Below are 230686 nucleotides of genomic sequence, written 5' to 3'. Positions count from 1 at the left end.
ATCTCCGTCTGCTCGTACCGATCGAGGCTGAGCATGGTGTCGGACCAGTAGGAGAAGCGGTCGCGGTCGGAATCCGGCACGCCCAGCAGATCGCAGATCACCCAGACCGGTAACGGGAAGGCGAACGAGGCGACCAGATCGGCGGGCGCCCCCCGTGCGCACATCTCGTCGAGCAGCCGAGCCGCCATCGCCTCGATGGCGGGCCGCATCTGAGACATCCGCTTGGCGGTGAACGCCTTGCCGACCAGCCTGCGCCACTGCTGGTGCGCGTCCGTCGAGGCGTCGATCGCGCTGGCGGACCCGAAGATGCCACCGGATTCGTTGGCCGTGACGCGCGCGGCGTCGTCCGCGCTGAGCGAGCGGGTGAAACGAGGGTCGCCGAGCACCTGTCTCACGTCCTCGTAGCGGGTGAGCAGCAGCGCCTCGTCACCGCTGGCCAGTCGGATCGCGGCGACCGGACACTCCTGGCGTAGGCGTGCCCACTCCGGCGGCGGCTCGTCGGCCGTCGGCAGGGCGAAGGGGTAGTCGAGCGGCTGTCGGTCCGCAGTGGTCACTGGTGGTCCTCCTTGGACGGCGGCGCGGGCGAGGGGCTCGCCAGGTCTGCACTTCGGCTGTTGATCGATCGGGATGGGCGGGTGACGGCGGCCCTCGAACGCGGCCCGGTTCCGGGGAGCAGACCGCTCGGCTTCGCGGGCGGCCCGGGCCGAGCGGGCCGGACGAGCAGTCGGTGCGGTGGTCGGGACGGCTGATCGCGTTCGGTGACTCGGCGATTCGGTCTCGGGCATGGACGGCGTTCGGCGTCGGGCGACCGGAGGACGGGTCCGTGTGATGGAGCTGGACCGCGCCGTGTGATCGGAGACAGGCGTGGGAACCGAACGCGTGGCGAGAGGCAGCCGACACGATGAACACGGCGACCGCGGCGGGCATGACTGGTGTGGCGAATACGGCGAGTACGGCGAATACGCCGAGTACGGCGAGCGGGTGATCGACCATGACGCGACTATCGAACAGATGTTCTATTCAGGCAAGATATCGATCGAGTGGAACGGCGGTGACGGGCGAGTCTTCTCCCCGTCGGAGCCGGTGGTCGTCGGCGCCGAACCGTGATCACGACAGTGTGTCGACGCCCCGAAACTAGCACGTGCTAGTACCGGCGAGCAGCTAAGATTGCCCGATTGGAGCAGTCGGGGGTGCGGTGGCGAACGAGGTGCACACCGGGATGAGGGCGGGACGACGGATCACGGCGACCGACGTGGCCGCCGAGGCGGGCGTGTCCAGGGCGACGGTCGGCTTCGTGCTCAACCGGACGTCCTCACAGTCGATCTCCTCGGCCACCGCGCAGCGAGTCCTGGCCGCGGCGGAGCGACTCGGCTACCAGCCGCACGGCGGTGCCCGCGCGCTGCGCAGCGGTCACAGTCGGATCGTCCTGCTCGTGCTGCCGGATCTGCCGGTGGGTCACGCGCTGCGTGAACTCCTCGAAGCCGCCACCGTGCAGCTGGCCGAGGCCGGTTATCAACTGGTCGTGCACCACCACGTCGTGGAGACGGCCGTGCCGCTGTGGTCGGTGCTGCTGCCCGAGGTGGTGTTGGGCTTCGAGCCGTTCTCGGCGGCCGACGTGCTGTCGATGCGACGTGCCGGGGTGGAACACGTCCTGCCCGCGGAGGGCGACCGCCCGGTGGCGGCCTTCTGGCCTGCCGCACAGGGCGTCGCACTTCAGATCGGCCACCTGGCGGAGTCGGGGCATCGGCGGATCGGCTGCGTGCTCCCGGCCGAGCCTCGGCTCGCCGCACGGGCGGCCCTACGGGCCGAGGTCCTGCGGCAGGCCTGTGCGGCCCACGGGCTGGGCGCGCCGAGGACGGCGCTGATCGCTCCCGACGTCGCGGGTGCCGCGGCCATCGTGCGGGACTGGGTCGACGGAGAGGGAGTGACGGCGATCTGCGGCTATGACGACGAACTCGCCGCCGCCGTGGTGTCCGCCGCGTTGCGGGGCGGCCTTCGGGTCCCCGCGGATCTGTCGGTACTCGGCTTCGACGACACCCCCGTCGCACGCCTGTTGGTGCCGTCGTTGTCCACGGTCGCGATCGACAATCGCGCGCTCGGCCGGTACGTCGCCGAGATCGCCCTCGGCGCGCTCCGCGGCAGACGTGCCGACTCGGTCCCGCTGCCCGATGCGGTGCGTCTCACGGTGCGCGAGTCCAGCGGACCGCCCGTGCCCGGCCGCCGCATCTTCTGAGTCGTCGCGGTCCCCCGCCCGCCTGCCGCCGCCATGCTCCCGGCAGCGGCCGAAGACGATCATGACAAGTGTGTTGTCCGTGCCGATGGCGGCGGGGCGGCGCTCCGGCCGCCTGTGGAGCTTCGGCGGCGGCCGAGAGGTACGTGCCGGGTTCGCGGCGGACCTGACAAGCCGGTCGCCGCGTCCAGCGACGGTGTCTCGGGACACGGACCACCGCCGGTGCGCGGGCGGGCCGCAGGCGGGCGGGGACTCGGCATCCCGTCGAACACCGGATGATCGTCGTCGACCGGCCTGACGTCTGGAGATCAGCCGGTGCGCGGGAATCAGCCGGTGCCGCGAGACCAGCCGGTTCCCGGGAGTCGGTCGGGGCCGTGGAATCGACCGAGAGACCGAAGGAGAACGGTCGACGCGCAGCGTGTTCGGATCGCGCGGGACGCCGTGGACGGACGCGACGGGGGCCATGCCGCCTGTCACGGCCACCGCCGCGCCTCCGGCGACCATGGCGACGGGGATGGGCGCGGCGGTGTCGGGGATCACGCCGTCGGCAGGCCCCGGCGGCCGGAGATCTCGCTCTCTCGGGCGTATCAGTCCGGCGGCGACACGGACCCGCTTCCACACCCGCGCCGTGATCGGCCGCCGCCGTCACATCGCCGCCGCCGCGTCGTCGCCCCCACCGAGTACCTTCGCCGCATGGCGACGATGGTGACGTTTCACGCTCATCCCGACGACGAATGCATCGGCTGCGGGGGAGTGATGCGCAAGGCGTTCGAGGAGGGGCATCGGGTGGTCCTGGTGGTTGCCACTCGCGGCGAGCACGGCGAGGTGCCCGCGGACTTCCTGGCGGAAGGCGAGGAACTGTGGCAGCGACGGGTCGCCGAGACGGAGGCCGCCGCCGAGATCCTCGGCGTGGCACGGACGGAGTTCCTCGGTTACGTCGATTCCGGGATGATGGGCGAGCCCACCAACGACGCGCCGGGCTCCTTCTGGACGGCCTCGGTGGAGGAGGCGGCCGAGAAGCTCGCCGCGATCCTCCGCGAGGAGAACGCGGACGTGCTGACGTGTTACGACGACAACGGCGGCTACGGTCACCCCGATCACATCCAGGTGCACCGGGTGGGGATGCGCGCTGCGGAGCTCGCGGGGACGCCGCGCGTGTACCAGAACACGATGAACCGCGATCACCTTCGGGAGGGTATGGCGGCCTTCGCCGCACAGGCCGAGGCCGCCGGGATGGACATGACCGACCTGGACGACGGCGACGAGGAGGTCGGCAAGCCGGAGGCGGAGCTGACCGCGAGGGTCGACGTGACCGCCTACAACGAGTACAAGCGTCGGGCCATGCGGGCACATGCCAGCCAGATCAGTGAGGACTCGTTCTTCCTGTCGATCCCGGAGGAGGCGTTCTCGGTCGCCTTCGGCATCGAGTGGTTCATCCGTGTGGGGCAGGGCCCCGGCATCACCGAGACGGATCTGATGGCCGGGCTCTGACGGACGGTCCTGGGCGCACGGCCGGCGAACCCGGCCGTGTCGAGCGTCGGCGAGGCCGTTCCTCCGGAGCGGCGCTCGCCCCGACGCCGCTGCGGCAGGACTCTCGATCGACTGACCGGCGATCCTACGGTCCGCCGGTCAGCGTCACCGACGGCAGACAGGGGCCCCGATGCGGGCAGCGGTGACGCAAACGGTGAACGGGTCGGCGGCGGGCCCGGAACGACCGATTTCGGCGCTGCACCGGACCTGTCCACCGTCGATCGGCCCGCACGTGGTCGGCATGCCTTTGGAGACGACCTGAGACGACGTCGGCGCCGCGCCACGTCGGGGCCGCCACTCGTCTCGCCTCGTCGCTTCGAGTCGACTCGAGTCGAGTCGAGCGATGGCGCGGCGCCCGCGTCCTGACCGACGGTCGCCGCGCGCGTCTCTCCTCGCGGATCGGGACGACGACGCCCGCCCGGAGAGGACGACCGTGACCGATCAACCCCGCCATGCCGTCCGACGATCACCTGTCCGTCGGTTTCCACGCCGCCCATCGACGCCGCGGCGTCGCACCGACCGGAGCGTCCCCGTCGACCACCGCGCACTCGCCGGTCGGCCGTTCCCGGCGTTCGCCGCCCTGGGCTCCGGCGCTACCGGCCGCCGCAGCGGCCCTCGCACCCCGGAGGCGATCAGGACTTGACGCTGCCCGCGGTGAGCCCGCTGACGATGAAACGCTGGAACGCCGCGAAGATCAGGACGATCGGCACGCTGATCAGTGTCGCCACCGCCATCAGCGACCCCCACGCCGTGCCGTAGCGGCCGACGAAGGAGTTGAGCAGCACCGTCACCGGCTGCACCGACTCCGAGCTGGCCAGCGTGATGCCGAAGACGAACTCGCCCCACGCCAGCAGGAACGCGAACGCGCCCGCGGCGATCAACCCCGGCCGCAGTATCGGCAGTACGATGCGCCGCAACAGGGCGGTCACCGAGGCGCCGTCCATGCGCGCCGCCTCCTCCAGTTCTCCCGGCAGCGCCGCCATCAGCGGCCGCAGCACGATGACGGCGAACGGCAGCGTCAGGGTCGTGTCGGCCAGGATCAGTCCCAGGTGCGTGTCGGTGAGTCCGACGATGCGCATGAGCAGCAGCAACGGCGCGGCCAGCACGATGCTCGGCAGCAGTTGCGCGACCATCATCGCCAGCAGCATCAGTCGAGAGCCGGGCACCCGGGTGCGGGCGATCGCGTAGGTCACCGGCGCGGCGAGCAGCAGCGTCAGGATCGTGGTCCCCGTCGCGATGATCGCGCTGCTGAGCAGCGCCCGCAGCAGCAACGGGTCGGACACGGCCGAGGAGAATCCCGCGCCGGACGGCGGGATCGGCAGCCATCGAGGCGGGATGGCCAGCACGTCCTCCGGGCGTTTCAGCGCGGTGGCCGTCATCCAGTACAGCGGCAGCAGGAACACCGCGACGATCGCCGTCGCGATCCCGGTCAGCAGCCACGGTCGTCGCGTCGACGTCATCGATCGGTCTCCTTGCCGAGCCCGCGGACGTACCAGAGCGACACCACCAGCGGGATCACCAGCAGGAGGACGGTGATCGCGGCGCCCTCGCCGAACCGGAAGAACTCGAAGAAGCGCTCATAGGCGAGCAGCGGAAGCACTCTGGTGGCGTCCACCGGTCCGCCGCCGGTCATCACGAAGATCAGGTCGAAGGCCTTGAAGGTGTAGATCAGTCCCAGCAGCAGCACGGCCGCCATCACCGGCCGCATCAGGGGGAGGGTCAGATACCGGAACCGCTGCCAGGCGCTCGCTCCATCCAGCTCGGCGGAGGAATAGAGGTCGCGGTCCAGCGAGGTCAGGCCGACCAGCAGCAGGATCATGTTGAAGGGCACGCCGATCCACACGTTCGCGAAGATCACCCCGGCGAGCGCGGTGCCGGTGTCGGTCAGCCACGCGTTGGTCAGCACCTCGAGCCCCAGCGAGCGCAGGATCGCGTTGTAGGCTCCCGCGTCGGCGTCGAGCATCCAGCGGAACAGCGACCCGCTGACCACGGGCGGCAGCAGCCAGGCGACCAGCATCAGCGAGCGAAGCAGGCCGTTCCACGGGAAGTCGCGGGCGAACAGCAGCGCCAGCGCGAATCCGATGCCGAACTGGAGGACCAGGGAGCTGACCGTGAACACGACGGTCAGGGCGACGGCCGACCAGAACGCCGACTCCGAGACCGCCGTCCGGTAGTTCTCGGCGCCTACGAACGGCGTGCCCTCGCCGAGCAGGCCCGCGAGGTCCACGTCCAAGACGGAGGTCACCAGGTTGTAGAACAGCGGGAAGGCCAGCATCGCCACGAGGAAGATCAATGCGGGCGCGGCGAGCAGCAGCCCCTCGCGCCTGCGGGCCGTCGACACCGCGCCGTGCCCGCTCGCCCGCCCGCTCCTCGCTCGTCCCGGTCTCCCGGCCGGGGCCGGTGCCGGCGTGCGAGGGCCGTCGATCTCCGCGCCGCGCCTCACGGCAGGTCCCCGGCGATGCGCTGGAAGGCCGCCTCCGCGACCGAACGCGGATCGGCCGCCGGATCGGAGAGCACCGTCTGATGGGCACGCGAGACCTCCTGGGAGATCTCCGGATAGCCCGCGCCGTAGGCCCTCGGGCGGGCATGGTGCAGCTCGGCGAGGAAGACCTGGAGCTCGGGGTCTCGCGCCCACGGACCGGAGTCGGTCAGGTCGGTCCTGGCGGGCAGCAGACCCATCGTGTCCAGGTAGGGGACGAGCACCTCGCTGCGCTGGCTGTGCTCGATGACGCGCCAGGCGGCCTCGACCTTGTTCGAACCCGCGATGACCGTCCAGCCCTCCCCGCCCAGGCAGCTCGCCCGCGTGCGACCGGCGGGCAGGGGATCGACCCGGAACCGCAGTCCCTCGGCGGCCCGCAGGGTGGGCAGCTGCCAGGGGCCGTTGAGCATCATCGACACGGCTCCCGAGGTGAACTGTCCCGCGACGTCCTGCTGTGTCCAGCCCACCGCCTGCGCGGAGAGCGTGCCGTCGGAGACGAGCCGTCGATGCAGGTCCAGTGCCTCGGCGCCTGCCGACTCGAAGTCGGCGAGATCGCCGCCGGTCTGCCAGAGGAAGGGCAGGAACTGGAACACGCCCTCCTCGGAGGCGGTGGCGGCCACCGCGAGTCCGCGACGGTCCGGGGCCGTCAGGGCGCGGCCTGCCTCCGTGAGCTCGGTCCAGTCGGCGGGGACGTCGACTTCTGCCTCGTCGAGGTGGTCGACGTTGGAGATCAGGGCCAGGCAGTTGCTGTTGTTGGGGACCGAGAGCACCCGGTCGCCGATCACGCCCGCGTCCCAGGCGGCGGGCACGTACTGCTCGGCCATGCCCCAGCGGCGGACGTGGTCGCTGAGATCGGCCAGCAGGCCGTAGCCGCCGAGCACGCCGACCGCGACGGTGTCGACGACGGCGATGTCCGGCAGTTCGCCGGAGACCGCACCCCGTAGGAGCGCCGGTTGCAGTTCCGCGTAGGGGAAGACCCGGCGTTCGATGCGGATATCGGGGTTCGCCTGCTCGATCTCGGCGATCAGTGCCGCCACGCCCGCCTGACGCTCGGGCTCGATGATGTAATCCCACCATTGCAGTGCCGGGCCGTCCCGGGTGGCCCTTCCGCAGCCTGTGACCGCGCCGAGCGCAGTCGTCGCGAGCAGCCCGTGTCCGGCTGCCCGCAGAATCGTTCGGCGCGGGATCGAATGGCGGGATGATGCGGGGTCGCTCGCCGAGCCGCGGGTGTTCCGCACGCATGAACCTCCCTCGGCAGCCGGGGCGTTCGGGGGCGAGAAGGGCCTGTTCCGCCCGTCATCGCGGCCGAGTCGTCGTCCCAGGCGGCGACTCCGCGCCGAGGAGATTAGCGCACTGTCGACTGGGAAAGAAGGTGATCGTCGCGGTGATCAGACATTCGGCGGCGGGTGTCCGCGCACTCGACGGATGAAGTTCCACCGATTGCGAGTGAAGGTGCCTGCGGACCGTTCTCGACGCCGTCGAATTCCGCGTCGAGTCGAATTCCGCGTCGAGTCGATTTCGGTGACGTGTCGAATTCGATGGCGTGTCGCAGGGGATGGCGTATCGAATGGACGAGATCGGACGTCGAATGAGTTCGCATGAGAAGTGCGGCGCGCCGTCGGGTCACCCTCGCCGTCTGGTTCGGAGCGGCCTCAGCGGCGGCTGTCCGATCGGGATGCCGCGACCGACCAGACGGCTGATCGGCCGCGGGCGCTCCGCACGACGGATCACGGGGTGGTGTCGGAGTCCGGCGCGTAGAAGGCGGTGGTGTTCTCGGCGGCGATGGCGGCCTCCTCGGCGGTGGCTCCCGAGGCCTGGAACGCCGCTCCCCAGGCGAGGCTGCTCGCGGCGGCCAGTTCTCGTGCCTCCGGCGAGGACTCCCAGGCGGCAGGGTCCTCGATGACCTGCCCGCTCAGGTGCAGGTGCAGGCCGATGACGGTGAGATCCCAGCCCACGCCGACCGCACCGGGGCCGTACTGGGCCCAGCGCAGTTCATCGACGACGGCGGTGTGCCGCAGTTCGAACAGCGTGCCGCCCTCGGGGGCGGGAGTCAGCCGCACCTCGACCTCGGTGACGTCCTCCTCGGTCGGGTCGTCCCCGAAGACCCAGGTGACGGTCAAGAGCTGTGGCGGCTCGCAGCGCAGGATCGTGCCGCCCGCGTTGCCCTGGAGCTGGTAGTGGCCGCCGAGGCGGAGATCGCCGGTGATCGGCAGGAACCAGCGGCCGATCCGGTCCGCGTCGGTGCAGGCGTCCCAGACGTCCTCGGGGTCGGCCGCGTAATGCCTGCGCAGGAGGACGGTGTGGCCTTCGCCCGCGGGAATGCGACCCGTGCCGACCTCGCGCTGCGTCTGATTGACCTGGTCGACGATGTCGCTCATGCCTTCTCCCTCTTCCGGCCTGCTGAGGCGAGCATGATATCAGCACCGGCTTATATAAGGCTACACTGAGTCAAGGCTCCGGTCGACGTGGCGGCGGAGGCGATGACCGATACGGGCCGGATGTCCGATACTCGCTCGCCGCAGCATGGCGCCATCGGCGCCGCCTCGCCACCGCACGGTGCTCCGCCACGCCTGGAGCGGGAGTCGGTCGGTGAGGCGTCCGGGTCGGGCGCGCTACGGCGGCGAACGGCGGCCTCCGGCGCCTGTTGCAAGAATTTTCAGTCCAGACCGGCGTGTCCCGGTTCGGCCTCGGGGCGCCCCGCTGTCACCCCGGTCGCCGATCGCATTCCGGTCCGATCGGTCCGGACGGGCGTGGACGATCGCCTCAACTGCACGGATACCGACCGGCTCTCCCGAGAACCGGGGCAGTGGATCGGAACCGTCCGCGGTTCATCTCGACGAGGCCGAGGCTTGACGGCGACCCTCGGAGTCTTTACCTTCGGATCACCTCCTCGGAGGTCTGCAAACTCTTCCCGCGCATTGCACGGCAGCGTCACGCCGCATGTCGTCGACCTGCCCTGCGTCGATCGACGGCCACGGCGCCCGAAGCCCGCCGCGCCGGGCCGATCCACGTGTTCCAAGGAGGTAACCGTGAGATCGAGTTCCGCTTCCACCCGGCGCACCGGGCCAGGTCGATTACTGGCCGGCCTGCTTGCAGGCGTGCTGGCCGCGTCGACGGCCACCACGGTGCCCGTCGCGGCCGCGGCCGAGCCCGCGGCGCCGCCTGGCGCCAGGGACGTCACCGCCGTCCTCTTCGAACAGACCTTCGCGTCGGTGGCGCGCGCCTGCACCGAGGTCCTCGGACCGAAGGGCTACGGTCACGTGCAGGTCTCCCCGCCACAGGAGCGCATTCAGGGACCGCAGTGGTGGACCGCCTACCAGCCCGTGAGCTACCGCATCGCCGGGCCGCTCGGTGACCGGGCGGCGTTCCAGTCGATGATCTCCACCTGTGGCGACGCGGGCGTCGGCGTGATCGTCGACGCCGTCGTCAACCACATGTCCGCCGGATCCGGCATCGGGACGGGCGGGACCCGATACACGAAGTACGACTACCCCGGCCACTACCAGAATCAGGACTTCCACGGCTGTCGGCAGCCGATCACCGACTACCGGAATCGGTACGACGTTCAGCAGTGCGAACTGGTGGGCTTGTCGGATCTGAACACCGGCAGCGACTATGTGCGCTCCGAGATCGCCGAGTACCTCGACGATCTGATCTCGATGGGCGTCGCGGGCTTTCGCGTCGACGCGGTGAAGCACATGGCAACCGACGACCTCCGCGCCATCAAGAACAGGTTGTCGAATCCGGACGTCTACTGGGTTCAGGAGGCCGTCTACGGCGCGGATGAGGCGGTGAGCCCCGGCGAGTACCTCCAGAACGGAGACGTGCAGGAGTTCCGCTACGCCACCGACCTCAAGAGGGTCTTCACGAACGAGAACCTGGCGTATCTCGAGAACTACGGCGAAGCCTGGGGATACCTGCCGTCCGAACAGTCCGGTGTGTTCGTCGCCAATCACGACACCGAGCGCAACGGATCGACCCTGAGCTATCGTGACGACGCGGCCTACACCCTGGCCCACGTGTTCATGCTGGCCCACCCCTACGGCACTCCCTCGGTGCACTCCGGCTACGAGTTCTCCGATTACGATGCAGGCGCGCCGGGTGGCGGGAACGTCGGCGCCTGCTACCACGACGGCTGGAGTTGCCAGCATGCCTGGCCGCAGATCGCCAACATGGTCGGCTTCCGCAACGCCGCAGGCGATGCGGGCGTCACGAACTGGTGGGACGACGGGGCCGACGCGATCGCCTTCGGCCGTGGGGATCGAGCCTTCGTGGCGATCAACCACGAGGGCGCGAGCATCACCCGGACGTTCCAGACGTCGCTGCCCGCCGGAACCTACTGCGACGTCCAGCACGGCGACCCCGTTCCCGGCGGCGGCTGTACCGGGACGACCTACACCGTGGGTGGCGACGGGCGGTTCACCGCGACGGTCGGCGCGGGAGACGCCGTGGCCCTGCATGTCGGCGCCACGGCCGCGCCGGGGCCCGGGCCCGGCCAGACCGGCGCGACGTTCAGCGTGACCGCGACGACGACCTGGGGCGAGAACATCTTCGTCGTCGGGGATCACGCGGCCCTCGGCGCGTGGAATCCGGCGGCGGCGGTGCCGCTGTCCTCCGCGGGTTATCCGGTCTGGACCGGGGAGGTCTCGGTGCCCGCCGGGACCGTGCTGCGGTACAAGTACCTGCGCAAGGACTCGAACGGCGTCGTCACCTGGGAGAACGGCGCGGATCGAAGTGCCACCGTGCCCGCGACCGGGATGGTGCGGACCACCGACGCCTGGCGCGGCTGATTCCCGGGTGCGGGCCGTGAGTCTCGCCCGGCTCCCGTTCGTCACGGGGACCGGGCGCTCGGGCGCGGCCGGCGCCACCGGTATCGCGCGGCATCGGTCGGTTCTCGAGAGGGCCGGCCCCGGGGACCTGTCCCCGGGGGGCGATCGCGGGGAACGGCCGGCCCACGAACCGGCGCCCGCCTCGATGGCCGCGTGGCTCTCGGCGGCGGTCTCCGACGCCGCCGCCACCGGCGGCGAGGTCGCGTCCGAGGCGCAGGGCGCGGTCCGGTCGACGACGTCGGTGCGTGCCGGGGGTCGATGCCGCATCGGACGGCCGAGGTCGATGTCGCTCGATCGGGCCCGCGCCGGTGCGACCCACCGTGAGTCAGCACCGGCCCGGCCTGTCTCGCCCGCGCGGCGACGGCGGGTCAGTGACTGTGATCGTGGTCCTGCATCTCGCTCGCGGGCACCCGCTCGTAGTCGTCTCGGTCGCGTCCGCCGATGGAGCCGGTGACGACCACGACGACGAGGGCGACGGCGGCGAGCGCGGCGATGAGCCTGCCACCGAGCCGGGCGACGGTTCCCGCGTCGAGCCTGCCCCGCAGTTCGGTGGGGCGCAGCGGAAGCCGCTCGCGCCGCCGCGCCGGGTCCACCAGTCGCCAGACCAGCAGCACCGCGACGGGAATCTGGAACGCCCACAGCACGAACCGCGCGGTTCCGTCGAACCACACGTTCGTACCCCACAGCAGGGTGTGCCAGACGCCGAGGATGTAGACGATGATCACGAAGCGATGCGCGATGCGCCAGAGCCGCGGACCGATGCGCCTGCGCAGGTAGAACGACAGTCCCAGCGGGATGGCCAGCCAGAAGGCGATGACGCCGAGCGCGACCCCGAACCGGCCGGGCGGGTGCGAGTACATCCACGGAATGAAGCTGCCCGCGAGGTTGGGATCGGCCGGGTCCCAGGCCAGCACCAGCGCGTGGGCGAAGATCAGCACGATCGTGGTGAGACTCGTCGATCGATGCAGTCGTTCGAGCCGCGCCGGAGACAGCGGCAGCCAGGCGGGGGACCGGCCGGAGACGGCCAGGCCGAGCAGCACCGTCACCCAGGACCACAGCAGCGCCGTCCAGCCGAACGCCTGGCTGAGCCAGTACGGCCAGTGCGTCGCCGCGTCGGCCATGAACGGCATGACCAGGGTGGTGTCGGAGGTCTCCGCCTCGATCCGCTGATACAGCAGGACGTACACCGCGGCGGTCAGCACCGCGGCGACGATCAGTTCGAGGGCCGTCGCGCTCACGTCGGTCCGCAGATCGCCGCGTGGCGGTCTCGGGCTCTCGCCGGTACGTTCCACCGTCATCTCCTTGTCATCACCAGCGGTCTGTGCCGCCGCCATCGCCCGTGGGGACGCCCGCGTGCCCGCCGCGCGATCCCGTGCCTCGTCCGCGCGACGGCGGGTGTCGTGGCGGACCCTGCCGGGAGGCCGTGCCACCCGCGTGCCCGACGGCACGGGGCCCGGTGGTGTGCGCTCGCGCGCGACGGGAACGCGGTGTGCACGTCGAGCCGTGTTCTCGTCGACCGAGACCGACGAGAAGTCGATCACGGCGCCGGTCCGCCGTGGGGCACCGGGTGCTCGTGCGGCGGGCGGCGGACGGCACCCGGACGACTCGCCGTCGACCCGCGGACGGGCACCCGGACGACTCGCCGCCGTACCTCATTCCGCGCCGCCGTCGGGCCGCGGGTGTCGCGCGATGAGGGCGGCGGGCTCGACGAGTCCCGCGCGGGAGATGCCCGAGGGCATGCCGTCCGCCGCGTACACCGGCAGGCCCGCGCCGAACATGTACAGCACGCCTTCGGCGAAGCCGTCGACGCCGAGCGCGGCGTCGAGTTCGTCGTCCCGGAACGCGGCCGTCTGCCAGGCGCCGAGCCCCAACGCCGTACTGGTGAGGACGAAGGTCTGCCCGAGGTGTCCCGCGCTCAGCAGGGTGACCCGATAGGCGCGCGGATGGCGGTACTTGTACATGGTGCGCTCGAAGACGGCGGTCACGAAGCACACGAAGGCCGACGGCGTGCACATCTCCGACTCGTAGGTCAGCCGGTGCAGCCGGTCGCGGTCGAAGTCGGCGTCGATCAACTCCAGCGCATGGCTCTCGGCGTTGTAGTGGTAGAGCCCGGGCGGGATTCCTTCGACGTCGAACACGCCGACATAGCCCTCCAGCTCGTGCCGGGCGCCGCCGCACGGGCTCGTCCGCAGCATGAGCGTGCCCAGGTCGCCCGCGTCGTAGAGCTGCATGGGCGCGAAGGTGTAGTACAGCGCCGTCGCGAAGTCGGCGAGGGCGACCTTCTCGCCGGTGAACACGCGATGGGTGCGGCGCCGGGTGAGGACGTCGACGAAGTCGTCGTCGATGCGTCGGGGCAGCCGGGGCAGGTAGACGCGGGGCGCGTCGGGGTAGCTCTTGAAGATCGGGGGCGGATCGCCGCCGGTCTCGCGAATCCAGCGGGCGTCGGAGCGACGCTGTTCCAGGCTGTCGCCGGAGTAGATCGCGTTGCGGGTGCCGAAGTGGAAGTAGCGGGCCTCTTCGCCCCACGCTCCCCAGGTCTCCAGCAGCCGGTCCTCGCGCGCGGTCTCATCGCGGGTCAACAGCAGCCCGTCCTCGGCCAGGTCGAGGACGGCCTTGCGCACCGACTCGGGATCGTGCTCGGGGAAGGACGCGACGACCTCGTCGACGTCGGTGAACTCCTCGAAGCGGCTGAGCAGCGCCACGGTCTCCTCGTCGACGGCGAGCGCGTTGTCCTGCTCCTCATCCGTGGAGCGGGTCTCCAGATAGTTCTCCACGGTCAGTTCGCCGTCATGCCAGTACAGCGCCAGGCTGCGGGAACGTCGGTACTCCACCTGATCCTCGCCTTCCACGTCCGCGTCGTCGTCCGCCGACCGGTCGGCGCCGGGGCGGGAGGTTCCGCCGCCCGCGGCGCCGACCGGGTGCTGCCGCTGATCCGCGTGGATCAGCCGTGGTTGGTGAGGGTGCGAGTACGGGTCTTCTTCCGGCGGATCTTCGCCGTCATCACCTTCTTGCGCATCTGCGGTCACCTCCTCAGCGTCGCCGAACGACGACGCGGGCCCCTGCCGCGCGAATCCGCAGGCATCCTCGAACTCCTGCCGACCCCGCCGTCCCGACCTGTCGCTCGTGCCATCCGTGCACCGACAAGTCGTCGGGGTGGGGCGGCTGGTTCCCGAGACCTTCTCGAATCATTGCCGTGATCCACGTCACATCGTCCTGTGTGGTGGGCGGCGTGGTCGATGTGGAGCGACGTGTGCCCGGCCGACCGGCGCGGCGACGTGCTCGTCGTCGCCGACGTCGGTCCGACGCGGCCACGGCGGGCGGGCGACGGCAGACCGGTGTCCCGGTGGCGGGATGGCGCGCGGATGGGGAGATCGCCAACCGGGTGCGTCGTAGGCCGAGTCCGTCCACAAGATCGATCCGCGCGGCGGCGGCACCGACGACAGCGGGCCCGCGGCCGCGCTCGGTTCGATCGAGAAGGATGCCGTCATGATCCGTCGCGTCTCGGTTCTCGCCCTCACGATCCCCCTGGCAACGAGCTGCGCCGTCGCCGCCCCCGAACTCGCCTCCGGGGTGACCGAGGCGCCTGCGCAGGCCTGGAGCGCTCCGCCGATCGACGCGACCTTCGACTACCGGATCGGCGGTGACTACCCGCTGCCCGACGGGGACGAGGTCGTGTCCCGAGGCCGGTACGCGGGCGAGGCACCGGCGGGCGTCTACGGGAGCTGCTATGTCAACGCCTTCGAGACCCAGAGCGACGACGGCGGCCTCCACCGCCCGGACGCGCGATCCCGCTGGCCCGCTCACCTGGTGCTCAGCGAGCTGGGTGACGATCCCGACTGGGCGGGGAGTACCTGATCGACGTCTCCACGCCCGAGAAGCGGGCGGACGCGGTCGAGCATCCGCGTCCCGTGATCGAGACCTGCACGACCAAGGGCTTCTCCGCCGTGGAGTACGACAACCCGGACTCCTGGATCCGATTCGACGGAACGCCGCTGGAGGGGCAGGTGCCCTTCGATGAGGAGGAGGCCGTCGCGTTCGCCACCCTGCTCACCGAGGTCGCCCACTCGCTCGACCTGGCGTCGGCGCAGAAGACACCGTCGAGCTGTCCGCCGAGGTCTCTCGCGAACGGGGCTTCGACTTCGCCATCGCCGAGCACTGCGGTCGCCGGCGCGAATGTCAGGGTTACCGGGCGGTCTACGGCGACAACCTGATCGCCGTCGAGTACGAGCGGCGGTACTTCGACGCCGCCTGTGCCGAGGTCCTGGTCTCCGCCGTCCACGGTGAGGACCGGTGTCCGCGCCAGCTGCTCGGGACCTCGCTCATCGTCCGAGAGTCCACGGCGCGGCCCGCAGGCGGCGGGTGATCAGGACGCGGGTGATCAGGACACGGTCCCGTTCGAGGGGATTCCGACCGCCTGCGCCGACGGGCATCCTGTGCGGTCCTTCTCACGGCCGTGCGATCGGCACTCGGCGCCGAGAGCTCGCCGGCCTTCGAGTCGGTCGGTGCCTTCGAGTCGGTCGGGCCGCGACGCCCGCGGCAAAGGCAGGCCGCCCCGGCAGCGCACGCCCGGCACACGGGGCGCCGATCGGGTCGGGCGGGTCGGACTCCGCCGGGCCGGCCGCTGCGGCGAGGACCGGCCGAAGGGTCACGGTGCGCGCCACGGCCACCGCCGCTCATCCCGGGCCCCGCCTTCCACCGGAACGCCGATCGGCGTCCGGCCGACGCCCCTCGCTGCCGACGTCCCGCCCGGGCTCACCGTCCGGAGGCGTTGTCGATCACCTCGTCCAGGACATCCCGGGAGCGCAGAAGATCGTCGATCGTGCGAGTGATGCGCTCGCGTTCGACGGTGAGCTCCTCCACGAGGAACGGGGTGGCCGTCTCGGCGGGCCCGCCGTCGACATCTCGAACGCAGGGCAGGATCTCCGCGATCTTCGCGCTGCACAGGCCCGCCGCGAAGAGCTCCTGGATGCGGACGACCCGGTCCACCGATCCGGCGGGATAGACCCGGTGACCGCCGGTCGTGCGCTCGGCCGCGAGCAGGCCCTGCTTCTCGTAGTAGCGCAGGGAGCGCTCGCTCACCGCCGTCCGCCTGGCCAGCTCGCCGATGCGCATCGCGGCCGTCCTCTCGCTCGACTTGAATCTGACATTGATGTCAGGTTCTACCGTACCGGCATGACGACCTCTCCCCTGCTCGAAGCGTACGACTCACGCTCCCTGCGGTTGCCGAACCGAATGGTCATGGCTCCGATGACCCGGCACCGCGCCGCCGAGGACGGGACTCCGCTGCCCATCGTCGCCGAGTACTACGCCCAGCGGGCAGGCGCCGGACTCATCGTCTCCGAGGGGATCTGGCCGAGCAGCCGGGGCCAGGCCGAGTGGCGGCTGCCCGGCCTGGAGACCCCCGACCACGTTCGGGGCTGGCGGGCCGTCACCGAGGCCGTCCATGCGCGCGGCGGGCGGATCTTCGCCCAGCTGATGCACGGCGGCCGCAAGGGCCATCCGCTGGCTCGGCTGGACGGCGATCTTCCCGCGGGACCGTCCGCGGTGCCCGCGCCGGGGCCCGCACGCATCCGGGACGGGCGCAAGGTCGAGGCGATCACGCCCGCCGAGCTGACGGTGGCCGACATCCGTCGGGCGGTGCGGGACCATGCCGACGCGGCCCGCCGTGCCCTCGACGCGGGCTTCGACGGTGTCGAGCTGCACGGCGCCAACAGCTATCTGATCCACCAGTTCCTCGCCGACAACACCAATCTCCGCGCCGACGAGTACGGACGCGGCTCCATCGCGAACCGACTCCGCTTCGCCGTGGAGGTCGTCCGCGCGGTCGCCTCCGAGATCGGCGCGCATCGCACCGCGCTGCGGATCTCACCGGGCAATCCGCAGTTCGGCATGGTCGAGGCCGATCCGGCTCCGGTCTACCGGGCACTGCTGGCCGAGGTGGACCCGCTCGGGCTCGCCTACCTCCACGTGACCGACGACGACCACTATCCGGCGCTGGCCGACCTGCGTCCTCGGTGGCACGGCACCCTCGTGGCCAACGTCGGCGAGAATCGCGCGCCGACGACCAGGGAGCAGGGCGAGGCCGTCCTCGCCGCCGGACTGGCCGACCTCGTCTCCTACGGCCGCGCGTTCATCGCCAACCCGGACCTTCCGGAGCGCTTCGCCCGCGACGCCGCACTCGACACCGTGGAGGAGTCCACCCTGCACACCCACGACGCCGCCGGTTACACCGACTATCCGAGTCTGGCGGTCACCGGGTCCTGGTGACGACCGGCGTGATCGGCGAGGGCGTGCGCGCCGAGTCGCCGCCCGGAGTGGACGGCTCCGAGCCGCCGCCCCCGAGACGCCCTTGAGCCGCCGACACCGGGACACCGACACCGAGACACCGCCTCACCGACACCGGGACGCCGACACCGGGCGTGCCCCGGTGTCGGCGCCGTGCGGGTCGTCGATCCGCGCGAGGCGGCGTCGACCGGGTCCTGCTCCGTCCTCAGCCCACCGGCGCGGCGTCGGGGCGTCGGGGCTCCGGTGCGGCGCCGTCCGCGTCCGACGGCTCGTCGGGGATGTCCTCCCGAAGCCCGATGCGATCATGCAGGCGACGCAGCGGGCCGGGCGCCCACCAGTTCGCCCCGCCCGCCAGGCGCATGAAGGCGGGGACCAGCACGCCGCGGATGAGGGTGGCGTCCACGAAGACGGCCAGCGCCATTCCGATGCCCAGCTGCTGGAGGAAGGTGATCTCACTGGTGGCGTAGACGGCGAAGGAGACGGCCAGCAGGGCGGCGGCGGCGGTGACCAGCGGCGCCGAGCGGGCGATGCCGCGCGGCACCGACCCGTCGAGGTCGCCGGTCCGGTCGTAGTCCTCCTTGATCCTGGCCAGCAGGAAGACCTCGTAGTCCATCGACAGGCCGTAGGCGATGCAGAACATCAGCAGCACGATGCTCGGCTCGATCGAGCCGGTGGGCGTGAACCCGAGCACCCCGGACAGGGCGCCCTCCTGGAAGCCCCACACCAGCACGCCGAACATGACCGACAACGACAGCAGGTTCAGCACCGAGGCCTTGAGCGGGGCGATCACGCTTCCGGTCATCAGGAAGAGCACGACGAAGGTGACGACGAGGATGAGTCCGAGCACCAGGGGAAGCCGCTCCACCACGCCGTCGCGATAGTCGGTCAGCTCGGCGGGATAACCGCCGACCTGGACGTCGAACGGCGCCTCGACGGACCGCACCTCGGCGACCAGCCCGGTCGGATCGTCGGCCAGGCGGTCGCCGGTGGGCAGCACCGCCAGCCAGGTGCCGGTGCCGTCGCTGAAACGCTCGGCACCGTCGGGCCCGGGCTCGCCGACGCGCTCGCCCTCGGCGAAGCTGCCCGCGGCGGAGTCGACTCGCAGCACGCCCGGGATCTCGGAGAGGGCGGCGGCGTACTCGGGCAGCGCGGCCTCGTCGGCCTGACCTGCGACGACCTGCACGGCGTCGGCGTCCTCGGTGGCGAAGTCCGCGCGGATCGTGTCGTACATGGTCCGTACGGGCTGCTCCGCCGACATGATGCGGTCGTCGGGCGAGCCGAACTGGATGCCCAGCGCGGGGGCGCCCAGGGCGAGCAGGATCACCAGACCGATGCCGCCCGCGATGACGGGGCGGCGCATCACCCTGGTGGCCGTGCGGTGCCAGAAGCCCTCTTCGCCCGCGCCCCGCGGCGCGCCCTTGCGGACCACCCGCCGACCGAGCAGCGCCAGCGCGGCGGGCAGGACGACGACGGCGCCGAGGATCGCGGTGGCGACGACGGCGATGCCCGCGTAGGCGAAGGAGGACAGGAACGGGAAGGGGAACACGAACAGCACGGCCAGCGAGGCGGCGACGGTGAGTCCGCTGAACAGGACGGTGCGGCCGGCCCCGGCCGTGGTGCGGCGCACGGCGAGCTCGACGGTGCGGCCCGCCGCGAGCTCTTCACGGAAGCGATAGATGACGAACAGGCCGTAGTCGACGCCGAGCCCGATGCCCAGCACCAGGGCGATGTTCGAGGCGAACGTCGAGACCTCGGTGAAGGCGGTGACGATCCGCAGGATCGCCAGGGTGCCCACGACCGAGAACAGACCGATCCCCAACGTGACCAGCGCCGGGGCGATGCGCCGATACACCGCCCACAACAGCAGCGCGACCAGGGGCAGGATGATCAGCTCCGCACGGAGGAAGTCCTCACGGGCCTGGCCTGCGACGACCCGGAAGATCTCGTCTCCGCCGCCGAGCACGACCTCCGCGGCCGGACTGTCGATCGGTTCGACGACGGTGGCGTCGATGTCGGGCAGAACCGTGCCGCGCACGTGGTCGGCGTCGCCGGGAACCCAGGCGAGGACGAGGGCATGCCCTCGGTCGACGGCGGCCAGGGTCTCCGGGGCGTTCGGGCTCCAGTAGGACCAGGCGTCGCCGACCTCGGGGTTCGCCGCGAGCGACTCGGTGATCCCGCGTCCGATCTCGGCGACCTCGGCGTCGTCGACCGTGCCCTGCGTGGCGCTCACCAGGATCGCGACGTTCGGACTTCCGGTGCCGAACTGCTCGCCGAGGACCTCGCGGGCCGCGACCGACTCCGAGTCCATCGCCTCGTAGCGGTTCAGTGCCAGCGAGTCCATCGTGCCCGCGGCCAGCACGCCGAAGAGCACGAGCAGCAGCCCGGCGGCCGCGAGTACCCACCGGGGGTAGCGCGTTGTCACTCTGCCGACCATGGACGGGGTCCCCCTGTAGGATAAACGAGTAAGTGCTCGTGTTTTCTGGACGGCGCCGACAATACGAGCAAATGCTCGCATTGTCGAATCCGTCCGGACGGGTCCCGAGACAGGGGGTGGCGATGACCGGCGATGTGAAGCCGGGAGAGCCCCGGCGGCAGGCCAGGGGGCAGCGGCGGATCGAGCAGATCCTGCACGCGGCGGCGACGGTGTTCGCCGAACAGGGGTACGAGGGCGCGACGACCAACGCGATCGCGGGCGCGGCCGGGATCTCGCCGGGCTCGCTGTATCAGTACTTCAAGAACAAGGACGACATCGCGCGGGCGCTGGCCGACCACTACGCCGAGCGCCTCGCGGCCTTCCGGTCCGAGGTGCTCTCCGCCGAGGCGGCGGCCGGGCTCTCGCTGCCCACGGCGGTGCGGGGCGTCGTCGGGCCGCTGGTCGCCTTCAACCTCGCGCATCCGGGCTTCAAGTCGCTGTTCGCCAGGACCGACATGCCTGCTTCTCTGCGCGCGGCGGTCGCTCCGGTGCAGCAGGCCGTGCACGATCGGGTCGCCGTGCTCATCGGCACGCTCGTCCCCGGCCTGGACGCGGCCGATCTCGCCAGGACCACGACCGTCGTCATCCAGATCGTCCGGGGCATGATCCCGCTGATCGCCGAGGCGGCGGAGTCGGGGCGGGCCGCCATGACGGAGGAGCTCCAGATCGTGCTCGTCTCCTATCTGGAGACCGCGGGCCGCCCCCGGTGAGATCCGGACCGTCCGACCGAGGACGGTCTCGTCGTCGGGTCGGCCTCGCTCGCACGGCGGGCACCGCCCGACGTCGTCGAGCGGTGCGTCCGGTTCACGGCGCCTCGTCGTGGGAAAGTCGGGTGATCTCCGGAGCGACGTCGGCGATGCGCCTGCGCATCGATCTGCGTTCGACGGCGTCGATGGCCTCGTCGAGCACCGCGCTCAACGGCGTGGAGAGCTCGGCGTCCAGGACGCGGGCCGCCTCGGTAGTCGCCTGCCATTCCGCCCGCAGCAGCGGAAGCAGTCGTCGCGCCTTCGGGGTCAGTTCGACGATGCGCGTCCTGGCGTCCGTGCCGGGCGTCAGGACGACGAGGCCGTCCTCGGCCATCTGCGCGACGGTCTGGCTCGCCGCCGAATGCGTCACGCCGACGGCCGCGGCGAGATCGCGGATGGAACTCCGCTCCGACGAGGCGACGGCCCAGACGATCGGGGTGTAGCGCGGACGGAAGCCCGCCAGACCGAGGTCGGCGTACACCTCCGTCACGTCGCCCTCCACCAGGTCCAGCAGGTGGCGCAGCCGAGTGCCGAGCAGTTCGGGTCCGGGGCCGCCGGTGCCTTCCGTCATGCGGCTAATGTAACAGGGCTAATGTATTGACGTGGAAGGGATACCCCATGACCGAGCACTTCGTACCCGTCGAGCCCTATGACGAGGGCCTGCTGGACGTCGGTGACGGCAACCGCCTCGCCTGGGAGGTCGGCGGCGACCCGCAGGGCAGGCCGCTGTTGATCGTGCACGGCGGCCCCGGAGCCGGCCGCAGCCGAGGTCTGACCCGGTACTGCGACCCCGCCCGATATCGGATCGTGCTCTTCGATCAACGGGGGTGCGGCCGGAGCACCCCGCACGCGAGCGACCCCGCCACCGACATGTCCCGCAACACCACCGATCACCTGGTGGCCGACATGGAGCTCCTGCGCGAGCACCTCGGCATCGATCGATGGGTGCTGTTCGGCGGTTCCTGGGGTTCCACCCTGATGCTCGCCTACGCCGAACGTCACCCGAGCCGGGTGGCCGGGATCGTCATCGCCGGCGTCACCACGACTCGGCGATCGGAGATCGACTGGCTGTACCGAGGCGTCGGGAAGCTCTTCCCGCAAGAGTGGGAACGATTCCGGGACGGTGTTCCCGAAGCAGACCGGGGCGGCGAGGTTCCCGAGCTGCTCGCCGCCTACGCCCGACTGCTGGGTGATCCGGACCCGGCGGTGCGGTCCCGCGCCGCCCACGACTGGATCGCCTGGGAGGACACCGTCATCTCCCAGGAGCCCAACGGCGCGCCGAACGCCTACAGCGCCAGGGTGGCGGGCGACGATCGCATCGCCTTCGCCAGGATCTGTGCGCACTACTTCTCCCACGGAGCCTGGTTGGACGAGGGCGTGCTGCTGCGCGAGGCGGGCAGGCTCGCGGGCATCCCCGGCGTGTTGATCCACGGCAGACACGACCTGGGATCTCCGCTGGACACCGCCTGGGAACTCGCACGGCGGTGGCCGGACGCCGAACTGGTCGTCGTCGAGGACTCCGGACACACCGGCAGCGACACGATGCGTGCGGAGTTCCGGCGCGCGCTGGACGGTCTCGCGGCCGGCGGGTCCTGACGACCGCGCCGGAGCCGCGGCCGGGTTCGGGTGCCGGCCCGCCCGAACTCGGGGCGGCGCCCGGACTGTCGTCGGGGTGCCACCGCTCGCGCGAGGCGAGCGCCTGCGGCTCCACTGCCGCGCGAAGCCGATGAGGGCCGGGGGCGAGCCGCACGGCGGTCGGGGTTCGCGCGGCGGCGTGGGCCAGTGGCGGCGGCGTGTACTCAGCGAAGCCGACGGAACTCGGTGACGAGCACGTGGGCCTTTCTCGGGCCGGTGACCCGCCACGTCTGGCGCCAGCGGTCGGCGTCCACGACGTGATAGCCGCCCTGGTAGTCGTCGTCTCCGCAGAGATGCCGGGTACTCCACCGGCCGTCCCGCAGGTCGACCTCGTGGAAGAACCCGCCGTGGTCGAAGTGGACCTCGGCCCGGCCTGGTCCGGTGAGGCGGTAGCCGAGCCGCCTGCGGGCCGGGCCACGATGGTCGGCGAGCACCAGTTCGCCCTGCTCCGTGTAGTCGAGGCGCTCGCCGTGGTCGACGATCTCGGCGACGCCGATCACGCCGCCCAGTCGAGAGCCGCTGACATCCAGGATCTCCCGTTCCAGCCGCCAACGACCGGTGAGATAGGCCGACAGGTCCGGTACCGCGTATCCGTGCTTCGTCGCCATGCGCCACCTCCGTCGACCCGGGCGGCGGCCCGTGTCCACTCGGGCGGGTCGCACCGACCCGTCTCGACCGTCCGCCGTCGCGGCCTCGAACCTACGTGCTCGCGGTTCGCTCCGGACCGGGTGTCGGCGGGAGGGCGGCGTCCGCGGCTCGCCTCGCGGCGGGATGAGAGCCGATTCGGCTGCTCCGGCGGGCCGGCTGCGAGTCGGGCGGCCCGCCGTCCCGCCGTGATCACGGCCGAAGGTGCCCGCGGTCGCTCGGGCTGCTCATCGACGGGTCGACCGGGGCGATCCGCTGCCGCAGGCGACAGGGGATCGCCGCACGGGTGTCGGTCTCGATGACGCACCCGCCCGTCGTTCGTCCCTGCCGGCGCGGTGTCCGCCGCGTCCGCTGCACCCGTCGGACGCCGCGGTCGTCCGTTGGGCGTCCTGCCGCGCGATCGTCGGCCGGACGGCGGGTCCTGCCGGGCACGGTGCTGCTCGGCTGTCGGGATCGCGCTCGCCCGGCTCCGCGCGGGCCGTTCGCCGTCTGGGCCGTCGCCCGGGGCACGCCCGGACCGGCACCGACCCGGCGCGTGGGCGCCCGGCCGGTGCCGGTACCGGTCGACGTGGCTGTGAGACGGCCGCGCGCTGACGGGCCGGTGTCGATCAGCCGGTGAAGTTCACGTCGCTACAGATGTAGTACGACTGGTCCATGTGGCTGGCCTGCCAGATCGTGTAGACGATGTGACGCCCGGTCCGGTTCGGCGCCGAGACGTCGAAGGTGATGTCCGTCGCGGGCGGGTAGGAGCCGGTCTCCTCGACCAGCTCCAGGTCGCCCCAGCCCAGGCTCTCGGTGAGCGGATCGAAGCCCTGCCTGGTGACGTAGACCTGGAAGTAGTCCGCGCCGTGCGAGGCCTGGTCGTACAGGTGCACCGAGAAGTCGTTGGACACGTCGACGGCCCGCCAGTCGCCCACGGCGTCCATCGAGTCGTACCGGCCGCCCTCGGTGCGACCGCCGCTGCACAGCTGCCCGTCGGGGATGGCCGCCTGGTGGTTGCCGCCGACGTTGTCCCGATAGAGCCCGTTCCAGTTCCACATGGCGTTCGGGTTGTCCTGCCAGGCCTGCCAGCACATGGGGTCCTCGGTGGCCATGTCGGGGTTGAGGTGGTCGCCGCCCCACCGGTCGTGACAGCCGAAGTTCCGCGACGGCGGATCGATCACCGATCCATGGGCCGATGCGGTCCCCGTGAACAGGCCCGCGGACAGCAGAAGCATCGCCGAGGCGATGGCGGCCGCCCTGGCGACAAGCGAGCGTCGGACGCGCGTCAGAGAAGACATCCCGTTCTCCCTTTCTGGTGGAGAAATCACCGTCATGCCGCGCACCCGGAACGACGGTAACCGGAAGGAGGCGTGGATCACATCCCCCGGACAGCGCATTCGTGCCGCCCGGGCGGTGCCGACGATCGGCCGAACTCCGCCCGGGCGCCGTCGCCGTGGTCCGCCGTCGCCGTGGTCCGCTGTCGCCGTCGTCCGCTGTCGAGGCGGGCGAGCGCGGCCCGGCGGCGCGGCCGTCCCGGACGACGCATCGGGTCCGGACCATGCGAGGTCCGGCGACGCAAGGTCCAGGGTGATGCCTCGGCTCGAGGCGACGTCTCCGGTTCGTACGTTGCGCGCGTTCACCACCGCCCACCCGCGCGCGGCCGACACCCCGCCGTTGCCGGCATGAGAGGGCGGCGAGAAGAGCCGGATGCGTGGTCGTCCGCGCCGCCCGCGCTCCCGGCGACAGCCGACCCCCCAACGGGGTGTTGCGGCTGCTTCGCGCGGACGTCCTCGCCGTGACCTTCTAGCGTGAGTCGTGTGACCTCGCAGAGAAGCTCCCGGCTGCTGATCGACGCCTTCGATCGGGTCCGCGACCTGGTCGCGGAGAACGTGGCCGGATTGAGCATCGATCAGCTCGCGGCCCGGCTGGACGACGAGTCGAACTCGATCACCTGGCTGCTGTGGCATCTCACTCGAGTTCAGGACGACCACGTGGCGGAACTGGCCGGGGTCGAGCAGATGTGGACGGACGAGGGCTGGTTCGACCGATTCGGTCTGCCCTTCGGCGCGGCGGACACCGGATACGGGCAGACCGGACGCGAGGTCGGGGTCGTCTGCGTGGACTCGCCGGATCTGCTGACCGGCTATCACGACGCGGTGCATGCGATGACCACGCGGTATCTCAGGGGCCTCTCCGACGCGGACTTCGATCGGATCGTCGACGAGGCATGGGACCCGCCGGTGACGCTGGCCACCCGGCTGGTGAGCGTCGTGGCCGACGATCTGCAGCACGCGGGCCAGGCATCGTTCCTGCGTGGCGTGCTGCTGAGGCAGGCCGAGGCGACGGGCGCCGACGACTGAGCGACGTACCGTGGACCGCGCCCGCTCCCGCGCCGCCGGGCGCGGTCCCACCGCCGTCCTGCGCCCCGCCCCGCCCCGGAGGCCGACCATGGAACATCTCGTCGACCTCGACGCGCTCGCCGCGCTGCTCGCCGCTCCCGTCGAGTCCTGGCGGCTGCGGGCAACGGTGGGGCCGTTGCGGTGGCGTGACGAGCGGGCGCCCTGGCCGCCGCCGATCGGCACGGATCGGGCGGGTGTCGTGATGCCCGAATCGCTGAGCATCCGAGTCTCCCGGGAACCGGACGGCGAGCTGGAGATCGTCGTGTGGACCGGCGGATGGGCCGACGTCGACCTTCTCATCGGCGACGACGTCGTGAGCCGCTGTCCCAGGTTCACCGATGTCGACGGCGCACGGACCGCGGTCGTCCGGACGGTCGAGCGGTTCCTCGCCGCACGCCGGGTCGACCGCACCCCGGCGGAGGACGGATCGGTCAGCCGAGACCGGTGAAGTCCGGCGCGGCGTCGATCGAACGTTTCAGCTCGACGACCCCCGGCGCACTCGAGAGCAACAGCAGGCCGTCCCACAGTCGGACGGCGGCCGCGCCCTGCGGACAGGCCGAGATGACCGGGCCGAAGAACGCACTGCGCGATCCGTCCGGCCGGGTCAGCGCGATCAGCGGCGTCCCGACGTCGTCGCCGACCAGGGCGATCCCCGCCGCGTGGGAGGCGCGGACGGCCGCGTCGTACTCGGTCGACTCGGCCGCCTCCGCCAGGTCGACGGGCAGACCTGCCTCGACGAGGGCCTGCGTCGGGTCCCATTCGTCACGCTGGTGGAACAGGGTCCCCATCGCGGTGAAGAGCCTGTCGAGTGCCGCGGGCCCGTACCGCTGTTCGGCGGCGGCGCAGACACGTACGGGCGCCCACAGCCAGCCGTCCGGATCGTCTTCCGGATCGTCCTCGCGGTCCTCGTTCAGCACCGACAGGCTCATCACATGCCAGTGCACGGTGATCGGCCGTGTCCTGGCCACGGTCACCAGCCATCGTGAGGTGATCCAGGTGTAGGGACAGGACGGGTCGAACCAGAAGTCCACGGTGGTCGGGGTCTGCATCGGCTGCTCCTCGCCGTCGGAGTCGGTGGCCGCGCCTTCCCGGCGGCACCGAAGCCTGTCACGATCCGCGCGCGGGAGGGGTTCCGGTGTGCGGTCGCCGCGTTCGTCGGGCGGTGTCGCCTGCGGCGGGCGAGGCGTGGCGGCTGTTCGGCGCCGACGCCGTCGGGGCGCGAGAGGCGGTCGATCCACCGCGATTCGACTGCTCGATCTCCGCCGTCGCAGCCGACCGAGCCTGCCGGTGGTCGGTGTGTCGGACGACGTCCCGGGGTCGCGGTTCGGGCCGCGGGTATCCGCACTGATCGCCAAGGCACGTTTGCCGGTGCCCGCGGGCGGAAATCCCACGAGAACGGGTGGTGACGCCCCGACCCGGACGCACCTCGCCGGTCGCCGGTGTCCGAGGCGTCGGCCGGTGCGACGAGCAGAGGAGTCGAGGTCGATGGCGGTATCGGTGCCGGTGTCCATCGCCGCGTCCGCGGGAACGGTGACCGGTGATCTCACCGTCGGCGAAGGCGCTCGCGGGATCGTCGTGTTCGTCCATGGTTCGGGCAGTTCGCGACACAGTCCGCGTAACCGGGCCGTCGCCACGGTGCTGCACGATCGACGGCTGGCCACGCTGCGCATGGATCTGTTGACGGCCGAGGAGGCGTCGCGCGACGAGCGGACCGGGGAACTGCGCTTCGACATCCCGTTGTTGGCCGAGCGGGTCGCCGCCGCGGCGGACTGGATCCGCGCCGACTCGACGGGCCGACTGCCACTCGGCCTCTTCGGTGCGAGCACCGGGGCCGCTGCCGCGCTGCTCGCCGCCGCACGCCTCGCCGAGGTCCGCGCCGTGGTGTCGCGCGGCGGTCGTCCCGACCTCGCGGGCCGGGACGCACTGCGCGCGGTGCGGGCCCCCACCCTGCTGATCGTCGGGAGCCGTGACGAGCAGGTGCTCACGCTCAATCGGCAGGCCTCGGCGGAGCTGTCCGCCCCGCATCGTATCGAGGTCGTCGCCGACGCGGGCCACCTGTTCGAAGAGGACGGCGCCATGGACGCGGTGGCCGGGCTGGCCGCGGACTGGTTTCTCCGACATCTGGCGGGATGAGGACTCGGCGGACGGCGGCACCGGTGCGGGCCCGCCGTCGCCGGTGCGGGCCTGCGCGAGGCGAGGCGGAACGCGGGCGATCGGTGTGGTGTTTCGCCTCCCTCGGGATCAGCCTGGAGCCGGTGCGGACGACCGCGTCACTGAGCAGGCGGAGACCCACCTCGAGTCGGCGCGGCGCGGCCCGTCCTCGCCGGACGGAGCGCCGCGCCACCGGGCCGATCCCAGAACCCGCCCGCCGACGAACCCCGGTGCGCGGGTCAGCCCGACGACGTCCAGTCGCAGGTGTCACCGCTGATCGCGAAGCCGTCCCGCAGCCAGTTGCCGGGGTGGGCGGTCCTCGGCTCGATCGTGCCGTCCGAATACGGGAGGAAACGCTGCCAGTACAGCTGCCCGTCGCGTCGACGGCGTAGAGGACGTCACCTCCGGGGGAGTCCGCCTGGGTGAATCGCTGCCGACCGTCCGCCGCCGGCGTTTCCCGGTCGGTCCAGACACCGGTGCTCGCATCGTAGTGATGGCGATGAAGCGTGCCGTCGGAGTCACGTGCGTAGAGCGCCCCGGGGCCCGCGGCGCTGATCAGGTAGAAGCGGCTCCAGTCTCCGTCGATCGACTCCTGCCGCGGTTCCAGCGTCTCGATGTCGAGAATCGCCCGGTACAGCTGTCCGTTCCCTCGGATGTAATAGAAGTCGCCGCCCGAGTCGACGGTGATGCGATTCCGCCGCGCCGGGCTGGTGTAGCCGCCTAAGGTGGTCTGAAAAGTCCCGCGTGTATGGGCCGTCCTCCCATTGTTCCCACCCCGATTCGCCGCGCCGGTACCTCTGGAGCGGTCCGTCGCTCTTGATCTCGTAGAGGAGACCGCCGGGACCGGCGTGCGCGCGTCCGTCGACGCCGTTCCCGACCGGCCGCAGCGCGACATCCCAACGGTCGGCGCCTCCCTCCGGGTCGCTGTGCGCCATGTCGTAGACGTCACCCGTAGGCGACGTGACCGAGAACCGCGCGAAGGCATCGCAGGTCAAGGTCGGATCTTGGCGCGGTGCGGTGATCGTCGCATGCACCGGGGCTCCCGCCGGCATGGACATCGAGAACACGGCGACGGCCCATGCCGCCGTGCTCGGACCGCGACGTTCTCGCATCTGATCTCCTTCATCGCCGAGATGTGCGCCGCCGCGGCTGCGTTCGCGTCGGTCCTGGTGAGAGGTCGACGGATGCGACGCCGGTGCGGCGAACGAATACCGGGCGACTCGACGGACGCTTCTCGCGATGTCGTTCTCCGACGAGATGCGCGAAGTGTGAATATCGCCGTCCGTTTCGATGTCGGACGGAAGAATGCGTCGAGATTCGACCTTCGGCGCGCCGCGTTGCCGCACCGTCGAAGGATCTCGGGTGCGAGATCGTGTCGATCGCGATGGATCCGCGGAGGGCAGGATCGGCGCGCTGTCAAGCGGAGCAGGTGAATTCCTGAAAGCAAAGTTCTATAGGCGCGAATGTCGTCTTCGGTCATACCGTCGCGCAGGTCCAGCCGAGCGGGACGGGAATCTGCCCCGTCGAACCGCCCGGAAGCAGTCAAGACAGGGAGTATGTGTGCGAATCGTGGTGACCGGCGCGACCGGGGTCGTCGGACGACGGGTGGTCGCGAAGCTGGTGGCGGCGGGCGTCGACGTGCGAGCGCTGACCCGGCGGCCGGAGACGGCGGCGCTGCCCGCCGAGGTCGAGGTCGTGGCGGGCGACCTGGAAGTGCCCGCGACGCTGAGCGAGACGTTCGTCGGTGCCGACCGGGTGTACCTGTTCCCGGCCGCCGAGGCCGCCGACGAGGTCGTCGAACGGATCCGGCTGGCCGGGGCGCGGCGGATCGTCGTGCTCTCCGGCACGACCGCCGACGATCCCGAGGAGGAGGGCGGTGCCGACTACCGCCGGGTCGAACAGGCGGTGGAACGGTCCGGACTGGAGTGGACCCATGTCCGGCCGGGCATGTTCGCGGGCAACGTCCTGGACTGGGCCGAGTCCATCCGCGCGGAAGGCGTGGTCCGACTCGTGTACGGCGAGATCGCGCAGGCTCCGGTGCATGAGGACGACATCGCCGAGGTCGCCGTGGCGGCCCTGCTCACCGACGACCACGTCGGCGCGAGGTACCCGCTGTCCGGTCCGGAGTCGTTGACCAGGTTCGAACAGGTGCGGGCCGTCGGGCGGGCGATCGGCCGCGAGTTGACCGTCGAGGAGCTGACGCCCGACGAGTGGCGGGCGTCGATGGCAGCCGAGGACATGCCTGAGGAGGTGACCGAGTGGCTGCTGGAGCTCTGGCGCAAGCGGATCGGCAGTCCCGATCCGGTGCTGCCGACGGTCGAACAGGTCACCGGACGGCCTGCCCGTACCCTCGAGCAGTGGGTCTCCGAGCACGTGGAGGCCTTCCGGTGAGCGGCGTTCCCGAGGAGGACCGGCTCGTCGAGTCGCGCGACGTCGAGTTGTGGAGTCGCGGCTCCGGCGATCCGAGACACCCGACGGTCCTGCTGATCGCGGGGGACTGTCAGTCGGGGCTGGAATGGCCGGACGAGTTCGTGGCCCTGCTGGCCTCGGCGGGGCTGCGTGTGCTGCGCTACGACCACCGGGACACCGGCCGGTCCACCACCCGTGACTTCGCGGACCGTCCCTACGGGTTCGACGAGCTGGCCGCCGATGCCGTCGCGGTCCTCGACGGCTGGGGCGTCGAGCAGGCGCACGTCGTCGGCTTCGGCATGGGGGCCGTCCTGGGGCAGTTCCTCGCCCTCGACCACCGAGAGCGGCTGACGGGGTTGACGCTCATCGGCGCCGTCGCCCTCGGGGTCGACTTCTTCGGCAACTGGGAGCGGGCGCTGACGGGCGAACCCACCCCGGACGGATTGCCGACTCCCCGGCGCTGGTTCGTCGAGTCGGTGTTCGCCGAGCAGCCCGCCCCGACGGATCGGGAGTCCGAGCTGGACGGGCTGGTGGCGTACGGGAAGGCGTTGGCGGGCGACGAGCTGCCCTTCGACGAGACCGCCTTCCGGCGTGCCCAGGCCAGGGTGCTCGACCACGTCGGAACGACGCCGCCGCCGGAGTCGCACCCACACGGCCTGATCGAGCAGTCGCTCGTCGAGCGGGGCGCGGAGCTGTCCGGGATCACCACGCCCACCCTCGTGATCCAGGGCCCGCTCGACCCGATCAGCCCGCCGCCACACGGCAGGCATCTCGCGGACTCGATCCCCGGCGCGCGACTCGTGGAGATCCCGGGGATGGGGCATGCGCTGCCGAGCGCGGTCCACGCCCCGTTGGCGAGCGCCGTCGTCACGCAGACCGCCGCACGGGTCGGGCGGTCCGCGGCGGCGGCGTGGGCGGAGCGCGCGCAGACGTGGTGACGCAGTGACGTCGCGTCGGGCGGTGACTACTTCGCCCGGGTGAACCGAGGGCCTGCCGTCGGGTAGTCGAGAGCCGGTGGCGGCCGGCTGCGGTGACCCGGAGTCGCACGCGACACTCCGATCACCGGCGTCACGGCACCGTCGTTCCGGGGTCGAGCGCCTGAGTCCGGCCCGGCGACGGTGCCGTACGGCGCCGTGGTCGCCTGCCTCGGGCGGTCCGTTCGCTCGGTCCTGTCCCGGGCGAACGGAGCCCGGCAGCGGCGGGCCGTCGCCTCGATCATCGGCGATTCACCGGTGATACCGGACGCGGCTCGACGGCGGCCTGATGAATCGTCGACGGGGTCACCCGCCCGCGAGTGGAAGTATCCGAGGAACAAAGCCGGGTAATTCGCGTCGAGGCGGCATGGATCGTGTTCGACGACGCGGAGCGTCGTGGTGCGAGAGCGATCACCTGCTCCGGGGTGGCGTAGCCGACGCCGTCGTGTCCCTGTCCCGTCGAGATGGCCTCGGCTGCGCGGGCGGCCGGATTCGACATGTCGTGCGTCGAGACCGTCCGGGCAGTTCAGCGCCGAGGAACGCGCCGTGCCGAGTGCGGATCCCAGCGGGGGAGACGGTGCGGGGTGCGTGACCCGGACGGTGGTCGGTGCCGTCTCGGGCGGGGCGAAGTCAGCCGCGGCCTGCCGCGCGGCCCGGTTATGGAGGCGTGGTTCCGCGGTGTCGTTTGCGCAAGTGCGGCGGTGCCGGCGGCGAGGCTGCCGGGTCCTCTTCGCGGCGGCGATTCTCACATCGAAATTCGCGAGTCACGAAGTGGCGAGAATCAATTTCCGGGCAGGCGCCGCCGCCACTCCTCGGTCCGTGCGGAAGATCGGAACGACGTCGCGAACAAGGGCTGTCGCGTAATGCGGACCGGGCGGCTCGGCGCGCCAGGCCTGCCCGTCGGTGACCGAGGGAGCGGCGTCGGCGTCACGGTCACGTCATGACGATCAGCAGTCCTCTACGGTGCGAGGCTGACCGCAGACGTATGACCGATCGGGTGATCCCTGAACCCAACCCACTACCGTTAGCATCGAGTCGGACACTTTCGGTGATGGTCCGGTGGGGAGGACATCATGTCCCAGGATGCCGTGGGGAGCGTCGACGGGCCCGTGTCGGGGACGTCGGCGGACGATCGGATCCGGGCACTGACGGCGTGGGCACGCGATGATCGACTCCTGTCGGGGCTCGGTCCCGCGCGTGCTGAGAACGATCAGCGGTCGGCTGCGACGACGGCGCGGGCGTGCGTCGGACTCGCGACGACGAGGGGAAGTCGCCGAGACGGGCCGCGTCTCGGCGGAGGCAGGACCGCCGTCGACGATGACGGATCAGCGGCTCGGCCTGCGGCGCCGTCCGATGCGTGGCGGCGGCGTCGTCGGGCGTCCGAGAGGGAGCGAGGACTCGACTCGGACTGACCACCCGACGCGGACGTCCCTCGATTCGTCCCGCTTCCCCGCCGGGACGAGGAGATCCGCCGATCGGGTCTCGACCGGCTCGGCGCTCCGCGTCGACTCGTCGCATGACGGCCACGAAGAATCCGTCCTCGACTCGCGTCTCACACCGCGGTCAGACGCGATGCCCGCGGCTGCCCGGAATCGGTCTCCTCGTCCGGCCCGAGAAGCCCGCGTCGGTCTCGGCTGCCCGCTGATCGGCGGATCTGCGCCGAATATCAAGGATTGAGACGGTGAGTACCACCTGGAGGGGTGTACCCGAAAAAGAGTCTTGCGCGTCACCGTCGAGAAGTGCACTGTCATTACTGCGCTTTTCGAATCGAGTCCGAGGGTGGGCGTCGGCTCGAAGCTGATTCCGTGGCGCTTCTCGCGCCCAGTCGTGTTCGCAGTCATCCTGGCAGGCGGTGGCCTGGCCGGGAGTTCCCGGTGGCTTGAAGTGGATGGACAACGCCATGAATATTCGCCCTCACACGGTAAGACAGACGTCGCGGGTCGAGAGAGAACCCGACTCAGAGTCGGCTCGACCTCGATCTCCCCTCTGCCACGTCGCCTATCCGCTGCTGATCACCGCGATGGTCCTCACCGGAACGGCGGCATTGCACTTCGGATGGAATTTCGGCCTGGTCAACTTCGGTTTCCTGGTCGGCACGATCGGTATGCTCGCCGTCTTCGAACGCCTGATCCCCTACGAGGTGGACTGGCATCCCAGCCGAAGTGAATGGGCATGGTACGGCGTCTATCTGGGGCTCACCATGCTGGGCGGGGGCCTCGCGCAGCTCCCGGTGGCCGCCCTCGTCGGCGCCGTGGCCGTTCCCGAGTCGGGGATGCCGATCTGGCTGGAGGTTCCCGCGGCCCTGCTCCTCGGCTCGCTGGTGAGCTACTGGGTGCATCGGATCTCGCACAATCACGCCTGGCTGTGGCGCCTGCACGGCGTCCATCACGTCCCGGACAAGGTCAACGTCGCCAACAACGGCGTCAATCACGTCGTGGACATCGCATTGACCCAGGGGCTCGTGCAGCTCGGACTCGCCCTCGTGGGCTTCTCCCACCCGGCGGTGTTCCTGGTCGGCCTGTTCATCGTCGCCCAGGGCTATTTCGTGCACGCCAACATCGATGTCCGAATCGGCTGGCTGAATCACATCGTCGCCAGCCCGGAGCAACATCGGCTGCACCACAGCATCGATCTCGACGAGGCCGGACACTTCAGTTCCGACGTGTCCATCTGGGACCGAGTGTTCGGCAGCTTCACCTGGTATCCCGGTCGCGTTCCCGCCGCCGTCGGCCTGCACGATCCGGATTCCTTTCCCAAGACCTCCTCGCTGATCGCCACCCTGCTGCATCCCTGGCGGAAGCAGCGGAAATCTGCCGCCGAAGACAGTCCCGCAGACACGACCACCGCATCGGCCGAATCCGCGACGAAGACGGAATCGGACTGACTGCCGACAGTGTTGTCCCCTGTTTCGTGACGAGTGCCTCGATCGAAGGATTTCACGGTGACGGAATCACAGTACCCTGCCGCCCGCGACAAGGTCGCGATCATCGGTATCGGCTGCCGACTGCCGGGTAGCGCCTCGGACTATCGAACGTTCTGGAAGAACCTGCTCGACGGGAAGGACTGCATCACGCCGACACCGGCGGACAGATACGACGTCGGGAGCCTCGGCAGCCGGGACAAGGCCAAACCAGGCAGGCTGGTCGGGGGCAGAGGCGGCTACATCGACGGCTTCGACGAGTTCGATCCGGCCTTCTTCGGGATCAGCCCGCGCGAGGCGGAGCACATGGACCCGCAGCAGCGCAAGCTGCTCGAGGTGGCCTGGGAGGCGCTGGAGGACGGCGGACAGAAGCCCGGTGACCTCGCGGGCACCGACGTCGGCGTGTTCGTCGGGGCCTTCACCCTGGACTACAAGATCGTGCAGTTCGCCGACCTCTCCTTCGACACGCTGGCGGCGCACACCGCCACCGGAACGATGATGACGATGGTGTCGAACCGGATCTCCTACTGCTTCGACTTCCGGGGCCCCAGCCTCTCGATCGACACCGCGTGCAGCTCCTCGCTGGTGGCGGTGGACCTGGCCTGCCGCAGCCTGCGTCGCGGGGAGACGAACCTGGCGCTGGCGGGCGGAACGCTCCTGCACATGACGCCGCAGTACACGATCGCCGAGACCAAGGGCGGCTTCCTGTCGCCCGACGGGCGATCCCGCACCTTCGACGCCTCCGCCAACGGCTACGTCCGTGCCGAGGGAGTAGGTGTGATCGCACTCAAACGTCTGGACGACGCGCTGCGCGACGGCGACCCGATCCACGCCGTCATCATCGGCAGCGGCGTCAACCAGGACGGCCGCACCAGCGGCATCACCGTGCCCAACCCCGAGTCGCAGATCGGTCTCATCGAGCGGGTGTGCGCCGAGGCGGGCATCGCGCCGGGTGACCTGCAGTACGTCGAGGCGCACGGCACGTCCACCCCGGTCGGCGACCCGCTGGAGGCCAACGCGCTCGGTCGGGCGCTGGCGATCGGCCGCGAACCCGACTCGCCGTGCTACGTCGGCTCGGTCAAGACCAACATCGGACACACCGAGTCGGCGGCGGGCATCGCCGGGCTCATCAAGGTCGCCCTGAGCCTGAAACACCGGAAGATCCCGCCGCACATCAACCTGGAGCACGTCAATCCGGCGATCGACCTCGCGGCGCTGCCGTATGAGATCCCCACCGAGGTCACCGACTGGCCCGTGCACGACGGACCGGCCCGCGCCGGGGTGAACGCCTTCGGCTTCGGCGGCACGAACGCACACGTCCTGCTGGAGGAGGCGCCTCGCCAGGACGCCGAGGAGCCGATCGCGGGCGACCAGCGGCCCGGCTACTCCATCCTGCCGCTGACCGCGCGGGACCCGGAGGCGTTCGGCGACCTCGTCCGAGGGATCCAGCGGGAACTGGCGGGCGTCGACGGCGTGGCCGCCTCACTCGCCGCCGTGGGCAGCACCCTGGCGCATCGCCGCCAGCACCTCGAGTCGCGGCTGTCCGTCGTGTACTCCTCCCGCGAGTCGCTCGACGAGCGGCTGGCCGAGTTCCTGGCGGGCGAGGCGCATCCGCACATCCTGCTCGACCAGGTCGTGGAGCCGGACCGCCGTCGACTCGTCTGGGCCTTCACCGGCATGGGACCGCAGTGGTGGGCGATGGGCCGCCTGCTCTACGAGAACGAGCCGGTCTACCGGGCCGCCGTCGACGAGTGCGATCGAGAGCTGACCGCCCTCACCGGCTGGTCGCTGGTCGCCGAGATGAACGCCGACGAGGCCGACTCGAACATGGCCGAGACCTGGCTGGCACAGCCCGCGAACTTCGCCGTCCAGGTCGGTCTCGCGGCACTCTGGCGGTCCTACGGCGTGCGACCCGACGCCGTCGTCGGGCACAGCACCGGTGAGGTCGCGGCGTTCTACGAGGCGGGCGTCTACTCGCTGCGCGACGCCGTCACCGTCGTCGTGCACCGCAGCCGACTCCAGCAGAAGCTGGTCGACACCGGCACCATGCTGGCCGTCAGCCTCACCGAGGACGACGCGACCCGACGGATCGAGTCCTACGGCGACCGGGTGTCCATCGCGGCGATCAACAGCCCGACGGCCATGACACTCGCGGGTGACGAGGACGCCTTGGCCGAGCTGGCCGAGACGCTGCGCTCCGAACAGGTCTTCGCCAAGTTCCTCACCGTCCGGGTGCCCTATCACAGCGCGCGGATGGACCTCATCAAGGACGAGCTGCTGTCCGCGCTGGCCGACATCACGCCGCGGCAGGCGCGGGTGCCGCTCTACCTGACCGCGCGGGAGGGCCGGGCGCACGGCACCGAGCTGGACGCGAGCTACTGGTGGCACAACGTCCGGGACAGCGTCCGCTTCCAGGCGGCGATCGACCGGCTGGTGGACGACGGACACGGCCTCTTCCTGGAGATCGGGCCCCATCCGGTGCTGGGCCACTCGATCCGCGAATGCCTCGAGGCCCGGGACGCCGACGGTCGGACGCTGCCCTCGATCCGGCGGAACGAGGACGAGGCCGCCCGGATCGCGATGTCGTTGGCGAGCCTGCACAACCTGGGCGTCGAGATCGACTGGACGGCGCTGCACCGCGAAGGGCCGTCGGTTCCGCTGCCCCGGTATCCCTTCAAACGCGACCGGTACTGGGTGGAGCCCGCACCCGTCGAGCAGATCCGCCTCGGCAGGGTGGACCACCCGTTGCTCGGCCGTCGCATGCTCAACGTCGAACCGGTCTGGGAGTCCCGGCTGGACGTGGAGACGACGCCGTACCTGGCCGACCACCGCATCCAGGGCAACGTCGTCTTCCCGGCGGCCGGCTACCTGGAGATGGCGGTGCAGGCGGTCCGCGCGATGACCGGCGGCGTCGAGGCCACCATCGCGGACGTGTCGCTGCGCAAGGCGCTGTTCCTGGCCGACGACGCGGCCACCACGGTCCAGTTCGCCTTCTCCAGCGCCGACGCCGGCTTCACCATCGCCACGGTCACCGGCGACGACCAGGAGCCGAGCGTGCACGCCTCGGGGGTCCTGCGCACCGGGCAGCGGCGGCGGCTGACCGCCCGGCTGGACTCCGACGCGATCCGCGCTCGCACCGCCCGACACCTCGACGCCGAGGCGTGCTACTCGGGCCTGGCCGATCTCGGCTACGAGTACGGCCCGGCGTTCCAGTGCATCGAGGAGGTCTGGGTCGGCGCCGACGAGGCTCTGGCCCGTATCCGCCCCGCGAAGGTACTCGGCGACGACGCCGCCGGGCATCACTTCCATCCGGCGCTGCTCGACGCCTGCTTCCAGTCCCTGCTCACCCCTCAGCTTCTCGACGGCGGCCGGGAAGACGACTCCTCGTCCACCGGCATCCGGCTGCCGCTGTCGATCGACGAGATGCGCTTCGCGCCCGTCGGTGATCAACCTCTGTGGGTGCACGCCGTCGTCACCCGACGTGAGGATGACGAACTGCGCGGCGACATCGTCGTCTTCGCCGACAGCGGCGTGGCGCTGGGCCGGATCGGCGGCTTCCGCGCCGCCGACGTCGAGAAGGCGGCCACGACCGTCGGGCAGGCGACGATCGACCGCTGGCTGACCGAGGTCGGCTGGTTCGACGCGCCGCTGCCCGCGGAGGCGGTCGACGACGGACGCGACGCCCTGGGCACCGCCGACCCGGTCTCCGCCGACTGGCTGGTCTTCGCCGACGGCGGGGGAGTGGCCGACGCACTCGCCGAGCTGGTCACGGCGCGGGGCGGTCGCTGTCACCTGGTACGGCCGGGCGACGAGTACGCGCTGGCCCCGGACCGGCGGGAGTCCGTCGTGCACCCGGGTTCCCGCGAGGACCTCGCCCGACTCTTCCACGAGCTGCGCGACGGCGGCGTGCCGTCCTTCGGCACCATCGTGCACCTCTGGAACCTGGACCTGCCGTCGTTGACGGACACCAGCCGCTCGGCGCTCACCGCCCAGGAGAGCCTCGGCACGTACTCGCTCATCGCGCTGGCGCAGACCCTGGCCGCGCAGGACCACGACGACTCGGTGGCGGCGGGCAGGCTGCACGTCGTGACGCGGGGCACGCAGGCCGCGTCACCGACCGACGTCGTCGAGCCGCTCGGCGCCCCCGCCTGGGGCGTCGGACGGGTGCTGTGGAACCAGGAGCTGATCCCGTACCGGGGCAAGCTCATCGACCTCGACGGCTCGGGCGACCGCTCGGCGGACGCGCGCCACGCGGAGGCACGGGCCCTGCTGCGCGAGGTGTCCATCACCGACGAGGACGAGATCGCCCTCCGGGCCGACGGGCGCCGCACCAGCAGACTCGTCACGGCCGAGGACCTGACCCGTCCGCTGCCGCTGCGGCTGCGGCCCGACGGCAGCTACCTGGTCACCGGAGCCTTCGGCGCCCTCGGCAGGCTGCTGTGTCGGACCCTCGTCGCCAGGGGCGCCCGCAGGCTGATCCTGGTCGGCCGCACCCGACTCCCCGAACGCGACCGATGGCACGAGGTCGACCCGGACACCCCGGCCGGTCGAGGCGTGCGCCTGCTGACCGAGCTGGCCGCGGCGGGCGCCGAGACGATCCTCGCACCGCTGGACATCACCGACGAGGCGGCGCTGACGACGTGGCTCGCCGAGTATCGGGCGACCACCTCCGTGCCGATCCGGGGCGTGTTCCACCTCGCCGGTCACGTGCGCGACACCCTCGTCGCCGACATGGACCGCGCCGTCTTCGACGCCGTCCACGATCCGAAGGTGATCGGCGCCTACCTCCTGCACCACCACCTGCGCGACGAGCCGCTCGACCACTTCGTGCTCTTCGCCTCGGTGGCCTCGCTGCTCACCACCGCGGGCCAGACCAACTACGCGGCGGGCAACGCCTTCCTCGACGCCCTGGCGCATCACCGACGGGCGGTGGGGCTGCCCGCCCTGAGCATCGACTGGGGCCCGTGGGCCACCGGCATGATCGAGGAACTCGGCCTGATCGACCACTACCGCAACAGCCGAGGGATGAGTTCGCTGTCCCCCGACGCGGGCATGGCCGTCCTCGAACGGGTCATCGGGCAGGATCGGGCGCAGCTGCTGGTCGCCACGGTGGTGGACTGGCCCGTCTTCCTCGCCTGGTACCCCACGCCGCCGACGCTGGTGGCCGAGCTGGCCTCCTCTGCCGCCGAGCCCGCCTCCGACGGCAACAGCTTCCTGGACGCCTTCCGCGACGCCGACGAGGAGAAGCGGCGACTGCTGCTGACCGAGCACTTCACGGCGGTGGTCGCCGCGGTGCTGCGGGTGAAGACCGAACAGGTCGACCCCGCGATCAGCCTCGGCGCGCTGGGCCTGGACTCGCTGCTGGCGATGGAGCTGCGCGCCAGGATTCACACCGAACTGAAGGTCGCGCTGCCGGTGGTGGCGCTGCTGAGCAGCGCGCCGATCAGCGACGCCGTCGCCCAGCTTCACGACGGACTCGTCGAACTGGTCGCCGAGGGCGAGGACCACGCGGCGGCCGACGCGGTCGAGCTCTACGACGACGAGCGACGGCATCCGCTCACACAGAACCAGACGGCGCTGTGGTTCCTCAAGCAGCTCAGCCCCGACGGCTTCGCCTACAACATCGGCGGCGCCGTGGAGGTGCGGGTCCGGCTCGAACCGGAGCTGATGTTCCAGGCGGTGCGGACGGTGATCGCCCGACACCCCAGCCTGCGGGCCAACTTCACGCTGCACGAGGGCAGGCCGGTGCAGGTGTTGCGCGAGGTCGACGAGATCCCCGACGACATCGCCCTGTTCGACGTCGTGGGCCGGGACTGGGACGACGTCTACCAGCTGATCATCCAGGAGTACCGCAAGCCCTACGACCTCGAACGCGACCCGCTGATCAGGTTCCGGCTGTTCAAACGCGCCGACGACCGCTGGGTGATCGTGAAGGCGGTGCACCACATCGTCTCCGACGCCATCTCGACGTTCACCTTCATCGAGGAGCTGCTCGAGGTGTACGAGGGCCTGCGCGAGGGGCGCCGGGTCGAGCTGGTGCCGCCGTCGGCGAGCTACCTGGACTTCCTCAACTGGCAGAACCGGTTCCTGGCGGGCCGGGAGGCACAGCGGATGCTCGACTACTGGCGGGGCCACCTGCCCGCCGAGGTCCCGATCCTCAACCTCCCGACGGACAAGCCGCGGCCGGTCGTGCAGACCTACAACGGGGCCTCGGAGTTCTTCGCCCTGGACGTCGACCTGAGCGCCCGCGTCCACGCGCTGGCGCGGGAGCACGACGTCACGGTGTTCATGGTCCTGATGAGCGCCTACTACGTGCTGCTGCACCGCTACACCGGGCAGGACGACGTCATCGTGGGCAGCCCGGTGACCGGCAGGACCCAGAAGGAGTTCTCCTCGGTCTACGGCTACTTCGTCAACCCGCTGCCGCTGTACGTCGACCTGGCGGGTGCCCCGTCGGTCACGGAGCTGCTGGCGCAGGTGCGGGCCACCGTGCTCAACGGACTCGACAACCAGGAGTACCCGTTCGTGCTGCTGGTCGACAAGCTCGGGCTGCAGCACGATCCGAGCCGCTCCGCGGTGTTCCAGGCGATGTTCATCCTGCTCGTCCACAAGGTCGCCACCGAGAAGTACGGCTACCGACTGGACTACATCGAGCTGCCCGAGGAGGAGGGCCAGTTCGACCTCACGCTGTCGGTCTACGAGGAGGAGGCCGACCAGCGCTTCCACTGTGTCTTCAAGTACAACACCGACCTCTTCCTTCCCGAGACGATGCGGCGAATGGCATCGCACTACGTCACGGTGCTGGAGTCGTTGACGCGGGCGCCCTCGTCGACGCCGATCCACCGTCTCGACCTGCTCGGAGCCGAGGAACGCCGCCGCATCCTCGGCGAGTTCAGCGGCGCGGGCCGCGTCGTCGAGCAGGCGGTGCCGGTGCACGAGCTGATCGGCAGGCATGCCGCCGAGCGTCCCGACGCCCTCGCCGTGTCGCTGCCGCCCGCCGCGGCCGGGTCGGCCGAGACACGGACGTCGCACCGGCTGACCTACGGCGAACTCGACGATCGGGCCGCCCGGCTGGCGGGCAGGCTGCGCGCCCTGGGCGTCGGGCCCGGCTCCGTGGTGGCGCTGTGCCTGGACAAGTCGCCGGACCTCGTCGTCGCCGTGCTGGCGGTGCTCAAGGCGGGCGGCGCCTACCTGCCCCTGGACCCCGACCACCCCACCGACCGGCTGGCCTTCATGGTCCGCACCGCCGACGCCGCGTTCGCCGTCGTCGACGCCGCCCGGCGGGACCGGCTCGCGGGCCTGGCCGCCGCCGACGTGCACACCCTGGAGGACCTGCTCGACGAGGCGGCGAGCGTACCGCCGCTGCCCGCCGAACCCGTCGACCCGGCGGCGCCCGCCTACCTGATCTACACCTCGGGCTCCACCGGCAGGCCCAAGGCGGTGGAGGTCGCCCACCACAGCCTCGCCACGGCCTACGACTCCTGGCGCGGCGAGTACGGCCTGGACATCGACGTCCGGGTGCACCTGCAGATGGCGAGCTTCTCCTTCGACGTCTTCACCGGCGACCTCGTCCGCGCGCTGTGCTCCGGGGGCACGCTGGTCCTGGTCACACGCGAGCTGCTGTTCGACACCGAGCGGCTGCATCGGACGATGCTCGCCGAGAGGGTCGACTGCGGAGAGTTCGTCCCCGCGGTGGTCCGGGCCCTGATGAACTTCTGCGACCACGAGGGACTGCGACTGGACTTCCTGCGCCTGCTGATCGTCGGCTCCGACGCCTGGAAGGTCGAGGAGTATCAGCGGCTTCGCGGGCTGTGCGGGCCGCGGACCAGGGTGGTCAACTCCTACGGGTTGAGCGAGGCGACCATCGACAGCGCCTACTTCGAGGGCCCGGTCGACGGTCTGGAGCCGAGCCAGATGGTTCCCATCGGCAGGCCCCTGCCCAACAGCACGCTGTACATCCTCGACGAGCACGCCCAACCGGTGCCGGTGGGCGTCCCCGGCGAACTGTGGGTCGGCGGGGACGGCGTGGCCACCGGCTATCCGAGCGACCCGGAGCAGACGGCGCGGCGCTTCGTCGAGTGGTCGCCGGACCACGGCCTCATCGCACTCGATGCGACCCTCGCCGACCGGCCGCACGGCGGCGATCCTCGGGAGTCCGTCGACGACCGGCCGTCGGGAACGGCGGCGGCCGCCGGGCCGGGCGCCGAGCCCGCCGCCGGGCCGATGCGGTTGTACCGCACCGGGGACCTGGCGCGGTGGGACGCCGAGGGGCGTGTGCAGCTTCTCGGCCGGGTCGACGGCCAGGTCAAGGTCCGCGGCCATCGGATCGAGATCGGCGAGATCGAGTCGCAGCTGGCCGACTGGCCGAAGCTGGCCCAGGCCGTCGTGACGGTACGACCGGACGCCAGGGGAGAACAGACCCTGTGCGCCTACTGCATTCCGGCCGCGGGCACGCGACTGGACCTGCGTGACCTGCGCAGCCACCTCGCCGAACGGCTGCCGACGTTCATGATCCCCACGCATCTCGTCGAGCTGGCGGAGCTGCCTCTCTCGCCCAACGGCAAGGTCGACCTCGCCGCCCTGCCCGCGCCGAGCGCCGAGCACGACGAGCAGGAGTACGAGCCGCCGGTGACCCTCTACGAGGTCCGGATGGCCGAACACTGGAAGTCGCTGCTCGGCCTCGACCAGGTGGGGCTGCGGCACGACTTCTTCGCGTCGGGCGGCAGTTCCATCCGGCTGATCGAGCTGATCTACCACCTCCAGGCGGAGTTCGGCATCAGCATTCCCGTCAGTCAGCTGTTCACCGTCACCACCCTGCGCGGCATGGCCAGGACCGTGGAGCACATCGTCACCGGCAAACTCGAGGGCGCCCGCCCCTACCTGCGATTCAACCCCGGCCAGGGTCCGACGGTGTTCTGCTTCCCGCCCGCGGGCGGACACGGCCTGATCTACCGCCGGTTCGCCGCCCACCTCCCGGAACACGAGTTCGTCGCCTTCAACTACCTGCCGGGGGACGACAAGGTGACGCAGTACGCGGACCTCATCGAGGAACTGCAGCCCGAGGGACCGTGCCCGCTGTTCGGCTACTCGCTGGGCGGGAACCTCGCCTTCGACGTCGCGAAGGTCCTGGAGTCCAGGGGACGCACCGTCCCGAACGTGGTGATCATGGACTCGTATCGGATCCCCGAGGCCTTCGAGTTGGGCAGCGAGCGCTTCGAGGCCTTCGAGAAGGAGCTCGGCGAGCACCTGCGCAGGCACACCGGCTCGGAGATCCTCACGGAGGAGACGCTTGAGCAGGCCAGGGACTACATCCGCTTCTGCAGTCGCACACCGAACCTCGGCGTCCTCGACGCCTCGGTCAGCGTGATCTCCGACGAGCAGAAGGTCGAGTTCTACGGCGCCGCGCAGCGCGGCACCTGGCACGGCACCTCGACCACGAGCACCTCGGTGTTCCGGGGCTTCGGCAGCCACGCCGAGATGCTCGACGAGGGCTTTCTCGCGGGCAACGCCGATCTGACCAGGGAGATCCTCACAGGAGGTGGATTCAGTGGCGCGTGACCTCGTCGCCGGGTGGGGCAGTCGAGACCGCCCTGCGGGCGCCAGGCCCAGGGTGCTGATCATCGGGGCGGGAGTGGCCGGGATGTCCACCGGCTGCTACGCCCAGATGAGCGGGATGGAGACCCGCATCCTGGAGAAGCACGTGCTGCCGGGCGGCTGCTGCACCGCCTGGTCCCGGGACGGCTACATCTTCGACTACTGCATCGAATGGCTGATCGGCACCGCCGAGGGCAATGACGCCAACCAGGTGTGGCGGGAGCTCGGGGCGCTCGACGGCAAGACGATGCGCAACTTCCCGGTGTTCAACAAGGTCGTCGACGCCGACGGCCGGTCGGTGACGTTCTACAACGACCCCGACCGGCTGGAGGCGCACCTGCTGGCGATCTCGCCCGCGGATCGGAAGCTCATCCAGGCGTTCTGTCGGGACCTGCGGCGCTTCATCACCATCGACCTGTACCCCTTCCTGACGCCGCCGCCGTTGGAGAGCGTCGGTCAGAAGCTCAAGAAGCTTCGCACCGTCCTGCCCGCCTTCCGCCTGTTCTGGCGGACCGCCGCGACGCAGATGCACACCTTCGCCGACCGCTTCAGCGATCCGCTGCTGCGCAAGGCGTTCCGCAACATCTTCTTCCAGGACCCGGAGGACTTCCCTCTCCTGCCGTTCCTGTTCAACATGGCCAGCGCCCATAACGACAACGCGGGCTTCCCCCAGGGCGGCTCGCTGGGCCTGTCCCGGTCGATCGAGGAGCGCTACACGGCGTTGGGCGGGGACATCTCCTATCGGGCGCGTGTCGCGCGGATCCTGGTGGAGGACGACCGGGCGATCGGTGTCGAACTGAAGAACGGCCAGCGGATCTACGCCGATCACGTCGTCGCGGCCTGCGACGGACGCACCACGATCTACGACCTGTTGGAGGGACGCTACACGGGTCCGACGATCGACCGTCTCTACGACGAGCTGCTGACCAGGCCGGGGACGCTGTTCCCGGCCGTGGTCTCGGCCTTCGTCGGCATCGAGGGCGACTTCCATCCGGATCAGATGCACAGCACCACGTATCTGCTGTCCGACTCCGAGGGTGCCCGCCTGCCCGGCGCGCTGCAGAACAGCATCGTGGTGCAGCTGCGCTCCCAGTACTCCGACGGCTTCGCGCCTGCGGGCAAGTCGGTGATCCACTGCACCTACTTCAGCGACTACTCGTACTGGAAGACGCTGCGCACCACCAATCGTCGCGAGTACTGGGATCGCAAGCGCGAGGTCGCCGACTTCGTCCGAGGCATGCTGCTCCGTCGGATGCCCGACCTCACCGACCGCATCGAACTCGTGGACGTCGCCACGCCGGCGACCACCCATCGTTACACCGGCAATCACGAGGGCAGCATCCTCGCCTGGAAGGCCTTCTCCGATGCCGACGACCTCGCGGCCAGGCTGATCAACAAGGAGCACATGCGGCTGCCGGGCCTGCACGCCTTCTCGATGGCGGGCCAGTGGGTCGGCCTGGGTGGTCTCATCCGCGCCGCCTCCACCGGGCGATTCGTCACGCAGTTCCTGTGTGAGGAGCTGGGTCTGGAGTTCCAGGCCTGGGAGAGCCCGCCCGCCGAGCCGTGGCATCCCGCCAAACTCGGCCACCTTCCGCAGCTCGACTCCCGGCCCGTGCAGTAACCGAACGAGGCGTCAACTCCGAGGAGCAGACACATGCCACGCACCACCACACCGACACGGCCGAGGAAGACGATGATCATCATCGGCGCGGGCCTCGGCGGACTCTCCACCGGCTGCTATGCGCAGATGAACGGCTACGAGAGCCGGATCTTCGAGATGCACGAGTTCCCCGGCGGCTGCTGCACGTCCTGGGATCGGGGCAACTTCACCTTCGACTGCTGCATCAGCTGGCTGCTGGGCAACGGACCCGGCAACGAGATGCACCAGATCTGGCTCGAACTCGGGGCGCTGCAGGGCAAGGAGATGCGGCACTTCGACGTCTTCAACATCGTGCGCGGCCGAGACGGGCAGGCGGTGTACTTCTACTCCGACCCCGACCGGCTCCAGGCGCATCTGACCGACATCTCGCCCGAGGACGCCCGGCACATCCGCGACTTCTGCGACGGCCTGCGCAAGTTCAAGAAGGCGCTCGCGGTGTATCCGTTCCTCAAGCCCGTCGGCCTGATGAAGACCACCGAGCGTTGGCGGATGCTGTCCCGCTACCTCCCGTACGTCAACGTGGTCCGCAAGTCGATCACCGTCCTGATGTCGGACTACTCGGCGAAGTTCCGGCATCCGCTGCTGCGGGAGGCCTTCAACTTCATCCTGTACGAGCGGCATCCGGCCTTCCCGGTGCTCCCGAACTACTTCCAGCTCGCCTCGCACGCGAACCTGTCGGCGGGCGTGCCGGAGGGCGGGTCGATGGGGCTGGCCCGGTCGATCGAGGAGCGCTACCAGCGGCTCGGTGGCGAGGTCACCTACAACGCCAAGGTCGAGGAGGTGATCGTCGAGGACGATCAGGCGGTCGGTGTCCGGCTCAGCGACGGACAGGAGTTCCGCGCCGACATCGTGGTCTCGGCCGCCGACGGCCACACCACGACGATGAAGTTCCTGGGCGGCCGCTACCTCAACGACGAGTACCGCAAGCTCTACACCCAGACCATCGAGGAGCCGGGGATGGTCTTCCCCGGCTACTTCATCCTCTTCCTCGGGTTGCGTCGTCCGTTCCCCGAGGGCGAGCCGTGCACCACGTATCTGCTCACCGAGGACGAGGCGGCCGACATGATCGGCATCCGCCACGCCAGCATGAACGTGCAGTTCCGCAGCATGCACTACCCGGAGCTGTCGCCGGAGTCGACGAGCGTCGTCTACGCCACGTACTTCTGCGACATCGCTCCGTGGCGCGAACTCAACGACGGACCGGAGCAGGCGAGTCGGATTCGCAAGGGCGAGGAGCTGCACACCCTGCCGGTCCGGCACGGGCGCGACTATCACCAGGCCAAGCGGCAGGTGCGCAACGCCATCCTCCGATTCCTGGAGAAGCGGTACCCCGGCCTCACCGACGCCGTCGCGGTGCGGGACATGTCCAGCCCGCTCACGCAGGTGCGCTACACCGGCAACTACGACGGCACCGTGCTGGGCTGGCAGCCGTTCGTGGAGAGCGGCGAGACGCTGGAGGTCCTGGTCCGCAAGTACGGGCCCGGCCTGCCGGGGTTGAAGAACTTCTACTTCTCCGGCGTCTGGGCCACCACCGGCGGACTCATTCGCGCGGCGGCGGCGGGCAGGCACGTCATGCAGTTCATCTGCCGGGACGACCGCCGCGAGTTCACCGCCTCGATCGACGAGACGAAGCCGCCGCCCACGCATGTCGTCATCCCGGTGGGGCCGCCTCGGCGGCAGCCCGCCGCCGAGCCCGAGCCCGTCCCCGTCACCGCAGGATCACGGTCTGCAGGACAAGGAGCGAAGTGAAGATCGACAAGTGGATCGTCGCCGAACATCTCCAGGGCGTCCCCGACGTACGACGGGTCTACGAGAAGGTGACCGAGGACGTGGACGTCGTCTTGAAGGACGATGAGATGCTGCTGCGGACGCTGTACGTGTCCGTCGACCCCTACCTGCAGGGCATCGCGTTGGACACGCCGATCGGCGATCACATGGGCGCGGACTCGATCATGGAGGTGATCGAGGCGGGGCCCGCCGCGCCGCATCGACCGGGTGACCTGGTGCAGGGCTTCGGCGGCTGGCGCAGTCACGTCGTGAGCAACGGCAGCCCCGCACTGTGGCAGACCGGGACCTTCCCGATGGTGTTCCCCGCGTACCGCCGCCTCGACCCGGCCGACTACGACGAGCGGCTGCCGATCTCCACGGCGCTGAGCGTCCTGGGCGGGCCGGGCATGACCGCCTGGGGGACGCTGACCAAGTTCATGACGATCCGATCCGGCGACACCGTCCTGGTCAGCGGGGCCTCCGGCGCGCTCGGCTCACTGGTCGGCCAGCTCGCGATGCGGGCGGGCGCGCGAGTGATCGGCACCACCGGCTCGCCGAGCAAGGCGGAGTATCTGATCGGTCTCGGCTTCGACACGGTGGTGGACTACCGCCAGGGCGACGAGGCCGAGACGGTGCGGGCGGCGTTGTCGGCCGCGGCACCCGACGGCATCGACAAGTACTTCGACAGCCTGGGCGGCACGCTCACCGACGTGGCGTTCTCGATGCTCAACGTCGACAGTCAGGTGGCGGTGTGCTGGCAGTGGGCCACGCAGGTCGGCGCCGACCACGTCGGTCCTCGGCTGCTGCCGTACATCATGTTCCCCCGCACCACGATCCGCGGGATCTTCTCGTTGGAGTGGTTCACCGAGCAGAACTGGGCGGCCCTGCATGAGGAGCTGGGCGGCATGGTCCGTCGGGGCGAGATCCACTACGACCAGACCGTCCGGGAGGGCTTCGACGACATCCCCGACGCCTATCGCAGCCTGTACGTGAATCGGGACGCCAACCGGGGCAAGGTGCTGGTGAAGCTCTGATCGCCGTGGGGCGCGGGCGCGCCGCTCGCGCTCCACACCGGCGGCCCGCTCCACCCCGGCGGCATGGGACGGCGAGGCGTGGCCTGCGTGTCGCGAGCGTGTCCGGCTCGGGGAACACGGCCTGCTCCGTCGTCGTCCGCCGTCGCGCCCCGCCTCCTCGGGTCAGGCCTCGGCGTCCCTTCGCCGTACTCGGCCCCGGTGCTCGTCGTCCCGGTGGGGCGGCCGGGGTCCTCTTCGGCCGGCGTCAGTCGTCATCGGCGCCGGTCGGATCGGTCGTGTCCGCCCGCCAGTAGCCGCCGAAGTAGCCGCGGCGCCGCTCCCAGCCGAGATCGCTCAGCAGGTGCCTGCGCAGCTCACGGATCATGCCGGACTCGCCCGCCGTCCAGGCGTAGGGCGTGCCCGCGGGCAGTTCGGCTCGCCGAACGGCCTCGACGAGCGGGGACGCCGCCCCGCCGTCCCGTCCGTGCCCGGCCCGGGCGATCCAGGTGATCTCCACCTCGGCCCTGGTGTCGAACTCCTGCACGTCATCGGCGGTGGCGATCTCGACGAACGCCCGGACCCGCGTGTCGGGCGGCAGCGTCTCGATGATCGCGCCGATGGCGGGCAGCGCGGTGTCGTCGCCCACGAGCAGCTGCCAGTCCGACGGACCCGGGTCGTATTCCACGCCGCTGCCCGTCGGCGGGTGACGGACGTCCGGGCCGAGCAGTCCGAGGACGTCGCCGGGCCGGGCCCGCAGCGCCCACCGCGACGCGGGACCGACGTCGCCGTGCACCGCGAAGTCGATGTCGATCTCGGACACGTCCGGGCGGTGGGTGCGGATGGTGTAGGTCCGCATGACGGGTCGCACGTCGTCAGTCATGTCCTGGTAGGCCTGATACCAGTCGTCGGGCGGGGGCAGCGCGGGCACCTCCTGTCCCGGCAGCGGGAAGAACAGCTTCACCCGTTGATCGAGGCCGCCGCTGGTGAAGCCGGTCAGGTCCGGGCCGCCGAAGGTCACCCGCACCATGTTCGGGGTGAGGGCGTGCACGGCGGTCGCGGTGATGTAGAAGAGGGAGAAGGGCCGCACCACGGTGGAGCGCTCGGCGCGGATCTCGGTGTTGACGGACATCGGCTGCTCCTCGCACCGACGGTCGCGGCGGACCGTCTCCTGTCGGCGTGCCTCGTCGTGCTCGTGCTCGTGAACCACGATGCCTGCCGCGCCGCCTCGTGGTCGTCTCCGCCGCGAGAGCGGAGGCGATCCGCCTCCGGCCATCCGCCGCGATCGGTCGCGGCGGCCCCGGTAGGCGGCCACGGTGGCGCGACACACCCGGGTGTCACTGAGCCTTGGTTGACCTAAGGTTCGGCTAGCCTAAGTTATCTCGTCGGGCGATCGGGTGCCCGGCGCCCATGAACACGGTCACACCTCGCCTTTCGCCGCTCGACTCTCTCAGCGAGGTCGGAGCCGGTTCGCCGCCTCGACGCGGGTGGGCGCGACGCGCGGGCGGAGCCGCGCGCTCGTGAGGCCGCTCGACTCCGCGCCGGGCGGGTCCGACGGACGCAGGGGAGACGGCTCCCGTGTGCGTCCGCTGCCGTGCGCGGGGACGACGGCGTGCCTTCGTCACCGTTGGCGTCGCGAGCTCTCCCCCGATGCGGTGAGAACGGTGGGCGGGTGACGCCGCACGGGGCAGGCTCGGTGGGATGAGCGGACGTCGAGCGAAGCGCCAGCGCCGGGAGGCGGCCCGAGCGGCGGAGAACCGGCCGCCCGACGGCCCGCCCGGTACCCGGGTCAACCCGATCACGGGCCGGGCCGCGGGGCCGGTGCCGAGCGAGGCGCAGCGCATCGCCGCCGACACCGAGGTCCTCGGCCGGGCACTGCCCGCCGGGCATCCCGCGCTCACGGCGCCGGGCGACCCGGCACGATCAGCCGACACCGACACCGACGGCACCGAGGTCGCGCGGACGGCTGACCGAGGCTCGGCCCTGTCGAGCCTCGATTCCGCAGGCCTCGACTCCGCCGGATCGGAGCCGCCCGCCGCGCCGAGCCCCGGACACGCCGCACGTCCGGCGCCCGTCCTGCTCTGCGAGCCTCGGCGCACACTGATGGTCACCGACAGCGGCGGCGCCGCCACCGAACTGCAGATCGAGATGATCGTGCAGGCGGGTTTCGGCGCCAGGGTGGCCGCGCCCGACTCGGCGGTGCAGGACGCGCCGGGCTGGACGCTGCGGCGGGCGTCGGGCGGACTCGAACTCCGTGACGACGAGGACGGGCTGTGGGCCCGCGCCGAGATCACGGCGGACGCGGACTGGCTCGCGGCGGCCGAGTCCACGGGACACGCGGTGGTCCTCTACGGCTTCCGGCTCGGCGTGGTGCCGCCGGAGGAACACGCCGCCGACCCGGACCGGGCCTACACCGACGCGATGCGCGCCGCCGAGCTCCGCGAGTCCTGTGCGGGCGGCTGGGTCGCGGGCGCCCGCGTCACCTGGCGGTCCTGAGCCCGAGCGGGGCGGGCCCGCGGCCGGTCATCCCGCCGGCCGACGGAGGAGCACAAGCCGCCCCGGCAGGTGCCGCGACGCTTCGATCTCGTGTGGAGCGAGGGGCGGCGGTCATCCCATCGAGGCCGTCGTCGGTGGTGAAGGGGCCTCTGGGTCTGGAGGCGCCGGTGGCCGGAGTGCCCTGCCGGGTCCGCTGAGACCTCCCCGGTCGTCGACGACCACGCGACACCTGTGCGGAGGGCGGAAGGCCGGACGCTCTCACCCCCGGCCCTCGTCGCGCGGCGGAGAACTCGGCGGGAGCCCGCCTGTTCCCCGGCCGGTGACATCCGGAATCCAGCGGTGCCTACCGGGGAAAGGGTCGGATCGCGGCGGCGCGCCGCCCGACACCCGGACTCAACGTCTCGATTCGGGCCCGCGGTGTGTCTCGCGCAGCACCGCCCGGCGGCTCTCGTACTCGTCGCGGTCGATCTCGCCTCGAGCGAACCTGTCGTCGAGGATGTGGTAGGCGCCGCCGGTGTCGCCGCCGACCCGGCCGCCGTGTCGTTCCGAGGAGTGGGCGAATCGGCGGAGTACCAGCACCACCACGGTGATCAGTCCGGCCCAGAAGACGAGCATGCCGAGGAGCATGAGCCAGCCTCCGCCCGCCTGCGCGTGATCCCAGTACGGCATGACACCTGCCTCCCGTCGCCGCTGTGCTTCGCCGGGTCGTCGATGCGCCACCCGGCCTCACCCGGCCGGCTCGTCTCTCGCCGAGATCGTCCGGTCGTGAGTCACGCCGCCCCGGAACGCTGCCGGGGCGGCGTGCTGCCGTCGTTCGTGGTGTCCGCATCGGCCGCCTTCGCGACTCCCCGCCGCACCGCGAGAGTCGTCGTCCGGTCGCCGATGCTCACCGACGGTTCGCGGGCGGCCCGGTCGGGACGATCGCCCGGCCGGGCTCGGGGTGCGCTCACCCGACTGCTGCCTGGCGCTCGCTGGACCAGGCCGCACCCTGCCCGCATCCGACTCGGACCCCGAATCGTCTCCGAATCGGATGCTCTCCACGATGCTCGCTCCCCCCGGCCCGCGACCAGGGCCGGAAGCCATCGACGAGCCGGGACCTACCGACCTGCCCGACAGGGCGGACGGCATCCGACCAGGCCTGTCGGGCCGCCGACCGCCGAGGACGGACCCGGCCCGTGATTGGCCGGAACCGGCTCGTTTCCTCGCTCCCGCGCTGCAGGCCTGCCTAAGGTCGACGGCGAGTGTCCGAACAACCTCCGGGAGTGACGATGCGCAGGCGAGCCGCCGTGATCACCGCGTTACTGTCCGCTGTCGGCCTGGCCGTCGGCATCGGACTGCCCGCCGGGTCGGCGGCGGGAGACGCCCGCAACAGCGCCCCGCGGGCCCCCTCGGCCCTGACCGTCGACGACCTCGCGGCACCGCTCAACGTGGCGGGGACACCCGCGTTCGGCTGGCTGCCGCGGGACCGCGACCCGAACGAGACGCAGACCGCCTACCAGATCAGGGTGCACCGCGCGGCCGACGGCGCCGAGGTGTGGGACAGCCGCAGGCGGCGCTCCGCCGAACAGTCCTCGGTGCCCTACGACGGCCCCGAGCTCGTCGCCGGCCGCGAGTACCGCTGGACCGTGCGCACCTGGGACCGAGCAGGCGCCGTCTCGCCGTGGGCGGAGCCCGCGCGCTTCGAGACCGGCCTCGGCGAGGGGGACTGGGACGGCGCCGAATGGATACGTCGGGACGTCGCCGAGGACGACGACTACACCCTCGCCCGGACGGAGGTGCTCGTCGCCGACAGCCCCGTGGTGCGCGCCCGCGCCTATACGGCCGCCGACCACACCTACGAGCTGTTCCTCAACGGTGCCCGCGCCGACCGGGGCACGTCCTTCGCCCACTCGGACGAGGGCTACTACCAGGCCGCCGACGTCACCGACCTGATCGAACCCGGCGCGCCGCTGGCCGTCGGCGTGCGATACCACTGGTACGGCGGCGGCCAGGGCAGGCCGGCCTCCGAACCCGGCCTGCTGCACCGGCTCGTCATCGAACACGAGGACGGCAGCACACAGGTGATCGTCACCGACGACACCTGGCGGGTCGCCCGTGACACCCGCTTCGTCGCCGACGCCCCGCCGCGCAACGGCGAGGGTGACCGGGTCGACGCCCAGGACGCCCGGGGGATCATCGCCGGCTGGGCGGAACCCGGCTTCGACGACGCGGGCTGGCACGCCGCGACCAGCCTCGGCGCGCACCCCGCCGAGCCCTTCACCCGCCTCATCGGGCAGGAGACCCGGCTGGCCGAGACGGAGTTCCCGGCCGTGGAGCTGCTGACCGCCGACGACGGGACGCCGGTCGCCGACTTCGGCGTGATCATCCCGGCTCGCCCCGTGGTGCGCTTCGACGAGGGCCGCGCCGGGCACACCGTGCCGATCCGGGCAGGCTACGAACTCACCGAGGACGGCAGAGTGGCCGCCGACCGGCTGTCCACTCAGGACACCGTGATGACCTTCCCCTACACCCAGGTCGACGGCCCCCAGGAGTACCAAGCCTTCACCCACCTCGGTTTCCGGTATCTGGAGATCCCCGACGCGGGCGAGTCCTTCGACGTCGAGGACGTCTCCGCCGTGCTGCTGCACACCGCCGTGCCCGAGGGGCGGGAGGCGAGCTTCCACAGCTCCGACGAGACGCTCACCGCGGTCTGGGACCTGATGCAGCGGTCGGCGCTGTACTCCGTGCAGGAGCAGTTCGTCGACACCCCCACCCGTGAGAAGGGCCAGTTCCTCGGCGACGCCGTGAACATCTCCTATGCGACGATGCAGGGCTTCGGCGAGCGCACCGCCACCCGGCAGGCGATCCGCGAGTTCCTCGCCTCCCAGGCACGACACTGGACCGACGGCGCCGACGCGGGCCGCTACAACGCCGTCTATCCCAACGGCGACGGCAAGCGCGACATCCCCGACTACACCGAGATGTTCGTGGACTGGGTGTGGCGGTACTACGAGGTCACCGGCGATCGCGCGCTGCTCGCCGAGGCCTACCCGGCGATCCGCGAGACCGCCGAGTACGTGCTGCGCCACATCCCCGACTCCGGTCCGACGGCAGGCCTCGTGACGGAGCTGTCCGGCGGCAGCGGCGCCTACGAGCACGGCATCGTCGACTGGCCTGCGCCCGGCCGGTTCGGCTACGACATGGACACCGCCGCCCGCACCACCATCAACGCCCAGGCCGTCGAGGTCCTGCGGCGCACGGCCGACATGGCCGAGGTGCTGCGACGGCCCGCCGCGGAGGCCGAGGGCTACCGCCGGTCGGAGTCGGCGCTGGTGGACGCGATGAACGAGCGGCTGCGGGATGCCGACGGGCTCTACGTGGACGGCCTGCACGCCGACGGGACGCGGAGCGAGCACCGGGGCCAGCACGCCACCTCCTACGCGATCGCCTTCGGCATCGCCCCGCAGGAGGACCACTCGGTGCTCGCCGACCACCTCACCTCGATGGGGATGCGGCAGGGACCGATGACGGCGCACTGGCTGTTGCAGGCCCTTTCCGACGCCGACCGGCCGGACGCGGTGCTCGACCTGCTCACCGACCGCGATGACCTCGGCTGGGCGAACATCCTGGACCAGGGCGGCACCTTCACCTGGGAGGCCTGGACGCTGGACGAGGGCACCAACCACAGCCAGTCCCATGGGTGGGGAGCCCAGGCGGCCGTCGACGTCGTCGAGACCATGCTCGGCATCCGTCTCGGGGAGCCCGGCGCCGCGACCGTCCTGATCGTGCCGCCCGCCTCGGGACCGGCCGACGCGGCGGGCACGGTGCACACCCAGCGCGGCCCGGTGTCCCTGGACTGGCGGCGCACCGCGCGCGGCCTCCACGCCGACGTCGAGATCCCGGTCAACGTGACCGCGAGGGTGGAGCTGCCGAGGATCGACGGCATGACCTACCGCGCCGCGGGCCGAACGCGGGCCCGGCACGTCGAGACCACCGACGATCGGGTGGTGTTCGAGGTCGGATCGGGCAGCGCGAGGTTCGTCCCGGTGCCGGGGTGATCGGCCGCGCGTGAGTGCCGCGGGTCGGAGCGGGCGGCCCGACCGTCTGCTCCGATACGCCGTCCTCGGTGGACTCGGCGGGTCCCGGTGCGGCGGGGACCACCCGTCGCGCGCGAAGGGGATTCCACTCGGGCGGCCGCTCGGAGTGGAGCGTGAGTACGGCGATGCGGGATCCCGACGGGCGGCGAGGTCGTCTCCCCGTGGTTCGGGAGGGGAGGCGTCGGACGACACGCCTGACCTTCCCGAAGCGAACTGCGGGCGTGTCGGTCACGGCCCGGTGACCTCACGGTGTCGCCGACGGCGACACCCCTGCTGAGTCAGGGTGGCATCGGCCCTCCGGGGCCGATGAGGATCGCAACACGAGCACTCTGGCTCCGGCTATCGCGGACATCGCCGGTGGCATCGGCCCTCCGGGGCCGATGAGGATCGCAACCTCTGCATCAAGCTGCGCTCGGAGCGCGGCGGCCAGGGTGGCATCGGCCCTCCGGTTCGATGTGAATCACAACCAGCGCGATACCCGTCGGGAGGCCGCCTACGTCGTGGCATCGGACCGCGAGGCCGAGCGGGTCATGACCGCCCGTCGGCCCGCCGGGCTGGTTCGGCAGGGGCGGCTCGTCGCCTCGCCCCTGCCGGCCGTCGCGTCGTTCGCATGACCCGATCGTCCGGATGACCGATGGTCAGCGTGACTCCAGCGCCGCGACGGCGGCACGGACCGCGGCGTCCCGGGCCGAGGGGTCTTCCACCTCCGGGAGCATGAGCGCGCGGGTGGCGCCTCCGATCGCGACCGTCGTCCGCATCCGCGCCTCCGGTGTCGCGTCGTCGGTCTCGAGCAGCGCGCCCAGGCGGGCCAGCCAGCGGCCGCTCACGTCGGTGAGATCCAGGTCGGCGGCGGCACCCGGGTCGCGGAGCATCGCGGCGAGGGCCGCGCGGTGGGGCAGGAGGACGTCGATGTACGCGGACAGGATCTCTCGTGGCGACTCCCCACGGCCGTCGAGCCGGTCCAGCAGGTCGTCGACGTCGTCGATGAACGGTTGGAAGATGCTGCGGGCGAGATCCGCCTTCGCCGGGAAGTGGTAGTACAGGGCCGCCTTGGTGATGCCCAGTTCGTCGGCGATGTCCTTGAGGCTGGTCGCGGAGAAGCCCTTCGTCACGAACAGCCGCAACGCGGTCGCCACGACACGCTGTCGAGTATCGGTCGTGCGCCCGTCACGCCCGGTCGCGGAAGTCCTGTCCGACATATCACCCTCTTGACGCTCGTGTCCGGGATCTGTCGACCGGCCCTGGGACCGGCCGGTCGACAGGCAACCTATCGGTACGCGGCTCCCGCGAGGGACACCGCGGCCGGGGCGTCCGGCCGACCGCCATATTGCCTTGCCGGCCGACAGGTAAACTGGTGACATGACACGGACGGTACTCATCTCGGGTGCGGGCATCGCTGGATCGGTGGCGGCGTACTGGCTGTCGCGCGGCGGCTTCGTGCCGACGGTGGTCGAGAAGGCCCCCGATCTTCGGCGGACCGGCGGCCACGCCGTCGACCTCGCGGGCGTCGCGATCGAGGTCATCGAGCGGATGGGGCTGCTGCCCGCCGTCCAGGACGCCAGAGTGCGGCGCGACGGCCTGGTGTTCCATCGACGACGGGGAGCACCCGTTCGGATGCCGCGGCTGAGCGCCACGATCTCGGACCGGCATGTGGAGATCCAGCGCGATGACCTCGTGTCGATCCTGTACGACGCGGCCGCGCCGCATGCGGAGTATCTCTTCGACGACACCGTGACGGCCGTCGGTGACGAGGGCGGGGGCGTCGCCGTCGAGTTCCAGAACTCCGCTCCCCGCACGTTCGACCTGGTGATCGGCGCCGACGGCCTTCACTCCCGCGTCCGGCGGCTCGTCTTCGGTCCCGAGGAGCGGTTCCGGCACGACCTGGGCGCCTGTCTGTCGGTCTTCAGCCATGCGAACACGCTCGCGCTGGATCGGGAGGTCCTCGGCTACGCCGACGTCGACCGGACCGCCTTCGCCTATGCGGTGGAAGACGGTCGCCGCGCGCGGGCGCTTCTGCTCTTCCGGCCGGGCACCGTCGCCGCCGTCGACCTACGAGACCGCCGACAGCGGCTGAACCTGGTGCACGACGCGTTCGGCGACATCGAACACCTGCTGCCGTTCGCGATCGACGCCGCGGAAGAATCCGACGACTTCTACTTCGACACCATCTCCCAACTACGCATGGAGACCTGGTCACACGGGCGGATCACCCTCGTGGGCGATGCCGCCTATTCGCCGGGGCCCGCGGTCGGCGGCGGAACGGCGCTCGCCGTCCTGGGCGCGTATGTGCTCGCCGACGAGCTCACGGGTGCGGGCGGCGACCATCGCGCGGCGTATGAGCGGACGGAGACCGTCATGCGGCAGCCGGTCGCCCAGAGTCGCAAGGTCGGGCCGAGTGCGCTCGCCCGACTCGTGCCCCGGAGCCGCCTCGCCGCCCGAACCACTCCGCACCTGATGAAGCTCCTCACCCGGCTCCCGAGATCCGCGACACGCGCCCTCTTCTCCTTGCAGGGCAGCGGCAGCCACACGCTGGACGACTTCTCCTCGGCCGCCGCGCGCTGACCCGCCCCGCCGGACGCCTCGGCCGGTCGGGACCACCCGCCGCGCCGGAGACGGAGACCGCGTCTCGCCGAGGCCCGGCGGTGCCGGGTGGAGCGGGAGCCCGCCGTTCCCCGACGAGCCGAGTCTCCGCGCCGGTCCGCGGTCCGCCTGCGGCAGGCGGCCGAGTCGGCTCAGGCCAGGACTCCCCGGCGCCGCAGCGTCCAGCAGTACCAGGTGAACAGCATCGTGACCACGCCGACCCCGATGTCGAACCACGCGGTCGCCGCGCCCAGCATCGACCATCGGTCCAAGGCGACGAAGGTCGCCACGAGAAGGGCGAACTGGGCCGCCGTCGCGATCGCGGCGGTCGGGAACGACAGTCGACTTCGTGCCATGAGCAGCAGCGGCGCGATCAGACCGCCGAGGATGGTGACCGTCCAGACGACGCGCAGCGCCTGCGGATAGTCGGTGAAGTACGCCAGGCCGCCCGGTCCGAACTGCCCGTGGATGTACTCGGTGTCGCCCACGAGGATCAGGAGATAGTCGCGAGCCCCGCCGATGTAGAGGGCGAACATCGCGATCGCGACCAGCCACAGGTGCCAGGGACGGCGCGCCGCGGTCCCCCCGCCGTGCGCGGTCACCGGCCTGCCTCGCCGGGGGCGTCCGCAGCCGTGATCCGGCGATCGTCGTTCCTTCTCCGACGTCCCGGGGCGGCCTCGCCGTCGGCTTCCCGCCGAGGACGCGGCGCGAGATCATCGAGGATCGTGGTGTCGGAGAGCGCGACGGCAGGCCGCGTCGCGTCGCGGAGTCGCCGATCGATCATCGGCGTCCCCCGCGTCGGGAACTCGATCGTGCTGGCCATGCGGCGATTCTTCCGCACGGTGCACCGCAGGCCGATTCACGGTCCGATGTGGACACGCGCTCGGGGCGGCTCGGCCCGCCGCCGCGGCCGAACGCGACCTCTGGGGCGCTGGTTCTCCAGCTCGCCGGGTTGCCGCCGGGAGGCAGGTCGTCTCACGTGGAGGTCGGTGGGACGAGGTGGTCGGCAGGACTGCGCGCGGATCATCGCTGCCGGGAGCGGCCGGCGCCGGCGTGTCCGGGGGTCTCCTCGTTCCGCGTCGCCGGCGCGGCGTCATCCGAGGAGCGGTGTGGCGCCGTCGTGATCGCCGGATGCATGCGGTCGTCTCGCGGAGTGGGCACCCGGCGGGCGCCCTGCCCGGCCGGGTCGGCGGGCGTCGTCAACCGAGCGGGCTCCACCGGCCCCGGGTCCGGTACATGAGCGTCGAGGATCGGGTCTCGGCCAGCGCCGAGGTCGCGGAGACGACGTGGGCGCCGATCCGTCGGGCGATGTGTGCGTCCCCGGCCGTGAAGCGGATCGTGACCCGCGCCTGGCCCGCGACGACGTCCACCCCCGAGGCCTCGACGGTGGCGAGCTCGCCTGCCGCCGCCGCGGCGGTCGGCACGACGCGCTCTGGCGCGACACCGGGCCGCATCAGGCCGATGGTCATCGTGACGCGGAACGAGGGCATGGCCGGGCAGCGTACGGCAGCCTGCCCTCGGGGGCCCGGCCGCGCCGGCCGCGGGTCGGGACGTCGTGGTCCCCTCGTCGCCGCCGCTCCTCGCCGCGGTCCTCCCGCCGGGCCTCCGTCGTCGACGGTGCCGGTCACCGCTGCCTGCGAACCGCTCGCGGCCGTGGAGACCGCGAGAGCCGGTCAGTCGGCGACCAGCCCGAGCGAGTCGGCCAGCCGGGCGAGTTGGAAGTCGAAATGGGCCGCGTAGTCGGAGATGCTCCCGACGTACTGCCCGTACACCTCGAAGCTGACCAGCCCGAACAACGCCGTCCACGCGAGGACGCCTCGGGCCATGAGCTCCTCGTCGATCTCGACGCCGATCTCGGAACGCAGTGCCCGGAGGTCGGCGCGCAGCGCGGCGGGCAGCGGCGGCCTCGGCGACCCGCCGGCGGGGGCGGGCGCGCCCGCCAGCACGTCGAGCAGCAGCAGGGAGACACGGCTTCCCGGCGCGCCGGTGCGCTCGGCCTGGGCCCGACAGCCGGGCATCGGGCTGCCGTAGAGCAGCGCGTACTCGGCGGGACGGTGTACCGCCCAGTCGCGTACGGCGCGGCCGACGCTCATCCAGCGACCGTGTCGATCGGTGCGGTCGTGGCGCGTGTCGGCCGTCTCGGCCGCCTCACCGAGGGCGTTGTAGGCGTCCTCGATGAGCATCGTCAACAACTCGCCGCGGCTGGGCACGTACCGGTAGACCGCCGAGGAGACGATGCCCAGCTCCCGCGCCACCGCCCGCAGCGACAGGCCCGCGGCTCCCTCGCGGATCAGCTGCTCTCGGGCGATGCGTTTGATGTCGGTGATCGCCTGGGCGCGGGCGCGCTGCCTCGGGGGCGGCGCTGGTTCTGCTGCCATCCCTGCATGATGGACCCCGGAGCGCCGATGACAGAAGAGAGCGACGCTCTCGGCGGCTGGCAGGCGCGTCGTGATCCTGGCCGAAGAGAGCCTCTCTGTCGAGTCGGTCGCTCACGGAGCGGCTCATGGGGACCCGACATCCTCGCCCGCCACGGCGTGCCCCGCCCGACCGGCGGACCGGCCGCAGGCTCCACCCCTGCCCTCGGCGCGGCGGGCGCGCTGTTCCTGCCGCGGTGCTGCCCCGCCGTCGGTCCAGATGTCGCCCGGCCGATGCGGACGGACGTCCACACGGCATCGCGCGACGAACGCCGCGGGATCGACGTCACCCGGCCGCGGCGGCGAGGGCGGCGGGCGGCGGAGGCAGGCCGCCGCCGGACCCGTGCGGTCGTTCCCGCGCACCGGGAGATCCGAGAAACGTCCACGGTGGATAACCGGGGCCGCGACGATTCCTCTGTCATCGGGGTCTCGATCTATTCCATTCAGTGATATACCTGACTGGGGCCAGATTTCCCCGTGGCGACAAGCCTTTCCCGGTCGGGTGCTTGTTAGCCTCGGCTCGTGTCGATCGAACTGGGTCCGTCCCCGGCAGAACCAGCCCCGACCGCCTCCGCGCTGCGGCGAGCACTGCGCCGAGCCAGAGACGGGGTGACGCTCGACGCCACCGAGGCCGCCGTTCTGCTCCACGCCCGCGGCGACGACCTCGACGAACTGCTCACCGTCGCGGGTCGCGCTCGGGACGCGCATCTGACGGCGGAGGGACGCGCGGGCCTGGTCACCTACAGCCGCAAGGTCTTCATCCCCCTGACCCGGCTGTGCCGCGACCGATGCCATTACTGCACGTTCGCCACCGTGCCGCACAAGGTGGAGTCGGCCTATCTGGAACGCGACGAGGTCGTGGAGATCGCGCGCCAGGGCGCCGCCGCGGGTTGTAAAGAGGCTCTGTTCACCCTCGGCGACCGCCCGGAACTGCGCTGGGACGCCGCCGCCGAATGGCTCGAGGCACGCGGCTATTCCTCCACGGTGGACTATCTGCGCTCCTGCGCCGTCGCGGTCCTGGAGGAGACGGGACTGCTGCCGCACCTGAACCCCGGCGTGTTGAGCTGGGCCGAGATGACCAGGCTCAAGCCGGTCGCGCCCAGCATGGGCATGATGCTGGAGACCAGCGCCGAGCGGCTGTGGAGCCAGAAGGGCATGCCGCACTACGCCAGCCCGGACAAGGAGCCCGCCGTCCGGCTCAAGGTGCTCGCCGAGGCCGGCCGCATCGGCATCCCCTTCACCAGCGGCATCCTCATCGGCATCGGCGAGACGCATCGGGAGCGGGCCGAGGCGCTGCTCGCGCTGCGTGCCTCCGCCCGCCAGTACGGACACCTCCAAGAGGTGATCGTGCAGAACTTCCGTGCCAAGCCGGACACCGCGATGCGCGGGATGCCGGATGCGGACCTGCATGAACTCGCGGCGACGATCGCGGTGGCCCGGCTGCTGATGCCCTCGGGCGTCAGCGTGCAGGCACCGCCGAACCTCGTCGGGGCCGAGCACGGGCTGATGCTGCGTGCGGGCATCGACGACTGGGGCGGCGTGTCCCCGGTGACTCCGGACCACGTCAACCCCGAACGGCCGTGGCCCGCGATCGACGCGCTCGCCGAGATCACCGCGGAGAACGGCTTCGCCCTGCGCGAGCGACTCACCATCTATCCGCGACACCTGCGCCAGGGCCTGGCGGGCGACGGCACCCAGTGGCTGGACACCAGGGTGGCGGCCCACGTCGCGGCGCTGGCCGCTCCGGACGGCCTCGCCGACTCCGCCGCCGTCCTCACCGGACGTCCGTGGCAGGAGCCCGACGGCGGCGTCGAGTCCGTCGGCCGCACCGACCTGCATGTCGACATCGACACCGTCGGCCGCACCGAGGATCGCCGAGGCGACTTCGACACCGTGTACGGCGACTGGGAGTCCCTCAAGGAGCAGCTGCCGAGCACGGCGGCCCCCGAACGGCTGGACACCGACGTCCGCGACGGTCTCCGGATCGCCGCCGACGACCCGGCCGCCCTGCTCGACGAGGCGAACACCACCGCCGCCATGGCGCTGATGACCTGCGACGGCGCGGCGCTGGACGCGCTCGCGGGCATCGCCGACGATCTACGACGCAGCGTCGTCGGCGACGACGTCACCTACGTCGTCAACCGCAACATCAACTTCTCCAACATCTGTTACGTGGGCTGCCGATTCTGTGCCTTCGCGCAACGGGAGCGCGACGCCGACGCCTACCGGCTCTCGCCGACGGAGGTGGCGGACCGGGCCGAGGAGGCCTGGCGGGCGGGCGCCACCGAGGTCTGCATGCAGGGCGGCATCGACCCCCGGCTGCCGGTCACCGGCTACGTCGACCTGGTGCGCGCCGTGCGCGGTCGCGTCCCGGAGATGCACGTCCACGCCTTCAGCCCGATGGAGATCGTCAGCGTCGCCGCCAAGGCGGGCATCAGCATCGAGGAATGCCTCACCGAGCTGCGTGACGCGGGCCTGGGCAGCATCCCCGGCACGGCCGCCGAGATCCTGGACGACGACGTCCGCTGGGTGTTGACCAAGGGAAAGCTGCCCGCGGCACAGTGGATCGAGGTGGTCAGCACCGCCCACCGGCTCGGCATCCCCTCCTCGTCGACGATGATGTACGGCCACGTCGACACCCCGGAACACTGGCTGGGTCACCTGCGCACCCTCGCAGGCGTGCAGGACACCGCCGCGGCCAACGGCGTGAGCGGCTTCACCGAGTTCGTGCCGCTGCCGTTCGTCCACCGCAACGCGCCGCTGTACCTGGCGGGCCTGGCCCGGCCCGGACCGACCCGGCGGGACAACCGCGCGGTGCACGCCATGGCACGGCTGCTGCTGCACGGCCGGATCGACAACGTGCAGTGCTCCTGGGTGAAGCTCGGCGAGTCTGGCTCGGCCGAGGTGCTGACCGGCGGCGCCAATGACGTCGGCGGCACGCTCATGGAGGAGACGATCAGCCGGATGGCGGGCTCGGAGCACGGCTCCGCGCGCACCGTCGAGCAGCTTCGCGCGCTGGCCGACCGCATCGGCCGCCCCGCTCGACAGCGCGGCACCACCTACGGCCGGGTCGGCCGTGTGCAGCTGGGGGTGTCGCCCGTCGGCGGCGGGGCCCGCGAGGACTCGACGTGCGCGGCCCACTCGTGAGGAGCGCGGCTCGGCCCGACGGTTGGTGAGAGCAGGCCGCGCCGGGCCGGCCGACCGGTGCCCGCCGGTCCGTCCGTCCACCGCGCGGCTACGGCTTCCGGGTCGGGTACATCGGCGCCCTGCCCGTGTCTCGGAACGAGTGCGGCGCCGTGGTCTGCTTCGTCGACCTTCCTGCGTCCGTTCGTCGTGACTCCGGTCTCCTCGTAGCGGAGGGCGGCGTCGTCGTCGATCGTGGACGGTCCCTGTCTTGATGGTGGACGGGTACGGCATCATGAGGCGAAGTTCGACGGACGGTAAGGGGGACGTCATTGTCCGTGACGGACGTTGTCCAGCAGTTGCGCCACGCATACTCCCGGCTCACCACGGCGCGACAGGCCGCCATGGTGGCCGAGAACGCCATCGACGAAGGCAGGGACGTCTTCGACCGCGACACCATGGGCTCGCTTCGACCGCAGGTCGACCAGATCTGTCGCCTCGGTCGCGACGCGGCCGACGACGTGCGCCTCGCTCACATCGCCATCGTCGCGGCACAGCAGTTCATCGACGACTACTGCGTCGCCGTCGCGGGCCGAGGACTCGCCGAATTCACGCCGGCCCTCGGCCCCTCCACCGCTCGGTCGGGCACCCCGACGGCTCTCGAGGCCGCACCGACCGACACCGGGTCGCCACCGAACACGAACGCCGACAGGAACTGACCGCCGATCGGGAACGCGCGGGCGCGGTCATCCGCCCCGCCGACGTCACCCGGATCACCCGCCTTCCCAGCGGACGCATCGTCTGGGTCGAGGGGAACAACGACCGAGGTGGACAGGACCACATCCTGACCGACGCGAGGGTCAAGGATTTCGAGCAGGCGGGTGTCCGCAGGGATCAGATAATGGACCTCGTATTTGCCGCGCTCGAGCGAGGCACCGTGGTCGGGTACAGCGGAAGAGACCGTAAGGTCTATGAGATCATCTTCGAAGGAGCGCGATACCGTGTGGCGGTCACAGTCACGCGCGAGGGGGTAGTCATCGGAGCGCACCCCATCCCGCTGAACCGAAGGCTGCGTACCCGTCTTCATAGGAGTTGACATGGCAAGGGACATCGCAGTCGTCCTTCTGGTGGGCTGGCAGGAAGACCCGTTCTACTATGAGACGAAGCAGTCGGAAACGTATAACCACTCTCTCGACGAGGCCGAAGAAGACCTCCTGCTCCCGGCTGACCTGGTCGCCGACATTGCCGCATGGGACGACGAGTTTCAGGCCGTCTACCGGCCCGACGACTACCGTAACTCCGAATTCGAGTCTCCGGAGACCGAAGCGGCATGGTACGAACGAGGAAGGGTGTTGGCCGAGCGTGTCAAGCGGCAGTCGCCCGTGGTCGTGAGCGTCGAATACCGGGCTGACGGAGCGATCCGGGCTGGCGAATGCGTATTCTGATGACTACCGGTGGAACCATCCGGCGGCGATGAATCGTGTCTTTCTCGAGGTCGGGCCGGCCCGTTCGGCGGTGTCAGTGAAACGGAGACCACGGCCCGGGTTTCGAAGGAGCTGATGTCTCTCGCGCTGTCTCGGTGATTCTTCTGGTGGGCCGGCAGGAGGGCCGTTCTGCTACGAGTGTGATGACCCCGAGGAATACGGCCATTCTATGAGGAGGCCGCCGAGGATCTGCGGCTCCCTACGGATCTCGTCGCCGCCCTCACCGCATGGGACGATGAGGACCAGGCGACCTGTGACCCCAGCGGTTCGCGCGGTCGCGAGTCGGGGTCTCCCTCGATCGAGGCGGCGAAGGCCTGGCGTGGCCGAGGAATGGTCATCGCGCGACCTGTCCAGTGCGAACCACCCGTCGTGGCAAGCGTCGACTATCGAGCGGGATGATTCCGCCGCTGCGGATTCCCTGACTTCTCGATCGGCGACGGCAGGGCGGGCGTGGTGGCCCGGCCCTGCCCGTCGGTCGCCGTCATTCCGTGTCGCGTCGCGGCCGCAGCCGCCCGAGCACCGTCCCCAGCGTCCCCAGCTCCGGTGTGGAGAGCCGGTCGGCGAAGGATCGCTCCACGACGGCGGCGTTGGTGTGGACCGCCGCCAGCATCAGCCGCCGCCCCGCCGAGGTGAGGCGGACGTAGACGGCGCGGGAGTCGTCCGGCAGTACGGAACGTTCGACGAGTCCTCGGCGCTCCAGTCGATCGACGAGCCTGCTCAGCGCGCTCTGGCTGAGCACGACACGATCGGTCAGCTCCCGCAGGCGGACCCCGCCGGTGGGGATGTTGGACAGGGCGTCGAACTCGCTGATGGAGAGCCCGTGTCTCGTGGCGAACTCGTGTTCCAGCTCGGCGAGCACCATCGCGTGGACCTCCATCAGCGAACGCCACACGTCCACCTTGGCCCGGCGCGCGTCCCGGTCGGCCATCCGCGCCTCCGACCGCGCGCGGCGGTCCTCGGCGTCCTGCGGCGCGGTGCCTGCCGGCCCCGCGTCGCTCACCGGTCCTCCTTTCTGCCGAGCAGCTGGGAGAAGGGCACCGGGTCGTCGAAGGGATCGGCCGGGCGGGCCGCCGGACGCCCGGCGATCAGGCCGGCCAGCTCGCCCGCGGCACGGTCGATCCTGCTCGCCAGACCGCTGTCCCCGCCTGCCGCTCCCCAGTCCTCGGCGGCGGCGTAGACGCCGGTGGGGACGACGACGGAACGCAGGTAGCCGAACATCGGCCGCAGCGCGTGGTCCAGCGCGAGCGAGTGTCGTGCCGTCCCGCCGGTCGCACCGATGAGGACGGGCAGGTTCGTCAGCGCGTCGGAGTCCAGCACGTCGAAGAACATCTTGAACAGCCCGCTGTAGGACGCGGTGAAGATCGGCGTCACGGCGATCAGCCCGTCGGAGGCCGTCACCCGGTCGATCGCCGCGCGCAGCCCGCCTGCGGGAAAACCGGTGAGCAGGTTGTCGGCCAGCTCCCTGGCGTGGTCGCGCAGCTCGATCACCTCGGTGTCGACCTGCACGTCCTGCGCGTCGAGGGCCCGTGCCGAGGCCTCGGCCAGTCGGTCGGCCAGCAGCCGGGTCGAGGACGGCACGCCGAGTCCGGCGGCGACCACGGTGAGCGTGCGCGTGGTCATCGTGCCGCCTCTGCGTCGTCCTGACCGGCGTCGTCCCGGCCCGCGTCGTCCCGGCCCGCGTCGTCCTGTCCCGCTCGGGCCGCGTCTCGCGCGGTCCGCAGGCTCGCGTGGGTCGGGGCCGCGGGCACGTGGGCGGGCCGCAGCGCGTCGAACTCCTTGCGCAACACGGGAAGCACCTCCTCGCCGATGATGTCGAGCTGTTCCAGGACGGTCTTCAGCGGCAGGCCCGCGTGGTCGACGAGGAAGAGCTGTCGCTGGTAGTCCCCGAAGTACTCGCGGAACCGCAGCGTCTTGTCGATCGCCTCCTGCGGGCTGCCGACGGTCAGCGGCGTCTGCTCCATGAAGTCCTCCAACGATGGCCCGTGCCCGTAGACCGGCGCGTCGTCGAAGTACGGCCGGAACTCGCGCACCGCGTCCTGCGACTTCGGCCGCAGGAAGAGCTGGCCGCCGAGTCCGACGATCGCCTGGTCGGCCGCACCGTGACCGTAGTGCTCGAAGCGGGTCCGGTACAGGTTGATCAGGCGGATGAAGTGCTCCTTGGGCCAGAAGATGTGGTTGGCGAAGAAGCCGTCGCCGTAGTAGGCGGCCTGTTCGGCGATCTCCGGGCTGCGGATCGAGCCGTGCCAGACGAACGGCGGCACGTCGTCCAGCGGCCGCGGCGTCGAGGTGAAGGACTGCAACGGGGTGCGGAACCTGCCCTCCCAGTCCACGACGTCCTGGCGCCACAGCTGGTGCAGCAGCGCGTAGTTCTCGATCGCCAGCGGGATGCCCTGCCGGATGTCCTGGCCGAACCACGGGTAGACCGGCCCGGTGTTGCCCCGGCCGAGCATCAGGTCCACCCGCCCGTCGGCGAGGTGCTGAAGCATGGCGTAGTCCTCGGCGATCTTCACCGGGTCGTTCGTCGTGATCAGCGTCGTCGCGGTCGACAGCAGCAGTCGTTCGGTGCGGGCGGCGATGTAGCCGAGCATGGTGGTGGGGGAGGAGGGGACGAACGGCGGGTTGTGGTGCTCGCCCGTCGCGAAGACGTCGAGGCCGATCTCCTCGGCCTTCAGCGCGATGGCGACCATCGCCTTGATCCGCTCCGCCTCGGTGGGCGTGGTGCCGTCGGTCGGGTCGGGTGTGACGTCTCCGACGGTGAAGATCCCGAACTGCATCTCGTCAACCTCCTGGAAAGTGTATGCGCATGCATAACACGGGTGGGGTCGAGATTGTTCCCGGCGGCGTCCACTCCTGGTCCGCGGCGGGTGTGCGCGGACGTGCGCCGGGGGGCGCATGGTCGGGCATGATCGCCGCGCAGGTCGGGGCCGTCGCGAGGGCGAGTCGTCGGTCGACCGTCAGGACTCGGCCTTCTTCGCCTCGATGTAGGTCTCGATGCCGTCGAGCACGCGGTCGAGGCCGAAGCCGACGACGTCGGCGGGTTCCTCGAAGGTCCCCGCGGCCACCACGGCGTTCAGGGTCGGGAAGCGGTCGGCGCCGATCCGGCGCAGCATCGAGCCGGAGACCGGCGAGTCGTCCGTCTCCTCCGGCGTGCCGAGCCGCAGGTCGACGGCGACCTGGACGGCGCCGCGCACGTACATGTTGAGCAGGGAGATCACCTCGACCCGCTCCAGGTCGCTGAGTCCGGTGTCCGCCGTCGCGGCCAGGGCGACCTCCAGCCACTCGGTCTCGTTGGGCCCGAGCGTGCCCTTTCGCGAGGTCAGCAGCGGCAGGACCCAGGGGCGTTCGCGGAAGACGTCGAGGGAGAAGCGTGCCCAGCTGGCCAGGCGGCTTCGCCAGTCGGCGCCCTCGCCTGCCGAACGCGGCGGGACGCCGAGCACCGTGTCGACGACGAGGGCGACGAGTTCGGCCTTGCCCGGCACGTAGCGATACAGCGAGGCGACACCGGTGCCGAGCTGCTCGGCGACCCGGCCCATCGAGAGCGCGGGGAGCCCGTCGGCGTCGGCCACCTCGATCGCGGCCCGCACGATCTCGTCCACGCTCAGGCCGGGCTTCGGGCCACGTCGGGGCCGCTGTCGTTCGCCCCAGAGCAGGTCCAGGCCTCGGGTGGCGGCCTGCCTCTCGTCGTCGGTCATGTCGCCCCTGTCTCAACGTCGGTTCGTCGATTCCGCTTGACAGTATCGCAGAACTGCGAAAGCCTTTCGCAGAACCGCGAATGACATTCGCAGTTTTGATGGGGGCACCTGACGTCCGACCACCCCGCCGCCCGACCGCGAGCCATGACTCGCGCCCGGCAGGCGGCGATCGAACGCGCCCGACAACGCCGTGCCGCACCCGCCCGACGAGCAGACACACCGGTCCGCCGTCGGACGGTGCGGTCCGTGACCAGCGCGAAGGAGACGACCATGACCACGTCGACTGGCTCGCCCGCGATGCGGCAGCCCGACGGAGCCGAGAGACCGCCGCACTCGGCATCGCCGAGCGCGCCGCCTGCCCGACGGACGCCGTGGTGGCGACGACCCTGGATCGCGCCGCTGGCCTTCGTGGCCGTGGCCTTCGTCGGCTTCTCGATGCCGCCCTACCTCACCGGCGACCCGGATCAGGCGCGGGTGCCGATGCCCGAGGGCGTCGCGTTCTACTACCCGGTGCTGGTGGCGCACGTCCTGTTCGCCTCGGTGGCCATGATCGCCGGCGTGTTCCAGGTGTGGCCGTGGTTCCGCGGCCGGTTCCGCAAGGCCCACCGGGTGATCGGCCGCGTCTACGTCTTCGCGGGCTGCGTGCCCGCCGGACTCACCGGCGTGATCGTCGCCGTACAGACCCCGACCGGCCCGGTGGCACAGACCAGCAGCGTGATCCTCTCGCTGCTGTGGATCGTCTTCACCGTCACCGGCTTCCGTCGCGCCCGCGCCCGCCGTTTCGCCGAGCATCGCCGCTGGATGATCCGCAGCTTCGCCCTGACCATGTCGATCACCACCAACCGGTTCTGGGGAGCGATGGCCTGGTTCATCCTCGAACCCCGGATGGAGACGACGTTCGAGGGCAGCCGGATCGCCTTCGACTACGCGATCTCCGGGCTGGCCACCTGGCTGGGCTGGACCGTGGTGCTGGGACTGACCGAGGCCTGGCTCCAGCTCGGTCAGTCGCGCGAACGCCGAGCCCGAGCCGGTCGGCGCAGGGCCTCCCGCTCCGCGGCCTGAACCGTCGCCCCCGCCGGAATCGGCGGGGGCGAGTCCGACGGTGTTCCGTGGTCCCCGCCGCCGACCCCGGCCAGGTCGTCGACGGGGGCAGCTCCGTCATGCTCGCCGGGATCGCCGATGTCGCGACGCTGTCCGCCCAGGTCACGGTGTGGGTGTGGGCCTCCGGCGCCGTGCGGATCACCAGCCTCGACCCGTGGGAGCCGCACCGCCGTCGCGGGCGTCTCCCCGAACCTGCCGCCGAGGTGGTGGCGACCTGCCACGACCTGCCACGACGGCACCAAGGACAGCGCCAACCCGGCGAGCTGGGAGCAGGTCGACCCGGCCGACTACGCCGCACCGGGGGAGTTCGAGGTGACAGGCGTCGTCGAGGGCAGCGGTCAGCCCGCCGTGGCGCGGGTGGTGGTGGGCGGCGGGGCGCCGGCCTTCCGGAGTCGAGGTCGGCGGCGCCGCGGATCGTGGACCGCCGGGCGGGCGTTCCACCGCCCGGCCTCGGGGCGGTCATCGAGCCGTATGGCGTGCTCCGCGACTCCGCATCATGCGGGGACGCGACTCGGCAGGGTCGCCCGGGCATCGACCCGGGGGCTCGACGGGACGGGGGCAGGGACGGGGTGGCGCCGGCGACGATCGACGAGTCCTCCGGTCACCCCCGGAGCCCTCGGCCGTCGCGGGATGGTCGGGGAACGGCACGATCCCGCCGCGGTCGGTCGATCCGCGTGGCGGCGCGGGCGCGCCGGGGCACGCCCCGCGCTCACACCCGCACGTCCCCCGTCGTCTCGCGGATCACCAGGCGCACCGGCAGGGTGACGATGCCGCCGTGGCGTTCGCCGTCGATGGCGTGGAACAGGTGTCGGGCCGCCGTGCGGCCGAGCTCCTCCAGGTTCATGTCCACACTGGTCAGCGGCGGCCGGGAGCTGGCGGTCAGCACCTCCCAGTTGTCGAAGCCCGCCACCCAGACGTCCTCGGGCACCCGCCTGCCGCGCTCTCGCAGCGTCTCCAGGGCGCCGCGCGCGACCTGGTCGTTGCCGCAGAGCACCGCGTCGACGTCGGGGTTCTCCGTCAGGAGCGCGTCGGCGGCCTGTCTGCCCCAGGCCTCGGACCACTCCCCGTAGGTCTCCGCGCCGCCGACCAGGTCGAGCCCGGCATCGTGCAGTGCCGCCCGGACGCCCGCGACCCGGTCGCGCGCGGCGGCGTAGTCGGCGTCGCCTGCCAGCAGCGCGATCCGCCGCCTGCCGCCCGCCACCAGGTGTTCCACGGCCAGCGCTCCGCCGCGGACGTTGTCCGGGACGAAGGACACGTCGGCGTCGTCCTCGGAGGGGGCATAGGCGTAGACCACCGGCACGGGCAGCTGTTGTCCGAGGCTGGGTCGGGGGTCGGTGCGCGAGCCCACCACGATCAGGCCGTCGACGCGGCGGGCCAGCAACGTCGCCACGTGCCTGCGCTCCCGTTCGGCGTCGCCGCGCGCGTCACACAGCAGCACCGAGGTGGCGCCGGAGCCGAAGGCGTCTTCGGCGCCCATCAGGATCGGCAGGGCGAACCGGCCGTCCAGGTCGCTGGTGAGCATGCCGACGGTGCCGGACTTGGGCATGTTCAGCGCCTGGGCGAACGGATTGGGGGTGAACGACAGGGACTCGGCCGCCGCCAGGACGCGCTCCCTGGTCTCCGCGCGGACCTGCCTGCGACCGTTCAATGCCTTCGATGCCGTGGCCACCGAGACGCCTGCGAGTCGGGCGACGTCGGTGAGGGTGATGGAGCGTTTCTGCTCGCCTCGGGTGCCGCGGTTCATCGCCTCATGCTCCTCGGCCGGAAGAGTTCGCCGTCTCCTCGCATTCTCCCGTTGCCGTGGTCTTGACGTCGGAACGGGCCCGAACCTACGATACCGAAAGTAGTTTCGGCGCGCGGGCGTCGACTACCGCCAGACCAGTTCCGTCGATCGCACTCCCATCGCCGATCTCGGCAGGCGGTCCGATCGAGACCGCCGTCCGCCCTCTCGCTCCGAAGTGGACGACGGTGCCCCTCGTCATGCCGCTCGGCTTCGCTCAACGATGAGCACAAGGAGAACGTGACGTGCGTGAGAAGACAGTCCGCCGCCGGATCTCCGTGATACTGGCGGCCGTCGCGCTGACATCCGCGTGCGGGACGGCCGACGTCGGCGAGGAGACCGCCGAGACCGGCCAGACCCTCACCATCTGGACGCGAGCGGCCACCGAGGCGCAGACCAGGGGATTCGTCGACGCCTACAACGCGCTGGGTCGCAACCAGGTCGAACTCACCGTGGTGCCCAACGACACCTACCTGCAACAGGTCGCCACGGCGGCAGGGGGCCGGAGCCTGCCCGACCTGCTCGGCGCCGACGTCGTCTACGCCAGGAACTTCATCCGCCACGGCTTCTACACCGACCTCGGCGAACGGCTCGCCGAGACCGACCTCGTCGAGCGCCTTGCCCCGGCCCACCTGGACGCGGGCACCGCCGACGGCGCTTATCACGCCGTCCCGCACACCCTCGACCTGTCGCTGATCTTCTATAACAAGGTGCTCTACCGGGAGGCGGGCCTCGACCCCGAGCAGCCCCCCGAGACCCTGCCCGAGATGATGGCGCACGCCGAGGCGATCTCGGCGCTGGGCGGCGACGTCTCGGGCACCTACTTCGGCGGCAACTGCCCCGGCTGCCTGCTCTTCACCCTGTGGCCGATGGTCTGGGCCGACGGGGGAGAGGTCCTCACCGCCGACGGCACGGCGTCCGCCATGGACGTCGACACCATCGGACCGGTCTTCCAGGCGTATCGCGACGCCTTCGCCGCCGGGATCGCGCCCGCGTCCTCGGCGCAGGAGAACGGGATCAGCTGGTTGCAGCCCTTCGCCGAAGGCCGCGTCGGCGTCGCCCCACTCGGCTCGACGATGCTGCGGCTGATGCCGGAGCACGAGCGCCTGGAGATCGGCGTCGCGCCGATCCGGGGCATGGACGGCGGCGAGTCCACCTTCGTCGGCGGCGACGTCCTCGGCATCACCTCGACGTCCACCAAGAAGGCCGCGGCCTGGGACTTCCTCTCCTGGACGCTGTCGGCGGACGTCCAACGCGACGTGCTCACCGCGGGCGGCGACGTCAGCGTCCGCACCGACCTGATCCCGACCGGACCCGACGGCACCGGTGTCCCCGACGACCGGCTCCGGACCTTCCACGAGGTCGTGGACGTCGGCCGGGTGCCCACGGCGGTCAACTTCGGCGCCACCTTCAACGACCCGCAGGGCCCGTGGCTCCAGTTCGCCCGCTCGGCGATCTTCGGGCCCGAGTCGGTGGACGAGGCGATCGCCGCGTTCCGACCCCGACTCGACTCCTCCCTCGACATCGCGGGCTAGCCGATCCGCCGCTCCGCGGCCTCGGACCGCTCGCCCCGCACCGCACCCGGACGCCCGCCCTGGGCCGCCCCGCCCCTGGGCCGCCCCGCCCCTGGGCCGCCCCGCACCGAGATCCGCCCCACCCGAACCCGCCCGAGGCTCGACTCCGCACCAGCTCGCGATCAGAGGAGCCACCGTGAGAAGCACCGGCACCACCGCGGCGCCCCGGCGCCGCCGCGGCACGGACCGAACCACCCAGGCGTTGGTGTTGTCGCTGCCCGCGTCACTGGTCGTCGGCCTGCTCTTCGTCGTCCCCCTGGGTCTGCTGGTGTGGATGTCGATGACGGACTGGCCGCTGCTGGGCGAGCCGAGCTTCGTCGGGTTCGCCCAGTACGGCGCGATCCTCGACGATCCGCTGTTCCTGGACGCCGTCTGGTTCACCGCCCGCTACACCGTCATCACCACGGTGCTCCTCACCGCCGTCGCGCTCGGCCTGGCCCTGCTGGTGCAGCAGACTCGCCTGGGCACCGGTCTGCTGCGTACCGCGTTCTTCCTGCCCGCCTCGATGGGCCTGGCGGTCGCCGCGCTGCTGTGGTTCGCCCTGTACTCCGACGAGGTGGGTCCGCTGTCGGACGTGCTGATGGCACTGGGGCTGGTGGCCGAGCCGGTGAACTGGCTCGGCACGCCCGACGGCGCACTGTGGTCGACGGTGCTGATGGTGCTGTGGCGCTTCGCCGGCTTCTACATGATCATCCTGCTGACCGGGCTCCAGTCGATCCCGACCCAGGTCTACGAGGCGGCCCGCATCGACGGCGCGGGCTGGTGGCGCACCTTCACGGGGGTGACCCTGCCGCTGCTGCGGCCCACGCTGGCGCTGGTGCTGGTCCTGTCGGTCACCGGCTCGCTGCTGGCCTTCGAGCAGTTCTACGTGCTGACCGGCGGCGGACCGGACAACTCGACCGTCACCGTCGTGTCGACGATCTTCCGGCAGGCCTTCACGCTGTTCGACCTCAGCCGAGCCGCCGCGATGTCGGTGGTCGTGCTCATCGCCCTGGTGCTGGCCAACATCGTCCAGCTCAGCCTGATCAGGAAGGGAGCCGACTCCTGATGCGGGCAGACACCGCCGCACGCGGCACCCGGATTCGCATCGTGATCGCCGACACGGGCGCGCTGACCACCGGCGTCGCCCTGGCGATCCTGTTCCTGCTGCCGCTGCTCTGGGCCGGCTACTCCTCGCTGAGCGGTCCCCGTGCCACCGGCGACGGCGCGGGACTGGGCACGGAGAACTACCAGCGCCTGTTCTCCTACGGGGAGGGCCTGTTCGTCTACGTCGCCAACAGCGTGGCCGTCTCGCTGATGACGGTGGCGGGCACCGTGGTGGTGTCGGTCCTGGCGGGCTACGCGATCGCCCGCTTCCGCTTCCCCGGCCGCAACCTGCTCTTCCTCGGCACCCTGGCGATCATGATGGTGCCGTATCCGACCATCCTCATCCCGCTGTACGTCCTGCTCAGCCGTGCCGGGCTCCAGAACTCGCTGGTCGGGCTGGCCCTGGTGCTGATCATGTTCCAGCTGCCGTTCTCGCTGTTCATGATGCGCAACTCCTTCGAGGCCGTGCCCAGGGAGTTCGACGAGGCCGCCCTCGTCGACGGCGCCGGAGTGCCCCGCACCCTCTGGTCGGTCCTGCTGCCGGCCGTGACCCCCGGCGTGATCACGGTGGCGCTCTTCGCCTTCCTCAACTCCTGGAACGAGTTCATCGCCCCGTTGATGCTGGTCACCGACGGCTCCCGCTACACGTTGCCCGTCGCGCTGGCCGCCATGCGCTCCGGGAACTTCGGCGCGGTCGACTTCGGCGCGCTCCAGTCCGGCGTCGTCGTGAGCGCGGTGCCCTGCATGATCCTGTTCGTCCTCCTGCAACGGCACTACGTCCGAGGGTTCGCCTCCGGCGCGCTCAAGGGCTGAGGCCGTTCGGGCATGCCCCGGCCGTCCGAGCCCACCGAACTCGACTCCCCCTCGACCACGGTGAAGGAGACACCTTCGATGCGCACCTCCGCCTGCGGCGAGCACCCCGCTCCCGCGCGCCCCGAATCCCGAACGGACGCCGACGCGGGCCCGCCCGTCGCACCCAGCCACGGCACCTTGACCCCGCTGCGACTCGACGAGGTGCGACTGACCAGCGGATTCTGGGCGGACCGGCAGCGGATCAACCGCGAGAACACCCTCGCCCACTGTGAACAGTGGATGGAACGCCTCGGCTGGATCGCCAACTTCGACGCCACCGCCGAGGCCCTCGCCCACGGCACCCGGGGTGAGCATCGCGGCGCGAACTTCGCCGACTCCGAGATCTACAAGCTGCTGGAGGCCATGGCCTGGGAGGCCCACCGCGGTGACGACCCCGAGACGGACCGCCGCTTCACCGCGCTGGTCGAGCGCGTGGCCGCGGCCCAGCACCCCGACGGCTATCTCAACACCTGCTACGGCAGGCCCGGCAGGCCGGAGCGCTACTCGGACCTGGCCTGGGGACACGAGCTGTACTGCGCGGGACATCTGATCCAGGCCGCCGTCGCCAGGGCCAGGACCCGGGGCGCCGACGAACCGCTCGTGACCGTGGCACGTCGCGTCGCCGACCACCTCTACGCCGAGTTCGGACCCGACGGGCGCGACGCGGTGTGCGGACACCCCGAGATCGAGACCGCCCTGGTCGAGCTGTACCGGGTGACCGGGGAGGAACGGCACCTCACGCTCGCCGGGCTCTTCGTCGACCGCCGGGGCACCGGCACCCTGCCGCCGATCCAGTTCGGCGCTGCCTACTTCCAGGACGACATTCCCGTTCGCGACGCCACGGTGCTGCGCGGCCACGCCGTCCGGGCGCTCTACCTGTCCGCAGGCGCCGTCGACGTCGGCGTGGAGACCGACGACCGATCGCTGCTCGACGCCGTCGAGACGCAGTGGGACACCACCGTCGCCCGCCGCACCTACCTGACCGGCGGCATGGGATCACACCACCTCGACGAGTCCTTCGGCGCCGACTACGCGCTCCCGCCCGACCGGGCCTACTCCGAGACCTGCGCCGGCATCGCCTCGGTGATGCTGTCCTGGCGGCTGCTGCTGGCCACCGGCCGCACCCGCTACGCGGACCTCATCGAACGCACCCTGTTCAACGTCGTGGCCACCTCGCCCCGCGCCGACGGCCGCGCCTTCTTCTACGCCAACACCCTCCACCAGCGCACCGAGGGTCGGGTCCCCGCCGAGGACGAGGTCAGCACCTCGGCGGGCGCGAGCCTGCGCCCGCCCTGGTACGGCGTCTCCTGCTGCCCCACCAACGTCGCCCGCACCCTCGCCTCGATCGCGGGCTACGTCGCGACCCGCGACGCCGAGGGCGTGCAGATCCACCAGTACACCCCCTGCGACATCCGCACCACCCTCGACGACGGCACCGTGATCGATCTGAAGGTCGACACGTCCTATCCGCGTGGCCGCTGCATCGCGATCCGGGTTCGCACCGCGGGCCGCTTCGCCCTCACCCTGCGCGTGCCGCACTGGGCACAGGGCAAGGCCGTCCTCGACGACGGCGGCACCCGACGGCATCTCGACGAGGCCACCGTCACCGTGCGTCGAGAGTTCGCCGAGGGTGAGACGTTGCGACTCGATCTGGACCTCACGCCCCGGTTCACCACGGTCGACGACCAGATCGACGCGGTGCGCGGCTGCGTCGCGGTGGAAAGCGGCCCCCTGGTGTTGTGCGCGGAGTCCGTCGACCTCCCCGACGACCTCGACCTGGAGGACCTGCGCGTCGACTTCTCGGTGGCGCCGCGGCCACACCCCGAAGGGGCGTCGATCCGGATACGGCCCCGAGCCGAGCCGGTGGCCTGGTCCGACCGGTGGGGCCCGTACGGAAGTCCGATGTACCGGCACGACGCGGCGGCCCGACCCGACATGGCGGCCCCGGACGGCGGGAAGGCCGCTGGTCGGACGGCCGAGGACGACGGCGGCGACCAGACGTCCGAGGCCGCCGCGGACGCCCGGTGGATCCTGCTGCGCCCCTACCACCGCTGGGCCCACCGCGGACCGTCGACGATGCGTGTGTGGCTGCCCGTCCGTTGACGGCCGGCGCGACCGACGACGGAGCGGTCATGGACAGGAACGGGCAGGCCACGGTGTGCTCGGTGGCGGTGCGGGCCGGGGTGTCGGCGATCACGGTGTCGCGGGCGCTCGACGACCGGGCGGACGTGCACGAGGAGACGCGCCGCCGCGTGCCTCGGCTGCCTGCGGCCCGAGGGCAGCGGCAGGCGCCGCGACCGCGTCGGGGAAGGACTGATCGGTCTGCTCACCGGAGACGCGGGCGGCGCGGGCCGCGGCAGGCGGGCTCCGAGGGCGCACGGGGGCCACGCGGCGGCGCGGTCCCCGGAACCGACGGCGTCGGGGTCCGGTCGGTCGCTCTCACCTGCCCGGAGGCACCAGAAGCGGTGTCAACGCTCAGCGTGGTCCAGGACGCCGTCAGGCGACCGTTCGGTCGCCGCCGCACTCGCCCGGCCTGACCGACGGGAGCGGTCGGGGCCGACGTCGTTCGCACGGCACCGGCGCGGCCCGCACCGCGCCGTCTCGCGGCGGCGGCACGCCCCTGACCGGCGATGGTTGACTCTCCCCGAACGGGAAGGCCCATCGTCTGAATCATGTTCACCATCAGCGCCTTCGCCAGGCTCACGGAGCTGTCACCGAAGACCCTCCGCTACTACCACGATCGAGGGCTCCTCGTGCCCGCGCAGGTCGCCGCCGACACCGGATACCGCACCTACACGCTGCGCCAGGTGGCCGACGCCGTCCGCATCTCGGTGCTCCGGCGCGGCGGGATGCCCGTCAGCCGAGTCCGGGAGGTCCTGGACAACCCGGATCACGCCGACGCCTTGATCGACGAGTTCCACGAGGAACTCCGGCGTCGCAGGAAGATCGAGGACGACGCGCTCACCGGCGCCCGACGGGCCGCCTTCGACGGCGAGGCCGTCACCGGCGAGATCCGATCGATGCCCGCCCAGCTCTACGCCGCGGTCACGGTCGCGCTGCCGCTCGCCGGCGAGACGGAACCCGGCGACGACGCGACGCTGCGACGGATCAACGAGGAGGTCGACCGCGGCGCGGACCGGCTGCGCGACCTGTTGATCACGGCGGGGATCACCCCGACCGGACCGTGGTGGTCGAACCTCGGCGTCCACGGCGACCGGATGGCCGTCACCGTCCACTTCCCGCTGCCGAACGGCGCCGACCCCGCCGAGGTCACCTCCCTCGCCGAGGACGTCCACCACGGTGAGCTGCCCGCACGCTCGGAGGCCTGGGTGGAGATCCCCTACCCGGAGTCCGACGGCGACTCCTCCGTCCGACTGGCCCTGTCCGCGCTGGTCTCCGCCACCGACGAACTCGGCGCCGACCTCACCGCCCTGCGGCAGACCATCCTCGCCGACGCGACCCGCGTCGAGTTCGCCGTCACCCTGGAGACGAGCCCGTGACCGACCCGTCCCGGCCCGCCGACCGCGGTGAGGAACTGCGCTTCGCGCAGCTGGCCCGCCCGACCGTTCACTCACGCCGCAGGCTGATCGTGGCGTCGCTCGTCCTCGTGGGCGGCATCCTGGCCTCGGCCGTCCTGCTCATCGTGATCCTCGTCGTCAGCGGCCTCGGTGATCTCCTGCTGAGCGACGACCCCGGGGCGGTCGGACTCGCCCTCACCCTGCTCACGGTTCCGCTGATCACCCTGCCCCCGGCGGCGCTCACCGCGCGTGGAGTGCTCCGGATGCGTCTCGGCGAGGTCTGCTCGGTCGAGGGGGCGTTCCGCTGGGGGTGGTTCTGGCGCTGTCTCGCCGTCGCGATCACCGTCGCGGTGACGACCTCCGCGGTGAGCCTCTGGTGGGGCGGCTCGGCCGCGTTCCGACTCGCCGATCAATGGCAGGCGCTCGCCGTGGTCGTCCTCCTCGGGGTCCCCCTGGCGGCCTTCGCCGAGGAGTTCGTCTTCCGAGGCGTCCTGACCCACATCCTGGGCGCCCGCTGGTCGAGGCCGCTGACGGCCGTCACCGTGCCCGCCGTGACGACCTCGGTGCTGTTCGGCCTGGTCCACGGCATGGCGGGGATCGTCATGTTCCTCGTCACCGTCGCAGGCGGGCTGCTCTACGCGATCCTGTGCGACCAGACGGGCGGCCTGGAGGCCGCCACCGCCGCACACACCGCCTGGAACGGGGTCCTCATGATCTCCGTGTTCCTGCTCTCCACATCGGATGCCGGACAGTCCACCACGGCCGTCGCGGCGACCCTGGCGACGGACCTGCTGCTGGTCGCACTCCTCGTCCTGCTCGCCCGCCGCACGGCCGTCGCCCGTCTGCGGCAGGCCGTCCCCGTGCCGGCGGCCGGCTGACCGAGGACGGCTGTCGACCATCGACGTCGGCAGCCGTCCCGCCGCGGCGCTGCCACTCCGCCGCGGCTCGCCTGGCCCCGCGCCGGTGGGCCGACCGATCTCACCACCGCATCGCGGCCGCGACGGGTGGTGGGGGTGTCATCGGAGTGGCGCGGGAGGGAGACGTCGTGCGACACGCCTGACCCTCCCGAACCGGCATCCGGGCGTGTCGGTCACGGTCCGCTAACCTCGGCGGTCGTGACACGACGACACCCCTGCTGAGGCAGGGTGGCATCGGCCCTCCGGGGCCGATGAGGATCGCAACGGGCGTGCTCGGCCATCGCCCGCCGGTGCTCGGCCGTGGCATCGGCCCTCCGGGGCCGATGAGGATCGCAACCAACGCAGCCTGCAACGCCGTGGCGAAGCCGTGCCGGTGTGGCATCGGCCCTCCGGGGCCGATGAGGATCGCAACCGCGCAGCTTGCGAGTACATCCTCTGGGGCACGAACGGGTGGCATCGGCCCTCCGGGGCCGATGAGGATCGCAACACGTGCAACCGGTCCAGGGCCTCCGGATGGTCGGCGGGTGGCATCGGCCCTTCGGGGCCGATGAGGATCGCAACGATGTGGGTCGCAACGGGGTCGATGTCGATCAAAGCGGTGCGGCGGTGCTCGGTGCGGTCCACAGTGGTGGTATCGGCCTGTCGGGGCCGAGGAGGACCGCAGCCGCGTGGGAGGCCGACAGGTGAACGCCGACGACAAGACCCTGCTGCTGGATCTGGAGAACCTGGGCAGCGTGACGTTGCGGCCGAGGCCGCTTCGTGTCCGCCTTGAGGCGCTCCTGGCAGCCGCAGGTGACCACCACCATGCCGTCGCCGCCTACGCCGTCGCCGACGGCACACCCGACGCGCTCTCCTCGGTGCTGGCGGAGCTGCGGATCGCTCCGCTTCGGGTAGCCCACGAGCCGAATGCCGCCGAGCTGGCACTGATCGCGCACGCCGAGCACGTGCACGCCGAGGGCGGCCGGGTGTTCCTCGTCGGCAGCGCGGACGGGCGACTGGCCGACCTGGTGTCGCTCGGTCGAGTCGAAGTGCTGGTGTGGGAGGGTTAGCCGGTGTCGGCCAAGCTCGCCGACGTCGTCCATGAGGTGCGCAGGCTGCCCAGGCCCACCACGGCGTCGACGGAGGACGTCTCCACGACGGCGGTGCCCGAACCCGAATGGACGCCCGTGCCGCCGGAACCCGTCGACTCGTCATCCGGGCGTCCGACCCGGCTCGGCGAACGAGTACTCACCGCGTTGATCACCGGATTCGGGGTGGCCGTCGGTCAGCGACTACTCGATGCCCTGTGGCCCCGGCGTGGACGCTGACCCGGCTTCGTCGGCCTTCGACCGACTCCGAATCCATCTCGGACGGGATGCCAAGGCTCGGCGGCCGGGCCGTGATGCCGGACGCGGACGGGAAGCGAGGACTTCGGACGATCACGTCGAGCCATGTCGAGGACCACGGCTGTTCGGAAACCGCCGTCCGGGTTCGCGGGGCCTGCGGCTGCACAGCCCACCGGTCAGGTCTCCCGCTGAGAGACCTGACAACGGCAGCGGTGACGGACTCGATCTCGGTCCACGCGGCCCGTGCCCGGCGGACGGCCTCGGGCTCGTTCCGTTGAGCATCGCGACACGCGATGTCGTGATCTCGTGCTGAGGGAAGGCAGGCGTCGGACGACACGCCTGGACATTCCGAAGTGTTCTGCGGGCGTGTCGGTCACCAGCCGATAACATCGGAGCATTCAGAACGGCAAGACCCCTGCTACGACAGGGTGGCATCGGCCCTTCGGGGTCGATGAGGATCGCAACACCAACGCTTCTGGAAGAGAAGGAAGCGGAACGAGTGGGTGGCATCGGCCCTTCGGGGTCGATGAGGATCGCAACGACCACGCCGCCTTGCTGCGCCAAGCCCTGGCAAGCCCGTGGCATCGGCCCTTCGGGGTCGATGAGGATCGCGATCTGTCGACGCCGTCACGGCACCGCCGGGTCAATCCGTCAACGACGGTGCCCGACGCCGCCACCGCATGGCGAACGTCGTCATCCTCGCTCGCCGCGTTCAGCCCGCCGTCGCCAAGCCCGTCTGGAAGGCGATCACGACGAGCTGCGCTCGGTCGCGGGCGTCCAGTTTCATCATCGCGCGGTTGACGTGGGTCTTGGCCGTGAGCGGCGAGACGTGGAGCCGCTGGGCGATCTCGTCGTTGGACAGTCCGGTGGCGACGAGTCCGACGACCTCGCGTTCCCGGTTGGTCAACGCCGACAGCCGTTCGGGTCGCGTCGGCTCGGCCCACTGCGGCCCGCTGAGGAATCGTTCGATCAGGCCTCGGGTGGCCTTGGGGGAGAGCAGCGCCTCGCCCCGCGCCACCGTCCGGATGGCCTCCAGCAGTTCGGCCGGCCGCACGCCCTTGCCGAGGAACCCGCTGGCCCCCGCCCGCAACGCCTCGAACACGTACTCGTCGACCTCGAAGGTCGTCAGGATCAGCACCCGGACCCCGGCCAGCTCGTCGTTCGCGATGATCTCCCGCGTCGCGGCGAGGCCGTCCAGCTCGGGCATCCGGATGTCCATCAACACCACGTCGGCTCGCATCGAGCGGACCAGGTCCACCGCCTCCCGGCCGGTCGACGCCTCGCCCACCACCGTCAGGTCCGGTGCCGAGTCCACCAGCGCGCGGAATCCGGCCCGGATCAACGTCTGGTCGTCGGCCACCACGACCCGTACCGGCTCGCTGCTCACGTCGTCTCCTCGGCGTTCGCGGACGGGATCGGCAGCCGGGCGAGCACCCGGAAACCGCCGCCACTGATCGGCTCAGCGCTCAGTGTCCCGCCCACCGTGACGGCACGCTCCCGCATCCCCACGATGCCGTGCCCGGCCGCCCCGGGCAGGCTCCGCGGCGTCCCCGGCTCGTCCCCGGAATCCGCGGACCTCGACGCCGCCGGGCCGATCGCCGCCGTCGTATCCGATCCCGCCGTCACACCCGACCGCGCTCCCACTCCTGGTCCTGGGCGCGAGTCCGTCGGATCGGGACCCGCCACATCCGAACCCACGCCGGTGACATCCGAACCCGTGCCGGTGACATCGGACCTCGCCTCCCACGCCGCCGAACCCGCCTCCGGCGTCCTCGACCCCGGCCCCGCAGAATCAGCCCCAAAAGCCTCCGGCCCCGGCCCCGGCCCCGCAGAATCAGCCCCAAAAGCCTCCGGCCCCGGCCCCGGCCCCGCAGAATCAGCCCCAAAAGCCTCCGGACCCGGCCCCGACACCGCCGAATCAGCCCCGGAAGGCCCCGGCCCCGGCCCAGCCTCCGACCCCGAGCCCGACCCCGACCCCGACACGGAACCTGCCCTCGCCGCACCCCGCACGCTGAATCCCGACCCGGCCCCGGAGTCCCGCGCCGCCGCCCCCGAACCGGGCGCCCCGTTGCGCACCTCCACGACCAGCTCCGCCGGACCCTGCTCGACCCGCACCGTCACCGTCGCCCCCCGCCCGTGCTTGTGGGCGTTGGTCAGCGACTCCTGCACGATCCGATACCCCGCGAGGTCCACGGCGGGCGGCAACGGCCGAGGCCGACCCGAGGTGACCAGCTCGATTCGCAGTCCCGTCGCGGCGAACGCCTCCACCAGCTCCGACACCCGGTCCAGGCTCGGGGCGGGTTCGGTGGCGGCCACCGGCTCCTCCGCGCCGCGCAACACCCCCAGCAACGTCGTCATCTCCGCCAGCACCGTGTGCCCGGCCTCCCGGATGTGCCCGACGGCCGTGGCCGCCGCCGCGGGCTGCGACGTCAACAGGTGCTCGGCCACCCCGGCCTGCACGGCGATGACCGCGATGTGATGCGCCACGACGTCGTGCAGCTCGCGGGCGATCCGCATCCGCTCCGCCACCACCCGCCGCGCCGCCTCCTCTTCGCGGTTCTGCTCGGCCCGTCGTGCCCGCTCTTCCACCTCGGCGATGTAGGCCCGCCGGCTCGACACCGCGTCGCCCACCGCCACGGCGATCCCCACCCACGCGATCACCCCGGGGTTCCCGATGCCCTGTACCAGGCTCGGCGCGGCGAACACGGACACCCCGGCCAGGACGGCCGCCGCGACGGCACCCGCCGCCCAGGCCCGCGGCCTCGGAGTCAGCGTCGCCACCGTGTACGCCGCCACCAGCGCCGGCGCCAGATACGGCGACGGCCCCTCGCCGATCGCCAGCGTCGCGGCACCGGCCGCGGTCGTCACCGCCAGCACCGGAAGCGGCCAGCGCCTGCGCACCACCAGCGCCGCACACCCCACCGCACCGACCAGGACGAGCCCGAGATTCAGCTCGGCGCGGGCGAACGGCGGCTCCCAGCCGGGCGGACCCGACGCCCACTCCGGCCGATGCCCCACGGCCCGCGACACGATCAACGGGCCCACGAAGAGCAGCAGCGCCACACCCGCGTCGAACACCTGCGGGTGTCGCCGCACCGCCTGCCGCCATCGGCCGGAACGCCTCATGCTGCGCACCGTAGGCCCGCCCGGCGGCCCGCGCGTCCTCCCCACGCCGTCCCCCGCGCGTACCGCGTCCGCGGTAGGAGACGCCCGCCGTACCGCCGACACCGACCACGCGGATGTCTGCGGGCGGACGACGCGCCGGACCCCGTCCGACGACGAGGCTGTGAGCCATGATCGAGGCAGCGAACCTGACCAAGCGCTACGGCGAGAAGACCGCCGTCGACGACCTGTCGTTCACCGTTCGCCCGGGCGCCGTCACCGGCTTCCTCGGCCCCAACGGCGCGGGCAAGTCCACCACCATGCGGATGATCGTCGGCCTGGACGCCCCCACCTCGGGCACGGTCACCGTCGACGGCAGGCCCTACGCCGAGCACGCCGCGCCGCAGCGCGAGGTCGGCGCCCTCCTGGAGGCCAAGGCCGTCCACACCGGACGGTCGGCCTATCACCACCTGCGTGCCATGGCCGCCCTCACCGGCATTCCCCGCCGCCGCGTCGACGAGGTGATCGACCTGGTCGGCCTCGCCGACGTCGCCCGCCGACGTGCGGGCGGCTTCTCCCTCGGCATGGGGCAACGCCTGGGCATCGCCGCCGCCCTGCTCGGCGACCCGAGGACCCTCATCCTCGACGAGCCCGTCAACGGGCTCGACCCCGACGGCGTCCTGTGGATCCGCACGCTGCTCAAGGACGTCGCCGCCGAGGGCCGCGCCGTCCTCGTCTCCTCCCATCTCATGAGCGAGATGGCCCTGACCGCCGAACACCTGATCGTCATCGGCCGAGGCAGGCTCATCGCCGACGTCTCCGTCGGCGAGTTCGTCGCCCGCGCCGCCCGTGACAGCGTGCTGGTCCGCTCCCCGGCGGCGACCCGGCTCCGCGAGGTCCTCGCCGAGGACGGCGTGGTGGTCAGCGGCGTCGAACGAGGCCTGCTCGACGTCACCGGCCTGACCGCCGCCCAGATCGGCGACCGCGCCCACGCCGCGAACATCCCCGTGCACGAGCTGACCCCGCAGCGTCCCTCCCTCGAAGAGGCCTTCATGGCCCTGACCAGGGACTCCGTCGAGTATCACGGCGGCATCGCGGCGCGCCCCGATCCCGGTGCGTCGAGCCGGGCCGGACTCGACGCCGCGCCGCCCCGAACCGCCGTGGACGACATCGTGCGGACCGGGAACCGCCCGACCGCGAGCACCCCGCAGGCAGCCGAGCCCGCCGACCGGGCGCGCGAGATTACCACCTCCGGAAGGACCCGCCGATGACCGCCGCACCGGACACCGCCACCAGGGCCGGCCGCCACGCCGCCGCGTCGCCCGCCGACACCGCCGCGTCGCACCCCGGCACCGGTCCGACCGATAGGGCGGTCGGAGCCGCCAGGGTGACGCTGCGCCGCGTGATCCATTCCGAGTGGATCAAGCTGTTCACCCTGCGTTCCACGGTGATCGCCCTCCTCGCCGCGATCGTCGCCCTCGTCGGACTCGGCGTCCTCTTCGCCGCCACCAGCACCGGCCAGATCGCTCCGGGCGGGCCGGACGGCGGCGGGCCGCCCGTGGCGGGACTCGACCCCGCGACGCTCTCACTCAGCGGGGTGCTGCTGGTGCAGCTGATCACCGGCTCGCTCGGCGTGCTGGCCATGGCGGGGGAGTACTCCACCGGGATGATCCGATCCTCGCTGATCGGCGTGCCGAGACGACTGCCCGTGCTGTGGGCGAAGACGCTCGTGTTCGGCGGCGTCGTCTTCGTGGCGATGCTGGCGGCGTCCGGAACCGCCTTCCTGGCGGGACAGGCCGTTCTGGCCGCGGGCGACGCCGCGAGCCTGACGCTGTCCGACGACGGGGTGCCGCGCGCCGTGGTCGGGGCCGCCGCGCAGGTGACCGGCGTCGGCCTGCTCGGGCTCGCTCTCGGCGGGCTGCTGCGCAACACCTCGGCCGCGATCTCCACGCTGGTGGGCGTGATCCTGGTCCTGCCGGGTCTGATCACCCTGCTCGGTGCGGACATCGCCGAGAACGTGAGCCCTTACCTGCCGTCCAACGCCGCTGCCGCCCTGCGTTCGGTGGTCGAGTCGCCCGAGCTGCTTCCGCCGGGGCAGGGGCTGGCGGTGTTCGGCGGGTACATCGTCCTGGCCTTGATCGCGGCGGCGGTGCTGCTGCGACGGCGGGATGTCTGAGACGCGGCTCTCTGATACCCGGGGACGTGACGAGACCGGGGCGCGAGCGTGCAGTTCGCGCCCCGGCCGCTGCTGTGATCAGCCTCGTCGGGGGGACTTGACCGAGCTGAGGAACGAGCCGAACGCGGCCCGGCTGACGACGAGCGTGCCGCCGAGGCGGTTCTTGGTGTCGCGGATGGCGATGTGGTCCTGGCGCTGGCCGATCTCCACGCAGGCGACGGCTTCGCCAGAGTACGTCGACTTTCTCCAGCGGTCAGATACGGCCATGTAGTTCCCCTCCTTGACGATGGTGATCAGCGTTGCTCCTGATGAGAGTAAGGGAGTCTTCGGCACTCATGGCTGCTGACAGCAGGCTCTCTCGAGCGTCGAGGAACGAGCGTGTGTCACGACGGCTGTGTATGAACGTCCCGGAGTTGAAATGCTCCAGAAGGACGACCGGCGGGGCCTCCTCGAACTCCAACACTATCCATCCGCTGGTTAGCGCGGCGTGGTAGCCGACATCGAGGCTGATCACCCGAACCTCGATATTCGGTTTCGTAGCGACCCATGAGAGGTGGTCGAGCTGTTCAGCCATCACCTCTGGACCACCGATCCTACGGTGCAGTGCATGTTCATCGATCAACACGGTGAGCCGTGGCGCCTGCGGACCGTCTAGGATGCCCTGACGTCCGAGTCTGTAGATCACACGGCCCTCCGCCTCGGCTGGCGGAATTCGGCTCGGTGCGCTGGACATGATCGCTCGCGCGTATCGCCTCGTCTGGCAGAGCCCAGGGATCAGCATCGGATTGACCTCGGAGATCGCGATGGCGTCCTGCTCGTATTTCATGAGGGTATCGAGCTGTGCGGTCGCCCCGCGGCTGGGAATCTCCGACCAGGTTTCGCGGTCGACGTCGCGAGCCATGGTGAGAATTCGCTCCCGCTCCTCGGCGCCGAGGCCCAGAGCTCCGAGGATCGTTGCCACTTCGTTTTCTTTGGGGACCCTGGCGCCAGTCTCATAGCGGCTGATGAGCGAGTGATGGGCTTTGATCCGATCGGCCAGACCGCGCACAGTCAGGCCGGTCTGTTTGCGGCTCGCGCGGAGCACGTCGGCGAGTGCCCGTGCTCGCGGAGAGCGGTTTATGCCTGCCATGGCGCCACGTTAGCGCGCTGTGGGAGCCCTGAACCAGGTCCATTGTCGATAGTTGATTTGTTGACTTGGTGACCTGTCTGCAAAATGGTGCTGCGCCACCCGCTTGAGTGGCTCAGTTCCCGGAGGTGCGCTGATGTCCATCGCTCCGAGTCGTCATAGTGCGGTGCGAACCGATCACGATCGTCTATCGCAACCGCGAGACGGTGATTCCTCCGGAGTCGCCCGCAAACCCTCACCACCCCGCCGTTACGCCGGCGTGTTCCGGCGTCTCGAACATCGGCTCGATCCGACCTACGGCGCCGTCGCCGTCGCGGTGTGCGGCGCGATGGTGACTCGCATCGGTCCCGCCGCGTCCGTCCCGCCCTGTCCGATTTGTTTTCCGCCGGAGGTCCCGTGCCCGCCTGGTTCGTCCGATCGCTCGCCCGAGGAGACACCCACCTCGGCGCCGCCGAGCGACGGCGTCCCGCATCCGAGGTCGTCCCGTGGTGCGACCCCGACCGTCCCTTCCCGCCGATGAACCGGGAACCGCTCTCGGTCTGCTACTTCGACTGGCAGCCCTGCCCGGACTGCCTCGCCGCCGCCTCGCGCGCTCGCCGTCGCGGCCCGCTCCTGGCGGTCGTCCGGTGAGCGGCGGCACCCGTCGGCCGCCTCGGTTCCACCGGGTCGGAACCCTGCGCCGCCTGCCCGCCGCCCGAATCCGTCCCTACCTCGGAGTGTCACTGTGGACCGACGACGTCTGACCGCATCCCACGTGTCCACGGTTCCCGCGCACGCCGTCCCCGGCGGCTCGGTCTCCCTGGTGCTGGTGGCCGATCGTGCGACCCGGTCGGTGGCGCTGGCCTGTGGGGGACGGGGCCGGGCGGCCCTGACCGTCCGGGCGGCGCGGCTCATGCTGAGCACCGTCGCGGACCCGGTTCCGATCGCCGCCGTGGAGGTCGCCGTGACCGGACGCGACCATCAGACCTGCACGCTGCGCGTCGCCGTCCGCCACGGCCAGGCGACGCTCGTGCTGCGTCGGGGTGAGACCGTGCTGCGTCATTGGCACATCGCCCGCCGAAGCGCCCTCGCCGCCGCGCTCACCGGTTCCGTCGACCACCTCACGGGCTCCGGCGGGTACGGAGCCACCCTGACCGGAACACCCCGCCCCGCCACGGTCTGACCGATCCGGCGGCCCGCCCGCCTCCGTCACTCGCTACCCCGGTGTCGCCGCCCGCGCACCCTCGCGCCGTCCACGGGAGAACCACCCGAGGCACGGCGATATCGCCCCCGAAAGGCGTCCCCTCGGCCGCGTCGAATTCGCGCGGCACGGGTCTGGCGCCGATCCGTCGCCCCAACCGGGCGACCGCCGATCCCTTCACGGCGACCGCGGTCCGCGCGCGATCGAATGCCGCCCGCCCGCGGCCCTGCTCGAGTTCTCGATGTTCTCTCTAGAGAGAGGTGATCTCCTTTGTTGAAACCCTGGATGCACCGACGAGCCGACGAGACCGAACGCGAGGCGATGGCCCGCCGGTCCCGTACCTGCTTCTACTGTCCGCGCGAGGACGCCACCGTCGCGGAGAGCCTGGAACACGAGAAGACCCACGAGACCCGCCGAAGCCGGAAGACCCCGCGCGGCGACGAGAGCTGACCGGGCTCGCCCGCGAGCGTTCCTCGATATCGAGGGACATTCGCGGGCGGCGCGTCGGCGCTTCCCGACGTCGAGAAGGGTCCCGCCGAATCGCGGCGGTATGCCGAATCGTCCGCCATCCGCCCGGAAACGAGTGACCGCGCATGCTCCCTTATTCCGAACCGCGTTCCCCGAGAACGGTCCCGGACGGCGAGACCGTCCTTCCCGAGCCCCGCCGCCCCGAGCCGCCGCCGTCGATCTCGGCGCCCACGCCCCGCACCCGATCGCAGGCTCCACCGGAGGCGGTCGTGCTCGCGCGGCCGGCCGTGCCGCCGATCGCGCCCGGCTCGACGTCCGCGACGACGGCCGCGATCGCACCGGACGCCGCCTGCGCGACGGCGGCGGCTCCGGTGCCCGAACCCGATGCTGAATCGATCCAGTTCGTGTCGTCGCCAGCGGACGCACCCAGGACACGCCCGCCGGCCGCGTCGCCGTCGCCCGCCCGACGCCCGCGGCGCTCGACCATCCGCCGAACCACCCCGTCCACACCCGTGCCCGCGTCGCCCGCCCGACGCACCCGCCGACGCCCGGCCTGCCCGCGCTGCCTGGACACCCGCGTCATCCCCACCCCCGGCGCGCACCTGCCGTTCACCCACATCACCTGCCCCGACTGCCGCTGACCACGAGGAATCTCCGATGCGACCCGCCGCCCGCGCCGCCCTCGGCGCGGAGATCATGAGCCACTGGCCCGCGCTGCTGCGCGCCGCCCGCCGCATCGTCGACGACCCCGCCACCGCCGAAGACCTCGCCGCCGAGGCCGTCGCCAGAACCCTGCGGATCTGCCTCGTCGAGGGACAGCACATCGACCATCTGCGGGCCTACCTGTGCACGGCGGTCCGGACCATCGGCGTCGACCACCACCGGCGAGACCGGCACGTCGCCTTCGTCGGCGACTTCCGCGACGACCAGCACCCCCTCAGCGCCGCCGCCGACACCGCGCTGTGGGAACGCCTGGTGCGCGCCGAGGAACACGAGAACATCGCCCGCGCCTACGGCGAACTGCGCACCCGCTGGCAGGACGTCCTGTACCGCATCGACATCGAAGGCGACCTGCTCATCGACGTCGCCACCGACCTCGGCATGCGACCCAACTCGGTGGCCGCTCTCCTCTGGCGGGCTCGCCGGGCGCTGCGCGAGAGCTATCTGGCGTAGTGAGCGTGGTGACGGCGCGGCTGCCGGCGACACCGCCGGCCGGGAGTCTCGGCCGGGTGACCGCCGCCGTCGGGGCCGGGACGGTCGGCGCCCCGCCCGGCCGTCGATCAACCGGCGAGGCGAGACCGCCGGAGGCCGTCCGGGTCGGATCACGGGTGCTGCGCTGATCGTGCCGTCGTCGATCGGGAAGGTCGGGGACCGGTTCGAGTCCGCGGCCGACCGCCGGCGCGCACAGCGTCGTCGATCAGTCGCCGAGGCGCAGCCGCCGGAGCCGGTCGGGGTCGGTGATCACGTGGAACTCGGTGATCAGGTCGCCGTCGATCAGGAAGGTCAGGGCCAGTTCGAGCCCGTCGCCGCCGGTCACCACGGCGCCCGGAGCGCCGTCGACCAGTACCGGACGCGCCCGCGCCGCCCGCCCGGCGAACAGCCTCGCCTCGGCGATCACCTCACGCGCGCCCCGCACCACGGCGGGAACGCCTGCGGGCAGCCCCACCCCGTCGACCCGCCGCACGACGTCGGGATGCAGCACCGTGAGCAGCCCGTTCAGATCACCGCCGCGCACGGCGGCCACGAAGGCGTCGACGACCCTCCGATGCCGGGCGAGATCGGCACTGCCGACGTCCGGACGACGGTCGCCACGCACCTTCCGCCGGGCGCGCTGCGCCAGCTTCTTCGCCGCGTCCGGGGATCGGTCCAGCAACGCGCCGATCTCCGCGAACGACACCGCGAAGCCGTCGTGCAGCACGAACGCGATCCGTTCCCCCGGCGTCAGCGTCTCCAACACCACCAGCAGCGCCCGGCTCACCGAGTCGGCCAGCACCGCCTCGTGCTCCGGATCGGCCGCGCCGGGATCGTCCTCGGCCGGGCCCCCGGCCTCCGCAGGCGGCCACCCCACGGGCCGTTCCCGCCGTGCTCGCCGCGAGCGCAGCATGTCCAGCGACACCCGAGCGACCACCCGAGTCAACCAGCCGCCGAGATTGTCCACCGCAGCCGTGTCGGCCCGATCGAACCGGACCCACGTCTCCTGCACGGCGTCCTCGGCCTCGGTGGTCGACCCCAGCATCCGGTAGGCGACCGCCCGCAGCTGCGACCGATGCGCCTCGAACAGCCGCGCCGCCGTGTCCCGCTCGTTCATCCGTCCCCTCGTCCCGCGCCGATCCGTCATGGCTGTCGTCACCTCTTTTGACGAACCGACTCGACCCGAAGGGACGACCAGCAGATGACACTGCTCCGCATCGACACGAGTGTCCGCCGCCAGGGCTCCGTCAGCCGCGAACTCGCCGACGTCTTCGCCGACGCCTGGCCCGAGGAGGAGATCGTGCGCCGCGACCTCACCGCCTGCCCGGACCTGCACGCCACCTGGCAGGACGCCGTGGCGGCCGGCTTCCTGCCCGAGGAGCAGCGGACGCCGGCCATGCGCGCGGCCAAGGCCGCCGCCACCGAACTGGCCGACGAGGCACTGGCCGCGCGCGAGATCGCCGTGGCCGCGCCGCTGTACAACTTCGGCGCACCCGCCACGCTGAAGTCCTGGATCGACCTGCTCATCACCGACCCCCGGTTCGACCCCCGGCACACCCCGCAGGGCCAGGCCCTGGCAGGCGTCCCGGTGACGCTGCTGATCGCGCGTGGCGGCGGCTACCGCCCCGGCACGCCCCGCGAGGGCTGGGATCACGCGACGCCGTACCTGCGACGCATCTTCGGCGACCTGTTCGGCGCGGAGGTCACCGTGATCGCCGCCGAGCTGACCGCCGTCGAGTTCGACCCGTCGATGGCCGCGCTGCGCCCGCAGGCGGCGGCGTCGCGAGCCGAGGCCCGATCCACGGCCGCGACCGTCGCCGCACAGCACGCGGCGCGCCGAGGCCGCGAGCGGGTGCTCGTCGAGCCGTCGGGCAACCGCCGGTGAGGTGAGGGACGCCGCGCTACCGGCGGGCGGCGGAATCCGGGGGCTGGTGCCGGTCCGGCGGTGCCGGTCGGTGCCGGGCCGGGACACCGCCCGGCACGACCATGTCGTCCCGGAGCCGGCCTCGGGCCGACGGCCGGGTGCCGCCGTCCGGCCGGCCTCGCGGCGTGGCCGATGTCTCGGGCGTCGACGTCTCGGCATCCAGATCGGTGTCCAGACGTCTCGGTGTCCAGACGTCTCAGAGGGCCGGTCGGCGGTGGTTCGCGGTGCGGCCGGTTCGGTGCGCGGCCGGGGCTGGGCTGGGCCTGGTCTGGCTTGACTCCGGTGCCGCCGCCCGGCCTGCGTCCGGCCAGGGCAGGCCCGCTGCCGGACACGATCCCGACCGATCCGGTGCGCGGCCGATCCGGCGTGCCGCCTGCTGCTCCCCCGAGTACTCCCGGAGCTTGTGGTGGACGACCTCGGACCCGTACCGGGCCGCGACACCCGAGACCCGATGCTGCTTCTCCCCCTCGGGGATGCCCAGCCGGTCATCGGTGTTCGTGATGTCGGCCGGTTCGGCGCGTGGCCGTTCTGGCGGTGTGGCCGAGCCGGTGTCAGCCCGTCCGGCGGCGCGCCTGGGCCGGGAGCACGGCCGGTTGGGCCGCGGCCGGGGCATGACGACCGCTCAGTCGTCGTCCCGGTCGTCCTGCGCGTACTCCTGCTGGGTGAGGACGTCGACCCGGGCGAACGCGCCCGTCACGTCGACGGTGATCTCCTCCGCCCCCGCGTCGGCCGCGCAGGCCTGTTCACAGTCGGTCCGACCGAAGAACAGCGTGCCGGAGGGACGCGCCCGCACACCCTCGGGGACGATGATCTCCACCCGCCCGAGCAGCGCGCCCACCTCGACGGACTCCTGACCCTCGCCGACGTGGACCGTCTGACGGCCGAACACGGCGGCGCCGTCGTCGGAGCTGATCACCTGCCAGCCGAGGAAGCCGCCCGCCACGACCAGGACTCCGGTGACCACCGCGCTGACCATGCGGGAGACGAGGCCGGGCTGCTCGTCATCGCACTCGTCCTCATCGGACTTCGCGGGGGCGGTCGTTCGCGCGGCAGGCTGCGGCGCGGCGGACGGCGTGCCGTCGTCGTCCGCCTGCGCGGCGGGCTCCGGAAGATCGCGCGTGAGCAGCCGCAAGTCCTCCCGTGTTCGCGCGGCCCAGCACTTCGCCGTCCGCTCGTCGTACTCGGTCAACGTCAAGACGCCGTCGTCCAGCGCCGCACGCAACCGGGCGTCCACGCTCCGGCGCTCGCGATCACCGATGCGTACCTCGATCTGCTCGTCCTCCACCGGGGCATTCTCGCAGAGGGTTGACCGTTCACCGGTCGCCGATGGCGACAGCCGGCTACGACGACGGCCGTTCGACCGGAGCGAGCGACGAATCGATGCGGCCGGACGCGGCACTGATCGTCGGCCGCGGGGAGAAGGACACGGTCGCGCCCCGAACGGGGCCGCGGATCGTGCCCGGCGCGCCGCCGACGTCGATCGGCGGCCGTGCGCACTGTGGTGCACGTGCTTCGCGTGCCGTGTCCCGCCTTGAGGGCATGGCCGTGTCGGGGAGACGTCGCGCCGCGCCCCGTCGCCCGGCGGCGGCCGAATCCGAACGGTGGAACCCGGCCGAGCTTCGGGTGGCTCGCGCTTGACACGGAATTAAATGGGCGTTTAACCTATTGAATATGCGTTCAAGAAAGTCGGCGGCGGAATCGGACCTGACCACGCGGGCACGCATACGCGATGCCGCCGTCGCATGCTTCGGCAGGCACGGATTCGATGTTCCCGTGCGCACGATCGCCGAGCACGCGGGTGTCTCGCCAGGCCTGGTGATCCATCACTTCGGCTCCAAACCGGACCTGCGCCGCGCCTGCGACGAGCATGTGGCAGGCCGGATCGCCGAACTCACCGACGAGGGAATGGGCGACGGCGGCGCCCAGACGTTCCTGCATCAGCTCGCCACCGTCGAGCGGTACGCGACCCTCACCGGATACGTCGTCCGCACCCTGCGCGACGGCGGGTCGCTCGCCGTCGCACTGTATGCGCGGATGGTCGACGACGTCACGGACTTCTTCGCGCGAAGCGAGGCGGCGGGAATGATCCGGCCGAGTCGCGATCCGGAGGGGCGCGCGCGGTGGGCGGTGGCCTCCGCCGTCGGGTCACTGCTCCTGCTCGTCGCGCTGCGCCACCCCGGCGCCGACGTCGACTACACACGAGTGATCGCGGAGTGGGCCGCCCAGTTCACGCTGCCCACCCTCGAGTTGTACACCGAAGGCCTCTTCACCGATAGCGCGATCCTCGACGACTACCTGCGTCACCTCGGCGCCGCCGCAGCCGACGGCGACCCCGCCTGACCGGTCCCTCGCACGGCCGCGCCGGCCTCCGTCCCCACCGGCTCGCCGATCAGCGGGCGTCCGCCGTCAGTCGGACACACGAGGATCGTCCGCTCGACATCGGCCCGCGCCAACCCTCCGCCGACCGACTCGGCCTCCGCCGCCACGTCGTACGTCCGTTCGCTCGTTCGACGCCTGGCCGTACCAGGAAGGGAGACGCCATGACACCACGGCAGTCCACCGGCATCGACCACACCACCACACCGGACGGCCTCACCCCGCACGTCCTGAATCGACGCGGGACGCCGCTGCACTACTGGACCTCGGTGCGTCCCGGCGCGCAGACCGTCGTGTTCCTCCACGGGGCCACCATGAACCACCGCATGTTCAACGCCCAGATCCCCGCCGTCCGCGACCACTACTCGGTGCTGGTCTGGGACGCCAGAGGACACGGCTCCTCCACGCCGTTCGGCATGGAACGGGCGAGCATCGAGGACTACGTCGACGACCTCCTCGCCGTGCTCGATCAGGAGAACATCGAACGGGCCGTCATCGTGGGACAGTCCATGGGCGGCTACACGGCACAACATCTCGTCCGGCTACAGCCACATCGAGTCGAAGCGCTCGTCGTGATCGGAGCCACCCCGATCGCGAAGCCACTGAGCCGGGCCGAGATGGCGGCGGTCGGATCGGTGCCCACCATCCTGCGCTTATGGCCGCTGCGCAGCATGCGCAAGGCGATGGCCTCGGCCACGACGATCCGCGCCGACGTCGAGGCATTCGCTCGGGAATCGCTGAACGGCATCAGCCAACGAGACCTCATCCGCATCCTCGGCGCCGTCGCCACGGCGGTGAGCCGCACCGGACATCCCGACTTCCGGATCGACGTGCCCTGCCTGTTGACCCACGGAGATCAAGACGACCGAGGCACGATCGCCCGCGACATGCCCGGCTGGGCGGCGGCCGACGACCGCGCCGAGTACGTCGTCATCCCCGACGCCGGCCACAACGCCAACCAGGACAACGCCGAGCACTTCAACCGCGAGCTACTCCGGTTCCTCCGCACCCTGCCGAGCCCGTGACGGCTCCCTGACGAATCGATGTGCTCGACATGCTCGCCGCCGGGGCCCTTTCGGGCATCGAGCGCGTCGATCCGATCCGGCTGACGGCCTCCAGGTGTGTGGAGAGCACGCGGCCGTAGAGGCCGCCGACGGGGAGACGGGCGACCCACCTCCACGCGTGTGGAGAACACGAGGATCTGACCTACGAGACCGACATCGCCGACGGCCAACCTCCACGCGTGTGGAGAACACCCGATTCGCCAGATCGAAGGGCGCCTGAATGCCGACCAACCTCCACGCGTGTGGAGAACACTTCGAGGTTATGCCGACTATGTCGAATCGGCGCGACCAACCTCCACGCGTGTGGAGAACACGCGGCGGGGCTGGAGCTGGTCGCGGGCCTGGTCGACCAACCTCCACGCGTGTGGAGAACACGTCTTCCGCCAAGAACGCCGCCCCGGCCGGGCCGACCAACCTCCACGCGTGTGGAGAACACGCAGCGTTGCGGATCGCGTCGCCGATGACCTCCGACCAACCTCCACGCGTGTGGAGAACACCCGCCGCCGTCGGCGGGCAGGTCGACCTCGCCCGACCAACCTCCACGCGTGTGGAGAACACGCCCTCGTCCGTCTTCGTCGAGGCGTCCCAGGCGACCAACCTCCACGCGTGTGGAGAACACCACGCCGTCGCCGCCGCCGTGTGCGGCGTGCCCGACCAACCTCCACGCGTGTGGAGAACACTCCTCGTGGGCTCGTGCGGTGCGCGTGTATGCCGACCAACCTCCACGCGTGTGGAGAACACGGGCCAGGACATCCAGCGGCTCGGCGAGAACTACGACCAACCTCCACGCGTGTGGAGAACACCCTTCGTGACCTGCGGCTTTAGAAAGCGGATTTACCGTTTTAGTCGTTGCCGTGAGTCCGCATGACGGGAATCCTCTCAGATCCCCGTGCCCTGTGGCCACGGCCGTCGATCCCTGGGGGATTCGTCGGTGTGCCGCTCTAGGGTGTCGGCGTGAGTACCGAGGGTGACGATGTGGTGACGGGCGATGCCGGCGGGGACGCGGCGGAGATCGAGCACCGGGTACTGGTGGATCTGCGGTTGTGGGGGAAGGAACGCGACCTCGGCAGGCGGTATCCCGCGATCTTCCATCTCGTGGACACGGCTGCCGTGGCGGCGGCGCTGTGGGACGACATGGTGGCGCCGGGGTTGCGCGAAGACATCGCGGCCGAGCTGGGGCTGTCCGTGGCGGCGGCTGGGCGGACGGTGCAGTTCTGGGCCGCGCTGCACGACATCGGGAAACTGACCCCGCATTTCCAGTGCCAGCTCGAACTGCCCGCCGGGTACCCGACGCCCGGTCACGAGACGCCCGCCCACGATCGCGCCGCGCACCTCTGGCTCGCCTCCGCCCTGGCCGAGTACGGCTATCCGGGCGGGCGGCGTCCGCTGGCGCGGCTGATCGCCGAGGTGCTCGGCGCCCATCACGGGCGGTTCCATCGGATCGACCCCGGTGATCTCCTCCCCGCGAAGCTGCCGTTCCTCGGCCTCGGGACGGGGCCGTGGGAGGAGCAGCGGCGGGCGACGTCGGAGGTGCTGGCGGAGATTCTGCGGCCCGCGGTTCCCACCGCGTCGTTGAGTCGGTCGTCGGCGATGGTGGTGGCGGGCCTGGTGATCCTCGCCGACTGGCTCGCCAGCCAGACGCGCTACATCAAGACCAGGCTCGACGCCGTCCCCGTCGCGGGGACGCTCGCCGCGGTGCGTGCCTTCCACGCCGGTTCGGCGTCGGCCGCCCCTGGACTCGTCGCCGCGGCAGGCCTGACCCGGTTGCGGCTGCGGCCGGGCTCCTTCGCCGAGGAATTCCCGGACTTCTGGCCCAACGCGTTGCAGGCGAGCCTGGCCGAGCACCTGCCCTCGGCGGTGACCGGGCCGGGGCTGCTGATGATCGCGGCGCCCACCGGCTTCGGCAAGACGGAGGCCGCGCTGTTCTCGGCTCGGGTGCTGGGCGCGGCGGCGGGACGTCCGGGAATCTACGTCGCCCTGCCCACCACGGCCACGGCGGACCAGATGTTCGCGCGCGTCGCCCGCTACCTCTCCCGGCGCGGCGTCGGCGACGTCTCGCAGGCCCTCCTGCACGGCATGGCGTGGTTGAGCCCAGTGGACGAGATGATTGCGAAGGCGGTGTCGGCCGACGGCGTCTCAGGCGATCGCGAGACGCGGGCCCGGTTTCCGGAATGGATGCGGGGCCGCAAACGCGGCCTGCTCGCAGGCGTCGGCATCGGGACCATCGACCAAGCGCTGTTGGCCGTCCTGCCGACCCGGCACAACGCGCTGCGGATGTTCGCCCTAGCCGGCAAGACGGTGGTCATCGACGAGGTGCACGCCTTCGGTCCCTACATGCGGAGCCTGCTGGTCACACTGTTGAGCTGGCTGGGTGAACTGCGGATTCCCGTCGTCCTGCTCTCGGCGACGCTGCCCGCGCACGTTGCCGCCGAACTCGCCGCCGCCTACCGGGGGAGCGCGGCGCCGGGGGAGCTGACCGATCCGGTGGTGTCCTATCCGGGCTGGACCTACGTGCAGCGCGACACGCCGCCGATCTCCCACGCCGTATCGTTCCCGGCGGAGCAGCGGCGCACGCTGCTGGTGGAGCGGCGGCCGATCGCCGTCGGCGACGACGGTGAACTCGACCGGATCTCCGTGCTGACGAGGGAGTTCGGCGACCTGGCGGCTGAGGGCGGCTGCGCGGCGGTGATCTGCACGACCGTCGCGCAGGCCCAACAGACCTACGACGGCCTGCTGTCCTGGCGGGCGACCGTGCCGGCGTCGCAGCGGCCGGACGTCGTCCTGCTCCACTCACGGTTCCCGGTGTGGCAGCGGGAAGCGATCACCACCCGAGTCACCACCGGGCTGGGACGAGACGGCGTCCGGCCCGACCGGCTGATCCTGGTGTCCACTCAGGTCATCGAACAGAGCCTGGACCTGGATTTGGACTTCCTCGTCAGCGACCTCGCCCCCGTCGAGCTGCTCCTGCAACGGGCGGGCAGACTGCACCGCCACCCCAGCCGCGACGCGGGCCGCCCCCCGTGGGCGTCGGCCGTCGGCGGCGAACCCCGCCGCATGGTGGTGCTGACGGCACCCGAAGGAGACCTGACACGCATCCCCGGTGCCTGGAGCTACATCTACCCGGCCGCGGCGCTGATCCGGGCCGATCGTCTGCTGGCGGAACGGGAAGCCAGCGGGATCGTCGTCCCCGACGACGTGCAGGAACTGGTCGACCGAGGCAACCCCGGCGACTTCCCGGCGCACCAGGACCCACTGCTGGTCGGATTCGAGAAAGCCGAGACGGAGCGTAGCGCCGACGTGATGGTGGAACAGCAGTTCGCCCACAACCGGCAGATTCCGCAACCACGGCGACTGACGAGACTGGCCGACCTGTCGGTCGGGGACATGCCCCCGGAGGATCACGCCGCGACCCGCTTCAACGCCGACTCCGTGCGGGTCCTGCCCTGCTACGAGGACGTCGACCGCGAACTGCGACTCGGCGGACCGAATGGCGAGACACTGCCCACGCCCGACTCCCAAGGACAACTCGCCCGCGCCGAGCTGATCGCCGTCATGCGACACACGATCCCCGTCTCCGGACACCTCGTCGCCGGACGCGGCGACGACCACGCCCTTCCCCCGCCGTGGCGGGACATCTGGCCGCTGGGCGACCTCGTGCTGCTCCGCCAGCCGGTGGACGAGACGGGACGGATCAGCCCCGCCCGCATCGGCGAGCGGACCTTCCTCCTCGATGCGGAACGGGGGTTGGTGGAGGTCGGGGAGGGGTGAGGGGAGCCGGCCTTACGCCAACAGACGTAGCATCGCGAGCGCTGCGATGACTGAGATCGCGGACACCGTCATGCTGACGGTGGCGATCACCAGGAGAGTGTCCCGTGACAGGCCTCGCCAATAGACGGAAGGTGTCTTCTTCGTTCCACGATTCAGTAAGATCAAGTTGATCGTCAGGATCATGAGCGCAGTGTAGTCAATCGTGTCTGCATGGTGACTGCGGGTGTCCGGTTCGCGATGTGATCACATCCGAACGCTGCCGCCACAGGTCGGCCGACCTGGTCCGTCGGTGGCTGCTGTGTACGGGATCCAAGCTCGTTGCTGCAGAGATCAGCCCTCTGCTCCGGTGTGGGCTCTCGGCGTGGTCCCGCTGGCGAGGTGGTCGACAGGGACGATGCTCATCTGCAAATTTCAGATGTCTGCCACGAAGCAGGGCATAGCGGGTCATGCTCGGGTGTCCCCGTTCGCGTTCGAACGTATGACCATGTTTGCATGGTTGGTGTGCTGCGACGCTCTATACCGCAGCGACGAGCTTGCCGTGAGCGTTGACCATTACGGTGCATTACCGCGTTCTATGAGTTCTCGGAGAAGTGTCGAATCTGGTCGGATCCGTCTGTAGCGGAGCCTGTGCGCTCGACAGGGTCGTCGACAGCCGGCGCGGTCGGAAGGCATGAACCTGCGCTCGGATGTAGATCAGGAGTCTCGGAAGAGTCTCGGCGTGGTCTTGTGCTTACGTGGCAAGCTTGCGCGGCGTACGACCGGGGCCTGCGGGCAGCTGTTCGACTCTGCTGGTTCATGACGTCTCGTCGGCACATGAGCAACCTCCACATGCGTGGAGAGGACTTACTTGATCTTGGCAATCATGCAACGAAGACGAAACCGACCAACCTCCACATGTGCGGAGAGCGCGCAATAGCAACAGTCCGGCAGGCTCGACAACATGATCAACTGCCAAGTGTGTGCAGAACCTGTTTATCAGCAATGGGCGGCAGATCAAAACCGGCTAGCCTCCACGTACATGGAGATCGCGACCCGCCGGCAGGGCTAGGACCAGCGGCGACGATCAATCTCCACGTGTGTGGAGAGCACGGGCATCGCGGGAAGGGCGCCGGGGTCGAGCCCGACCAACCTCCACATGCGTGGAGAGCACCCGCGTGTAGCCGGTGATCCTGGCGATCTCCGCGACCAACCTCCACATGCGTGGAGAGCACGTGCGGTGCGCGGCGATCGCGGTGCGGACCACCGACCAACCTCCACATGCGTGGAGAGCACTCGGCCTCCATGAAGGCATCGAACGCGTCGACCGACCAACCTCCACATGCGTGGAGAGCACCGCACCGTGACGTGCACCGCCTGCCAGGACGCCGACCAACCTCCACATGCGTGGAGAGCACCCTTTGCGACCTGCGGTTTCAGGAAGCGGATTGACCGTTTTCGACGCTGTGGGTGTGCTGCATGTCCGCATCCTCTCAGACGGTCGACGCCGAGAAGTCGGCGTGGAGGGGCAACGGTCGGTCTCTGTCGGTGGCCGCGACTACGTTGGCCCGGTCGGCACAGTCGGTGATCGTCCGGTTGCGAAGTCGACGTTCGATGTGACGGTCCCGGCGGTCTCGGGTCGGGTGACTGGAGATCGGAACACATCGCCGATGCTGACCCTCGGTGTTCATACGAGTGCCGAGGGTGTATTCTAGCGTCGTTCAGTGGTTACACGGCTAGCTTCACCCCTGCTGACGGGTAAGGCCCGAGGCGTTTGCCGGAATCGGCAGCGCGCCTCCACCTCCGTGGAGAACAGTCGGGCGGCTACACCGCTAGCGACCCACCTCCACATGCGTGGAGACGGCCCACACCCTAGCCCTGCACCGCACGCATTCGGCCTCACGACAGGATGTCGACGTCGATGTTCGATCTGCTCAGTGAACCTCTCTGTTCGGTCCGGTGGTCGCCCGACCGTGATCCGCCGCCGACCGCCGAGGCACCCGGCGACGTGGTCAGCCTGCAGCAGCTTCTCGTCCATGCCCACGAGATCGCCGATCTGTCGCTGTCCTCGCCGCCCGCCGAGTCGGCGCTGCTGCGGGTCCTCGCGGTGTTGACCGCGCGGATCACGGGGCTGGATGGGATCGACGATGTCGAGTCGTGGTGCGACCGGCGGGACGAGGTGCTGCGCGCGGGGCGGCTTGATCCGGCGGCGATCGACCGGTATCTCTCCCGGTATCCGGGGCGATTCGATTTGTTCGGGGATCGCCCGTTCCTCCAGGATGCTCGGCTGCGGGCGGAATGCCGGAACACCCGCGGCGAACCGGCCACCTCGGGCGTGAACAAGCTGATGCTCGGGCGGTCGGCGGGGCAGTCGTTCGTGTGGCAGAGCCACACCACCGACGACGATCCGCCGCCGGCGCCCGCCGCCGAGGCGTTCGCCGCGTTGCTCGCCTGGCTGTTCTACGGGCCGGGCGGCCGGTGCACGTCGCGGTGGGCGCCCGGTCAGGACAAGCCTGCCGCCGACACACGGATCAGCCCGCTGCGGGGGACGACCTCGTTTCACCCCTGGGGATCGTCCCTTTTCGAGACGCTGCTCATCGGCCTGCCGTTCCTGCCGTCGGACGCCGACGACCTCGCGCCGTGGGAGGAGGACGACTACCCGGACCCGCTCGGGATGACGCCCCCGCCGCGCGGCATCGCGCGGCTGCTCGTCGGCCGTTGCAGACACGCCCTGTTGTTGACCCCTTCGGACGACGGTCGCGCGGTCGTGGACGCGCGCATCACCTGGGCCTCCCGCCGTGAACCCGTGCCCGCGCTCGACCCGTTCCTCATCCACCGCGCCAACTCCAAGGACCCGAACACGCTGTTCGCCGAGTACGCCTCGGCGGATCGGGCCGCGTGGCGGGATCTTGACGCCCTGGTGGGCAGGCGCTCCGACGCGGCCACCGCGAAACGCCGACGGCCCGCCGTGTTCGACACCCTCGCCGAGCTGGCCTATGACGGCAGCCCCGTCGACGTCGACGCGGTGCGGATCAGGGCACTGGGCTTCGATCAGGATCGGTCTCAGGCCAAGGATCACCAGTACTTCGGCGGCACCACGCCACCGGTCCTTCGGCTGCTCACCGCCGACGACGCCGAACGCTCGGTGCGGGTGACCACGGCGATCGACGCGGCCGAGGCGGTCGGAGCGAACCTCCGTGCCGCCTTCGCCGCCGCGTGGGCGGCGATCACCCGGAGCCCGCTGAAGCCGAAGCAGCGGGATGACGGCGTTCCGTGGCTGTATCCCGGCATGACCCGGTACTGGGCGCGGGCCGAGTCGCGATTCTGGGCGACGGTGACCGCGCCGGAGCCGCCCCAGGAGCATCCGAGGAATCTCAACATCCAGATCGCGCTGCACGTCTACTCCGAACTGACCGACGGCTATGCCCGCTCACCCGAGGAGATCCGGGCCGTCGAGATCGCCCGGCGGCTGCTCTTGCGCGGATGGAAGACCACGACGAGGGAGTCACGAGATGTCTGACCCATCGGCCGCCGTGGCCGAGGTCACCGATTCGGCACCGCGCACCGTCGCGCGCGGGCCCGCCGAGATCGCCGACGCCGCGCGCCGCATGGTGTGGTACCTGCGCAGGCACGTCCTGGACTCGCCCGGCAGGCGCGCGGCGCTGCGGCGATCCCTGGGCGGCGGACCCGGCGAGGCGCGGACCTTCGCGGCGTTCCGGGAGGTCAGCCGGTTCGTGCCCGAATCGGCCTCCGAGGAGACGGAACTGGCGTTTCGGACGGTCGCCGCGCTGATCTGCGCCCAGCCCCGGCAGGCACGGGACGAGGACGTGGCGGCCGCCGCGCCGCTCACGGGCGACGCCACGGACGACGCGAAGGCCGTGGACGGCGAACAGGCCGCAGGCGACGCATGGGCCGGGGCCGCCGCCGTAGTGGGGCGGACGGACGCCGCCTCGGCGGAGCCGGAGGGCTCGTCGTCGGATGAGCAGACCGCCGACGTCTCGCAGCGCAGGCCGCCCCGATCGATCGGCGCGACCCTGGCCTTCGCCGTCGAACAGAAGGTCACCTCCTCTTCCCAGGCCGAGGCGCAGCTGCATCGGCTCTGTCGGGGCGACGTCCAGGTCGTCCACCGACACCTGCCCCGGCTGATGGCGCTGCTGCGGTCGTCGCGGATCTCGGTGGACTGGGCCGCCCTGGTCTGCGACCTGGCGGCCTGGGACGACGACCGGCAGCGGATCGCCGCGTCCTGGCTGCGCGACTACTACCGAGGCCTCACTCCGTCCGATCAGGACGGACACGACACCGACGACACCCCGAAGGACATCGCATGACCACGCCCGCGTACCTCGATGTGCACGCGATTCAGACCCTGCCGTACTCCAACGTCAACCGCGACGACCTCGGAGCCCCGAAATCGGTGATGTTCGGCGGTGTCGAACGGACCAGGGTCTCCAGCCAGAGCTGGAAGCGCGCGGTGCGCCTGCATGTGGAGAAGGTCGTCGGGGAGGACACCGTCCGGACCCGCCGGGTGGTGCGGGGAGTCGCCGAGCGGCTGACGTCGTCGGCCTGGGGCTGGTCGCGGGTGGACGCCGAGGCCGCCGGGCTCCAGGTGGCGTTGTCGGCGGGCAGCGGCATCAGCCTGAAGGCGGAGAAGAACGAACGCGGTGAGCAGGTACAGACCACCAGCGTGCTGCTGCTGCTGCCGGAGGCGGGCATCGACGACCTCGCGGCGCTCGCCGACAAGCATCGGCAGGAGATCCTCGCCGAGGAGGCCCGGCCGAAGAAGGGCAAGACCGACAAGATCAAGCCCGTGCTGCCGAGCAAGGACATCGCCGAGATCCTGGGGCGGCGTAGTGGCACGATCAACTTGTTCGGACGGATGCTCGTGGAGCTGCCGGGCGCCAACGTCGACGGTGCCGTGCAGTTCGCGCACGCCTTCACCACGCACGGGACCTCGGTGGAGTACGACTTCTTCTCCGCCGTCGACGACGTCGAGGACCGGCTCGGCATCCCCGGCAGCGGGCACATCAACACCGCCTACTTCAGCGCCGGGACGTTCTATCGGTACGCCAACGTCGGGCTGGCCCGGCTGGACGCGAACCTCGACGGCGACGTGGCGGTGACCCGAACCCTGGTGGACGCCTTCCTGGACGGCTTCGTCAACGCGGTGCCCTCGGGCAAGCAGAACTCCACGGGTGCGGTGACCCCGCCCGACCTGGTGTACGTGACGGTGCGGTCCGATCGGCCGGTGTCGCTGTCCTCGGCGTTCGAGACCCCGCTGGGTGGGAAGAACGGCTACCTGGCCGGGTCGGTCGAACGGCTCGCCTCCCACGCCGCGTCGATGACGACGCTGTTGACGAGTGAGAACGTGCTCTTCGCCGGTCATGCCGCCGCCGACCTGACCGTCGAGGGACATCCGGCGGAGCGTCTCGCCGCGTTCGGCACCCGTCATGAGTCGTTCCGGGCGCTGATCACGGCGGCCGTGCAGGCGGCGTGCGTGGAGCGGCAGGCGTGAGCGGGCTGCTGCTACGGCTGGCCGGGCCGTTGCAGAGCTGGGGGGAGCGCAGTGCGTTCGACGTGCGCGACACGGCCGCGTTTCCCACCCGGTCCGGCCTGATCGGGATCATCGCCGCCTCGATGGGCATCGGCCGCGACGAGCCGCTCGCGGCGCTCGCCCCGCTGAGCTTCACCGTGCGCATCGACCGGCCGGGCACGCGAACCGTGGACTACCAGACGGCGGGCGGCGCGCTGCCGCCCGGCCGGAAGATCCCCACCGCCGACGGCAAGGGGCGGCCGCCGGGCAAGGGGACCGTGCAGACCTGGCGTGAGTACCTTGCCGACGCCGTGTTCGTCGTCGCCGTGCAGGGGCCCGACGACCTGCTCGGCGACGTCGGGCGGGCGTTGGCCCGGCCGCACTGGCAGCCCTACCTCGGCAGGCGATCCTGCCCGCCGTCGCAGCCGTTCCTGCTGCGCACCGACGTCGACGACCCGATCAGTGAGCTGGAGGACGCCGTGCCGCTCGCACGTGTCCACCGGGTAGGGCGGACGATCCCCGTCGATTTCGTCTACGACACCGGACGGGCCGAGGCCGTTCGCTCCGAGGCGCGGGACGCGCCGTCGACGTTCGCGACCATCGGCCGCGAGCACCGTAGACGACCGATCTGGACGATCACCCGCAGGCTGCCGAGCAGGCTCGGGATGTTCGTACTCGAGGACTATCCGCCGAGGCTGGCCTCCTACCTCCGGCGACAGGAGGCATGACGTGACCTGGCTCGTACGGCTGAACCTGTCGCCCCGTACCCTCCCCGTCACCACGGGCCTGCTCGACGGCGATCGTCTACACCGCACCCTGATGAGGCTGCTGCCCGATGACCTCGGAGAACGCCCCAGGGAGTGCGGCGGCCTGCTCTACCGGATCGAACCCGGTCGGGCCGGCGTGGGCCTGCTGGCGCAGACCCGGCAGCCGCCCAGGCTGGCCGCGCTGCCCGCCGAACTCGCCGCAGGCGCGCGGGACCGCGACCTGCGACCCCTGCTGGACTCGCTGCGGCCCGGAGTGCGGGTGCGGTACCGCATCGTCGCCAACGCCACCCGACGGCACGGCAACTCTGCGGAGCAGGAGAAGCGGGGGAAGCTGAAGGTCCTGCGAGGCACCGAGGCCGACCTGTGGTGGCTGCGCAAGGCCACCGCCGCCGGCCTGCACCCGTTGCAGGTGGTGTCCAGTCCCGTCGACGACGTCCTCGGTGCCCACGGCACCCGCCACGGGCTCACCCGATTCGACGGCGTGGGCATGGTCACCGATGCCGACCTGCTGCGCGCCGCTGTCGCCGACGGAATCGGCCGGGCGAAGACCTACGGCTGCGGCATGCTCAGCCTCGGCCCGGCGGACGCCTCATGACGACGATGCCCGATCCGCGTCGACTGCTCACCAGGCCTGCCGTGGCGATGCTGCCCCGCTTGGCCGACTCGCTGTCGTTCCTCTACCTGGAGAACGTGCGGATCGTCCAGGAGGACACCGGCGTCTGCGCCCAGGTACAGCGACAGGACGGCGAGACCAGCCGTGTCTTCCTGCCCACGGCCGCCGTGTCCTGCGTCCTGCTGGGCACCGGCACCTCGGTGACCAACCCGGCGATGGCGACGTTCGCCCGGCACGACACCACCGTGGTGTGGACGGGCTCGGGTGGCGTGCGCATGTACTCCGGGGCTCAGGCGAGCGGCCAGAGCACGAAGTGGCTCGAACGTCAGGTCCGGCTCTGGGCCGACGACACCACCCGGCTCGCCGTCGCCGCCACGATGTACGAGAAGCGGTTCGGGCTGCCCGTGCCGCCGGGGACGAGCCTGGACGGCCTGCGCGGTCTCGAAGGCGCGCGGATGAAGTCGTTGTACCACGCGATGGCCGAACAGCACCGCATCCGAGGATTCCGCCGCAACTACAACCCGGAGAACTGGGACGCGCAGAACCCGGTCAACCAGGCACTGTCCACCGCGAACGCCGCCCTGTACGGGGTCGTCCACTCGGTGATGCTGGCCTTGGGCGTCAGTCCCGGCCTCGGTTTCCTGCACAGCGGCAAGCAGCACTCGTTCGTCTACGACGTCGCCGACCTCTACAAGGCTCGCCACACCATTCCCCTGGCCTTCGCCTTGCACAGACACGGCAACCCCGACCGGGAGGTGCGGCGGCGCCTGCGGGAGGACTTTCGGCTTTACCGGCTCATGCCCCAAATCGTCCTGGACATTCAGCGACTGCTGACGCCGGCGGGCGGCACGGAGCCTGCGGAGCTCGACGAGCCGGAGGAGGTCGAGCTCGTGCACCTCTGGGACCCCGACCTCGGCGCCGTCGAGGCGGGCCGTAATCACGCCCACGACGTGGACTGGTGAAGCGTGGCGAACCTGATCGTCATCTCCACGACGGCCGTCCCTGACTACGTCCGAGGCTCACTCAGCCGGTTCCTCACCGAGCCCGCACCCGGCCTCTACGTCGGCAGCGTCTCCGCTCGGGTGCGCGACCTGCTGTGGGAAGCCGTGAGCGAGGCCGTCGGCGACGGTGCCGCCGTGTGCGTGCACCCCGCCGACAACGAACAGCGGTACATCGTCAAGACGGCCGGTCGGCGGCGCCGCCGCGTCATGGACTTCGACGGGTTCCAACTCATCGAGTTCCGAGACACGAACGGTCAATCGGCTCTCTGAAAGCCCAGGTCGCGAAGGGTGCTCTCCACGCACGTGGAGGTTGGTCGCGGTCCTTAGGTACGGTCATAGAGTTCATCTCGTGCTCTCCACGCACGTGGAGGTTGGTCGCACCGCCCGCCTGGGCGAGGCGGGTGCGGCCCGTGCTCTCCACGCACGTGGAGGTTGGCCAAGCACCGGATGTCGAGCTTCTGGAAGGCCTTCGTGCTCTCCACGCACGTGGAGGTTGGTCGCCGAGATCGAACGGTTCGCCGGCCGGCCGCTGGTGCTCTCCACGCACGTGGAGGTTGGTCGGGCGCCTACGTCCTCGGGAAGCTGCGCATCGCGTGCTCTCCACGCACGTGGAGGTTGGTCGGAGGTCGGCGACGTGATCCGGGACCTGTACTGTGCTCTCCACGCACGTGGAGGTTGGTCGAAGAACCGCGACCACGACCACGACCGCGAGGAGTGCTCTCCACGCACGTGGAGGTTGGTCGCAGGATGCGTGCGGCCTCTAGGTCGGCATCGGGTGCTCTCCACGCACGTGGAGATTGGTGGCGCATGGTGTCGAGCAGGGCGCACGGAATCTGGTGCTCTCCACGCACGTAAAGATCGGTCGGGCCGCTCGGACCGCGTGCTCTTTCGCACAGGTGGCACGTGATCGTCCCGCCGAGCCCGCGACAGAGTCGATCGCGGGAGCGCGCCGGGTGTCCCAGGAGGCCGTGCGCCCTCGGAGGTCGCCGCCGTCGTCGGGCGACACAGTGCCCGGCCCCGGCGGAGGGAGTCGTGCCGAGGTCGGGCGCTGTCGGGGGCGGAGCCGGGCCCGGGTGCGCGGGCCCGACTCCGGTTCTCCGGCCTGCGCCGAGGCTCGGCGGGAGCCGGGGGGTCTCGGGGTGGCGGGGAGCTTCGAGCGCCGGGGAGCATGCGCCGTGACGCCGTGACGCCGTGACGCCGTGACGCCGTGACGCCGTGACGCCGTGACGCCGTGACGACCGGGGCGACTGAGGTCGCTCGACGCGGTGGCAGTCGGCACCGCCCGCCGCGACCGCGATCAGGCCGTCAGACGGCGATCCGGCTCGAACTCCGTCCCACCGGCGCCGGGGCTCATTCGACGCCGTCGAGGAGCAGATCACTCGGCCGGGTCCGCGGCGGGTCGCCGCGGAGCCGCGTGGCCGGGGCCGTCGGGGTCTCGGTGGGCGTCGTCGTGGCGCGGACTCGGTCGGCGAACACCCACCGGTTGGAGCTCAGCGCGTCGGGCCGTGCCCTCGGCGGTCCGGCGCCGTACTCGAGCGTGAAGTGGTGCGAGGTGCGGACCTGCGTCGACCAGCCTCGCTCGGCCAGCGTGGCGGTGGAGGGGCGCCTCGGTTCGGTGTCGAAGAGGCCCAGCAGGTCGATGCCGAACTCCTGGCGGGCGACGGCGTAGAGCGGGTCGGCGCGGATCTCGGCGGACTCGTGGAGCTTGATCTCGTAGAAGAGTTCGCCGTCGCCGACGGTCAGCCGGTCCACGGTGTCGATGAGCTGCCGTTCGGCCTCTGCGGGAAGGTAGAGCAGCAGACCCTCGGCAAGCCAGACGCTCGGCCGGTCGGGTGCGAAGCCCGCGTCGAGAAGTGCGCTCGACCAGTCGTCGCGGAGGTCGGCGGCGATCGAGCGCAGCGGCGCGGTGGTCCGGGCGCCGAGCCGGTCGAGCACGGTGTGCTTGAAGGACAGCACGTGCTCACGGTCGATCTCGAAGAGCGTCGTGCCCGCGGGCCAGTCGAGTCGGAACGGACGGGTGTCGAGACCGGCGCCGAGCTGGACGACCTGGCCGCCGGCTCTTCGAGCGGCGGCCGATAAGAGGAAGTCGTCGATGACGCGGGTGCGCAGGCCGAAGTAGCGACCGAGTCGACCCCAGAGCGGGTTCGCGTCGCCGTCGGGCACGTCCTCGATGCGGATCGGCCAGTGCACCGAGTCCGGGGCGGCGCGGACGAGGTGCTCCGCGTAGGGGTCCTGGGCGAGGGAGTCGGCACGGTGGGTCTCGATGGCCCGGCCCGCGGCGACCAGCAGGGCGGTTCGTCCGACGCCCTCGGTCACTCCGTCGTCCGATGGTGGTGTGGTCATGTGTTCTCCTTCGTCGGTCGGGGCGCGGCCCAGTGCTCCGGGCGGTCGTGGGTGGTGATCTCGGCTCCGTAGACGACGTTCATGAAGCGCAGGATCTCCTCGTCGGGCAGGTGCAGGCTCGCCGTGCAGTCCGACAGCACTGTCACGTGCCTGCCCTTCTGAAACGCGGTGCGGGCGGTGGAGTCCACGCAGACGTCGGTGTAGAGGCCCGCGAACACCAGATGGGTGAGTCCGCGTCGGGTGAGATGTGCCTCGAAACCGGCGGCGAGGAAGGCGTCGAAGCACGCCAGCTTGGTGAAGACGGCCTCGTCCGGCGCGGGGCGGACCTTGTGGAACTCCGCGCCCCACGATCCGCTGCGGCACTTCGGTTCGCGGCCGCGCGCCTGGTCTCGACGTCGCCAGCTCGCGCCCTGATGTTCGCGGTCGCCGAGGAAACGGACGAAGAGGACCTCGACGCCGTGGGCGCGTGCGACGGCGACGGCGCGGCGGGCGTTGGTGGTGACGATGTCCAGCGTGGCCGGATCGCCGGGATACCGGGCGGCGGCGCGCGGCCCGGCGCAGAAGTCGTTCTGCAGGTCCACGACGACCAGCGCCGGGTGCGACGGGGCGGTCACGGGTCCGCCCTCGGCCCGCCGGGCACGATGTGCAATCGGGGTGTGCTGCCGGGGGGCGGGGCCGCGTGGGGTTCCAGCACGTCGAGCAGCGCGGCCGTCATCGCCGTCGTGGAGTGGTCTCCGCCGAGGTCGGGAGTGTGCACGCCGAGCGTGCGGACTGATTCCAAGGCGAGTTCCATCGCCCGGATCGCTCCCGTGCAGTGGGCGTGGCGCTCCATGATCGCCGCCGCGGCCCGGACCGTCGCCGTCGGATTGACGCGATCCCGCCCGGCCAGGTCGTCGGCCGAGCCGTGCACGGTCTGGAACTCGACGAGGCCGGACACCTCGGGATGCAGGTGGATGTTCTCGGTGAAGCGGCTCTCCTGCCGCTCCGCGGCGAACCGGTCGAGCAGGACCGCGTGCATGGCGTCGGCCCATTCGTTGCCGCCGATGATCAGGGTCCGCCGGGACGGTCCTCGTTCGATGAGGTCGCGGTTGACGGTGTCCGGCTGCCGCAGCGCGATGTCGACGCCGTGGCGGGCGGCGGCGTCGGCGACCCATTCGGTGAAGGCGCCGTCGAGCAGATGGAACTTGTAGGCCATGACGATCTCGTCGACGTCGTCGTCCGGCCATTCGTCGCGGGCTCGGCGTAAGGCGAAGGAGATGACCTGATCGGTGATCTCCCGGCTGAAGGTCATCGTGCGGGTCACCACGCCGGGGGAATGGCTGTTCTCGCCGGTGTAGAAGCCCTGGGCGGCGTCGCGGATCAGCAGCAGCTCGCCCGATGCGCCGGCGATGAGGTCGACCTTGACCGCGCGAAGTCGTCGACGCACCAGATACAGCGACTGGGCGTTGATCGCGGTGCGGAAGATCGCCGAGGTGCCCCGGTCGGCCTGATCGCGACAGAACCGCTCGTAGTGATCCGCGTCCTCCTCGGTGCCGCGGCGCATGCGCCGCGTGTCGCCTTCGGCGAGCAGGGAGGAATAGGAGTGATAGATCCGGGGTGATCGTGTGATCGTCACCGACCTCGAATACAGCCCGCCGATGTGGTGCGCGGTCTGCTCGAAGACGTCCGCGAGTTCCGGGCCGGTTCCACGGCCGACGGCTAATCCGATGTTCCGTCCCACGGTGCTCCTTCGTCATGGCGATCTGGTCTCGGGCGCCCGGCCGTGGTGGCGGGCACCCGACATGCGTGGTGCGGGTTCGAAGCGCGGCCGCCGGCCGATCTCGAACGTGAGTCCGTCGTCGGAGGCGGGCCGCGGTGCCTGCGTGCGGCGGTGCGCCGCGCCGAGGCCGGGGCGGCCGCTGGATCGGCCGCCCCGGTGGGCGCGGTCCGGCGTTCAGGCGTTGGTGACCAGGAGGTCCGCGGTGATGCCTGCCTTGTCCGGCGCGTAGTAGTCCTTGATCGCCTGCGTCCACGAGGCCACCGAGATCTCGTCCGCCTCCGTGGGCTCGAAGGCGTCGAAGAGGGCGTTGATGCCCGCCGGATCGAATCCGATGGCCGTCATGAGCGCGAGGAAGAGGGGGCGCTCGATGAGTCCGTCGCCGTCCGGGTCGCCCAGCGTGGCCAGGGAGTCGGCGAAGTCCGCGATCGTCTCGTCGAAGCGCTCGGGAGACAGCACACAGGCCGAGAACTCCTCGAAGCTGACGACGCCGTCGCCGTCGGCGTCCAGTTCCGCCGCCAGGGTGGTCCAGAACCGGCGGAATGCGGCGTGGGCGGCGGACTTCGCGGCGTCCCCGGACCCCGTGGCGGCCGCGGACACGCGGGCGGACATGAGCTCGAAATCGTCGGGCGCGAGGCTGCCCGAGCCGTCGGCGTCGAGAAGGTTGAAGATGAGCGTGACTCGATGGAGGACTTCCGGCTGCATTGGTCGCTCGCTTTTCTCGTCAGGATTCGAATGGGGGAAGGCGCCGTCGTCGGGGCAGGTCGAAGCCGCCGAAGTCCGTCGTCGACGGGCGGGATCTCGGCGCGGGATGAGCGGGAATCGATGAGGCGTTGCGTCCGACGGAGTGAAGATGATCTCCGCGGTTCACTATGCCAGGCAGTGTCTGTTAAGTCCCTCAAATCATCGTCAGCCACCAGAAAGAGTGAGCAATGCCGATGTCGATCGGGGACCGAATTCACGGTGAGTTAAAAAGGGCGGATGTCGGTGCCCGTCCGTAGGCTCCGGATGGGCCGATCGCGAAGGCGGTCCGCCGATCCGGTGGGTGGGGCAGGCCGAGACCGCCTGCCATCGCCGACCGCCGAGTGCGAACAACAGCGGAGGACACGGTTCATGAGTCGCCTGCAATACCAGTGCAGCATGTCGTTGGACGGCTTCATCGCGGGAGCGGGCGGGGACATGTCCTGGCTGACCCCGTACATGACGGCGGCCGAGCCCGCGTCCGATTCCGGGTCGGCGGATCCGGACGCCACGTTCAGGGCGGACCTCGCCGACGCCGTCGGCGCCGTTCTGATGGGCAGTCGCACCTTTCGGGGTGACGATCCGAACAAGGGCACCGACAGCGAGGGTGCCTACGGCGGGCAGTGGAGCGGGCCGACGTTCGTGCTGACCCACGACCTTCCCGCCGAACCCGTCGCCGGGGACGTCAGCTTCGTGAACGACCTCCACGCCGCGGTGGCCGCCGCGACGGAGGCGGCGGGGGATCGGATCGTGGGGGTGTTCGGTGCCGACGTCGCCCGGCAGTGCGTCGAGGCGAACCTGCTCGACGAGATCCTGGTCTCGATCGTGCCGATCCTGCTCGGCGACGGCGTCCGACTCTTCGACCGGCCGGGGCGGCCGCCCGTCCCGCTCGACGTCCTGGAGGTCTCGGGCCTGACGATCCGGCTGCGCCTGCCTCGGTAGGGCCCGGGCGGACGGCGATTTGACGTCGCGAGGCGGACCCGGTAGAAAACCATCAGGTTATGAAACCTGGGGGTTATGAAGCGTGAGTTCAGAGCTGCTCGACCGGACGTTCGCGGCGCTCGCCGACCCCACCCGGCGCGCGATCATGATCCGCCTGGCGCAGGGCGAGGCCACGGTGTCGGAGCTGGCCGAGCCGTTCGACATCAGTCAGCCCGCCGTGTCCAAACACCTGAAGGTGTTGGAGCGGGCCGGTCTGGTGACGCGAGGCCGAGACGCGCAGCGACGGCCGTCCCGCCTGAACGACGCCCCGCTACGGGTCGTCCTCGGCTGGCTGGAGGAGTTCCGCCGCAGCCGGGAGGAGAGCTTCCGCAGGCTCGACGAGGTGCTGGCGGGGCTGCGGGCCGAGGAGACTCACACCGAGAAGGAGGGCGACGTCTGATGCCGCCGACGTCAGGGGCGGGCTCGGTGGTGGTCACCACCCCGTCGGATCGTGAGATCAGGATGACCCGGGACTTCGACGCGCCCGCCCGGCTCGTCTTCGCCGCCTGGACCACGCCGGAACTGCTTCTGTGCTGGTTCGGCGCGCGGGGCTGGCGACTCGTGGAGTGCGAGGTCGACCTCCGGGTCGGCGGGGCGTGGCGCTTCGTCTCCCGAGGACCGGGTGGGGCCGAGATGACGCAGCACGGCGTGTACCGCGAGATCGTCGCGGGGCGTCGGCTCGTGCAGACCGAGTCCTACGGCGACGCGCCTGCCGGCGCCGAGACGCTGGTCACGACGGAGTTCGTCGAAGACCAGGGCCGGACGACCGTGGTCACCACGGTGACGGCGCCCTCTCGCGAGGCGCGCGACGCGGTACTGCGGACCCCCATGGAGCGCGGCGTCGGCGAAGGCCACGACCGGCTCGCCCGAGTGCTCACCGAGATCCGAGCGTACGGCGTCGACGGCCGCCGCCGAGCGGCTGACCCGACCGACGCATCGGGCACGACGGAGCTGAGAAGAGAAAGGCGAAACGGATGAACTGGACGCTGGAAGTCGTGACCGTGCCGGTCGCCGACGTGGACCGGGCCAAGGCGTTCTACGCCGAGAAGGTCGGCTTCGCGGTCGATCACGACACGCGGGCGGCCGGCGGCCCCGGCGTGGTCCAGCTGACTCCGCCCGGGTCGTCCTGCTCGATCGTCCTCAACGCGGCGCCGGTGTCGGCGGAGCCCGAATCCCGGTCCGCGCTGCAACTGGTCGTCCCGGACGTCCGCGCGGCCAGGGCGGAGCTGGCGGGGCGCGGCGTCGAGGTCGGCGAGGTCCAGGTGGCCGGGCCCGAGGGGTTCCGGACGAGCACGGCGGACGACGTGCTGGACGACGTCGGGTTCGTGTTCTTCGACGACCCGGACGGCAACCGCTGGGCGGTGCAGCAGATCTCGGCTCGCGCGTGAGCACGGCATCCGGCGGTGCGGAGCCGCGCTCGGCCCGCGGCGGAGGGTGCCGAGGCGCGGTGTCGGATCGAGAGGACGCGAGATCGGAATGACGACGGAACTCACGGCACGGCGCTTCGTCGAACGGTTGGAGAGCCACCGGTCCGAGGAGGAGCTGCGCAAGATCCAGCGATACTTCAAGACCGGTGCGGGGGAGTACGGCGAGAACGACCGGTTCCTGGGCGTGCGGATGGGGCAGGTCTTCGCCCTGGCCAAGGAGTTCGTCGACCTGCCGCTCACCGAGATCGAGCTGTTGCTGGCCAGCCCGCTCCACGAGGTTCGCGCCGGTGCGCTGAGCATCATGGACAAACAGGCCAGGCGGCGATCGACGACGCCCCGGCGTCGCCAGGAGCTGTACGACCTCTACCTGACTCGGATCGATCGAATCGACAACTGGGATCTGGTGGACGTGTGCGCGCCGCATGTGATCGGCGGGTACCTGTTCGACCGGCCGCGTGACGTCCTCTACCGGCTGGCCCGGTCGACGAGTCTGTGGGAGCGGCGCACCGCGATCGTCAGCACGGCCTATTTCCTCCGACACGGCCAGGTCGACGACACCTTCGCCTTGGCGGAGATCCTGCTCGGCGACGAGGAGGACCTGATCCACAAGGCCACCGGCGGCTGGCTGCGCGAGGCGGGTCGCCGGGCGCCCGAGCGGCTGCGGGAGTTCCTCGACGCCCACGCCGCCACGATGCCGCGCACCATGCTGCGGTACGCGATCGAACACCTCGAACCCGAGGTGCGGGCGCATTACCGAGGACTGAAGACCACGGCCCGGCCGTGACTGAGGGCCACGGCCCGGCCGTGCCGGCGGGCCACACGACCGGCCCCGCGAGGGGTCGGCCGGGACCGGGAGGCGCGGCGGTCGGCGATCAGGTCGTTCCGCCCGGTGGCAGGGGGAGTCGCCGGGCGGAACGATCCTGTCGAACGGATTACAGCGACTTCTCCAGCCTGCCCGCCAGCAGCCGGGTGAACCGTGCGGTGTCGGCGAGTTCGCCGCCCTCGGCGAGCAGCGCCATGCCGTACAGCAGCTCGGCGGTCTCGGCCAGCGTGCCGTCGTCGTCGCCGTCGGGCCGCGCGTCGTGCGCGGCACGCAGCCGGGTCACCAGCGGGTGCGTCGGATTCAGCTCCAGGATGCGCTTGATCTGCGGGATCTCCTGGCCCATCGCCCGGTACATCTTCTCCAGCGTCGGCGTGACGTCGTGCGTGTCGCCCACGATGCAGGCGGGGGAGGTCGTCAGCCGGGCGGAGAGCCGAACCTCCTTCACCTGCTCGGACAGGGATTCGGACATGCGGGACAGCAGCGTCGCGAAGTCCTTCTCCCGCTGCGCGCGCTCCGTCTCGGAGGTCTTCTTCTCCTCCTCGGTGTCGAGGTCGACCTGGCCCTTGGCCACCGACTGGAACCGCTTGCCGTCGAAGCCGTCGACCGAGTCGATCCACATCTCGTCGATCTGGTCGGTCAGCGCCAGCACCTCGTAACCCTTGGCGCGGAAGGCCTCCAGGTGCGGGGAGTTCTCGATGCTCGTCCTGGAGTCGCCGGTCAGGTAGTAGATGTGCTCCTGACCCTCCTTCATCCGCTCGATGTACTCCCGCAGGGTCGTCGGCTTCTCCTCGTCGTGCGTGGAGGGGAAGGAGCAGATCTCCAGGATCGCTTCGCGGTTGTCGAAGTCGGAGAGCAGGCCCTCCTTCACGGCGCGGCCGAACTCCGACCAGAAGGTCGCGTAGTCCGCAGGCTTCGCCGACATCAGATCCTTGATCGTCGACAGCACCTTCTTGACCAGGCGGCGGCGGATCAACTGGATCTGGCGGTCCTGCTGCAGGATCTCCCGCGACACGTTGAGCGAGAGGTCCTGCGCGTCGACGACGCCCTTGACGAAGCGCAGGTACTCGGGGACCAGCTCCTCGCAGTCGTCCATGATGAACACGCGCTTGACGTAGAGCTGTACGCCGCGCCGGGCGTCCCGCATGAACAGGTCGAGCGGGGCGCGGGAGGGGAGGAACAGCAGCGCCTGGTATTCGAAGGTGCCCTCGGCCGCGAGCCGGATCGTCTCCAGCGGGTCGGACCAGTCGTGGCTGACGTGCTTGTAGAACTCGGTGTACTCCTCCTGCGTGACCTCGTCCTTGGGACGGGCCCACAGGGCCTTCATCGAGTTCAGGGTCTCCAGCGCCGGAGTCGCCTCGGCCTTCGTGGTCTCGCCCTCGGCCTGCTCGGCCGCGTCGGAATCCTCGGTCGTCTCCGCCTCGGTCGTCGAGGTCTCGGCCGGGGTCTCGACGGCCATCCGGATGGGCCAGGTGATGAAGTCGGAGTAACGCTTCACGACCTCGCGCAGCTTCGCGGGCGACGTGTAGTCGTGGAGCTGGTCGTCGGTGTCGGCGGGCTTGAGGTGCAGGATCACCGACGTGCCCTGGGGAGCGTCCTCGGCGGGGCCGATGGTGTAGCTGCCGCCGCCGTCGGACTCCCAGCGCACGCCCTCGGCCTCGCCCGCGCGGCGGGTCACGAGGGTGACCTTGTCGGCGACCATGAAGCTCGAATAGAAGCCGACGCCGAACTGGCCGATGAGATCCTGGGAGATCGACGGGTCCTGGGACTGGGACGCCTTGAGCTTGGTGAGGAACTCCGCGGTGCCCGACTTCGCGATGGTGCCGATGAGGTTCACGACGTCGTCGCGGTTCATGCCGATGCCGTTGTCGCGCACCGTCAGCGTGCGCTGATCCTTGTCGACCTCCAGCCGGACGTGCAGGTCGGAGGTGTCCGCGTCGAGGTCCTTGTCGCGGTAGGTCTCCAGGCGCAGCTTGTCCAGGGCGTCCGAGGCGTTGGACACCAGTTCTCGCAGGAAGGTGTCCTTGTTCGAATAGATGGAGTGAATCATCAACTGGAGCAGCTGACGGGCCTCGGATTGGAATTCGAGTGTCTCGACCGGGGTGGTCACGGGCGTCCTTTCCGGGTTCTCCGCACCGACGGCTCCGGCTCGCCGGCGCGAGTCCGAACCACCGCTGTGCGGTGTGCATCGACGAACCGCGATTCTATCGAAGCCGGGGTGTCCGCCGGCGGGACGCGGGCGGCGGATTCGGCGTCGAATGCCTCCTCTCGCGCCGGTCCGAGGTGATCTCGGCGCACGCGCGGCGGGCGGTCCCGGTTGACGCGGTGGTCGTCGACGCGGTGGTGACCGACGTGGTGGTCAACGACGCGGTGTCATGCGGAACGTGAAGTAGTCCACCTGCCGATCGTCTCGGATCAGGCGGCCCTGTGCGACGCCCTCGGCGTCGAAGCGGTTCTCCTCGGCCGACCGCCGCGGATACGGCAGGTCTCCGGAGGTCCCGAAGAAGATCAGCATCGCCCGGCCGGGGTGAGGTGTTCGCGGGCCTCCCGGAAGAACGTCGTCATCGCGCGGTAGCCCTCGTCGGTGATGGCGACCTCGAACCGGTCACGGGGGGCGGACCAGCGGAACGGCGGATCGAAGACGATCAGACCGAAGCGGTCGTCGACCGCGTCGAACACGTCGCTGTGCCGTACCTCGATCCGATCGGCGACGCCGTTGCGCTCCGCGTCGTCGCGGGCGGCGCGGACCGCGTCCGGGTTGACGTCGACGGCGAGGACGTGCGCCGATCGAGACGCGGCGAGGATCGCGTTGACGCCACTGCCGGTCCCCCTGTCCAACACCCGATCGGTCGTGCGGACCTCGGCGAGGACCGCCTCGCCGAGGTGACGGGAGACGGGGGTGATCGGCATGACGGTCGGCGGTATCAGCAGGGTTCGTCCGAGGTATTCGAAGTGCTGGTCGACGGTGCCGGCGCGCTGTCCCGCGCGATAGTGAGGTCTCGTGCCAGCGTCGAACACGGTGAGCGTGCTCCTCACCGATCATCGGGACATGACCGGCCGCGCCGGCGACGGCCCTGCTGCGTCATCTCGTCCGCCTCTCCGTCCGGCCGGGTCTGTCGCGGCCGTCCCCGCGCCGTGCCGCATGCGGTACGGCGGTGGTGCCGACATGTCTGTGCCGAGCCGATCCTGCTCGCCGCGGGCGGACACCGCGAGGGCCGAACAGGCAGGCGCATTCGCCGAGCGGGCCTGCGGCGCCGCAGTGCGTGGCCGACCTCGTCGAATCCGACGCGAGGGCGGCGGCCGGGGCGACCCCGAACCGGTGACTTCGAGTGAAGTCCTCGTGTGTTCCGGCTACGTTGTGTGCGGATTCCGGCGGCGAAGTCGATCAATGGCGGAGCGGGTCTCACCGGCGTCGCCCCATCGGACGGGTCCGCCCGGTGAGTGCCTGTCGTGGTGCGCGGTTCCGCGCGGAGCAGGAGCGAGATGAGCGACCTGAGCGTGTCCCCACGGCCCGTCGCGCCGCCGCCCGTCGCGCCGCCGCCCGTCGCGCCGCCGCTGCCGGTCGCGCCGCCGCCGGACCGCCCGTTCGCCCTGCCCGCGGGGCTGGGCGCACTGAGCGCCGCGGCGCCGGTGGTCCGGGTCTCCCTGCTCGACGGGAGTCAGGCCTGGCTGGTCACCCGCCATGCGGAGGCCCGCGCGGTACTCGGCGACCATCGCCGGTTCAGCTCGGTGCCCACGGCGCCCGGTTATCCCCGCAGCGGAATGGTCGGCGGCAGCACCGCCGACACGGCCGTCGCCAGTCTGGGCTTCATCCGCATGGACCCGCCCGACCACACCCGGATTCGACGCATGCTGACGCACGAGTTCATGGTGCGGCGGATCGAGGAGCTGCGGCCGGGCATCGAGCGCATCGCCGACGAGCTCTGCGACGCGATGGAGCGGGCGCCGCGGCCGGTCGACCTCGTCGCGGACTTCGCCCTGCCCCTCACCTCCTCGGTGATCGGTCTGCTGCTGGGCGTCCCGGCGGCGGACCATCCGCTGTTCCGCGACCTCACGGCTCGGGCGAACCGCATCGCGAACACCCCGCGCGAGGCGGCGCGCGTCCTCGACGAGCTGGCCGGCTACCTCGACGAACTGGTGGCGGCCAAGGAACGCGAGCCCGGCGACGACCTGCTCGGCCGACTGGTGGTCGAACGGCTGCGCACGGGCGAGCTGTCGCGGCCCGACCTGCTGGCCGTCGCCGCGGTGCTGCTCATCGGCGGCTTCGAGACCACGGCGAACATGATCAGCCTGAGTGCCCTGAGCCTGATGCGCGATCCGGAGACCGCCGAACGGCTCCGTCGCGAGCCCGCGCTGATGAAGGGGGCGGTCACGGAGCTGCTGCGGTTCCACGGCATCATCCGCAACGGGCCGCGCCGGGCGGTCACCGAGGACGTCGAGATCGGCGGGCAGCGGCTCGCGGCGGGCGAGGGCGTGATCATCGCGGTGTCGGCGGCCAATCGCGATCCCGAGGAGTTCCAGGACCCGGACACCGTGGACGTCTGCCGTCCCAACGCCTCGCGGCACGTCGCCTTCGGCTTCGGCGTGCATCAGTGCCTCGGGCAGACCCTCGCGCGTCTCGAACTGCAGGTCGCGCTCGCCACGCTGTCGCGCCGCTTCCCGGCGATGCGGCCCGCGGCGCCGTTGGCGCGGATGCGGTTCCGCGCGGACATGACGATCTACGGTCTGCACGCGCTGCCGGTCATCTGGTGAGTCGGCCGGTCTTCGCAGGCCGGGCCGGGTCGTCGGTGAGGTCGTCGCGGACGGGCGTTCGCGAGGCGCCTTCGCGGCCGGCGGAGTGGAGTCGGCGCACCCCGCCGCCGGTCGTGCGCCCGCCGACGCCTCGGCGAGGCGTGCGGCCGAGTTCCGCGTCGTGGCAGGGCGAGGACGGCCGGGACCGGCGGCGTCTCCCGTCGAACGGGGTGGGGTCGGCGTGGTGGCGTGTGCTGTACCTCGTGGGCGGGGGCGGCCTTCGTCGAGCTGGCTGGCCGGATTCTCGGCCTTGGTCGGTTCGGGTCGCGGGTGCCGAGCGGGAGGTGACGTCCGTCGTGCGGTGAGTTGCGTTCTCAGACGGCGGACCATCCGTTGTCGACCGGGAGGACGACGCCGTTGATGTTGGAGGCGGCCGGGGAGGCGAGGAACACGATCGCCGCGGCCTGCTCCTGGGCCTCGGCGACTCGGCCGACGCCGGCCAGGTACGGCGCCAGGGCGGCGGGGCCGGTCCCCGTGCTGGGGCGCAGGTCGATGCTGGTCCTCGTCCCGCCGGGTGCGATGGCGTTGGCACGGATGCCCGCGTCGCGATACATCACCGCGAGGGACTTGGTCAGGCCGACGACGCCGTGCTTGGCGGCGGTGTAGGCGGCGCCCGCCGCGCTGCCGCGGAGGCTCGCCTCCGAGGCGGTGTTGACGATCGCCCCGGCGCCCTGGGCGAGCATGTGCGGCAGGACGGCGCGGCTGAGCAGGAACGGCGCCGTGAGGTTGATCCGGAGCACCCGTTCCCACTCCTCGTCGGTGACGTCGGCGAGGGCGGTCATCCCGTCCATGATCCCGGCGTTGTTGACCAGCACGTCCACGGTGCCGAAGGCGTCCACGGCCGCGGCGACGACGCGGTCGACCACGGACTGCTCGCCCAGGTCGCCGACCGCCGCGACGGCGGTCCCGCCCGCCGCCGCGACCTCGCCGACGACGGTCGCCGCCCGGTCGGCGTCGAGATCGGCCACCACGACGCGGGCGCCCTCGACCGCGAAGCGCAGGACCGCGGCGCGACCGATGCCGGCACCGCCTCCCGTGACGATCACGCTGCTGCCGTCGAGTCCGTCGCCGCTCATCTGGGCCTCCGTCCGTTCATCGCGCTCCGTATTGGCACAGTGTGCCATCATGGCCCATCGTGCCAGCTTGTCGAGTGGCGGCGGAGCCACGCCGCGAGTGAGGAGCAGACGATGCCGGTTCCGACGGAGCGCGCGGGCGCGGCGGACGTCGAGTCGTCGACCACCGTGCCCGGCGCGGGACGGCCGCCGCTGCGCGAACGGCGCCGACAGGAGACACGGCTGGAGATCGCCAGGCAGGCCGTCCGGCTGTTCGCCGAACACGGCGTGGCGGCCACCGGCGCCGAGGACGTCGCCGCCGCCGCGGGTGTATCGCTGCGCACCTTCTGGCGGCACACGGCCACCAAGGAGGCCTGCGTCCGGCCACTGCTCACCCACGGCCTGGAGCTCCTCACTCGTGGGCTCTCGCGCTGGCGGCCGGGCGCGGACCCGGCCGCCCTCGTCGACGAGGCGGCGTTCGCCGCGGGGCAGACCGCCGTCGACGTGTGGGCGGTGCTGAACCTGGTCCGTCTCACGCGGACCGAGCCTGCGCTGCGCGCGGTCTGGCTGACCGTGCACGACGAGGCGGAGCTGGTCATCGCGACCGCGCTCTGCCACGCCACCGGGCTGCGACTCGACGATCTCCGAGCTCGAGTCCGGGCCGCGATGATCAGCGGCGCACTCCGCACGGCGGTGGAGCACCACGCCTGGGAATCACCAGGCGACGAGTCGGCGGGCGACGGGTCGAGCGCGGCCGAGGATGCCGGCCGCGCCCGGGGAGCCGATCTCGTCGAGACGGTCCGCGAGGCGCTGCGGGTCGCGGTGCACGGACTAGGCCGCTGACCAGCCGCGCCCGTCCGCACCGTGGTCCCCCGCCGCACCGTGGTCGGCGGTATTCGCCGGCCCCTCTCCAGGGCGACGGCGTCGGAGGGATACGCCGTCGGACGCCTCGGTGGACGAGGGCGCGAAGCTCAGAGCCACCCGCGCCGGGCTGCCTGGACGCCCGCCTGGAATCGGGTGGCGGCGCCGAGACGGTCGAGCAGCGCCGCGACCCGGCGGACGACGGTGCGGCGGGACAACGCCAGTCTGCGGGCGATCGCGTCGTCGGTGGCGCCGCCCGCCAACAACGTGAGGATGCGACGGTCGCGCTCGTCGTCCAGTCGGTCCCCGCCGACGGTCGAGACGGGAGTCGCGAGCCGCCACAGCGTCTCGAAGGTGTCGGCCAGCACCGTCAACAGGCCGGACCGGCGGACGACCAGCGACACCGGCCCCGAGTCGTCCTCGGCCCGGGCCGTCACCACGGCGAGGTCGTCGTCGGCGATCACCAGCCGCAGGGGCGGGTCCCGCAGCAGGCGTGCCTGTCCGCCCGCCTTGACCAGCGCCGCCGTATCGGGGGCCCGCGATCCGGCGAACGCCGACTCTGGGTAGATCGTGCGGCAGGCGGGCCCGGCGGCCTGCGGGGCGGGCCGGCTCCCGTCCGGCGCGGCGAGGTACGGCGGCGGCGCGAAGTACGGCGGCCGGTCGATGACCCGCAGCTCCCGGCGCGTGCCGGCTCGCAGCCGCCGAAGGACGGCGAGCATGCGGCGGGGATCGTCGATCGCCTCCAGCGGCTCGGTGCGCCTGCCGTCTCGGCGGGCGATCCGGAAGACCCGTTCCAGCTCCACGACGGATCGACACAGCTCCGCGCGCCGGACGACGTCACGCCGCGGCAGTGTCTCGGGAGTCCCCCCGGTGTTCCGGTTCCCGATGTTCCCGGTGATCTCGGCGGGGGAACGCGCCTCCCATCGGCCGTCGTCCAGGCGCGTCGTCACGTGTTCGGCGGCGAGTCGCCGCAGCACCTCGTGCAGGACGTCGACGTCGAGTCCCGTCTCGGCGACGAGTTCGTCGAGACGGGCGCGGGGACGGCTGACGAGCGTCCGATACACCAGGCCAGACGTCGTGTCGGGGTCGAGTGCGTCCAGAACCATCCACTCCCGCCGCAGGCTCATCCCCCGCCACGACGATAAGAGGCACGCGCGGCGACGGTCAACAGCGTGGTCGGCGCCCACGGTCTCGTCGAACCGGGGCGGCACACGACGCAGGCAGCGGCCCCCGACTCCACCTTCCCGTCATGGCGCCAGGGCATGATCGGCCGGAACGGCGGCGAGGCCGACCGGCCCGGCGGATCGCTCGGCACGGCCGAGGCGGCGCGGCGGCCGCCGGACACGGCCGCGTGGCAGGGCACGGGGCGACCGGGCACGGCACGGGTGGCAGCGGCACAGGGTGGGCGGCGTGCGGCGTCACCCCGGGCCGAGCTGCCGAGCCAGTGCGTCGTCGATGTCCGCGCAGTGGCCACGAAGCGTGTCGAGGAAGGCCGCCAGCACGGGGGAGCCTTCGGCCGCGCGGAAGGACAGCGTGAGGTCGGGCAGGAGCGTGTGCGGGGTCACCGAGCAGAACCACAGATCGGGCCTGGCGATCATGCGCATCCGGGCGGGGCCGAGGCCGACGCCGACGCCGCAGGCGGCCAGGCCCGCGATGGTGTGGACGTCCCGCGCGACCGTGGCGCCCTCCAGCGCCCCGGTGTCCGCGCCGAAGAGGGCGCGCAGCGTGCCGATCACGGCGGGCTCGTCCTCACCCGCGGAGATGATGAGGTGCTGCCGTCGGAGTTGGCCGAGGCCGATCGTCTGCTGCCCGGCATAGGGATGCGACCGGGCCACCGCGGCCACCAGACGGTCCTGGCCGAGCGGTGCCCAGGCGAGGGACTCCACGCCCGGCCCTCGGGGCGAGCCGAGCCCGATCGCGATGTCCAGTTCACCGCTGACCAGCGCGGCGGTGCTCCGGCTCGTCGACATCTCATGCAGGCTCAGCCGCACGTCCGGCCGGTCCCGTCCGAATCGGACCAGTACGCGGGGCAGCGGTTCCAGCAGCGCCGAGGCCACGAAGCCGATGCGCAGCATGCCCGTCTCGCCGCGGGCGGCCCGTCCGGAGTCGACGGCGGCGGCGGACATCTCCGCCAGTGCCCGATGCGCGCGCACGAGGAACGCCTCGCCCGCCGCCGTCGGGAAGACGCCGTGCGTCGTCCGGTCGAACAGCCGGGCGCCCATCTCCCGCTCCAGGGCGGCGATCTGCTTCGACAACGGCGGCTGGGCGATCCCGACAGCCGCCGCCGCACGGCCGAAGTGCTGGTGCTCGGCCAGCGCCACCGCGTAGCGCAGTTGACGTGCCTCCATGACGCGGCCTCTTTCGAACAGCGGCGATACCCGACAAGTATCGCGTGACGGTGTGTCGGACATGTCGGTGGAGGCGGGAGTCCGCCGAGGCTGGAATGAGCGCATGACCGCACAACCGATCGAGACGATGTTCGTCCTCGTCCACGGCGCCTGGCACAGCTCGTGGCACTGGGTTCCGACGCAGCGTGCGCTGGCCGCGCGGGGCGTCGCGAGCGTCGCGGTGGACCTCCCCGGCCACGGTTTCGACGCTCCGCTGCCCACCGGCTACCTGACCGGCGGCCGGGACGCGATGCGCACCGAGAAGTCGGCGCTGGCCGGACTGACGATGCAGGACTGCGCCGACGCCGTGCTGAGCACGCTGCGTTCGGTCCGAGGCGGCGCGCGGTCGGTCGTCCTCGTCGCGCACAGCGCGGGTGGCGGGCCCGCCTCGCTGGCCGCCGAGCAGGCCCCCGAACTCGTCGACCGGATCGTCTACCTGTCGGCCTTCGTCCCGGCGGGCAGGCCGAGCTTCCTCGACTACGCGAACTCGCCGGAGAACACCCTCGACCGGGGGCCGGGCCTGACGATCGGCGACCCGGGGGCGCTCGGCGCGATCCGGCTCGACCCGCTCTCGACAGAACTGTCCTATGTCGACGAGCTCCACCAGACCTATCACGCCGACCTCCCCGTCGAGCGGGTCGACCGGTGGCGGTCCACGCTGAGCACGGACCTGCCGTTGGCCGTCCCGAGCAGCCCGATCTCCCTGACCGGGAACGGCTGGGGGAGCATCCCGCGCACGTTCGTGCGCTGCGCGGACGATCGCGCGTTCCTGCCCGCCGCGCAGGACCTCATGATCGCCGAGGCCGACGAGGCGATGCCCGCCCGGCCGTTCACGGTGCACACCCTGCCCGGCGACCACAGCCCGTTCCTCGCTCGTCCCGACGAGCTGGCGGCCGTGCTGGCCTCGCCGCCGCGCTGAGGGCGTCCCGACGCAGCCGGCGGATGCGTGGCGGCGCCGTCGGGGCCGCGCCGGCCGGTGGGGTCGCGCCCGGTCATGCCGGCCGGTGGTGGCGGCGGAACACCGATCGTGCCGGGACGAGCCGGTGTCGTCGCCCCCACGGAACAGCAGGTCACAGGCGGGGCTCGGTCACGGGACGGCCGGCGATCACGGGGCGGCGGGCGACTCGGCTCGCCAGGCCCGATGCAGCAGGTCGAGGAAGACCGGCGCGGCGGGCAGGGACGTCGATCCGATCCGGTGCACCGGCACGCCCGGCGTCCACGAGTTCATGACCACCGCGCCGGCGAGGGCGGGCAGGTCCGCCGGGGTGATCTGCTGGACACGCTGACCGACGCCGAGCCGGTCGAGTTGTCTGCGGACGACGCCCATCGTGGTCCCCGTCAGCAGCGCGGCGTCCGGCCAGATCACCTCGGCGCCGTCCCAGAAGGCGAGGTTCCAGATCGTGCCCTCGCTCAGCCTGCCTCGCCGGTCGAGGAACGCGGCGTCGTCGAAGCCCCGCGCCGCGGCCTGCCGTAGGAGGTAGGTCTTGCCGACCTCGCCGACGTGCTTGATCGAGGGCAGATCCCGTTCGTGCTCGACGACGGCCAGGGTCAGCGGCCCCGCCGGGCCGGCCGCGGCGACCGCGGTGCGGACCAGCAGGTCGGGTTCGACGTCCTCGCCCGCCACGACGAACTCCCCTGCGGGCGAGTACACGGTCGCGGTCAGGGAGAGGTCGGCCGGGCCCGCGGCGATCGCCGTCCGCAGCGCCGTGCGGACTCGTTCGTCGGGCAGCGCCCGGCCGAACAGCTCGACCGAGGCCGAGCGCAGCCGCTCCAGGTGCAGGTCGAGGCCTCGGACGCGGCCGTCGCGTACCTGCATGGCCGTGAAGTGCGCGTATCCGGCGAAGGCGAGGGGCGTCAGCTCCGCGGCGGTGGCCGGGCGATCCTGTCGGTGGACGACGTAGGCGGTCATGCCTGCCACCGTAGAATCTGACATGCATGTGAGATTCAAGCGCGGATGAGGTAGGTCACACGGCATGAGGATCGGCGAGCTCGCGCGGGTGACCGGGGTCGGTCCGCGCCTGCTGCGTTACTACGAGGAGCAGGGGCTGCTCCAGACCCGGCGGGTCGGGACGGGGCATCGCCGCTACGGCGAGGACGCCCCGATCGTGGTCGGCCACATCAGGACTCTGCTCGCCGCCGGGCTGCCGACCAGTGTCATCCGCGACCTGATGCCCTGTGTGGAGGGGCCGGGGCCGGAGCTGAACCGCTGTGCGGCGGAGCTGCTGCTGGAGCAGCTTCACGGGTTGGACGGCCGGATCGCCACCCTGAGCAACGCCCGGTCCGCGCTCGCGGGTCTGGTGGCGGCCACCACCTCCTGACCTCCGCGGCCCGGCCCTCCTTCCGTCTCGGTGCCGGCCGCGGTAGGAGCGCGGCCGCCGCGGCCATGATCAGGTCGGCGTCGCCCCGGTTCGGCGTACCCGCCCCGTCAGACGGGAGCCTGCGCGGGTGGGGGGCACAGGCCGCCCCACCCGGCCGCGGTCAGCTCGCGACCTCGGCGGGCGCGGGCCTCTCCGGCGTGCCCGAGGGCGGTGCGCCCGGTCGTCGCCTCGGCAGGAAGGCGGCGATGACGGCGGCGGCCAACGCCGCGCCCGCCCCGATCGCCATGACCACCCGGAAGCCGTTCTGCGACGGGACGGCGGCGGTGCCGACGGTGATCGTCAGCTGGGCCAGGACGACGCCCGCGACCGCGCTGGACAACGAGGTGCCGATCGAGCGCATCAGCGTGTTGAGACTGTTGGCGGCGGCCGTCTCCGACACGGGCACGGCCGACATGACCAGTGCGGGCATCGCCCCATAGGCGATGCCGATACCCGCGCCGATGATGCTGGAGATCAACATCAGTTGCCAGAGCGCCGACATCAGCACGATGCTCAGTCCGTAGCCCGCCGCCACCACGACGGCGCCGACCATCAGCGTCGTCCTCGGCCCGCGCAGCCGCGAGATCCGCGCGGACACCGGGGCCATGGCCATCATGACCAGTCCGGACGGCGCCATGACCAGGCCCACGGTCATCATCGGCTGCCCCAGCCCGTATCCGGTGGCCGTGGGCAGCTGGAGCAGTTGCGGCAGCACGAGCGACATCGCGAACATGGAGAACCCGAACACCGCCGAGGCGAGGTTGGTCAGCAGCACCTGACGACGCAGCGTGGTGCGCAGGTCCACCAACGGCTGCCGGTTCCGCAGCTCCCACCAGCCCCAGCCGGCGAGGACCACGGCGGTGACGACGAACAGCGTGGTGGTGAGTCCGCTGGTCCAGCCCCAGTCGGCGCCCTTGGAGACGGCCAGCAGCAGACAGATCAACGCGATGGACAGGCCGATCGCGCCGACGAGGTCGAAGCGGCCGCCGGTGCGGACCCGGGATTCGGGGACCAGCGTGAAGACCAGGGCGGCGGCGAGGGCGCCCAGCAGCGCCGACGCCCAGAACAGCACGTGCCAGTCGGTGTACTCCGCCAGCAGGGCCGCCGTCGGCAGCCCGAGCGCCCCGCCGACGCCGAGGGACGCGCTCATCAGCGCGGTCGCGGCGCCCAGCCGTTCGGCGGGCAGTTCATCGCGCATGATGCTGATGCCCAGCGGGATCACGCCCGCGGCGAGTCCTTGAAGGACGCGGCCGACGATCATGGGCGCCAGCGTGTTGCTGAGCGCGCCGATGACCGAACCCGCCACCAGCAGGATCAGGCTCACCAGCAGCATGCGTCTCTTGCCGTACATGTCGCCCAATCTGCCCACCGTGGGGGTGGCGACGGCGGCGGACAGCAGGGTCGCGGTGATCACCCAGCTCGCGTCGGACGTGGTGGCGTCCAGCAGTCGGGGCAGCTCGGGGATCAGCGGGATGACGAGGGTCTGCATCAGCGCCACGACGATGCCCGCCATCGCCAGCACCGAGACGACGACGTTGGTGCGGGGTGGAGCGACCGTTCCGGCGTCGGTGGTTCGTGTCGAGGCACTCGACATGGTGAAGCCTTTCGTCCTGACGCGGGTGAGAGACGATTAAATCAGTCGATTGACTTAGATTAGCCGGAGGTGATCGGACGACGATCCACCGCGTCGCCGACACGGCGGCCCCGGGCCCGTCGTGCCCGCCGTCCTCGACTCTGGCGGGCGCCGCGGGATCGCGCCACGTGCCACCGGTCGACTCTCGGTCCCAGGCGGAGCTGCGCCGTGCCGCGGCGCCCGCCGTGTGGTCGACGACGCGGTCGTCGGGGCTCGCGTCCGGACGGATCGATCATCGATCTCGGTCGCGGTGTCGCGCTGGTCGAAGGATCGGCGGCACGGGGTCGGACGCCGTGGCGTGCTTCTCGAGAATGGGTGACCTCCGGTTCGGGGTGCGTCCACCGAAAGCGTTAAGTCAGTCGCTTGACTCAACTCGAGCGCCCCGCCTAGCCTGAGTCGATCGAGATCCACTGGAGGAGACCCCATGACGCCGAGCGACGCGCGGCAGGCGCTGAACCACCCGAGCACCGACCTCGGGGCCGCCGGGCGGCAGGCACGCCCGCGCCCGGTATCGCCACCGAGGTTCTCCGCTGCGGCACCAGGTCGCGGTCGAGGGGACTCCACGGGACTTCGACCCGCCCGACCCGGGTCTCCTCCCCCCAACGGGTCCGCTCGCACCGGTCACCGCGCCGTCCGGCGGCACGACGCAGCGGCGCGGTGGTGACGATGGCGGCCAGAACGAGAAGAGCCGAGCAGGTCGAGGGGACGCGGGAGGCGATCCTGAGCGCGGCCGAGCGGCTGTTCGCCGAGCACGGGGTGTACGCGGTGTCCAACCGTCAGGTCGGCGAGGCCGCCGGGCAGGGCAACAACTTCGCGGTCGGCTACCACTTCGGCACCAAGACCGACCTCGTCCGCGCCATCGTGCGCCGCCACGCCGAGCCGATGGAGGCCGTCCGTGTCCGCATGCTCGCCGAGATCGGTGACAGCGACGAGGTCCGAGACTGGGTGGCCTGTCTGGTGCGGCCCTTCACCGAGCACCTGGCGGAACTGGGCGGCCCCACCTGGTACGCGCGGTTCGGCGCGCAGGTGATGACCGACCCCGGTCTGCGGCGGATCATCGTCGAGGAGGCGCTGAGCACCACGCCCATCCAGCAGGTGATCGACGGGCTCAACCGCTGTCTGCCGGAGCTGCCGCTGCCCGTGCACCTCGAACGCGGCGCGATGGCCCGCTACCTGATGTCCCACACCTGCGCGGAGCGGGAACGCGCCCTGGCGGAGGGAACGCTCACGGTCCGGAACACCTGGGAGGACGCCGCGACCGGATTGATCGACGCGATCACCGGGATGTGGATGGCGCCGGTCACGAGCGACCGCCGTGTGATCGACGAGTGACACGACTGGCGGGCGCCGCGAGCCGCCGCCCGCCGCCATGAGGAGGGCATTCGATGAGGATCTCAGTGGACCAGGACAAATGCTGCGGCGCGGGCTCCTGCGTCCTCGTCGCCCCGGAGGTGTTCGACCAGCGTGACGAGGACGGCATCGTGATGCTGCTCGATGCCCAGCCCGCCGCGGACGTCCACGACCGGGTGCGCGAGGCCGCCGACGTGTGCCCGGCATCGGCGATCCAGCTCAGCGGGACGGCGTGACGCCTCCCGGCGGGATCGTGGTGGTCGACGCGTCCGCGGCCGGGCGCGCCACCGCGGCGGCGCCGCGCCGCACGGGCAACGCAGGCGCGCCGACACTCCTCGACGCCGAGCCGTACCCGCCCTCCGATCGGACCCCGCTGTCCGAACAGGTCCTCGGCGGTGCCTCGGGAGGCGCTCGGCGCCCTGAACATCCGGCCTGTCCTCGGCGGCCCGGCCGCGCCGACGCCCCGGTGCCCTGCTTCTCCACGGACCGGTTCGACGCGCGGCTTCAGACGCACGGGCCGCCCGGCGGCGACCCCGACGTGACGATCGGGGCGGGCGACGTCGCCGCGTGTCGCTTCGTCGCGGTTCGCCACCGTCCGGGCGAGGCCGTCGGCGTCCTGGGCTGGAACCTGCCCACGCGGGCCCGCGACCATCGACGGCGGCTCACCGATCCCGGAGCGGAGCCGACGTCGTCCCGCGGTGTCGACGTCGTCCCGCCGCGGGCGGTCGTCGAGATCGCGACGGCGGATCGCATCAGCGGCTGACGAGCGACGAGACCGCGCGACGGCCCGCGCCATGCGGATCGACTGCTCGACCCTTCTCCGGGAGTCGTCCACGGGGGACCTCCGGTGCGCGACGCACTGCCCCGACGCCCTGTCCCGAACGCCCTGCCCACGACACCCCGTCACCACGCCCCGCCACGACGGCACCGCCGAACCCTCGGCGGCTCCGCCGTCCACTCGTCCGACGGCCGTACCGGGCGCGTCGCCCTGCCGGGCGCGTGCCGCCCGCACCGGAAGGATCACGATGACGAGCACGATCGAACCCGCCGCCGAGACTCCCGAATACCCGATGCCCCGCGCCCAGGGCTGTCCTTTCGACCCGCCCCCGGAACTGCGAGCACTCCAGGAACGGTCGCCGCTGGCGCGGGTCCGGCTGTGGGACGGCAGCACACCCTGGCTGGTCACCCGCTACGCCGATCAGCGTGCCGTGCTGGGCGATGCGCGGGTCAGCGCCGACATGACCCGCCCCGACTATCCCCGCCAGGCACCCGGTAACGGGGGCGGCCTCAGCTTCATCGGGATGGACGATCCCGAGCACGCCCGGCTGCGTCGGATGGTCAGCGCCGAGTTCACCGTGAAGCGGGTGGCGGCCATGCGGCCGACCGTGCAGCGGATCGTCGACGACTCGATCGACGAGCTGCTGGCCGGTCCGACGCCGGTGGACCTGGTGGAGGCCTTCGCCCTTCCGGTGCCGTCCCTGGTGATCTGCAGGCTGCTGGACGTCCCCTACGCCGATCACGACTTCTTCCAGGGCAACAGCAGGACGCTGATCAACCGGAACTCGACGCCGGAGCAGCGGACCGACGCCGTCGGGCGGCTGAGCGAGTACCTCCACGCACTGGTGACGGCCAAGATCGACGATCCCGGTGACGACCTGCTCTCCCGGCTCGCCGCCCGCATCACGAGGGGGGAGCTGACCACGCCGGAGGCCACCTCGATGGCGGTGCTGCTGCTGATCGCGGGCCACGAGACGACCGCGAACATGATCGCGTTGAGCACCCTGACCTTGTTGCGTCATCCCGAGCAGCTCGCCCTGGTGCGCGACGCCGACGATCCGAAGGTCGTCCCGGGGGCGGTCGAGGAGCTGTTGCGCTACCTGAACATCACCCACGGCGGCAGGCGTCGCGTGGCGCTGGCCGACCTGGAGGTCGCCGGACGGACCGTGCGGGCGGGGGAGGGGCTGGTGCTGCCCAACGAGATCGCCAACCGCGATGAACAGGCCTTCCCCGATCCGGATCGGCTCGACGTACTGCGGGAGGCCCGGCATCACGTGGCCTTCGGCTTCGGCGGACACCAGTGTCTCGGTCAGTCGCTGGCCCGCCTGGAACTCGAGATCGTCTACCGCACCCTCTATCGACGTCTCCCCGGTCTGCGACTCGCCGTCGACTTCGACGAGATCCCGTTCAAGCACGACGGCTTCGTCTACGGCGTCTACGAACTGCCCGTCACCTGGTGAGCTGCGCGCCGCGCGGGGCGGGGCGGGCCTGGCCGCGGTCGGCACGGGCGTCGTGGTGGTCCACTGTGTGACCGCGGCTGGGCGGTTCGGCGTCGGGGAGCAGGGGCCGCGCACGAGTGCGACCGCGGGTCGGCCGCACTCCGCCCTCGCCCACGACCGATGACACACGACCGATGCCGGACGCCGTGGAGCGCGCCAGGAATCCGGGCGTCCCGGAGTCTCCAGGGGCGCGGCACGGCCCCGCCGTTCTCGGCCGTGCCGCACTCGACGGTGAGTCCCCGCGTCGAACGGCGCGGAGCGGGATGCGGAACCGGCGGGCGTTCGCGTTCGTCGAGGCCTGGTCGTGCCTGCCGTACTCCGGTCCCGAGATCGGGTCGTCGATCTCGGAACCGGGCGGGGTCGCCGAGGCAGCCGTCGAGGAGTCGTCCGGCGAGACGGGACACCGTCCGATCCGAGCAGACGCGGCAACGGTTCCTCGATCGACTCAGACGCGCAGCAGCACCTTCAGCGCCGTGCGGTCGGCCATCGCGCGGTAACCGTCGGCGACCCTGTCGAGGCTGATCGTCCGATCGAACACCTTGCCGGGCTCGATGACGCCGTCGAGCACGTCGGGCAGCAGTTCGTCGATGTAGGCGCGGGCGGGCGCGACGCCGCCGGTGAGCGTGATGTTGCGCAGGAACACGCCGAAGTCCATCGGGACCTCGGCGTACTGCGGGACGCCGACCCGGCTGACCGCGCCGCCGTCACGCACCACGCCGAAGGCCGTCTCCACCGCGGGCCGGGTGCCCACGCATTCCAGGACGGCGTGTGTGCCGTCGCCGCCGGTCAGCTCGCGGACCCGCTCGACGCCCTCTTCGCCGCGCTCCGCGACGACGTCGGTGGCGCCGAACTCGCCGCCGAGGTCGGTGCGGTCGGTGTGCCTGCCCATCAGCAGGATGCGCGCGGCGCCGAGCCGCCGGGCCGCCAGCACCGCGCAGAGGCCGACGGCGCCGTCGCCGATCACGGTGACCGTGGTGCGCGGTCCGACCCCGGCCGTCACCGCGCAGTGATGCCCGGTCGGCAGGACGTCGGAGAGGGTGAGCAGCGCGGGCAGCAGCGGCGAGTCCGCCGCCACGGGAAGTCGTACCAGCGTGCCCTGGGCCTGCGGGACGCGCACCGCCTCGCCCTGACCGCCGTCCACGTCCGGCGCGCCCCAGTTGCCGCCGTGCCTGCACGAGGTGTGCAGGCCCTCGGCACAGAAGTCGCAGGTGCCGTCCGCCCAGACGAACGGCGCGACCACGACGTCGCCGACCGCGGGCGCGGTCACCGCGGCGCCGACCTCCTCCACCACGCCGAGGAACTCGTGTCCCATCCGGTCGCCGCGCTCGGAGGCGGGCCGAGAGGCGAAGGGCCACAGGTCGCTGCCGCAGACGCACGATCGCACGACCCGGACCACGGCGTCGGTGGGTTCGCGGAGCCTGGCGTCCGGCACGTCCTCCACCCGGACGTCGCCCGCCCCGTAGATCAGCGTCGCTCGCATGGCTTCCTCTCCGGAGCGTTCGTGCGATCCGACGCGAGGCCGCCCGCGCGGGGTCTCGCTTCGGCCGCCGTCGGTGTCCAGGCGGCGGCATCGAACCTGCTCGCCGCTTCTCGGGTCCCCTGGGCGGTCGAGGCCGAAACCTGACGGCGGCGGGGCGACTCGGCGAGGACACGGGGCCTGGCTCGCCCGATCGGAGTCGACGGGCTCGGGCGTCGCCCCCTCGACCATCACGGTCTGTGACCAGTATCACCGGAGTCTGTGACCAGGGATAATTAAGTCAGTCGGTTGACTCATCAACCGGGCGTCGCTTAGCTGGAGTGGGTCGAGATCACGACGAGGCGGCGGCGAACACGCTCCGGGGCTCGGCGCCGGAGCAGGCCGTGCCTTCCCAGGAGGAGGACGGAGGGCTGGTGTCGACTCCGCGCGGAGGCGGCCGGGCGGCGCCCGCACGACGCCGTGCGGCTCGGCCGCACGACGCTCCGAAGGGCGCGGCCCACCAGGCCGAGCGAGCGGACCGCGTCGCGACGGCGTCGACCCGAAACACCGGCACCGCGCCGAACCCGCCGCGGGAACGTCCATGGCGGACTCGGGTACGGCGGGCGTCGTACCGGGGACGGCCCGCCACCGCCGTTCGACCGATCAGCACCCTCCGACCAGCGACCGGCCCGGACCAGTCCTCAGCCCGATCAGCACCCGACCCGACCAGAGAGGCCTGCATGCCCACTCCTGATCAGCCGCCCGCCACCCGCGCGCCGCTGCCCGACGAGCTCGGCTTCGATCCCGAGGCGCTCCGCGCCCGCTACCGCGAGGAACGGGACCGTCGGATCCGGCCCGACGGCAACGCGCAGTACCGGCGCGTCGACGGGGACTTCGGCTACTACGCCGACGATCCCTACTCGGATCCCGAGTTCACCCGCGCGCCGCTGCGCGACCGCGTCGAGGTGGTGATCGTCGGCGGCGGCTTCGGCGGCCTGCTCAGCGGGGCGCGCCTGCGCCAGGAGGGCATCGAGGACATCCGAGTGATCGAGGAGGGCGGCGACTTCGGCGGAACCTGGTACTGGAACCGCTATCCCGGCATCCACTGCGACATCGAGTCCTACGTCTACCTGCCGTTGCTGGAGGAGATCGGGTACGTCCCCGAGTGGCGGTACTCGCCGGGGGAGGAGATCCGACAGCACGCACGGGCCATCGGACGACACTTCGACCTCTACCGTGACGTCTGCTTCCAGACCAGGGCGACGGAACTGCGGTGGGACGACGCCGAGGCGGAGTGGATCGTGCGCACCGACCGAGACGACGAGATCCGCGCGCGGCACGTCGTGGTGTCCAGTGGGACGCTGAGCAGGCCCAAGCTCCCCGGCATCCCCGGCATCGAGGACTTCGCCGGGCACACCTTCCACACCAGCCGGTGGGACTACGACTACACCGGCGGGGACGCCGACGGCGGGCTGCACCGCCTCGCGGACAAGCGCGTCGCACTGATCGGCACCGGGGCGACCGCCATCCAGGTCGTGCCGCACCTCGGGCGCGACGCCCGGCACCTGTACGTCTTCCAGCGCACGCCCTCCACGGTGGACGCCCGGGACAACCGCCGCACAGACCGAGCCTGGGCCGACTCGTTGACGCCGGGCTGGCATCGGCGACGTCGGGACAACTTCCTCACGATCGTCCACGGCGGCCAGGCCGAGGAGGACCTGGTGGCCGACGGCTGGACCGGCAGCGCCCGGCTGTTGCAGAACCTCATTCCCAGCGACGCCTACTCGGACCTGCCGCCGGAGGAGCGGGAGTACGTGAACGAGGTCGCCGACTTCCAGAAGATGAACGAGATTCGGGCCAGGGTGGACGCCGTCGTCGAGGACCCGGCGATCGCCGAACTCCTCAAGCCCTGGTATCGCTACCTGTGCAAGCGCCCGACCTTCAGCGATCACTACCTGGAGACGTTCAACCGGCCGGACGTCACGCTGGTCGACACCGCCGACCACGGGGGAGTGGAGCGGATCACCGAGAACGCGGTGGTGGTCGGTGGGACGGAGTACGAGGTCGACTGCATCATCTTCGCCACCGGCTTCGAGGTCGGCGTCTCGGGCGTGCTGGCGGGCAGCCTGCCGGTCTACGGCCGAGGCGGGACGTCGCTCATCGAGTACTGGGGGCGTGGTCCCCGCACCCTGCACGGCTTCTACTCCCACGGTTTTCCCAACCTCTTTCATCTGGGCCCGTTGCAGAACGCCGCCTCGGTCAACTTCGTGCACGTCCTGGACGAGCAGGCCACGCATGTCGCGGCGGTCGTCGCCCAGGCACGACAGCGCGAGGCCCGTCGCATCGAGCCGAGCGCGGCTGCGGAGGAGTCCTGGGTGACCACGCTGCGGGAGAAGGCGCCGGACCAGTACCGATTCCAGGCCGAGTGCACGCCCGGCTACTACAACAACGAGGGACGGCCCCGGCCTCGTGGCGAGACCTACAGCGACGGACCCGTCGTGTTCCACGAGCTGCTCAGACGGTGGCGGACCGACGGTGGGATGGACGACGTCATGGTCGACGCGGAATGAGGCCCGAGGGGGAGGCGCCGCCGAGTCGTCTCGCCGCGGCCGGACTCCCGACGCCGGTGAGTCGCCGCTGGTCCGTTCAGCGGCTGAATCGGCCGAACCGGCTGTGGGGCTCCAACGGCGTCGCCTTCGGGCCGGACGGGCGACTCTACGTGGCCCAGTTCCTCGCCGGGCAGGTCAGCGCGGTCGACGTCGCCTCGGTGACGTCGAGGTGATCATTCCCGCGAACGGCCCCGTCCAGTCGCCCGACGACCTCGCCTTCGGGCCGGACGGCTCGATGTACCTCACCGACCTCGTCCCCGGCCGGGTGTGGCGTCGAGATCCCGGCGGCGCCTTCACCCTCGTCACGGACCGAGTGCGGGTGCCCAACGGCATCGCCTGCGTCGGCGAGCGGCTCTTCGTCAACGAGATGGCCGTCGACGGTCGCCTGCTGGAGCCGTTCCCCCTCGACGGCGACGAACCGAGGGTGCTCACCGGTGGGCCGGTCGTGGGCAACGCGATGCAGCTGGGGCCGGACGGCTGCCTCCACTACCCGCACATGCTCACCGGCGAGGTCTATCGGATCGGGCTCGACGGCGGCGAGCCGGAGCTCGTGGCGGACCGGGTGCACGAGCCGGTGGCGGTGCGCTTCGACGAGGGCGGCAGGCTGATCGTGCTGTCTAGAGGGGCCGAGGGGTATGTCACCGTCATCGACCTCTTCGGCACGGGCTCGCGCACGATCGTGGCGAGCGGGGTGACCGGGCTGGACAACGCGGCCTTCGACGGGGAGAACCGCATGTTCGTCTCCAGCTACGCCGGCGGCGGCATCGCCGAGCTGCATCCCGACGGCCGGACTCGCGACGTCGTCCCGCCGGGGTCGACGGGCCGTTCGGCGTGGCGGTGGCCGCGGACGGGGAGGTGTACGCGGCCGACCACTACCGGCCGGCGAGTCCTACCGGGGTGGCGAGCTCCGGCGGCGCGGCGGGGACGGCGCAGCCGGCGGCATCGGCGGGCCTGACGGCGACGGGCCGCCCGGCGGGACCCGCGGACCAGGCGGGCCGCGGTTCCGACGCCGAGTCGCCCGCCACTCCTGCCCGAGCCGAGCCGCGGGACGGGCCGGACGCGCCTGCGAGCGACGTGTCCACCCGCGCGATGGTGATCTTCGCTCACGGCATCGCCGCCGACGACGGGCTGCTGCACGTGACCTCGCAGTACGGCCGGGTGTGCACGTACGACCCGGTGACGCGGGCCGTGCGAGTGCGGGCCGAGGCACTGGACGGGCCCGCGGGCCTGGCCGTGCGCGGCGACGGTGTGCTCGTCGTCGCCGGGGCGGGTGCGGGTCGGGTGCTCGCCATCGACGAGGACGACGTCGTCACGGTGCTCGTCGACGGGCCTCGACCACCCCGTCGACGTTGCCTTCGACGACCGACAGCGGTGCTACGTCAGCGACGAACGACGTGGCGCGGTGCTCCGCGTCGACGGCGGCGAGGCGGTGCCGGTGGCCGACGGACTCGGCGCCCCGCAGGGGCGGGCGTTCCGGGACGGCGAGCTGTTCGTCGTCGAGACCGGGCCCCGGCTGCCGCGGGCGGTGGACCCGACCACGGGACAGCGGCGGATCGACGTGGCAGACCTGCCGGTGGGCCTGCCGTCGGGGGTCACCCGAGCCGAGCCCGCCCTGTTCTGCCACGGCCTGCCCGGGCTGCCTCGACGGTTCGCCGGACTCGCGGTGGACTCGACCGGGGCGCTCTACCTCTCGGCCGACGGCGAGGGCAGCGTGCTGCGGCTGACTCCGCGCCCGGCGGAGCCGAGTCGGGATCGCTCCGAGGACGCCTCGGCGACCGCCGATCAGGAGCGGGTGATCCCCGGGGAAGACGCCGACTGAACCGCACCGGTCCTGCCCCGCACGCGGCGGGGCGGGACGTCGGCCTCCCGACGTCGTCGGACGCCGACGACCGGGCGGCACACCGGCGTCGGACGCCGACGACCGTCGAGGATGCGAGTGTCACGGCGGTCCGCAGGCGTCCCAGGGAGCCGTCCGTCCCGCTGGGATGGCGGGGTCGACGCCTGCGCCGCACGCCGGGCCGTCCCGCTCCGGAGGCGGTGCGACCTGTGGCGCCGAACGCCGGCCGTCCGGGCACGTCAGCACCGTCTCTCGGGACACCGCGACCGCCGCCCGTCGGCGACTCGACGTCGCGGCGGGAGTCTGATCGCCGTCGTGCCGACGGGCTCCCCCGCCGATCCGCGTCCGCCGTCGTGTCTCGGCCTACGAGGCGGCGGCGGACGTGCGCCGGTCCCGCTGCGGTGGCCCGACGTCGACGAGGAGACTCCGCGCCTCGGCACGGTGACCGATGTCGTCGGGATCGTCCGTCACCGCGTCGTCCGTCACCGCGTCGTCATAACGTGCAGCGGGCGGTCGCCTCGGATCAGGCAGGACGCAGCCGCCGCACAGGGGACGTCGTCAGGACAGCGCGGGCTCCGGCAGCCGCGCGGGGTCGACCGCCGAGGCGCGTACTCGCGCGGTGATGCCCTTGGCCGCGCGGTCGTAGTAGGTGTCGTCGCGGTGCATCACGGACTCGGCGTTGGCCAGCTCCATGAAGGCGATCATCTCGAAGACGAGCTGGCCGACGTCGACGTCTTCGCGAAGCTCGCCGGTCCGCTGGGCCTCACGGGCCGTCTCCTCGAGGAAGCGCGTCCAGTCGGACCGGGCGGTGGCGACGGCATCGTGCACCGGCCCCTCGCGGGTGTCGTACTCGGCGGAGACGGCGTAGAAGAAGCAGCCGCCGGGGAACACGCGGTCCCGGGAGTAACGCAGCCACGAGGTGCACGCCGTCCAGAGCCTGCCGAGCCCCGGCGGCAGGCGGAGCGCGGGTGCGACGACGTGCTCGACGTAGATCGCGACCGCCGCCCGGACCGTGGCGACCTGGAGGTCTACCTTGGACCCGAAGAGGGCGAACACCCCGCTCTTGCTGAGCTGGAGTTCGGTGGCGAGACGGCCGAGTGAGAGTCCGCCGAGCCCTTCGACGGACGCCGTGTCCACACTGCGCCGCAGGATCAGCCTGCGGGTCTGATTGCCGCGTTCGACCCGTCCGTCGCCGTCGGAGTGCGCTCGTGCTGCCATTCCCGTGCCTGCCTGTCTGCTGGGCCGAGACCTCGTGTGCCTGAACGCGGCAGTGTACTGAAGACGCGGCTGGTCGTGCGGTGCTCATGGCCGGGTCCGCCCCGGTTCGGCCCGGCGATCGGCGTCGACGCGGTCGGGCGGCGTCGCCTGCGCGCCGGCCCGGCGGCCCGCTCAGTCGGCCGAGACCGGGGCGGCGACGGGCGCGGTGGGTCCGTCCCGCCGCGTCGCGTCCTCCGCCACGAAGTCCAGCACGGTGCGGATGACCTCGTCATCGCCGAGGATGCGTCGGTGGCCCAGTCCGGTCGTGATGACCAGCCGGGCCTGGTGGCCCAACGCGGCGGCGATCCGCCGTCCCTGTGTCACCTCGATCCGGTCGTCGTGCTCGTCGTGGACGACCAGGGCGGGTATCGCGACCGCCTCGGCGGCGTGGGTGATCGAGAACGGCATTCGGTCGGCGGGCAGGTCGGGGAAGAGGCGCGCGCCGATCTCGCGGAGCAGCTGCGCCTTCAGCGGGTCGCGGATCTTCAGGATGGCGCAGAACTCGTCGACCAGGTGCGCGAAGTCGCAGACCCCGCTGATGCTCACGAGCCTGCGTGCCTCGACGCCGCCGTGCGCCAGCGAGTAGAAGGCCCCGAGCACGCCCACCGAGTGGGCGACGATCGCCTCGAAGACGCCGTGGCGCTCCTGGAGTCGGGAGAGGATCTCGCGGTAGTGGTGGATGGTGGCGCTGCGGCCGGTGGAGTCCCCGTGGGCGGGCGCGTCGAAGGTGATGACGCTGCGGCCCTGTTCGAGGAGGCCGGGCACGAGGTCGGTCAGGCGCGATCCTCGGGACTGCCAGCCGTGGACGAGCAGCACGGGCCGTTCGCCGGTGCCCCAGCGGTAGACCGACACCGCCGAGCGGTTGATCCGCAGCTGCTCGCGGCGTGCCGTACCGAGCCGCTCGCGCTCGGCCGGGCGCAGGGAGCTGCGGGCCATCGGCATGCCGAACAGTTGGAAGGCGCCCTTTCCGGCCAGCGATCCCGAGACGCGGGAGAGGCTGTTGAGCGTGGCGCTGGCGAATGACTTGACGGCGTCCATGGCCGGTACTCCTCGATCGGCGGCGACTGCGGGCGATAAATTAGCACGAACGACCGTGCTGTTATCTTAGGCGGCCGAGCGCGTCCGGTCCGCTCGCGTGTTCGGCGCATCACCGTGTCGCAGGCCCGACGGCGTCGCGAGGGGCGACGGCGCACCGGGGGTCTCGGCGGGCCAGAGTCGGCGGCGTGGGGCTGCGGGCGCGACGCCGGAGGCCGCCATCAAATCATTCTTTGACGTCTATTCCTTCAGTACTCATCGAAAATAAGCTGGAAGCACGGCGGTCGCCGATCGGAACACCGAGGACCGCGTCACCGAACGCGCCCCGGCACGCGGCGACCCGCCCGATCACGCGCCAGACGCGGACGCGATCGTCCTCCTTCGAGGAACGCGCGGGACGTCGCCCCGGCGACGAACAGTTCGAATACCGAGACGAGCCGGTTCCGTCGCCGATCGCGCCGCGCCGGACCGGGCCACCCCACGGGCGACCCGTCCGGTGACCACAGGCCCGAGAGCGAGGCGGCGCCGGCACTGTCGTTTCGGCGTTCCCGACTCGGCTCGCCGACGAAGACGGCGGAATTCGGTCCGAACACCGCCGTCGTCGACCGCCGCGCCCACGCGCTGTCGAACACCGGCAGTCCGCGCCGCCCCGGCCCGGCCCGCGCAGGGCCCCACCCGAACGGCGACGACCGGAGATCAGGACGGGTCGCGGACCAGTTCCACCACGGGAATCACCCGAGCGGTCTTGCTCTGGTACTCCGCGAACTGCGGGGCCACGGTGCTCTGCGTCGCATAGATCGCGTCGCGCTCCGCGCCGGTGATGACCGTGGCGGTCACCGGGAACGTCTCGGTGCCGATCTCCACGGTGGTCCTCGGCTTGGCGACGAGATTGTGGTACCAGGCGGGATGCTTCGGGTCGCCGCCGTTGCTCGCGAAGATGAAGAGGCGGCCGTCGTCCTCGAGATAGACCAGCGGCGCGATGCGCTCGGTACCGGACCGCGCGCCGACGTGGTGCACGAGTGCGAGCGGCGCGCCCTCGAACATCCCGCCGACCCGTCCGCCGTTCTCCCGGAACTCCTTGATGACGTGCTCGTTGATCTTCGTGAGCTCTTGAGGGGTGGTCACGTGATGCTCTCCAACCGAATACGTCGGGCTGCCCTGGACGACAGGAGAGGACGCCACGACGAAGACGGATATTCCCGATTCGAGGCCGATGTGATCCGGTGCTCGCCTGTCGACCCCGGTCCCGGCCCGTTCCGCGCGGATGCGCGCCGAGCCCACCGCGTCCGGCGGTGCCGAGGTCGGGTGCGAACCGCCGCCCGAGGGGGCACGGGTCCGTCCGGCCGCGGCGGATGACGGCGAGTCGACGAGGTCGGTCCGGTGCGAAGGGCGATCAGCGGCCGGCGCGTCGTCGCTGATCGACCCCCTGACCGATCCTGCGCAGGATCGCGTCCCGGGACTCCGTGACCTCGACCCGCAGCGCGTCGACGTCGACTCCGACCAGCGAACCCGCCCACTTGCGCGGCACGCCGTCCACCAGCACGGCCTCGACGTCGGCCGGGCTCGCCCCGAGCACCAGCGTTCCGACCGCGTCGTTGAGCGGCATCGTCGCGACCGACTCCGCGTTCACCAGGATCACGTCCGCCCGCTTGCCCGGTTCGATCGACCCGGTCCGATCGGCCAGCCCCAGCGTGTGGGCGCCGTGCAGCGTGGCGAAGTCCAGGACGTCGCGGGTGGTGATCCGTGCCGCCGGTGCCGTCCGGTCGGGAGCACGCTCCACCGCCCGCATCCGCTGCACGGCGAGCAGCGTCCGCATCTGTGTGAACATGTCGCCCGCCAACGCCACCTCGACGTCGACGCTCAGGCCGGGGCGAATCCCGACGGCGAGGGCCTCGTCGATCGCGGGTACCCCCGACTCGAGCCCGATCAGCGGTTCCGAGGTCGGCGCCAGCGCCACGGTCGCCCCCGCGTCGCCCGCCGCCCGCCACGCCTCGTCGGTCAGGCCGGTGGCGTGGATGAGCATGACCCTCGAGTGCAGGATGCCGCGCCGCGACCAGTCGAGGACGGCGTGCGAGGACGTGGCGCCGAAGACGGCGTCGACACTGACGCCGATGTCCAGGGACTCCGCGACCGAGGCGAGCCGCGGCCCGTAGGCCAGGCGATCACCGGCGATCTCCTCGGTGGCCAACGCGGCCAGACCGACGGTCAGCCTGCCCCGCGCCGCGCCCTGATACCGCGACACGACGCGGGCCAGGTCGGCGGGCCACTGCCCGTCCCAGTCGCCGAAATGCGGGGCCATCGAGGCGTGCACGCCTCGGATACCCGTGTCGACCAGTCCCGCGACGGCGGCGTCGGTGTGCGCGGCGCTTCGGGCGTTGTGCGAGAAGTCCAGCATGGTGGTGATCCCCGCGTCGAGCGCCGCCAGCGCCGCCAACCGGGTGCCGATCAGCATGTCCTCCGGGGTGTACGCCGGGGCCGCGCGGCCGAGGGTGCTGGTCAGATAGGAGCCGAGGTCGCCGACGTCGGTGATGCTGCGGCGCAGCTGGGACTGCCATGCATGGCGGTGGGTGTCGACGAAGCCGGGCGCGACGATGCGGCCCCGGGTGTCGACCACGACGGCATCGGCGAGACGATCGGCGAACTCGGGAGCGTCGCGGACGTGCCGTCCGACGGCGAGGATCACGCCGTCGTGAACGAGCACGTCGCCGGAGTCGAGATCGCCGAGCACGGGGGAACCGGTGACGATCGCGCCGCCGGTGAACAGGAACGTGGTGGGGTCGACGCCGCTCAGCGGCGGCAGTGGTGTCGGCATGGGGTCGATCTCTCTTCTCGGCGCGGAGTGTCAGGGGCGGCGGCGCAGGGTGTAACCGGCGTGATGCAGCACGTCCCCGGTGAAGGTGCCGAAGGCCCAGAAGCCCAGGTCGTCCTGATAGTCGATGCGGTCGCCGTCGATGCGGTACCGGCCCTGGAAGGCGTGCTCCCGGCCGCCGCGCGTCTCGTCGTATCTGCCGTCGGCGTCGAGGTGCTGATGCAGGAAGCCGGTCTCGTCGATCCAGGTGCCGACCCGGCGTTCATCGACCTGCCAGACCGCGGCCGGCGGGGACGCCTCCCTGCCTCGGCGCGGCCTGCCGCCCCAGTGCACGATCTCGCCCCTGTCGAGGGCGGCGCCGAGGACGGCGGGCTCCGCCGCCAGACGGACGACGGCCGCCGGGATCGTCGCCGTCCCGGCGTCGGCCAGGACGAGCAGGTTCGCCTCGCCGCCGGGCACGAGCGTGCCGAGGGCGTCGGCCCGTCTCGGTCGCGGCGCGTGCCGGGCGAAGAGGTCGACGACGGCCGGGGTGATCACGGTGTCGCGACAGTCGACGACGATGGCGTCGTCGTCGGCGGCGGCGGTGAGCAGGCCGGGGCCGATGCCGTAGATCGTCTGCTCGCCGACGAGGACGTCGCCGGACTCGATGTCGCCGAGAAGCGGATCGCCGGTCAGGATGCGTGCTCCGGTCAGCAACAGCGGCCGGTGCGGTCCCCGCCGCCGTGCCGCCTCGATCTCCTCCGCCGCGGCGGGTGAGAAGTCCGGCCTGCGATACAGGATCATCCCGGCGTGATGCAGGACGCCGTCGACGAGGTCGCCGTCGGCGGTGAAGCCGGTGTCGTCCCGGTAGTCGATGTGGTCTCCGTCCCGCGTGTAGTGGCCCTGGTAGGCGTGCTCGTCCTCGCCCCTGGCCTCGTCGTAGCGTCCGTCGGGCAGCAGCCGATGCCGCACCCGCCCGTCCTCGGTCACCCAGAGCCCGCAGTGATCCGGTGTCCGCATCGAGAGTTCTCCTCGCGTCGTCGTCCGTGTGGTGCGGCTTCGATCGTCGGTTTCGGCTGTCCGGTGAGGAAGGCCGCCTTCCGGCGGGGAGCGGCACTGCCCGGATGCTCGGGACTCGACAGCCTGGCCGTCGACCGGCGGTCGCTCGGCGCGACGAGCGGAGCGATGAGCGGGCGGACCCGATGTCCTGTTCGCCGGTGCCTCCCGTGCACCGGCGGATGGTCGGGCGGCGCCCGTTCGCCCGATCGCGGGCACCGGGACTCGGGACGCGGCAGTCGGACGGCGCGGCCGCCCGGTGGCGGCGCGTCTGGTGGCGGGGCCTCCGGCGGTGCGCCGTCCCGCCGTGGCCACCCCGTTCCGGGATGCACGGCCTCGGCTTGCGGAGCAGGGGGCCGAACCGGTCACCGAGGGTCCGCGACCGGCTGACGAAACACCACGCCGACAGGGTGACGCACCGGTATTCCGTTGATCTTCCACCGTAGCCCGGCGGCGGCGAAGGCCCTGGTGAGAGGCCTAGGGGTTCTGGACAGGGGTACTCGGTCCCGTCCTTCTGTGCAACTCTGGCGTGACTGAGCGCGACCATTGCCGTTCGTGCTGTCCGCAGTCGAATGGGCTCACTCGTTGTTCGCGGTGACCGGTGCGGGGAGAAGGAGCGCAGAACACGATGGTGCGTAGTTCGGGTGTCGATCGGCTGCCGTGGACGTTGTCCGGCAGCGGTGCTCAGTCGGTGCGCGGCCAGGCGGGACTACTGCTCGCACACCTGGACGCGACACCGGACTGGCGTCCCGTCGACGTCGGCCACACCCTCGCCCAGCGGCCCGCCGCCGGGCCCTGGCGTGCCGCGCTCGTCGCCGGGGAGGCCGCCGACTTCCGCACCGGACTCCGTGGACTGGCCGCCGGGCACAGCGCGCCCGGCCTGGTGGAGGGGCCCCGGGTCGGGGACTCCGTCGCCTTCGTGTACTCCGGACAGGGCTCGCAGTGGCCCGGCATGGCGCGGGAGCTGTCGGCGTCCTCCTCGGTGTTCCGCGCGCGCATCGAGGACTGTGCCCAGGCGTTGGAGCCGTTCCTCGACTGGTCGCTGCTCGACCTGTTGCGCGGGGCGGCTCCGGAGCTTCCGCTGGATCGCGCCGACGTCGCGCAGCCCGCCCTGTTCGCGGTGGGCGCGGCCCTGACGGCGCTGTGGCGTTCCTACGGGGTGGAGCCCGCGGCCGTCGCGGGCCACAGCCTCGGCGAGATCCTCGCGGCCGAGGCGTCCGGCGCGCTCTCGCTCGACGACGCCGCCAGGGTCGCGGCGTTGTGGAGCCAGGCGCAGGTGACGTTGGCCGGGCGCGGCGAGATGGTGTCGGTCCGCGCCTCCCGCGCCGAGGTGACCAAGCTGCTGCGTCCCTGGGGTGACGCGCTCGGCGTCGCCGCGGTGAACGGGCCCGCCGCCGTGATCGTCTCCGGTGACGCCGACGCCGCCGCCGAGTTCGTGGCCGCCCTGCACGCGGACGGGATGACCGCGCGCCCGGTCGCCGTCGGCCTGGCAGCGCACTCCGCGCACATCGACGACATCCTGCCGCGCCTGCGTGACGATCTGGCCGCGTTGCGCCCGCGGGAGCCCGAACTGCCGTTCTACTCGGCGCTGCACGGCTCCCGGCTGCCCGAGGGCGAGCGGCTCGACGCCGACTACTGGTGCCGCAACCTCCGCGGCACCGTGCGATTCGACGAGGCGACCAGGGCGATGCTCGCCGACGGCCACCGGGTGCTGCTGGAGATGAGCCCGCATCCGGTGCTCACCGCCGCGATGCAGGAGATCGTCGAGGCCGCCGAGGTCACCGCGTCGGTGCGGGGCGCGCTGCGGCGTGATCAGGCCGACCTCGGCCGAGTGGTGCACTCGCTGGCCGAACTGCACGTCGACGGCGTCGGGTTCGATCCCTCGGTCGTGTTCGCGGGCCACGGCCCGCTGCTCGACCTGCCTGCCGTCGCCGAGGACGCCGCGACCGACGAGACCGTGTCACCGGCCGAGGCGCTGGCGTCGCTGTCCGACGGGCAGCGGCGGACCGCGTTGCTGGACCTGGTTCGTCACGAGGTTGCGGTGACGCTGGGCCGTGCCGACGGGCGGCTCGTCGATCCGAGCACGCCGTTCCGCGATCTCGGCTTCGACTCGATCACCGCGGTCGAGATCCGCAACCGCGTCGGCGTCGCGACGGGACTGACCCTGCCGTACACCCTCGCCTTCGACCACCCAACCCCCGCCGCGGTCGCCGACCACCTGCATGCCGAGTTCTTCGGCGTCGCCGACGTCGGCGACGTCCCGCCCGCGGTGTCGGCCGGTGCCGACGATCCGGTGGTCATCGTCGGCATGGCCTGCCGCTTCCCCGGCGGCGTCTCGACGCCGGAGGAACTGTGGCGGCTGTGTGCCGACGGCGTCGACGTGGTGTCCGACTTCCCCGCCGACCGCGGTTGGGACGTGGCAGGAGCCTATTCGCCGACGATCGAGCGACCCGGCCAGTTCTACCAGGGCGAGGCGGGCTTCCTGCACGACGCGGACCTCTTCGACGCGGAGTTCTTCGGGATCTCCCCGCGTGAGGCGCTGGCGATGGACCCCCAGCAGCGCCTGCTGCTGGAGACCTCCTGGGAGGTGTTGGAGCGGACGGGCATCGACCCGGCCTCGCTGCGCGGCAGCCGGACCGGCGTGTTCATCGGCGCCATGACGATGGACTACGGGCCTCGCCTGGACGCCGCCTCCGGGCACGAGGGCCACCTCCTGACGGGCAACACCGGCAGTGTCCTCTCCGGACGCATCGCCTACACGCTCGGCCTGGAGGGCCCGGCGGTGACCGTCGACACCGCGTGTTCGTCCTCGCTGGTGGCGCTGCACCTGGCGGTCGCGGCCGTGCGGGCGGGCGAGTGCACCTCGGCGTTGGCGGGCGGGGCGACCGTCATGCCGAGCCTCGGCATGTTCGTGGAGTTCTCCCGACACGGCGGGCTCGCGCCGGACGGGCGCTGCAAGCCCTTCTCCAGCACCGCCGACGGATTCGGCCTCGCCGAGGGTGTGGGTCTGTTGTTGGTGGAGCGGTTGTCGGATGCGCGGAGGCTGGGGCACCGGGTGTTGGCGGTGGTGGCGGGTTCGGCGGTGAATCAGGATGGTGCGTCGAATGGGTTGACGGCGCCGAATGGTCCGTCGCAGCAGCGGGTGATTCGGCAGGCGTTGGCTTCGGCGGGGGTGGGTCCGTCTGAGGTTGATGTGGTGGAGGCGCATGGGACGGGTACTCGGTTGGGTGATCCGATCGAGGCGCAGGCGGTGTTGGCGACCTACGGGCAGGGTCGTGAGCGGCCGTTGTTGTTGGGTTCGGTGAAGTCGAATCTGGGTCATACGCAGGCGGCGGCGGGTGTCGCCGGGGTGATGAAGATGGTGCTGGCCATGCGGCACGGCATCGTGCCGCCCACCCTGCATCTCGACGAGCCCAGCCCGCAGGTCGACTGGTCCGCGGGCACGGTGGAGCTGGTGCCCGAGGCAGTCGAGTGGCCGTCGACGGGTCTGCGACGGGCCGGGGTCTCCTCGTTCGGGATCTCCGGCACGAACGCCCACGTGATCCTGGCGGAACCACCCGGACCGGTACCCGTGTCGGAGCCCACGACGGAGTCCGAGCCGGACGAGTCCGCGGCGGCACACCAGCCGGACCGCGACACCGGACGACCCGTCGGCACCCCGGCGGCCGTCGAACCCGGCGCCGAGCCGACCAGTACCGAGCCTCCTCGATCGGAGCCGACCGGAATCGAACAGGCGACGGCCGAGACGGCCCGGCCGGACGCGGCCCGAGGCGAGACTCCCGAGGCGGACATCGCCGAAGCCGGTGTCGAGCCCGCCTCCCGCGACGCGGCCGAGGTGTTCTCCTGGGTCCTCACCGCGAAGTCGGCGTCGGCGCTGCGCGGCCAGGCGGAGCGGCTGCTGGGCTTCGTGCGCGAGACGGACGGCGATCTCGCCGACGTCGCGCACTCCCTGGTGACGACGCGGTCCGTGTTCGACCACCGCGCCGTCGTCGTGGGCCGCGACCGGGGCGAACTGACCGAGGGCCTCGCCGCGATCGCCGCCGCCCGATCCTCGGCGTTCGCGGTCACCGGCTCGCCGGTGCTCGGGAAGTCGGCCGTGCTGTTCACCGGCCAGGGCGCCCAGCGAGCGGGCATGGGCCGGGAGCTGTACGCGAGCGAGCCGGTCTTCGCCGCCGCCTTCGACGCCGTCTGCGCCGAACTGGACCCGAGGCTGGACCTGCCGCTGCGCGAGGTCGTCTTCTCGGACGACCACGAGCTGCTCGCCCAGACCGCCTGGACTCAGGCGGCGTTGTTCGCCGTCGAGGTCGCACTGTTCCGGCTCGTCGAATCGTGGGGGGTGCGTCCCGACGTGGTCGGCGGCCATTCCATCGGAGAGGTCGTCGCGGCGCACGTCGCGGGCGTGCTGACGCTCGCGGACGCCTGCACGCTGGTGGCCGCCCGAGGCGCGCTGATGCAGTCGCTGCCCGCGGGCGGCGCGATGGCGTCGCTGCGTGCGAGCGAGGAGGAGGTCCTCCCGCTGATGACGGCGGGCGTGTCGATCGCCGCGGTGAACGGACCGCGCTCGGTGGTGATCTCCGGCGTCGAGGCCGAGGTGTCGGCGCTGGCCGCGCGTTTCGAGAAGTCCCGGCGACTGCGGGTCAGTCACGCCTTCCACTCGCCGCTGATGGAGCCGATGCTGGCGGAGTTCTCCGAGGTCGTGCGGACACTGGAGTTCCACGCGCCCCGGATTCCCGTGCTCTCCGACGTCACCGGCGGTCTGGCGGAGCCCGAGGTGGTGTGCGACGCGGCGTACTGGGTGCGGCACGTGCGCGAACCGGTCCGTTTCGCCGACGGTGTGCGCACCCTCCAGGACACCGGCGTCTCGGTGCTGCTGGAGCTGGGGCCGGCCGGAGTCCTGTCGGCCATGGCGGCGGAGTCGCTGCGGGCCGCCTCGGTCGCCGTGCCGTCGCTGCTGCCCGACCGTCCCGAGGCGTCCGCGCTGCGCATGGCGGCGGCGCGACTCTTCGCCCTCGGCGTTCCGATCGACCGGGCCGTGCTGGGCGCGGCGGGCAGGCGGATCACGCTGCCGACGTACGCCTTCGATCGCACGCGGTACTGGCTGGAGCCCCGGACCGCCGCCGCGGCCGGCGCCGACGGCGAGTTCTGGGACGCCGTCGACCGAGAAGACCTCGACGCCCTCGCCGACTCGCTCGACCTCGGCGAGGAGGAGCGGGCACCGTTGCGGGAACTGCTGCCGAGGCTGTCCTCCTGGCGGGAGCGCGGCCGGCGTCGATCCCGAGTGGACGGTCTGCGCCACCGGGTGGTGTGGCGGCCGACGCGGCAGGCCTCGTCGGCTCGACTCACCGGCAGCTGGGTACTGGTCTCCGGTGGCGACGACGAGGACGTCGCCACCGCGCTGGCAGCCGCGGGCGCCGACGTCGTCCGGCTCGCCCCCACCGAGCTGAGCACGGGAATGCCCGCCGACTGCGCCGGTGTGGTGAGCACCGTCGGCCTGCGGGACACCCTGGCGGTCGTCCAGGAACTCGGCGACCGCACGACGCCGCTGTGGTGCCTGACACGCGACGGCGTGGCGGCCCCCGGCTCCGACGGGCCCGTGGAACCGTGGCAGGCGGCGGTGTGGGGACTCGGGCGGGTGGCCGCGCTGGAACACCCTCGGCTGTGGGCCGGGTTGATCGACCTTCCAGCCCGCCCCGACGAGGCGACGCTGCGCAGACTCGCCGCCGTGCTGGCCGACCCCGCCGGAGAGGACCAGCTCGCCCTGCGGTCGTCCGGCACGTTCGTACGGCGGCTGCACCGGGCGCCGTCGACCAGGGGCGACGGCGGACTGCCCACGGGCACCGTCCTCGTCACCGGCGGCACCGGGGCGCTCGGCGCCGCCGTCGCCCGCCTCCTCGCCCGAAACGGTGCCGACCGGCTCGTCCTGACCAGCCGCCGGGGTGTCGACGCTCCGGGCGCCCCCGACCTCGCCGCCGAGCTGCGGGCGATGCACGTCGACGTCGACGTGGTGGCCTGCGACGTCGCCGACCGCGCCGCCGTCGCCGACCTGCTGGCCGCACATCCGATCGACGCGGTGTTCCACGCCGCGGGCGAGATCGCCGACGGCGTGCTCGCCACGATGACCCCCGAACGACTGGACCGACCGCTGGCCGCCAAGGCTCGGGGCGCCGCCCATCTCGACGAGCTGACCCGAGACCGAGAGCTGTCGGCCTTCGTGGTGTTCACCTCGGTGACCGGCGTCCTCGGCACGGCGGGGCAGGCGAACTACGCGGCCGCCAACGCCTTCCTCGACGCGCTCGCCGAACGCCGCCGCGCCGAAGGGCTGCCCGGGACGGCGATCGCCTGGGGACCGTGGGCCGGGGAGGGCATGGCGGCGGGTGCCGTCGGCGCCCGGCTCGCAGGCGACGGGCTGCGTCCCCTGTCGGTGCCCGCGGCCCTTGCCGCGCTGCGGAACGTGCTGGAGCGCGACGAGACCGGGATCACCGTCGCCGACGTCGACTGGGCGCGATTCGCCGCGCACTTCACCGCGACCCGGCCGAGCCCGCTGCTGGCGGACCTCCCCGAGGCCGCCGCACCGGCCGACGACCGCGGCGCCTCGGTCGGGCCCGCCGCCCTGGACGCGGCCGACCGCGGTCGTGCCCTGCTGGACCTCGTGCGCACCGAGAGCGCCGCCGTGCTCGGCCATCGCTCCGGTGCCGACATCGACGTGCACCGCGTGTTCAAGGACCTGGGCTTCGACTCCCTGACCGCCGTCGCCCTGCGCAACCGGATGAGCGCCGCGACGGGCGTGACGTTGTCGGCGGCCGTGGTGTTCGACCACCCGACGCCCGCCGCGCTGGCCGCCCATCTCGACCGGGAGATGACCGGCCGTCACCCCGAGGACGCCGACGCCCCGCCCGCCGTGGCGGAGGCGGACGACCCCGTGGTGATCGTCGGCATGGCCTGCCGGTTTCCCGGCGACGTGCGCTCTCCCGAGGACCTGTGGCGGCTGCTGTCGCACGGCGAGGACGCGATCGGCGAGTTCCCCGCGGACCGCGGCTGGAACCTCGACGACCTCTACGACCCGACCGCCGAACGCGCCGGGACGAGTTACACCCGCGCGGGCGGGTTCCTGCCCGACGCCGCCGACTTCGACGCCGCCTTCTTCGGCATCTCGCCTCGGGAGGCGTTGGCGATGGACCCGCAGCAGCGTGTGCTGCTGGAGACGTCCTGGGAGCTGTTCGAGCACGCGGGGATCCGCCCGGCCGCCCTGCGGGGCGAACGGGTCGGAGTGTTCGTCGGCACCAACGGACAGGACTACGTCACCGACCTCGCGCAGCTCCCACCCGACGTCGAAGGACACGCGCTGACCGGCAACACCGCCAGTGTCGTGTCCGGCCGCATCGCCTACACGCTCGGCCTGGAGGGGCCCGCGGTCACCGTCGACACGGCATGCTCGTCGTCGTTGGTGGCGCTGCACCTGGCCGTGCAGGCACTGCGCGGCGGCGAGTGCACCGCCGCCATCGCCGGCGGCGTCACCGTCATGTCCCGGCCCGGCGTGTTCGTGGAGTTCTCCCGGCAGCGCGGGCTGGCCCCGGACGGCCGCTGCAAGTCCTTCGCCGCCGCGGCCGACGGCACCGGGTGGTCCGAGGGCGTCGGCCTGCTGCTGGTGGAGCGGCTGTCCGACGCGCGGCGTCTCGGCCACCGGGTGGCCGCGGTGGTGCGCGGTTCCGCGGTGAATCAGGACGGCGCCTCCAACGGACTCACCGCGCCGAACGGGCCGGCTCAGGAACGGGTGATCCGACAGGCGTTGGCGAACGCGGGACTGTCCGCGGCCGACGTCGACGTCGTGGAGGCCCACGGCACCGGAACCCGTCTCGGCGACCCCATCGAGGCCCACGCCCTGCTGCGCACCTACGGGCAGGACCGGGAGCGGCCGTTGTCCCTGGGGTCGGTGAAGTCGAACCTCGGGCACACACAGGCGGCGGCCGGTGTCGCGGGCGTCATGAAGATGGTGCTGGCCATGCGCCACGGCATCGTGCCGCCCACCCTGCATGTGGATGAGCCGACGTCGCAGGTGGACTGGTCGGCCGGTGCGGTGGAGTTGGTCACCGAGGCGCGGCCCTGGCAGACCGACGGCCGGCCGCGTCGTGCGGGGGTGTCGTCCTTCGGGGTCAGCGGCACCAACGCCCACGTCATCCTGGAGGCGCCGCCCGAGTCCTCGGCCGCCGTGCCTCGGCGGCAGGCGGCCGGGGAGCCCGCCGCCTCGGCGGTGGTCCCGTGGGTGCTCACCGGCACGTCGGCGGCCGCCGTGCGCGGCCAGGCCACTCGGCTCGCGGAGTTCCTGCGTGAACGCCCCGCGCTGTCCCCGGTGGACGTCGGGACCGCATTGGCGGCGCGATCGCCCTTCGCGCGGCGGGTGCTGCTCGCCGGGGCGGACCGAACCGCACTGCTGGCAGCCCTGGCCGAGGTGGCCGCGGGCCGAACGAACCTCGAACAGCCCTCGGTCGGCTCGGGTGTGGTGTTGGTGTTTCCGGGTCAGGGTTCGCAGTGGGTGGGGATGGCGGTGGGGTTGGCGGCGGTGTCGTCGGTGTTCGCTGCTCGGCTGGGTGAGTGTGCCGAGGCTTTGTCGGAGTTCGTGGACTGGTCGTTGCCTGATGTGTTGGGTGATGAGGTTGCTCTGTCGCGGGTTGATGTGGTGCAGCCGGTGTTGTTCGCGGTGATGGTGTCGTTGGCGGAGTTGTGGCGTTCGGTGGGGGTGGTTCCTGCTGCGGTGGTGGGGCATTCGCAGGGTGAGATCGCGGCGGCGGTGGTGTCGGGGGGTTTGAGTCTGCGGGACGGCGCACGGGTGGTGGTGTCGCGGAGTCGGTTGATCGCGGGTCTGGGTGGTGGTGGGGGCATGGTGTCGGTGAGCCTGCCCGCCGCCGAGGTGGTGGGTCTGCTGCCCGCCGGGGTGTCGTTGGCGGCGGTGAACGGTCCGTCGTCGGTGGTGGTGTCGGGCCCGCGAGCGGCGCTGGCCGAGCTGGTCGCCGACTGTGAGTCGCGGAACGTGCGGGCGCGGTGGATCCCGGTGGACTACGCCTCCCACTCGGCGGCGATCGAGGAGATCCGCGACGAACTGATCACCGTCCTCGCCGAGATCGACCCGCAACCCTCGACGGTGCCGTTCTACTCCTCGGTGACCGGCGCGCCGAGAGCCACCGAGACCCTGGACGCGCGGTACTGGTTCGACAATCTGCGGGAGACGGTGCGGTTCGATCGGGCGGTCGAGTCGTTGTTGTCGGATGGTCTCGGCGTGTTCGTGGAGTCCAGCGCGCATCCGGTGTTGACCTACGGGGTGCAGGAGGTCGCCGACGGTCGCGCCGACGACCAGAACACCCTGGTCGTCGGGACCTTACGTCGGGATGACGGCGGGTTGGATCGGTTCCTGGCCTCGGCGGGGGAGCTGTTCGCCCACGGCATCGACCTCGACCTCACACCGTTCCTGACGGGCGGCCGACTCGTCGAACTGCCGACGTACGCCTTCCAACGCCGACGCTACTGGCTCGACACTCCCGCAACCACCGGCGACGTCGACGCCGTCGGCCTCGACGCCGCCGACCATCCCCTGCTCGGCGCGACCGTCCCCGTCGCGGGAACGGACGGACTGATCCACACCGGGCGGATCTCCGTCGCGGAACAGCCCTGGCTGGCCGACCACGTCGTCGACGGCGCGGTGATCCTCCCCGGCACCGCCTTCGTCGAACTGCTCGTCAGGGCCGGCGAGCCGCTCGGCTGCACCCGGCTGCACGAGTTGACGTTGCAGACGCCGATGGTGGTGCCCGACTCCGGAGCGCTACGCCTCCAGGTCGTCGTCGGCCCGTCGGACGACGACGGCGCCCGACCCGTCGGCGTGCACACCCGAGACACCGACGACGCCGCCGCCCACTGGACCACCCACGCCACCGGGCTGCTGCTGCCTGCCCCGCCGCAGGCCGACTTCGCGCTGACGCAGTGGCCGCCGACCGGCGCCGACCCGGTCGACGTCGAGCACGTGTACGGCGGATTCGCCGAGATCGGCATGCACTACGGCCCCGTCTTCCAAGGACTCCGCCGCGCGTGGCGCCGTGCCGACGAGATCTTCGCCGAAGTGGTCCTCACCGAGGAGGACGGCGCGACCGCGCACCGGTTCGGCGTGCATCCCGCGCTGCTGGACGCGGCGCTGCACACCTTCGCGCTCGCAGGCATAGGCCCGCAGGAGCCGATCCTGCCGTTCGCCTGGTCCGACGTCCGGTTCTTCGCCGCGGGAGGTGCCGCACTGCGGGTGCGGGTGCGTCGACTCGGCGACGACACGATGTCGATCCAGGTCGCCGACGCCGCCGGCGCCCCGGTGCTGTCGGCCCGATCGCTGACCGTGCGCCCCGCGACGGCTGCTCGGCCCGGCACGGCCCGCCGCGACTCCCTGTTCCGCGTCGAGTGGCTGCCCGCGACGGGCGGCGCCCGACGAACCCCGGTGTCGGTGATCGACTGTCACGAGCGCGACCCGCGCACCGCCGTCCACCGCGTGTTGGCCGACCTTCAGGCCCGGCTGGCCGAGGACTCGGACGACCGACTCGTCGTGCTGACCCGAGGCGCCGTCGCCGTCACCCCGGAAGAGACTCCCGACCTCGCGGGAGCGGCCGTGTGGGGGCTCGTGCGATCGGCGCAGGCCGAGCATCCCGGCCGCATCGTGCTACTCGACTCCGACGGCACCGCCGACCCCGCGCTGTCGGCCGCGCTCGACGAGCCGCAGGTGGCGGTGCGCGGCGAGCAGCCCTTCGTCGCGCGACTGCGACGGGTGTCCGCCGAGGGCGCCGCCGCCTGGACCGCCGCGGGACCGACCCTGATCACCGGCGGCACCGGGACGCTGGGCGCCGCCGTCGCCCGACATCTCGTCGCCCGACACGGCGTCCGCGACCTCGTGCTCGTCAGCAGGCGGGGCCCCGCCGCACCGGGGGCGCTGCGACTGCGTGACGAACTGGTCGGACTCGGCGCGGCCGTCGCCGTGGTCGCCTGCGACGTCTCCGAGCGCGACCAGGTCGCTCGACTGCTGGCCGACCACCCGGTCGACGCCGTGGTGCACGCGGCGGGGACCCTCGACGACGGCGTGGTGTCCGCGTTGACCCCCGAGCGCGTCGACGCGGTGTTCGCCGCGAAGGCGGACGCGGCCTGGCACCTCCACGAACTCGCGGGCGAACTGTCGGCGTTCGTGTCCTTCTCCTCGGCCGCGGGCGTGATCGGCAGCGCGGGTCAGGCCAACTACGCGGCGGCCAACGCCTTCCTCGACGCCCTGGCCCGACACCGACGAGCGCAGGGGCTGCCCGGACAGTCCCTGGCCTGGGGTCTGTGGTCGCAGACCAGCGAGATGACCGGCGCGCTGGACGCCGCGGACGTGACACGCCTGCAACGGGCAGGCATCGCCCCCATGTCCACCGAGGACGGCCTGGCACGGTTCGACGCCGCCCTCGGCGTCGACGACGCCTCGCCCGTGCCGTTCCGGCTCGACCTGACGGCCTTCCGGCATGAGGTGCCGCGCCTGTTCACCGACCTCGTGCCCGCCCGCAGGCGGGCGACCCCGGCGACCGCCACGACGCTGTCCGAACGCCTGGCGGGGCTGGACGACACCCGAGCGACCGCGCTGCTCGTCGACCTGGTGCGTGCCCAGGCGGCCCGGGTGCTCGGGCACGCCACACCCGAGGCCGTCGACACCATGCAGCCGTTCCAGCTGCTCGGCTTCGACTCGCTCACCGCAGTCGAACTCCGCAACCGGCTCAACGACGAGACCGGACTGCGGCTGCCCGCGACGATGGTGTTCGACCACCCGACCCCGGCAACCCTCGCCGACTTCCTCCGCGAGCGGCTCCTCGGCACCGCCGCCGCACCCGCACCCGAGGCGCCCACGACGCCGCTCTCGGACGACCCGATCGTCATCGTCGGCATGGCCTGCCGTTTCCCCGGCGGCGTGACCGACCCCGACGGCCTGTGGCGGCTGCTCGCCGACGGCGGCGAGGTCGTCGGCGACTTCCCGACCGACCGAGGCTGGGACCTCGACGAGCTCTACGACCCCGAGCCCGGCGTCCCGGGCAGGAGCTACACCCGTGCGGGCGGGTTTCTGGCGGATGCGGCGGATTTCGATGCGGGGTTCTTCGGGATCTCGCCTCGGGAGGCGTTGGCGATGGATCCGCAGCAGCGGTTGTTGTTGGAGGCGTCGTGGGAGGTGATCGAGCGGGCGGGGGTGGATCCGGTGTCGTTGCGGGGGAGTCGGACCGGCGTCTTCACCGGGCTGATGTACCACGACTATGCGTCCCGGCTGCCGCGAGTACCCGCCGACGTCGAGGGATACGCGGGCAACGGCAACGCGGGCAGCGTCGCCTCCGGCCGAGTGGCCTACGCCCTGGGCCTGGAGGGGGCCGCCGTCACCGTCGACACGGCCTGTTCGTCCTCGTTGGTCGCGCTGCATCTGGCCGCGCAGGCGCTGCGGGCAGGCGAGTGCGACCTCGCGATCGCGGGCGGCGTCACCGCCCTCGCGACGCCGGGCGTGTTCGTGGAGTTCTCCCGGCAGCGTGGACTGTCACCGGACGGCCGGTGCAAGTCGTTCGCGAACGCGGCGGACGGCACCGGCTGGTCCGAGGGTGTGGGTCTGTTGTTGGTGGAGCGGTTGTCGGATGCGCGGAGGCTGGGGCACCGGGTGTTGGCGGTGGTGGCGGGTTCGGCGGTGAATCAGGATGGTGCGTCGAATGGGTTGACGGCGCCGAATGGTCCGTCGCAGCAGCGGGTGATTCGGCAGGCGTTGGCTTCGGCGGGGGTGGGTCCGTCTGAGGTTGATGTGGTGGAGGCGCATGGGACGGGTACTCGGTTGGGTGATCCGATCGAGGCGCAGGCGGTGTTGGCGACCTACGGGCAGGGTCGTGAGCGGCCGTTGTTGTTGGGTTCGGTGAAGTCGAATCTGGGTCATACGCAGGCGGCGGCGGGTGTCGCCGGGGTGATGAAGATGGTGCTGGCCATGCACCACGGCATCGTGCCGCCCACCCTGCATGTGGACGAGCCGACGCGCGAGGTGGACTGGTCGGCCGGTGCCGTGGAACTGGTCACCGAGGCGCGGCCGTGGCCGATTGACGGTCGGCCGCGTCGGGCGGGGGTGTCGTCCTTCGGGGTCAGCGGCACCAACGCCCACGTCATCCTGGAGGCGCCGCCCGCGCTGGCGGCTGCCGAGTCCGACGGCGATCCCGCCGCGTCCGACGGCGACGGCGATCCCACCGCACCCCACGGCGATCCCGCCGCGCCGCCGCTCGTCCCCTGGGTCCTCACCGGCCGGTCGCCCGCCGCCCTGCGTGCCCAGGCCGACCGGCTCGCGCGCCTCCTCCAGGACCGGCCGGACCTGCGCCCGATCGACGTCGGATCATCCCTGGCCACATCGCGATCGCTCTTCGACCACCGGGTCCTGCTCACCGGTTCCCACCGGGACGACTTCGCAGCTGCGCTCGCGGAGATCGCCGCCGGCGCGGTGCCGTCCGAGGAACGCCGAGCGGGCTCGGGTGTGGTGTTGGTGTTTCCGGGTCAGGGTTCGCAGTGGGTGGGGATGGCGGTGGGGTTGGCGGCGGTGTCGTCGGTGTTCGCTGCTCGGCTGGGTGAGTGTGCCGAGGCTTTGTCGGAGTTCGTGGACTGGTCGTTGCCTGATGTGTTGGGTGATGAGGCTGCGTTGTCGCGGGTTGATGTGGTGCAGCCGGTGTTGTTCGCGGTGATGGTGTCTCTGGCCGAATTGTGGCGTTCGGTGGGGGTGGTTCCTGCTGCGGTGGTGGGGCATTCGCAGGGTGAGATCGCGGCGGCGGTGGTGTCGGGGGGTTTGAGTCTGCGGGACGGCGCGCGGATCGTGGTGTCGCGGAGTCGGTTGATCGCGGGTCTGGGTGGTGGTGGGGGCATGGTGTCGGTGAGCCTTCCCGCCGCCGAGGTGGTGGATCTGCTGCCCGCCGGGGTGTCGTTGGCGGCGGTGAACGGTCCCACGTCGGTGGTGGTGTCCGGTTCCGAACAGTCGCTGGCCGAGCTGGTGGCCGACTGTGAGTCGCGGAACGTGCGGGCGCGGTGGATTCCGGTGGATTACGCCTCGCATTCGGTGTTGATGGACGCGTTGCGCGACGAACTGCTCGACGTCCTCGCCGGGATCGAACCTCGATCGTCGACGGTGCCGTTCTATTCGTCGGTGACCGGTGCCGCGAAGGACACGGCCTCGTTGGACGCGCGGTACTGGTTCGACAATCTGCGGGAGACGGTGCGGTTCGATCGGGCGGTCGAGTCGTTGTTGTCGGATGGTCTCGGCGTGTTCGTGGAGTCCAGTGCGCATCCGGTGTTGACCTATGGGATCGGGGAGGTCGTCGAGGAACACGGGGCCGAGAACGTCCTGGTCGTCGGGACCTTACGTCGGGATGACGGCGGGTTGGATCGGTTCCTGGCCTCGGCGGGGGAGCTGTTCGCCCACGGCGTCGATCTCGACCTCACACCGTTCCTGACGGGCGGCCGACTCATCGACCTGCCCACCTACCCCTTCCAACGCCAACGCTACTGGCTCGACACGCCGAAGGGCTTCGCGGGCGACCTGACCTCGATCGGGCAGCGGGACACCGACCATCCGCTGCTCGGGGCCGCCGTCCCGCTGGCCGACTCCGGCGGGGTGGTGCTCACCGGACACGTGTCGATCGAGACACACCCGTGGCTGGCCGACCACGCCGTCGCGGGCACCGTACTGCTGCCCGGCACCGCCTTCGTCGAACTCGCCGTCCGCGCAGGCGACCAGGTGGGCTGCGGGCGTGTGGAGGAACTGACCCTGGAGGCACCGCTCGTCCTCCCACGTCACGGCGCCCTCGCCCTCCACGTCCTCGTCGGAGCCCAGGACGACGCCGGACTTCGACCGGTGAGCGTGTACTCGCGGCGCGCCGCCGACGACACGGCCTGGACCTGCCACGCCGTCGGGCAACTCGGCGCCGACGTACCCGGCCGAGACCTCGACCTGACGGCCTGGCCCCCCGCCGCGGCGACGGTCGTGCCGCTGGACGGCCTCTACGAGCGGCTGCACGACCGGGGCTACGAGTACGGGCCGACGTTCCAGGGGCTCCGCGCGATGTGGCGCACCGAGAAGGAGGTCTACGCCGAGGTCACGCTGCCCGACGACGCGATCACGGATTCGCCCGCGTTCGACCTGCATCCGGCGCTGCTCGACGCCGCACTGCACCCCGCGGGCGCCGCCGCAGCCACCGACGACGTCCGGCTTCCCTTCAGCTGGTCCGGCGTCTCGGTCCACGCCGTCGGCGCCCGATCGCTCCGCGTCCGACTCACCCTGCGGGGCGAGGGCGTGGTCTCCCTCGACGCCGCCGACCAGACCGGCGCCTCCGTCGTCTCGGTGGAGTCGCTCGCCCTGCGACCGGTCGCCCCCGAACAGCTCGCCGTCGCCTCGACCGACTCGCTCTACCAGCTCGACTGGTCGGGACCGCGGGAGATCAACCCCAGCGGCGCCGCCACCGGTCGCTGGATCGGCGGAGCCGACGACCTGGCCGCGCCGCCCGGCGAGTCCACTCCGGACGTCCTGCTGCTGGACGCCGCCCGCGCGGGCACCGCCGACACGCCCGCACGCGCCCGACGGGCCGTCGGCACCGTGCTGGACGTCCTCCGCGACTGGCTCGCCGACGACGACCTCGCCGACACCCGCCTGGCGGTGGTCACCCGATCCGCCGTGCGCGCCGTCGACGACGACGTGCCCGACCCCGCCGCGGCGGCGGTCTGGGGGCTGGTGCGCTCCGCGCAGACCGAGAACCCGGACCGGATCGTGCTGCTCGACGTCGACGAGCCCGCCGACGACCGAGTCCTCGTGGCGGCGGCGATGACAGGCGGGGAGCAGGCCGCGATCCGCGCCGGGCGGCTGTACCTGCCGCAGCTGGTCCGCGGCGGGCCCGCCGAGTCGGCGGCGCCCTCGTGGGGACCGGCGGGGCGCGTCCTGATCACCGGCGGCACCGGCACGCTCGGCGCCGCCGTCGCCCGGCATCTGGTGTCGCGACACGGAGTCCGCAGCCTGGTGCTCGCGGGCCGCCGGGGCCCGGACGCCCCGGGCGCCGCCGCGCTGCGCGAGGAGCTGACCGGCCTCGGTGCCGACGTCGTCGTCGAATCCTGCGACCTGGCCGACCGTGCGGCCGTGGCCCGGCTCCTCGCCGCACACCCGGTCACGGCGATCGTGCACAGCGCGGGCGTGCTCGACGACGGGGTGGTGTCCGCGCTGACCCCGGAGCGGGTGGACGCGGTGTTCCGACCGAAGGTCGACGCGGCATGGCACCTGCATGAACTCGCGGGTGAGGTGTCGGCCTTCGTGCTGTTCTCCTCGGCGTCGGGGGTGTTCGGGACGGCGGGCCAGGGCAACTACGCGGCGGCCAACACCTTCCTCGACGCGCTCGCCGAGCACCGGCGGGCGCGGGGACTGCCCGCGCATTCGCTCGCCTGGGGCTGGTGGGCCGCCACCAGCGAGCTGACCGCCCGACTCGGCACCGCGGACCGGACCCGGCTGACCCGGCGTGGCGTGGTGCCGCTGTCCACCGAGGAGGGACTGGCCCTGTTCGACGCCGCCGTCGCCGGGACGCGACCCGTGGTGCTGCCGGTGCGGCTCGACCTGACCGCCACACTGCCCGCGGTATGCCGAGGGTTGCGTCGCGCCGCGCGCCGCACCGCCGCGGCACCCGCGGCGGGCGAGGCGACGCTGCTCGACCGTCTCGCCAGGCTCGATCGATCCGACCGAGACGCGGCCCTGCTGAATCTGGTGCGCACGACGGCGGCGGCGGTGCTCGGCCACCCCACCCTCGGGGAGGTCCGCCCCGCCCGCGCGTTCAAGGACCTCGGCTTCGACTCGCTCACCGCCGTGGAACTGCGCAACCGGCTCCACCGCGAGACCGGCCGACGCCTGCCCGCGACGCTGGTGTTCGACTACCCGACGCCGCAGGCGATCGTCGGATTCCTCACCGACGAGTTGTTCGGCACCGCACCCGCCCAGTCCCCCGTGCTCGCCGATCTCGACCGGCTCGAAGCCGGCCTGACCGACGACCTCGACGAGGAGACGCGGTCGACGATCACCAGCAGGCTGAAAGCCGTGATCGCCAGGTGGGCGGGCGACGCCGCGGACGGCTCGTTCGTCGACCGGCTCGACACGGCGTCCGACGACGAGATCTTCAGCCTGATCGACAACAGGCTCGGCCGACCCTGACCACATGCCCTGGGGGTTTCTCCTAGATGTCGAACGAAGCGAAACTGCGCGAATACCTCAAGCGCGTGACGGCCGAGCTGCACGACACGAGCGAGCGCCTGTACCAGCTGGAGGAGGCGGCGGGGGAGCCGATCGCGATCGTCGGCATGGCCTGTCGGTTCCCCGGCGGCATCGAGTCCCCCGAGGACCTGTGGGACGTGCTCGCGGCGGGCGGCGACGTGATCTCCGGTTTCCCCGCCGACCGAGGCTGGGACGTCGAGAGCCGGTACGCGCCCGGCTCCGACCGATCGGGGACCGTCCACGCCCGTGAGGGCGGCTTCCTGTACGACGTGGCCGACTTCGACGCCGAGTTCTTCGGGATCTCGCCGCGGGAGGCGCTGGCGATGGACCCGCAGCAGCGACTGCTGCTGGAGGCGTCGTGGGAGGTCGTCGAACGCGCGGGCATCGACGCGGAGTCACTGCGCGGCAGCGCGACCGGGGTCTTCGTGGGGTTGATGCACCACGACTACGCGGCGCGGCTGAACGGACTGCCCGAGGACCTGGAGGGCTACGTCGGCAACGGCAACGCGGGCAGCGTGGCCTCCGGGCGGGTCGCCTACACGTTGGGCCTGGAGGGCCCGGCGGTGACCGTGGACACGGCTTGTTCGTCCTCGCTGGTGGCGTTGCACCTGGCGACGCAGGCCGTGCGGGCGGGCGAATGCTCGATGGCGATCGCGGGCGGCGTCTCCGTGATGTCCACCCCCGACGTCTTCGCCGAGTTCTCCCGCCAGGGCGGACTTGCGCCCGACGGCCGCTGCAAGCCCTTCGCGGGCCGGTCCGACGGGGCGGGCTTCTCCGAGGGCGTCGGCCTCGTCCTGGTGGAACGCCTGTCGGACGCTCGCAGGCGCGGGCACTCGGTGCTGGCGGTGGTGCGGGGCTCCGCGATCAACCAGGACGGGGCCTCCAACGGACTCACCGCGCCGAACGGGCCCGCGCAGCAGCGAGTGATCCGGCAGGCGTTGACCTCGGCCGGGGTGACGGCCGCCGAGGTCGACGTGGTGGAGGCGCACGGCACCGGCACCCGGCTGGGCGACCCGATCGAGGCACAGGCGATCATCGCGACCTACGGCCAGGACCGGCCGCGGCCGCTGCTGCTCGGCTCGGTGAAGTCGAACCTCGGGCACACCCAGGCCGCGGCCGGGATCGCGGGCGTCCTCAAGATGGTGCTCGGCATGCGACACGGGACCGTCCCGCGGACCCTGCACGTCGACGTGCCGACCCCGCACGTGGACTGGTCGGCGGGCACGGTGGAGCTGGCATCCGAGGCCGTCACGTGGGAGTCCTCGGGTGCGCGGCGGGCGGGCGTCTCGTCCTTCGGGATCTCGGGAACCAACGCCCACGTGATCCTGGAGGAGGCGCCCGCGCCGGCCGACCCGGCGGCCGACGCGGAAGCGTCGTCCCCGGCCGATCCGGAGAACGCGACGGGCGGGCCGGCGGAGACGCCGTCCTCTGACAAGGCGATCTCGTGGCTGATCTCGGCGAAGTCGGCCGCCGCGCTCCGGGCCCAGGCAGGCAGACTGTCGGCCCACGTCACCGCCCGACCCGACCTGCGGGCCGCCGACGTCGCGTACTCCCTGGCGACGACGCGGTCGACGTTCGAGCACCGAGCGGTGGCGGTCGGTCGGGACCGGGCGGAGCTGCTCGCGGGCCTCGACGCCCTCCGGCAGGGCAGCCCCGCACCGGGCGTGATCGCAGGCGTCGCCGACGTCGAGGGCAGAACGGTCTTCGTCTTCCCCGGTCAGGGCGCGCAGTGGCCGGGCATGGGCGTGGCGCTGCTCGACACCGCACCCGTGTTCCGTGCCGCGATCGCCGAGTGCGAGCGGGCACTGGCCCCGCTCGTGGACTGGTCGCTCACCGATGTGCTGCGCGGTGCTCCCGGCGCCCCCGGGTACGAGCGGATCGACGTCGTCCAGCCCGCGCTGTTCGCCGTGATGATCTCCCTCGCCCGCCTGTGGCGGGACCGCGGAGTGCACCCGGCGGCCGTGGTCGGCCACAGCCAGGGCGAGATCGCCGCGGCGTACGTGGCGGGCGCGCTCTCCCTGGACGACGCGATGAAGGTCGTCGTGCTGCGGAGCAGGCTCTTCGCCCGACGGCTCGTCGGCAACGGCGCGGTGGCCTCGGTGGCGATGTCCGAGGCCGACCTGCGGCGACGGCTCGCGCGGTGGGACGGACGCCTGGAGGTGTCCGGCATGAACGGCCCCCGTTCCTCCGCCGTCGCGGGCGCGGTCGACGCACTGGAGGAACTGGTCGCCGAACTGGTGGCCGAGGGGGTACGGGCGAGGATCGTGCCCGCCACCGTGGCGTCGCACTGCGCCCAGGTGGACCCGCTGCGTGACACGCTGCTGGAGCTTCTCGACGGGATCACGCCACGCTCCGGCGACATCCCCTTCTACTCGACGGTGACCGGCGGCGAGCTCGACACCGCGGAGCTGACCCCCGAGTACTGGTATCGGAACGCCCGACTGCCCATCGACTTCGTCGGCGCGCTGCGTGCGCTGTTCGCCACGGGACATCAGACGTTCATCGAGGCCAGCGCGCATCCCGTGCTCGTCGCGGGCGTGCAGGAGACGGCCCAGGGCGCCGACACGCCCGTGGTCACCGTGGGGACCCTGCGCCGCGACGACGGCGGCGAGTCCCGTCTCCTCGTCTCATTGGCCGAGGCACACGTGCGGGGCGTGCCCGTCGACTGGCCGGTGCGGGACGGCGCGCGGAAGGTGGAGCTGCCGACCTACGCCTTCGCCCGCGAACGCTTCTGGCTCGACGTGACCAGTGAGCCCGCGACCGGGGGCGAGGCCGTCGACTCGGAGTTCTGGGCCGCGGTGGAGGCCGGGGATCTGCCGGCGCTGTCGGCGGCGTTGGACGTCGCCGAGGGCGGGCTCTCCGACATCGTGCCCGCGCTGGCGGCCTGGCGGCGCCGAGATCAGGACCGCCGCGCCGCGCACGAGTGGCGCTACGACGTCGGCTGGTCGCCGGTGGCCGCGAACGGCTCCGAGACGCTCGACGGCCGGTGGCTGCTGCTCACGGGGCCCGCGGGGGAGCCGACCGCGGCGGCCCTGGCCGAGCGGGGCGCCGACGTGACGGTGCTCCGTGTCGACGTCGCCGCCGCGGATCGCGTCGCCCTGGTGGAGCAGCTGCGTGCGGCGGCGGGCCCGGACCTGACGGGGATCGTGTCCCTGCTGGCCCAGGACGATGGACCTCACCCCGTCCTGGCCGACGTCTCTCGCGGTCTCGCCGCCTCCGTCGCCCTGGTCCAGGCGCTCGGCGACCTGGCGACCGACGCTCCACTGTGGTGGGTCACCGGCGGCGCCGTCGCCGTCGACGTCGCCGCCGACGGGTCGCCGTCGTCGCCGACCCAGGCCGGGGCCTGGGGACTCGGCCGTGTCGTGGCGCTGGAGCATCCCCGACGCTGGGGCGGGCTGATCGACCTCCCCCCGCAGGTCGACGACCGGGGGATCACGCGGCTGATCCAGTCGCTCACCCGCGCCGACGGCGAGGATCAGCTGGCGGTGCGTGCCGCCGGGGTGTTCGCCCGCAGGCTCCGCCACGCGGGGCGTCCGGCGTCGCGCCGGGCCTGGCGGCCCGACGGCACCGTCCTGGTCACCGGGGGCACGGGCGGAGTCGGCGCCCACGTGGCACGGTGGCTGATCGGTGCCGGAGCGGAGCACGTCGTGCTGACCAGCCGACGGGGCGACCAGGCGCCGGGCGCGTCGGACCTCCGAGCCGAGCTGGAGGGGATCGGCGGTCGGATCACCATCGCCGCCTGCGACGTCGCCGACCGCGACAAGGTGGCGGCGCTGCTCGCGGAGCACCCGGTGTCCGCCGTCTTCCACACCGCGGGCGTCGGAGACACGGCGTCGATCGACGACATCACCCCCGACCACCTGGCGGAGCTGCTGCGTGCCAAGGTCACCGGCGCGCGGAACCTCGACGAGCTGACCCGGAACCGCGAGCTCTCGGCCTTCGTGCTGTTCTCCTCCGGAGCGGGGATCTGGGGCGGCAGCGGCCAAGGTGCCTACGCGGCGGCCAACGCCCAGCTCGACGGGCTCGCCGAGTGCCGACGTGCCCAGGGACGCCCGACGACGTCGGTGGCCTGGGGATTCTGGGGCGGCGGCGCGGGCATGGCAGGCGGCGAGGCAGGCGACCTGCTCAGCAGATGGGGACTGCGGCCCCTCGCGCCGGAACTCGCCGTGGCGGCCCTGCACGCGGCGCTCGACGGCGACGAGACCACGGTGACCGTCGCCGACATCGACTGGGCGCGGTTCGCCCCCCAGTTCACGGTCGCGCGGCCGAGCCCGCTGCTGGCCGACCTGCCCGAACCGCGCGCCGCCGAGACCCGCGCCGACGCCGCGCCGTCCGGCCTCGCGGCGACGCTGGCCGCGCTGGGAACGGCCGAACGACGCGCGGCGGTGCGGGACCTCGTCCTCGCGCAGACCGCCGCCGTCCTCGGCCACCGCTCCGCCGACGCCGTCTCGCCGTCCCGCGCGTTCAAGGAGCTCGGCTTCGACTCGCTCACGGCGGTCGAGCTGCGTAATCAGCTGACCTCGGCGATCGGCGTGTCACTGCCGACGACCGTGGTGTTCGACCACCCGAACGCCACCGCGCTGGCCGATCACGTCGTGACCGTGCTGTTCGGCGGGGCGGAGCCGGAGCGGCCTGTCGAGACCACGGCCGCTGCGGCCGACGACCCGGTCGTGATCGTCGGCATGACCTGTCGATTCCCCGGCGATGTCGACTCCCCGGACGACCTGTGGCGACTCCTGCTCGCCGAGGCCGACGTGATGTCGGAGTTCCCCACCGACCGAGGCTGGGACCTGGCGCGCCTGCACGACCCGGACCCCGATCGTCCCGGCACGACGGTCACCCGTCGAGGCGGCTTCCTCCGCGACGTGGCGCACTTCGACGCCGCGTTCTTCGGGATCTCGCCGCGCGAGGCGACCGGAATGGACCCACAGCAGCGCCAGCTGCTGGAAACCTCGTGGGAGCTGTTCGAACGTGCGGGCCTCGACCCCGCCACGCTGCGCGGTTCGGACACCGGCGTGTTCATCGGCAACAACGGTCAGGACTACACCGTCGGAATCCGCGACATCCCCGAGGAGGTCGCAGGGCACCTGCTGATCGGCAACGCGGGCAGCGTCGTCTCGGGCCGGGTGGCCTACGCCTTCGGCCTGGAGGGGCCCGCGATCACCGTCGACACGGCCTGTTCCTCCTCGCTCGTGGCGATGCACCATGCGATCCGCGCGTTGCGGTCGGGCGACTGCTCCCTGGCGATCACCGGCGGCGTGACGGCGATGTTCACCCCTCGGGCGTTCGTCGAGTTCTCCAAGCAGGGCGGCCTGGCGCCGGACGGTCGCTGCAAGTCCTTCGCGGCCGACGCGGACGGCACCGTCTGGTCGGAGGGCACCGCCCTGCTGCTGTTGGAACGACTGTCCGACGCGCGGCGCCGCGGGCACACGGTGCTCGCCGTGGTGCGCGGCTCGGCCCTCAACCAGGACGGCGCGTCCAACGGGCTGTCCGCGCCGAGCGGCCCCGCGCAGCAACGGGTGATCCGCCGCGCGCTGGCCGACGCGGGGCTGTCCGCCGCCGACGTCGACGTCGTGGAGGCGCACGGCACCGGCACCCGCCTCGGCGACCCCATCGAGGCGTCCGCCCTGCTGGCCGCCTACGGACAGGACCGGCCCAGACCGCTGCTGCTGGGCTCGGTGAAGTCCAACCTCGGCCACACCCAGGCTCCGGGCGGGGTGGCGAGCGTGATCAAGATGGTGTTGGCGATGCGGCACGGCATCGTGCCCAAGACCCTGCACGTGGAGGAACCGACCCCGCACGTGGACTGGTCGTCGGGCGCCGTCGAGCTGGCCACCGAGGCGGTGCGGTGGCCCGACTCGGGCAGACCTCGCCGGGCGGGCGTGTCGTCCTTCGGAGTGAGCGGGACGAACGCGCACGTGGTCCTGGAGGCGGCCCCCGTCGCGGAACGGTCGGAGGATCCGGTCGAATCCACGTCCGGCACGGCCGTCCCGTGGGTGCTGTCGGCGCGGTCGGCGCCCGCGTTGCGCGCGCAGGCCGTCCGACTGGCCGACTTCGTCCGGGACCGGCCCGCACTGCGCCCGGTGGACGTCGGCGCGTCGCTGGCGAGCCGCGCCCTGCTCGACCACCGCGTCCTGATCTCCGGTTCCCGTCTGGACGACTTCCTGCCGGGACTCGCCGACGTCGTCTCGGGCGTGCTGCCTGTGGGAGGCCGCCCGGCCGATTCGGGTGTGGTGTTGGTGTTTCCGGGTCAGGGTTCGCAGTGGGTGGGGATGGCGGTGGGGTTGGCGGCGGTGTCGCCTGTCTTCGCCGCTCGGCTGGGTGAGTGTGGGGAGGCTTTGTCGGAGTTCGTGGACTGGTCGTTGCCTGATGTGTTGTCGGATGAGGCTGCGTTGTCGCGGGTTGATGTGGTGCAGCCGGTGTTGTTCGCGGTGATGGTGTCTCTGGCCGAATTGTGGCGTTCGGTGGGGGTGGTTCCTGCTGCGGTGGTGGGGCATTCGCAGGGTGAGATCGCGGCGGCGGTGGTGTCGGGGGGTTTGAGTCTGCGGGACGGCGCGCGGATCGTGGTGTCGCGGAGTCGGTTGATCGCGGGTCTGGGTGGTGGTGGGGGCATGGTGTCGGTGGGCCTGCCCGCCGCCGAGGTGGTGGATCTGCTGCCCGCCGGGGTGTCGTTGGCGGCCGTGAACGGTCCCGCCTCGGTGGTGGTGTCCGGTTCCGAACAGTCGCTGGCCGAGCTGGTGGCCGACTGTGAGTCGCGGAACGTGCGGGCGCGGTGGATTCCGGTGGATTACGCCTCGCATTCGGTGTTGATGGACGCGTTGCGCGACGAACTGCTCGACGTCCTCGCCGGGATCGAACCTCGATCGTCGACGGTGCCGTTCTATTCGTCGGTGACCGGTGCCGCGAAGGACACGGCCTCGTTGGACGCGCGGTACTGGTTCGACAATCTGCGGGAGACGGTGCGGTTCGATCGGGCGGTCGAGTCGTTGTTGTCGGATGGTCTCGGCGTGTTCGTGGAGTCCAGTGCGCATCCGGTGTTGACCTATGGGATCGGGGAGGTCGTCGAGGAACACGGGGCCGAGAACGTCCTGGTCGTCGGGACCTTACGTCGGGACGACGGCGGGTTGGATCGGTTCCTGGCCTCGGCGGGGGAGCTGTTCGCCCACGGCATCGACCTCGACCTCACACCGTTCCTGACGGGCGGCCGACTCGTCGAACTGCCGACGTACGCCTTCCAACACGAACGCTACTGGCTCGACACCCGGGCCGAGGCGCCCGATGTGACCTCGGCCGGTCTGGACGCCTCGCGACATCCCCTGCTGCACGCCGTCGTCCCGCTCGCCGACTCGGACGGCATCGTGCTCACCGGACAGATCTCCGTCGAGGAACAGCCCTGGCTGGGCGATCACGCCGTCGCGGGCACCGTGCTGCTGCCCGGCACCGCCTTCGTCGAACTCGCCGTCCGCGCAGGCGACGAGGTCGGTGCCGGAGTCGTCGACGAACTGACGCTGCACGCGCCGTTGACACTGCCCGACCGGGGCGGGGTGCGGCTCCAGGTCACCGTCGGCGAACCCGACGCCGCCGCGATCCGCGCGGTCGCCGTGCACTCCCGTGCCGCAGGCGCACGCGACTGGGTGTGCCACGCGACGGGACACCTTCGGCCGATGTCCGCCGAGACCGGGCCGGACCTGCGCCAGTGGCCGCCCGCCGACGCGGAGCACGTCGACGTGTCCGAGTTCTACGACGGCCTGGCCGCCACCGGCTACGAGTACGGCCCGATGTTCCGAGGCCTGCGGCGCGCCTGGCGTCACGACGACGAACTCTTCGCCGAGGTGGAGCTGCCGAGCGGCGCGGACGGCCCGGCGCGCCGGTTCGGCGTGCACCCGGCGCTGCTCGACGCGGCCCTGCATGTCGCGGGTCTGCGCCCGCGGGCGACCACCGAGATCCTGCTGCCGTTCACCTGGAGCGGCGTGACCCTGTTCGCGGGCGGCGCCTCTGCCCTGCGCGTACGACTGCGGGCGACCGGCGAGAACGAGCTGTCCCTCGACGTCGCGGACCCGACCGGCACCCCCGTCGCGGCCGTGGCGTCGGTGCGACTGCGGACCGTCGATGTCGGCCGACTCGCCGAGACGACACGGCACGACGGGCTGTTCCGGCTCGACTGGCGGCCCGTGCCGATCGACGACGACGCACGCTGCGACCGATGGGCGGTCCTCGGCGGCGCGGAGGCCAAGCCCTTGGCCGCTCTCGCGGGCGTCACCGCACATGTCGACCTCGCGGCCTGGCGGGGCTCGGTCCCCGCGTCGGAGCCCACGCCCGACACGATCGTGCTGTCCTGCCTGCCCGCGGAATCCGCCGACTCGCCCCCGCCGCCCGTCGCGGCGCGGGCGGCGGTGCTGCGTGTGCTCGCCGTCCTCCAGGAGTGGTCGGCCGACGAACGATGGGCCGACACCCGCCTCGTCGTGGTCACCCGGGGCGCCGTCGAGCACGGTGCGGACCTCGCCGGAGCCGCCGTCTGGGGGCTCGTGCGATCGGCGCAGACCGAGCACCCGGACCGCATCGTGCTCGTCGACCTCGACGACGACGCCGAGGCCGCCGCCCTGCTGCCCGCCGCCCTCACCTCCGACGAACCCCAGCTGAACGTGCGGGCGGGTCGGGTGCTGGCCGCCCGACTCATCGCCGAGCCCCCGGACCGCACCGGCCCGGCCGCCCCCGACATCGCCGAATCGACGCCGTGGGACACCGACGGCACGACGCTGATCACCGGGGGGACGGGCACCCTCGGCGCCGCCGTGGCACGCCACCTCGTCGTCGAACACGGCGTCCGCAGTCTCCTGCTGACCAGCCGACGCGGGTCCGCCGCACCCGGCGCGGCGGCACTGTCCGACGAGCTGACCGGGCTGGGCGCCTCCGTCGAGGTGGCGGCGTGTGACGTCGCCGACCGTGCGGAGCTCGCGGCGTTGCTGGCCGAACACCCCGTGGCCGCCGTCGTCCACGCCGCGGGCGTGCTCGACGACGGCGTGCTCGCCGCCCTCACCCCCGACCGGGTGCACACCGTCTTCGCCCCGAAGGTCGACGCCGCCTGGCATCTGCATGAACTGGTGGGCGAGGTGTCCGCCTTCGTCTCCTTCTCCTCGGCCTCCGGCGTGTTCGGCGCGGCGGGCCAGGCCAACTACGCGGCGGCGAACACCTTCCTGGACGCCCTGGCACAGCACCGCCGGGCTCGCGGACTACCCGCGCAGTCCCTGGCCTGGGGACACTGGGCGCCGCCGAGCGAGCTCACCGGCGGCCTGTCCGACGCCGACCGGTCGCGGCTGGCCCGAGGCGGGGTGCTGCCGATGTCCGTCCGAGAGGGACTCGCACTGCTGGACGCGGCGATCGGCGTCGGCCGCCCGACGTTGGTGACGGCGCGGCTCGACACGCACGCCATGTCGGAGCCTGCCCCGTCGCTGGTCCGCGAACTCGTCCCCGCCGTGCGGCGACGGACGGCCGCCGGTCGTGGCGCGGCGAACGGAGTACCGATCGGACAGCGGCTCGCCGGACTGACACCGGAGGAGCGGGCACAGACGCTGATCAGGCTGGTGCGGACCACCGCCGCCGCCGTCCTCGGGCACCGGTCCACCGAGACGGTCCCGGCGGACACGGCGTTCAAGGACCTGGGCTTCGACTCGCTGACCGCCGTGGAGCTGCGCAATCGGATGAATCGGGAGACGGGCCTGCGGCTTCCCGCGACGCTGGTCTTCGACCATCCGACCCCGGCGGCACTCGCCGCGCACCTGCGGGACCTGCTGCGACCCGACGATGTCGGGGCGCGGCCGGACCCGGAGGAGGACGAGATCACGACGATCCTGGCGGCCATCCCGCCTGCCCGACTGCGACAGGCAGGCCTGCTCGACGTCCTGCGGCAGCTCGCCGCAGGCGAGGACAGGGCCGTCGAGCCCCTCGGTTCCATCGACGAACTCGACACGGAGGAGTTGCTGAAGATGGCGCAGTTCGGCGGTGACGCATGACCGACACCAACGGAAAGCTCGTCGAAGCACTGCGCTCCTCGTTGAAGGAGATCGAACGCCTTCGCGAACAGAAGAGGGCGCTGGTCGCCGCCGCCACGGAGCCGATCGCCATCGTCGGTATGGCCTGCCGCTTCCCCGGCGGTGTGCGGACGCCGGACGACCTCTGGCGGCTGGTTCGGGACGGCGGCGACGTGCTCGGGGGCTTCCCGACCGACCGAGGCTGGGACCTGGACCACGTCTACGACGAGATCGACGGCTCCGGAGTGCGTGCGGGCGGGTTTCTGGCGGATGTGGCGGATTTCGATGCGGAGTTCTTCGGGATCTCGCCTCGGGAGGCGTTGGCGATGGATCCGCAGCAGCGGTTGTTGTTGGAGGCGTCGTGGGAGGTGATCGAGCGGGCGGGGGTGGATCCGGTGTCGTTGCGGGGGAGTCGGACCGGCGTCTTCACCGGCCTCATGTACAGCGACTACTCCTCCCGACTGCCCTCGGTGCCCCCGGAGCTCGCGGGCTTCGTCGGCAACGGCAGCGCGGCGAGTGTGGCCAGCGGGCGGGTGGCCTACTCCCTGGGCCTGGAGGGGCCCGCGGTCACGGTCGACACCGCCTGCTCCTCGTCGCTGGTGGCCCTGCACTGGGCGATCCAGGCCCTGCGCGCCGGTGACGCCGACCTGGCCATCGCGGGCGGCGCCACGGTGATGTTCACCCCGGGGGTCTTCGTCGAGTTCGCCCGGCAACAGGGCCTGGCGGGCGACGGCCGGTGCAAGCCCTTCGCCGCCGCCGCCGACGGCACGGGTTTCGCCGAGGGTGTGGGTCTGTTGTTGGTGGAGCGGTTGTCGGATGCGCGGAGGCTGGGGCACCGGGTGTTGGCGGTGGTGGCGGGTTCGGCGGTGAATCAGGATGGTGCGTCGAATGGGTTGACGGCGCCGAATGGTCCGTCGCAGCAGCGGGTGATTCGGCAGGCGTTGGCTTCGGCGGGGGTGGGTCCGTCTGAGGTTGATGTGGTGGAGGCGCATGGGACGGGTACTCGGTTGGGTGATCCGATCGAGGCGCAGGCGGTGTTGGCGACCTACGGGCAGGGTCGTGAGCGGCCGTTGTTGTTGGGTTCGGTGAAGTCGAATCTGGGTCATACGCAGGCGGCGGCGGGTGTCGCCGGGGTGATGAAGATGGTGCTGGCCATGCGGCACGGCATCGTGCCGCCCACCCTGCATGCGGACGAGCCGACGCGCGAGGTGGACTGGTCGGCCGGTGCCGTGGAACTGGCGACGGAGTCGGCGGCCTGGCCGGACACCGACCGACCACGTCGAGCCGGGGTGTCGTCCTTCGGCGCCAGCGGCACCAACGCCCACGTGATCCTCGAGGCCGCCCCCACCCCGGAGCCGACGTCACCACCCGCGTCGACTCCGGACCGACCCGCACTGACCATCGGGCCCCCGTGGCAGGTGTCCGCCCGATCCCCGGAGGCCCTGACCGCCCAGATCGAACAGCTCGCCGCCCTCACCGCCGACCCCACCGACGTCGCCCACTCCCTCGCGACCACCCGCGCCACTCTCGATCACCGTGCTGTTCTGGTGGATGGGGTGGAGGTTGCTCGTGGTGTGGCGGGTGATCTTGATGTGGTGTTGTTGTTTTCGGGTCAGGGTTCGCAGGTTGTGGGTATGGGTCGGGAGTTGTATGGGTGTTTTCCGGTTTTTGCTGCGGCGTTGGATGAGGTGTTGGGTTTGTTGGGTTCGGGTGTGCGTGAGGTGATGTGGGGGGGTGATGGTGAGGTTTTGGGTTTGACGGGGTGGGCGCAGCCTGCGGTGTTTGCGGTGGAGGTTGCGTTGTGTCGTTTGTTGGAGTGGTGTGGTGTGTCGCCGGGTGTGGTGGTGGGGCATTCGGTGGGTGAGGTGGCGGCGGCGTATGTGGCGGGTGTGTTGTCGTTGGGGGATGCGTGTGTGTTGGTGTCGGAGCGGGCGCGGTTGATGCAGGCGTTGCCGGGGGGTGGGGTGATGGTTGCGGTGGAGGCGTCGGAGTCTGAGGTGGTGCCGTTGTTGTCGGCGGGGGTGTCGGTGGCTGCGGTGAATGGTGTGTCGTCGGTGGTGTTGTCGGGGGTGGAGTCTGAGGTTGTGGGGGTGGTGTCGCGGTTGGGGGGTCGGCGGTGGTCGCGGTTGCGGGTGTCGCATGCTTTTCATTCTTCGTTGATGGATCCGATGTTGGAGGGTTTTCGGGAGGCGATCGGGGGGTTGTCTTTTTCGGAGCCGCGGGTTCGTTGGGTGGGGGGTGGTGATGGTGGTTCGGTGGATTTCTGGGTTCGTCATGTTCGTGAGACGGTGCGTTTTCATGATTATGTGAGTGGGTTGGGGGAGGGGTGTGTTTTTGTTGAGGTGGGGCCGGGTGCGGTGTTGTCTGGTCTGGTGGATGGTGGGGTTCCGTTGTTGCGGCGGGGTCGGTCGGAGGTGGAGTCGTTCGTGTCGGCGTTGGCGCGGCTTCACGTCGCGGGTGTTCCCGTCGACCTCACCCGACTGTATTCCGGCGGACGACGCGTCGATCTCCCCACCTATCCCTTTCAACGACGGCGCTACTGGCTCGACGCCGACCCGCGCGCACGAACTCGACACGCCGCCGACGACCTGCGTCACCAGGTCGGCTGGACGCCGTGGCACCTCCCGGCGTCGACCGCGACTCCCGGCGACCGGCTGATCGTCACGGCCTCCCGGCAGGACTCGACGTCCCTCGGCGCGGCTCTCGGTCGCGACGGTGCCGGCGTGCGCACGATCGAGGTCGCCGCCGTCGACCGTGCGGCACTCGCCGACCAGATCCGTGCGACGCTCGCCGAGAGCGCCGTGTCCGCGCTGGTCTCGACGCTCGACCTGCCCGGGACCATCGCGCTCGTCCAGGCGTTGGGGGACGTGGGCGTGTCCGCGCCGCTCTGGTGCGTGACGACGAACGCCGTCGCGACGGAACCGGGCGAGGCGCCCGATCCGGCACAGGCGGCGGTGTGGGGCTTCGGCCGCGTCGCCGCACTCGAACACCCCGACCGGTGGGGCGGTCTGGTGGACCTGCCCGTCGGCGCGGGCGACCACCTCGTCGGACGGGTGGCGGACGTCCTCGCCGCAGGAGACGAAGACCAGGTCGCCATCCGCGCGGGCGGAATCCTCGTCCGCCGCCTCGACCACGCCGGTACGGCCGCCCCGCCCGCCGAGCCCTGGCGGCCCTCGGGCACCGTGCTCGTCACCGGCGGAACGGGCGCGCTCGGCGCCCAGGTCGCGCGCTGGCTGAGCGCCGGGGGCGCCGATCATCTCGTGCTGGCCGCCCGCCGAGGCGATCAGGCGCCCGGTGCCGCCGCGCTACGGGAGGAACTGGTCGGCGCGGGCACCAGGGTGACCCTCGCCGCCTGCGACGTCTCGGATCGCGACGCGCTGGCCGCGCTGCTCGACGCCCACCCCGTCGACGCCGTCTTCCACACCGCGGGGGTGCTCGACGACGGCGTGATCGACGCGCTGACTCCCGGGCGGCTCGACACGGTGTTCGCCGCCAAGGCCGAGGCCGCGGCACACCTCGACGAGCTGACCCGCGGGCGAGACCTGTCGGCCTTCGTCCTGTTCTCCTCCGGCGCCGCGGTGTGGGGCAGCGCCGGTCAGTCCGCCTACGCGGCGGCGAACGCCTACCTGCACGCGCTGGCCGAACGCAGGCGGGCCGCCGGGCTGCCCGCCACCGCCGTCGCGTGGGGGCCGTGGGCGGGCGACGGCATGGCGGGCGGCATCGAGCAGGACCAGCTGGACCGGCTCGGACTGCTGGGCATGGCACCGGAACGGGCGATCGAGGCCCTGCAACGGGTGCTGGACCTCGGCGAGACGAGTGTCGTCGTGGCCGAGGTGGACTGGGCACGCTTCGGCCCCGCGTTCACGGTGGTGCGCGGCAGCCGACTGCTCGACCGGCTGGTACGGCCCGACGACACGGCGGCCGCCCTGGACTACGCCGCGCTCCCCCCGGGCGAGAGCGCGGCCGCACTACGGGACCTCGTGCTCCGGCACACCGCCGAGGTGCTCGGCCACTCCTCCCCGGCGGACATCGCACCGGACCGGGCGTTTCGAGACCTCGGATTCGACTCGTTGACCGCCTTGGAACTACGCAACCGACTGGGGGCGGCGACCGGGCTCGCCCTCCCCGTGACGGCCGTGTTCGACCATCCGACGTCGGCCGCGCTCGCGGCGCACCTGCACGCCGAACTCGTCGGCCACACGGAGCCCGTCCTCGACGAACTCGACCGCCTCGAGTCGGCGTTCGCCGAGGCGGAGCTGGACGACGGACGTCGGACCGCCGTCGCCGCCCGACTCCGACGGCTGCTCGACAGATGCGCCGCCGCCGACGGCGTCGGCATCGCGGACCGACTCGAGGACGCCTCCGACGAGGCCGTCTTCGAGCTCCTCGGCAAAGAGTTCGGCATTTCCTGATCTTCTTCCTCCCAGGGGGTTCACACGATGACCGGTGCTGACGACCTCCGGTACTTCCTCAAGCGGGTCACCGCGCAGCTGCACGACACGCGCGAGCGCCTGCGGCAGGCCGAACAGGCGAGTCGCGAGCCGATCGCGATCGTCGGCATGTCGTGCCGGTTTCCCGGCGGCATCGCCTCGCCCGAGGACCTGTGGCGAGTGCTGGCGGACGGCCGCGACGTCCTGGGTGGATTCCCGGTCGACCGGGGCTGGGACCTCGATCGTCTGCATGCGACGGGCACCCCGGGCTCCAGCGCCACGCACCGGGGCGGCTTCGTCGACGCCGTCGCCGACTTCGACGCGGAGTTCTTCGGGATCTCGCCCCGCGAGGCGACGGCGATGGACCCCCAACAGCGGCTGCTGCTGGAGACGTCGTGGGAGGCGATCGAGCGGGCGGGTATCGACCCGGCGTCGCTGCGGGGCGGCAACACGGGCGTCTTCGTGGGCACCAACGGTCAGGACTACGTCAGCGGCCTGCGGCAGGTGCCGGAGGTCGCCGCCGACCATCTGCTGATCGGCAACGCCGCGAGCGTCGTGTCCGGCCGCATCGCCTACACCCTGGGCCTGGAGGGGCCCGCGGTCACGGTCGACACCGCCTGCTCCTCGTCGCTGGTGGCCCTGCACTGGGCGATCCAGGCCCTGCGCTCCGGGGAATGCGATCTCGCTCTGGCGGGCGGCGCGACGGTGATGTCCACTCCGGGGGCCTTCGTGGAGTTCTCTCGGCAGGGCGGGCTCGCCCCGGACGGCCGGTGTAAGGCCTTCGCGGCCTCGGCCGACGGCACCGGCTGGTCCGAAGGCGTCGGGCTGCTGCTGGTGGAACGGCTGTCGGACGCCCGCAGGCTGGGGCATCCGGTGTGGGCCGTGGTACGGGGGTCGGCCGTCAACCAGGACGGGGCCTCCAACGGGTTGACGGCGCCGAGCGGACCCGCGCAGCAGCGCGTCATCCGACAGGCGCTGGCCGCCGCCGAGCTGTCCACATCGGACGTCGACGTCGTCGAGGCCCACGGCACCGGAACCCGCCTCGGCGACCCGATCGAGGCGCAGGCCCTGCTCGGCACCTACGGGCAGCACCGGTCCCGGCCGTTGTTGTTGGGTTCGGTGAAGTCGAATCTGGGTCATACGCAGGCGGCGGCGGGTGTCGCCGGGGTGATGAAGATGGTGCTGGCCATGCATCACGGGATCGTGCCCGAGACCCTGCACGTCGACGCGCCCTCGCCGCACGTGCCGTGGTCGACGGGCGCGGTCGAGCTGGCGACGGGGGCCGTGTCCTGGCCCGCGTCGGATCGACCCCGACGAGCGGCCGTGTCGTCCTTCGGCGTCAGCGGCACCAACGCCCACGTGGTGCTGGAGGCGGCCCCGGAGATCGCCGACGACCCCGCGCCCTCGGCGGCGGAGTCCCCCTTGCCGGAACCGGCCGGACACCCGATCCCGTGGGCGGTCTCGGCGAAGTCACCCGCCGCGCTCGACGCGCAGATCGCGCGGCTGCGCGGGCTCACCGCCGACCCCCGCGACGTCGGTCATTCGCTCGCGACGACTCGTGCCCTGTTCGATCACCGTGCTGTTCTGGTGGATGGGGTGGAGGTTGCTCGTGGTGTGGCGGGTGATCTTGATGTGGTGTTGTTGTTTTCGGGTCAGGGTTCGCAGGTTGTGGGTATGGGTCGGGAGTTGTATGGGTGTTTTCCGGTTTTTGCTGCGGCGTTGGATGAGGTGTTGGGTTTGTTGGGTTCGGGTGTGCGTGAGGTGATGTGGGGGGGTGATGGTGAGGTTTTGGGTTTGACGGGGTGGGCGCAGCCTGCGGTGTTTGCGGTGGAGGTTGCGTTGTGTCGTTTGTTGGAGTGGTGTGGTGTGTCGCCGGGTGTGGTGGTGGGGCATTCGGTGGGTGAGGTGGCGGCGGCGTATGTGGCGGGTGTGTTGTCGTTGGGGGATGCGTGTGTGTTGGTGTCGGAGCGGGCGCGGTTGATGCAGGCGTTGCCGGGGGGTGGGGTGATGGTTGCGGTGGAGGCGTCGGAGTCTGAGGTGGTGCCGTTGTTGTCGGCGGGGGTGTCGGTGGCTGCGGTGAATGGTGTGTCGTCGGTGGTGTTGTCGGGGGTGGAGTCTGAGGTTGTGGGGGTGGTGTCGCGGTTGGGGGGTCGGCGGTGGTCGCGGTTGCGGGTGTCGCATGCTTTTCATTCTTCGTTGATGGATCCGATGTTGGAGGGTTTTCGGGAGGCGATCGGGGGGTTGTCTTTTTCGGAGCCGCGGGTTCGTTGGGTGGGGGGTGGTGATGGTGGTTCGGTGGATTTCTGGGTTCGTCATGTTCGTGAGACGGTGCGTTTTCATGATTATGTGAGTGGGTTGGGGGAGGGGTGTGTTTTTGTTGAGGTGGGGCCGGGTGCGGTGTTGTCTGGTCTGGTGGATGGTGGGGTTCCGTTGTTGCGGCGGGGTCGGTCGGAGGTGGAGTCGTTCGTGTCGGCGTTGGCGCGGCTTCACGTCGCGGGTGTTCCCGTCGACCTCACCCGACTGTATTCCGGCGGACGACGCGTCGATCTCCCCACCTATCCGTTCCAGCGACGGCGGCACTGGCTCGACATCCCTGAGACCGCCGCCGACGTCGCCTCGGCGGGCCTGGTCGCCGCCGGACATCCGCTGCTCGGCGCCGCCGTCATGCTGGCCGACTCCGACGGCGTGGTGTTCGCGGGCCGGTTGTCCCTGCGATCCCATCCCTGGCTCGCCGACCATGTCGTCGGCGACGCGGTGCTGTTGCCGGGCACGGCCTTCGTGGAACTGGCGCTGCGTGCGGGGGAGGAGGTCGGCTGCGGTCGCCTGCACGAGCTGACGATCCAGACACCCCTGGTGCTGCGCGCCGACGAGGCCGTCCAGGTGCAGCTCACGATCGACGAGCCGGACGAGACCGGCCTGCGCCGCGTCCGGGTCCACTCCCGCGCCGAGAGCGAGGCCGCCGACGCCCCGTGGACCCGCCACGCCGACGGCGCCCTCTCGCCCGCCCGACCCGCCCCCGAACGCGCCGCTCCGTCGCCCGCCGACGCGACACCACTTCCGGTGGAGGAGTTCTACACCGAACTCGCCGGACACGGACTCGCCTACGGCCCGACCTTCCGTGGACTGCGTGCCGCCTGGCGGCGAGACGACGAGATCCTCGCCGAGATCGCCCTGCCCGAGGACGCCCGCCGGGACGCCGAGCGGTTCGGCCTGCACCCCGCGCTGCTGGACGCCGCACTGCACGCGAGCGCACTCGTCGGCGCCGGAGACGATCTCGTGCGGCTCCCCTTCGCCTTCTCCGGGGTCACCCTCCACGCGAGCGGCGCCTCGACACTGCTGATCCGGCTGAGCCCGGCGGGCCCCGACGCGACGGCCCTGGAACTGTTCGACCCGACGGGACAGCCCGTCGCCACGGTCGAGACGCTCCGGCTGCGCCCCGTCGCCCTCGACCGCGTGGCCGGCCCGCGAACCGACGTCCGCGACGCCCTCTTCCGGCTCGACTGGGTGCCCGTGCCGAACGACGGCGCCCCGGATTCCGTCCGCACCGTGGACTGCACGGACCTGGCCGGCGACGTGACGGCGGCCGCCCGGCACGGCATCGCACGGGCCCTGTCCGCGCTGCGTTCCGACGAGCGTCTCGTCGTGGTGACGCGAGGCGCGGTCGCGGTGTCGCCCGCGGAGGTCCCCGACCCCGCCGCCGCCGCCGTCTGGGGGTTCGTGCGTGCCGCCCAGTCGGAACATCCCGGCCGATTCGTGCTGGTGGACTCCGACGTGCCCGTCGACGCCGCCCGCCTCGCCGGCCTCGGCGAGCCCCAGCTGGCGGTGCGGGACGACCGGGTGCTCGCCGCCCGGTTGACGCGCGCGGCGGCCGGGCCCGGCGGGATCGACTGGGCGGCCGCCCGGCGGACCCTGATCACCGGCGGAACGGGCATGCTCGGCGCGGCGGTGGCACGGCATCTCGTCACCGTCCACGGCGTCGAGCGCCTGGTCCTGACGAGTCGCCGTGGACCGGACGCGCCCGGCGCGGCGGAGCTGCGGGACGAACTCGCAGGCCTCGGCGCCGACGTCACCGTGGTGGCCTGTGACGTGTCGGACCGCGCCCAGGTCGCCGCGCTGCTGACCGAGCACCCGGTCGACGCCGTCGTGCACACGGCGGGAGTGCTGGACGACGGCGTGATCCAGTCGATGACGCCGGAGCGCGTGGGCACCGTGTTCGCCCCGAAGGCCGATGCGGCGTGGCATCTCCACGAACTGGCGGGCGACCTCACCGCGTTCGTCCTGTTCTCCTCGGCCGCCGGCGTGATCGGCAGCGCGGGGCAGGGCAACTACGCGGCGGCGAACGCCTTCCTGGATGCGCTGGCCCAGTCGCGTCGGGCCCGCGGACTGCCCGCGCAGTCGCTGGCCTGGGGGCTGTGGGATGAAGCGAGCGGGATCACCGGTGAACTCGGCTCCACCGATTTGCGTCGCATGTCCCGCGGCGGCGTCCGGCCGCTGAGCACGGCGGACGGACTCGCCCTGTTCGACGCCGCCGCCGGGGTGGACTCGGCGGTGGTCGTCCCGATCCGACTCGACCTGTCGGTGCTCGCCGATCAGGAGGCACCGCCGTTGTGGTCGGCGCTGACCCGCACCGCGCGAAAGCCGTCGAAGCGGCCGACGGCGGTCGCACGACATGCCGACTCGGCGGAGCTGCTGGAGCTCGTCCGCGGTCGCACGGCCGCCGTGCTCGGCCACGGATCGGGCAGCGACATCGAGCCCACCCGCGCCTTCCAGGAACTCGGCTTCGACTCGCTCACCGCCGTCGAGCTGCGCAACGAACTCCAGGCCGCCACCGGCCTCACCCTCCCGTCGACGCTGATCTTCGACTATCCGTCGCCCGCCGCGCTCGCCGCTCGGCTGCACGCGGAACGCCACGGCGAGCCCGCGGCGGCCGTTCCCGCCCCGCCCGCCGTCGCCGTCTCCGACGACCCGATCGTGATCGTCGGCATGGCATGCCGATACCCCGGCGGAGTGACGTCGCCCGCCGACCTCTGGGACCTCGTCGCCCACGGCCGCGACGCCGTCGGCGGGTTCCCCGATGATCGCGGCTGGGACCTGGACGCCCTGTACGACCCGGACCCCGAGCACGTCGGCACCAGCTACACCCGGCACGGCGGCTTCCTGTACGACGCAGGACTGTTCGATGCGGAGTTCTTCGGGATCTCGCCGCGCGAGGCGTCGGCGATGGATCCGCAGCAGCGGCTGCTGCTGGAGACGGCCTGGGAGACGATCGAGAGCGCGGGGATCGACGCGCGGTCCCTTCGGGGCAGCCGGACCGGCGTGTTCGCGGGCTTGATGTACCACGATTACCTCGGGCGGCTGCATCGGGTGCCCGAGGACCTCGAAGGTCATCTGGGCAACGGCAACGCGGGCAGCGTCGCCTCCGGCCGCATCGCCTACGCGCTGGGTCTGGAGGGACCCGCGATGACCGTCGACACGGCGTGCTCGTCCTCGTTGGTCGCCCTGCATCTGGCCGCGCAGGCGCTGCGCGCGGGGGAATGTGATCTCGCCCTGGCCGGCGGCGTCGCCGTCATGGCGACGCCCGGGGTGTTCGTGGAGTTCTCCCGGCAGCGCGGGTTGTCCGCCGACGGCCGGTGCAAGTCGTTCGCGGGGGCGGCGGACGGCACCGGGTGGTCCGAGGGCGTCGGCCTGCTGCTGGTGGAGCGGCTGTCCGACGCCCGCAGGCTGGGGCACCGGGTGTTGGCGGTGGTGGCGGGTTCGGCCGTCAACCAGGACGGCGCGTCGAACGGCCTGTCGGCGCCGAACGGCCCGTCGCAGCAGCGGGTGATCCGGCAGGCGTTGGCGAACGCGGGTCTGTCTCCCGCGGACGTCGACGTGGTGGAGGGACACGGGACGGGGACCCGGCTGGGCGATCCGATCGAGGCGCAGGCGGTGATCGCGACCTACGGGCAGGACCGGCCGCATCCCCTGGTGCTCGGTTCGGTGAAGTCGAATCTGGGACACACGCAGGCGGCGGCGGGCGTGGCGGGCGTCATCAAGATGATCCTGGCCATGCGGCACGGGGTGGTGCCGCCGACGTTGCATGTGGACGAGCCGACGTCGCAGGTGGACTGGTCGGTGGGCGCGGTGGAGCTGGCGACGGAGTCGGTCGTGTGGCCGGATGTGGATCGGCCGCGTCGTGCGGGGGTGTCGTCCTTCGGGGTCAGCGGCACCAACGCCCACGTCATCCTCGAAGATCCGTCCGTCTGGTACCGGCCGCAGCCGCTCGACGGTCGGGACACGGCCGAGGTCGCCGCCGGGGACACCCCCGCGAGCCTGCCCCCGGCGGCAGGTGCCGTGCCACTGGTCCTCTCGGCGAGATCCGACGCGGCACTGCGCGCCCAGGCCGCTCGGCTGAGCGACTTCCTCGCGTCACAGCAGGCGCCGGACCTCCGAGACGTGGGCTTCACCCTGCTGGCACGGTCGTCCTTCGCCCGTCGGGTACTGGTGGCGGGAACACACGTCGACCAGGTTCGGGCAGGCCTGGCCGAGGTGGCCGCGGGCCGACTGGAGCCTGGGCCGCGTGCCGCGGGCTCGGGTGTGGTGTTGGTGTTTCCGGGTCAGGGTTCGCAGTGGGTGGGGTTGGCGGTGGGGTTGGCGGCGGTGTCGCCTGTCTTCGCCGCTCGGCTGGGTGAATGCGCCGAGACTCTGTCGGAGTTCGTGGACTGGTCGTTGCCTGATGTGTTGTCGGATGAGGCTGCGTTGTCGCGGGTTGATGTGGTGCAGCCGGTGTTGTTCGCGGTGATGGTGTCTCTGGCCGAATTGTGGCGTTCGGTGGGGGTGGTTCCGGCTGCGGTGGTGGGGCATTCGCAGGGTGAGATCGCGGCGGCGGTGGTGTCGGGGGGTTTGAGTCTGCGGGACGGCGCACGGGTGGTGGTGTCGCGGAGTCGGTTGATCGCGGGTCTGGGTGGTGGTGGGGGCATGGTGTCGGTGGGCCTGCCCGCGTCGGAGGTCTCCGCTTTGTTGCCTGTGGGGGTGTCGTTGGCAGCCGTGAACGGTCCCACGTCGGCGGTGGTGTCCGGCCCCGAACAGGCGCTGGCCGAGCTGGTGGCCGACTGCGAATCACGCGGGGTGCGCGCGAAGTGGATCCCCGTCGACTACGCCTCCCACTCGGTCCTGATGGACCCGCTGCGCGACGAACTGCTGCACAGCCTGGCAGCGGTGACACCGCGTGCATCCGAGGTGCCGTTCTATTCGTCGGTGACCGGCGAGGTCGCCGACACGGCCTCGTTGGGCGCCGAGTACTGGTTCGACAACCTCAGAGAGACGGTGCGGTTCGATCGGGCGGTCGAGTCGTTGTTGTCCGACGGCCTGGGCGTGTTCGTGGAGTCCAGCGCGCATCCGGTGTTGACCTACGGGATCGGGGAGGTCGTCGAGGAACACGGGGCCGAGAACGCCCTGGTCGTCGGGACCTTACGCCGGGACGACGGCGGGTTGGACCGGTTCCTGGCCTCGGCGGGGGAGCTGTTCGCCCACGGCGTCGATCTCGACCTCACACCGTTCCTGACGGGCGGCCGACTCGTCGACCTGCCGACGTACGCCTTCCAACACGAACGCTACTGGCTGGACGCCCCCCAGCTCGCAGGTGACGTCCGTTCCGCCGGACTCGCCGACGCCGATCACCCGCTCCTCGGCGCGGCGGTGGAGCTGCCCGCCGACGCGGGCGTCGTGTTCACCGGCAGGCTCTCGCCGCGCACCCATCCGTGGCTGGCCGACCACGCCGTCGCGGGCACCGTACTGCTGCCCGGCACCGCCTTCGTCGAACTCGCCGCCCGGGCGGGCGACGAGGTCGGGCACGGCGTCGTGGAGGAACTCACCCTCCAGGCCCCGCTGGTGTTCACGGCGGACGCCGTCGCCGAGGTACGGGTGTCGGTCGGCGCCGTCGACGACGCCGGACTCCGGCCGGTGAGCGTGCACTCCCGGGGCGGCGACGGCTGGACCGCCCATGCGACCGGCGCACTCTCGGCGCCCGCGGCGGCCCCGGCCGACGACGTCGCCGAATGGCCGCCGCCGGACGCCCGACCCGCCGACCTCGACGGTTTCTACGCCGACCTGGCGATGCGGGGATACGACTACGGTCCCGCCTTCCAGGGGCTGCGTGCGGCATGGCGCCGAGGAGACGAACTGTTCGCCGAGGTCGCCGTGTCCGACGAGGAGCGCGCCGCCGCCGAACGGTTCGGACTGCATCCCGCTCTGCTCGACGCGGCACTGCACGCCGTCGGGCTCGGCGCCGCCGCGGCCGAGGGCATCGGGCTTCCGTTCAGCTGGTCGGGAGTACGAGTGCACACGGCGGGAGCGACGAGCCTGCGGGTGCGGATCACCACGGCGGCGGACGGGTCCGTGTCGCTGTACGGCATCGACGAGGCGGGCGCCCCGGTCGTGTCGGTGCGATCGATCACCGTCCGCCCGATGGCCGGGCACGTGACGACCGACTCGCTCTACCGGATCGACTGGGTCCCGATTCGAACGACCGACGACCGGGCGGCCGCCGGGTCGGTCTTCGAATGCCCATCGGGGACGCCGCGCACGGTCGTCGGGGCCGTGTTGTCGCATCTCCAGCAACGGCTGTCGGCGGCCGACGATCGGCCGATCGTGGTGGTGACGCGGAACGGCGTCGGGGTGTCGCCGGACGAGGCACCCGACCCGGCCGCCGCCGCGGTCTGGGGGCTGGTGCGCTCGGCGCAGTCGGAGCATCCGGACCGGATCGTGCTGATCGACGGCACACCCGATGCCGAACTCGACGTCGAACGACTCGCGGCCCTCGGGGAGCCGCAGCTCGCCGTGCGCGGCGACGTCGTCACTGCCGCCCGTCTCGCGCGCGCGTCCGCCGAGGGCCGCGGCGGCTGGGACCGGACGGGAACGACGCTGATCACCGGCGGCACCGGAACCCTCGGCGCCGCGGTGGCGCGGCACCTCGTCACCGAACACGGCGCCCTGCGGCTCGTCCTGACGAGCAGGCGGGGCGTCGACGCGCCCGGCGCCGCTCGGCTGCGCGACGAACTGGCGGCGCTGGGCGCGGAGGTCGCCGTCGTCGCCTGCGACGTCGCCGACCGCGACCAGGTCGCCGATCTGCTGGCCGCCCATCCGGTGACGGCCGTGGTGCACGCGGCGGGAGTGCTCGACGACGGCGTCGTCGACTCTCTGACCCCGCGGCATCTCGACACGGTGTTCGGGCCGAAGGTCGACGCCGCGTGGCATCTGCACGAGCTCACCGAGAACCTCACCGCGTTCGTCCTGTTCTCCTCGGCCTCCGGGCTCCTCGGAGCCCCCGGGCAGGGCAACTACGCGGCGGCGAACACGTTCCTGGACGCCCTCGCCCAGCACCGCCGCGCCGTCGGTCTGCCCGCGCAGTCGCTGGCCTGGGGCCTCTGGTCCGAGACGAGCACGCTGACGGCGGGCGTGACACGGTCGCGCGGTGTCGCCGCGTTCTCCGTCGAGGACGGCCTGGCGCTGTTCGACGCGGCGCTGGCGATCGACGAGCCCGTCCTCGCTCCGGTGCGTCTCGACCTGCGTGCGGCGGACTCGGTGCCACCGCTGTTCACCGGCCTCGTCCGGACTCGCCGCCGCTCCGCCGAGAGGCGGACCGATCTGAGGGAACGGCTCATCGGTCTGGCTCCTGAGGCACGGGAACGCCTGCTGCTCGATCTCGTCCGCACCGAGGCCGCCGTGGTGCTCGGGCACCGCTCCGCCGAGGACGTCGTCGTCGATCGAAGCTTCCTGGAGTCGGGCTTCGACTCGCTCGCCGCCGTCGAGCTGCGCAACGCGATCACCAGGTCCACCGGCCTGCGGCTGCCCGCCACGGTGGTCTTCGACCAGCGGACCCCGGCAGGCCTCGCGCGGCATCTTCGGCAGGAGTCGGCGGCTCCGCGGCCCGCGAACGATCCGGCCGACACGGTGAGCACGCTGTTCCGCCGTGCCGTGGACACCGACCAGCGTGACCGGGGATTCGAACTGCTCAACGCCGTGGCCGACCTGCGTCCGTCCTTTCACGACGCGGCCGAGCCCGCCGACGCCCCGGCGATCGTCGAGCTGGCCCGCGGACCCGGTCCGAGGGTGATCTGCGTGCCGTCCCCGATGGGCATGGGCGGGGCGCAGCAGTTCGTGCGGCTCGCCGCCGCCTTCGGCGGCGCCCGCGCGGTGTCCGCGCTGAGCGTGCCGGGCTTCGCCGAAGGCGAGCCGCTGCCCGCCACGATCGAGGCGGCCGTCGGCCTGCTCGCCCGCTCGGTGCGGGAACTGCCCGGCGACGAACCGTTCGTCCTGCTGGGTTATTCGGCGGGCGGCCTCCTGGCGCAGGCGACGACCCGTCATCTCCAGGATGTCGGACGCCCGGCCGCCGCTCTCGTCCTGCTCGACACCTACCTGCCGGACAGCAAGGCGATGGAGGGCTTCGCGACGCACATGCTCGCGGGTCTGTTCGCCCGCGAGGAGTCCTTCGGGCCTTACACGGCGGATCGGCTCTCCGCCATGGGGCGCTATGTCCGACTGTTCGAGGAGTGCGTGGTGCGGGATGTCGACGCGCCCACCCTGTTCGTGCGCCCGGGATCGCTCGGTGACGACGAGACGGGCGATGCACAGTGGCGCGCGTCCTGGGACTCCGCCGAGACCGAGGCCGAGGTGCCCGGCGACCACTTCACGATGCTGGAGCACCACGCCGCCGACACGGCACGGGCCGTCGAGGACTGGCTGCGTGCGGGCGGGGTGTGACTCCTGCCCCCCGACCGGGCGCCTCGGCGGTCTCATGACGAGAGCCGGGGCGTCCGTCCGGTCGGTTCGAGCGGATGTTCCGAGATGCGAGCTTTCTCCGGAAGGGTGGTGACGTCACTCTCAGTGTTCCAGATATGAGATCGACGGGTCGGTCGGTGGCTCTCGGTGACGGCGTCGTCGACTGTCTTCACAAGAACCGAACTTCGTGAGCGCGGGCCATTAGCGACATCGTGTCGAGGTGGGCCGTCGGCGGGCGGGCGGCTTTGTCGGTCGATTACAAGCATGGCTACCAGGCGCGTGGCTGCTTGCCACTCGGCAGCGTCCGTGTCATAATCGAGACTGCACTGAAACTTGACGATCAGAGTAGAACAGATCGGTGGTGGACGGTTTATTCGGGTGTGTCGAGTCGGCTCGACATCTGCGACCGAACAAGTTGCACCGGGGAGCTGTACAGGGGTGTCTGCGGACGAAGAAGTCAGGACCGCGCGTCGGCCGATTGATCGCAACGCCGTCGTTTTCTTCGAATTCTTCATCAGAATAAAAGAATCAACTCGCTGTCGCACTCGGAACACCTCCTGTCTGTCGTCGAACACCGACTCGCCGCTCAGCCGTGGGCCTGCGTGGTTCGGCGGGCGGTCCCGGCTCCGGCCCAGGACGGACGGCGACCGAGGAATGGTCGACATCATCGCAGTTCACAGTGGGGTCGGCTGTCGGTGGTCTCGGCGACGGGGCGAGGTCGCCGCACGGGCGCGCCGATGTCCGCCCGAGCCGGCGCGGTCGCACCTCGTGCATCGAATGCCCAGCCGTGAACACCGGGCTCGACGGGGCAGTCGAATCGGCGGCGGCGTGGCCGCCTCGACGGGTTCCAGATCCAGATCCGACGGCTCCTGTGGTTCGCACGGAGAATCCGCGGTCAGAGCGGGCTGATGCGGGCCTCGGCATGTCGGGCACTGTGGCCGCCGAATCCGATTCGCTGAATTCCTGCCCGTTTTCACGCGATGCAGGCATCGTCGCCGGTTCGCGTGCCGACGGTGCGGTCGGCGGCTGCTCGGAATCGTGGTGTGGTGATGCCTCGTCGACTGTCCGCCTTCGTGCGGCCCATTCGCCTCGCGCGCTCTCCTTCGTCGACATGACGACGGATGAATGGCCCACAGGGTGACAATCGTCGGGGTCGCCGAGGTATTCATTCGTCTTGACCTGCTGCCAGCCGCATGGTTAGCATCGAGATGATCATCAAAAAGCGTGGCGGGCGGCTGTGCGTCGCCGGTCGTCGTTTTCATCGCACAATGCAGGAATCAATTGCGGGCTGATGATGAGGGGACTGCTGCCCGTAGACGATTCTGAGGTCGCCTGGGGAGTCTCATGGAAACGCGGTGCTGCACGGAGTTTCAAGATCAGTTCGATGCGCTGCGGTCGCAGTACGCCGCGGTCACCCGCGGTCTGGGCCGGGTCATGATGCTGGACGGACCCATCGGCAGCGGCAACGTGAAGCTGTTACGGGACTTCTGTGCGCACGCCACGGCCGAGGGCGCGCTCGTCCTCGCGGCGAAGTGCTCGCGAGCGGAGCAGGCCTTGCCGTTCGGAGTCGTCAGCCAGCTCTTCCACAACGACGCGTTGCCTGCCGGGGTGGCGGAGGAGGCCTACGACCTCCTCGGCCCGCACATGCTCGACGCGCAGGACGTCGGCCCGGGGTTCGCGCGAGGGCCGGTCATCGTGCAGCAGGGCCACGCCCGCCTGGTGCACAGGCTGGTGACCCTGTTGCTGAACCTCGCGCAGACCAGGCCGCTGGTGATCGAGATCGACGACCTCCAACACGCGGACGGGGCCTCCCTGGGCACGGTGTCCTACCTACAGCGGCGACTGCGTTCGACCAGGACCATGTTGGTGCTGAGCGGGTGGAACTCGCCGCGCCCCGTGCATCCGCTGTTCGACGTCGAGCTGTTTCGACAGTCCTATTCAAACCACATCCGGCTGGGCACGCTCGACCTCGATCAGATCGCCGACGTCGCGCGCACCGTGCTGGGCTCCTGTCCTGCCGGTTTCGCCGAATCCTGTCTGGCCGTCACCGGCGGCGGCTCCCTGCTGCTGGACGGCCTGCTCGCCGACACCCTCGCCGCGCGGTCCGACGTGACGGGCCGAGACGTCGCCCGGACAGGCCTGACGGTCCCGGTGGCCGGGCACACCTTCAGCAGGTCGGTGGTCACCTGCATCCACTCGGGCGAGCCCGAGCTCGCCGAGGTCGCGGCGGGCATCGCCGTGCTGGGGACGCTCTCCTCGGTGCGACGGCTCGTCGAGCTGACGAACCTGGGCGTCCAGTCGGTCGACGAGGCGCTGAGCGCCCTCGCCGACTCCGGCCTGGTTCTGGGGGTCCGTTTCCGGGCGCCGGTGCTGCGCGACATCGTCCTCGAGAGCACCGCGCCCCGACGTCGGATGGAGTTGAACCTTCGCGCCGCGCGGCTGCTCACTCGGGAGGGCGCCGAGGCCGGTGTCGTCGCCGTGCATCTGCTGGCGGCCGGGGATCTGGTCCGCGACGAGCCGTGGGCGATCGAGGCCTTGTGTGATTCCGCGGACCAGGCTCTGCTCAACGATCAGGTGCACCATGCCATCGAATGCCTCACCGTGGCCCGGTCAGTCTGTGGCGAACCGCGTCGTCGCGCACTCGTCGCGGCTCGGCTCATCCACCTGGTCTGGCGGATCAACCCCTCCGCCGCCGCTCAGGAGCTGGTGTCCTCGTATCAGGCGGGGGAGTTTCGTCATCTGATCGACGACGAGGTGCCGATCCTGATCGGCTACCTGCTCTGGCACGGGCGGTTCGACGAGGCCGCGGAGCTGCTCGACCTGGTCGACGAGCGGGCCCCTCGGTTCGCCGCGCAGACCGCGGCGGAACTGAGCATCGGCTGCCCGTGGCTGCTGGCCTCGCGTCCGGAGCCGAGCGGCGTCCTGTCCACCTCGGTCGGCGGGCTCGTCGACGAACAGCCCGTCACACGGGCGATCACGGCGTTGACGGCGGCGTTGAAGAACAGCGACGACGACACCGCGGCGCGGATCGCCCGGCAGGTGATCCAGGGATGCAGGCTCGATCACGCCACCGTCACGCCCGTGGTGGTCTCCCTGGGCGCGTTGATCGTCGGCGACCGGCTGGAGGAGGCGTCCCGCTTCTGCACGCTCCTCTGGCGGGAGGCGAGTGCGCAGAGTGCGTCGACCTGGCAGGCACAGCTCGAGGTCATGGCGGCCCTGATCGCCCTGCGGCGAGGCGATCTGGCCGAGGTCGAGCGGCAGGTCCAGACCGCGATGGCACGGATGTCGCCGCAGAGCTGGGGCGTGCTGATCGGCGCCCCGTTGAGTCTGCGGCTGCTGGCCGCGAGCACGGCGGGCCGCTACCGCGAGGCCGAGGAGCTGCTGTGCCAGGCCGTGCCGCAGGCGATGTTCGACACGATCTGGGGCCTGTTGTACCTGTACGCCCGCGGCGCCCATCGGCTGGCGACCGGGCATGTGTACACCGCGCGCGACGACCTGCTGGAATGTGGGGAGAAGCTCGTCCGGTGGAAGCTGGACCTTCCCGCGCTCATCCCGTGGCGCAGCGCGGCCGCGCAGGCCGAGCTGGCCCTCGGCAGACGCGATCACGCCAGGCAGCTCGCGGAGGAGCAGCTGCGGCTCGTCGGCCCCGGCCCGTCCCGGACTCGGGGGATCTCGCTGCGCACCCTGGCGGGCGTGAGCGACCTCGTCCGACGTCCCAGTCTTCTGCGCAGCAGCGGCGAGATGCTGGAACGCTGCGGTGACAAGCTCGAGCTGGCCCATACGCACACCGAGCTGAGCCGGGCCTGCCGGGCGCTCGGCGACGTCGACAAGGCCGAGACCTTCGCCTGGCGGGCGGGCGAGCTGTTCGACCTGTGCGGGGTTCGGCGGGCGGTGCAGGAGACCAGCCTGCCGCAGGCGGTCCCCGGTGACGAGTTCACCTCGCTGAGCAACGCCGAGCGTCGGGTGGCCAGCCTCGCCGCCCAGGGACACACCAATCGGGAGATCAGCCAGCAGCTCTTCATCACGGTCAGCACCGTCGAGCAGCACCTGACCCGCGTCTACCGCAAGTTGAACGTCCACCGGCGAGCCCACCTGCCCGCCGAGCTGGTGCTCGACGCCGGGGAGTCCGCGTGAGGGAGCGGCCGCCGCGCGAAGGGCGTTCTCGACCGCCTCCCCGGTGCTCGGAATCCGATCGTTCATCGAAACGAGCGTTCGGCGTCGACCGTTGTTCATGGCGGCTGTCGACGAATCGTCCGAAGGCAGGAGTGAATAGTCGCTGTTCGGTCGGTGACGTTGGTCCGGGAGCGGTAGTCCACCAGTATCGAATTCCCGCTCCGTGGTCACTCGATTCGAATCCCCGGGTCGCCGGACGGTGGTTCGGGACGTCGGATCGCGGTGGGGAGAAGGCGCGTGTGTGTGCTCCGCCCCGTGGGTCCGCACCGGCCGGTACGCGGCCTGCCGTCCCTCGACGTCGGTGCTCGCCTGCGGACCTCGTACTGTCGACGTCGCAGGTCATCGCGGCTTTCGGCGGTCGCGACGGGCTGCGGTCGGCGGGTCCGCCTGCCGGCTCCGCCTCGTCCGGCGGCCGGTCCGGCGCGGCGCGTGCCGCGCCGCGGGCTGGGCCGCCCCAGGATCCGCATGGTTGGTGAACAATCAACTTCTAGGGGTACCGGCCCGCAATTCTCGTGGATACAGTTCGACGGCGAAGAGACGTCCGAAATAGAAGGCGGCGGAAGATGATCGACATTCTCGACGCGGTCCTGTCCGACGACGGGACGGGAGCCGATCTGGCCGCACTTCCCGTGCCGGAAAGCTATCGGGGCGCCGTCCTGCTGGCGGAGGAGACGACCATGTTCGAGGGCGTCGCCACCGCCGACAAGGACCCGGCGAAGTCGTTGCACGTCATGGACGTGCCGACTCCCGAACCGGGGCCGGGTGAGGCGTTGATCGCCGTCATGGCGGGCGCGATCAACTACAACACGGTGTGGAGCGCGATCTTCGAGCCCCTGCCGACCTTCTCCTTCCTGAAGCGCTACGGGCGCACCAGCGCCTCGGCGGCGCGGCACGACCTGCCCTATCACGTCGTCGGCTCGGACCTCTCCGGCGTCGTGCTGCGGACCGGCGACGGTGTGACGGCCTGGAAGCCCGGCGACCGCGTCGTGGCGCACTGCCTCTCCGTCGAGCTGGAGTCCGCCAGAGGGCACGACGACACGATGCTCGACCCGGAACAGCGGATCTGGGGCTTCGAGACGAACTTCGGCGGCCTCGCCGAGCTGGCACTGGTGAAGTCCAACCAGCTCATGCCCAAGCCCGCCCACCTGACGTGGGAGGAGTCCGCGGCCTCCGGTCTGGTCAACTCCACCGCCTACCGACAGCTGGTCTCCCGCAACGGCGCCAGGATGAAGCAGGGCGACACCGTCCTGATCTGGGGCGCGGCGGGCGGGCTCGGGTCGTATGCCACCCAGCTCGCCCTCAACGGCGGCGCGGTTCCCGTGTGCGTCGTCTCCGACGAGCACAAGGCCGAGCTGGCGCGGTCCACGGGCGCGGAGCTGGTCATCGACCGGTCCGCCGAGGACTACCGGTTCTGGAAGAACGCCGAGGAGCCCGACCCGCGCGAGTGGGCCCGGTTCGGTCGCAGGATCCGCGAGCTGACCGGCGGGGAGGACCCCGACATCGTCTTCGAGCACCCGGGGCGCGAGACCTTCGGCGCGAGCATCTTCGTCGCCGCCAGGGGCGGCACCATCGTCACCTGCGCCTCCACCTCCGGATACCAGCACGTGTTCGACAACCGCTATCTGTGGATGTCGCTCAAGCGGATCATCGGCACCCACTTCGCCAACTATCGCGAGGCCTGGGAGGCCAACCGGCTCATCTGCCGGGGCATGATCCATCCGACGCTGTCGACCAGCTATCGACTGGACGACGTCGGCGCCGCCACCCACAGCGTCCATCGCAATCAGCACACCGGAAAGGTCGGCATCCTCTGTCTCGCCCCGAGCGAGGGACTCGGCGTCACCGATCCCGAGATGCGAGCCAGGCACCTTCCGGCGATCAACCGATTCCGCTCCGCCCCGGACGAACGCTGACCGACTCGGCCCGGCCGGGGGCACCCGGCCGGGATCACCCGAGATCGGCATGGCGCACGGCGAATCGGGGTTCGATCAAGGGGCTCACCCGCCGTTTTCAGGGGTTCTCGACGCGGACGGACGGTCCATAGGATCAGCAGATCGTCGGAATACTGGGGAGTCCGCAAGATGGATGCGAAGACCGATCAGGCCGTCTCCGTCGGCAGAGTGAAGCCCTGCCACATCGTGGAGCTCCCCGAGTTCGTCGATCCTCGAGGCAGCCTGTCCGTCGTGGAGGCGGGCAAGGACGTGGACTTCGAGATCAGGCGGGTGTACTACCTTTACGACCTGCCGACCACCGCGATTCGCGGTGCCCACGGTCATCACCACCTCGAACAGCTCATCATCGCGGTGCACGGGCACTTCGAGGTCGCGGTGGACGACGGATTCCGAAAACGTCGATTCAGCCTGACCTCGCCCAGGCAGGGTCTCTACATCGGGCCGGTGATCTGGCGGAACCTCATCAATTTCTCCTCCGGAGCGGTGGGGCTGGTGCTCGCCTCGAACCACTATGACGAGTCCGACTACTTCCGGGAGTACGCGGACTTCCTGACGGCCGCCAGGGAATACGCATGACGGTGCCGTTCCTCGACCCGGGCGCGGCCTATGCCGAACTACGGGACGACATCGACGCCGCGGTGCATCGGGTGCTGACCTCCGGCCGCTATCTGCTCGGACCCGAGATCGAGGCGTTCGAGGCCGAGTACGCCGCCTATTGCGGAACACGACACTGCGTGGCCGTCGGCAGCGGCTGCGACGCCCTGGAGCTGGCACTGCGGGCGTTGGACATCGGCCCCGGCCACGAGGTGATCGTGCCCGCCCACACCTTCATCGCCACCTGGCTCGCCGTCTCCGCGACCGGGGCCGTGCCGGTGGCCGTCGAACCGGACGAGCGCACCTACAACCTCGATCCGGCGCGCCTGACCGAGGCGATCACGCCCAGGACGAGGGCGATCATCCCGGTACACCTGTACGGGCAGCCCGCCGACCTGGACGCCGTCCAGGCCGTGGCCCGCCGACACGGCCTGGCCGTCGTGGAGGACGCGGCGCAGGCTCACGGCGCGCGATACCGGGGTGCGCGAATCGGCACGCGGACCACCGCGACCGCGTTCAGCTTCTATCCCGGCAAGAACCTGGGCGCGCTCGGCGACGGCGGCGCCGTGATCACCGACGACGAGGCGGTCGCCCGGCGCCTGCGCCTGCTGCGCAACTACGGCTCCACCGTGAAGTACCGCCACGAGATCAAGGGCACCAACTCACGACTGGACGAGATCCAGGCCGCCGTGCTCCGTGTGAAGCTCCCCCTGCTGGACGAGTGGAACGCCCGGCGGGCCGCCGTCGCCCGGCGTTATCTGACCGAGTGCGCAGGCCTGCCGGGCGTGACCATGCCCTACGTCGCGCCGTGGGCGGACCCGGTCTGGCATCTCTTCGTGATCCGCAGCGCACGACGCGATCGGCTGGCGCGGCGGCTCGCCGCCCGCGGGGTGGGGACGCTCGTTCACTACCCGACGCCCCCACATCTGTCGCCCGCCTACGCCGGATCACACCCGGGCGAGGGTTCCTGTCCCCGCGCCGAACGGATCTCCGACGAGGTCCTGAGCCTGCCGATGGGGCCGCACCTGTCCGAAGGCCACGTCGACGCCGTCGTCGCCGCGCTGCACGCCGCGGTCCGCGAGCAGGCCGACGACCCGTCGGACCGGCGGAGCGCCCCGACCGACGGCGATCCGCCGGACGCCCGCGCGCCTGCCTCGGCCTGACCGTGCAGGCCGACGGGTGATCGGCCACATCAACCGCGAAGAACGGCAGAGGAGCCCAGGATGCCCACCACCGACGAGGTGGATCGCAGCAGGGCCGCGTATCGAGCAGACCTCGAACGCGGCACCAGCAGACTCTTCCATCCCCGTGGCACGACGTGCCCGTGGTGCGGGTCCACCGACCTGCGGGTGCGACTGCGGACCACCGACCTGCTTCAGCACAAGCCGGGGCGGTTCACCCTCGACGAGTGCGGCGGCTGCCGACACGTGTTCCAGAACCCCCGTCTCACTCCGGAAGGCCTGGACTTCTACTACCGGGACTTCTACGACGGGCTGGCCGCCGAGCGGATGGACCGACAGCTGGAGAAGGAGGCAGGCGCGCATCAGGCCCGCGCCGAGGTGCTCCTGCCCCACGCATCCCCGAAGTCCTGGCTGGACGTCGGAACCTCCCACGGACACTTCTGCCAGGCGGCGGCCGAGTTGTTCCCCGACACCGAGTTCGACGGGCTCGACCTGGGCGAGGGTGTGGAGCTCGGCAGGCGGCAGGGCCGGATCAAGCACGCCTACCAGGGCCAGTTCGTCGACCTCGCCGACGAACTGACGGGCCGCTACGACGTGGTCAGCATGTTCCACTACCTGGAGCACAGCGCCGAACCCAAGCCGGAGCTGCGCGCGGCACATCAGGCGCTACGGCCCGGCGGCCACCTGCTGATCGACGTGCCCGACCCCGAGTGCCGGTTCGCGCGGCTGCTCGGACGCTATTGGATCGGCTGGACCCAGCCGCAGCATCTGCACTTCATCCCGCCGGCCAATCTCCGCGCGGAGTTGCACCGCGCCGGCTTCGACGTCGTGGTGGTGCAGCGTGCCGAGGCGCACCTGCCGTGCGACCTCGCGGCGGCCGCCTGGCTCTTCGTGAACCATCTGGCGCCGAGGCAGGACCGACCATGGCTGTTCGACAGGCCGGGGCCGCTCCGTCGGGCCGGCAGGCTGGCCACGCTGATCGGGGGCGCCCCGCTGATGCTCGGGGGGATGCTCCTGGATCGCCTCGTCGCACCGGTCGCGGATCGGCTGCGACTCACCAACTCGTACCGGGTGCTCGCCGTACGACGGTGAGCACCCGGGTTCGTCAGCGAACGCCGATGAACAGCCCTCGGCCGGACGGGCCGCCGGGCAGGTATTCGACGGTCAGACCTGCCCGTTCGAAGGCCTGCTCGTACTCCTGCCTGGTGAACAGCGTGATGACGTGGGACATGGTGAAGTGCTCGGCACCGGACTCGGCGTCGGCCACGATGAAGTGCACCTGCATGTGCGTCGCGTCGCCCTCGCGCACCGAGTGGGAGACTCGGGCGATCGTCCGCCCGCCGCTGGTCACCACGTCGCCGGCGACATAGCCGGAGAGGAACGTCTCGGGGAACCACCAGGGCTCGATGACCAGGACGCCGCCAGGCGTCAGGTGCCGGGCCAGACTGTGCGTGGTCTCGTCGAGTTCGTCCGTCGAACGCAGGTAACCGACCGAGCTGAACATGCTGGTGATCGCGTCGAACTCGCGGCCGAGGTCGACGGTGCGCATGTCTCCCCGGCTCAGCCGCACCCCCGGCAGCTTCGCGCGGGCGTAGGCCAGCATGTCCTCGGACAGGTCCATCCCCTCGACGTCGTCGAAGAGGGCGGCGAAGCGACGGAGATGCGACGCGGTCCCGCAGGCGACGTCGAGCAGCGAGGACGCCTGCGGCGCCCGCTGTCGGATCTCCCGAGCGATGTCGGCGGCCTCGGCGGCGTAGTCCTTGCCGCGCGCCTCATAGAAGGCGTCGTAGACGGCGGCGAGGTCTGCTTCGTACACGAGTTCTCCCCTGAATGCTCTCGGCGGCCGAGTGAGTCGCGCGAGTACGTCCACGCGCGGCGTGGTCGGGTGGTCATGATCGGACGAATCGGGACGGATTCCGCTCGGCCTGGCAGCCGCCGCCACAAGCGGGCACGGCCCGCGGTCGGTCACCTGGTGAGCTCGGGCTTCTGCTGACCTCGGGTTTCCGAGAAGGCCTCAGCTCCGAACGGCGTACACCAGGTGGTTCTTCGATCCCGACAGCCCCTCGGCGGCCTCGTCGACGACCGTGAAGCCCTTCTCGGCGAGCAGCGCGCGGAAGGCGGCCAGCCTCCCGTGGAAGTCCTCCACCTCGGCGACGACCTGGCGGATTCGAGGCCAGTCGGCGTCGTCGATCCCGCGCAGCACGTCCAGCTCCGCACCCTCGACGTCGATCTTGAGCAGGTCGATCGGGCGGGTGCCGCCGTGTCTGGCCAACACCGTCGACAGCCGCGCGATCCCGACCGTGACCTCCTCGCCGGTGTAGACCTGGCCCGCCACCGAGGCGCCCATCAGGCCGGCGATCAGCTCGCGGCTGAGCGCCTTGTCCTCCGGGTAGCCGGTGGAATTGCTGGGAAGCGCCGGATAATAGGTGAATCGCATGTCGCCGTCGGTCTCGCCAAGGCCGGCAGGAAATGCCGACACCGCGTCGAGTCCATGCAGTTCGATATTCTTGGTCAAGGCCTCGTGGATCGCGGGAACCGGTTCGAAGGCGAGGATCTCGGCCAGCGGACGCTCTCGTTTCAGGAAAAGCGCGAAGATCCCGATGTTCGCTCCTGCGTCGATGACGAACGGATTCTCGGGAAGGCTGACCGGATGCTTCAGGTACGAGCGGCTCTCGAAGACCTCGGAGTAGATGTACTGAGCCTCATGAGGGCCGTACTCCGGGTGCTGGGACGGCGTATAGACGCCGAGTTCCTCGGTGAACCGCACGAAATGAAGTTCGGCCATGCTCGATTCCTCCTGGCGGGCGTGTCACCGGCGGCGAAGTAGATCTGCGAGTCGCGACCCGGCGAGGTTATCCCGGCGTCGCCGTCACGAGCAAGAAAATAGGGGTCGGCGGTTAGGGGTTGCTCGTCGAAGATCGACGCAGGTACCGTCCGGCCCGGGGATCGGCGTACTCGAGTGATCGGTGCGAGACGCTGCGGTGGTGAAGGGAAATCAATGGAGGTCATCGGAAACGGCTTCATCGCGCGGCATCTGCGGAGATATTTCGCCGATCGGCACCCGGGCACGACGGTTATCGCGGCAGGCGTCTCCCGCACCACGGCGAACGGCGCGGCGGAGTTCGCTCGGGAGCGGCTGCTCGTCGATGAGGTCACCCGACGATGCCGAGCCGAGAGCCGGAGGATCGTCTTTCTCTCGACGGCGGCCTCCGGGCTCTACGGCAGCCGTGGCGGACCGCACAGGGAAGACGAGCCGATCAACCCGGTCTCTCCGTACGGACGCCACAAATGGAATCTCGAGGCGATGATCGCCGACTCCGGGGTGGACTGGCTGACCCTGCGGCTCAGCTCGCTGGTCGGCGACGGCCAGCCCGCGCACCAGCTGGTGCCGTCTCTGACGGCGCAGATCGAAGCCGGCGTGGTGACCGTGTACCAGGGCAGCCATCGCGATCTGCTCGACGTACGTCACATGGTGGACATCCTGGACCACCTGCTCGCGGCGAAGGTGTGTCGAACCGTGGTCAACGTCGCCTCCGGGACGCCGCAGCCGGTCGACCACATCGTCACCTGCATCGAACGGCGGCTCGACACGTCCGCGCGCTGGGACTTCATGACCGGCTCCTCGGGCGGTGCCGTCGTGTCGATCGACCGACTGTGTGAGCTGGTTCCCGAGGTGGCCGCCTACGGTTTCGGCCCCGGCTACCTCGAACGGCTGATCCATCGCTACGTCTCGCCGGCGTCCGACGAGGAGTCGCACGTTCCCGCCCGGCCGCGGGCGGAGGAGGAGCACCATGACGGAACGACGATCGGAACCGGCTTCCGCGACGGCCCGGCCCGATGACCGCAGGCACGTGGCCTGCCTGCTCTATCCGGCGTACGGCCACACCCTCCCCGCGCTGGAGGTCGTGGCCGAGCTGGTGCGCCGAGGCAACCGGGTCACCTGTTTCGTCGGTGACCTCGTGGCCGACTCCGTGGCGGCGACCGGGGCCGAGGTCGTGCCTTACGGCGTCGGGCTGAGTGCCGCCCCGCCGTTGGTCGATCCCACCGTCGACGAGATGGCGGAGGCGAGCCTGCGGCTCGTGGTCGAGACGTCGGCGGCCTGCGACGCCGTCGCCGAACGGCTGGCCGACGACGTCCCCGACGTCCTGGTCTGCGACATCGTCCTCCATCTGTGCGGCGGAGTCCTGGCGCGCGGCTGGGGCAGGCCGATGGTGCGGCTGCTGCCCACCTTCGCCTCCAACGAACACTTCTCCCTCCAGGAACGGCTGTCCGTCGGCGCCGACCAGATCGACTTCGCACATCCGGCGATGCGAGAGGTCGAGAATCGGCTCACGAGCTTCCGTGCCGCACACGGTCTCTCGACCGACGGCCAGAAGGACTTCTTCCCCGGCGACACCGAGCTGAGCCTGGTGTTCATCCCTCGGCGGTTCCAGTGTCGAGGCGAGACCTTCGGCGCGGACCATGCCTTCGTCGGACCCTGCGTCCCGCAGGCGAGCCCCCGACCGCCGGAGACGCGATGGCGGCCGCCCGGCGACGGCCTGCCGATCGTGCTGATCTCCCTGGGCACGGTGGACAACGATCGTCCCGAGTTCTTCCGTGCCTGCGTGGCCGCGTTCGAGGGCCTGCCGTGGCACGTCGTCATGACCATCGGCGACAAGATCGGCGTGGCCGAGGTCGGGCCGCTGCCGCCGAACGTCGAGGTGCGTTCGTGGATCCCACAGGCCGAGGTGCTCGCCCACGCGGCGGTGTTCGTCTGCCCCGGCGGGATGGGCTCGATCATGGGGTCGCTCGCGTTCGAGGTCCCGCTCGTCGTCGTGCCTCGCCACCCGGAGCAGTACGCCAACGCGGAGCGCGTCGCCGAGCTGGGGCTTGGCCTGCTGCTTCCCGCCGCCGAGGCGACGGGGGAGACGCTGCGGGGCGCGGTCCTGGCGGCCGCGGAGGACACGTCGACTCGGGATCGGCTGCGGGAGATGCGGGGCGAACTGGAACGGGCGGGCGGCGCCCGAGCGGCCGCGGACCGGGTCGAGGCGCTGGCGGCCGCTTCGGTCGTCGAGCCGGCCTGACGCCCGTCGGGGCGATGCGGGCGCCGAGGCGGGTGGTTCGTCTGCCGTGGTCCTCGGCGGGCCGTTCCGGAGACACGTCGGTGTGGCGCGGGCGGCGGAGGCGACCGTCGATCGATCGGGGCGGCTCACCGCCGACGGTGGGACCGTGGGAACGGCGGCGCGAGCGGGGCGGCTCGGGGCCGGGTCCGGGAGACGGCGGGGAACCTCGACCGGACGGGACCAAGAGCAGGGGCAGGGCGGCGTCGGCCAGGAGTCGATCCGTCGATGATCAAGCTGCGAGAACGCAGAGATCCACTACGGTATAGTTCTCCATGGAGACATTTGACGCCCATAGTGATTTTAATGGATGTGAGGCAAGTTGTCAACCTTCGAGTTCGAGGCCGAGCTGGCGGCCGAACGCGAGTACGTCGCGTCCCTCTACGAGAAGCTTGACGAGGAGAGGCGGAAGGCAGAGCAGGAGCTCGAACGGAACCTGCGCGAGCGCACCGCGACCAGCCCGCAGGCGCGCTGGCAGCAGCAGGCCTCGGTCGACCACCTCACCACCCGGATCCACGCGCTGAAGGTCGCGGACTCCGGGCTGTGCTTCGGCCGGATCGACGAGACCGACGGCGAGACCACCTACATCGGTCGGATCGGGCTGTTCGACGAGGAGAACGACTACGAGCCGCTGGTCATCGACTGGCGGGCGCCGGCGAGCAGACCGTTCTACTGTGCGACGGTCGCGAAGCCGGAGGGCTTGGTGCGGCGCCGCCACTTCCGATCACGCGGGCACGAGGTCGTCGACTTCCACGACGATGTGCTCGACCTGAACGCGGCCGAGGGCGGCGGGGACGCCGACAGCGCGCTCCTCGCCGCGCTCAATGCCCCGCGCGAAGGACGGATGCGGGACATCGTCGCGACCATCCAGGCCGAGCAGGACGAGATCATCCGGCTCGGCCACGGCGGCGTCGTGGTGATCCAGGGCGGCCCGGGCACCGGGAAGACGGCCGTCGCCCTGCACCGGGTGGCCCACCTCCTCTACAACCACCGGGACCGACTGGCCCGACGAGGCGTGCTCGTGGTCGGACCGAACGAGGGCTTCCTCGACTACGTCGGCAACGTCCTGCCGTCTCTCGGCGAGACCAGCGTCGTGTTCGCCACGACGGGAATGCTGATGCCGGGCGTCGTGGCCACCAGGGAGGACGGCCCCGACGCCAAACGGGTCAAGGGTTCGCTGGCCATGGTCGACGTGGTGAAGGCCGCCGTCGCCGATCGGCAGGAGCTTCCGGACGAGCCGATCCCGATCGAGCTCGACCATGTCGACGACCTCAAGGTCGACGCCAAGCTGGCCGAGCGCGCCCGGCAGTACACCCGCGACGCGGGTCTGCTGCACAACGACGCGCGCGAGGTCTTCCACCAGCACCTCGTCGAGGGCCTGGTGACGCGGGCGGTGAACCAGATCGGCAAGGGCTGGCTGGACAAGCGCGACACCGTGCTGCGTGCGGAGCTCGCCGCCGACACCACCGCCGCGCTCAAGGGCAGCGACGACGTGGTGCGCGCGGTCAACCGGCTGTGGCCGTTCCTGACACCGCAGCGGCTGCTCGCCGACCTGTTCAGCGATCGCGCGCGCCTCGCCGCGGCGGCTCCGAACCTGTCCGAGGCCGACCGGGAGAGCCTGTACCGCGAGGTCGGCGACGCCTGGACCGTCTCCGACGCGCCGCTGCTCGACGAGGCCGTGGAGTTCCTCGGCGTCGACCACTCCGCGGAGAAGCGGGCGGCGCGGGAGCGTGAGGAGCACGTCAAGTACACCAAGGGCGTGCTCCAGGTCCTGGAGACCGACGACGAGATGGACGACGAGACGCTGCGGGCCTCCGACGTCGTGGACGCCGAGACGCTCGCGGATCGCAACGAGGAACGGGACGGGCGGGACATCGCCACGCGTGCGTCCGCCGACCGCGAATGGACCTACGGACACGTCGTGGTCGACGAGGCGCAGGAGCTGTCCGAGATGGACTGGCGGATCCTGATGCGCCGCTGTCCGACGAAGTCGATGACGATCGTCGGCGATCTCTCTCAGCGCCAGTCCGCGGCGGGCGCTCGCACCTGGGGCGCGATGCTCGACCAGTACGTGCCGCAACGGTGGATGTACCGCGAGTTGACGATCAACTACCGGACGCCCTCGGAGATCATGGAGGTGGCGAGCCGGGTCCTGGCCGAGCTGGACGCGACCCTGGCCATGCCGGAGTCGATCCGCAGCAACGGCATCCGGCCGCAGGCTCGCGAGACGAACGCGGCCGCCGTGGCCGAGACCGTGGCCGAGGCGGTCCGCACGTCTCCCGAGGAGGGCGCGGCGGTGGTGATCGTGCCGGAGGGGATGACCCTCGACCTCGCGGAGTTCGGCGTCGACGCGCCGGTCCTCACCCCGCAGGCGTCCAAGGGACTGGAGTTCGATCTGGTCGTGGTCGTCGAGCCGCATCGGATACTGGCCGATCCGCTGCACGGCGCGGCGGAGCTGTACGTGGCGCTCACCCGCGCCACCCAGCGGCTCGTGGTGGTCCACTCCGAACCCCTGCCCGCCGTGCTCGACGGGCTGGAGAGCGCGGTCGCGGAGACGCGTTGAGCCGACCCGATGACCGGTGGGCGGGACGGGGAGTCTCGTCTCTCCCACCGGTTCCCCTCGGTTTGTCTCGACGACGAGGTCTCGATTTCTCCGAGAACTCCGTTACCCTCGATCGAGACCAGGGAACAGCCGGTCTGTGACATCAATTGATTTCCGCTCTGGGGAGGATTCATGCGTGTCCTGTTCACGACGTTCTCGGCACGAACTCACCTGTATCCGATGGTTCCGTTGGCCTGGGCGTTTCGGGCGGCGGGCCATGAGGTCGTCGTCGCCAGCCAGCCGATGCTGACCGACGCGATCAGCGAGGCGGGGTTGCCCGCCGTACCGGTGGGCACCGACTTCAGCACGGCCGAGATCGTCGCGAACGCCGCCGACGACATCGCCAAGCCGGTGGAGATCTTCGGCTTGGAACCCGAGACTCTGGACTGGGACGAGCTGACGGCCGGATACCGGTCGTTCCTCAAGGCCGGAGTCATCCCCTTCAACGACTCGATGGTGGACGACCTCGTCGACTTCGCCGTCGGCTGGCAGCCTGACCTGGTCATCTGGGAGCCGATCACCTTCGCGGGGGCGGTGGCCGCACGGGTGACCGGCGCCGCGCACGCGCGGCTGCTGTGGGGGCAGGACGTGTGGACACGGACCCGCGAGCACTTCGTCCGGTCGAGGGACGCGCGTCCCGTCGAGGAGCGGACGGACCTTCAGGCGGACTGGCTGACCGGCGTCCTGCAGCGCCACGGCGCCGACTTCCACGAAGAGGTGGTGAACGGCCAGTGGACGATCGACCCGATGCCCGCCGCCCTGCGGCTCGACGTCACGACGCCCTCGGTGCCGATGCGATACGTCCCCTATAACGGTCGTTCTCCCATTCCGAATTGGCTGCGGGAACAGCCGACGCGACCGCGGATCTGCGTCACGGTGGGCATCAGTCAGCGTGAATACGAACACGTTCCCGGCCCGGGACAGAATGACATCGGTGCGATTCTCGACGCGGTCGCGGATCTCGACGCCGAGGTGATCGTGACCCTTACCGAGCGGCAGCAGGCGACGCTGGCGGAGTCCTTACGCCACCCGAACGTGCGCGCCGTGGAGTTCGTTCCGCTCCATGCGCTGCTGCCCACGTGTGCCGCGGTCGTCCACCACGGCGGGGCGGGAACCTATTCGACCGCGCTGGCCGCGGGCGTGCCGCAGCTGATCATCCCGAACATGTTCGACACGGTGCTCAAGGCACGGCAGCTCGCCGATCTCGGCGCGGGTCTGTACATCCACTCCGAGGATCTCACCGGTGCCGAGGTGCGGGCAGGCCTGGCGCGGATGCTGGCCGAGCCCTCCTTCCGCGAGAGCGCCGACCGACTGCGGCAGGAGAGCCTCGTGGACCCGACACCGGGCGAGCTGGTGCCGGTGCTGGAGGGCCTGACGACGAAGCACCGGGCCTGAGGCGGTGGCCTCGGGCCCGCCCGCCCGATCGGGCCCGAGGAGCTACCAGGAGACCGGGAGGCCGCGCAGGCCGTAGATCGTCATGTCGGCGCGCATCGGCACCTCGGCGGGATCGACGGCCAGCCGCAGTGTCGGGAATCGCCGGAAGAGCGCCGCGTAGCCGACCCGCATCTGCATGCGGGCGAGCTGCTGACCGAGACACTGGTGCACGCCGTGGCCGAAGGCCAGATGTCCGCCCGCGGCGCGGGTGACGTCGAACCGATCGGGGTCGACGAAGCGGTCCGGGTCGCGGTCGGCGGCGCTGAGCGACAGCGTGACGGTGTCGCCCGCCTTGATCAGGTGGCCGTCCAGCTCGACGTCGGCCAAGGCGGTGCGCGACGGTCCGATGTGGAAGATCGTGAGGTAGCGCAGCAGCTCCTCCACGGCGTCGTCGATCAGCGCGGGCTCGGCACGCAGCCGCTCGAGCTGCTCGGGATGACACAGCAGGGTGTAGGTGCCCAGCGACAGCATGTTCGCGGTGGTCTCGTGTCCGGCGGCGAGCAGCAGGAAGGCGATGTTGGCCAGCTCGTCGTCGGTGAGGTCGTGCTCGGTCGTCAGCCTGCCGAGCAGGTCCTCGGTCGGCTGCTGCCGCTTGCGCCGCACGAGCCGCCGTACGAACTCGTCCACGCTGATCGCCGACTCCTCGATCTGCTCGATCGTGGAGCTGAGGGTCAGGAGCACCGCCGTGTGGTGCTGGAACTCGTCGAGTTCGGAGTACGGCGCGCCGAGCAGTTCGCAGATCACCATCGAGGCGACCGGCAGCGCGAAGCAGCGCACGAGGTCGACCTCGGCGGGACCGCGCTCCATCTCGTCGAGCAGCCCCTCGACGATGTGCTCCACCCTCGGGCGCAGGTCCCGCATGCGTCGCATCGTGAACTGACCGGCGAGCAGCTGCCGGTAGCGGGTGTGATCGGGCGGGTCCAGCCGGATGAAGTTGCCGGGGTCGGCCGGTGTCCGCGGCTCCTGAGCGACGAGGTGCGGGAGCGAGGCACGCATCAGGTCCTGTCGGGAGCTGAAGCGCCGGTCGGCGAGTACCGCCCGCGCGGCCGCGTGGCTGGTCACCAGCCAGCCCAGATGTCCGTCCGGGTAGGCCATCCGAGCGATGGGCTCCCGGTCACGCAGGCGGGCGAGCTCGTCGGGGGGATCCAACGGCCGTTCGCGCAGCGTGGGCAGCGAGGTCACCTCGGGACGGCCTTGTCTCATACGATGTTCTCCTTCTCGGCTGCCGATCGTCGGGTCGCTCGGATTCGGGGTGGGTGGTCTTCCCCGGAGTCTCAGGGGAGGGCCGCTCTCGGGGGAGGGCCCGCCGAGGCGGCAGTGGACGAGCGCCGCCTCGGACGGCAATGGAGAGCAGGCAGGCGGGGACGTCGATGCGCGGGCGGGGACTGAGCGGGCCTGCCCGCGTCGATCGCGGCCGATGCCGGCGGACGTCGTGCCGCCGTCGCGGGCTCGTCGGTCGGAATGGGTCGATCCCGACCGGGCGGGTGCCCGAGACGGGGCTTGGTGCGTGCGATGCCGTGACGTCCCCGGACGGTCGGGAGCGCGGACCCGTCCGCCGATGTCGATAGCGTCGTCGTGTGTCGGCGGTCGACGTGTTCACACCTCGGAATCGCCGATGCGGGAATGACGTGTCCGGGCGCCTGTTCTCGATCGGCGTCGTTCTCGGCTGGATGATCTCCTCCATCGCCGACCGTCGTTCGGGCACGTCGTTGGGACACGCCACAGCCGTTCGTCCGAATGGATGCTACGGGGACACCATCGAGGTGATCCAGCATTGCACAGGGGAATAGGGGCGCCGCCCAGGAGAGACAGGGGTCGGATTCCGCGTTCGTGGATGGGGCGGTCCGAGAGGGCCGGACTCGTTGCGACGGCGCACGGGCCTGACCGGTGTGGACGATTCCGGGCGACGGTCTCCGCGGCGCCGCACGTGGCGGTCTTCGACAGCGGCGGCAGGGCGTGGCGCACCGCACGTGGCGACGGCGGCGACGGGCGATGACAGGGCCGCGCACGGCGCCCGCCTCCGTGGAGAAGACCGCCGCGGGTTCGTGATCGGGGATCGTGCTGGTGTGGACGACGGCAGCAGGCGGTATCGAAGTGGTGTGCTTCCCCTCGGCGTGGCTGCGCGGTGTCTTATGCTGGCGGCGGAAAGAGCATGACGGTCGATCGTCGTGGCGGGGCTCGCGCCGTCGATCCGGCGGATTTCGGCGCACCGAACGACGGACGTCGGTCGAAACACCCGCGGTCTGCCGGGAACCTCGTTGACGATGTTGTTCCGATCCGCCGTCCGCAGCGCCGGCAGGCCGGAGAAACCGTGATGTCCGCGTCGTCAGCCCGGCCAGGGCCGTCTCGATCTCCTCTCGGGAGTACGCGGCGCCCGTGGAGACCGACGAGCGCGTCGGCGTGGAGGCTTCGGTGCGGCGGCGGTGCGCCCAGGCCAGGAGTCGCGTCGGCAGAGGCACGCCGAAGTAGTGGTTGCCCGGGCCGGCGCCGACCAGGAGGTGTTCCGCTCGGGCGCACACTCGTCGCCAGTTCTCGCCGTAGGCGCGACGGTGATGTCCGTGTCGTCGTGCCATGGTATTCGGCGGACTGGTCGGCGTTCCTCTCGGTGTGGATCGGAACCAGGGAACTTCCTCTCGAATACAGCGGAATCACTCCGTGAGAACTCGTTCCGCACGCATGACGGGGAACCTCGTGATCGCGCCGACGTCGCCAGGTGCGATCGTGGAATCGAGGAGCGCGCTGCTTTCCTGGAATACACCGACTCGGACTGACTCGCCGCGATGGCCGGTGGTGCGCGCCGTCGACCGACCATTCCCCGAGGTCCGCTTCTTCGACGGGCGGGACGTTCTCCGCCGGTGCGTCGCACCCGAGGGAATCGTCGTCCACGTCGGAGAGGCACTCGATCCGTGCCTCGGCGCCGCCGGTGCCCTCCCGTGCCGGCGCGGCGGCCGTGGTCTCGCCGGCGCGCGGCCGGAATCGGCCGCGGCGTTCCCGGACGTCCGGTCGCGCGCGTGCTGCGATCGGCGCCGTTCGGCGGGTCCGATCGGGCGAACCGGTCCGGGGGACCACGCCCGGTGCGGGGTGCGCCCGCCGCGGCCTCGTCGTGAGAACCCGAGTCCCGGTGACGTCGTCGTCGGGTCCGTCGATCGGCGCCGCTGATCAGGTGCGTCGGCGCCGTGCATGCGGTCGAGCCCGCCCGGCGACTCGGCGCGCGTCCTCGTCGCGCGGTGCCGATCGGCGCCCGCCGGGCCGATCACCGGTGGGCGGCACGGCGGCGGCCACGCCTGCGCAGGTGGGGGATTGACGAGGAACCCGACGAACCTGACGCTCGATCACGACCCTGCCCGGCGGCGACGAGGCGGCCGGTCGAATCGCCGTCTCCGACGCCGCCCGTGACGCGGCGAAGCAAAGCGCGATCCGTTGGGCGTCGGCCGGAGCGGACCGCGCCGCGCGCCGCCGCGCACCCAGCCCGCCGGAACGAACGACGAAGCGACGACGACGAGGAGTTCCGCATGTACCGCAGACACCGACGGCCGGCGGGACGACGGCCGCGCACCCTGACGACCGTTGCGGCCGTCGGCGCCACCCTGCTTCTCGGCCTCACCACGACGGGCATCGCGGCCCCCACGCCGACCGAGGCGACGCCCGGCGGGCCGCAGCAGCTCGTACGCCCCATGGAGAACCTCGGACGCGGCGTGGTGGCGGTGCGGGCAGCCGACGACAACGTGTTCGTGTCCTGGCGGCTGCTCGGGCTCGACCCGGCAGGCCTCGGCTTCCACCTGTACCGATCCGCCGACGGCGGCGACTGGGTGCGGCTCAACGACGACGTCCTGACCGACGGGACGAACTTCCTCGACACCGCCGCCGACCTGAGTCGACAGAACGCCTACCGGGTGACGACCGTCCTCGACGGAGTCGAGGGCGTGCCGAGCGAGCCGTTCGCCCTGTCCGCGGACCATCCCGAGGAGCCGGTGGTCCGCATCCCGCTGCGGCCGGGCGGCGCCGTCAAGTTCGCCTGGGTCGGGGATCTCGACGGCGACGGCGACTTCGACTACGTCATCGACCGGCAGACCGCGCCCCAGACGTTGGAGGCCTACACCGACGAGGGCGAGTTCCTCTGGGAGGTGAACATGGGGCCGAACAGCATGGACCAGGACAACATCGAGGGCGGGTCGGCCACGATCAACGTCGGCCACAACGACGGCGTGACCGTCGCGGACCTCGACGGCGACGGCCGGGCGGAGGTGGCCGTGCGGGTCGCCGACGGAGTCGTCTTCGGCGACGGGACGACGCATCGAGAACAGGACGACGTGCGCCAGTCGATCGCCGTGCTGGACGGCGAGACCGGTGCCCTGCGCGCCGCGGCCCCGGTACCGGACGACTACCTGGCCGACGGCCCGATGTACGCACGGCTCGGCGTCGGACACCTCGACGGCGTCACCCCGAGCGTGGTGGGCTACCTGAAGAACCGCATCGGCGACGGAGGCTTCAACCTCGTCATCGCGGCCTGGCGCCTCGACGGCGACGACCTCGTCCGCCAGTGGCGATGGCTGCGCGGCGATCAGGACGCGCCGGACGGCCACAACACCCGCATCATCGACGTCGACGGGGACGGCCGGGACGAGATCGTCGAGATCGGGTTCGTCCTCAACGGCGACGGCACCCTGCGCTACTCCCTCGCCGACGCGGGCATCGTCCACGGCGACCGCTTCCACATCGCCGACCTGGACCCGGCGCGACCGGGCCTGGAGGGCTACGGGGTACAGCAGGACAACCCGAGCGGCCTGCGCGAGTACTACTACGACGCCGCGAACGGCGAGATGATCTGGCAGCACTTCGGCGAGGGCGTCAGCGACGTCGGACGCGGGATGGTCGGCGACATCGACCCGCGTTTCCCCGGCATGGAGGCCTGGTCCTTCTCCGGTGTCTACAACGCCCCGACCGACTCGCTCACCGAACCCGACACCGGGCTGGCGCCATGGCCGCAGCTGGGGCTGTGGTGGGACGGCGACCTCACCATGGAACTGCTCAACGACGGCAAGTTCGAGAAGTGGGACCCGGAGAATCCGACGCCGAGCAACAGCCTGCCTCGGCTGTTCCGGAACACCGACTACGGGGCGGTCAACGCCCACGGGGTGAATCCCGCGCTCGTCGGCGACATCCTGGGGGACTGGCGGGAGGAGGTCGTCTACACCAACGCCGCGCGGGACGAGCTGATCGTCTTCACGACCGACCAGCCCACCGACACGCGGCTCTACACCCTGGCCCACAACCCGGCCTACCGCAACGCCATGACGCTGCACGGCTACCTGCAGTCCCATCACGTCGACTACTTCCTCGGCCACGGGATGAGCGAGCCCCCGAGGCCCGCGATCGCCTACGTCGGCGGGTGACGGCCGAGGGGCGGTGCGCGGACCGGGTGAGCCGGTGCGCTGGCCGCACTCGCGGAACACGCGGCCCGGGCCGGTGTCGGGTCGGCGGGGGAGGCATCGGCCGGTCGGCGTCAAGCCGGCGGGAAGGCGACCCGCCTGCCGGGCCTCGACGTCGACGCCCGGCCGCCTCATCGGCCCGCCCGCCGTCCCGCGGGAAGCCGGCCCGCGGGGCGGACCCGGCCTCGGGCCGCTCGACGCGGCCGGGATCAGGCGAGTCCGTCGCGGATCCGATTGATCAACACCGCCGCGGGCCGGTCGGCCGACGCCGCCCAGGTCGCCTCGTCCTCGTCGAGCTCGGCCGTCGCGACGACCTCGCCGAGGTCGAGATCGTGCTCCTCGGCCGCGGCGGAGACGAAGTCGACCAGGCGATCCGCGGCTTCGCAGTTCGCGACGGCGTCGCCGAGGTCTTCGCCGTAGGCCTGGCTCACGGCAGCCACGACCGCTTCGAGGTCGTACATGGGGTGTCCCTTCGGGCCCGGAGTCGCTGCCGTCGATGGTGCGACTCGAACGATGGTGAGCAGGCCTGGCGCCGCTCCACACCTGGTGAGCGGGTGCATGGTCGCTTCCGGGTGCGGCTCGGCGACGGGCGGAGTCGGGAGGGGACCCCGACCCGACGGCGGCCGAGTACTCGATCATCGCGATCGTCGCATACGGCAGCGGCGGAGCGGCAACGGGCAGTCCTGACCGTAATCCCGCGGCGTCGCCCGCCTGGTCGCACGTCTCCTCCGCCGCAGGCCGACGAGCAGGCCCGCCTCGCCGCCGGGAGCCCGGCCCCGCGCTGATGAGGCACCGCGGGGCCGAGAGCAGGACTTCGATGTCATCGGCGACTCGCCGTTCTTCGACTGCGAGGTGACGGCCGGCCCGACCGGTCGCGGCGGCCGCCATCGATTCTCACGGTCTCCGAGCACAGCCGCGCGGACCCGCGACGCCAGGCCGTCCATGCACCCCTACGGCGTGGGGGCGGCGGGCCGGGACCGGCCGGGCGGACACGGTCGGCCGAACGGCGGCAGGGCGGCGGGGCGAGAGCGGCGGCCGCGGCCCCTGCGATGGCCCGCCGCCCGCCGCGCCGCGCGTCGTGCGCTACCGCCCGCCCTCGGCGTCACCGGATCCGACGTCGACGCTCGCGAATCGCCGCAGCCGCAGACTGTGGCTCACGACCAGCAGCGAGGACAGCGACATGGCCGCGCCTGCGATCAGCGGGTTGAGCAGGCCGAAGGCGGCCAAGGGGATGCCCGCCAGGTTGTAGACGAACGCCCAGCCGAGATTGCCGTGAATGGTGCGCAACGTCTGATGGGAGAGCAGGATCGCGTCGGCGACGACCCGGAGATCGTCGCGCACCAGGATGACGTCGGCCGAGCGCAGCGCGATGTCGGTGCCGCGGGCCATCGCCAGGCCCAGATCCGCCGTGGCCAGGGCCGGTGCGTCGTTGACGCCGTCGCCCACCATGGCCACCCGGCGGCCCGCGCGCCGCAGCTCGGCCACGGCCGCCGCCTTCTCGGCGGGCAGCACGCCCGCCGACACCTCGCCGATACCCAGCTCCTCGGCGACCGCGCGCACCGTGACCTCGTCGTCGCCGCTCAGCAGCAGGGTCCGCAGCCCGATCTGGTGCAGTTCGGCGACGGCCTCCCGGGCCCCGGACCTGATCTCGTCGCGTACCACCAGCAGGCCTGCGACGCTCCCGTCGACGGCCACCACGACGACCGTCGCGCCGGTCCGCCGGGCCGTGACCAGCCGCTCGGACACCGCGGCGTCGATCGAGACGCCCTCGTCCACGAGCAGCGAGGCCCGACCGACCAGGACCGCGCGGCCGTCGACCTCGCCGCGTGCCCCGAGTCCGGGCAGCGCCGTGAACCGCTCCACCTCGGGCAGGTCGTCGAGTTCGGCCTCGGCCCGTGCCGTCACGGCCGCCGCGATGGGATGCTCCGAGGCCTTCTCGACCGCCCCGGCGAACCGCAGGACCTCTGCGGCGGGGTGCGTGCCGACGGCGACGACCTCGGTGAGCGTCATCCGTCCGGTGGTCACCGTCCCCGTCTTGTCCAGCACGACGGTGTCGATGCCCCGGCTGGTCTCCAACGCCTCCGGGCCCTTGATGAGGATGCCGAGCTGAGCCCCTCGGCCGACCCCCACCATCAACGCGGTCGGGGTGGCCAGCCCCAGCGCGCAGGGGCAGGCGATGATCAGCACCGCGACGGCGGCTCGGAACCCCTCCGTCGCGGCGTGGCCGGTGAGCAGCCAGCTCGCGAAGGTCACCGCCGTGATCACGAGCACCACCGGGACGAACACCGCGCAGATCCGATCGGCCAGCCGTTGGACACGCGCCTTGCCCGCCTGAGCGCGTTCGGCGAGGGCACTCATCTGCGCCAGCTGAGTGCGCGCTCCGACGGCGGTGGCCGTGACCACGAGCCGGCCGCTCAGGTTGATCGTCCCGCCGACCACCGTCGCCTCGGGACCCACCTCGGCGGGCACCGACTCGCCGGTGATCGCGCTGGTGTCCACGGTGGACATGCCGCGTTCGACCCGTCCGTCCGCGGCGAGCTTCTCGCCGGGCCGGACGACGAACAGGTCGCCGACCGCGAGGCTGCCGATGGGGACGACCGTCTCCACTCCCGCCCGCAGCACCCGGACCTCCTTGGCGGCGAGCCCGTCCAACGCCGTCAGCAGATCGACGGCCTGATGCCGGGACCGCAGCTCGAAGTAGCGGCCCGCCAGCAGGAAGGTCGTGACGCCCGCCGCGACCTCCAGGTACACCGCGTCGGCCCCGGCGGCGGTCGTGCCGAAGCCCAGCCAGTAGCCCGGCTCCCCGGAGCCGCCCAGCAGCAGGGAGAAGACCGACCAGCCGTAGGAGGCCAGGACGCCGAGCGACACCAGCGTGTCCATCGTCGACGAGCCGTGCCGCAGCGCCCGCAGCGCCGCGCGGTGGAACGGCGCCGCGGACCAGAAGACGACGGGAGTGGCCAGCAGGAGGCACAGCAGCTCCCAGTAGGGGAACCGCAGCTCGGGTACCAGTGCCAGCGTGATGGCGATGTTCCCGAGCGGCACCGCGAGCAGCGCGGCGACCGCCAGCCGTCGCCGCAGCTCGCGAATCTGCCGAGACCGCGACGCACGCTGCTCGGCGGCCCCCGGCGCCCGGCGGACCGCGGCCTGATAGCCGGCGCGTTCGACCACGGCGACCAGATCCGCGGGCGTCACCGCGGGCGTGTGATGCACCACCGCGCGCTCGGTCGCGAGGTTCACCGAGGCGCGGGCGCCGTCGACCTTGTTCAAGGCCCGCTCCACACGCGCCGCGCAGGCGGCACAGGTCATCCCGCCGAGGACTAGTTCGACACGCTCCTCGGCGGTGTCCGATGGTCGGGTGCGGGCGGACTGGGGATGGGAGGACATGGCTCTCCGTCATTCCGGTGGCTGCTGTCGGTGGTGACGGCGACAGGACCGGACCGCGAACGCGCTCGACAGCGTACGCCTGTCACCGGGCGGTGCCTGCTCCGCCCGGCCACGTCGCCATCGTCGAAGATCTCGGGAACCGACGGGTCGTGCCGTCCGACTACCTGCACGGTGACGGTGACGGCCGCCTGCGACGGCGGAGATTCCGGAGAGGAGAACCGAGACGACAGACGTCCTCCCTCGGCACAGGGCGACGACGGCGGTCGCCGCACCGTGGAACGCGTCGAGGCCCGTGCCGGTCCGAGACCCGGCATCGTCGCTCTCGCTCCGCTCGGGCGCGCCGACACGCATTCGCCGTCGGTCACGAGCCACGCCCCTCGGCTCGCCCGGGGCCGCCGAGATCCGCCGCCGGGTTCTCCTGCCACGACGGGCGGTCCGGCGCCGCCGGGCAACGGTCCGTGCGGGCCGTCGGGGACAGCGGATCGACCCGCCGTCGGACCGGCGTCCAGGACCGGCGCACGACGGGACCGGGACCCGGAGCGTGGGGCGCCGACCGTCCATGCCGTGCCGGCGCCCACCAGGCCTGACGATCGACTCCACGGCATCGTGCTCGGCGCGACCGGGCCGTCTTGGCGTCCGGCAGGTCGGTCGCCTGATCCGACAGCACCTCCGCCAGCCCGTGCACCATGCTCGGGCAGTCTGGCCGCGGCCTCAGTCCCGGCGATCGGCCAGTGCCGCCAGCATCGCGTTGTAGGAGTCCAGTTCGCCGTCGGCGCCGCGTTCCGCGCCGTCGCGACGATCGTGCCGCCGCGAGTCCCGATCGTCCTGACGAGACCACTGGATCAGCAGCGCGATGAGCACGATCACCATCGGCACCTCGCCCGCGACCCAGGCGATCCCGCCGCCCAGCCGCTGATCGGCGAGTAGATCGGGCACCCACGGCACGTCCAGCCTTCGGTAGTACATCTCGCCGATCAACGTCGGCCTGCTCATCAGCAGCACGCCGAAGAAGGCGTGAAAGGGCATGGCGGCGAACAGCATGCCCAGCCTGGCCAGGTGCGGCAGCGGCCGAGGCGGCCGGTCCACCCCGATGACCAGCCAGTAGAAGACGTAACCGGACACCAGGAAGTGGACGGTCATCAGCTGGTGCGCCCAGTGCTCCGGCATCGCCGCGTCGAACAGGCCGGTGAAGTACAGCCCGAAGAGCGAGCCGATGAACACCACCGACGCCGTCACGGGATGCAGCAGCAGCCGGGCGGCCCGGGAATGCGACAGCGCCACCAGCCATTCCCTCGGTCCCGGCGGCCTGCCTTCGCCCGCGGTGGGCAGCGCCCGCAGCGCCAGCGTGATCGGGCCGCCGAGCACCAGCAGCACCGGGGCCAGCATGTTCAGGGTCATGTGCGTCGCCATGTGGACGCTGAAGGCGCCCGGCGCGAAGCGGCCGAGCCCGGACGACGTCGCGACCAGGACGACCAGGCAGCCGCCGATCCAGGCCGCCGTGCGCCCCAGCGGCCACCGATCTCCTCGGCGGTGCAGCCTGCGCACCCCGAGCAGGTAGAGCACCGAGCCCGCGAGCGCGCCGACGCCGACCACCAGGTTGAGTCGCCAGCCCAGGACCATGCCCGCCAGGTCGGGAGCCGAGAGCAGCTCGTAGCCGATCAGCGTCTCCATGATCGAGGCGGGATCGAGGAGGAACGCGGGCAGCACGAGGCGGCTCGACGCGACCGACACCCCGGCGGCCAGCCCCAGCACGAGCACCTCGACCAGGAGCAGCGGCGCCACCGGACGTCGATCGTCGGACGACAGCCGCCCCCGCCACCTCCGGCGCAGCACCACCGTGATCGCCACGAGCCCGATCAGGATCAGCGCCTTGCCGACGACCAGCAGCCCGTAACCGGTGGTGAGCAGCCCCTCGGGTCGAGCGCCGATCAGCCCGCTGATCACTCCCGAGCCGCCGAGGACGACGAGACAGCCCAGCGAGAGGCGGTGATAGCGCCGGATCGCCGGCTCCTGGTCCGTGCCGCCGCGCCGCACGTGTAGCAGCAGCGCGACCAGCGTGCCCAGCCACACCGCCGCCGCGAGCGCGTGCCACAGCATCGCGTTCGTCGCCACGTCATGCCAGGCGCCGACGGCGGCATGACCGACGACCACCGGGACGAGCACGCCGAACGCCGCGATCGCCGTGAGCCCCACGACCGGACGCCACGACAGCGTCCACCGCGTCCCCACGGCGACGACGACGGCGCAGACCAGCACGACGAGCCACGCCGTCGGCTCCTCGAGCGCGTCGACGAGGCCCCACAGGATCTCCGGATCCGCCAGCATCGTCACCGGGCGCCCCGCGAGGTCGGCGGCGCTGAACGGGACGAGCAGCGCCGCCGACACCGCCCAGCAGACCGCCGCCCGCGCGGCCGTCCGCAGCGCCGCGTACCCGTCGGCGGTCACGCCGCCGGTCGGCGCCGCCGGGGTGCAGAAGGCGGCGAACACCAGAGCGCCGAGGCAGACGGCGCTCGCGAGCCGGGCGGACAGCCGCAGGAGCGTCGCGCCCAGCGACGTGACCAGGCCGGGATCCTGGTCGCCCAGTGGCGCGTGCACGTCCCCGGCGAGCAGCACGGTCAGCGTCACGACCGCCACGGCGATCGCGGCCGACAGCAGCAGGCCTACCCGGATCAGCCCGCGGGTTCTGAGATCTGGCTTGTCACGTCTGCGCACCATCCAGGGGTCGGCTCCGCGGCCCGGAAGGTTCCCGGGCCTTCGGCGGCCGCGCGGTCCCCTCGCGGCGTCCTGGCGACTCCGCCACGACATCGGGCCAGGTCGGCGTGCCGAGACGGGTGGCGGCCGCCGTGGACGGGGCGGGCAGGCGAGACGATCGTCACGCCTCGGGTCTCGGTGTGCGCCGGGAACCCGGCGGCGTCGGTCGTCGTCCCGGCCGCGATGTGCCGCCGGAGCGCCCACGGCGGCCCGGGAACTTCCGGTCCCGTCGGCCCGACCGTGTCAACGACGCCCCTCGGCCGCTGTCGCGGGGCGTGGCGACGACGGAGTGAGGAGACGACTGTGGTGACTCGGCGAGGTTCGGCCACCGTGGCGGCGGCGATCCTGATGTTCTCGGCGGGATGCGCGAGCCCGGCACCGGATGCCCGGCCCGCCGACGCGGCGTTGCGGGACGGCCCGGCAGGCTATCCGGTGGTCATCGAGAACTGCGGCACCGAGTACAGCTTTCCCGCGCCGCCCGAGCGCACCGTGGTGATGAACGGCGGCTCGGTCGCCGAGGTCTCGTCGATGCTCGCGCTGGGACTGGGCGATCGGATCGTGGCCAACGCCCAGAACTACGGAACCTCGGAGGTCGAGGGCAGGCAGCAGGAGATCGACGCGCTGCCCACCGGAGGCCTCGCGCTCACCGAGGCGGGCGACATCCCGCGCGAGGCGATGCTCGAGCTGCGGCCGGACTTCGTGCTCGCCACCTACGACGGCGGCTTCTCCGCCGACCTCGGCCACGCCACCCGAGAGGACCTGCGGCGGCTCGGGGCGAACAGCTACGTCCCGGCCCGCAGCTGTGGCGCGGCGGGCACGGTGGAGGGCGAGCCCGTCATCGAGGACAGCTATGAGCTGATCACCGACCTCGGCCGGATCTTCGGCGTCGAAGATCGCGCCGAGGAGGTCGTCGCCCGGTCGCGCGCGGCGATCGAGGCGGTCGAGGCCGCGGTGGCGGGGGTGGAGCCGAAGAACATCCTCGTCCTGTTCGTCGGCATGAGCATGGGTTCCGGCGGCCTCGGCGACGTCGGCGCCACCGGCATCTGGAACGACGTCCTGGCACGCGCGGGTGCGGCGAACGCCTTCGGCGACGCCTCCGAGGGCATGTTCGCCGACGTGAGCCGCGAACAGGCCGCGCGGGCCGCCGTCGACGGCGTCGTCATCGTGAGCTACCGGCACCCGGACCCCGAGTCGGAGGCCCACCGGCTCTTCGACGAGTACCCGCAGTGGCCCGCCGCCCGCGACGGGGACTTCGTCGTGCTGTCGGACTCGATCTACCTCGGCCCGAGCAACGCGGAGGCCGTCGAGGCCGTCGCCCGCATGGCACACCCGGAGAGGTTCTGACGTGGTGCGGGTGACGCAGCCCCGTCCGAGGACCTCTGCCCGGCGGCGAGCCGAACGGCGGGGCACGGCACCGTTCGGTCGGGTTCCCCTGCCGCCGCTGGCGGCAGCCCTGTCGGTCCTGCTCGCCGTGGCGATGCTGGTGGCGATCGGGATCGGCTCCGTCGACATCGCGCTGTCCGATGCCTGGCAGGTGATCGTCGACCGGGTGGCGGGGCGCCCGCCCGCCGACGTCGTCGACGACCAGATCCTGTGGACGTACCGGGTGCCCAGGGTCCTGCTCGCCGCGCTCTGCGGGGCGGGTCTGTCGGTCGCGGGCGTCGTCCTGCAGGCCGTGGTCGCCAACCCCCTGGCCGATCCCTACATCCTCGGGATCTCCTCCGGTGCCTCGGTCGGCGCCGTCCTCGTCATGACCGCCACCTCCGGCGTGTTCGCGGGACTCGCCGGCCTCGGGGTCGCGGGCGCGGCGTTCCTCGGCGCGCTGCTCGCCGTGGTCCTGGTCTTCGCCCTCGGCAGGCACGGCGGCAGGCTGGTGCCGACTCGGCTGGTCCTCGCGGGCGTCGCGGTGGGCTACCTGCTGGCCGCCGTCACCAGCTTCATCCAGTTGCAGGCGAATCCGAACGAGCTGCGACGGGTGATGTTCTGGATGCTGGGCAGCGTCGCGGGCGCCCAGTGGGAGCAGCTGCCGCTCACCGCCGTCGTCGTCCTGGCGAGCACCGGGCTGCTCGTCCTCTACGGCAGGCGGCTCAACGCACTGGTCACCGGCGAGGAGTCGGCCACCGCCCTGGGCGTGGACGTGTGGCGGCTTCGGGTGGGCCTGCTGGTCACCGCCTCACTGCTCACCGCGTCGTTGATCTCGGTGGCGGGCGGCATCGGCTTCGTGGGGCTGATGATCCCGCATCTGGTGCGGCTGGCCTTCGGCGTCGACCACCGACGACTGCTCCCGCTGTCGGCGCTGATCGGCGCGTCCTACCTGGTACTGGTCGACCTGCTGGCCCGCTCCGTCGACCCGCCCAACGAACTGCCGTTGGGCATCGTCACGGCCGTCTTCGGCGCGCCGTTCTTCGTCTGGCTGATTCGGCGTGGCCGAGGATTGGAAGCCGCATGAGACTGCAGCTGTCCGAGGTGGACCTCGCCATCGCGGGAAGACGGATCGTCGAGGACGTCTCCTTCGAGGTGTCCCCGGGTGCCTTCGTCGGGCTCGTCGGCCCGAACGGCAGCGGCAAGACGACCGTGTTGCGGTCGGTCTATCGGTCGCTGCGGCCCGAGGCGGGCGTCGTCCGCGTCGGCGACGACGAGGTCTGGCGGCTGGGCCCCCGCCAGGCGGCCCGCCGTACCGCTGCCGTGCTCCAGAGCGACGCCTCCTCGGCGGGGCTGACCGCCGCCGAGGTCGTCGCGCTCGGGCGGACAGCGCATCACGGCCTGCTGGAGCGCCCCGGTTCACGGGACCACGACGTCGTCCGGGACGCCATGGCCAGGACGGCGACGGTCGACTTCGCCGATCGGGCGTTCGGGACGCTGTCCGGCGGCGAGCGCCAGCGCGTCCTCGTCGCCAGGGCGCTGGCACAGGAGCCCCGGCTGCTCATCCTCGACGAGCCCACCAACCACCTGGACGTCCGCGCCCGGTTCGAGTTGCTGGAGCTGGTGCGTGCGACGGGGATCACCACCCTGGCGGTGCTGCACGAACTGGAGATGGCGGCGCGGGCCTGCGACGAGCTGGTGGTCCTCGACGGCGGCCGGATCGTGACGACCGGCCCCGTCCTGGAGGTGCTCACCCCCGAGGTGCTGCGCACCGTCTTCGGGGTCAACGCCGAGGCACGGCGGCATGCCGACGGGGTGGTGCGCATTCACTACGCCGCCGACCCGCTCGCGGCGTCCGACGTCGTGAGCCGGGCGGTGCGAGCGCCACGAATCCGCCTGCCGCCCCCGTAGGCCCGGCCGGGGGAAGGCGGAGCGGCGGCGCCGTCGTGCCGGGCGGGGCGCCCGTCGTGCCGAGCGCGGGGACGGCGAGCGGGCGGCAGGAACCGCCGATTCGCCGGCGGGACACGGCGTCGTCAGCCGGTCTCGTGGGCCTGGTCGCGGGCCGCGAGCAGGTCGTCCCTCGCCCGGGCCACCCGCGAGCGGATGGTCCCGACCTCGCAGTCGCAGACCTTCGCGGCCTCCGCATAGGACAGACCGAGGACCTGGGTGAGCACGATCGCCGAACGCCGTGACTCGTCGAGCGAGTCGAGCAGCATGTTGAGCTCCACGATGTCCTCGAAGCCGGCCGACCGTCGATGCCTGCGCGCGGCGTCGGCCTCGGCGGCCTGCTGCCAGTCGACCTCGGCGGACACCCGAGGGCGAGCCGCCCGCGACCGAATTCGGTCGACCACGACGCGGCGGGCGATGGAGAACAGCCAGGTGCGAGAGGAGGAGCGGCCCGCGAAGCCGGGCAGCGCGGTGAACGCCCGGAGGTAGGTCTCCTGTGTCAGGTCGTCGGCGCCGCCGGGACCGTCGAGATGGGCGAGAAACCGCCAGACGTCGGCCTGCGTCGCACGGACCCATGCCTCCAGCGCCGACCGATCCCCGCGACCGGCGGCGAGCGCGAGTGCGGTGATCTGCTCGTCGCCCAGTCGATCGCCCTTGCGAGTCACGGGCCTCACAGTAGTCGAGGTGCGGGTGTGACCCAGCACGTGATGCGGCGACAATCAGGGCATGAACTGTGCGAAGTACCGGGAGGCCGTGTCGGCGCGTATCGACGGCGAGACCGCCGTTCTGCCGGAGTCGGAGATCACCGGGCACCTCGGCAGTTGCACCGCCTGCCAGGCCTGGGAGCGCTCCGTCACCGAGCTGCGCCGTTCGATGCACGTCCGGGCCGCGCCGGAGGTCCCCGACCTCACGGCCCGCATCATGACGCTGCCGTACCGCGCCGCGCCGCAGCGCCCGCCGATGCGGCGAATCCTGTTGGGCCTCGTCGCGATCGCGCAGATCGTGCTCGGCGCGGCTCAGCTGTTCGGCTTCGGCGAGCACGTGCACGCCGCCCACGAGCCGGGACTCATGGCGGGGCACCTGATCAACGAGAGCGCGGCGTGGAACCTCGCACTGGGTGTCGGACTGCTCTGGGCCGCCGTGCGGACCCACGCCGCGGCGGGACAGCTGCCGATGCTCGGCGGTTTCGCGCTGGTGCTGGGGGTGGTCTCGATCGCCGACCTGATCGCCGGCCTGGCGACGCCGGAGCGGGTGCTCTCCCACGGGCTGGTGTTCGTCGGAGTGATTCTGTTGATCTTCGTGTCCCGAGGCGAGCGGGAGAAGGGGCTCCCCGGGCCGTCCCGCGTCGGGGATTCGGACGACGACGACCGGCCCGGCGCGCTGCCCGCCGCCGTCCGCCTGCTGCGCGGTGCGGACGGGCCCTCGCGAGCGCGGGCGAACGCCAAGGTCGACCGCGCCGCCTGAGACCTCCGCGAGACGGCTCCGGCCGAAGACGGCGGGTACCCGCCTCGCGGTCAGAGCGGCGTGGGGCGGTCCCGCGTCGTGAACATAGAGTGTGGCGATGAGCCCGATCGTCGTGCTGGACGCGCCCTCCAACCTCGGTCTGCGGATGCCCGCCCCCGGTGTCCTGCCCGGCTGCTACAAACTGGCCGGGGCGCTGCGAGATCAGGGCCTGCCGCACAGGATCGGCGCACGGGACGCGGGTCACGTGGTAGCGCCGAGGTACGACGTCTCGGACTGGTCACCGGGTGACGGGCTCTTCAACGGCGCGGCGATCGCCGAGTACACCGCGCGCCTGGCCGACCGGGTCGCGCGCCACCTGGATCGGGGCGAGTTCCCGGTCCTCCTCGGCGGCGACTGCAGCATCCTCCTGGCTCCGCTGCTGGGCCTGCGCCGCCGAGGCCGCTACGGACTCGCGTACTTCGACGGCAGCGCGGACTTCCTCCGCCTGGCGCAGGCGGGCCGGTCCGGCGCGGCCGCGGGGGAGACGCTCGCCCTGGCCACCGGCCGCGGCCGGGCCGACGTCACCGACATCGACGGCCTGGGCCCGTACCTTCAGGACGGTGACGTCGTCGTGCTCGGCAACCGGGCCGAGGACGAGGACGTCGCGAATCTGGCCGAGGCGGGCATCGCCTGTCGGACGGCGCCGCGAATCCAGGCCGACGGCCCCGCCGAGGTGGCCGCACAGACCCTGCGACACTTCGACGGCCTCGACGGCTTCTGGGTGCACCTCGACGTGGACGTCCTCGACATCGACGTGCTCCCCGCCGTCGACGCACCCGACCCCGGCGGTCTTCAGTACGACGAGCTTCTCGACCTGCTGCGTCCGATGCTCGCCGACGAACGCTGTGTCGGCCTCAACGTGACGATCTACGACCCGGATCTCGATCCGGACGGCCGCTACGGCGCCGAGCTCACCGACGCGCTCGTCGCGGCCTTCGAGGGACGGCGGTAGGGGCGTCGAGCGAGGCCCGTCGCCGGTCGGAGCGGCGGCCGGGCGCGGCCGCGGCCCGCGGCTGAGCGGACGGACGGCAGGTCACAGCGGACCCGGCGGCCGGGCTGCCGCAGCACGGCGCGCGGTCGGGTTCTCGTCGGGAACGACGTCGGAGCCGCTGAGGGCGGGCCTGTCGGACGGGCGGCCACCACTTGCCGCGCGCCTGCGGCACCCGGTGGACACCGTGCGGGCCGGGGAGGTCAGGAGGTGGCCTGCCGTCTGCGGAGTTCGATGCCGCCTTCCTCGCGACGCGCCCCGAGGGAGGCAGGGCGTACGGCGCCGTGTGCAGTTCGTCGGCCTCGCCGGTCGCCTCCGGGAACGCTCGGCCGTGCGGCACCGCGAACACCCGGCGAGGAGTTCTCGTGCCACGCCGCGCCCGCGGTGTTCGGCGGCGGTGCCGATCAGCCCGTGTCGGGGCCTCGGTCGCCGGGTCCACACCCGGGCCAGACCGAGGTGGTCGCCGGTGACCCGATCGACGGCGATCAGCTGCAACGCCGGATCGAACTCAGGGTCGGCGAGGGTGCCCCGGACGAACCGGGCGGGATCGTTGCGCCAGCCCGTCGCGCCGGGCCGGAATGCCCCGTGGTCGTCCCTCCGCGGCGTCGGCCACCCCGCCCGGCGTGATCGTGCCGTGGCTCAGCCGAACCGATGCTCGTTCATACACTCGACATACGCGTAGGTATTCGGCTTGAGGTGATCACAGGGGCCGGCGGCGCGAGGGGCGACGGCGCCCGGCAGCACTGCGGCGGTCAGGGCGAAGACCCAGAGGAATCGACTCATCGTGCTCCGATCGAGATCCGCGGCGTCGGCGGTCGCCGACGGGCCCATCGATTGTCTAGGCGGCTCATCGAGAGCGTCAAGATCGGTGGCCTTCCTGGTCGTCATCATCCAACTTCTGTGCGATCAATAGTCACCCGAAAGTGATTCAGTGAAATAGGCGGGTTCCGGGAGGGTCCGTCGTTCTCGGATCCTGGAAAGGAGAACGGAGCCGATCCTTCGCCGGTGTCGGTTCGAACGGTTCCCGCGAGCACGAGGCCTCGCCGTCGACGAGATGTCCGGTGCGGTGATTCACGGTCAGATCGTCGACGTCGGTGCGGGCGTCGCATCGAGATGAGCGGAAGGTCGGACGCTGGTGGGGGAGGCGGTGCGAAACGGGCCGTCGACGGCATCCGAGAGACGAAGTGGCGACTCCGAACCTGACAAGGCGGTGATCGGGGGGCGGGGTCGCTTACGGCGGCGGACGCACGGGAGACAACCGGTCGGCATCCCTGTCACCGCGAATGTCTTGCCGAAAAAATGAAGCGGAGGTCAGGGTGTGGTCGTTCGGTGTTCTCGAGAAGGAGCCGCGAGGAACGCCTGAGGTACGGAGCGATGCCTGACGGCCCTCGGCGTGCGATCACCGAACCGATGCGATTCGGGTGTACACACGCGAAGCCCGACTGCGGAATCGCGGTCCTCCGCGCCTAGACGGATGCCACCTCCGTCGCGGTGAGTGGCAGTGCGAAACAGGTGCGTGCGGGCTGTCCGACCTGCCGTCGTGCCCGTGATGAACTCGTCTCGGCGGACAGGTCGCGGGCGATGAATCTCGCGGGCCGTCGATTCCGTGACCTCGTATTCCGTTCCGGGGTTGACCGGACTGTCGACTGTCGTGAGCGGCTGTCGTCTCGGACCGCTCACCGGACGGCCGTGGGGCGAGATGAAGTGAGAGGCCCCGGGAACACGGCACGGCCTGGCAGGGCAAGAGGGTACCGCGTCATCCTGAGAATGGCGGCCTCGGCCACGCCGAACCACCTCCGCGCGGGCGGCCGCCGCCGTGGACCGCGGAACGTCGGAAGGGGACTCGTCAGGCCGGTGCCTGTCTGTGCTTCGTTCGGCCGTCAGGGTTCGCGGTCCGGCGTCTGCGCGTCGGTCGTACGGCCGATGTCGGTGCCTTCCGGGTACCGGCCGGCGGCGGCGCGTAATGTCGCTGGTGGCGCGAACAAAGGCGGCTGATGGACCGACAGGAAGAGGATGAGAATCGCGCCTTCCAAGGCGTGCATCGTAGTGATCGGCCATGAGGATCCCTTGCAACTGACGGCAGGATGTGTTGTGATCGGAATCCTCAGGTTTCTGAATGTCCGAGTCGGAGCTGATAGCGAAGATTGCTGGGGTTCTTAGATAAATGACCTCTGAATTTGATATCTCGAAAATGGTGTACCCGTTCTCGCGCCCAAGCTCGGACATGCCTGCGGCGGAGTACTCCTGGCTTGCCGCTCACCATCCGATCGTGAAGCTCCCGACGGCATACGGGACCGAGGCGTGGATCGTCACGGGCCACAGACTCGTGCGTGAAGTGCTCTCCGACGACCGTTTCAGCGCCCGCATGCCCGGTACCACCGCAGTGGCCGCGGAGCCGATGGATCCCCGGGACGATCCGACGACCCTGCTGTCCAACCTCGACCCGCCGGACCACACTCGGTTACGGCGACTCTTCGCCGGGTCCTTCACACCGGCGCAGGCGGAAAGGCTTCGGCCGCTTCTCGAGCAGCATGCCGAGCGGCTCCTGGACCTCGTCGTGGAGGACCGCGCACCACGCGACCTCGCATCGATGTTCGTCTTCCCCTTCGTCGGACGGGCGACCTGGCTGCTGCTCGACGTGCCGGACGTCCTGCTTCCCGATTTCGAGGAATGGAACCGCCGCCATCACCAGAGCATGGAGCCCGCGGAGAACGTGGGCCCGCCGCCCGAGGTCAATCCCGTGTTCGCGAGCAGGCTCGCGCTGCGCCGCAACGTCGAGGCTCTCATCGACCACCGCAGACGGCATCCTGGTGACGACCTGGTCAGCGGGCTGGTCCGCGAGCTCGAGTCCGGCGGCTTTCGGGACCACGCGGAGTTGGTCAATCAACTCACCGGAGTGGTGGTGGCCGCCTATGAGCCGACGTCGAACATGGTCGGTCTCGCGATCATGCGGATGCTCGCGGTGCCGGAGGACTATGCGCGGCTGTGCCGTGAACCGGAGGTGATCCCCTCCGCGGTGGAAGAAGTGCTGCGGCATCAGCTTCCGACCGACGTCGGCTTCATCCGCGTGGCGGCGGAGGACGTCGAGATCGGGGGTGCGACGGTGTCCGAGGGCGAGATAGTGATCGTGTCTCAGGAAGGTGCGCATCGGGACCCTGTGGTCTTCCCGGAACCGCTCAAGGTGGACATCGATCGACGGCCGAACAGTCACGTCGCCTTCGGACACGGCAGGCACCACTGTCTCGGGGCACCTCTGGCCCGGGTGGAGATCGCGACCGCGCTCGGCGTTCTCACGAAGCGGCTGCCGTCACTGCGTCTCGTGACGTCACTGGAGGCCGTTCCGCGCCGGACCGCGTTCGCCCAGCTGGGACCGCGCGAACTGCTTGTCGAATGGTGAGCCTCCCCGCCTCGGAACCCCGCACTCGCAACCGGAGGACAGTTCGTTGACCCACCGCCCACTCAACGTGGTCGTCATCGGGAACTCGGTGACGTACCAGCAGATTCCGCCTCGCACTCGTTCCGACGAGGGAATCTATGCGGAGGTCCTGCGCGACGACGTCGCAGCTGCCACCGGACGCCCGGTCAACCTGTACCTGGAGGGCGGCTGGTTCGACCTCATCGACACGGCTGCTCGCCGGTACGAGCAGTCCATTCGCAATCACCTTCCCGACGTGGTCGTTCTGCACTACGGGACCAATGAGGCGCAGCCGTACCTCGTTCCGCTGCGGGTGCTGCGTCACCTCATCCGGCATGAGCCCGCGGTCACGCGCTTAGGTCACTTCTACCGTACGAAGGTGGTCACGGCGGTGTGGCGGGTATTGCGCGCCTATCGTCAGGCCGCGTCGAGAATCCTCGGCGAGCGGACCTGGCAGCTTCGGCCGAGCGTGTTCACGGCCACCCTCACCCATCTCGCCACGGCCATCAGGCGAGACATGCGGGCGCTGGTGCTCATCGTCGACATCAACGAGCCAGGTGACAGGCTCGAGCACTTCCTCCCCGGCAGCAGGGGGCGGGTGCGAACCTATCGGGCGACTCTGGAGAAGGCGGTGCGACAGATCGGAGACCCCGACGTCCGACTGGTCCCCGTGAGCGGTGTGACGCGGAGTCTCGGCATCGAGGCGGCACTGCCCGACGGCATCCACTTCTCCAATGAGGCCCACGCGCGCTTCGGCGCGGAACTCGCCGAACAGGTGCTCGCCTGGCTTCCGACACGGGATGCCACGACGACCGACGATGCTCGGCCCCTCGACGTCGAGGCGAGGACATGACGCCCACCGCGCTGGTGGTCGGCGGTACCGGACAGGTCGGTACGGCCATGGTCGAGGAACTGGTGCGAGCGGGGTACTCGGTGTCCTCACTGAGCCGAGGCCGCACAGCCGCCTGCTGGTCGCTCCCTGCGGGTGAGGTGCGCGAGATCGTCGCGGACCGCGAAGAACTGCGTGCTCACTGCGACGGCGTGGACGTGCTCATCGACTGCGTCGCGGGGGGACGCGGGGACGCCCGTCAGCTCGGTTCCCTGGCGGGTTCGGTCGGCGCCGTCGTCGCGCTGTCCACCGCGGCCGTCTACCGCGATGACGACGGCAACACGATCGAGACGGCGCTGCGGGGCGGTCCGCCGCCGCTGCTGGCCAGGCCACTGCGGGAGACCGATCCCACCGTCAGCCCGGACGGGGATTCCTACGCCGCGGGCAAGCGGGCCCTCGAGGAGGAGCTGCTCGCGACGGAGGGGCTCGACGCCACGATTCTTCGCCCTGGCGCCGTCCACGGCCCGCACGGGGTCTTCCTCCGTGAGTGGTACTTCGTCCGCAGGGCGCTCGACCGTCGGAAACCGGTCGTCCTAGCTCATCGAGGGATGACGCCGTGGCACACGACGGCCGTCGACAATCTGGCGGCTCTGGCGCGATTCGCGGCCGAACGTCCCGGCAGCCGAGTGTTGAACGCCGGTGAGTCCTTCGTGCCGACGGTACGAGACCTGGTCGGCCTGGTGGCCGACCGTCTTGCGCATGGTTTCGACGAGGTGCTGCTCGACGGCGGGCCGACCGCCGAGGGAATCGGCGCCAGTCCGTGGACGGTGTGCCCGGAGGGCCTGGTGCTCGACATCGGTGCAGCCGCCGAGTGGGGGTTCACGCCGCCTCGGGAGTATTCGGACGCGATGGGCGAGACCGTCGATTCGATGATCGAGCGAGCGCGAGCAGCCGACCCCCGACTCGCCCCGATACTCGGCGGCGACCTGTTCGGACATCACGACTACGAACTCGAGGACCGCTGGCTCGCCGAGCACGGTCGAAAGCCGTCGGTGGATTCCACACCGTAGGCGGAGCCGCCCCAGGTTTCACAGGAGCAGTGGACGGGACGAGGACATGCCAACGTTGCACGACATGGAGGACGAGGACTTCGTCCGCAGATTCGACGAGATGCAGATCAGCATGGACCGCCTCTGGCCGGGGAGATCGCGCCGTAGGCTGTTCTCCCAACTGCGAGGCCATGTGCTCGAGGTGGGTGCGGGAACCGGAAACAATCTGCGCTACTACGAGAAGGCCGACCGTGTCACCGCCGTCGAACCGAATCCGGTGATGGTCGACTTCATGAAAGAGCGGGCACAGTCCGTCGGATACTGGGTCGAGGTCGTCCAGGGCTCCGCGGACCCCGTCCCGCTGCCCGCGAACTCCGTCGACGTCGTGGTCTACTCGTTGGTCCTCTGCCTCGTGCCAGACGCCGCCAAGGCGCTCGGCGAGGCACGGCGAGTGTTGAGACCGGGCGGTCGCATCGCCTTCTTGGAGCATGTGGCCGCGCGAGGCCCCCTCGGACTGTTGCAGCGCCGACTCGAACCGTGGCATATGCGTAACGCGGCGGGCTGTGAATTACGGCGTGACACCGTCGGCACGATCCGCGACGCGGGTTTCGAGATCACGGCGTTGTATCGACATCACCCCTTCTTCAATCCGCCGTGGGTCGCGCCGGTCGTCGAGGGCTTCGCGCGGCTGCCCGCGGGGACGACCGGCTGACACAGGCGTCGAGATTCAGGCTCGCGAAGGAGTACGCATGGAGTTCAAGGACGTGGTGCGGCGACGTCGCATGGTCCGCAACTACCAGCCGGACAAGCCGGTGCCGGATGAGGTGGTGGATCGGCTGCTGCGCCATGCCGTGCGTGCCCCGTCCGCGGGGTTCGCACAGGGCTGGGGTTTTCTCGTGCTTCGTGAGAAGGAGGACCTGGAGCGATTCTGGTCCGTCACCATCCCACCGGAGGCCGCCCCGGTGTACGAGACGATGCGTAACGCCCCGTTGGTCGTCGTGCCCCATTCCAGCATGGTGGAGTATCAGCAGGCGGCACAGTGGTACGCGGCAAGCCGAGAGGAACAGAACAAGGCCTGGTTGGAACAGGCGGAGAAGATCAGGGATGAGGACCCGGAGGCCGTCGACGGGTGGTCGGATTCCGACGACGAGGCCGACGTGGTGCCGATGTGGCACGTCGACACCGGATTCGCGACTCTGATGATGCTGCTCACCTCGGTGGACGAGGGGCTGGGCGCCGCGTTCTTCGGCTTCATCCCCAACCGGATCGCCGCGTATCGCGCGGAATTCGGTGTTCCGGATCACCACGTCCCGCTCGGCGGGCTGACCATCGGATACCGTGCCGACGACTCCAGTCTGCCGACCTTCCGCCTGCGGGAACGACGGCCCCTCTCCGAGGTGGTGCACCACGGCAGGTGGGGCTCCTCGAACCCGCAGGATCGGCGGTGAGCACGATGTCGAGCTCGCGGGCGGATCACGGCCTCACTCGCAGCCGATCGTCCTGGCGCCGGCCGAAGGTCACGGCTGATCGAAGTCGCTAGCGCGATGTCGCCGGACTCGCGGGATGTCGGGACGACCACGTCGTCGACGCCGTGGTCTCCCGCGAGATCGTGGTATCCGACTCCTCGCCATCGTGGTTCTCACCGCTTTCTCGTTTCTTCGGTGACACACGACGACCGTCGTACGGAGCCGCGGGAGGCGGCTCGCGGCCGTGTCCTCGCCGCGCCGCGTACCCGCCGTGGGCGCACCCCTGACCACGCCGAGACTGAGGCGAGCCCGTCGGGGTCTGCCCACACCGTGTCACTCGACCTTTGGAGGCCATCGACCATGCGTATTCGTCGAGCCAGGGAACTGCTTCAGGCCATGCGCTCGGGAACGGAGGCGCAGAGGGCCGCGCCTTCCGCGCTCGTCGGTGAAGAGCTCACCGATCGCGTCGGACTCGTCGTGGCACAGGCGTTTCGAGATGTGCTGGCCGTCGAACCCACCGACCTGAGAGCATCACTGGCGGATCTCGGTGGCGACTCGTTGCTGGCCGTTCGCATCCTGGCGCGCTGCTCCCGGGAGCTTGGCGTCGACCTGCCGTTGCGACTGCTCGAACGGCAGACGACCCTGGGCGAGTTCGTCGCGGCCGCCCGGTCGCGGGTCGAGACGAACGGCGTCTCCGACCGATGAACTCAGGGCATGGCGGCGGGGAGCTTCTCTCGATCGCCCTCGCAGGCACCTTCACCCTCGCCGGGGTCGAGCGGACGCTGCGGTGGCTGTCGGAACAAATCGGTCGCCACGGCGAAGTGCGGACGGCACCTCATGGACAGCTTCTGGAGCCGTTGAAGGATCCGGAAGGCCTGTTGAGGACTCATACCGGGGTCAATCTGCTACTCATCCGGCCCGAGGACATGCTGCGGCGCGCCGACAGCCCCGCACCGTCCGACGCCGTGCACGACGTCACCCCGGGCGCCGAGGCAGCGGCTGAGGAGACCGTTGCCGCGTTGATCAGCGCCGCGTCGGCCTCGGCGGCGAGGATGTGGCTCGTCGCGGTGACCCCGCCGTCACCGCATGCCGCCGCCCGGCCCGCAGTCGCGCGGTGGATCGCCGAGATCACGCGGCGCGTCGAGTCGGCGGTGCGGCAGGCGGCGGGAATGCGCCTTCTCGATCTGGCAGAGGCTCGGCGGATCTACGCGGTGACGGAGGTGCACGACGAGCACGGGGATGCTCTCGCGCACCTTCCCTATACCGAGGAGTACCTCGCGGCGACGGCGATGGCGGCGATCCGTGCCGCGGTGACGATCGATCGTCCTCCGGTCAAGGTCATCGTCCTCGACTGTGACAACACGCTGTGGAGCGGCCGATGCGGCGAGGACGGGCCGTCGGGGGTGGACGTCTCCGCGCCGTACCTGCGACTACAGCGGTTCATGCTCGCACAACGGGCGAACGGCAGGCTGTTGTGCCTGTGCAGCCGTAACGAGGAGGCGGATGTCCGTGCGGTCTTCGCGGCGCGACCCGAGATGCCGTTGACGTTCGACGCGGTGACCGCCTGGCGATTCGGCTGGGGACCGAAGCCCTCGGCGTTACGGGAGCTGTCCGCTGAGCTCGGGCTCGCCCTGGACAGCATGGTCTTCGTCGACGACGACCCGGTGGAGTGCGCGGCGGTGCGTGATCAGCTTCCTGCGGTCACCGTCGTGGAGCTGCCCGCCGACGCGGAGGAGATACCGGACCTGTTGGAGCACGAGTGGGTCTTCGATCAACTCACGACGACGGAGGAGGATCGACTGCGTGCCGAGTCCTACACGGCGGAGGCGGGACGCCGGGATCTGTCGGCACGATCCGAGAGTTACGCGGACTTCCTCGAGCGATGCCGAATCGAGGTCGCCTTCCCACCACTCGACGAGTCCGCTCTGGAACGGGCCGCGCAGTTGACGTCGAGGACGACGCAGTTCACCCTCAGCGGCGTCGTGTACTCCGTGTCGGAGTTGCGCGCGCACCTCGCCGACGGGGGTGAGGCCTGGACGATCCGGGTGCGCGATCGCTTCGGCGACTACGGCACCGTCGGGCTCATCGTGGCGAGCCGACGTGATGGCGGGCTGTTCCTGCACGCGCTGCTGCTGAGCTGTCGCGTGCTCAATCGCGGCGTCGACCGACAGGTGCGGGCCTTCCTCGCGGACCTCGTGCGATCCCGAGGGATTCCCAGCCTTCACCTCGCCTTCCGAGCCACGGGACGCAACGCGCCCGCACGCGCGTTCGTGGCGGCGATGGTCGACGTGCCGGCGTCTTCGGCCGACGGCCGACCACGTGAACTCGTCGTGCCCGCGGACAGACTCGACGACGCCGAACCCGGGGGCGGTGCTCATGCGGCGAGATGAGGACGCGCCCGTGCTCGGGTCGTTCCCGGGAACGCCCGAATTGAACGACCTCGTCGAGAGGGTACTGGCCGCGTGGCCTGAGCACGAGCCGTTCCTTCGGCAGCGCTTCGCCCACGCCTCCGCCGAGCATTTCGCCTTCTGCGAGGCAGTGACCAGCCTCATCGCACGTGTCACCGGTCCCGGGCTGGGCACGGCGGTGACCAACTACCGCTGGACCTGTGAACGGCTGCTCGAGGAGGAACGGCACTTCGCACTGTTCGACTCCTACCGGCACACCACCTTCGCCGAGGTCGAGGCCGTGGTGTACCGGGACTCCGACTTCATGGCGCGGTATACCGACGGGCTCCTGTTGTCACAGGTGCTGTGGTCCAACCAGGCTCGGGCGCTGGAGATCTATCAGGAGAGGTTCCTCGCCGGTCTGACCGGCGCTCGGACCTTGTTGGAGGTCGGCCCCGGCCACGGCCTGCTGCTCGCGTTGGCCGCTCGCCGGGAGAATGCCGGCCTCACCGGCTGGGACGTCAGTCCCGGCAGTATCGAGGCCACCAGAAGTGCCCTCAGCGCCGTGGGGGTCGACTCAGTCCGGTTGTGTTGTGCGGACCTCCTGGACACCCCTGCGACAGAGGCTTTCGATCTGGTCGTCGCCAGTGAACTGATCGAGCACGTGGATCGTCCGGACCTCGCGTTGAGACGGCTCGGCGCCTTGACGAGCCCGACCGGACTGCTGTTCCTGAACATCCCGGTGAACAGTCCGGCGCCCGATCACATCACCCTGTGGCGCAGCCCGGAGGAGGTGTTCGGTTCCATCGAGGCCAACGGCCTGACGATCCTCGAGCAGCACGTGTTCCCCATGACCGGCAGAACCGAGAGCGAGGCACGGCGGCAGCGACTGACCATGTCCTGCGTCGCGCTGTGCCGACCAGGCACGGTGTGAGAGGAGCGGGATATGTTGCTCACCGAGGAGGACCTGCGCCTGTTCGCCGAGGCGAGTGGAGACCACAACCCGCTGCACGCACCTACCCGAGGCGCGCGGCGATCGCCCTTCGGTCGACATCTGGCGCACGGAATGCTGGTGGTCCTCGCCATGGTGGAGGAGTCATCGGAGACACGGCACGGGATCGGGGCGCTGACCGCGGACTTCCGTCGCCCGGTCCATCCGGGCGTCGAGTACGAGCTGACCCGCACCGCGGATCGTCTCAGCGTGGCCGACGCAGAGGGAGAGCGCACCATCGTCACGGTCCGCCCCGGGAGTCCTCGGCGCGGTGGGGTCGTGCCCGCCGCGCCTCGAACCGTCAGACCGGCCCGCAGGAGTCTCGACGAGATCGTCGAAGGTGCCGTCTCCGGAACCTACGGACCGGACGGCGATCGGCTACGCCTGCTCATGCGGCGCTGGCCCGTCTCGAGCCACCGGCTGGGCGCGCTGCACCTCGCCTGCCTGACCTGGTGCAGTCAGATGACGGGAATGGACCTGCCCGGCGAACACGGGCTGTTGTGCCGCGTCGGCCTGACATTCCACTCGGCACCGGAGAGCGTATCCTCACCGCTCCGTTACACGGGCGACGTCGTGGTGGATCGACGTCTCGGCCTGGTCGTCCTCACCGCCAGACTGTACGCGGAGGAGCGGCCTGTCGCCGAGGTGGAGATCGAGAGCCTGGTGCTCAGCCCCGCACCGTTGCCGGATTCACGACGCCTCGCCGAGCTGCTGCCGCCGTCACGACGGCTCGCCGACACCACTTCGGTGGTCGTCGGTGGTGGGCGCGGACTCGGTGCGGGCATCGTCCTGGCCCTGCACTCGCAGGGAAGCCGAGTGTTCGTCGGGCACCGGGG

General features: G+C 71.4%; 155 protein-coding genes, 3 pseudogenes and 4 CRISPR repeat arrays (2 of these 162 running past the window's edge). Of the genes and pseudogenes, 97 read left to right on the top strand and 61 right to left on the bottom strand.

Annotation, left to right across the window (positions count from 1 at the left end; translation table 11 throughout):
- Positions 1-554 carry the 5' end (the start) of a cytochrome P450 gene (locus AHOG_RS16270; protein ID WP_245856262.1) on the bottom strand. Its footprint begins 658 nt before the window's first position, so only the first 554 of its 1212 coding nucleotides appear in the window; its start codon is at positions 552-554; its stop codon lies off the left edge, out of view.
- 310 nt (positions 555-864) lie between these two features.
- On the opposite strand from AHOG_RS16270, the gene AHOG_RS16265 reads away from it, so the two are divergent.
- The 3 genes from AHOG_RS16265 (at position 865) to AHOG_RS16255 (ending at position 3721) form a co-directional block, all read left to right on the top strand.
- Positions 865-1107 carry a hypothetical protein gene (locus AHOG_RS16265; protein ID WP_093942122.1) on the top strand — a complete coding sequence of 81 codons (243 nt, stop codon included), beginning with the start codon at positions 865-867 and terminating at the stop codon, positions 1105-1107.
- 112 nt (positions 1108-1219) lie between these two features.
- Positions 1220-2233 (top strand): LacI family DNA-binding transcriptional regulator, encoded by a 1014-nt coding sequence (locus AHOG_RS16260; protein ID WP_157736857.1) that lies wholly within the window; start codon positions 1220-1222, stop codon positions 2231-2233.
- A gap of 690 nt (positions 2234-2923) precedes the next feature.
- On the top strand, positions 2924-3721 hold the full coding sequence (locus tag AHOG_RS16255; RefSeq protein ID WP_093944507.1) for a PIG-L family deacetylase: 798 nt from the start codon (positions 2924-2926) through the stop codon (positions 3719-3721).
- A 671-nt stretch (positions 3722-4392) separates the two neighbouring features.
- Here AHOG_RS16255 and AHOG_RS16250 read toward each other — a convergent pair.
- The 4 genes from AHOG_RS16250 to AHOG_RS16235 form a co-directional block, all read right to left on the bottom strand.
- Entirely contained in the window at positions 4393-5220 is an 828-nt protein-coding gene (locus tag AHOG_RS16250; protein WP_093942120.1) for a carbohydrate ABC transporter permease, read from the bottom strand.
- Positions 5217-6101, bottom strand: coding sequence for a carbohydrate ABC transporter permease (locus AHOG_RS16245; RefSeq protein WP_211290414.1), 885 nt, complete (start codon positions 6099-6101; stop codon positions 5217-5219). Before AHOG_RS16245 ends, AHOG_RS16250 begins: the two co-directional genes overlap by 4 nt.
- A 98-nt stretch (positions 6102-6199) precedes the next feature.
- Entirely contained in the window at positions 6200-7477 is a 1278-nt protein-coding gene (locus AHOG_RS16240) for a sugar ABC transporter substrate-binding protein (RefSeq protein WP_157736856.1), read from the bottom strand.
- Positions 7478-7966: 489 nt separating this feature from the next.
- Positions 7967-8617: an SRPBCC family protein gene (locus AHOG_RS16235; RefSeq protein ID WP_093942118.1), complete on the bottom strand. Its 651-nt coding sequence runs from the start codon at positions 8615-8617 to the stop codon at positions 7967-7969.
- A 651-nt stretch (positions 8618-9268) separates the two neighbouring features.
- On the opposite strand from AHOG_RS16235, the gene AHOG_RS16230 reads away from it, so the two are divergent.
- Positions 9269-11029: a carbohydrate-binding module family 20 domain-containing protein gene (locus AHOG_RS16230; RefSeq protein WP_245856261.1), complete on the top strand. Its 1761-nt coding sequence runs from the start codon at positions 9269-9271 to the stop codon at positions 11027-11029.
- Between the two features lie 407 nt (positions 11030-11436).
- On the opposite strand, the gene AHOG_RS16225 is transcribed toward AHOG_RS16230, so the two are convergent.
- Both AHOG_RS16225 and AHOG_RS16220 read right to left on the bottom strand, forming a co-directional pair.
- On the bottom strand, positions 11437-12366 hold the full coding sequence (locus tag AHOG_RS16225) for a ferric reductase-like transmembrane domain-containing protein (protein ID WP_211290413.1): 930 nt from the start codon (positions 12364-12366) through the stop codon (positions 11437-11439).
- Positions 12367-12720: 354 nt separating this feature from the next.
- Positions 12721-14094 carry a SagB/ThcOx family dehydrogenase gene (locus AHOG_RS16220; RefSeq protein WP_093942117.1) on the bottom strand — a complete coding sequence of 458 codons (1374 nt, stop codon included), beginning with the start codon at positions 14092-14094 and terminating at the stop codon, positions 12721-12723.
- A 460-nt stretch (positions 14095-14554) separates the two neighbouring features.
- On the opposite strand from AHOG_RS16220, the gene AHOG_RS16215 reads away from it, so the two are divergent.
- Positions 14555-14923 (top strand): hypothetical protein, encoded by a 369-nt coding sequence (locus AHOG_RS16215; protein ID WP_093942116.1) that lies wholly within the window; start codon positions 14555-14557, stop codon positions 14921-14923.
- A complete protein-coding gene (locus AHOG_RS16210) occupies positions 14905-15279 on the top strand; it encodes an endo alpha-1,4 polygalactosaminidase (protein WP_093942115.1) in 375 nt (124 codons plus the stop codon). The genes AHOG_RS16215 and AHOG_RS16210 overlap by 19 nt, the downstream gene beginning before the upstream one ends.
- 541 nt (positions 15280-15820) lie before the next feature.
- Here the strand turns inward: AHOG_RS16210 and AHOG_RS16205 are convergent.
- Positions 15821-16180, bottom strand: a complete 360-nt coding sequence (locus AHOG_RS16205) for a MerR family transcriptional regulator (RefSeq protein WP_093942114.1) — start codon at positions 16178-16180, stop codon at positions 15821-15823.
- 60 nt (positions 16181-16240) lie between these two features.
- Here AHOG_RS16205 and AHOG_RS16200 point away from each other — a divergent pair, with 60 nt between their 5' ends.
- Positions 16241-17335: an alkene reductase gene (locus AHOG_RS16200; protein ID WP_093942113.1), complete on the top strand. Its 1095-nt coding sequence runs from the start codon at positions 16241-16243 to the stop codon at positions 17333-17335.
- 223 nt (positions 17336-17558) lie between these two features.
- Here AHOG_RS16200 and AHOG_RS16195 read toward each other — a convergent pair whose 3' ends face one another.
- On the bottom strand, positions 17559-19775 hold the full coding sequence (locus tag AHOG_RS16195; RefSeq protein WP_245856259.1) for an MMPL family transporter: 2217 nt from the start codon (positions 19773-19775) through the stop codon (positions 17559-17561).
- A 134-nt stretch (positions 19776-19909) separates the two neighbouring features.
- On the opposite strand from AHOG_RS16195, the gene AHOG_RS16190 reads away from it, so the two are divergent.
- Positions 19910-20536, top strand: coding sequence for a TetR/AcrR family transcriptional regulator (locus tag AHOG_RS16190; protein WP_157736855.1), 627 nt, complete (start codon positions 19910-19912; stop codon positions 20534-20536).
- Between the two features lie 94 nt (positions 20537-20630).
- Here the strand turns inward: AHOG_RS16190 and AHOG_RS16185 are convergent, their stop codons facing one another.
- Entirely contained in the window at positions 20631-21143 is a 513-nt protein-coding gene (locus tag AHOG_RS16185) for a MarR family winged helix-turn-helix transcriptional regulator (protein WP_093942110.1), read from the bottom strand.
- Between the two features lie 47 nt (positions 21144-21190).
- Between AHOG_RS16185 and pip the strand changes: the two genes are divergently transcribed.
- Positions 21191-22168, top strand: coding sequence for a prolyl aminopeptidase (gene pip / locus AHOG_RS16180; RefSeq protein WP_093942109.1), 978 nt, complete (start codon positions 21191-21193; stop codon positions 22166-22168).
- 203 nt (positions 22169-22371) lie between these two features.
- On the opposite strand, the gene AHOG_RS16175 is transcribed toward pip, so the two are convergent.
- Positions 22372-22815 (bottom strand): DUF6314 family protein, encoded by a 444-nt coding sequence (locus tag AHOG_RS16175; RefSeq protein WP_093942108.1) that lies wholly within the window; start codon positions 22813-22815, stop codon positions 22372-22374.
- 645 nt (positions 22816-23460) lie between these two features.
- Entirely contained in the window at positions 23461-24132 is a 672-nt protein-coding gene (locus AHOG_RS16170) for a lytic polysaccharide monooxygenase auxiliary activity family 9 protein (RefSeq protein ID WP_093942107.1), read from the bottom strand.
- A 519-nt stretch (positions 24133-24651) separates the two neighbouring features.
- Here AHOG_RS16170 and AHOG_RS16165 point away from each other — a divergent pair.
- Together AHOG_RS16165 and AHOG_RS16160 are read left to right on the top strand one after the other, a co-directional pair.
- The gene (locus AHOG_RS16165; protein ID WP_093942106.1) at positions 24652-25194 is read left to right on the top strand and encodes a mycothiol transferase; all 543 of its coding nucleotides are present in this window, start codon (positions 24652-24654) and stop codon (positions 25192-25194) included.
- 88 nt (positions 25195-25282) lie between these two features.
- Positions 25283-25681, top strand: coding sequence for a hypothetical protein (locus AHOG_RS16160; protein WP_093942105.1), 399 nt, complete (start codon positions 25283-25285; stop codon positions 25679-25681).
- On the opposite strand, the gene AHOG_RS16155 is transcribed toward AHOG_RS16160, so the two are convergent.
- Positions 25665-26282 (bottom strand): mycothiol-dependent nitroreductase Rv2466c family protein, encoded by a 618-nt coding sequence (locus tag AHOG_RS16155; protein ID WP_093942104.1) that lies wholly within the window; start codon positions 26280-26282, stop codon positions 25665-25667. The genes AHOG_RS16160 and AHOG_RS16155 overlap by 17 nt on opposite strands.
- A 436-nt stretch (positions 26283-26718) precedes the next feature.
- On the opposite strand from AHOG_RS16155, the gene AHOG_RS16145 reads away from it, so the two are divergent.
- On the top strand, positions 26719-27366 hold the full coding sequence (locus tag AHOG_RS16145) for a dienelactone hydrolase family protein (RefSeq protein WP_093942102.1): 648 nt from the start codon (positions 26719-26721) through the stop codon (positions 27364-27366).
- A 397-nt stretch (positions 27367-27763) separates the two neighbouring features.
- Here the strand turns inward: AHOG_RS16145 and AHOG_RS30530 are convergent.
- Positions 27764-28279, bottom strand: a pseudogene (locus AHOG_RS30530) (tachylectin-related carbohydrate-binding protein); the annotation flags it as partial.
- A 665-nt stretch (positions 28280-28944) separates the two neighbouring features.
- On the opposite strand from AHOG_RS30530, the gene AHOG_RS16135 reads away from it, so the two are divergent.
- The 7 genes from AHOG_RS16135 (at position 28945) to AHOG_RS16095 (ending at position 47742) form a co-directional block, all read left to right on the top strand.
- Positions 28945-29775 carry an NAD(P)H-binding protein gene (locus AHOG_RS16135; protein ID WP_093942100.1) on the top strand — a complete coding sequence of 277 codons (831 nt, stop codon included), beginning with the start codon at positions 28945-28947 and terminating at the stop codon, positions 29773-29775.
- Entirely contained in the window at positions 29772-30731 is a 960-nt protein-coding gene (locus tag AHOG_RS16130) for an alpha/beta fold hydrolase (RefSeq protein ID WP_093942099.1), read from the top strand. The genes AHOG_RS16135 and AHOG_RS16130 overlap by 4 nt, the downstream gene beginning before the upstream one ends.
- Positions 30732-32787: 2056 nt before the next feature.
- Complete coding sequence (locus tag AHOG_RS16115; RefSeq protein ID WP_211290412.1) at positions 32788-33651, top strand: sterol desaturase family protein; 864 nt, start codon at positions 32788-32790, stop codon at positions 33649-33651.
- Between the two features lie 57 nt (positions 33652-33708).
- Positions 33709-43245 (top strand): non-ribosomal peptide synthetase/type I polyketide synthase, encoded by a 9537-nt coding sequence (locus tag AHOG_RS16110; protein ID WP_093942096.1) that lies wholly within the window; start codon positions 33709-33711, stop codon positions 43243-43245.
- Positions 43226-44902, top strand: a complete 1677-nt coding sequence (locus tag AHOG_RS16105) for a phytoene desaturase family protein (RefSeq protein WP_093942095.1) — start codon at positions 43226-43228, stop codon at positions 44900-44902. Before AHOG_RS16110 ends, AHOG_RS16105 begins: the two co-directional genes overlap by 20 nt.
- Positions 44903-44935: 33 nt before the next feature.
- Complete coding sequence (locus tag AHOG_RS16100; RefSeq protein WP_093942094.1) at positions 44936-46690, top strand: phytoene desaturase family protein; 1755 nt, start codon at positions 44936-44938, stop codon at positions 46688-46690.
- Positions 46687-47742, top strand: coding sequence for an MDR family NADP-dependent oxidoreductase (locus AHOG_RS16095; protein WP_093942093.1), 1056 nt, complete (start codon positions 46687-46689; stop codon positions 47740-47742). The genes AHOG_RS16100 and AHOG_RS16095 overlap by 4 nt, the downstream gene beginning before the upstream one ends.
- Positions 47743-47986: 244 nt before the next feature.
- Here the strand turns inward: AHOG_RS16095 and AHOG_RS16090 are convergent, their stop codons facing one another.
- Positions 47987-48850, bottom strand: a complete 864-nt coding sequence (locus AHOG_RS16090) for a siderophore-interacting protein (RefSeq protein WP_093944502.1) — start codon at positions 48848-48850, stop codon at positions 47987-47989.
- A 569-nt stretch (positions 48851-49419) separates the two neighbouring features.
- On the opposite strand from AHOG_RS16090, the gene AHOG_RS16085 reads away from it, so the two are divergent.
- Positions 49420-50214 (top strand): hypothetical protein, encoded by a 795-nt coding sequence (locus AHOG_RS16085; protein WP_093942092.1) that lies wholly within the window; start codon positions 49420-49422, stop codon positions 50212-50214.
- A gap of 393 nt (positions 50215-50607) precedes the next feature.
- On the opposite strand, the gene AHOG_RS16080 is transcribed toward AHOG_RS16085, so the two are convergent.
- Together AHOG_RS16080 and AHOG_RS16075 are read right to left on the bottom strand one after the other, a co-directional pair.
- A complete protein-coding gene (locus tag AHOG_RS16080) occupies positions 50608-50883 on the bottom strand; it encodes an SHOCT domain-containing protein (protein WP_093944501.1) in 276 nt (91 codons plus the stop codon).
- Positions 50884-50984: 101 nt separating this feature from the next.
- Complete coding sequence (locus AHOG_RS16075; protein ID WP_093942091.1) at positions 50985-51164, bottom strand: hypothetical protein; 180 nt, start codon at positions 51162-51164, stop codon at positions 50985-50987.
- Positions 51165-51455: 291 nt separating this feature from the next.
- Here AHOG_RS16075 and AHOG_RS16070 point away from each other — a divergent pair, with 291 nt between their 5' ends.
- Positions 51456-54251 carry a family 78 glycoside hydrolase catalytic domain gene (locus AHOG_RS16070; RefSeq protein ID WP_245856258.1) on the top strand — a complete coding sequence of 932 codons (2796 nt, stop codon included), beginning with the start codon at positions 51456-51458 and terminating at the stop codon, positions 54249-54251.
- Between the two features lie 677 nt (positions 54252-54928).
- Here AHOG_RS16070 and AHOG_RS28670 read toward each other — a convergent pair.
- Complete coding sequence (locus tag AHOG_RS28670; RefSeq protein WP_157736854.1) at positions 54929-55426, bottom strand: TetR/AcrR family transcriptional regulator; 498 nt, start codon at positions 55424-55426, stop codon at positions 54929-54931.
- 223 nt (positions 55427-55649) lie between these two features.
- Between AHOG_RS28670 and AHOG_RS16060 the strand changes: the two genes are divergently transcribed.
- Positions 55650-56852 carry an FAD-dependent monooxygenase gene (locus AHOG_RS16060; RefSeq protein WP_093942088.1) on the top strand — a complete coding sequence of 401 codons (1203 nt, stop codon included), beginning with the start codon at positions 55650-55652 and terminating at the stop codon, positions 56850-56852.
- 170 nt (positions 56853-57022) lie between these two features.
- On the opposite strand, the gene AHOG_RS16055 is transcribed toward AHOG_RS16060, so the two are convergent.
- The 4 genes from AHOG_RS16055 to AHOG_RS16035 all read right to left on the bottom strand — a co-directional run bounded on the left by AHOG_RS16055 (position 57023) and on the right by AHOG_RS16035 (position 59248).
- On the bottom strand, positions 57023-57472 hold the full coding sequence (locus AHOG_RS16055) for a hypothetical protein (RefSeq protein ID WP_093942087.1): 450 nt from the start codon (positions 57470-57472) through the stop codon (positions 57023-57025).
- On the bottom strand, positions 57469-57693 hold the full coding sequence (locus tag AHOG_RS16050) for a hypothetical protein (RefSeq protein ID WP_093942086.1): 225 nt from the start codon (positions 57691-57693) through the stop codon (positions 57469-57471). The genes AHOG_RS16055 and AHOG_RS16050 overlap by 4 nt, the downstream gene beginning before the upstream one ends.
- A 376-nt stretch (positions 57694-58069) precedes the next feature.
- Positions 58070-58360, bottom strand: a complete 291-nt coding sequence (locus tag AHOG_RS16040; RefSeq protein WP_093942084.1) for a hypothetical protein — start codon at positions 58358-58360, stop codon at positions 58070-58072.
- 183 nt (positions 58361-58543) lie between these two features.
- Positions 58544-59248, bottom strand: a complete 705-nt coding sequence (locus AHOG_RS16035; protein ID WP_093942083.1) for a TetR/AcrR family transcriptional regulator — start codon at positions 59246-59248, stop codon at positions 58544-58546.
- A 558-nt stretch (positions 59249-59806) separates the two neighbouring features.
- Here AHOG_RS16035 and AHOG_RS16030 point away from each other — a divergent pair.
- The 3 genes from AHOG_RS16030 to AHOG_RS16020 all read left to right on the top strand — a co-directional run bounded on the left by AHOG_RS16030 (position 59807) and on the right by AHOG_RS16020 (position 63852).
- Positions 59807-62431: a bifunctional FO biosynthesis protein CofGH gene (locus tag AHOG_RS16030; RefSeq protein WP_093942082.1), complete on the top strand. Its 2625-nt coding sequence runs from the start codon at positions 59807-59809 to the stop codon at positions 62429-62431.
- Between the two features lie 314 nt (positions 62432-62745).
- Positions 62746-63126 carry a hypothetical protein gene (locus AHOG_RS16025; protein ID WP_093942081.1) on the top strand — a complete coding sequence of 127 codons (381 nt, stop codon included), beginning with the start codon at positions 62746-62748 and terminating at the stop codon, positions 63124-63126.
- A gap of 378 nt (positions 63127-63504) precedes the next feature.
- On the top strand, positions 63505-63852 hold the full coding sequence (locus AHOG_RS16020) for a hypothetical protein (RefSeq protein ID WP_093942080.1): 348 nt from the start codon (positions 63505-63507) through the stop codon (positions 63850-63852).
- Between the two features lie 520 nt (positions 63853-64372).
- On the opposite strand, the gene AHOG_RS16015 is transcribed toward AHOG_RS16020, so the two are convergent.
- The 4 genes from AHOG_RS16015 to AHOG_RS16000 all read right to left on the bottom strand — a co-directional run bounded on the left by AHOG_RS16015 (position 64373) and on the right by AHOG_RS16000 (position 67583).
- Complete coding sequence (locus AHOG_RS16015; protein ID WP_245856257.1) at positions 64373-64891, bottom strand: MarR family winged helix-turn-helix transcriptional regulator; 519 nt, start codon at positions 64889-64891, stop codon at positions 64373-64375.
- Complete coding sequence (locus AHOG_RS16010; protein WP_093942079.1) at positions 64888-65511, bottom strand: FMN reductase; 624 nt, start codon at positions 65509-65511, stop codon at positions 64888-64890. The genes AHOG_RS16015 and AHOG_RS16010 overlap by 4 nt, the downstream gene beginning before the upstream one ends.
- Positions 65508-66665, bottom strand: a complete 1158-nt coding sequence (locus AHOG_RS16005; RefSeq protein WP_093942078.1) for an LLM class flavin-dependent oxidoreductase — start codon at positions 66663-66665, stop codon at positions 65508-65510. Before AHOG_RS16005 ends, AHOG_RS16010 begins: the two co-directional genes overlap by 4 nt.
- Positions 66666-66845: 180 nt before the next feature.
- Positions 66846-67583: a TetR/AcrR family transcriptional regulator gene (locus tag AHOG_RS16000; RefSeq protein WP_093942077.1), complete on the bottom strand. Its 738-nt coding sequence runs from the start codon at positions 67581-67583 to the stop codon at positions 66846-66848.
- A 270-nt stretch (positions 67584-67853) separates the two neighbouring features.
- On the opposite strand from AHOG_RS16000, the gene AHOG_RS15995 reads away from it, so the two are divergent.
- On the top strand, positions 67854-68645 hold the full coding sequence (locus AHOG_RS15995) for a DUF2306 domain-containing protein (RefSeq protein WP_245856256.1): 792 nt from the start codon (positions 67854-67856) through the stop codon (positions 68643-68645).
- A 748-nt stretch (positions 68646-69393) separates the two neighbouring features.
- On the opposite strand, the gene AHOG_RS15985 is transcribed toward AHOG_RS15995, so the two are convergent.
- Positions 69394-70428, bottom strand: a complete 1035-nt coding sequence (locus AHOG_RS15985; protein WP_093942075.1) for a LacI family DNA-binding transcriptional regulator — start codon at positions 70426-70428, stop codon at positions 69394-69396.
- A 281-nt stretch (positions 70429-70709) separates the two neighbouring features.
- On the opposite strand from AHOG_RS15985, the gene AHOG_RS15980 reads away from it, so the two are divergent.
- From AHOG_RS15980 to AHOG_RS15945, 9 genes are all read left to right on the top strand, one after another.
- Positions 70710-71999: an ABC transporter substrate-binding protein gene (locus AHOG_RS15980; protein ID WP_093942074.1), complete on the top strand. Its 1290-nt coding sequence runs from the start codon at positions 70710-70712 to the stop codon at positions 71997-71999.
- A 175-nt stretch (positions 72000-72174) separates the two neighbouring features.
- Complete coding sequence (locus AHOG_RS15975) at positions 72175-73086, top strand: carbohydrate ABC transporter permease (protein ID WP_211290411.1); 912 nt, start codon at positions 72175-72177, stop codon at positions 73084-73086.
- Complete coding sequence (locus AHOG_RS15970; protein WP_093942073.1) at positions 73086-73937, top strand: carbohydrate ABC transporter permease; 852 nt, start codon at positions 73086-73088, stop codon at positions 73935-73937. The genes AHOG_RS15975 and AHOG_RS15970 overlap by 1 nt, the downstream gene beginning before the upstream one ends.
- Positions 73938-74015: 78 nt before the next feature.
- Complete coding sequence (locus AHOG_RS15965) at positions 74016-76079, top strand: glycoside hydrolase family 127 protein (RefSeq protein ID WP_093944497.1); 2064 nt, start codon at positions 74016-74018, stop codon at positions 76077-76079.
- Positions 76080-76108: 29 nt separating this feature from the next.
- On the top strand, positions 76109-76513 hold the full coding sequence (locus tag AHOG_RS30525) for a LacI family DNA-binding transcriptional regulator (protein ID WP_157736852.1): 405 nt from the start codon (positions 76109-76111) through the stop codon (positions 76511-76513).
- Positions 76514-76648: 135 nt separating this feature from the next.
- Complete coding sequence (locus AHOG_RS15955) at positions 76649-77476, top strand: MerR family transcriptional regulator (protein WP_093942071.1); 828 nt, start codon at positions 76649-76651, stop codon at positions 77474-77476.
- On the top strand, positions 77473-78372 hold the full coding sequence (locus AHOG_RS15950) for a CPBP family intramembrane glutamic endopeptidase (RefSeq protein ID WP_093942070.1): 900 nt from the start codon (positions 77473-77475) through the stop codon (positions 78370-78372). Before AHOG_RS15955 ends, AHOG_RS15950 begins: the two co-directional genes overlap by 4 nt.
- A gap of 267 nt (positions 78373-78639) precedes the next feature.
- Positions 78640-79076: a CRISPR direct-repeat array (repeat unit 37 nt; unit sequence GTGGCATCGGCCCTCCGGGGCCGATGAGGATCGCAAC).
- Positions 79077-79079: 3 nt separating this feature from the next.
- A complete protein-coding gene (locus tag AHOG_RS28660; protein ID WP_157736851.1) occupies positions 79080-79460 on the top strand; it encodes a hypothetical protein in 381 nt (126 codons plus the stop codon).
- 3 nt (positions 79461-79463) lie between these two features.
- The gene (locus AHOG_RS15945) at positions 79464-79718 is read left to right on the top strand and encodes a hypothetical protein (RefSeq protein ID WP_093942069.1); all 255 of its coding nucleotides are present in this window, start codon (positions 79464-79466) and stop codon (positions 79716-79718) included.
- Between the two features lie 730 nt (positions 79719-80448).
- On the opposite strand, the gene AHOG_RS15940 is transcribed toward AHOG_RS15945, so the two are convergent.
- Positions 80449-81123 (bottom strand): response regulator transcription factor, encoded by a 675-nt coding sequence (locus AHOG_RS15940; RefSeq protein ID WP_093942068.1) that lies wholly within the window; start codon positions 81121-81123, stop codon positions 80449-80451.
- Positions 81120-82862, bottom strand: coding sequence for a histidine kinase (locus AHOG_RS15935; protein WP_093942067.1), 1743 nt, complete (start codon positions 82860-82862; stop codon positions 81120-81122). Before AHOG_RS15935 ends, AHOG_RS15940 begins: the two co-directional genes overlap by 4 nt.
- Positions 82863-83029: 167 nt before the next feature.
- Here AHOG_RS15935 and AHOG_RS15930 point away from each other — a divergent pair, with 167 nt between their 5' ends.
- Together AHOG_RS15930 and AHOG_RS15925 are read left to right on the top strand one after the other, a co-directional pair.
- Positions 83030-84109 carry an ABC transporter ATP-binding protein gene (locus AHOG_RS15930; RefSeq protein ID WP_093942066.1) on the top strand — a complete coding sequence of 360 codons (1080 nt, stop codon included), beginning with the start codon at positions 83030-83032 and terminating at the stop codon, positions 84107-84109.
- Positions 84106-85014, top strand: a complete 909-nt coding sequence (locus tag AHOG_RS15925; protein ID WP_093942065.1) for a hypothetical protein — start codon at positions 84106-84108, stop codon at positions 85012-85014. Before AHOG_RS15930 ends, AHOG_RS15925 begins: the two co-directional genes overlap by 4 nt.
- Positions 85015-85092: 78 nt before the next feature.
- On the opposite strand, the gene AHOG_RS15920 is transcribed toward AHOG_RS15925, so the two are convergent.
- Positions 85093-85281, bottom strand: coding sequence for a DUF397 domain-containing protein (locus tag AHOG_RS15920; protein ID WP_093942064.1), 189 nt, complete (start codon positions 85279-85281; stop codon positions 85093-85095).
- Complete coding sequence (locus tag AHOG_RS15915; RefSeq protein WP_093942063.1) at positions 85268-86143, bottom strand: helix-turn-helix domain-containing protein; 876 nt, start codon at positions 86141-86143, stop codon at positions 85268-85270. The genes AHOG_RS15920 and AHOG_RS15915 overlap by 14 nt, the downstream gene beginning before the upstream one ends.
- A 393-nt stretch (positions 86144-86536) precedes the next feature.
- Between AHOG_RS15915 and AHOG_RS15910 the strand changes: the two genes are divergently transcribed.
- The 3 genes from AHOG_RS15910 to AHOG_RS28655 all read left to right on the top strand — a co-directional run bounded on the left by AHOG_RS15910 (position 86537) and on the right by AHOG_RS28655 (position 87770).
- The gene (locus AHOG_RS15910; RefSeq protein WP_093942062.1) at positions 86537-86770 is read left to right on the top strand and encodes a hypothetical protein; all 234 of its coding nucleotides are present in this window, start codon (positions 86537-86539) and stop codon (positions 86768-86770) included.
- A gap of 94 nt (positions 86771-86864) precedes the next feature.
- Positions 86865-87302 carry a hypothetical protein gene (locus tag AHOG_RS15905; RefSeq protein WP_157736850.1) on the top strand — a complete coding sequence of 146 codons (438 nt, stop codon included), beginning with the start codon at positions 86865-86867 and terminating at the stop codon, positions 87300-87302.
- A 288-nt stretch (positions 87303-87590) separates the two neighbouring features.
- Positions 87591-87770: a hypothetical protein gene (locus tag AHOG_RS28655; protein WP_157736849.1), complete on the top strand. Its 180-nt coding sequence runs from the start codon at positions 87591-87593 to the stop codon at positions 87768-87770.
- 151 nt (positions 87771-87921) lie between these two features.
- Here the strand turns inward: AHOG_RS28655 and AHOG_RS15900 are convergent, their stop codons facing one another.
- Positions 87922-88401, bottom strand: a complete 480-nt coding sequence (locus tag AHOG_RS15900) for a hypothetical protein (RefSeq protein WP_157736848.1) — start codon at positions 88399-88401, stop codon at positions 87922-87924.
- 44 nt (positions 88402-88445) lie between these two features.
- Here AHOG_RS15900 and AHOG_RS15895 point away from each other — a divergent pair, with 44 nt between their 5' ends.
- Positions 88446-88961 (top strand): RNA polymerase sigma factor, encoded by a 516-nt coding sequence (locus AHOG_RS15895; protein WP_093942059.1) that lies wholly within the window; start codon positions 88446-88448, stop codon positions 88959-88961.
- A gap of 244 nt (positions 88962-89205) precedes the next feature.
- On the opposite strand, the gene AHOG_RS15890 is transcribed toward AHOG_RS15895, so the two are convergent.
- A complete protein-coding gene (locus tag AHOG_RS15890; RefSeq protein WP_093942058.1) occupies positions 89206-90096 on the bottom strand; it encodes a sigma-70 family RNA polymerase sigma factor in 891 nt (296 codons plus the stop codon).
- A gap of 84 nt (positions 90097-90180) precedes the next feature.
- Here AHOG_RS15890 and AHOG_RS15885 point away from each other — a divergent pair, with 84 nt between their 5' ends.
- Entirely contained in the window at positions 90181-90864 is a 684-nt protein-coding gene (locus AHOG_RS15885; RefSeq protein WP_093942057.1) for an FMN-dependent NADH-azoreductase, read from the top strand.
- A 661-nt stretch (positions 90865-91525) separates the two neighbouring features.
- Here AHOG_RS15885 and AHOG_RS15875 read toward each other — a convergent pair.
- Positions 91526-92188 carry a DUF1707 SHOCT-like domain-containing protein gene (locus tag AHOG_RS15875; protein ID WP_157736847.1) on the bottom strand — a complete coding sequence of 221 codons (663 nt, stop codon included), beginning with the start codon at positions 92186-92188 and terminating at the stop codon, positions 91526-91528.
- Between the two features lie 386 nt (positions 92189-92574).
- Between AHOG_RS15875 and AHOG_RS15870 the strand changes: the two genes are divergently transcribed.
- The 10 genes from AHOG_RS15870 (at position 92575) to cas2e (ending at position 106268) form a co-directional block, all read left to right on the top strand.
- A complete protein-coding gene (locus tag AHOG_RS15870; protein ID WP_093942054.1) occupies positions 92575-93243 on the top strand; it encodes a TetR/AcrR family transcriptional regulator in 669 nt (222 codons plus the stop codon).
- A 200-nt stretch (positions 93244-93443) separates the two neighbouring features.
- A complete protein-coding gene (locus AHOG_RS15860; protein ID WP_093942052.1) occupies positions 93444-94304 on the top strand; it encodes an alpha/beta fold hydrolase in 861 nt (286 codons plus the stop codon).
- A 141-nt stretch (positions 94305-94445) separates the two neighbouring features.
- A CRISPR array of direct repeats spans positions 94446-95146; the repeat unit is 29 nt; unit sequence CGACCAACCTCCACGCGTGTGGAGAACAC.
- Between the two features lie 151 nt (positions 95147-95297).
- Positions 95298-98111: a CRISPR-associated helicase Cas3' gene (gene cas3 / locus AHOG_RS15855; RefSeq protein ID WP_245856255.1), complete on the top strand. Its 2814-nt coding sequence runs from the start codon at positions 95298-95300 to the stop codon at positions 98109-98111.
- A gap of 1059 nt (positions 98112-99170) precedes the next feature.
- Positions 99171-99505: a CRISPR direct-repeat array (repeat unit 29 nt; unit sequence CGACCAACCTCCACATGCGTGGAGAGCAC).
- Between the two features lie 503 nt (positions 99506-100008).
- Entirely contained in the window at positions 100009-101607 is a 1599-nt protein-coding gene (gene casA, locus AHOG_RS15845) for a type I-E CRISPR-associated protein Cse1/CasA (protein WP_157736846.1), read from the top strand.
- Positions 101600-102415 carry a type I-E CRISPR-associated protein Cse2/CasB gene (gene casB, locus AHOG_RS15840; protein ID WP_093942049.1) on the top strand — a complete coding sequence of 272 codons (816 nt, stop codon included), beginning with the start codon at positions 101600-101602 and terminating at the stop codon, positions 102413-102415. The genes casA and casB overlap by 8 nt, the downstream gene beginning before the upstream one ends.
- Positions 102412-103599: a type I-E CRISPR-associated protein Cas7/Cse4/CasC gene (gene cas7e, locus AHOG_RS15835; RefSeq protein WP_093942048.1), complete on the top strand. Its 1188-nt coding sequence runs from the start codon at positions 102412-102414 to the stop codon at positions 103597-103599. The genes casB and cas7e overlap by 4 nt, the downstream gene beginning before the upstream one ends.
- Complete coding sequence (cas5e, locus tag AHOG_RS15830; protein WP_093942047.1) at positions 103596-104345, top strand: type I-E CRISPR-associated protein Cas5/CasD; 750 nt, start codon at positions 103596-103598, stop codon at positions 104343-104345. Before cas7e ends, cas5e begins: the two co-directional genes overlap by 4 nt.
- A gap of 1 nt (position 104346) precedes the next feature.
- A complete protein-coding gene (gene cas6e / locus AHOG_RS15825; protein WP_157736845.1) occupies positions 104347-104979 on the top strand; it encodes a type I-E CRISPR-associated protein Cas6/Cse3/CasE in 633 nt (210 codons plus the stop codon).
- The gene (gene cas1e / locus AHOG_RS15820; protein WP_211290410.1) at positions 104976-105959 is read left to right on the top strand and encodes a type I-E CRISPR-associated endonuclease Cas1e; all 984 of its coding nucleotides are present in this window, start codon (positions 104976-104978) and stop codon (positions 105957-105959) included. The genes cas6e and cas1e overlap by 4 nt, the downstream gene beginning before the upstream one ends.
- Before the next feature lie 3 nt (positions 105960-105962).
- Positions 105963-106268, top strand: a complete 306-nt coding sequence (gene cas2e / locus AHOG_RS15815; RefSeq protein ID WP_093942045.1) for a type I-E CRISPR-associated endoribonuclease Cas2e — start codon at positions 105963-105965, stop codon at positions 106266-106268.
- An 18-nt stretch (positions 106269-106286) separates the two neighbouring features.
- Positions 106287-106863: a CRISPR direct-repeat array (repeat unit 29 nt; unit sequence GTGCTCTCCACGCACGTGGAGGTTGGTCG).
- Positions 106864-107348: 485 nt separating this feature from the next.
- Here the strand turns inward: cas2e and AHOG_RS15810 are convergent.
- From AHOG_RS15810 to AHOG_RS15795, 4 genes are all read right to left on the bottom strand, one after another.
- Positions 107349-108341 carry an SAM-dependent methyltransferase gene (locus AHOG_RS15810; protein WP_093942044.1) on the bottom strand — a complete coding sequence of 331 codons (993 nt, stop codon included), beginning with the start codon at positions 108339-108341 and terminating at the stop codon, positions 107349-107351.
- The gene (locus AHOG_RS15805) at positions 108338-108955 is read right to left on the bottom strand and encodes a cysteine hydrolase family protein (RefSeq protein WP_093942043.1); all 618 of its coding nucleotides are present in this window, start codon (positions 108953-108955) and stop codon (positions 108338-108340) included. Before AHOG_RS15805 ends, AHOG_RS15810 begins: the two co-directional genes overlap by 4 nt.
- Positions 108952-110061: an isocitrate/isopropylmalate family dehydrogenase gene (locus AHOG_RS15800; RefSeq protein WP_093942042.1), complete on the bottom strand. Its 1110-nt coding sequence runs from the start codon at positions 110059-110061 to the stop codon at positions 108952-108954. The genes AHOG_RS15805 and AHOG_RS15800 overlap by 4 nt, the downstream gene beginning before the upstream one ends.
- A 213-nt stretch (positions 110062-110274) precedes the next feature.
- The gene (locus AHOG_RS15795) at positions 110275-110802 is read right to left on the bottom strand and encodes an EF-hand domain-containing protein (RefSeq protein ID WP_093942041.1); all 528 of its coding nucleotides are present in this window, start codon (positions 110800-110802) and stop codon (positions 110275-110277) included.
- A gap of 408 nt (positions 110803-111210) precedes the next feature.
- On the opposite strand from AHOG_RS15795, the gene AHOG_RS15790 reads away from it, so the two are divergent.
- The 5 genes from AHOG_RS15790 to AHOG_RS15770 all read left to right on the top strand — a co-directional run bounded on the left by AHOG_RS15790 (position 111211) and on the right by AHOG_RS15770 (position 114030).
- The gene (locus tag AHOG_RS15790; protein WP_093942040.1) at positions 111211-111780 is read left to right on the top strand and encodes a dihydrofolate reductase family protein; all 570 of its coding nucleotides are present in this window, start codon (positions 111211-111213) and stop codon (positions 111778-111780) included.
- Positions 111781-111862: 82 nt separating this feature from the next.
- Complete coding sequence (locus tag AHOG_RS15785; protein ID WP_093942039.1) at positions 111863-112219, top strand: ArsR/SmtB family transcription factor; 357 nt, start codon at positions 111863-111865, stop codon at positions 112217-112219.
- Positions 112219-112797 carry an SRPBCC family protein gene (locus AHOG_RS15780; protein WP_093942038.1) on the top strand — a complete coding sequence of 193 codons (579 nt, stop codon included), beginning with the start codon at positions 112219-112221 and terminating at the stop codon, positions 112795-112797. Before AHOG_RS15785 ends, AHOG_RS15780 begins: the two co-directional genes overlap by 1 nt.
- Complete coding sequence (locus AHOG_RS15775; RefSeq protein ID WP_093942037.1) at positions 112794-113207, top strand: VOC family protein; 414 nt, start codon at positions 112794-112796, stop codon at positions 113205-113207. The genes AHOG_RS15780 and AHOG_RS15775 overlap by 4 nt, the downstream gene beginning before the upstream one ends.
- A gap of 88 nt (positions 113208-113295) precedes the next feature.
- Positions 113296-114030, top strand: coding sequence for a DNA alkylation repair protein (locus AHOG_RS15770; RefSeq protein WP_093942036.1), 735 nt, complete (start codon positions 113296-113298; stop codon positions 114028-114030).
- Positions 114031-114178: 148 nt separating this feature from the next.
- Here the strand turns inward: AHOG_RS15770 and htpG are convergent, their stop codons facing one another.
- The 3 genes from htpG to AHOG_RS29995 form a co-directional block, all read right to left on the bottom strand.
- Positions 114179-116176, bottom strand: coding sequence for a molecular chaperone HtpG (gene htpG, locus AHOG_RS15765; RefSeq protein ID WP_093942035.1), 1998 nt, complete (start codon positions 116174-116176; stop codon positions 114179-114181).
- 249 nt (positions 116177-116425) lie between these two features.
- On the bottom strand, positions 116426-116581 hold the full coding sequence (locus AHOG_RS30000) for a hypothetical protein (RefSeq protein ID WP_157736844.1): 156 nt from the start codon (positions 116579-116581) through the stop codon (positions 116426-116428).
- Positions 116575-117084: a methyltransferase gene (locus AHOG_RS29995; protein WP_157736843.1), complete on the bottom strand. Its 510-nt coding sequence runs from the start codon at positions 117082-117084 to the stop codon at positions 116575-116577. The genes AHOG_RS30000 and AHOG_RS29995 overlap by 7 nt, the downstream gene beginning before the upstream one ends.
- 465 nt (positions 117085-117549) lie before the next feature.
- On the opposite strand from AHOG_RS29995, the gene AHOG_RS15750 reads away from it, so the two are divergent.
- Positions 117550-118818, top strand: a complete 1269-nt coding sequence (locus AHOG_RS15750) for a cytochrome P450 (protein ID WP_093942032.1) — start codon at positions 117550-117552, stop codon at positions 118816-118818.
- A 353-nt stretch (positions 118819-119171) separates the two neighbouring features.
- Here the strand turns inward: AHOG_RS15750 and AHOG_RS15745 are convergent, their stop codons facing one another.
- Positions 119172-119933 carry an SDR family NAD(P)-dependent oxidoreductase gene (locus AHOG_RS15745; protein ID WP_093944494.1) on the bottom strand — a complete coding sequence of 254 codons (762 nt, stop codon included), beginning with the start codon at positions 119931-119933 and terminating at the stop codon, positions 119172-119174.
- 111 nt (positions 119934-120044) lie between these two features.
- Between AHOG_RS15745 and AHOG_RS15740 the strand changes: the two genes are divergently transcribed.
- Positions 120045-120752 carry a TetR/AcrR family transcriptional regulator gene (locus AHOG_RS15740; RefSeq protein WP_093942031.1) on the top strand — a complete coding sequence of 236 codons (708 nt, stop codon included), beginning with the start codon at positions 120045-120047 and terminating at the stop codon, positions 120750-120752.
- 128 nt (positions 120753-120880) lie between these two features.
- Here the strand turns inward: AHOG_RS15740 and AHOG_RS15735 are convergent, their stop codons facing one another.
- Both AHOG_RS15735 and AHOG_RS15730 read right to left on the bottom strand, forming a co-directional pair.
- Complete coding sequence (locus tag AHOG_RS15735) at positions 120881-121897, bottom strand: helix-turn-helix transcriptional regulator (RefSeq protein WP_093942030.1); 1017 nt, start codon at positions 121895-121897, stop codon at positions 120881-120883.
- A gap of 291 nt (positions 121898-122188) precedes the next feature.
- Positions 122189-123118 (bottom strand): LysR family transcriptional regulator, encoded by a 930-nt coding sequence (locus AHOG_RS15730; protein WP_093942029.1) that lies wholly within the window; start codon positions 123116-123118, stop codon positions 122189-122191.
- A 103-nt stretch (positions 123119-123221) separates the two neighbouring features.
- Here AHOG_RS15730 and AHOG_RS15725 point away from each other — a divergent pair, with 103 nt between their 5' ends.
- The gene (locus AHOG_RS15725; protein WP_093942028.1) at positions 123222-124076 is read left to right on the top strand and encodes an alpha/beta fold hydrolase; all 855 of its coding nucleotides are present in this window, start codon (positions 123222-123224) and stop codon (positions 124074-124076) included.
- A gap of 186 nt (positions 124077-124262) precedes the next feature.
- Here the strand turns inward: AHOG_RS15725 and AHOG_RS15720 are convergent, their stop codons facing one another.
- The gene (locus AHOG_RS15720) at positions 124263-125066 is read right to left on the bottom strand and encodes an aminotransferase class IV family protein (protein WP_093942027.1); all 804 of its coding nucleotides are present in this window, start codon (positions 125064-125066) and stop codon (positions 124263-124265) included.
- Between the two features lie 64 nt (positions 125067-125130).
- Here AHOG_RS15720 and AHOG_RS15715 point away from each other — a divergent pair, with 64 nt between their 5' ends.
- Positions 125131-125475, top strand: coding sequence for a MerR family transcriptional regulator (locus AHOG_RS15715; protein ID WP_093942026.1), 345 nt, complete (start codon positions 125131-125133; stop codon positions 125473-125475).
- A 160-nt stretch (positions 125476-125635) separates the two neighbouring features.
- On the opposite strand, the gene AHOG_RS15710 is transcribed toward AHOG_RS15715, so the two are convergent.
- Positions 125636-127108, bottom strand: coding sequence for an MFS transporter (locus tag AHOG_RS15710; protein ID WP_093942025.1), 1473 nt, complete (start codon positions 127106-127108; stop codon positions 125636-125638).
- Positions 127109-127813: 705 nt separating this feature from the next.
- Between AHOG_RS15710 and AHOG_RS15705 the strand changes: the two genes are divergently transcribed.
- From AHOG_RS15705 to AHOG_RS15690, 4 genes are all read left to right on the top strand, one after another.
- Positions 127814-128479, top strand: coding sequence for a TetR/AcrR family transcriptional regulator (locus AHOG_RS15705; RefSeq protein ID WP_093944493.1), 666 nt, complete (start codon positions 127814-127816; stop codon positions 128477-128479).
- A 53-nt stretch (positions 128480-128532) separates the two neighbouring features.
- Positions 128533-128733, top strand: coding sequence for a ferredoxin (locus tag AHOG_RS15700; protein ID WP_093942024.1), 201 nt, complete (start codon positions 128533-128535; stop codon positions 128731-128733).
- Positions 128734-128753: 20 nt separating this feature from the next.
- Positions 128754-129260 (top strand): hypothetical protein, encoded by a 507-nt coding sequence (locus AHOG_RS15695; RefSeq protein ID WP_157736842.1) that lies wholly within the window; start codon positions 128754-128756, stop codon positions 129258-129260.
- Positions 129261-129522: 262 nt separating this feature from the next.
- Positions 129523-130734 (top strand): cytochrome P450, encoded by a 1212-nt coding sequence (locus AHOG_RS15690; RefSeq protein ID WP_093942022.1) that lies wholly within the window; start codon positions 129523-129525, stop codon positions 130732-130734.
- A gap of 484 nt (positions 130735-131218) precedes the next feature.
- On the opposite strand, the gene AHOG_RS15680 is transcribed toward AHOG_RS15690, so the two are convergent.
- Complete coding sequence (locus AHOG_RS15680) at positions 131219-132253, bottom strand: zinc-binding dehydrogenase (RefSeq protein ID WP_093942020.1); 1035 nt, start codon at positions 132251-132253, stop codon at positions 131219-131221.
- A 716-nt stretch (positions 132254-132969) separates the two neighbouring features.
- Here AHOG_RS15680 and AHOG_RS15675 point away from each other — a divergent pair.
- From AHOG_RS15675 to AHOG_RS29130, 4 genes are all read left to right on the top strand, one after another.
- On the top strand, positions 132970-134799 hold the full coding sequence (locus AHOG_RS15675; RefSeq protein WP_093944492.1) for a flavin-containing monooxygenase: 1830 nt from the start codon (positions 132970-132972) through the stop codon (positions 134797-134799).
- The gene (locus AHOG_RS29990) at positions 134796-135011 is read left to right on the top strand and encodes a hypothetical protein (protein WP_245856254.1); all 216 of its coding nucleotides are present in this window, start codon (positions 134796-134798) and stop codon (positions 135009-135011) included. Before AHOG_RS15675 ends, AHOG_RS29990 begins: the two co-directional genes overlap by 4 nt.
- The gene (locus AHOG_RS15670) at positions 135008-135793 is read left to right on the top strand and encodes an SMP-30/gluconolactonase/LRE family protein (RefSeq protein ID WP_245856253.1); all 786 of its coding nucleotides are present in this window, start codon (positions 135008-135010) and stop codon (positions 135791-135793) included. The genes AHOG_RS29990 and AHOG_RS15670 overlap by 4 nt, the downstream gene beginning before the upstream one ends.
- A gap of 447 nt (positions 135794-136240) precedes the next feature.
- Complete coding sequence (locus AHOG_RS29130; protein WP_169725783.1) at positions 136241-136657, top strand: SMP-30/gluconolactonase/LRE family protein; 417 nt, start codon at positions 136241-136243, stop codon at positions 136655-136657.
- A 576-nt stretch (positions 136658-137233) separates the two neighbouring features.
- On the opposite strand, the gene AHOG_RS15665 is transcribed toward AHOG_RS29130, so the two are convergent.
- The 5 genes from AHOG_RS15665 to AHOG_RS15640 all read right to left on the bottom strand — a co-directional run bounded on the left by AHOG_RS15665 (position 137234) and on the right by AHOG_RS15640 (position 142775).
- Complete coding sequence (locus AHOG_RS15665; protein ID WP_093942019.1) at positions 137234-137893, bottom strand: TetR family transcriptional regulator C-terminal domain-containing protein; 660 nt, start codon at positions 137891-137893, stop codon at positions 137234-137236.
- Between the two features lie 171 nt (positions 137894-138064).
- Positions 138065-138970, bottom strand: coding sequence for an alpha/beta hydrolase (locus AHOG_RS15660; protein ID WP_093942018.1), 906 nt, complete (start codon positions 138968-138970; stop codon positions 138065-138067).
- 693 nt (positions 138971-139663) lie between these two features.
- Entirely contained in the window at positions 139664-140092 is a 429-nt protein-coding gene (locus AHOG_RS15650) for a nitroreductase family deazaflavin-dependent oxidoreductase (RefSeq protein ID WP_211290409.1), read from the bottom strand.
- Positions 140093-140360: 268 nt separating this feature from the next.
- Positions 140361-141779, bottom strand: coding sequence for an amidohydrolase family protein (locus AHOG_RS15645; RefSeq protein WP_093942016.1), 1419 nt, complete (start codon positions 141777-141779; stop codon positions 140361-140363).
- Positions 141780-141809: 30 nt separating this feature from the next.
- Positions 141810-142775, bottom strand: coding sequence for an Atu4866 domain-containing protein (locus AHOG_RS15640; protein ID WP_311770143.1), 966 nt, complete (start codon positions 142773-142775; stop codon positions 141810-141812).
- A 664-nt stretch (positions 142776-143439) separates the two neighbouring features.
- On the opposite strand from AHOG_RS15640, the gene AHOG_RS29985 reads away from it, so the two are divergent.
- The 9 genes and pseudogenes from AHOG_RS29985 to AHOG_RS15560 all read left to right on the top strand — a co-directional run bounded on the left by AHOG_RS29985 (position 143440) and on the right by AHOG_RS15560 (position 194306).
- Entirely contained in the window at positions 143440-160038 is a 16599-nt protein-coding gene (locus AHOG_RS29985; protein WP_281258024.1) for a type I polyketide synthase, read from the top strand.
- A 26-nt stretch (positions 160039-160064) separates the two neighbouring features.
- Complete coding sequence (locus AHOG_RS15595) at positions 160065-170108, top strand: type I polyketide synthase (RefSeq protein ID WP_093942015.1); 10044 nt, start codon at positions 160065-160067, stop codon at positions 170106-170108.
- 17 nt (positions 170109-170125) lie between these two features.
- A pseudogene (locus AHOG_RS15590) lies at positions 170126-174538 on the top strand (type I polyketide synthase); the annotation flags it as partial.
- 27 nt (positions 174539-174565) lie between these two features.
- Positions 174566-185296, top strand: a complete 10731-nt coding sequence (locus AHOG_RS15585) for a type I polyketide synthase (RefSeq protein ID WP_093942013.1) — start codon at positions 174566-174568, stop codon at positions 185294-185296.
- 1362 nt (positions 185297-186658) lie between these two features.
- On the top strand, positions 186659-189448 hold the full coding sequence (locus tag AHOG_RS15580; RefSeq protein WP_093942012.1) for an AAA family ATPase: 2790 nt from the start codon (positions 186659-186661) through the stop codon (positions 189446-189448).
- Positions 189449-190050: 602 nt separating this feature from the next.
- A complete protein-coding gene (ccrA, locus tag AHOG_RS15575; protein WP_093942011.1) occupies positions 190051-191400 on the top strand; it encodes a crotonyl-CoA carboxylase/reductase in 1350 nt (449 codons plus the stop codon).
- Between the two features lie 168 nt (positions 191401-191568).
- Complete coding sequence (locus tag AHOG_RS15570) at positions 191569-192015, top strand: sugar 3,4-ketoisomerase (RefSeq protein WP_093942010.1); 447 nt, start codon at positions 191569-191571, stop codon at positions 192013-192015.
- Positions 192012-193103 (top strand): annotated as a pseudogene (locus tag AHOG_RS15565) (DegT/DnrJ/EryC1/StrS family aminotransferase); the annotation flags it as partial. The gene AHOG_RS15570 and the pseudogene AHOG_RS15565, both read left to right, overlap by 4 nt.
- A gap of 153 nt (positions 193104-193256) precedes the next feature.
- Entirely contained in the window at positions 193257-194306 is a 1050-nt protein-coding gene (locus AHOG_RS15560) for a class I SAM-dependent methyltransferase (RefSeq protein WP_093942008.1), read from the top strand.
- Between the two features lie 13 nt (positions 194307-194319).
- Here AHOG_RS15560 and AHOG_RS15555 read toward each other — a convergent pair whose 3' ends face one another.
- Together AHOG_RS15555 and AHOG_RS15550 are read right to left on the bottom strand one after the other, a co-directional pair.
- Positions 194320-195030 carry a class I SAM-dependent methyltransferase gene (locus AHOG_RS15555; protein ID WP_093942007.1) on the bottom strand — a complete coding sequence of 237 codons (711 nt, stop codon included), beginning with the start codon at positions 195028-195030 and terminating at the stop codon, positions 194320-194322.
- Between the two features lie 198 nt (positions 195031-195228).
- Positions 195229-195999: an FkbM family methyltransferase gene (locus AHOG_RS15550; RefSeq protein WP_093942006.1), complete on the bottom strand. Its 771-nt coding sequence runs from the start codon at positions 195997-195999 to the stop codon at positions 195229-195231.
- Between the two features lie 213 nt (positions 196000-196212).
- Between AHOG_RS15550 and AHOG_RS15545 the strand changes: the two genes are divergently transcribed.
- From AHOG_RS15545 to AHOG_RS15525, 4 genes are all read left to right on the top strand, one after another.
- A complete protein-coding gene (locus AHOG_RS15545; RefSeq protein ID WP_093942005.1) occupies positions 196213-197055 on the top strand; it encodes an NAD-dependent epimerase/dehydratase family protein in 843 nt (280 codons plus the stop codon).
- Entirely contained in the window at positions 197006-198277 is a 1272-nt protein-coding gene (locus AHOG_RS15540; protein WP_093942004.1) for a macrolide family glycosyltransferase, read from the top strand. The genes AHOG_RS15545 and AHOG_RS15540 overlap by 50 nt, the downstream gene beginning before the upstream one ends.
- A gap of 358 nt (positions 198278-198635) precedes the next feature.
- On the top strand, positions 198636-200876 hold the full coding sequence (locus AHOG_RS15530) for an ATP-binding domain-containing protein (protein ID WP_093942002.1): 2241 nt from the start codon (positions 198636-198638) through the stop codon (positions 200874-200876).
- A 171-nt stretch (positions 200877-201047) separates the two neighbouring features.
- Positions 201048-202310, top strand: a complete 1263-nt coding sequence (locus AHOG_RS15525; RefSeq protein WP_093942001.1) for an activator-dependent family glycosyltransferase — start codon at positions 201048-201050, stop codon at positions 202308-202310.
- 42 nt (positions 202311-202352) lie between these two features.
- Here AHOG_RS15525 and AHOG_RS15520 read toward each other — a convergent pair whose 3' ends face one another.
- Positions 202353-203552, bottom strand: a complete 1200-nt coding sequence (locus AHOG_RS15520; RefSeq protein WP_093942000.1) for a cytochrome P450 — start codon at positions 203550-203552, stop codon at positions 202353-202355.
- Positions 203553-205861: 2309 nt separating this feature from the next.
- Between AHOG_RS15520 and AHOG_RS15505 the strand changes: the two genes are divergently transcribed.
- The gene (locus AHOG_RS15505; protein WP_093941997.1) at positions 205862-207742 is read left to right on the top strand and encodes a rhamnogalacturonan lyase family protein; all 1881 of its coding nucleotides are present in this window, start codon (positions 205862-205864) and stop codon (positions 207740-207742) included.
- Positions 207743-207987: 245 nt separating this feature from the next.
- On the opposite strand, the gene AHOG_RS15500 is transcribed toward AHOG_RS15505, so the two are convergent.
- The 3 genes from AHOG_RS15500 to AHOG_RS15485 form a co-directional block, all read right to left on the bottom strand.
- Entirely contained in the window at positions 207988-208239 is a 252-nt protein-coding gene (locus tag AHOG_RS15500; protein WP_093941996.1) for a hypothetical protein, read from the bottom strand.
- 622 nt (positions 208240-208861) lie between these two features.
- A complete protein-coding gene (locus AHOG_RS15495; protein ID WP_093941995.1) occupies positions 208862-211162 on the bottom strand; it encodes a heavy metal translocating P-type ATPase in 2301 nt (766 codons plus the stop codon).
- A 711-nt stretch (positions 211163-211873) separates the two neighbouring features.
- On the bottom strand, positions 211874-213877 hold the full coding sequence (locus tag AHOG_RS15485) for a bifunctional copper resistance protein CopD/cytochrome c oxidase assembly protein (protein ID WP_093941993.1): 2004 nt from the start codon (positions 213875-213877) through the stop codon (positions 211874-211876).
- A 339-nt stretch (positions 213878-214216) separates the two neighbouring features.
- On the opposite strand from AHOG_RS15485, the gene AHOG_RS15475 reads away from it, so the two are divergent.
- From AHOG_RS15475 to AHOG_RS15465, 3 genes are read left to right on the top strand one after another with little or no spacing between them, the layout of a single operon-like run.
- The gene (locus AHOG_RS15475) at positions 214217-215257 is read left to right on the top strand and encodes an ABC transporter substrate-binding protein (protein ID WP_211290408.1); all 1041 of its coding nucleotides are present in this window, start codon (positions 214217-214219) and stop codon (positions 215255-215257) included.
- Positions 215258-215267: 10 nt separating this feature from the next.
- Complete coding sequence (locus AHOG_RS15470; protein WP_245856252.1) at positions 215268-216362, top strand: FecCD family ABC transporter permease; 1095 nt, start codon at positions 215268-215270, stop codon at positions 216360-216362.
- Positions 216359-217186, top strand: a complete 828-nt coding sequence (locus AHOG_RS15465) for an ABC transporter ATP-binding protein (RefSeq protein ID WP_093941991.1) — start codon at positions 216359-216361, stop codon at positions 217184-217186. The genes AHOG_RS15470 and AHOG_RS15465 overlap by 4 nt, the downstream gene beginning before the upstream one ends.
- 122 nt (positions 217187-217308) lie before the next feature.
- On the opposite strand, the gene AHOG_RS15460 is transcribed toward AHOG_RS15465, so the two are convergent.
- Entirely contained in the window at positions 217309-217887 is a 579-nt protein-coding gene (locus AHOG_RS15460; RefSeq protein ID WP_093941990.1) for a sigma-70 family RNA polymerase sigma factor, read from the bottom strand.
- A 61-nt stretch (positions 217888-217948) separates the two neighbouring features.
- Between AHOG_RS15460 and AHOG_RS15455 the strand changes: the two genes are divergently transcribed.
- Together AHOG_RS15455 and AHOG_RS15450 are read left to right on the top strand one after the other, a co-directional pair.
- The gene (locus tag AHOG_RS15455; RefSeq protein WP_093941989.1) at positions 217949-218686 is read left to right on the top strand and encodes a hypothetical protein; all 738 of its coding nucleotides are present in this window, start codon (positions 217949-217951) and stop codon (positions 218684-218686) included.
- A gap of 97 nt (positions 218687-218783) precedes the next feature.
- Positions 218784-219677: an arginase family protein gene (locus AHOG_RS15450; protein ID WP_093941988.1), complete on the top strand. Its 894-nt coding sequence runs from the start codon at positions 218784-218786 to the stop codon at positions 219675-219677.
- Positions 219678-220352: 675 nt separating this feature from the next.
- Here the strand turns inward: AHOG_RS15450 and AHOG_RS15440 are convergent.
- Positions 220353-220604, bottom strand: coding sequence for a hypothetical protein (locus AHOG_RS15440; protein ID WP_157736841.1), 252 nt, complete (start codon positions 220602-220604; stop codon positions 220353-220355).
- 989 nt (positions 220605-221593) lie between these two features.
- The gene (locus AHOG_RS28625; protein WP_157736840.1) at positions 221594-221746 is read right to left on the bottom strand and encodes a hypothetical protein; all 153 of its coding nucleotides are present in this window, start codon (positions 221744-221746) and stop codon (positions 221594-221596) included.
- Between the two features lie 131 nt (positions 221747-221877).
- On the opposite strand from AHOG_RS28625, the gene AHOG_RS15435 reads away from it, so the two are divergent.
- The 9 genes from AHOG_RS15435 to AHOG_RS15395 all read left to right on the top strand — a co-directional run.
- Positions 221878-223110, top strand: coding sequence for a cytochrome P450 (locus AHOG_RS15435; protein ID WP_093941985.1), 1233 nt, complete (start codon positions 221878-221880; stop codon positions 223108-223110).
- Between the two features lie 46 nt (positions 223111-223156).
- On the top strand, positions 223157-223981 hold the full coding sequence (locus AHOG_RS15430) for an SGNH/GDSL hydrolase family protein (RefSeq protein ID WP_157736839.1): 825 nt from the start codon (positions 223157-223159) through the stop codon (positions 223979-223981).
- Positions 223978-225027 (top strand): NAD-dependent epimerase/dehydratase family protein, encoded by a 1050-nt coding sequence (locus AHOG_RS15425; protein WP_093941983.1) that lies wholly within the window; start codon positions 223978-223980, stop codon positions 225025-225027. Before AHOG_RS15430 ends, AHOG_RS15425 begins: the two co-directional genes overlap by 4 nt.
- A 46-nt stretch (positions 225028-225073) precedes the next feature.
- Positions 225074-225718: a class I SAM-dependent methyltransferase gene (locus AHOG_RS15420; protein WP_093941982.1), complete on the top strand. Its 645-nt coding sequence runs from the start codon at positions 225074-225076 to the stop codon at positions 225716-225718.
- Between the two features lie 37 nt (positions 225719-225755).
- Entirely contained in the window at positions 225756-226454 is a 699-nt protein-coding gene (locus tag AHOG_RS15415) for a nitroreductase family protein (RefSeq protein ID WP_093941981.1), read from the top strand.
- 378 nt (positions 226455-226832) lie between these two features.
- Positions 226833-227177, top strand: coding sequence for an acyl carrier protein (locus AHOG_RS28620; RefSeq protein WP_157736838.1), 345 nt, complete (start codon positions 226833-226835; stop codon positions 227175-227177).
- A complete protein-coding gene (locus AHOG_RS15405; protein ID WP_093941979.1) occupies positions 227174-228862 on the top strand; it encodes an HAD-IIIC family phosphatase in 1689 nt (562 codons plus the stop codon). The genes AHOG_RS28620 and AHOG_RS15405 overlap by 4 nt, the downstream gene beginning before the upstream one ends.
- Positions 228863-228872: 10 nt before the next feature.
- Positions 228873-229793: a class I SAM-dependent methyltransferase gene (locus tag AHOG_RS15400; protein WP_157736837.1), complete on the top strand. Its 921-nt coding sequence runs from the start codon at positions 228873-228875 to the stop codon at positions 229791-229793.
- Between the two features lie 12 nt (positions 229794-229805).
- Positions 229806-230686, top strand: partial view of a MaoC/PaaZ C-terminal domain-containing protein gene (locus tag AHOG_RS15395; RefSeq protein WP_093941977.1) — the 5' portion only. Its footprint extends 562 nt past the window's final position; 881 of the gene's 1443 nt are visible here — the first part of the coding sequence; it begins with the start codon at positions 229806-229808; its stop codon lies beyond the right edge, outside the window.

Origin of the sequence: Actinoalloteichus hoggarensis (genome assembly GCF_002234535.1) — a bacterium.
Classification (GTDB): Bacteria; Actinomycetota; Actinomycetes; order Mycobacteriales; family Pseudonocardiaceae; genus Actinoalloteichus_A; species Actinoalloteichus_A hoggarensis.
This window is presented reverse-complemented; position numbering and strand designations above follow the sequence as displayed.

Bases quoted from the DNA above. Each gene is read 5' to 3' on its own strand.
- AHOG_RS16260 (WP_157736857.1), top strand. From the start codon at position 1,220: ATGAGGGCGGGACGACGGATCACGGCGACCGACGTGGCCGCCGAGGCG.
- AHOG_RS16255 (WP_093944507.1), top strand. From the start codon at position 2,924: ATGGCGACGATGGTGACGTTTCACGCTCATCCCGACGACGAATGCATC.
- AHOG_RS16250 (WP_093942120.1), bottom strand. From the start codon at position 5,220: ATGACGTCGACGCGACGACCGTGGCTGCTGACCGGGATCGCGACGGCG.
- AHOG_RS16235 (WP_093942118.1), bottom strand. From the start codon at position 8,617: ATGAGCGACATCGTCGACCAGGTCAATCAGACGCAGCGCGAGGTCGGC.
- AHOG_RS16225 (WP_211290413.1), bottom strand. From the start codon at position 12,366: ATGACGGTGGAACGTACCGGCGAGAGCCCGAGACCGCCACGCGGCGAT.
- AHOG_RS16215 (WP_093942116.1), top strand. From the start codon at position 14,555: ATGATCCGTCGCGTCTCGGTTCTCGCCCTCACGATCCCCCTGGCAACG.
- AHOG_RS16205 (WP_093942114.1), bottom strand. From the start codon at position 16,180: ATGCGCATCGGCGAGCTGGCCAGGCGGACGGCGGTGAGCGAGCGCTCC.
- AHOG_RS16200 (WP_093942113.1), top strand. From the start codon at position 16,241: ATGACGACCTCTCCCCTGCTCGAAGCGTACGACTCACGCTCCCTGCGG.
- AHOG_RS16190 (WP_157736855.1), top strand. From the start codon at position 19,910: ATGACCGGCGATGTGAAGCCGGGAGAGCCCCGGCGGCAGGCCAGGGGG.
- AHOG_RS16185 (WP_093942110.1), bottom strand. From the start codon at position 21,143: ATGACGGAAGGCACCGGCGGCCCCGGACCCGAACTGCTCGGCACTCGG.
- pip (WP_093942109.1), top strand. From the start codon at position 21,191: ATGACCGAGCACTTCGTACCCGTCGAGCCCTATGACGAGGGCCTGCTG.
- AHOG_RS16175 (WP_093942108.1), bottom strand. From the start codon at position 22,815: ATGGCGACGAAGCACGGATACGCGGTACCGGACCTGTCGGCCTATCTC.
- AHOG_RS16170 (WP_093942107.1), bottom strand. From the start codon at position 24,132: ATGTCTTCTCTGACGCGCGTCCGACGCTCGCTTGTCGCCAGGGCGGCC.
- AHOG_RS16160 (WP_093942105.1), top strand. From the start codon at position 25,283: ATGGAACATCTCGTCGACCTCGACGCGCTCGCCGCGCTGCTCGCCGCT.
- AHOG_RS16155 (WP_093942104.1), bottom strand. From the start codon at position 26,282: ATGCAGACCCCGACCACCGTGGACTTCTGGTTCGACCCGTCCTGTCCC.
- AHOG_RS16145 (WP_093942102.1), top strand. From the start codon at position 26,719: ATGGCGGTATCGGTGCCGGTGTCCATCGCCGCGTCCGCGGGAACGGTG.
- AHOG_RS16115 (WP_211290412.1), top strand. From the start codon at position 32,788: ATGGTCCTCACCGGAACGGCGGCATTGCACTTCGGATGGAATTTCGGC.
- AHOG_RS16100 (WP_093942094.1), top strand. From the start codon at position 44,936: ATGCCACGCACCACCACACCGACACGGCCGAGGAAGACGATGATCATC.
- AHOG_RS16090 (WP_093944502.1), bottom strand. From the start codon at position 48,850: ATGTCCGTCAACACCGAGATCCGCGCCGAGCGCTCCACCGTGGTGCGG.
- AHOG_RS16085 (WP_093942092.1), top strand. From the start codon at position 49,420: ATGAGCGGACGTCGAGCGAAGCGCCAGCGCCGGGAGGCGGCCCGAGCG.
- AHOG_RS16080 (WP_093944501.1), bottom strand. From the start codon at position 50,883: ATGCCGTACTGGGATCACGCGCAGGCGGGCGGAGGCTGGCTCATGCTC.
- AHOG_RS16060 (WP_093942088.1), top strand. From the start codon at position 55,650: ATGACACGGACGGTACTCATCTCGGGTGCGGGCATCGCTGGATCGGTG.
- AHOG_RS16050 (WP_093942086.1), bottom strand. From the start codon at position 57,693: ATGGCCAGCACGATCGAGTTCCCGACGCGGGGGACGCCGATGATCGAT.
- AHOG_RS16040 (WP_093942084.1), bottom strand. From the start codon at position 58,360: ATGCCCTCGTTCCGCGTCACGATGACCATCGGCCTGATGCGGCCCGGT.
- AHOG_RS16035 (WP_093942083.1), bottom strand. From the start codon at position 59,248: ATGGCAGCAGAACCAGCGCCGCCCCCGAGGCAGCGCGCCCGCGCCCAG.
- AHOG_RS16020 (WP_093942080.1), top strand. From the start codon at position 63,505: ATGGCAAGGGACATCGCAGTCGTCCTTCTGGTGGGCTGGCAGGAAGAC.
- AHOG_RS16010 (WP_093942079.1), bottom strand. From the start codon at position 65,511: ATGACCACGCGCACGCTCACCGTGGTCGCCGCCGGACTCGGCGTGCCG.
- AHOG_RS16005 (WP_093942078.1), bottom strand. From the start codon at position 66,665: ATGCAGTTCGGGATCTTCACCGTCGGAGACGTCACACCCGACCCGACC.
- AHOG_RS16000 (WP_093942077.1), bottom strand. From the start codon at position 67,583: ATGACCGACGACGAGAGGCAGGCCGCCACCCGAGGCCTGGACCTGCTC.
- AHOG_RS15995 (WP_245856256.1), top strand. From the start codon at position 67,854: ATGACCACGTCGACTGGCTCGCCCGCGATGCGGCAGCCCGACGGAGCC.
- AHOG_RS15985 (WP_093942075.1), bottom strand. From the start codon at position 70,428: ATGAACCGCGGCACCCGAGGCGAGCAGAAACGCTCCATCACCCTCACC.
- AHOG_RS15970 (WP_093942073.1), top strand. From the start codon at position 73,086: ATGCGGGCAGACACCGCCGCACGCGGCACCCGGATTCGCATCGTGATC.
- AHOG_RS15965 (WP_093944497.1), top strand. From the start codon at position 74,016: ATGCGCACCTCCGCCTGCGGCGAGCACCCCGCTCCCGCGCGCCCCGAA.
- AHOG_RS30525 (WP_157736852.1), top strand. From the start codon at position 76,109: ATGGACAGGAACGGGCAGGCCACGGTGTGCTCGGTGGCGGTGCGGGCC.
- AHOG_RS15955 (WP_093942071.1), top strand. From the start codon at position 76,649: ATGTTCACCATCAGCGCCTTCGCCAGGCTCACGGAGCTGTCACCGAAG.
- AHOG_RS15935 (WP_093942067.1), bottom strand. From the start codon at position 82,862: ATGAGGCGTTCCGGCCGATGGCGGCAGGCGGTGCGGCGACACCCGCAG.
- AHOG_RS15930 (WP_093942066.1), top strand. From the start codon at position 83,030: ATGATCGAGGCAGCGAACCTGACCAAGCGCTACGGCGAGAAGACCGCC.
- AHOG_RS15925 (WP_093942065.1), top strand. From the start codon at position 84,106: ATGACCGCCGCACCGGACACCGCCACCAGGGCCGGCCGCCACGCCGCC.
- AHOG_RS15920 (WP_093942064.1), bottom strand. From the start codon at position 85,281: ATGGCCGTATCTGACCGCTGGAGAAAGTCGACGTACTCTGGCGAAGCC.
- AHOG_RS15915 (WP_093942063.1), bottom strand. From the start codon at position 86,143: ATGGCAGGCATAAACCGCTCTCCGCGAGCACGGGCACTCGCCGACGTG.
- AHOG_RS15895 (WP_093942059.1), top strand. From the start codon at position 88,446: ATGCGACCCGCCGCCCGCGCCGCCCTCGGCGCGGAGATCATGAGCCAC.
- AHOG_RS15890 (WP_093942058.1), bottom strand. From the start codon at position 90,096: ATGAACGAGCGGGACACGGCGGCGCGGCTGTTCGAGGCGCATCGGTCG.
- AHOG_RS15885 (WP_093942057.1), top strand. From the start codon at position 90,181: ATGACACTGCTCCGCATCGACACGAGTGTCCGCCGCCAGGGCTCCGTC.
- AHOG_RS15870 (WP_093942054.1), top strand. From the start codon at position 92,575: ATGCGTTCAAGAAAGTCGGCGGCGGAATCGGACCTGACCACGCGGGCA.
- AHOG_RS15860 (WP_093942052.1), top strand. From the start codon at position 93,444: ATGACACCACGGCAGTCCACCGGCATCGACCACACCACCACACCGGAC.
- casA (WP_157736846.1), top strand. From the start codon at position 100,009: ATGTTCGATCTGCTCAGTGAACCTCTCTGTTCGGTCCGGTGGTCGCCC.
- casB (WP_093942049.1), top strand. From the start codon at position 101,600: ATGTCTGACCCATCGGCCGCCGTGGCCGAGGTCACCGATTCGGCACCG.
- cas7e (WP_093942048.1), top strand. From the start codon at position 102,412: ATGACCACGCCCGCGTACCTCGATGTGCACGCGATTCAGACCCTGCCG.
- cas1e (WP_211290410.1), top strand. From the start codon at position 104,976: ATGACGACGATGCCCGATCCGCGTCGACTGCTCACCAGGCCTGCCGTG.
- AHOG_RS15810 (WP_093942044.1), bottom strand. From the start codon at position 108,341: ATGACCACACCACCATCGGACGACGGAGTGACCGAGGGCGTCGGACGA.
- AHOG_RS15795 (WP_093942041.1), bottom strand. From the start codon at position 110,802: ATGCAGCCGGAAGTCCTCCATCGAGTCACGCTCATCTTCAACCTTCTC.
- AHOG_RS15790 (WP_093942040.1), top strand. From the start codon at position 111,211: ATGAGTCGCCTGCAATACCAGTGCAGCATGTCGTTGGACGGCTTCATC.
- AHOG_RS15780 (WP_093942038.1), top strand. From the start codon at position 112,219: ATGCCGCCGACGTCAGGGGCGGGCTCGGTGGTGGTCACCACCCCGTCG.
- AHOG_RS15775 (WP_093942037.1), top strand. From the start codon at position 112,794: ATGAACTGGACGCTGGAAGTCGTGACCGTGCCGGTCGCCGACGTGGAC.
- AHOG_RS15770 (WP_093942036.1), top strand. From the start codon at position 113,296: ATGACGACGGAACTCACGGCACGGCGCTTCGTCGAACGGTTGGAGAGC.
- AHOG_RS30000 (WP_157736844.1), bottom strand. From the start codon at position 116,581: ATGCTGATCTTCTTCGGGACCTCCGGAGACCTGCCGTATCCGCGGCGG.
- AHOG_RS15750 (WP_093942032.1), top strand. From the start codon at position 117,550: ATGAGCGACCTGAGCGTGTCCCCACGGCCCGTCGCGCCGCCGCCCGTC.
- AHOG_RS15745 (WP_093944494.1), bottom strand. From the start codon at position 119,933: ATGAGCGGCGACGGACTCGACGGCAGCAGCGTGATCGTCACGGGAGGC.
- AHOG_RS15740 (WP_093942031.1), top strand. From the start codon at position 120,045: ATGCCGGTTCCGACGGAGCGCGCGGGCGCGGCGGACGTCGAGTCGTCG.
- AHOG_RS15735 (WP_093942030.1), bottom strand. From the start codon at position 121,897: ATGAGCCTGCGGCGGGAGTGGATGGTTCTGGACGCACTCGACCCCGAC.
- AHOG_RS15730 (WP_093942029.1), bottom strand. From the start codon at position 123,118: ATGGAGGCACGTCAACTGCGCTACGCGGTGGCGCTGGCCGAGCACCAG.
- AHOG_RS15725 (WP_093942028.1), top strand. From the start codon at position 123,222: ATGACCGCACAACCGATCGAGACGATGTTCGTCCTCGTCCACGGCGCC.
- AHOG_RS15720 (WP_093942027.1), bottom strand. From the start codon at position 125,066: ATGACCGCCTACGTCGTCCACCGACAGGATCGCCCGGCCACCGCCGCG.
- AHOG_RS15715 (WP_093942026.1), top strand. From the start codon at position 125,131: ATGAGGATCGGCGAGCTCGCGCGGGTGACCGGGGTCGGTCCGCGCCTG.
- AHOG_RS15710 (WP_093942025.1), bottom strand. From the start codon at position 127,108: ATGTCGAGTGCCTCGACACGAACCACCGACGCCGGAACGGTCGCTCCA.
- AHOG_RS15705 (WP_093944493.1), top strand. From the start codon at position 127,814: ATGGCGGCCAGAACGAGAAGAGCCGAGCAGGTCGAGGGGACGCGGGAG.
- AHOG_RS15700 (WP_093942024.1), top strand. From the start codon at position 128,533: ATGAGGATCTCAGTGGACCAGGACAAATGCTGCGGCGCGGGCTCCTGC.
- AHOG_RS15690 (WP_093942022.1), top strand. From the start codon at position 129,523: ATGACGAGCACGATCGAACCCGCCGCCGAGACTCCCGAATACCCGATG.
- AHOG_RS15680 (WP_093942020.1), bottom strand. From the start codon at position 132,253: ATGCGAGCGACGCTGATCTACGGGGCGGGCGACGTCCGGGTGGAGGAC.
- AHOG_RS15675 (WP_093944492.1), top strand. From the start codon at position 132,970: ATGCCCACTCCTGATCAGCCGCCCGCCACCCGCGCGCCGCTGCCCGAC.
- AHOG_RS29990 (WP_245856254.1), top strand. From the start codon at position 134,796: ATGAGGCCCGAGGGGGAGGCGCCGCCGAGTCGTCTCGCCGCGGCCGGA.
- AHOG_RS15665 (WP_093942019.1), bottom strand. From the start codon at position 137,893: ATGGCAGCACGAGCGCACTCCGACGGCGACGGACGGGTCGAACGCGGC.
- AHOG_RS15660 (WP_093942018.1), bottom strand. From the start codon at position 138,970: ATGGACGCCGTCAAGTCATTCGCCAGCGCCACGCTCAACAGCCTCTCC.
- AHOG_RS15645 (WP_093942016.1), bottom strand. From the start codon at position 141,779: ATGCCGACACCACTGCCGCCGCTGAGCGGCGTCGACCCCACCACGTTC.
- AHOG_RS15640 (WP_311770143.1), bottom strand. From the start codon at position 142,775: ATGCGGACACCGGATCACTGCGGGCTCTGGGTGACCGAGGACGGGCGG.
- AHOG_RS29985 (WP_281258024.1), top strand. From the start codon at position 143,440: ATGGTGCGTAGTTCGGGTGTCGATCGGCTGCCGTGGACGTTGTCCGGC.
- AHOG_RS15595 (WP_093942015.1), top strand. From the start codon at position 160,065: ATGTCGAACGAAGCGAAACTGCGCGAATACCTCAAGCGCGTGACGGCC.
- AHOG_RS15585 (WP_093942013.1), top strand. From the start codon at position 174,566: ATGACCGGTGCTGACGACCTCCGGTACTTCCTCAAGCGGGTCACCGCG.
- AHOG_RS15580 (WP_093942012.1), top strand. From the start codon at position 186,659: ATGGAAACGCGGTGCTGCACGGAGTTTCAAGATCAGTTCGATGCGCTG.
- ccrA (WP_093942011.1), top strand. From the start codon at position 190,051: ATGATCGACATTCTCGACGCGGTCCTGTCCGACGACGGGACGGGAGCC.
- AHOG_RS15570 (WP_093942010.1), top strand. From the start codon at position 191,569: ATGGATGCGAAGACCGATCAGGCCGTCTCCGTCGGCAGAGTGAAGCCC.
- AHOG_RS15560 (WP_093942008.1), top strand. From the start codon at position 193,257: ATGCCCACCACCGACGAGGTGGATCGCAGCAGGGCCGCGTATCGAGCA.
- AHOG_RS15550 (WP_093942006.1), bottom strand. From the start codon at position 195,999: ATGGCCGAACTTCATTTCGTGCGGTTCACCGAGGAACTCGGCGTCTAT.
- AHOG_RS15545 (WP_093942005.1), top strand. From the start codon at position 196,213: ATGGAGGTCATCGGAAACGGCTTCATCGCGCGGCATCTGCGGAGATAT.
- AHOG_RS15540 (WP_093942004.1), top strand. From the start codon at position 197,006: ATGACGGAACGACGATCGGAACCGGCTTCCGCGACGGCCCGGCCCGAT.
- AHOG_RS15525 (WP_093942001.1), top strand. From the start codon at position 201,048: ATGCGTGTCCTGTTCACGACGTTCTCGGCACGAACTCACCTGTATCCG.
- AHOG_RS15520 (WP_093942000.1), bottom strand. From the start codon at position 203,552: ATGAGACAAGGCCGTCCCGAGGTGACCTCGCTGCCCACGCTGCGCGAA.
- AHOG_RS15505 (WP_093941997.1), top strand. From the start codon at position 205,862: ATGTACCGCAGACACCGACGGCCGGCGGGACGACGGCCGCGCACCCTG.
- AHOG_RS15500 (WP_093941996.1), bottom strand. From the start codon at position 208,239: ATGTACGACCTCGAAGCGGTCGTGGCTGCCGTGAGCCAGGCCTACGGC.
- AHOG_RS15495 (WP_093941995.1), bottom strand. From the start codon at position 211,162: ATGTCCTCCCATCCCCAGTCCGCCCGCACCCGACCATCGGACACCGCC.
- AHOG_RS15485 (WP_093941993.1), bottom strand. From the start codon at position 213,877: ATGGTGCGCAGACGTGACAAGCCAGATCTCAGAACCCGCGGGCTGATC.
- AHOG_RS15465 (WP_093941991.1), top strand. From the start codon at position 216,359: ATGAGACTGCAGCTGTCCGAGGTGGACCTCGCCATCGCGGGAAGACGG.
- AHOG_RS15455 (WP_093941989.1), top strand. From the start codon at position 217,949: ATGAACTGTGCGAAGTACCGGGAGGCCGTGTCGGCGCGTATCGACGGC.
- AHOG_RS15450 (WP_093941988.1), top strand. From the start codon at position 218,784: ATGAGCCCGATCGTCGTGCTGGACGCGCCCTCCAACCTCGGTCTGCGG.
- AHOG_RS15440 (WP_157736841.1), bottom strand. From the start codon at position 220,604: ATGATGACGACCAGGAAGGCCACCGATCTTGACGCTCTCGATGAGCCG.
- AHOG_RS15435 (WP_093941985.1), top strand. From the start codon at position 221,878: ATGACCTCTGAATTTGATATCTCGAAAATGGTGTACCCGTTCTCGCGC.
- AHOG_RS15425 (WP_093941983.1), top strand. From the start codon at position 223,978: ATGACGCCCACCGCGCTGGTGGTCGGCGGTACCGGACAGGTCGGTACG.
- AHOG_RS15420 (WP_093941982.1), top strand. From the start codon at position 225,074: ATGCCAACGTTGCACGACATGGAGGACGAGGACTTCGTCCGCAGATTC.
- AHOG_RS15415 (WP_093941981.1), top strand. From the start codon at position 225,756: ATGGAGTTCAAGGACGTGGTGCGGCGACGTCGCATGGTCCGCAACTAC.
- AHOG_RS28620 (WP_157736838.1), top strand. From the start codon at position 226,833: ATGCGTATTCGTCGAGCCAGGGAACTGCTTCAGGCCATGCGCTCGGGA.
- AHOG_RS15405 (WP_093941979.1), top strand. From the start codon at position 227,174: ATGAACTCAGGGCATGGCGGCGGGGAGCTTCTCTCGATCGCCCTCGCA.